Genomic DNA, 222,162 nt, shown 5'->3' with positions numbered 1-222,162 from the left:
GACCTTGGCCAGGGTGTCTGCGCGGTTGAGCTGGTAGAAGCCGTCGAGGATCGGGTTCGGGGTTTCCAGGAAACCCCACCACATGGCGATCGGCGCCTTGCCCACAGTGGTACCGAGCATGTCGTTGATGATCGGGCCGTGGGGCGACTGGCGCAGGGTCAGGGTCACCGGGGCCTGGCCCTTGACGGCGATCTGCTGCTCGCTGGTGATCAGGTCCACCCACTTGTCGTGGAACCAGACCTGATTGGGGTTCTCCGGGTTGACCTTTTCGGCGATCAGGTCGAGGTCATCGTTCTGGAACATGGTCAGGCTCCAGCCGAAGTCCAGGTTGTGGCCGAGGAAGGCGAAGGGCACCAGGGCCTGGTGATGACCGTAGAGTTCAAAGCCAGGGGCCGAGAGCTGGGCCTCGTACCACACCGACGGCAGCGAGTAGCGGATATGCGGGTCGCCGGCCAGCAGCGCGCGGCCGCTCTTGGTCCGCGAGCCGGAAACCACCCAGGCATTGCTGCCCTCGAATTGCGGCAGCCCGGCTTCTTCCAGGGCTTGCTGGCTCAGGCGGGCGATCCGGCCCAGGCCCTGCCAGTCGACGGCGGCCAGTGGCGCTGAAGGTGGGGTCTTGCCCTTGGCCAGCACGCCCTTGGGCTGCCAGTCGAGGTCGAACACCTTCAGGTAGTCATTGCCCAGCTCGTCGCGGATGTAGGTCAGCAGCGGCTCGGTGCGAAAGGCCATGGCAAAGCTGTAGGCCATGAAACCGGCGACGCTGACGGTGTCTTCTGCGGTGAAAGGCCGCTTGTGGATGCCCAGGACGTCAAACTCGATGGGGCTGGCGTGGCTGTCCTGATACTGGTTGATGCCGTCCAGATAGGCTTCCAGGGCCTTCCAGGCGGGTGACTGATGGTCGAGCCCGGCGATATAGCTGTCGGCCCGTTCGCGAATCCGCAGGCTGCGGAACAGTTTGTCGGTGTCCACCAGCTTGGGCCCCAGCACCTCTGCCAGCTCGCCCCGGGACAGGCGCCGCAGCACTTCCATCTGGAACAGCCGGTCCTGGGCGTGCACGTAGCCCAGGGCGCGGTACAGGTCGGCTTCGTTTTCGGCGCGAATGTGCGGCACCCCGCGTTCGTCGTAACGCACGGTGACCGAGCCTTGCAGGCCATTGAGCTCGACCTGGCCCTGACGCGTCGGCTGCTTGCTGTACAGGTAGCCGGCAAGCCCTGCCAGCAGGGCGAGGATCAGTACGGCGACGACGGTCAGGCTGCGTTTCATGCGGGCTCCTTGCTGTTGTTGTATTCAATGCCGCCTTGGGAGAGCTGCAGAGATTTAGCACAAGTCAGGGGCCCCGCGCAGGAGGCAGTCCTTGATTAGTCGCGAATGCCTTGTTCGGCCGGCCAGGGGCAGTAGCAGCCGATGGCCAGGGTGTGGGTGGCGCTGACCGGGCGATTGTCCTCAAGGGCCTGGAGGATGGGCTCGATGAAGCTGTTGCTGGAATTGCAGGTCAGGCCTTCGCTGTAGGGGCCGAAGTAGGCCAGCTTGCCGTTGCGGTCCCAGATCGCCACTGCCGGGCTGGCGGGGATCTGTTCCGCTCCGGGCAGGCTGTCGAGGTGCTTCAGGCGGCTCAGGGTGGCGGGTAGCTGGCCGTGGCTGCCGGGCTTCTGTACGGCATAGAACTCCACGCCCCGCGGGCCATAGGTTTCGATCAGCTCGGCCAGGTGCTGCTGGTTACCGACATTGCAGGGGCAGGCCGGGTCCCAGAAATGCACCAGGCGGATCGCCCCGGGGCCGGCCAGTTCGGCGGGCAGTTGCAACGGGTCGCCGGAGAACATCGCGGTGTGCTCGCTGAACGCCCGCAGATAGCGGCCCTGGAACCATTCGTAGGCGTTCCACAGCACCACGGCGCAGATCAGGACGAGCAGGCTGGCAAGCAGGGGCGTGCGGTAAGACTGGCGCATTAAGATCGGTCCTCGAAGGTCGCGTAGCTTGCCATGCTTGCCGCGACAGATGAATATCGCAGGCCCAGAAAGCCCGTTTTGTCGCCGGTACCCCCGCTTTGGAATTCTCTATGCCCGCCACTTTCGACCCCGACCACCTGCGTGCCAGCCTGCAACCTCTGGTCGCCGGGCAGCCTTTGTCGGTGGAGGGGCAGGCCTACCAGCGCTTCTATGGGCTGGATTTCACCGGGCGGGCGCTGGTGCCGCGCAGCCGCCTGGGGCGTTTCCAGGTGGACGGCTACGACGTGGTGAGCCAGGTCTGGTGGCCGGAGCAGCCACGGGCCACGCTGTTTCTGTTCCACGGCTTCTATGACCACATGGGCTTGTACCGGCATGTGATCGAGTGGGCGCTGCAACGGCGTTTCGTGGTGATTTCCTGCGACCTGCCCGGGCACGGCCTTACCAGTGGCGAGCGGGCCAGTATCGATGATTTCGCGGTGTACCAGCGGGTGCTGCAAGGCCTGTTCGCCGAGGCCCGGTCCCTGGAACTCCCCGAGCCCTGGCACCTGTTCGGGCAAAGCACCGGCGGCGCGATCATCATGGACCACCTGCTCAACCAGGGCGCCGAGAGCCCGGCCCAGGGCCAGGTGATGCTGCTCTCGCCGCTGGTGCGGCCGCGGGCCTGGGGCTGGTCGATGCTCAGTTATTACGCGCTGCGGCCCTTCGTCACCGGCATTGCCCGGCGCTTCAGCGAAAACTCCAACGACCCGGATTTCCTCGCGTTCCTGCAGGTCGACCCGTTGCAGCCGCAACGCTTGCCGACGGCCTGGGTGGGAGCGCTGTCGCGCTGGATCAAGCGCCTGGAGGCGGCGCCCCGCAGCTCCAGGCAGCCGTTGATCGTTCAGGGGGATGCGGACATGACCGTGGACTGGCAGCACAATCTGCAAGTGATTCGCGGCAAGTTCGCCGCGCCCGAGCTGTTGATGCTGCCCGATGCGCGGCACCACCTGGCCAATGAAATCCCGTTGTATCGCGATCAGTACTTCGCCTTTCTGACCCAGCACCTCTAGAGATTGGTGCAGCCGCTGCCGCAGGCTGCGACGGCCCTAAGGGACGCAAGAGCCCAAGGCTACTGCAGGCTCGTCAGGCGATTGCCAGGCAAGGGCCTGTGGGCTCGGCCGCGGTCACAGGCGAGTTGCCGGGTCAGGGGGCGAGGCTGGAAGTGCTCTGGCCGACCGCCAGGCCGGCGCGAATCGCTGCCAGGGCGGCCTGGTAGTAGGCCTTGCCTTCGCTGGACTCGGCGAAGGTGGCGAACTCTTCCAGCTCCGTGTCGGACAGATCCCGATAGACGTACAGCAAGGTGTTGTTCAGGTCGTTGCCGATCTGCTGCATCAGCCGCTGGCGCTGGCCGTTGAGCATGCCCTGGGCCTGGCCGCCGCCCAGCAGGCCGGGAATCATCTGGCTCAGGCTGTCGGCGGCGACACCGGCAATCGCCAGGCTCACCTCTGCACCCGCTTCCCGGGCCGGCAGGGCCTGGGCCAGGTGGCCGATGATCAACTGGCGGTTGTCGCTGGCCTGCATCTTCGGCAGGCCCTGGGCGTTCTTGGCCAATTGGTCGCGGCGGGTCGCCAGCAGTTCGGCGGCGACAATCTTGCGGCCCAGGGGCGACTGGAAGAAGGCCAGGGCCGGTGCGGGGTCCGCCAGGTTCTGCCGCAGTTGGGCCTCGGCGCGACGGTCCACGGCCTGGGGTGCGAAGCGCTGGTTGCTGTTGTCCACCAGGGCTTGATAGACCGCCGGCGGTAGGCTGCTCTGGTAGCGCTGCTGGGCGGCGCTGAGGGCATCGTTGAAATGCGCGCGCTGTTGCGCCCAACCGGCGACCTGGTACAACTGGTCGTGGCTGTCTGCCCAGGCAGGCAAGGCGCAGAAGATCAACAGTGAGAAAAGCAAACGGCGCATAAGGACTCCTGTCAGCAGGCGACTATTCTCCGGGGCAAGAGGGTGGTTGTCGAGAATTCGTATCAGCATCCCTCGGCAAACCGATGATGTGTAAGCCCATTGAAAAAAATGCTTCATCCTCCGCTCTGCGGCTCTGTCAGATTTTTCTGAGGCTGGATACTATGCGCGCCATGCAAATACCCTCTGATCATCCGCTGTTGTTGAACATTGTCGACGACCTGGCCGCCTGTGGCTGGTCGCAGCAAAATGTCTTCCTGTCCGAGGCTCTGACCCTCGAACTGGCGGCTGAGTGCCGTAAACGTGCGGCTGAAGGTGAACTGGCGCCGGCGGCGGTAGGACGCGGGCCGGCCCAGGAGATCCGCGAGGGTATTCGCGGCGACCATATCCAGTGGCTCGAACCCGGTCAGGCCCAGGCCTGCGATAGCTACCTGGAACTGATGGACAGCCTGCGCGAGGCTCTGAACCGAGGCCTGTTCCTCGGGCTTGAAGATTTCGAATGCCATTTCGCGATGTACCCGCCGGGAGCCTTCTACAAGCGCCACGTGGATCGCTTTCGCGATGACGACCGGCGCATGGTCTCGGCGGTGGTCTACCTCAATGAGGAGTGGCTGCCCGAGCAGGGCGGGCAATTGCGCATGTACCTCAATGACCGGGGGCAATACGATGTAGTCCCTGTCGGGGGGCGGCTGGTGGTGTTTCTTTCCGGCGAAGTCCCCCATGAAGTCATGCCCGCGACCCGGGAACGCCTGTCCCTGACCGGCTGGTTCCGGCGCCGTGGTAACGAGCCGTTCTGAATATGCACAAGATCCTGGTCAGCCGCTGCCTGTTGGGCCACCGCGTACGCTACGACGGCGGTGCCAGCGGCCCGTTCGATCAACTGGCCGCCTGGCAGCAAGAGGGACGAGTGGTTGCCCTGTGTCCGGAGGTTGCTGGTGGTTTGCCCACGCCACGGGCGCCAGCGGAGATCCCCGGCGGGCAGGGTGTCGATGTGCTTGAGGGCCGGGCACCGGTGATGACCTGCGAAGGTGAAGATGTCAGTGCCCAGTTCCTGGCTGGCGCCCGCCAGGCCCTGGAGCTGGTGGAAAAGCACCGGATCCGTGTTGCCGTGCTCAAGGCCCACAGCCCATCCTGTGGCAACCTGCTGACCTATGACGGCAGCTTCAGCGGGGTCAAGGTTTCGGGGGAGGGCGTCACCGCCGCGTTGCTCAAGCAGCACGGGGTGCAAGTCTTCAGCGAGCTGCAACTGCCCGAGGCCGCCAGCGCCCTGGCCGCATTGTCCTCGTAGCCGCTGCCGAGCTTTAGCGAGGCTGCGAAAAGGCCCTAAGGGCCTTGCTTGACGGTTTCCGCCGACCTCTGGCGGCCATGAAGCCCCTGCGTCCCTTCGGTCCGTTCGCAGGCTGCGGCTACAGGTCAATCCAGGCAGCTTGTGTCGTTTACTGCCCGGCTTCGGCCTTCGGCGGTTTGCTCGCGTCCATGCCGAACCATTTCTCCGACAGGGCCATCAGGCGCCCGTCGGCCTTGATCCGCTGCAAGGCGCTGTCCAGGCTCGCGCGAAACGCCGGGTTACCTTTCTGGAAGGGGATCGCCAGGCTCAGGGTCGGTCCGACCTTGGCGCCTTCTTTCACCGGCAGGCGGCTGTCGCGAATGGCGTAGGGAATCAGCAGGCGATCGCTGATGGCGGCGTCGATCTGCTTGTCCGCCACGTCCTTGATCGGCTGCTGGGCATCGGCGTAGCTGCGCAGGTTGATCCCTTCCACAGTCCGCGCCTGATCGACGAACTGGCTGCCCTGGGCCACCCCCAGCGCCTGGCCGCGCAGGGCCTGCAGGGAAAACAGCGGACGCTGCTCTTCCTTGCGCACAATCAACTGCGCACTGGAATAGCTGTAGGGTTCGCTGAAATCGAAACGATCCTTGAGTTCCGGGGTCATTGCTATGTGGTTGATCGCCACGTCGAACTTGCCGCTTTCCACTCCCGGGAGCAGTTCGGCGGCCTCGGTCACCACGATGTCCGCGCGTACGTCCAGTTCACTGGCCAGCAGTTGCCCCAACTCCACCTCGAAACCGGTGAGTTTGCCGTCGTCCTTGAAATTGAAGGGCGGCGTATCGGCTTCCAGGGCGATGCGCAGCTCGCCGCGGTCATTGATATCGTCCATCAGTTCGGCTTGAGCGCAAGTGCTCGCAAGGGGCAGCAAAAGTAACAGGCCAGGCAGGAAACGCATGGTCACTCCTTGAATTTATATGAGCGATGCGCCGTTCAGGCTCGCTTTGCTAAGGTGTTGAGTGCCTTCGACAACGAATTGCCACGAAGTTGTCATAACCGTAAAAGATTTGCGGAAAAACTGGAGAAGATAATGAAAATTTTTATGTCGCGTGCTGCTTTGGCCGGTCTGTTGCTGGGAACCTCGATGCTGGCCGGTGCAGCGGAAATTCCGCGTACCGAGGCACCTGCCGGCGCCAAGGTGACTATCGTTTCCCCGGCCGACGGGGCCACCGTGGACAAGACCTTCAAGGTCAAGTTCGGCGTTGAAGGCATCGCCCTGGCTCCGGCGGGCGATCAGACCGCCAACACCGGCCACCATCACCTGCTGATCGATGTCGATCAGTTGCCTGCCGAGAACCTGCCGATCCCGATGGACGCCAACCACCTGCACTTCGGCAAGGCCCAGACCGAAACCGAAGTAACCCTGGCACCCGGCAAGCACACCCTGCAACTGGAACTGGGGGACAAGAACCACGTGCCTTTCAACCCGGTGATCGTCTCCAAGAAAATCACAGTAACAGTGAAATAATCGTAAACACGATAAAAAAGGGAGCCCAGAGGGCTCCCTTTTTTGTGCCGCGGTCGAGGCTTAGAACAGCACGCGGCAACGGATGGTGCCGTTGATGTGCTGCAGCTTCTCTTGCGCCAGGTCCGAGTACTCGGCGTCGACGTCGATCACCACGTAGCCGACCTTCTCGTTGGTCTGCAGGAACTGGCCGGAGATGTTGATGCCGTTTTCGGCGAAGACCTTGTTGATCTCGCTCATCACGCCCGGAATGTTCTCGTGGATGTGCAGCAGACGGTGCTTGCCCGGGTGGGCCGGCAGCGCCACTTCAGGGAAGTTGACCGAGGACACCGAGGTACCGTTGTCGCTGTACTTGACCAGTTTTTCTGCCACTTCCAGGCCGATGTTGGCCTGGGCTTCAGCGGTGGAACCGCCGATGTGCGGGGTCAGGATCACGTTGTCCAGGCCGCGCAGCGGGCTTTCGAACTCTTCGTCGTTGGAGCGCGGCTCCACCGGGAATACGTCGATGGCCGCGCCGATCAGGTGCTTGTCCTTGATCGCGTCCGCCAGGGCGTCCAGCTCGACCACGGTGCCGCGGGCGGCGTTGATCAGGATGCCGCCCTTCTTGATGGCGCGGATTTCCTTCTCGCCGATCATCCACTGGGTGGCCGCGGTTTCCGGCACGTGCAGGGTGACGATGTCGGACATGCCCAGCAGTTCGTGCAGGTTGCCCACCTGGGTGGCGTTGCCCAGTGGCAGCTTGGTCACGGTGTCGTAGAAAAACACCTGCATGCCCAGGCCTTCAGCCAGGACCGACAACTGCGTACCAATGGAGCCGTAGCCGACGATACCCAGCTTCTTGCCACGGATTTCGAAGGAGTTGGCCGCGCTCTTGATCCAGCCGCCACGGTGGCAGGAAGCGTTTTTCTCGGGGATGCCGCGCAGCAGCAGGATGGCCTCGGCCAGCACCAGCTCGGCAACCGAACGGGTGTTGGAGTACGGCGCGTTGAACACCGCGATGCCGCGCTCACGAGCGGCGGACAGGTCAACCTGGTTGGTGCCGATGCAGAAGCAGCCCACTGCGACCAGTTTCTTCGCGTGGTCGAAGATCTCTTCGGTCAGTTGAGTGCGGGAGCGAATGCCGATGAAGTGTGCATCGGCGATCTTTTCCTTGAGCTGGGCTTCCGGCAGAGAACCGGTGAGGTACTCGATGCTGGTGTAGCCGGCGGCCTTGAGGACGTCGACAGCGGATTGGTGGACGCCTTCGAGGAGAAGGAACTTGATCTTGCTCTTATCGAGAGAAGTCTTGCTCATCTGCGTAAACCTGTGTCCCGGAGAAAAATGGCAGGGAAGTGGACAGCTTGAGCTGACCTGGGCGGCACTGGGCCGACACCGCAGAAAGGCCCTTGGGCACTCTCCTGCGGGGGCGGTATGCTAGCATACGCGCCCCGCTAAACACTCATTCCTGCGACGTGAAGCGTTCTCAGGATGACCATGAATTGTTCGAGAGTTCTGTCGATGACCAATCCTGCCCTGATTGATGAGCTGAAGACCCTGGTTGAGCCTGGCAAGGTGCTGACCGACGCTGACTCCCTGAATGCTTATGGCAAGGATTGGACCAAGCATTTCGCCCCGGCCCCGACAGCCATTGTGTTTCCGAAAACCATCGAGCAGGTCCAGGCCATTGTGCGCTGGGCCAATCAGCACAAGGTTGCGCTGGTGCCTTCGGGCGGTCGCACCGGGCTTTCGGCGGCAGCGGTGGCAGCCAACGGCGAGGTGGTGGTGTCCTTCGACTATATGAACCAGATCCTCGACCTGAACCTGACCGACCGCACCGCGGTGTGCCAGCCGGGCGTGGTCACCGAGCAGTTGCAGAACCTGGCGCAGGAAAACGGCCTGTACTACCCGGTGGATTTCGCTTCTGCAGGTTCCAGCCAGATTGGCGGCAATATCGGTACCAATGCCGGCGGAATCAAGGTGATTCGCTACGGCATGACCCGCAATTGGGTGGCTGGCATGAAGGTGGTCACCGGCAAGGGCGACCTGCTGGAGCTGAACAAGGACCTGATCAAGAACGCCACCGGCTATGACTTGCGCCAGCTGTTCATCGGCGCCGAGGGCACCCTGGGCTTCGTGGTCGAGGCCACCATGCGCCTGGACCGGGCCCCGAAGAACCTCACGGCGATGGTCCTGGGCACCCCTGATTTCGACTCGATCATGCCCGTGTTGCACGCCTTCCAGGGCAAGCTGGATCTGACGGCCTTCGAGTTCTTCTCCGACAAGGCCCTGGCCAAGGTCCTGGCCCGTGGCGACGTACCGGCACCGTTCGAGTCCGACTGCCCGTTCTATGCGCTGCTGGAGTTCGAAGCCACCACCGAGGAAGTGGCCAACCACGCCCTGGAAACCTTCGAGCACTGTGTCGAGCAGGGCTGGGTGCTGGACGGCGTGATGAGCCAGAGCGAAACCCAGTTGCACAACCTGTGGAAGCTGCGCGAATACATTTCCGAGACCATTTCCCACTGGACGCCGTACAAGAACGACATTTCGGTCACTGTGTCGAAAGTCCCGGCCTTCCTTCAGGAAATCGACGCCATCGTCGGCAAGCACTACCCGGACTTCGAAATCGTCTGGTTCGGCCACATCGGCGACGGCAACCTGCACCTGAACATCCTCAAGCCGGACAACCTGAGCAAGGACGAGTTCTTTGCCAAGTGCGCGACGGTCAACAAGTGGGTGTTCGAGACGGTCGAGAAGTACAACGGCTCGATTTCCGCGGAACACGGCGTTGGCATGACCAAGCGTGATTACCTGACCTACAGCCGCTCGCCGGTGGAGATCGAGTACATGAAGGCGGTCAAGGCCGCGTTCGACCCGAACGGCATCATGAACCCGGGCAAGATCTTCGCGATCTGAGGCCGGGTAGTGTCCAGATAACGCACACAAGCAGGAGTCGGTAATGAGCTATCAGCACCAGTATGTCGACGGTACCCGGATCCATTTTCCGGTGGGCAAGGTGGTGTGCATCGGTCGCAACTACGCCGAGCACGCCAAGGAGCTGGACAACCCGGTACCTACCGAACCCCTGTTGTTTATCAAGCCGGGCAGTTGTGTGGTGCCCCTGGAAGGTGGGTTCGCGATTCCCACCGAGCGTGGTTCGGTGCACTACGAAGCGGAAATCGCGGTGTTGATCGGCAAGCCGCTCTCCACCAAACCCGGCCGCGAAGAAGTGCTGGATGCCATTTCCGGCTTTGCCCCGGCACTGGACCTGACCCTGCGGGACAAGCAGGCCGAACTCAAAGCCAAGGGCCTGCCCTGGGAAATCGCCAAGTCGTTCGACGGCGCGGCGGTGATCGCGCCCTTTGTGGTGGGCAGTACCTTCGCCGACCTGACCGACATCGGCATCCGCCTGACCATCAACGGTGAAGTACGCCAGGACGGCAACAGCGCCATCATGCTCAACCCCATAGTGCCGATGATCCAGTACATGGCCGGTTGTTTCTCCCTGCAGGCCGGCGATGTGATCCTCACGGGCACGCCGGTCGGGGTTGGGCCGCTGAATGTCGGCGATGAGCTGGTGCTGGAGCTTCCCGGTGCCAGCCGTTTCACCAGCAGCGTCCGTTGATCCGAATCTTTCTGCGCTGGGCCCGGTAATCCTGGGCCCGGCGCAGAGAGATCAGCGGCTTTAACCGTTTTTTCACATTTTATCCCGGATAATTCCGAAGCTTATGGTTCGCGGATCTGAAATCCCTGTGCTACTACCTTTGGCCGCGTTTCTGGAATCTGTGTGATGGACGCCCACCCTCTACCTAAACCTCGTCTCATCCGCCGCTTGCGATTGCGCATGCGCTGGTATTCCTGGCTGCTGTTGGCGGGCGTGATCTGCTATGGCGTAGCCAGCCTCATGCATTGGGATGATCGTGGGGCTCTCTGGGTTCAGGAAGGTTTTGTCAGTACCGCCGAACGCAGCTCCAGTATCTGGCTGCCCAGCTACCGGGCAGTGATCGACGCCAAGGTCCTGCCAGGCATGGAGCGGGACGAAGCCTCCGATCTTTCCTATAACCCCCAGACCAAGACCTTGTTTTCGGTAATGGGCAAGCACCCATTCCTGGTGGAGCTGTCGCTGCAAGGCGACGTCCTGCGCAAGATGCCTCTGGTGGGCTGGAGCAACCCGGAAGGGGTCGCGGTCCTGGAGAATGGCCTGCTGGCGATTGTCGATGAGCGCGAGCATTCGCTGGTGATCGTCAAGGTTGATGCCAATACCCGGTCACTGAATGTCGCGGACTTCCCCAAATACGACCTGGGCCCTTCGGCAGACCAGAACAAGGCGTTCGAAGCCATTGCCTGGAACCCGCGCAAGCAACAGTTGCTGTTGGGGGAGGAGCGCCCGCCGGCGTTGTTTACCTGGAGCAGCGACGGTAGCCAGGTACTCAAGGGCAACAAGCAGAAGCTGGCCAGCGACGAACTCGACTTGCGCAACCTTTCGGCCCTGGGCATCGACCCGCGCACCGGCCATACCCTGGTGCTGTCGGCTGATTCCCATCTGCTGCTGGAGCTGGACGAGCAGGGCGAACAGGTCAGCTTCATGGCCCTGCTCGGTGGCTTCAATGGCCTGGAAAAAACCATTCCCCGGGCCGAAGGGGTGGCCATGGATGAGGCCGGCAACCTCTACATGGTCAGCGAGCCCAACCTGTTCTATCGCTTCGAAAAGCAGTGAGCCCTAGCCTGGCACTCGAGCCGGGCCATTCAGGGCATTAAGCTTTAATTCAGGCGGCTGTGATATTTCATCAGCCTGTCCTGATTTCGAGCCTGCCCGCCATGTATCGCCTCACCCGCCTGCAACCCCTTTACCTGATCCTCTGCCTGATGGCCGTGCTGCTGGCGGTGTTTGTCCATAACCACAGGTTGTGGCAGCGCGCCTGGTTCGACTGGCAATCCTACTGGCAGGTGGCGGCCCCCCAATCCCTGGGGCTGGGCGATTACCGGGTCGTGCTGGAGGCGCAGCCCATCGAGGGCCTGGATGAGGTCTCGGCGCTGACCTACGATCCGCTGCGCAATAGCCTGTTCACCGTGACTAACAAGAATTCCGAACTGATCGAGCTGTCCCTGGACGGGCAGATCCTGCGCCGCATCGCTCTGGTGGGCTTTGGCGATCCGGAAGCGGTGGAGTTCATCAGTGCCAATACCTATGTGATCAGCGACGAGCGCCAGCACCGGCTGATCAAGATCCAGCTGGACGATGAAACCACGGCGGTGGATGCGGCAGAAGCCGAGCAGATCACCCTGGGCGTGCACCTTGCCGGCAACAAAGGCTTCGAGGGGCTGGCCTACGACTCCCAGGGCAAGCGCCTGTTCGTCGCCAAGGAGCGCGACCCGATGCTGATCTACGAAGTGCAGGGCTTCCCCCATCAAGATCCGGAGCAGTCCTACGGGATGCATGTGGTGAACAACCCCAAGCGCGATGCTGGTCTGTTCGTGCGTGATCTATCCAGCCTGCAATACGACGAGCGTAGTGGCCACCTGCTGGCACTGTCGGACGAGTCGCGGCTGGTGGTGGAGCTGGATGTCGAGGGGCGCCCGCTGAGTACCCTGGCCCTGGGCAAGTGGCGCCAGGGCCTGAGCAAGGCAGTGCCTCAGGCGGAAGGGATGGCCATGGATGACGCCGGCACCCTGTACCTGGTGAGCGAACCGAACCTGTTCTACGTCTTCAAGAAACCGATGTAGGAGCCGGCTTGCCAGCGAAGAGGCCTTCAAAACCGCCTTCGCCCGCTCGCCGGCTCCAATCCGCAGGCCGGCTCAGGCCTTGAGGGTCTTCACCCCTTCGGCGGTACCCAGCAGCAGCACGTCGGCGGGGCGTGCAGCGAACAGGCCATTGGTGACCACGCCGACAATGGCATTGATCTGGCTTTCCAGTTCCACCGGATTGGTGATCTGCATGTTGTGCACATCGAGGATGATGTTGCCGTTGTCGGTGATCACGCCTTCGCGGTACACCGGGTCGCCGCCCAGTTTCACCAGTTCACGGGCCACGTGGCTGCGGGCCATGGGGATCACTTCCACGGGCAGCGGGAAGTTGCCCAGCACCGGCACCAGCTTGCTGGCGTCGGCGATGCAGATGAACGTCTTGGCCACGGCGGCGACGATCTTTTCCCGAGTCAGGGCGGCGCCGCCGCCCTTGATCAGGTTCAGGTGCTCGTCGCTTTCGTCGGCGCCGTCGATGTAGAACTCCAGGTCGCTCACGGTGTTGAGTTCGTAGACCGGAATTCCGTGGCCCTTGAGGCGCGCGGCGGTGGCTTCGGAGCTGGCCACGGCGCCGTCGAAGGCGCCCTTGTGCAGGGCCAGGGCGTCGATGAAGCAGTTGGCGGTGGAGCCGGTGCCGACCCCGACGATGCTCTTGTCATCGAGTTTCGGGAGGATAAGGTCGACGGCGGCCTGGGCAACGGCCTGTTTGAGTTGATCCTGGGTCATGCGGGCTCCGAAGCGGGCAAGGGGGGGCACAAAGGCCGGCATTATAGGCGCCGCGGCAGATCAGGTCATTGCCCGTTTGGCTAATCGGCCGGGCTTCAGAGAAGGCGAGGGGGCGGCTAAAACCTCTGTATTCGTGTGGTCGCCCGGGCAAACGCTGGGTTAGACTCCCTGGCCCTGCCCAACCCGCTCAGTGATGCTTTCCGATGCTCGAACAGTACGTCAAGAAGATCCTCACCTCGCGCGTTTATGACGTTGCCGTAGAAACCCCATTGCAGACTGCCCGCCAGCTTTCCGAGCGGCTGGGCAATCAGATCTGGCTCAAGCGTGAAGACTTGCAGCCGGTGTTCTCGTTCAAGATCCGTGGTGCCTACAACAAGCTGACCCAGCTCAGCGATGCCGAGCGCGCCCGCGGCGTGGTCACTGCGTCGGCGGGCAACCACGCCCAGGGCCTGGCCCTGGCGGCCAAGGTGCTGGGGGTCAAGGCCACTATCGTGATGCCCAAGACCACCCCCGAGATCAAGGTCGAGGGCGTGCGCTCCCGTGGCGGCAAGGTGGTGCTGCACGGTGATACCTTCCCTGAAGCGCTGGCCTACTCCCTGAAGCTGGTGGACGAGAAGGGCTACGTCTACATCCATCCCTACGATGATCCGCACACCATTGCCGGGCAGGGCACGGTGGCCATGGAGATTCTGCGCCAGCACCCCGGCCCGCTGGATGCGATCTTCGTTCCGGTCGGCGGCGGCGGCCTGATCGCCGGCATTGCGGCCTATGTGAAGTACCTGCGCCCGCAGATCAAGGTCATCGGCGTCGAGCCGGACGACTCCAACTGCCTGCAGGCGGCCATGGCCGCCGGTGAGCGCGTGGTGCTGCCGACCGTGGGGATCTTCGCCGACGGCGTGGCGGTGGCGCAGATTGGCCAGCACACCTTCGACATCTGCAAGGATTATGTGGATGAAGTGATTACCGTCAGTACCGACGAGATCTGTGCGGCAATCAAGGACATCTACGACGATACCCGCTCGATCACCGAACCTGCCGGCGCCCTGGGCGTTGCCGGGATCAAGAAGTACGTCGAGCAGCGCGGTATCAGCGGGCAGACCCTGGTGGCCATCGACTCCGGGGCCAACGTCAACTTCGACCGCCTGCGCCACGTGGCCGAGCGCGCCGAACTGGGCGAAGGCCGCGAAGCCATCATCGCCGTGACCATCCCCGAGAAGCCCGGCAGCTTCAAGGCCTTCTGCGAGGCGGTGGGCAAGCGCCAGATCACCGAATTCAACTACCGCTACAACACCGGCAGCGAAGCGCACATCTTCGTTGGCGTGCAGACCCACCCGGAAAACGATCCGCGCAGCGCCCTGATCGCCAGCCTGACCGAGCAGGGCTTTCCGGTGATCGACCTGACCGACAACGAACTGGCCAAGCTGCACATCCGCTATATGGTCGGCGGCCATGCCGAGAAGGTCAGCGACGAAGTGGTGCTGCGTTTCGAGTTCCCGGAGCGTCCGGGGGCGCTGTTCAACTTCCTCAACAAGCTGGGCGGGCGCTGGAATATCTCGATGTTCCACTACCGCAACCATGGTGCGGCGGATGGCCGGGTAGTCGCCGGCCTGCAAGTGCCGGCCGATGAACGTCACCTGGTGCCCGCGGCGCTGGAGCAGATTGGCTATCCGTACTGGGATGAAAGCGACAACCCGGCCTACCAGCTGTTCCTCGGCTGAACGACTACGCTGAGGATCGGAGCCTTAAGGAAGCGAAAACATGGAAACACTGACCACGCTGAAGACGCTTCATGTACTGGCCACCGTGCTGCTATTGGGCAGTGCGCTGGGGCTGGCGATCTGGGTCTGGCGCCTGCGCCGCCAGGGGGATGCCACGGTTTATAGCCGGGTGCTGCACCGTCCGGGCCTGTTCGGCTGGCTGTTGCTGGCGCTGGGCATGCTGACATTGCCGTTCAGCGGTTGGTGGCTGGTGCATCTGGTGGGTTGGCCGCTGGGGCAGACCTGGGTCCTGGGTTCCAGTGTGCTCTATACCCTGGGGGCCCTGGCCTGGCTGTGGCTGATGGTGCGCCTCAACCGCCTGCGGGTGGCCAAGGTTGCCAGCGGCCTGGCGTTCACCCTGGTGCTGGCGGTGTTCAGCGCCGCATGTTTCGTGACCATTGCCGGTCTTATGGGCGCCAAGCCGGTCTAACTCTCAAGGATTGCCATGAAGGTCGTTCTGGTGGGGGCCACAGGGTTTGTCGGCCGTCATCTGCTGGCGGCATTGCACGCTGCCGGCCATCAGCTGATTGCCACCAGCCGTCGCCCGCAGCCCCAGGGGTTGCCCGGGGTGGAGTGGCGCCAGCTGGATCTCGATTGCCTGGGCCGCGAGCCCCAGCCCTTTGCCCTGCCTGCCGACACCGACCTGCTGATCAACGCCGCGGGGCTGTTGAGCACTGATGCGCGGGCGTTGAGCCTGACCCAGGACCTGGGTACCCGCGCGCTGTTCGATCTGGCGGCGGCCCGGGGCGTGCGGGTACTGCAGATTTCCGCATTGGGGGCCGGGATCCTGCCCCAGGTGCCGTTCCTTGCCAGCAAGGCGGCGGCGGATGATTACCTGCTGCAGTTGGGAGTACCGGCGGTGGTGCTGCGGCCCTCGCTGGTGCTCGGCGCTGGCGGTGCCAGCAGCGGCTGGCTGACGAGGCTGTCGCCCTGGCCGCTGATTCCCTTGCTGTCCGCCAAGGCGCAGATGCAGCCCTTGCATATAGAGGACTTGAGTGCTGCGGTGCTGGCGCTGCTCAGGCAGTGGCCGCAGGAATCCATGGTTCTGCCCCTGGTCGGCCCGGAACGCATGACCATGGCGCAACTGCTCGATCGCCTGCGGTCGGCCCAGGGCTGGGGCCCGGCGCGCTACTTCAAGCTGCCAGCGGTCTTGCTGCGGCTGGTGGCCGCTGCTGGCGATCGTCTGGGCTGGCGAGCCTTGAACCGGCAGAGCCTGGCCATGGCCCACCACGACAACCTGGCGGATCCGCAGGTGCTGGCCTCGGTCTGCGGGTATCACGCGGCGCCGCTGGCGGCCCGCTTGCAGGACTGGCCGCAGACGGCGCAAAGCACCCAACTGGCCCTGCGCCCGCTGTTGCTGGCAGTGATGGTGCTGATCTGGCTGGGTACCGCGCTGGTGTGCATCGGCCCGGGTTACGACTGGGGCCTGCGGATCATGGCCGAGGCTGGCGTGCAGGGCATCTGGGCGGCCCTGGCGGTGATCGGCGGTTCACTCTGTGATGCGCTGCTGGGTGTCGGCCTGCTGCTGCGGCGCTGGCGCCGGCGGGCCTTGCAAGCGCAGTTGGGGCTGATGCTCGGCTACACCCTGATCATCAGTCTGATCCTGCCGCACTTCTGGTTTGACCCTTATGCCGCCGTCGCCAAGAACCTGGTGCTGATGGTGGCGACCCTATGGCTGCTGTGGACCGAACCCCACCAATGAGCGCTTACCTGCTGTTGAAAACCCTGCATATCCTGTCCTCCACCGTGCTGTTCGGCCTCGGCGCGGGGTCGGCCTATTACGCCCTGCGGGCCTGGCGCAGTGGCCGGGTGGAAGTGATCGCCGTGACCTTCAAGCACCTGGTGTTCGCCGACTGGGCCTTTACCGCCACCACGGCGGTATTCCAGCCGTTGAGCGGGCTGGGGCTGGTGCACCTGGCAGGCTGGTCGCTGCAGCAGGCGTGGCTGATGTGGAGTCTGGGGCTGTATGTGGTGGCGGGGCTGTGCTGGCTGCCGGTGGTCTGGTTGCAGATCCGAGTGCACAAGATGGCCGAGCAGGCCCTGCAGGACGGGACGCCGATGCCGCTGCGGGCAACCCTTTATATGCGCTGGTGGTTCGCCCTGGGCTGGCCGGCGTTCCTGGCCTTCATGGCGATTTTCTATCTGATGGTGGCCAAGCCGGCGTAGGTTTTTTCGCTGGCAAGCCAGCGCCTACAGCCGGCTCGCCGGCGAGCTGCCTAGTCGCGCAGGCTGATGACCTGCCAGCCACGTTTCTCGGCCTCGGCCCGCAGGTTCGGGTCCGGGTCAACGGCCACGGCGGTGGTCACTTGCTCCAGCAGGGGCAGGTCGTTCATCGAGTCGCTGTAGAAGTAGCTGTCTTCCAGGCTGTGGCCGGTCTCTTCCAGCCAGCGGTTGAGGCGGGTGACCTTGCCTTCACGGAAACACGGCACATCGGTACTGCGCCCGGTGTAGCGGCCATCCTGCATTTCGCATTCGGTGGCGATCAGGGTTTCCACGCCCAGGCGTACGGCGATCGGCGCGGTCACGAAACGGTTGGTCGCGGTGATGATCACCAGCTTGTCGCCGGCAGCGCGATGCTTGTCCAGCAGGGCCTGGGCCTTGGGCAGGAGGATCGGCTCGATGCAGTCGCGCATGAAGTCGCGGTGCCACTCTTCGAGCACGACCATGTCGGTGCGGCCGAGGATTTCCAGGCAGAAGTTCAAGTAGGCGGCATTGTCGAGCTTGCCGGCCAGGTAATCCTGATAGAACTCGTCGTTGCGGGTCTTGTAGGCGACGGCGTCGAGGAAGCCCCGCTCGCACAGATAGTCGCCCCAGGCGTGGTCGCTGTCGCCGCCCAAAAGCGTGTTGTCCAAGTCGAATAAAGCCAGGCGCATTGCAGTTACTCGCTGAAAAGTCGCGGAAAAAGGTGCCCAGAATACGGTCTTTTCACAAGAGTGCACATAAGGTAAGCAGCCTCGTTGCTGCATTCCCAAGCTTTGTGGAACAATGCGGCGACATGCGTTTGCGAGGTTGTAGCCGTGATCGACCCCGATGGTTTCCGCCCCAATGTCGGGATCATTCTGACCAATGATGCCGGACAGGTGCTATGGGCTCGCCGTATCAATCAAGATGCCTGGCAGTTTCCTCAAGGGGGAATCAACCCCGATGAGACGCCGGAAGACGCCTTGTATCGCGAGCTGAACGAAGAAGTGGGGCTGGAGCGCGAAGATGTGCAAATTCTCGCCTGCACCCGGGGCTGGTTGCGCTATCGTTTGCCGCAGCGTCTGGTCCGGACCCACAGCCAACCGCTGTGCATCGGCCAGAAGCAGAAATGGTTTCTCCTGCGCCTGATCTCCAACGAGCAGCGGGTGCGGATGGATTTGACCGGTAAACCGGAATTCGATGGCTGGCGCTGGGTCAGTTATTGGTATCCGTTGGGCCAGGTGGTGACATTCAAGCGCGAAGTGTATCGCCGCGCTCTCAAAGAGCTTGCCCCGCGCCTGCTAGTGCGCGACTGACGACGGAGTTCGACCCCGAGCCATGCTCAATACGCTGCGCAAGATCGTCCAGGAAGTTAACTCCGCCAAGGATCTCAAGGCGGCGTTGGGGATTATTGTATTGCGCGTCAAAGAGGCCATGGGCAGCCAGGTCTGCTCGGTCTATCTGCTGGACCCGGAAACCAACCGTTTCGTCCTGATGGCCACCGAGGGCTTGAACAAGCGCTCCATCGGCAAGGTCAGCATGGCGCCCAACGAAGGCCTGGTAGGCCTGGTGGGCACTCGCGAAGAACCCCTCAACCTGGAAAACGCCGCCGACCACCCGCGCTATCGCTACTTCGCCGAAACCGGTGAGGAGCGTTACGCCTCCTTCCTCGGTGCGCCGATCATTCACCACCGCCGGGTGGTGGGCGTGCTGGTTATCCAGCAAAAGGAGCGGCGCCAGTTCGACGAAGGCGAAGAAGCCTTCCTGGTGACCATGAGTGCCCAACTGGCCGGGGTTATCGCCCATGCCGAGGCCACCGGTTCGATCCGTGGCCTGGGTCGCCAGGGCAAGGGCATTCAGGAAGCCAAGTTCGTCGGCGTACCGGGCTCGCCCGGCGCGGCGGTGGGCAGCGCGGTGGTGATGCTGCCGCCGGCCGACCTGGATGTGGTGCCGGACAAGCACGTCACCGACATCGACGCCGAACTGGCCCTGTTCAAGAGCGCCCTGGAAGGGGTGCGGGCCGATATGCGCGCGCTGTCGGAAAAGCTCGCCACTCAATTGCGCCCTGAAGAGCGCGCGCTGTTCGACGTCTACCTGATGATGCTCGACGACGCCTCCCTGGGCAGTGAAGTGAAGGCCGTGATCAAGACCGGGCAATGGGCCCAGGGCGCGTTGCGCCAGGTGGTCACCGATCACGTCAACCGTTTCGAACTGATGGACGATGCCTACCTGCGCGAGCGGGCCTCGGACGTCAAGGACCTGGGCCGCCGGCTCCTGGCCTACCTGCAGGAAGAGCGCCAGCAGACCCTGGTCTATCCCGACAACACCATCCTGGTCAGTGAAGAACTGACCCCGGCCATGCTCGGCGAAGTGCCGGAAGGCAAGCTGGTGGGCCTGGTCTCGGTGCTGGGTTCGGGCAACTCCCACGTGGCGATCCTGGCACGGGCCATGGGCATCCCGACGGTGATGGGCCTGGTGGACCTGCCGTACTCCAAGGTCGACGGCATCCAGATGATCGTCGACGGCTACCACGGCGAGGTCTACACCAACCCCAGCGACGTGCTGCGCAAGCAGTTCGCCGATGTGGTGGAAGAAGAACGGCAACTGGCCCAGGGTCTGGATGCCCTGCGCGACCTGCCCTGCATCACCCCCGATGGCCACCGCATGCCGCTGTGGGTCAACACCGGCCTGCTGGCCGATGTAGCCCGGGCGCAGAAGCGCGGTGCCGAAGGCGTGGGCCTGTATCGCACCGAAGTGCCGTTCATGATCAACCAGCGCTTCCCCAGCGAGAAGGAACAGCTGGCGATCTATCGCGAACAGCTGGCGGCCTTCCACCCGCAACCGGTGACCATGCGCAGCCTGGACATCGGCGGCGACAAGTCGCTGTCGTACTTCCCGATCAAGGAAGACAACCCCTTCCTTGGCTGGCGCGGGATCCGCGTGACCCTCGACCACCCGGAGATCTTCCTGGTACAGGCCCGGGCGATGCTCAAGGCCAGCGAAGGCCTGAACAATTTGCGCATCCTGCTGCCGATGATTTCCGGCATCCACGAGCTGGAAGAAGCCTTGCACCTGATCCACCGGGCCTGGGGCGAAGTGCGCGATGAAGGCACTGACGTACCGATGCCGCCAGTGGGGGTGATGATCGAAATCCCCGCCGCGGTGTACCAGACCAAGGAACTGGCGCGCCAGGTGGATTTCCTCTCGGTGGGCTCCAACGACCTGACCCAGTACCTGCTGGCGGTGGACCGCAACAACCCACGGGTGGCCGATCTCTACGACTACCTGCACCCGGCGGTGCTGCAAGCGCTGCAGAACGTGGTGCGTGATGCCCATGCCGAAGGCAAGCCAGTGAGCATCTGCGGCGAGATGGCCGGTGATCCGGCGGCGGCGGTGCTGCTGATGGCGATGGGCTTCGACAGCCTGTCGATGAACGCCACCAACCTGCCGAAGGTGAAGTGGATGCTGCGTCAGGTGAGCATGACCAAGGCCAAGGAACTGCTGGCGGAAATGATGACCATCGACAACCCGCAAGTTATCCACAGTTCGCTGCAACTGGCGCTGAAGAAACTCGGGCTGGCGCGGATGATCAATCCGGCTTCGAGCAAGACCCTGTAACCGGGTTGTTTTCTTCGCCGGCAAGCCGGCTCCTACAGAAGCGTTCGTGGGAGCCGGCGTGCCGGGGAACGCTTCAGACCTTCAGTTCGACCTCTCCCAGATGCCCGCCATAGGGGCCGAAGCTACGCTCCAGCAGATGCCGCGAGCCATCGGCGTGGACGATCAGTGCCGTGCTGGCTCGTGTGCCGTAGCTGGGGCTGGCGATGAACACGCTGGACAGCAGGCTTTCGGTGGCCAAGCCCACGCCGGTGTCCGGCAGGTCGGCGAAGGGCGCTGTCTGCGGGTCGCTCAACAGCGCCAGCAGTGCCTGGGGCTGTGGATCATGCAACACCTCCTGCAACGCCGCCCTGGCCTTGAGCAGCTTGGGCCAGGGCGTATCCAGCCCGGCATTGGAAAGGCCGTAGACCCCAGGCTCCAGCCGTTGCGGCTGCGGGTCCCGAGCGTTGTAGTGCCACAGCTGCTCGGCATTGCCCAGCAGCAGGTTGAACCCGGCGTACTCCACCGAGCGCCCGACTACATCGCGCAAATAATCATCCAGGGGCACGTCGCCGGCGAGAAAGCGCGCCACCAGTTCACCCCGCGAGCGCCGCGCCGGAGGCTGGTGCGGGTTGCGGATATTGGTCAGGGCGGCAAAGCGGCCCTCGGCGCCGACCCCGAGCCAGGTGCCGCCGGCTTCCAGGTCGCGACCGGCGTGGATCTGCGGCAGTTCCGGCCACTGCCCCAGGGGCAGGCTCGGCCGCGCGTAGAATTCATCACGGTTGGCCGCGACGATCAGTGGCTGAGCATGACCCGGCCGCCAGGCGAAAACGATCAAGCACATTAAGGTGGCCCCCTGTGTGTTTTTGCCCACTTTACGCACAGATCCGGCGGGTATCCATCGCCATCCAGTGGAGTCCGGGGCGGCGCTTCCGTTACCATGCCGATCTATTTTTCGGATGCTCCCATGGAATTTCTGCTCTATCTGCTGCTGGGCGCCTGTGCGGGCGTGCTGGCCGGGCTGTTCGGCGTGGGCGGCGGGATCATCATAGTCCCGGTGCTGGTGTTCAGCTTCACTCTGCAAGGCTTCGATGTCTCGGTGCTGACCCATCTGGCGGTCGGCACCTCCCTGGCCAGCATCATCTTTACCTCGGTCAATGCGGTGCGCGAGCACCATCGGCGTGGCGCTGTGCGCTGGCCGATCTTCGCCTGGATGACCGTGGGTATCCTCCTGGGCGCCGGTTTCGGCGCACTGACCGCCGAGGCGATCTCCGGCCCGCACCTGCAGAAAATCATCGGTGTGTTCGCCCTCGTGGTGGCTCTGCAGATGACCCTGGAGCTCAAGCCCAAGGCCAGCCGCCAGGTGCCCGGCAAGCTGGGCCTGACGGCCGCCGGCGGTGTGATTGGCTGGGCCTCGGCGATCTTCGGCATCGGCGGGGGCTCCCTCACCGTGCCTTTTCTCACCTGGCGCAGCGTGCCCATGCAGCAGGCGGTGGCTACCTCATCGGCCTGCGGTTTGCCCATCGCCCTGGCCAGTGCCTTAAGTTTCATGATTCTGGGCTGGCATGATCCGCTGCTCCCGGCCCATAGTCTCGGTTTCGTTTATTTGCCGGCCCTGTTGGGCATTGCCCTGACCAGCATGGTGTTCGCCCGCATCGGCGCGCGCCTGGCCCACAAACTGTCGCCACGCCTGTTGAAACGCATGTTCGCCGCGCTACTGTTCTGCGTGGGGCTCAGCTTCCTGTTCTGAGTGGTGACGCAATCCTGGCTTAATCCTGGGCTGGCAGTTTGCCCCGGGAATCTGAAGTTCTAACCCTTACGAGGAGTCGCAATGCTGCCTTACCCGCAGATTGATCCGGTGGCCCTGGCCATCGGCCCGCTGAAAATCCACTGGTACGGCCTGATGTACCTGATCGGCATTGGCGGTGCCTGGTTGCTGGCGTCGCGCCGCCTGAACCGTTTCGATCCGACCTGGAGCAAGGAGAAGCTCTCGGACATGGTGTTCTGGATGTCCATGGGGGTGATAGTCGGTGGTCGCCTGGGTTATGTGCTGTTCTACGACCTGAGCGCCTACCTGGCCAACCCGACGCTGATCTTCGAGGTGTGGAAGGGCGGCATGTCGTTCCACGGTGGTTTTATCGGGGTGATGCTGGCGGCCTGGTGGTTCGGCAAGCGCAACAACAAGACCTTCTTCGAGCTGATGGATTTCGTCGCGCCGATGGTGCCGATCGGCTTGGGCGCCGGGCGCATCGGCAACTTCATCAACGCTGAACTGTGGGGCAAGCCCACCGATCTGCCCTGGGCCATGGTGTTCCCGCCGTTCAGCGATCCGGCGCAATTGCCGCGCCATCCCTCGCAGCTGTATCAGTTCGCCCTGGAAGGCGTGGCGCTGTTCCTGATCCTCTGGCTGTTCTCGCGCAAACCCCGGCCGACCATGGCGGTTTCCGGTATGTTCGCCCTGTTCTACGGGATCTTCCGTTTCATCGTCGAGTTCGTCCGGGTGCCGGACGCCCAGTTGGGCTACTTGGCCTGGAACTGGCTGACCATGGGTCAGGTCCTGTGCGTGCCGATGATTCTCGGTGGCCTGGGGTTGATCTGGCTGGCTTATCATCGCGCTCCGGCCAAGAGCGCGGCGCAATAAATTCGAACCCCGGGGCGTGCCCCGGGTTCAAGGATGCAGGTAATTCATGAAGCAATATCTTGATCTGGTGGCCCACGTCATCAACAACGGCACCAAGCAGGCCAACCGCACCGGTGTGAACACCATCAGCTTCCCCGGGGCCATGCTGCGCTACGACCTCAAGGAAGGTTTCCCGGCCATCACCACCCGCAAGATGGCCTTCAAGTCGGCCATCGGCGAGATGGTCGGCTTCCTGCGCGGGGTGAACAACGCCGCCGAGTTTCGTGCGCTGGGCTGCAAGGTCTGGGACCAGAACGCCAACGAAAACGCCCAGTGGCTGGCCAACCCGTTCCGCCAGGGCGACGACGACCTGGGCGAGATCTACGGCGTGCAGTGGCGCAAGTGGCCGGCCTACAAACAGATCAAGACCAGCAACCAGGCGGCCATCGACCTGGCGCTGAGCCAGGGCTACCGGCAGATCGCCGCGGGCGAGGAAGACGGCCAGGGCTACGTGGTGCTGTACAAGGCCATCGACCAGGTGCGCCAGTGCGTCGACACCATCATCAACGACCCGGGCAGCCGGCGGATCCTGTTCCACGGCTGGAACTGCGCCCAGCTGGATGAAATGGCCTTGCCGCCGTGCCACCTGCTTTACCAGTTCCATCCCAATGTCCAGACCCGGGAAATCTCCCTGACCCTCTACATCCGCTCCAACGACCTGGGCCTGGGCACGCCGTTCAACCTCACCGAGGGTGCTGCGCTGATGAGCCTGATCGGCCGCCTGACCGGCTACACGCCGCGCTGGTTCACCTATTTCATCGGTGATGCCCACGTCTATGAAAACCATCTGGACATGCTCAACGAACAGCTCAAGCGCGAGCCGTTCCCGATGCCCAAGCTGGTGATTTCCGAGCGTGTGCCGGAGTTCGCCAAGACCGGCGTCTACCAGCCGGAGTGGCTGGAGCTGATCGAGCCGAGCGACTTCTCCCTGGAAGGCTATGAGCACCACGCGCCCATGACGGCGCCGATGGCGGTCTGAGCATCCAGCTACTGCAGCAAGGGCCGCGCGGCCCTTGTCGATTGATCCTGTTGCCCTTATCGACCTGTGCCCGGAGCCGTTCCGGGCATGGCTGTGCCTGGCGGCCAGCTACGCTCTGAGTAGCAGCCCTGCCAGGTGCGGGGTGTGGTCCTTGTGACATTCAACGTGAGCTCCGAATGGAAGAACTCAATCACAGCCTGTTCCTGGCCATCAACGCCAGTGCCGGGGCGTCCATGCCGATGCGTGCACTGGCGGTTTTCCTCGCGCAATGGGTGGTACTCAGCGTGCCGCTGCTGCTGGTGGTGTTCTGGGTTTTCGGCGAGCGCCGCCAGCGCATGATCGTGTTGCTCGCCGGCCTGAGCATTGTCCTGGCCCTGGTCTGCAACCTGCTGGTCCGTGAGCTGTGGTTCCATCCGCGGCCGTTCATGATCGGCCTGGGGCAGAACTTCCTCGCCCACGCGCCCGGGGCGTCTTTCCCCAGCGACCACGCCAGTGGCATGTTCGCCATGGCTTTCGCGCTGATCCTGGCCAGCCTGCGCAAGACCGGGCTGGTGATGCTGGGCCTGGCGATCCTGGTGAGTTGGGCACGGGTCTACCTGGGCGTGCATTTCCCTTTCGACATTCTGGGTGGCTGCCTGGTGGGGGGGCTCAGCGCCTGGCTGGTGCGCCAGGGGCTGGCCTGGCAGCAACTGGACCAGCGGCTGCTGGCAATCCTCGAAGGGGCTTATCTGCGGCTGACGGCCAGCGTTCGGCGCGGCGCCTGAAACCGCGCCAGGGGTTCAGTGCCCGTGGCTGCGCCCGACATGGGAGGGCTCGCTCTCATTGGGGGCCACCGAGCCGCTGACTTCCAGGCGCTGGAGAATTCCGCAGTGCTCAAGGTCCGGGCCCTCGCTGCAGCGCTGGCGCAGGTCCAGCAGTTGTTCCTGCAGGGCCAGCAAGCCGTCGATGCGCGCCTTGACGTGATGGATATGCTCGTCGATCAGGGCGTTGACGCTGGCGCACTGGTCCTGGGGGCTGTCGCGCAGGTTGAGCAGGCTGCGGATCTCCTCGAGGGTCATGTCCAGGCTGCGGCAATTGCGGATAAAGGTCAGGCGCTCGGTGTGGGCCTGGGTGTAGAGGCGATAGTTGCCTTGACTGCGGGCCGGTTCCGGCAGCAGCCCTTCGCGCTCGTAGTAACGGATGGTCTCGACCTGACAGTCGGTGAGTTTCGCCAGTTCGCCAATCTTCATTGCCGTCGTCTCCGAATGGGTGCTTGACCCTATAGTGGCTACAGGGTGTTCACTTGGCAACAAGCACCTTAATTCGGAAGGGACCCTAATGAGCGATTCTCTCCACAGCCCGCGCAAAACCGCGGATCAGCAGCCCCAGGCTGATCACGATCACGATCACGATCACGATCACGATCACGATCACAGCCATGGCCACAGCCATTCCCATGCGCCCGCGGGCAAGCTGCAGCCGGTCAAGGCACACGATCATGCCGCCCATGGCGCTTCCTGCTGCGGTTCCGCCGGCCTGGCGCCGTCCAGGGTCACCCTGAGCGAGACCCCGACCGCCGGCGCGCGCTTGAGCAGCTTTCGCATCGAAGCCATGGACTGCCCCACCGAACAGACCCTGATCCAGAACAAGCTGGGCAAGTTGGCCGGGGTCCAGGCGCTGGAGTTCAACCTGATGAACCGCGTGCTGGGGGTGACCCACGACCTGCCGAGCACCGCGCCTATCATCGAGGCGGTCAAGTCACTGGGCATGCACGCCGAACCCCTGGAACAGGAGGGTGACCAAGCCGCGCCTGCCGCAGCGCCCGTGAAGAAGCCCTGGTGGCCGCTGGCCCTGTCCGGTATCGGCGCGCTGGCTGCCGAGGTCATCCATTTCACCAATGCCGCGCCCGACTGGGTGATTGCCCTGGTGGCCCTGGTGTCGATCCTCAGTGGTGGCCTGACCACCTACAAGAAGGGCTGGATCGCCCTGAAGAACCGCAACCTCAACATCAATGCCCTGATGAGCATCGCCGTGACCGGCGCCGTGCTGATCGGCCAATGGCCGGAAGCGGCGATGGTGATGTTCCTGTTCACCGTGGCGGAATTGATCGAGGCCCGTTCCCTGGATCGGGCGCGCAACGCCATCAGCGGCCTGATGCAGATGACCCCGGAACGGGTCACGGTGCAGCAGGCAGACGGCAACTGGAGCGAACAGGAAGCGAAAAGCGTCGAACTGGGCGCACTGGTGCGGGTGCGTCCCGGCGAGCGCATCGGCCTCGACGGCGAGGTCGTGTCCGGCAACTCCACCATCGACCAGGCGCCGATCACCGGTGAAAGCCTGCCGGTGGAAAAGACTGTGGGCGACAAGGTTTTCGCCGGCACCATCAACCAGGCCGGCTCCCTGGAATACCGAGTGACTGCCGCCGCCAACAACTCGACCCTGGCGCGGATCATCCACGCTGTGGAACAGGCCCAGGGCGCCCGGGCTCCGACCCAGCGCTTCGTTGACAGCTTCTCGAAAATCTACACCCCGGCGGTATTCGCCTTCGCCCTGGCGGTGGCGCTGATTCCGCCGCTGTTCATGGGCGGCGTCTGGTTCGACTGGATCTACCGCGCCCTGGTGCTGCTGGTAGTGGCTTGCCCCTGCGCCCTGGTGATCTCCACCCCGGTGAGCATTGTCAGTGGCCTGGCGGCTGCCGCGCGCAAGGGCATTCTGGTCAAGGGCGGGGTCTACCTGGAGGGCGGCTACAAGCTCGACTACCTGGCCCTGGACAAGACCGGCACCATCACCCACGGCAAGCCGGTGCAGACCGACTTCCTGTCCCTGGACCCGCTGGCCCAGGACACCGCCCCGGCCCTGGCTGCAAGCCTGGCAGGGCGTTCCGACCACCCGGTGTCCCTGGCCATTGCCCAGGCGGCTGTGGATAAGCAGTTGGCCATGCACCCTGTGGATAACTTCGAGGCCTTGACCGGCCGAGGCGTACGCGGCGAGATCAATGGCGAGCTGTACCATCTGGGCAACCATCGTCTGGTGGAAGAGCTGGGCCTGTGCTCCCCGGCTTTGGAAGAAAAACTCTTCGCCCTGGAGAAGCAGGGCAAGACCGTGGTCCTGCTGCTGGACCGCAATGGCCCGCTGGCGCTGTTCGCCGTGGCAGACACGGTCAAGGAATCCAGCCGCGAAGCCATCCAGCAATTGCATGAGCTGGGGATCAAGACCCTGATGCTCACCGGCGACAACCCGCATACCGCCCAGGCCATCGCGGCCCAGGTGGGTATCGACCAGGCCCGGGGCGACCTGCTGCCCACCGACAAGCTGCAGGCCATCGAAGACCTGTACGCCCAGGGCCACCGGGTGGGCATGGTGGGCGACGGGATCAACGACGCACCGGCCCTGGCCCGCGCCGAAATCGGTTTCGCCATGGCTGCGGCGGGCACCGACACCGCCATCGAGACCGCGGATGTTGCCCTGATGGACGATGATTTGCGCAAGATCCCGGCGTTTATCCGCCTGTCGCGCCAGACCTCGGTGGTGCTCAAGCAAAATATCGTCCTGGCCCTGGTCATCAAGGCGATCTTTCTTGGGGTAACCTTTGCCGGGCTGGCCACCATGTGGATGGCAGTGTTCGCCGACATGGGCGTGAGCCTGTTGGTGGTGTTCAACGGTCTGCGCCTGCTGCGCAAATAAGCAACGAGAGAACCCTGTGCTGAGTGCCGAGCTAAAGGCTTTTTACATGGTCGCCCGCCTGGGCAGCATTACCCAGGCGGCGAAGAAGCTCGGCCTCAGCCAGCCCACGGTGACTACCCAGGTCCGCAACCTGGAGAGCCAGTACGCGGTGGAGCTGTTCTACCGAGGCGGGCGCCGCCTGAGCCTGAGCGATGAGGGCGCGCGCCTGCTGCCGATGGTCAAGGAGCTGCTGCAGAAAGAGTCGGACATCGAATTCTTCCTGCGCAACTGTGGGCAGGTGCAGGGCACGCTGCGCATCGCCGCCACCGCGCCGTACTACATCCTCGATCTGGTGAAGACTTTCCGCCAGCGCCTGCCCCAGGTGGAGGTCTCGGTGGAAATCGGCAACTCCCAGCAGGTCCTGGAGGCGCTGGAAGACTATCGGGTGGATGTGGCCGCTTCCTCGCAACTGCTGGAGGATTCGCGGTTGGTCCGCCGGGTGCTGGGCAGCGATCCGCTGGTGCTGGCGGTGCATCGCAATCACCCCCTGGCGGCGCTGGAACACGTGCCCCTCAACGCCCTGGCCGGGCACACGCTGCTGATGCGCGAACCCGGCTCCACCACCCGCAGCCTCACCGAAGGTCTGCTGAAGAACGCCAACGTCAGCTTTGGCCCGCTGCTGGAGATCGGCAGCCGTGAATCGATCCGCGAGGCGGTGCTGCGCAATATCGGCATCAGCATCATTGCCCGCCAGGAAGTGCCCCACGACCCGCAACTGCGGGTCCTGACCATCGAAAACGCGCCGCAGATCGCCGAGTACCTGTATTGCCTCAAGGAGCGCAAGAACGCGCGCCTGCCCGCCGCCTTTCTCGGCCTGGCCCAGGAAATGGCTCCCGCCTGAAAGATCTGCATCGGCCATGCCGATGCCTTCGCGAGAACATGATTTACAAGTGAACCCAAATCCCTGAATACCACTATCGGTCGTTTTTGCCTTACTGCCATATGACCGACGCATTGCAACTCTAGGATTTGCCTCATCTGCTAGATGAGGTGCGTCCATGAACAACTCCGCTGCAACTGCCCTGAGCAACCCCGGTGCACCGATGAAGGTGCGCGGTATCCACAAGCGCTTCGGTGCCTTCACCGCGCTGGATAACGTGTCCCTGGACGTCGCTGCCGGTGAGCTGGTGTGCCTGCTGGGGCCGTCCGGCTGCGGCAAGACCACCTTGCTGCGCTGCATCGCCGGCCTGGAACGCCAGGACCAGGGCGAGTTGTACCTCGGGGATCGGGACGTGTCGCTGCTGGCGCCCCAGGCCCGGGACTACGGGATCCTGTTCCAGTCCTACGCGCTGTTCCCCAACCTCACGGTAGAAGCCAACATCGCCTACGGCCTGTCCGGCAGTGGCCGCGAAGAAGCGCGCAAGCGCGTGGCGCAGATGCTGGAACTGGTGGGGCTGACCGGCAGCGAGAAGAAGTACCCCGGTCAGCTGTCCGGCGGCCAGCAGCAGCGCGTGGCCCTGGCCCGTGCCCTGGCCCCGGCGCCGTCGTTGCTGCTGCTGGACGAGCCGATGTCGGCGCTGGACGCACGGGTCCGCGAGCACCTGTGCACCGAGCTGCGCCAGCTGCAGCGGCGCCTGGGGATCACCACCCTGATGGTTACCCACAACCAGGACGAAGCCATGCTGATGGCCGACCGCATTGCCGTGATGAACAACGGCAAGGTCGAGCAGTACGCCACGCCCCAGGAAATCTACGACCGTCCGGCCACGCCGTTCGTCGCCGAATTCGTCGGCCAGGGCAACTGGCTGCCCTTCAGCCGCAACAGCGACAGCCATGCCCAGGTTGGCGGCATGAATGTGCGCCTGGCCGACGGCTCGGCCAAGACCGCCTCGGGCCGGCTGTTCTGCCGTCCCGAAGCCATCAGCGTGAATCCGCTGGTGCACGAGGAAAACCTGTTCCCGGCCAAGGTCCGCGAGATCACCTTCCTCGGCAATCGCTGCCGCATGAGCTTCGAACTCAATCAACTGCCGGGGCATGCGCTGCTGGCCGAGCTGGCACCGGAAGCCATGCCGCGCCTGGGGGCCCAGGATATCTGGGTCGCCTTGCCGCCGCGCAGCCTCCAGGTGTTTGCCTAAGATGACTGCGCACATGTCCCTGCCGCTACCCGCCAAGCGGGCGCGCCAGGCTTCTCGTGCCGAGATCGGCGACCGCATTTTTGTCGTCGGCGGCAAGGTCCTGCTTCTGCTCCTGCTGGGTGTAGCGGTGCTGTTGCCCCTGTTGGCGATCTTCTGGCGCGGCTTCAGCGCCGAGGCCGGGCAGGGCGGAGGCTGGCTGGCGGCTCGCGAGCTGGTGGCCAGCGAAAACTTCCACTGGTTGCTGGGCAACAGCCTGAAAGTCTCCCTCAGCGTGGCCGCCATCGTCGTGCCCCTGGCCTACCTGTTCGCCTACGCCCTGCAACGCACGCTGATTCCCGGCAAGGGCATCTGGCGCGGCCTGTCGCTGTTGCCGCTGATGGCGCCGTCGATGCTCCCGGGCATTGCCCTGGTCTATCTGTTTGGCAATCAGGGGATGCTGCGTGGCCTGTTCGCCGAGAACATCTACGGCTTCTGGGGCATCGTCCTCGGCGAGGTCATCTACACCTTTCCCCACGCCCTGATGATCCTGCTCTCGGCGCTGTCCCTGGCGGACGCGCGGCTGTTCGACGCCGCGTCGAGCATGGGCGCCAGCCCCGCCAAGGCCTTTCGCAGCATCACCTGGCCGGCGACCCGGCAGGCGGTGTTCGCCGCCTTCTGCCTGGTGTTCACCCTGACCATCACCGACTTTGGTGTGCCGGTGGTAGTGGGTGGCGACTATCAGGTGCTGGCCCTGGAAGCCTACAAGGCGGTGGTGGGGCAGCAGCAGTTCGGCCGCGGCGCGTTGATCGGCATGGTCCTGCTGTTGCCGGCCCTGTTCAGCTTCGGTGTCGACGCCTGGCTGCGCCGGCGCCATGGCGACTCCATGAGCGGCCGTGCCCAGGTATTCAAGCCTGCGCCGTCGCCACTGCGCGATGGCTGCTACCTGGCCATTATGCTGCTGATCTGCGCGGCCCTGCTGCTGGTGTTCGGCATGGCGGTGTTTTCGTCGCTGGTGAAATTCTGGCCCTACAACCTGTCGCTGTCGCTGAACCACTACCAGTTCAACGACACCGCCGGCGGTGGCTGGCTGGCCTACCGCAACAGCCTGACCATGGCCCTGTGCACGGCGCTGATCGGCAGCGTGGTGATCTTTACCGGCGCCTACCTGATGGAGAAGACCAACGGCCAGCGCGGCTTGAACCTGGCGCTGCGCATGCTCAGTTTCGTGCCCATGGCGGTGCCCGGGCTGGTGCTGGGCCTGGGCTACGTCTTCTTCTTCAACCTCAATGGCAACCCGCTGCATGTGTTCTACGGCACCATGACCCTGCTGGTGGTGTGCACCATCGCCCACTACCTGACCACCGCGCAGATGACCGCCACCACCGCCCTGCGCCAGCTGGATGCCGAGTTCGAGGCCGCCGCGCTGTCGCTCAAGGCGCCGCTGTACCGGCACTACCTGCGGGTTACCGTGCCGATCTGCCTGTCGGCGCTGCTGGATATCGTGCGCTACCTGTTCGTTTCGGCCATGACCACGGTGTCGGCGGCCATCTTCCTCTACAGCCCGGACACCATCCTTGCCGCCGTCGCCGTGCTGAACATGGACGACGCCGGCAACGTCGGCGGCGCCGCGGCGATGTCGACCCTGATCCTGTTCACCTCCGCCGGCGTCTCGCTGCTCCTGGCCTGGGCTTCGCGCGGCCTGCTGCGCCGTTCCCAGGCCTGGCGCCAGGGCACGCCGGGCCACTGATGCGCTTCACCCACCCCCACTCTGATCTGCACTCACTAAGGAACCGCACCATGTTCAAGCCCCTGGCTCTTGCCGCTGCCGTCCTCTCTGCTGTCAGCCTGAACGCCTTTGCTGCGAAAACCGAGCTGACGGTCTACACCGCCCTTGAAGCCGAGCAACTGAAGTCCTACAAGCAAGCCTTCGAAAAGGCCAATCCGGACGTGGAGATCAAGTGGGTACGTGATTCCACCGGGATCATCACCGCCAAGCTGCTGGCGGAAAAAGCCCGCCCGCAGGCCGATGCGGTCTGGGGCCTGGCCGCGTCCAGCCTGGCGATCCTCGACCAGCAGGGCATGCTGCAAAGCTATGCGCCCAAGGATCTGGGCAAGATCGGCCCGAACTACCGCGACGCCGCCAACCCACCGGCCTGGGTCGGCATGGACGTCTGGGCCGCCACCATCTGTTTCAACACCGTGGAGGCCGAAAAGCAGGGCCTGACCAAGCCGGTGAGCTGGCAGGACCTGACCAAGCCCGAGTACAAAGGCAAGATCGTCATGCCCAACCCGGCCTCCTCGGGCACCGGCTTCCTCGACGTCAGCGCCTGGCTGCAGACCTTCGGCGAGAAGCAGGGCTGGCAGTACATGGATGAGCTGCACCAGAACATCGGCCAGTACGTCCACTCCGGTTCCAAGCCCTGCAAGCTGGCCGCCGCCGGTGAATTCCCGATTGGCATCTCCTTCGAGTACCCGGCCGTGCAGCTCAAGCGCCAGGGCGCGCCGCTGGACATTGTCCTGCCGAAGGAAGGCCTGGGCTGGGAAATCGAAGCCACCGCGGTGATCAAGGGCACGCCTCATGAAGAGGCGGCGAAGAAACTCGCCGACTTCTCCGCCAGCCCCGAGGCCATGGAGCTGTACAAGGAAAACTTCGCCGTGCTGGCCCAGCCGGGCATCGCCAAGCCGCAGACCGAACTGCCGGCCGACTACGAGCAGCGCCTGATCAAGAACGACTTTGCCTGGGCCTCGAAGAACCGCGACGAGATCCTCGCCGAATGGCGCAAGCGCTATGACGGCAAGTCGGAAAAGGTTGCCAAGCAGTAGCCGATCAATCGCCTTCGCCGGCTTGCCGGCGAAGGCGCTCCCCATCCAGGAAACAACTCATGACCAATCACAGCGATCTGCTGATCGTCGGCGCCGGCATCCTGGGCCTGTCCCATGCCTATGCCGCCGCCAAACGCGGTCTGCGGGTGCACGTTTTCGAGCGCAGCGCCACGCCCCTGGGCGCTTCGGTGCGCAACTTCGGCCAGGCCCTGGTCACCGGCCAGCCGCCGGGCACCATGCTGGAGCTGGCCAGGGCCAGCCGCGAGATCTGGGCCGACTGGCAACAGTTGGCAGGCCTGCAACTCAAGCGCAACGGCTCTTTCCTGTTCGCCCGCAGTGAAGCCGAGGAGCAGTTGCTCGAAGCCTTCTGCGCCGGGCGTGCGCTGGAGCACGGCTACCGCGTCGAGCTGCTCCAGGGCGCGGCGCTGAATGATCTGTACGGCGGCCAGTTCCGCCATCACCGGGCGGCCTTGCACGGCCTGGACGACCAGCAGCTGTATTCCCGTGAAGCGATCCCGCAGTTGATCGACTACCTGCGCCGGGACCTGGGGGTGCAGTTTCACTTCTCGACCCTGGTGCGGGATATCCAGCCGGGCCAGTTGCGCAGCACCGCCGGCAACTTCCACGCGCCGCGGATCGTGCTGTGTTCGGGGCACGATTATCAGACCCTGCTGGCGGATCAGATCGCTGCCTTGCAGCCGCAGATCTGCCGCTTGCAGATGCTCCGGGCGCGGCCCGAGGCCAATCTCAACCTGCAACATGCCTTGTTGACCGGTCTGAGTTGCGTGCACTACGGGGCCTTCGCCGACCTGCCGGAAGCCGCCGCGGTGCAAGCGCAGATTCTGCGCGAGGCGCCCCATCTGCACGAGCATGGTATCCACCTGTTGATCAGCCCGACTCCCTACGGTGAACTGATCATCGGCGATTCCCACGATTACGGTAGCGATCCTTCACCGTTCAATGCTGAACAGGTGGATAACTGGCTGCTCGAACTGGCCGAGCAGACCCTGGGTTGCAGGGTCCGGGTGGTGGAGCGCTGGCAGGGTGTCTACGGCGCGCGCGGCCCGGCGCCGTTCTCCTTCCTGGAGGCGGCCCCCGGGGTCCATGTGGCCCTGATGCACACCGGGGTCGGCATGAGCGTTGGCCCGGCCATGGCCGAGGGCAATATCGCCCGACTGCTGGAGGAAGCGTGATGGAGCGGCGACAGCAGGTGGTCGACGAGGTCTTCGGTCTGTACGAGCGTTTCGGCGACTCCGACTACATCGGCGAGCCGGTGTCGCAGATCGAGCACATGTCCCAGGCCGCGCAGTTGGCCCTGGCGGAAGGTTATGACGACGAGGTGGTGCTGGCGGCGTTCTTCCACGATATCGGGCATATCTGCCAGCAGGATGCCGAGAACATGGGCGGCTTCGGCGTGGTCAGCCATGAGCGCCTGGGGGCGGACTACCTGCGCCGGGCGGGTTTCAGCGAACGCCTGGCGCGGCTGGTGGAATACCACGTCCAGGCCAAGCGCTACCTGACCTTCAAGGACCCCGGTTATTACCAGCGGCTGAGCGAAGCCAGCCGGCGCACCCTGGAGTACCAGGGTGGGGTGATGAGCGCGGCAGAGGCGGCAGCTTTCGAACTCGACCCGTTGTGGGCGGTGAGTTTGCGCATGCGCCACTGGGACGAGCAGGCCAAGGAAATGTGGGTGCCGGTGATGGATTTGCAGGTGCTCAAGGACAAGGCGCTGGCATTGCTTTAGCGGGTACAGGCTTGGTTTTTGTAGCCGCTGCCGTAGGCTGCGAACGGCTCCGAAGGAGGCGCCGCTTTTGGGGTTGTTGAAGGTCCTGCGGCCCTTTGCGCAGCCTCGCGGGCTCGGCAGCGGCTACAGCAGATGTTGAGCCAGCCCCTCGATCTGCTCCTGGCGCTCGGCCTGGCTCAGGCGCTTCTGCGGATTGAGCGATGACCACTGCGGGTGCGCCCGGGCCTTGTTCAGGGCCTCTGGCAACTTGCCTTCGCGCCAGCTCTTGTCCTCCGGCGTGGCCAGGCGAATGCTGTCCATGGCCGCATGCCCGCGCAGGTTCAGGGCCTGTACCAGCTGGCGCTGACGCAGGGCCAGCAGGCGCAGCACGCTGTCGTCCACGGTCAGCTCGCGCTGGCCCTTGAGTTTGTCCAGCAGGCGGCTGCCGTAGCTGCGGGCGGTCTGCAGGGCGCCGCCGGCAATAGCCCCGGCCAGCGCCGCGGCCCCCAGGGTCAAACCACCCACCAGCAAATCCACCCCAGCGCCGGCTGCGGCTCCGGCGGCGATGCCGCTGCCCACCCGCACCCCCAGTTGCTTGAGGGTTTCCGGGTTGAACAGGTCGTCGCCCCAGCGCCCGTCCAGTAGCGGCAGGTCGCTGGCCGACGCATCCTCGGGGCGGAAGGCGTAGAGCTTGAGCAAGGCCTCGACGCAGCGCTGCTCGCGCTGGCGGATGGCCTGGCGCAGTTCGCCTATGGCCTGTTGTTCCTGTTGGGCGTCGCTGGCTACGCTGCGGCGGCAGGCGGCGCAGTCCACCAGCAGCTCGGCAATCAGCCGCGCTGCGCTGTGCTGGCGGGCCAGGCGCTGGGCCTCTTGGTCGTCGATCAAGCGTTGCAGGGCCGGGCGTGCGTGCTCCAGCAGCAGCGCCAGGCTTTCATACAGGCGCCGTTCGCCGTCCTCCGGTGGCGCCACGCTGTCGAAGCGCACCAGCGCGTGCAGCCCCAGGCGGGCCAGGGCATCGCGCCAGTCGCCTTCGCGCTGCTCGGCGCTGCTGACGAAGTTCAGCACTGGCAGCAGCGGCTTGCCGCAACCGGTGAGCACTTCAAGCTCATCGCGGTACTTGGCCAGCACCGGCTCGCGGGCGTCGATCACATACAGGCCGGCGTCCGAGGCCAGCAGCTGGCGCAGGACCTTGGCTTCCTGTTCGAAGCGCTGGCGAGCCTCGCTACCGTCGAGAAACCGCGCCATCCGCGCCGGGCCGTCCAGGCGTTCGCCCGGGCGCTCCAGGCGCTCCAGGTAATCCAGCAGGGCGATGGCATCTTCCAGGCCGGGGGTGTCGTAGAGCTCCAGCAGGGGTTGGCCATCCACCGAAAGGCGGGCCCCTTCCACGTGCCGGGTGGTGCTGGGGCGATGGGAGACCTCGCCAAAACCCACGTCCCGGGTCAGGGTGCGCAGCAGCGAGGTCTTGCCGACGTTGGTGTGGCCGACCACGGCGAGTTTCAGTGGCTTGTGGCGGGTATCAGTCATGACCGTTCTCCAGCCAGTCGAGGGGGGCGCAATCGGCGAAGGGCAGCTGCAGCTGGTGCAGGGCGCTGTGCCAGTCGCCCAGGCGATCGGCGTCCAGGGCCTGGCCGGGCGGGGCTTGCAGCAGCCAGACCCGGGTGGCGCTGGCGTTGCGCGCCAGTTCGGCGATCAGCCCCAGGCTGCCTCGGTCCGGCGAGCGCCGCGGGTCGCAGGCGATCACCAGGCGCGCCGGGGGGAAACGGCTCATCTGCTCCAGCAGGCGGCTGCGCGACTCGCGACTGTCGAGGATGCCGGCGTCCTTGACGCTCTCCGGCAGTTGCGTCGGCCAGGGGCGCTGGTTGTCCAGTTCGATGGCCACCAGCAGGGCGCCGCTACTGTCCTGGGCACTGACGCCGCCTTCGACCCGGTGCAACTGCTCGGGGGCCGCATCGTTGACCCCCAGGCGCTCGCTGCTGGGCATCAGGCGCTCACGCAATTGGGCGTAGCCCGGCAGGTTGAGGTCCAGTTGCAGGCGCGCCTGCCCGTGTTTCCAGCGCCAGCGGCAGAACAGCATCAGCAGCAGGCGCGGCAGCACGCCGTAGATCGTCACCAGCACCACCAGCCAGATGGCCCAGGACTGGCGGATCAGTTCGGTGTTGTAGACATCCCGGGTGCTGGCCTGGATGCTCGCCACGCTCGGCGCGCCAAAGCCCAGGCCACGAGGCAGGGCACTCAAGGTGTTGGTAATGGCCACGAAGGCATCGCTGCCCAGCAGGGTGCTTTCCCAGACAAAGCTGTAGCGGTGGGTGGTCAGCAGCAACAGCAACATGACCACGGCGCTGAACAGGGCCAGGCACCACAGGCCGTTGATCAGGCTGCCCAGGGCCCAGCGGTTGAGCTTGCGCCGTTGCAGCAACAGCAGCAGGGCCGGCGGCAACTGCGCGGCCTTGGCATCGCGGGAGAATTTCTCGCTGAGCCACAGCCACAGGCGGCCCAGGCTGGCGCCGTGCTCGCCGGCGAACAGCAGGCCTGCCAGCCAGCTCAGCAGCAGGATCAGGTTGATTCCCAGCAGGCTGCCCAGGGCCCAGAACACGTTCACCGGTTGCTGGGTGCTGCCCAGGGCGCTGAAGGCCAGGCCGGCACCGCTGATCACCGCCAGAACCGAGAGCGCCAGCAGGGCCAGGCGTGCGCCCTGGTGCCAGTGCAGCAGGGCGCTGTGCAGGCCGTCACGCTGGGCCAGCCACAGGGCGCGGTTCTGGATCCGGGTCGCCAGGTCGCCGCCCTGGTTGCGGGCCAGGCGATTGGCTTCCTGATCTTCCAGCGGGCCGGCGTGTTCCTCGCGCAGGCGCACGGTTTCGGTCAGCCACAGGCGTTGCAGGGGTGTCAGTGCAGTCACGCGTCATTCCATCGCTCAAAAGTGCGCTGAGCATAACTGCTGCAGCGCGGATCGGGGTACGTTGCCAGGTCCTGGTCCTCTGGTATCCTCGCCGGCATGAAAAAATCTCTCCCTCTCAGCCTGATCGCGGCCCTCGCACAAAACCGCGTGATCGGCGTCGACAACAGCATGCCCTGGCATTTGCCGGGGGATTTCAAATTCTTCAAGGCCACCACCCTGGGCAAGCCCATCATCATGGGGCGCAAGACCTGGGATTCTCTCGGCCGGCCGTTGCCGGGGCGGTTGAACATCGTGGTCAGTCGTCAGACCGGCCTGGTGCTCGAAGGTGCCGAGGTCTACCCGTCTTTGGAGGCTGCGGTGGAACGGGCCGAGGAATGGGCACTGGAGCAGGGCGCCAGCGAGCTGATGCTGATCGGGGGCGCACAGCTTTACAGCCAGGGCCTGGAGCAGGCGGATCGCCTGTACCTGACGCGGGTAGCCTTGAGCCCGGCAGGCGATGCCTGGTTTCCGGAGTTCGATGAACAGCAGTGGAAGCGGGTGTCAGAGGTGCCGAACCCGGCGGAAGGGGACAAGCCGGCGTACAGCTTCGAGGTGTGGGAGAAGCGCTGAGCGCTCCGCCAGCCAGCCGGGCTCCCGAAGGAGCCGGCGGGCAGGCGAAGAGATCAATCAGGCCTGAGCCAGTTCTTCGTGCTCATCGGCGTCCAGCAGCGCCTTGTCGGTCTGCTGCATCACCTGGCTGGTGATCGCGCCTGCGGTCATCGAACCGCTGACGTTGAGCGCGGTGCGGCCCATGTCGATCAGCGGCTCCACGGAAATCAGCAGCGCCACCAGAGACACCGGCAGGCCCATGGCCGGCAGCACGATCAGCGCGGCGAAGGTTGCGCCGCCGCCCACGCCTGCAACGCCGGCGGAACTCAGGGTGACGATGGCCACCAGGGTGGCGATCCACAGCGGGTCCAGCGGGTTGATGCCCACGGTCGGGGCAACCATCACCGCCAGCATGGCCGGGTACAGGCCGGCGCAGCCGTTCTGGCCGATGGTGGCGCCGAACGAGGCGGCAAAGCTGGCGATGGACTGGGGAATGCCCAGGCGCCGGGTCTGGGCCTCGATGCTCAGGGGAATGCTGGCGGCGCTGGAGCGGCTGGTGAAGGCGAAGGTCAGCACTGGCCAGACCTTGCGGAAGAAGCGCAGCGGGTTGATCCCGGCCAGTGCCACCAGCAGGCCGTGGACCACGAACATCAGCCCCAGGCCGATGTAGGACACCACCACGAAACTGCCCAGCTTGATGATGTCCTGCAGGTTGGAGCCGGCCACCACCTTGGTCATCAGCGCCAGCACACCGTAGGGCGTGAGCTTCATCACCAGGCGCACCAGGCGCATCACCCAGGCTTGCAGGGTGTCGATGGCGTTGAGCACTTTCTGGCCCTTGTCGGCATCGTCCTTGAGCAGCTGCAGCGCCGCGACGCCGAGGAAGGCGGCGAAGATCACCACGCTGATGATCGAGGTCGGCTTGGCCCGGGCCAGGTCGGCGAAGGGGTTCTGCGGGATGAACGACAGCAGCAGCTGCGGCACGTTGAGGTCGGCCACCTTGCCTGCGTAGTCGCTCTGGATCACTTGCAGGCGGGCCATCTCCTGGGTGCCGGCCACCAGCCCTTCGGCGGTCAGGCCGAACAGGTTGGTCAGGCCGATGCCCACCAGCGCGGCAATGGCAGTGGTAAACAGCAGGGTGCCGATGGTCAGGAAGCTGATCTTGCCCAGGGACGAAGCATTGTGCAGGCGGGCTACGGCGCTGAGGATCGAGGCGAACACCAGGGGGATGACGATCATCTGCAGCAATTGCACGTAGCCGTTGCCCACCAGGTCGAACCAGGCGATGGAGGCCTTGAGCACCGGGTTGCCGGCGCCGTAGAGGCTGTGCAGGGCGATGCCGAAGACCACGCCCAGCACCAGGGCCAGCAGGACTTTCTTGGCCAGGCTCCAGGTGGTATGGCGGGTTTGTGCCAGGCCCAGCAGCAAGGCCAGGAACACCAGCAGGTTGAGGAACAGCGGCAGATTCATTGGGGCTCCGATAAGGCTTGTGCCAATCGCGGCTCAGGGCGATTGCGAACCGGCAAGCCTAACAGCTTGAAATCTATTGAATTAATAACGATATCGCATGGCAACTGTCGTTTTTGGAATAAGCGATTGACGTTCAGGCGCATGTGGCTGGCGCTTACGGGACGCAAGCGGTCGCGTGGAGACGAGAACTGTCACAGGGATTTGTTAGCGTCGAAGGCTTTCACTCAGGGAGAAAACCGCCGATGAAACTCGCTCCGAAATTGCTCGCAGTCGCACTCTGCCTGGGCCTCGCCGGCCAGGCCCTGGCCACCGAGTTGAAGCACTGGCCCGCGGAACAGGCCAAGCAGCTGGACGCGATGATCGCGGCCAATGCCAACAAGGGTAACTACGCGGTGTTCGACATGGACAACACCAGTTACCGCTACGACCTGGAAGAATCCCTGCTGCCCTTCATGGAAAACAAGGGCCTGATTACCCGCGACACGCTTGACCCGTCGCTCAAGCTGATCCCGTTCAAGGACACCGCCGAGCACAAGGAAAGCCTGTTCAGCTACTACTACCGCCTCTGTGAAATCGACGACATGGTCTGCTACCCCTGGGTCGCCCAGGTGTTCTCCGGCTTTACCCTCAAGGAGCTCAAGGGCTATGTCGATGAGCTGATGGCTTCCGGCAAGCCGGTGCCGAGCACCTATTACGACGGTGATGTGGTCAAGACCATCGAGGTCAACCCGCCCAAGGTCTTCACCGGCCAGGCCGAGCTGTACAACAAGCTGATGGAGAACGGTATCGAGGTCTATGTGATGACCGCCGCCTCCGAAGAGCTGGTGCGCATGGTCGCCGCCGATCCCAAGTACGGCTACAACGTCAAGCCGCAGAACGTCATCGGCGTGACCACCCTGCTCAAGGATCGCAAGACTGGCGCCCTGACCACCGCGCGCAAGCAGATCAGCGAAGGCAAATATGACGAGAAGGCCAACCTCGGCCTTGAACTGACCCCCTACCTGTGGACCCCGGCCACCTGGATGGCGGGCAAGCATGCGGCGATCCTGACCTACATCGACGAGTGGAAGAAACCGGTGCTGGTGGGCGGCGACACCCCCACCAGCGACGGCTACATGCTGTTCCACGATGTTGACGTGGCCAAGGGCGGCATCCACCTGTGGATCAACCGCAAGGACAAGTACATGACCCAGCTCAACGGCATGATCGCCAAGCACGCCGCGGCCCAGGCCAAGGAAGGGTTGCCGGTGACCGCCGACAAGAACTGGGTGATCGTCAAGCCCGAAGACATCCAGTAAGCCTGCCCGCTACACCGCCCCTCTGTAGGAGCCGGCTTGCCGGCGAAGAGGCCTTTGGGCCGGGCGTCGCCCTCGCGGACGCCTTCGCTGGCAAGCCAGCTCCTGCAAGGGGTGTCTGTCGTTCGATGCGGAGCCGGCGTCCGCTATAGGCGGAGAATGTTTCAACTTGTGACTGCCAAACCCCCTCTGCCATAATCGCGTCCGTTTCCCATCCCCCCGCCTGCTCTCCCTTGTGCCGGGTTTGTCCCCGACTGCACGTAATGGACTACGTTGTGAGCTATCTCTCGATCGAATTCGGCCTCTGCTTCATCCTGTTCTTCGTTCTGTACTGGGGCCTGGGCTTCAGCCTGCGCTTGCAGAACGTCCTGCTGCTGGTCGCCAGTTACGCGATCCTTGCCAGCTTCAGCCTGAACTTCCTCTACATCCTGCTGGGCTACACGGCCCTGGTGTACCTGCTCGGCCTGTTGAGCCAGCGTTACCCCGGGCGCGGCTGGGTCAACGGACTGATGCTGCTGCTGGTGCTCGGGGCGTTCTACCTGTTCAAGTATCAGGATTTCTTCACCAGTACGGTGCAGAACGCCTTCGCCCAGTTCGGTGTCGAGGTGTCGCTACCGCTGCTGGAGGTGCTGCTGCCGGTGGGGCTGTCGTTCTATGCCTTCCACTCGGTCAGTTACCTGGTGTCGATCAACCGCCGTGAGCTGACCCCCGGCTCGCCCTTCGACCTGGCGCTGTACCTGGCCTTCTTCCCCAGCCTGATCGCCGGTCCGGTGAACCGGGCGATTCCCATGCTGGCGCAGATCAACCCGCCGCAGTTGCGCGAGGTGCTGGAGCCGCAGCGCGCCTTGGGCCTGATCGCGGTGGCGGTGGTCAAGCTGTTCTTCCTCAGTTCCTGGCTGGCCAACGAATGGGTCGACCCGGTATTCGACAGCCCGGTGGCCTATTCTGCCGAGCAGATCCTGCGTGCGGTCTACGGTTATTCGTTCCTGATCTACTTCAACTTCAGCGGCTACACCGACCTGGTGACGGGCATCGCCCTGCTGCTGGGCTTCCGCCTGCCGCAGAACTTCAACTACCCCTACGCGGCGCGCAACCTCAAGGAATTCTGGGGCCGCTGGCACATCAGCCTGTCGACCTTCATCCGGGACTATGTGTACATCCCCCTGGGGGGCAACCGTGGCCCGGTGTGGCGCGGCAACCTGAACATGCTGCTGGCGATGCTGATTTCCGGCCTGTGGCACGGCGCCAGCGCCAACTTCATCATCTGGGGCGCGCTGCACGGTATCGGCCTGGCCCTGTACAAGCTGTGCAGCCCGCTGCTGGCCCGGGGCCCGAGCTGGATCGGCGCCGACCTCATGGCGCGGCTGCTGACCTTCCACTATGTGGCGTTCGCCTGGATCTTCTTCCGCTGCGCGACCCTGTCCGATGCCATGGACATGCTCAAGGGCCTGGGCGAGCTGTCCTTGGGCGGCCTGCTCGGCGGCGGCGCCAGCCTGCTGGGCTGCCTTCTGTTCGTGGCCTTCTACCCACGGATCGTGGCGCTGCTGCGCCGCCTGTTCGATGCTGCCACCGGTTTGCCGTGGCTGTTCTATCCAGTGCCGCTGGGGCTGTTTATCTGCGTGGTCATCTTCGCCTCTCCGTCGGGCGTGCCGGGGTTCATCTATGCCAGTTTCTAACCGTTCGCCCTTGTCGATCAGCCTCGGTAGCGCGGCCAAGGTCTTCTACGCCCTGGTGGTCACCAGCCTGCTGCTGGTGTGGTTCAACCAGCAGTCGATCCGCCTCTACTGCCAGCAGAAGTACCACGACGACTGCGAGGTCCCCGGGTTGTCGCAGAACCCGCAGTGGCGCTTTGGCGCGCAACTCAACCAGGCCCTGGAAAATGCCCGGGTGGCCTTTGTCGGCAGCTTTACCGGCCAGGTGATGGTGGCCGAGGCCGCCGCGGAGCAAGAGCTGCCTCCTTTGCCGACGCTGGCCGAGGAGCCTGCGCCCGTACCTGCGCCGGTTGCGACCGCCCATGCTGCGCCGGTGCATCCGGCCCCCGTGCATCCCGCTCCGCAGGCGTCGGCTGCAGTGCACCCGCAGCCGGTGGCCGTGGCCCCGGTGGTCAGCCATCCGCCTAAGGTCGAGCCGGGGGCAACCACGCCGCTGATGGCCAGCCTGGCCACCGGGGATGAAGTGTTCTTCGTCGGTGATTCCCTAATGCAGGGCGTGGCGCCACACATGGCCAACACCTTGCGCAAACGCTACAACGTCAAGAGCCTGAACCTCAGCAAGCAGAGCACCGGCCTTGCCTACCCGAGCTTCTTCAACTGGCCCAAGACGGTTGAAAGCACCCTGGCCAGCAACCCCAACATTCGCCTGATGGTGATTTTCCTCGGCCCCAACGACCCCTGGGACATGCCGGTGGTCAAGGGCAAGCCGTTCCTGCGCTTCAAGACCCCGGACTGGGAAGAAGCCTATCGCCAGCGCATCGATTCGATCCTCGACACCGCCCAGGCGCATAATGTGCAGGTGATCTGGGTCGGGCCGCCGAACATGGAGAAGCCCAAGCTGTCTACAGCCATGGCCTACCTGAGCCAGCTGTACAAGGGCCAGATCGAGCAGTACCACCAGCACTACGTCTCGGCCAACGAGATTCTCGGTTACCAGAGCGACGAATTCTCCTATTACCGCACCACCGGCGATGGCAAGAAGGTCAAGACCCGGGTCGACGACGGTATCCATTTCACCACTACTGGGCAGAAGCTGATCGCTGAGCGTGTGATCTCGCTGATCAACTTTCCCAGCCAACAATTGACGGAGCACTGACTATGGGGCGACTGCAAGGCATTGCGCTGTTGCTGGGCATCACCTTGCTGAGCAGTTGCAGCCCGACCACCGAGGTCCAGGCCACTCCCGCTTCGGCGCTGGCCAAGTCCGGGATGACGGCGAAAAAAGTCCTGACCACCGGGACCGACCCGAACCTGGCGCTGCTGGCACGCAAATTCAGCACTTCCAACCGCACCCCCATCACCATTGTGCAACTGGGCGACTCCCACACCGCCGCCGACCTGTTCAGCGGTGAGGTGCGGCGCCTGCTGCAGGCGCAATACGGCGATGGCGGCATCGGTTTCGTGGCAGCCACGCCAGTGCCCGGCACCCGCTATGAGCGGGTGATTCTCGGTGCCGCCAAGCGCCAGTGGTCCCTGGTATCGGCACGCAACCAGCAGAGCAACCAGTTTCCCCTGGGCGGCTACCTGTCGCTGCCCCTGACCCCAGGCGCGCGGGTGCATATCGCCGAACGCCAGCCGAGCAACCAGCAGTACCGGATTTCCGCGCTGTACCAGGCGTCCAGCAACAGCACCCTGACCGCCCGGGACAACCTCAACAAAAGCAGCCGCATGCTGGCCGCTACGGGGGGGCAATGGCGCTTCAGCCCGCCGTTCAACAACCTGACCCTGCCCCTGGACCTGAACGTGGCCAATAACCAGGGCCTGGCCCTGGGCGGCTGGAACATCCTCGGGCAGAAGAGTGCCGGGGTGATCTATTCCGCCCTGGGGATCAACGGCGCGCGCCTGGACGTGCTGGACAAGTGGCAGCCCGGCTGGCTGGAAGCCCTCAAGGCCCTGCGCCCGGACATGGTGGTGCTGGCCTACGGCACCAACGAAGCCTTCGACGACGACCTGGATCTGCAGCTCTACCGCAGCCAGTTGCAGCAGAAGGTCGCGCTGTTGCGCAAGAACCTGCCCAAGACCGTGATTTTGCTGGTGGGGCCGCCGGATTCCATCAAGCGCCGCAATGCTGGCAGCTGCGCGGCCTCCCAACCCCAGCCGTTGCGGCAGATCATCCAGATCCAGAAGGACGTGGCGAAGAACAGTCGCACCCTGTTCTGGGACTGGCAGGCGTTCATGGGGGGGGACTGCTCCATCAGCAAATGGCAGAGCAGCGACCTGGCCCGCAACGACCTGATCCACCTGACCGCCGATGGTTACCGCAAGAGCGCCGATGGCTTGTATCGCTTCCTGCGCGGGCAATTGGGCGAACGCATGCCTTGAGCTCCCGGCACCGCTTCAGCGGCGGCGCCACCACCTTGAATGCTGCTGTAGGAGCTGGCTTGCCAGCGAAGGCGCGGTCGAGGGCGATGCAAGGTTCAAAGCTGCCTTCGCCGGCAAGCCGGCTCCTACGGGGCCAGGCTGCCAGCGCAAGCGCCGGCAAGGTCAAAAAAAAGCCCCGCACTTGGCGGGGCATTTTCATTGGCAGGCGATGATCACAGGCCGTCGAGCATGGCCTTGTTGCGCACCGCACCCTTGTCGGCGCTGGTGGCCAGCAGGGCGTAGGCCTTCAGCGCGGTGGTCACCTTGCGTGGGCGTGCTTCCACCGGTTTCCAGCCTTTCTTGTCCTGCTCGACACGGCGGGCCGCCAGTTCCTCATCGCTGACCAACAGGTTGATCGAGCGGTTGGGAATGTCGATCAGTACCTTGTCGCCATCCTGCACCAGGCCGATGGCGCCGCCGGCTGCCGCTTCTGGCGAGGCGTGGCCGATGGACAGGCCCGAAGTACCGCCGGAGAAGCGGCCGTCGGTGAGCAGGGCGCAGGCTTTGCCCAGGCCCTTGGACTTCAGGTAGGAGGTCGGATAGAGCATTTCCTGCATGCCCGGGCCGCCTTTCGGGCCTTCGTAACGGATGATCACGATATCGCCTTCCTTCACTTCGTCGGCGAGGATGCCGCGCACCGCGCTGTCCTGGCTCTCGAAGATCTTGGCGTTGCCTTCGAAGACATGGATCGACTCGTCGACACCGGCGGTCTTCACCACGCAGCCGTCCAGGGCGATGTTGCCGTAGAGCACGGCCAGGCCGCCTTCTTTCGAGTAGGCATGCTCGACACTGCGGATGCAGCCGTTTTCACGGTCATCGTCGAGGCTGTCCCAACGGGTCGACTGGCTGAACGCCGTCTGGGTCGGGATGCCTGCCGGGCCGGCCTTGAAGAAGTGATGCACGGCTTCGTCGCTGGTCTGGGTGATGTCCCACTGGGCGATGCCTTCGGCCATGCTCTTGCTGTGCACGGTGGGCAGGTCGGTGTGCAGCAGGCCGCCACGGGCCAGTTCGCCGAGGATGCTGAAGATGCCGCCGGCGCGGTGCACGTCTTCCATGTGGTACTTCTGGATGTTCGGCGCCACTTTGCACAGCTGCGGCACGTGGCGCGACAGGCGATCGATGTCCCGCAGGTCGAAGTCGATCTCGGCTTCCTGGGCGGCGGCCAGCAGGTGCAGGATGGTGTTGGTGGAACCGCCCATGGCGATGTCCAGGGTCATGGCGTTCTCGAACGCCTTGAAGTTGGCGATGTTGCGCGGCAGGACCGACTCGTCGTTGTCGCCGTAGTAGCGCTGGCACAGCTCGACGATGGTGCGCCCGGCCCGCAGGAACAGCTCTTCGCGATCGCTGTGGGTGGCCAGGGTGGAACCGTTGCCCGGCAGGGCGAGCCCCAGGGCTTCGGTCAGGCAGTTCATGGAGTTGGCGGTGAACATGCCGGAGCACGAACCGCAGGTCGGGCAGGCGCTGCGCTCGTACTCGGCAACCTTCTCGTCAGAAGCGCTGGAGTCGGCGGCGATGACCATGGCGTCTACCAGGTCCAGGCCGTGGGAGGCGAGCTTGGTCTTGCCGGCTTCCATCGGGCCGCCGGAAACGAAGATCACCGGAATGTTCAGGCGCAGGGCGGCCATCAGCATGCCGGGGGTGATCTTGTCGCAGTTGGAAATGCACACGATGGCGTCGGCGCAATGGGCGTTGACCATGTACTCCACGGAGTCGGCGATGATCTCGCGGCTCGGCAGGGAATACAGCATGCCGTCATGGCCCATGGCGATGCCGTCGTCCACGGCGATGGTGTTGAATTCCTTGGCCACGCCACCGGCGCGTTCGATCTCGCGGGCCACCAGTTGGCCCAGGTCCTTCAGGTGCACGTGCCCCGGGACGAACTGGGTGAAGGAGTTGGCAATGGCGATGATCGGCTTCTTGAAGTCGTCATCTTTCATCCCCGTGGCGCGCCACAGGGCGCGAGCACCGGCCATGTTGCGGCCATGGGTGGATGTTTTCGAGCGGTAATCAGGCATGGAGCACTCCGGGCGGCTAATCAGGTAACAAATGGGGAGTGAGCTTCTATTGACCTCGGGAACACTCAGAAATGGCCGTGTGTCCGAAAGCTGCCGATGACGCTGCGGGATCGCCGCGCGCCTCAGCCTGAGCTCATAAACCCGCCGGGGGATGACTGGCGATGAATTCGCCGATTCTACACCGCTGGCGTCAGGAAGGAATGCCGAGGCCGCTCTGTGGCATTGATTGCCTGGATATCACCGGACGCTGCCATCCTGGTTTAGACTCGCCGCCCTTCGATTACCTTCCAATGGAGCTGGAATGTCCGCAAACATGCGATCCCTGAGGTTCTACCTGGGCATTGGCCTGCTGCAGGGGCTGCTGCTGATGTGGCTGGTGCTCTATAGCGACTGGCCCGGCAGTACCATCGCCGTGGTGGGAGCTGCGCTGCTGACGGGCGGCGGGTTCGTGCAACTGCTGGCCGGGCGCCGCCGCCAGTGGCGCACCTGGCGAGCAGCCCTGCTGTTGGCCCTCGCGACGGCGGTGCTGGTGCAGGCGTGCAGTGATTTGCCCTTCACCAATGGGGTGATCTGCAGCGTGGTGGTACTCCTGCTGCTGATGACGCTGTTCAGTGCCACTTGGCTGCAGGGACGTGACGGCTTTGAACGACGGCTGCTGGGTGAAGGCGCCTGGATGCTGGTGGCCCTTGGCGCTGCGTGGCTGGTGCAGGCGTTGTTCGATTTCTGGACCCACGAGCATCATCTGGACCCCTTCAAGAGTGGGTTCATGTCTCTGCGCTACTTCACCGGGCCCCCCCTGGCATTCTCCTGCATCCTGTACCTCAGGGATTTGTGCCGCCTGCGCGATCTTCAGACGCAAGCGCCCTGATAACGACGGTTGGCCAGGCTGTTCAGGCCCAGGGCGGTAGCGCTCAGCACCAGGAAGCACAGGCCCAGGGCCGTCACCAGGTTGTTGGCGCTCAAGTTGATGAAGCCGCTGATCAAGCCACCGCTGATAAAGATCAGCATGTTGCCCGCCGAGGCCGAGGTTCCGGCGTTCTGCGGGAAAATCCCCATGGCTCGCGAGGTCGCCACCGGGCGGGTGATGGTGGTGCCGGCGGTGCAGACGATCATCGGCACCAGAACCGTGGTCACGGACGGCTCGAACTGTTGCAACAGCAGCATCAGCAAGCCGGACAGGGCGATCAGCCCCAGCCCGGTGACGATCTGGGGGCTGGCCCGCAGGTAGCGGTTCATCACCCCGGCACCCACACCGCCCAATACGTAGGCGGCACCGTACAGCAGCAGCGCCAGGGAGTACTGGTAGGACGAGAGCTGCAACTGCTCCATGAAAATGATCGGTGAAGTGACAATGAACGAAAAATGGCAGGCGAAGGCCAGAGCCGAGATCAGCCAGTAGCCCACGAACGAAAGGTCGGCAAACACCAGCCGGTAGGCGGTGAGGATATTGCGCTGGCTTGCCGAGGCCGTACCAGGCGTGTTTTCCAGCAGGAAACAGGCCTTGAGGATGACCAGCAGGCCGAGGCCGACGAACACCTCGAAGCTGCCTTGCCAGCCCAGTCGAGCCTGCAGCCAGGTGCCCAGCAGCGGTGACAGGGAAATGAAGATGCCGCTGGCGGTGACCAGGGCGATGCGCAGGCGTTCCTGCTCCTTGCCCGCGAACATGTCCTGCACCAATGCCTGAGACAGCACGAAGCAGCCGCAGCCGATGGCCTGCAGCACACGAAACAGCAGGAACCAGCCGTATTGCGTTGCAGCGATGCAGCCGAGCGCCCCGGCGATGGCCACAGCCATGCCTGCCAGCAGCAGCTTCTTTCGCCCCAGGGAGTCTGACAGCGGTCCCACCACCATCAGGGAAAACGACAAGCCAATGGCGAACAGGCTGATAGACAGCGCGATATCGGCGCTGGAGGTCTGGAAGCGCTCTGCCAGGGCTGGAAACGAGGGGAGGATGACATCCAGCGGAAAGACCCCGAGCAGGGTCATGGTCATCAGCAGGATGATTGCCGATGTCTTTTTCGCGGCGGCGGGGGAGTGGCCCATGGTGCGGAGTCTCGATCCTTGAGAGGGGGACGAGATTCCAGCCGTGGCCTTGCAAAGTCAATCGGAGGTGCTGGCCATCCCGCGCTGGGCGGGAATGGCCATTGGCCCGGCCTCAGCTGTTGGGCAGCAGGCGGCAGGTGATGCTCTTGATGTAGCGGGTTTCCGGGATGGCCGGGTGTACCGGGTGATCCGGGCCCTGGCCGCCGCGCTCCAGCAGCTGGATGTTGCGGTCCAGGTGGCGGGCGCTGGTCAGGAGGATGTTCTGCAGGTCGTCCTCGGGCAGGTGCATCGAGCACGAAGCGCTGACCAGGATGCCGTCCTTGTTGAGCAGGCGCATGGCTTGCTCGTTAAGGCGGCGGTAGGCGCCTTCGCCGTTCTTCAGGTCTTTCTTGCGCTTGATGAAGGCGGGCGGGTCGGCAACGATCACGTCGAAGCGCTCTTCGCTGGCCTTGAGTTCCTTCAGGGCTTCGAAGACGTCGCCTTCGATGCAGGTCATTTTCTCGGCAAAGCCGTTCAGCGCGGCGTTGCGCTCCACGCCGTCGAGGGCGAAGGCCGAGGCGTCGACGCAGAACACTTCGCTGGCGCCGAAAGCCGCGGCCTGCACGCCCCAGCCGCCGATGTAGCTGTACAGGTCCAGCACGCGCTTGCCCTTGGCATAAGGCGCCAGGCGGGCACGGTTCATGCGGTGGTCGTAGAACCAGCCGGTTTTCTGGCCCTGGATCACCGGGGCTTCGAACTTCACGCCGTTCTCTTCCAGGGCGACCCACTCCGGCACCAGGCCGAACACGGTTTCGACGTAGCGGCCCAGGCCTTCGGCGTCACGGGCGGCGGAGTCGTTCTTGAACAGGATGCCGCTGGGCTTGAGCACCTGGGTCAGGGCGGCAATGATGTCGTCCTTGTGGGTTTCCATGGTCGCGGAGGCGATCTGTACCACCAGGATGTCGCCGAAACGATCGACCACCAGGCCCGGCAGCAGGTCGGAGTCGCCGTATACCAGGCGGTAGAACGGTTTGTCGAACAGGCGCTCGCGCAGGGACAGGGCCACGTTCAGGCGGTGCACCAGCAGCGACTTGTCCAGGGCCAGCTTGGCATCGCGCGACAGCAGGCGGGCGCAGATCAGGTTGTTCGGGCTCATGGCGACCACGCCCAGGGGCTTGCCGCCGGCGGCTTCCAGCACTGCCTGGTCGCCTGCCTTGAAGCCGTGCAGAGGGGTGGCGGCTACATCGATTTCGTTGCTGTAGACCCACAGGTGGCCGGCGCGCAGGCGGCGATCGGCGTTGGCTTTGAGGCGCAGGCTTGGCAGGGACATGACGTCGCTCCGGAAAAAAGGGCGCGATTATACCCCGTCGCGGGGCGCAAGCGATGGCCAATGGACCTGCGGCGGGAGCCCTTTGCCGCAACCATTGGGTAAAGTTCCTGTCCGGTCGCCCAACATTCCCGTGTTAGAGGTTAGAATCCCCGGCTCACCCAGAGCGTGTACTTATGTCCCAAGAGCTATCAGCCGAACAGATTCAACAGGCCCTGCAAGGCATCAGCGTGCCGCCCCAACCGCAAATCATGGTGGATTTGCAGATGGAGCAGTACATGCCCGATCCCGATCTGGAGGTGATCGCCAAGCTGATCTCCCAGGACCCGGGCCTGTCCGGCGCGCTGCTGAAGATCGTCAATTCACCGTATTACGGGCTGAGCAACAAGATTGCTTCGATCCAGCGGGCGGTGAATCTCCTGGGCAGCCGTTCGATCATCAACCTGATCAATGCGCAGTCGATCAAGGGCGAGATGAGCGATGAAACCATCGTCACCCTCAACCGCTTCTGGGATACCGCCCAGGACGTGGCCATGACCTGCCTGACCCTGGCCAAGCGCACCGGCTCCCAGGCTGTGGACGAGGCCTATGCCCTGGGCCTGTTCCATGACTGCGGCGTGCCGCTGATGCTCAAGCGCTTCCCCGACTACATGACTGTGCTGGAAGAGGCCTACGGCAGCGCCGGCCCGGAGCAGCGGGTGGTGGACACGGAAAACCGTGCCTTCAATACCAACCACGCGGTGGTGGGTTACTACACCGCCAAGTCCTGGCGCTTGCCGGAACATGTGACCAATGCCATCGCCAATCACCACAACGCCCTGGCGATCTTCAGCGACGAGTCCTCGCGCAACAGCCAACTGAAGAATCTGCTGGCGATCCTGAAAATGGCCGAGCACATCTGCGCGTCCTACCGGGTGCTGGGCAACCAGGTGGAAGACCACGAGTGGAACAGCATCGGCCACCTGATTCTCGATTACGTCGGCCTGTCGGACTACGACTTCGAGAACCTCAAGGAAACCGTGCGCGAGCTGGGCGCACACTGATCGTTCATTTCGCGATGAGTACCAGGGGCGCATATGCCTGAATTACCGGAAGTCGAAACCACCCGGCGCGGAATCGCGCCGCATCTGGAAGGCCAGAAGGTCAGCCGGGTCATCGTCCGTGACCGGCGCTTGCGCTGGCCGATCCCCGAAGATCTGGACGTGCGCTTGTCCGGGCAGCGCATTGTGCTGGTGGAGCGGCGGGCCAAATACCTTTTGATCAATGCCGAGGTCGGCACCCTGATCAGCCACCTGGGCATGTCCGGCAACCTGCGTCTGGTGGAGGTCGGGCTGCCGGCGGCCAAGCACGAACATGTGGATATCGAGCTGGAGTCCGGCCTGGCCCTGCGCTACACCGATCCGCGGCGCTTTGGCGCCATGCTCTGGAGCCACGACCCGCTGAATCACGAATTGCTGGTGCGCCTGGGGCCCGAGCCGCTGACCGACCTGTTCGACGGCGAGCGCCTGTATCAGCTGTCCCGCGGACGTTCCATGGCGGTCAAACCGTTCATCATGGACAACGCGGTGGTAGTGGGGGTGGGCAATATCTATGCGACCGAGGCGCTGTTCGCTGCGGGCATCGATCCGCGTCGTGAGGCCAAGGGCATTTCCCGGGCTCGCTATCTGCAGCTGGCGATCGAGATCAAACGCATCCTGGCGGCGGCCATCGAGCGGGGCGGTACCACCCTGCGCGACTTTATCGGCGGCGACGGCCAGCCTGGGTACTTCCAGCAGGAGCTGTTCGTCTACGGACGTGGCGGGGAGAACTGCAAGGTCTGCGGCACCGGGCTGCGGGAAATCAAGCTGGGCCAGCGGGCCAGTGTCTATTGCCCGCGTTGCCAGAGCTGAGAAGCTTCGCCGGCAAGCCGGCTCCTACAGGTGTTTGTGGGAGCCGAAAGGGCGCCATATCACTCAAGCCTTGCCGGTGATCTTCCGGTACTTGGCCATCAACTCTTCTTCGGTTTCCGGGCGGGCTTCGTCCAGCGGAATGCAATCCACCGGGCACACCTGCTGGCACTGCGGCTCGTCGTAGTGGCCGACGCACTGGGTGCACAGGTTCGGATCGATGACGTAGATCTCTTCGCCTTGGGAAATCGCCGCGTTAGGGCACTCGGGTTCGCAGACGTCGCAGTTGATGCAATCGTCGGTGATGATCAGGGACATGGGGTACTCCGGCCTGGGCGGCAGGCCCGGGCATGTAAAAACGAATGCGCGCAATTGTGCCGTATTGACGCCCACAGTGCACGCGGGCGCGATGGCTGACGTCAGGCGAGGGCCCCGGTGCGGGGCCGCGCGGCTTATTTCTTGAAGCGCAGGGTCAGCGCGTCGGCGACCGCCGGGTGCACGAACTTGGTGATATCACCGCCCAGGGCAGCGATTTCACGGACCAGGGTCGAGGAAATGAACGAGTAGCGCTCCGAAGGGGTGAGAAACAGGCTTTCCACGTCCGGGGCCAACTGGCGGTTCATGTTGGCCAGCTGGAATTCGTATTCGAAGTCCGAAACCGCCCGCAGGCCGCGCAGGAAGACATTGGCGTTCTGCTCCTTGGCAAAATGCGCCAGCAGGGTGGAGAAGCCGACGACTTCAACGTTGGGCAGATGCTTGGTCACCTCGCGCGCCAGTTCCACGCGCTGCTCCAGGGGGAACAGCGGGTTTTTCTTGGGGCTGGCGGCAACGGCGATGATCACATGGTCGAACAGGCGCGAGGCGCGTTCGACCAGATCGCCATGGCCCTTGGTAATAGGGTCGAAGGTACCTGGGTACAACACTCGGTTCATCGCGTCGTCCTGGCGGGAATCCGTTGGGGAGTCGGATGGTATCGCAGCCTTCCCGGTCGGCCAAGTCGCCTTTTAGGGAAGAAAGCACTATAGACGACGAGAATATCCCGCTTTTTCACACTGATTTCAGGCGCTCCGCCAAGGCGCTGGCCAATTGCGCCGTGAGCCCATAGACCGACAGCTGCGGGTTGGCGCCGATGCTGGTGGGAAACAGCGAGCCGTCGTGGACCGACAGGTTATGCAGTTGATGGTGGCGCCCGAGGCTGTCGGTGACCGCGGTTTTCGGATCTTCGCCCATGGCGCAACCGCCCATCACGTGGGCACTGCCCAGGCGGGTGCGGTACAGGGCCAGGTCCAGGTCGTCGATCTGCGCCCGCACTTCGTCGAGGCTCTTGGCGAAGCGTGCATCGCTGTGCAGCGGCTTGACCGCCTTGGCGCCGCCGGCGAACTGGATCTCCGCCATGCTGTGGAAGGCCCGGCGCAGTCCGTCCCAGGCGTAGGGTGAAACCTGATAGTCGAGGACCGGGGTGCCGTCACCCCGCAGTTCGACGTTGCCGCCGGTGCTGTCGGGGTGAAAGCCGTCCCGCAGCAGGGCAAGCATGGCGTGGGTGTGGGGCAGTTGCTCCATGGACAGCCCGCTCTGCGGCCCGAACCCGCCCAGCAGGGTGCTGGCCAGGGCCGGCTGCAGGGGCGGCACTTCAAGTTTGTAGGACATCTTGCCGGTGGTGCCGTCCTGCCACTGGAAGTGGTCGGAATAGATCGACTGCGGCGCGCCGTAGAACGGATTGATCACCTCGTCGAACTGCCCGGCGGAGAAGTTGACCAGGTGCAGGAAGGTGCGTTTGCCCAGCCGCGAATGCGGGTCCGGCGCATCGGAACGCAACAGCAGGGCCGGGCTGTTGATGCCGCCACCGGCCAGCACGTAATGCTTGGCCTTGACCGTGATGGTGCGCCCGGTGGGGGCCACGCAGCGGGCGTCCATGGCCTGGCATTGCAGGCTGGTGACCTTGTCGTCCTTGATCTGCAGGCGCTCCGCCCGGGCCAGGTACAGCAGCTCGCCACCTTTCTCCAGGGTCGCCGGAATGGTGGTCACCAGCATCGACTGCTTGGCGTTGGTCGGGCAGCCCAGGCCGCAGTAGCCCAGGTTCCAGCAGCCGCGCACGTTGCGCGGAATCACGTGCCAGCTGTAGCCCAGGGCTTCGCAGCCCTTGCGGATCACGTCGTTGTTGGCGTTGGGCGGCATGACCCAGGGCGCGACGCCCAGGCGCTGTTCCATTTTCTCGAACCAGGGCGCCATTTCGGCCGAGCTGTGGCCCACCACCCCGTGCTCACGGGCCCAGTGCTCCAGGGTCGGGTCAGGCGTGCGGAAGCTCGACGTCCAGTTGATCAAGGTAGTGCCGCCCACGGCGCGGCCCTGGAGGATGGTGATGGCGCCATCCTTGCTCATGCGCCCGATGCCCTCCTGATAGAGGCTGGTGTAGGCCTGGTCTTCGAGCATCTTGAAGTCGTCGCTGGTCTTGAGCGGGCCTTCTTCGATCAGCAGCACCTTGTAGCCGGCGGCGCTGAGGATCTCGGCAGTGGTGCCGCCCCCGGCGCCGCTGCCGATGATGGCGACATCGGCTTCCAGGGTCAGGTCCTGCTCCAGCTGCGAGCCGTTGTAGGTTTTCCAGCCACGATTCAGGCCTTCGCGGAACAGATCAGGTACAGGCATATCGGGTGCTCTCTTATTATTGATGGCTCGGCGCGCATCCACTGTAGACGCTGCTGAGCCTGCGAAGCTGCGAAAAGGCCCCCAGGGCCTTGCTTGACGATCTGCAGCCGAACCCCCAGTGCCCCGCGAGCGCCTCGCTCGTTCGCAGCCTGTGGCAGCGGCTACAAAGGCCGGTCAGACCTTCGGTGGCCCGGGATAACCGCAATGGGCCCAGGATTCGGGCCGGGTGTACCAGGCCATCATCACCAGTTGCAGCAACGAGGCATGGCCCATGCGCAGCAGGGCCAGGAAGCTATTTTCCCAGCGGCTGAGGAAATTGCGGATGTCATCCGCGCTGGCGTTTTCCCAACTGCCCCAGATCCCCGTCAGCGGGCCGCGGGTGACCGCCATGCCCAGTACATCGAACAGCTGCTGGGTGAGCTTGAACATCTCGGTCGACAGGTGATTGAGGGCGTTGTCCAGGTTGGCCAGGGTGCCCTCGATGGCGGCGGGCATCTTGTCCGCCGGTACGGCGCCTTCGAGCATCACCGGTATCAGCGCCCGCAGGAACGGCAGGTCATTGCTGCGCAGCATGGTGAAACCGCTGGCGGGCGTGCTGGCGGAGCAACCGCTGAGGCTGGCGCCGAGCCCGGCAGTGGCCAGGAACGCGCTGGCGCAGAGGCCGATTTTCAGCAGGCCGCGCCGTGACAGCGCGGGTGTTTCAGACAGGCTAGGGGTCATTGTTGTTATTACCCGGCGTTGTACTGGTTAACGAATGAACAGCTTCTGGATGAGCTTCTGGATCGATTTGCCATACGGCGGGTAGATCAGGCGGGCGGCGTTGAACCGCTGCTTGATGAACACCCCCTTGGCCTTGCTGAAGGTCAGGAAGCCTTCATGCCCGTGGTAGTGGCCCATGCCGGAAGGGCCGATGCCGCCGAACGGCAGGTCGTCCTGGGCCACATGCAGCAGGGTATCGTTGAGGCACACGCCGCCGGAGTGGGTTTCGTTGAGCACCCGTTGCTGCTCGGCCTTGTCGTAGCCGAAGTAGTACAGCGCCAGCGGGCGCGGACGCTGGGTGATATAGGCGAAGGCCTGGTCCAGGGTCCGGTAGGGCACGATGGGCAGGATCGGGCCGAAGATCTCGTCCTGCATCACGGTCATGTCATCACTGACATTGAGCAGCAGGCTGTGGCCCAGGCGGCGTTCCTGGCTCTGCTCGAACAGTGGCACCAGCAGCGCGCCCTTGCTGGTGGCGTCGCTCAGGTAACCGTTGAGCCGCGTCAGTTGGCGCTGATTGATGATGGCGGTGTAGTCGGGGTTGTCCGCCAGGGTCGGGAAGAAACCGCGCACCACCTGGCGATAGGCTTCGACAAAGGCGCCTACGCGCTCTTCCGGTACCAGTACGTAGTCCGGGGCGACGCAGGTCTGCCCGGCGTTGAGGGTCTTGCCGAAGGCGATGCGTTCGGCCGCGTCCTTGAGGGGCACGGTGCTGGAGACGATGGCCGGGGATTTGCCGCCCAGTTCCAGGGTCACCGGGGTCAGGTTTTCCGCGGCGGCGCGCATCACGTGCTTGCCGATGCTGGTGGCGCCGGTGAACAGCAGGTGGTCGAAGCGCAGCTTGGAAAACGCCATGCCCACCTCGGCCTCGCCCAGCACCACGCACACCAGGTCCTCGGGGAAGACCCGGGCCAGCAGTTGCTTGAGCAGTTGCCCGGTGGCGGGTGTGGACTCACTGAGCTTGAGCATCACTCGGTTGCCGGCGGCCAGCGCCCCCACCAGCGGGCCCATGCACAGGTACAGCGGGTAGTTCCACGGCACTATGATCCCGACCACCCCCAGGGGCTGGTAGACCACCTTGGCCGAGGCCGGCTGGAAGGCCAGGCCCACGGCGCGGCGGGACGGCTTCATCCATTTCTTCAGGTGTTTGCTGGCGTAGTGGATGCCGTGCAGGCTGGGCATCAGCTCGGCCAGCAGGGTTTCGTCGGCGCTGCGGTTGCTGAAGTCCTGGCTGATGGCATCGATCAGGGCCTGGCGCTCGTTGTTAAGCAGCTCCTGCAGTGCCTTCAGCCATTGCTGGCGTTGCGCTGCGGGGGGCATCGGGTTGGCGGCAAAGGCCCGGCGCTGGGCTTCGAACAGCTCAAGCAGCTCGTCCTGTTGCTGAAGGGAATCCTGCAGGTAAGCGATTTCGGCAGACATGGACGGGCTCCGTCTTTGTAAGGTGGCTAGTTTTTTAGAGCTTATGCTCTAAAATGTCAATTGCCCTCCTGCGCCGGTGGCGATTTATCCCCGGGGGGATAGAACGTAAGATGCACGCCAGCCTTCTGATTAAAGCCCACGCCCATGGCCCCACGCATAAAAACCCGCGAACGCATCGTCCAGTTCAGCCTCGAACTCTTCAACCAGCAGGGCGAGCGTAACGTCAGCACCAACCATATTGCGGCGCACATGGAGATTTCCCCGGGCAACCTGTACTACCACTTCCCCAACAAGCAGGCGATCATCGCCGTGCTGTTTGCCGAGTACGAAAGCCTGGTGGACAGCTTCCTTCGACCGCCCCCCGGGCGCGCGGTCACCGTGCAAGACAAGCGCTACTACCTGCAGGCTCTGCTGGCGGCCATGTGGCGCTATCGCTTCCTGCACCGCGACCTGGAACACCTGCTGGACAGCGACCCCGAGCTGGCTGCGCGCTACCGACGCTTTTCCCAGCGCTGCCTGATCCAGGGCATGGCCATCTACGGGCGTTTCGTCGATGCCGGGATCGTCGCCATGGACAAGGTGCAGATCGAATCCCTGACCCTCAATGCCTGGATCATCCTCACCTCCTGGGTGCGTTTTCTGTGCACGACCCGGGAAAACTCCACGCACCTGAGCGAAGAAGCCATCAAGCGCGGGGTGTACCAGGTGCTGGTGCTGGAGGCCGGTTTCGTCACCGACCAGGCCCGGGAAGCGGTCAACGGCCTGTTCGAAGAGTTTTATGTGCCCTTGGCCCAAGCTCTGGAAGAAGTGCAGTAGGATCAACCTCCAACTTATTCACAGGAGCCCGCCATGCCCCTCGCGCAGTTGATCAGCCCGCTTGCCCTGGACCAGAAGAAACAGCAGCCCGGCCTGGTGATTCTGGATTGTCGCTTTGCTCTGGAAGACCCGGATTACGGCCAGCGCAGTTACGCCGACGGGCATATCGCCGGGGCGCATTTCGCGGACCTGAACCGGGATCTGAGCGCGCCGGTGATCAAGGGCGTGACCGGTCGGCATCCGTTGCCGGAGCCCGCGCAGTTGGTGGCGCGCCTGCAGGCCTGGGGCATCGATAACGACAGCGAGATCGTGCTCTATGACGACGGTCCCGGTGCCTACGCCGCTCGTGCCTGGTGGTTGCTGGCCTGGCTGGGCAAGCGTGACGGCGTTTTCATTCTCGATGGTGGCCTGAAAGCCTGGCACGCCGCTGGCTTGCCGCTGAGCCTGGATGCCCCGGAAAACGCGCCGGGGCAGTTCGTCGGGCACCCTGATCACAGCCTGCTGCTGGATGCCGAGCACCTGGGTAAGCGCCTGGGCCAGGCGGACCTGACCCTGCTGGATGCCCGTGGCCTGCCGCGCTTTCGTGGCGACGTGGAACCCATCGACCCGGTGGCCGGGCATATTCCCGGGGCGCAATGCGCGGTGTTCACCGACAACCTGGGGGAGGATGGGCGCTTTCTACCGGCCGATCAGCTCAAGCAGCGTTTCGCGCAGAAACTGGCCGGGCGTGACCCGCAGCAACTGGTGGCCTATTGCGGCTCTGGTGTCACCGCCTGCCACAACCTGTTCGCCCTGAGCCTGGCCGGCTACCCCCTGGGGAGGCTGTATGCCGGTTCGTGGAGCGAGTGGATCACCGATGCGCAGCGGCCTGTCGCCACCGGTGACTGACGGCCTTTACCCGTAGCCCCTTCGCTGGCAAGCCAGCTTCTACGGGCGGCAGGGCCGCGCGGACCTGTAGGAGCGAGCTTGCTCGCGCTAGCGCTGGCAGGGACGCAGTTGAGTCTGTAGGAGCGATAGCCGCGCCGCCTATACCACGGCACTGCGATAAGCCGCCGGCGCTACCCCATACACCTGCTTGAACTGCCGACTGAGGTGACTCTGGTCGGCAAACCCCAGTTGTGTCGCCACTTCCAGGGGCAGGCAGCCATCACGCAGCAAGGCCCGGGCCTTGGCGATGCGCTGTTGCATCAACCAGGTGTGGGGCGGAATCCCCGTGGCCCGGCGAAACACCCGGGCGAAATGGAACGGTGACAGGTTCACCGCTGCTGCCAGTTCCTCCAATGAAGGCGGCGCCGCCAGCTGCGAGCGCAGCAACTCCTTGGCCTGGACGATGGCCCGGTGTTCCTGCCCGGGTTCACCTGGTGCCCGCACTCCGGCGTGCCGTTGCAACAGCAACAGCAGCATTTCTCGCCATTGGGTCTGTTGTTGCAGGGCCGTGGCCGGGCTTTCCAGCAAGTGGTGCAGGCGGGCAAAACCCTGTACCAGGTCCGGATCGCGGTACAAGGTGGCGCCGAAGGCCGGCAGGCTGCCGCTGGGCAGTTCCAGTTCATCCAGCAGGCCGAATATTTGCTGGTTCTCCGGGTAGAAGGCGCGGTACAGCCAGCCGTCTTCCACGCCCTTGGCCCCGGTGTGCAGCTCGTCCGGGTTGATCAGCACCAGGGTGCCGCTGCCCGCCAAATGCTCGGCTCCGCGATAGCGGTAGCGCTGGGCACCGGCCATGATCATGCCGATCACATAGCCCTCATGCACATGGGGCACGAAACGCTGCTCGATGTAACGCGCGGCCAGCAACTCGACCCCGGCCAGGGGCGCACTCTGCCAGAAGCGGATCGATTCCCGGGCTGGCTTATCCATGGCGATCCAGGCCAGCCAACCACTGCGGGATCCGCCGCTCCAGGTAATAGCCGGGGTGTTTCAGGCTGCCGTCGACAAAACCCACATGGCCACCCTTGGCCTGCAGCTCGAACTGGGTGCTGGCGGATAGCTCGCTGGCTTCGGGCAGGCTGTGACGGAATACGAAGGGGTCGTCTGCGGCCTGGATGATCAGGGTCGGGGTACGGATTTGCCCCAGGAAATAGCGGCTGGAGGCGCGGCGGTAATAGTCCTGGGCATCGGCAAAGCCGTGCAGCGGTGCGGTGACCCGGCCGTCGAAGTCCCAGAAGGTGCGCATCTTGGTCAGCGGCCCCAGTTGCGCCAGGGTGGCCAGGCCTTCGTGGCGGCCGTCGTGCTGGAACTGGCGCTGCTTGTCCTTGATGTAGGCCAGCATCTCGCGCATGAAGTGCGCCTGGTAGACCTTGGAAAACCCCTGGCCTATGCGATCGGCGCACTGGTCCAGGCGAAACGGCACCGATACCGCCGTGGCGCCTTGCAACGGGCTGTCGCTGCCGCTTTCCCCTAGGTATTTGAGCAGCACATTGCCCCCCAGGGAATAGCCCACCGCATAGAGCGGCGCCTGGGGGCGCTTGGCCCGCAGGTGAGCGATGGCTGCAGCCAGGTCTTCGCTGGCTCCGGAGTGGTAGCTGCGGGGCAGCAGGTTGGGCTCGCCGGAACAGCCGCGCCAGTTCAGCGCCGCGCTGGCCCAGCCCCGGGTTGCCAGGGCCTGCTGCAGGCCGGCCACGTAAGGCGAGTTGGAGGAACCGGTCAAACCATGCAGCACCAGCACCAGGGGCGCGTCGGCGCTATGGGGCCCGTGCCAGTCCAGGTCGAGAAAGTCGCCGTCGTCCAGCCACAAGCGTTCGCGCTGGCGCTCAAGATGAGTGGTCGGGCGCCACAGCGGGCCCCACAGGGTCTGCAGGTGCGGGTTGCCAAGGCCGAAGGCGGGGGTGAAGCGATCAGGCGAGTCGGGCACGGGGAGGGTCTCGATGCAGCGGCGCGCAGCCCGGGCGGGCTGCGTACCTTGTTCCGGTCGGCTTGAGAGCCTGACTACGATCTGCTGCGCGGCTCGGGCCTGAGCGTTGCTTGCGAGGTCGTGATCAGGTTCTAGGCGACGTTGTCTGCCATACGTTGCCACAACGAGTAATACACCTGCCCGGATTTTTGTTCACGGTGCAGGCGCCAGCTTCCGGGTAGCCCCAGGGTCGATGGCGCGGTTTCGCTTTCGGTGTAGATCCAGGCGTCGTCCGCCAGCCAGCCGCGCTCTTCCAGCAGGGCGCAGGCGGCGGGCAGCAGGTTCTGATTGAACGGCGGGTCGAGGAAGGCCAGGTCGAACGGCGTGGCCGGCTGGGTTTCCAGGTAGCGCAGGGCGTCGGCGGTCTGGGCCTGGCCGACGGTGCAGCGCAGGGTCCCCAGGTGCTCGCGCAGGCTGGAAATGGCCACGCTGCTGCTGTCCAGGGCCAGGCCCGTGGCGGCGCCACGGGACAGGGCTTCGAGAAACACCGCGCCGCTGCCGGCGAACAGGTCGATGACCTTGGCCCCGGCCACATAGGGCGCCAGCCAGTTGAACAGGGTTTCACGCACCCGGTCCGGGGTCGGCCGCAGCCCCGGCAGGTCGGGGAAGCTCAGCTTGCGGCTGCGCCATTCGCCGCCAATGATGCGCAACTGGCCCACGCCATTGTGCTGGTTGTGGACGGGTTTCTTGCTGGGACGGGCTGGACGGGCCATTAATGCTCCGGAACCCCGAGCGGCTGCTCGGCGGGTTTGTCAGTGGGGGGCGGCAACGGCTTTTGTGCGACGGTGGGGCCGGCGCTGACGATGACCATCTTGTCGACATTCAGGTGCTTGTTCATGGCGGCCTTGACCTGCTCCACCGTCAGCTCCTGGGATTGACGCATGAAGTCTTCCAGGTAGCTCAACGGCAGGTTGTAGAAACCCATGGCGCCCAACTGGCCGACGATATCGGCGTTGCTGGCGGTGGACAGCGGGAAGCTGCCAGCCAGTTCACGCTTGGCGTCGTCCAGCTCTTTCTGGGTCGGGCCGTTCTTCAGGTACTCGGCGAACACGTCCTGCACCAGCTTCAGGGTGCCCTCGCTCATTTCCGCGCGGGTCTGCAGGTTGATCATGAACGGGCCGCGGGCCTGCATCGGGGTGAAGCCCGAGTAGACGCCGTAGGTCAGGCCGCGCTTCTCGCGCACTTCGCTCATCAGCCGGGTGCCGAAGCCGCCACCGCCGAGAATCTGGTTGCCCAGGGAGACAGCGGCGTAGTCCGGGTCGTCACGGTCGATGCCCAGTTGCGCCAGCATCAGGCTGGTCTGGCTCGACGGGAACTCGATATGGCCGATGCTGGCCTTGGGTTCGGCAGGTTGCTCGATCTTCGCCAGCGCCGGGCCTTTTGGCAGGGCGGCGGAGACTTGCGCGGCAATCGCCTCGGCGTCGCTGCGGGACAGGTCGCCGACCAGGGCGATCACCACGTTGCCTGCGGCATAGGCCTTGGCGTGGAAAGCCTTGAGCTGGGCCAGGGTGATCGGCGGGATGCTCTTGGCATCGCCGTCGCTGGCATGGGCGTAAGGGTGGGTGCCATACAGGCGCTTCATCAGCTCCAGGCTGGCCAGCTTGCCGGGGTTCTGCTTCTGGTATTCGAAGCCGGCGAGCATCTGGTTCTTGATCCGCGCCAGGGAGTCGGCGGGGAAGGTCGGCTTGCCCACCACTTCGGCGAACAGCTTCAGCGCCGGTTCGCGCTTATCCACAGCGCTCAGGCTGCGCAGCGAGGCCACGGCCATGTCCTTGTAGGCGCCGTTGCCGAAATCCGCACCCAGGCCTTCGAAGCCCTGGGCGATGGCGCCTACATCCTTGCCGGCCACGCCTTCGTTGAGCATGGCGTTGGTCAGCAGGGCCACGCCCGGCGCGTTGCCGTCCTGGCTGCTGCCGGCGGCGAAGATCAGGCGCAGGTCGAACATCGGCAGCTCGCGGGCTTCGACGAACAGTACCTTGGCGCCTTCGGCGGTGTTCCAGGTCTGCACGTCCAGGTTGCGATGGCTGGGCGCCTTGCCGTCCAGCTCGGCCAAAGACTGCAGCTTCTGGCTGCTCTTGGCGTTGTCCAGGGCCTGGCTGGCGTTGGTCTGGCCGGAGTTCGACAGGTACAGGCCGCCGGCGGTGAGCAGGGCGACCAGGGCCAGCCCCAGCAGGACCGGTGAAGCTTTCTGGCGCTTAATCATGAGCGGACTCCTCAGGCAGTACATGGGCCACGCTCATACGTTCCCGGGTGAAATAGGTGCGGGCGGCCTTCTGGATGTCTTCCGGGGTCACGCTTTGCAGTTCCGCAAGCTCGGTGTCCATCAGCTTCCACGACAGGCCGACGGTTTCCAGCTGGCCGATGGCGGTGGCCTGGCTAGTGATGGAATCACGTTCGTAGACCAACCCGGCGATCACCTGGGCTCGCACCCGCTCCAGTTCCTCGGCGGATGGCGGGGTGGTCTTCAACTGGTCCAGCAGGCGCCACAGCCCGGCTTCGGCCTGGGCGATGGTTTTCTTCTTCTGGCTGTTGGGGGTGGCCGAGAGCATGAACAGGCTGTCGCCCCGGGTGTAGGCGTCGTAGCTGGTGGAGCCGCCGGACAGCAACTCTTCGCCGCGCTCCAGCTGGGTCGGGATGCGGGCGCTGTAGCCGCCGTCCAGCAGGGCCGCGGCCAGGCGCAGGGCGTTCACCGCGCGTTTGTCTTCGGCGGTGGCGATGCTCGGCACGTTGAAGGCCAGCATCAGGCTCGGCAGTTGGGTCTTGACGTGCAAGGTGATCAGGCGCTCGCCGGGCTCGGCCAGCTCCATGGGGATCTTCGCCGGTGGCACGTCACGCTTGGGGATCGCGCCGAAGTAGCGTTGGGCCAGGGTTTTCACCTCGTCCGGGGTGACGTCGCCGACTACCACCAGGGTGGCATTGTTCGGCACGTACCAGGCTTGGTACCAGTGGCGCAGTTCCTCGACCTTCATCCGGTTCAGGTCGGCCATCCAGCCGATGGTCGGCGTGTGGTAGCCGCTGGCCGGGTAGGCCATGGCCTTGAAGCGCTCGTAGGCCTTGGACATCGGCTTGTCGTCGGTGCGCAGGCGGCGCTCTTCCTTGATGACCTCGATTTCGCGGCTGAACTCGTCGGCCGGCAGGCGCAGGCTGGCCATGCGGTCGGCTTCCAGCTCCAGGGCCACGCCCAGGCGGTCGCGGGCCAGGACCTGGTAATAGGCCGTGAAGTCGTCGCTGGTGAAGGCGTTCTCTTCGGCGCCCAGGTCCCGCAGGATCAGGGAGGCCTCGCCGGGGCCGACTTTCTCGCTGCCCTTGAACATCATGTGTTCCAGGGCGTGGGACAAACCGGTCTGGCCCGGGGTTTCGTAGCTGGAGCCGACCTTGTACCAGACCTGGGACACCACCACCGGCGCGCGATGATCTTCGCGGACCACGACCTTGAGGCCGTTGTCGAGGGTGAATTCATGGGTGGGTTGAGGGTCGGCAGCCAGGGCTGCAAGGGGCAGACAAACTGTGCTGAGCAGCAGGCCTGCGGCGCGGCGGGCTAGAGCATTCATTCGTTTTTAAACCTGTTGGGCTGCCCGCGTGTTCTTAGCGTCAGCGGGCGAGGAGGTGCTAGGATACTGATCCGTTTTACTGGCGGCCACGCCTATCAGGTCTTCGCGGATCAGCATGTACTTGAGCAGGTTGTATGAGTTACCGGCAAGAAGCCCTGATTTACCAGCTAGACTTCGACTTTTCGCCGATTTTGCCGTTCCAGTCCTTTAGTAAAATCGCTCCTTGAAGTGCTTTTGGGCATTTCGACAACATGTTGCGCGTGAACAAGCTGGATGAAACACAGTCTGTTCTGCATCGAATATTTATTTACCGAGGCGCCCAGTGGCGCATCGCTACCTTGAGATAGCCGTCTCCATGTTTGGTTCCAACGACGACAAAAAGACCCCAGCCGCGGCTGGCGAGAAGAAAGGCCTGTTCGGATGGCTGCGCAAAAAGCCGCAGGAACCCGTCGTCGAACAGCCGCAAGTGCCTGCCGAGCCGGCACCGACTCCGGTCATCGAACCTGCCGCCAGCGTAGCCCCGGCCGAGCCGGTGGTGCTGCCAATGGCCGAGCCGGTGCTGCAACCGCACATCGCGCCTGAACCGGCGGCCCCCGCGGCGCCCGACCTGCCGCTGGCGCCAAGCGCCGAGCACAAGCCCTGGTTGACCCTGCCGGTGGCGGAAGAACCCGTGGCCCTGGTGGAAGACGCCCAGGCCGAGCATGTGGCTCCGCCGATTCCGGCTGTTGCCGTGCACCCTGAGCCGGTGGTCGAAGCCCCGGTGGTTAGCCCGGCCCCTGTGGTCGAGGTGCAAGCCCCGGTTGTTCCGGTATTCGTCGCCCCTGAACCTGTTGCTCCTGCTCCTGCTCCTGCTCCTGTAGCCGAGCCGGTTGTGGCGGCGGCAGAGCCCGAGCCTGTGACTGAGCCCCTCCGTCCCGCCGAAGAGAGCAAGATCGGCTTCTTCGCTCGCCTCAAGCAGGGCCTGTCCAAGACCAGCGCCAGCATTGGCGAAGGCATGGCCAGCCTGTTCCTCGGCAAGAAGGCCATCGATGACGAATTGCTGGAAGACCTGGAAACCCGCCTGCTGACCGCAGACGTCGGGGTCGAGGCGACTTCGGTGATCATCCAGAACCTGACCCAGAAGGTGGCACGCAAGCAGCTCACCGACTCCGATGCGCTGTATGCCTCGCTGCAGGCCGAACTCACCAGCATGCTCAAGCCGGTGGAACAACCACTGCAGATCGTCGCCCAGAACAAGCCGTTCGTGATCCTGGTGGTGGGCGTCAACGGCGCCGGCAAGACCACCACCATCGGCAAGCTGGCGAAGAAGCTGCAGTTGGAAGGCAAGAAAGTCATGCTGGCCGCCGGCGACACTTTCCGCGCCGCGGCAGTGGAGCAGCTGCAAGTCTGGGGCGAGCGCAACAAGATCCCGGTCATCGCCCAGCACACCGGTGCCGATTCGGCCTCGGTGATCTTCGATGCGGTGCAAGCGGCCAAGGCCCGTGGCATTGACGTGCTGATCGCCGACACGGCGGGGCGCCTGCACACCAAAGACAACCTGATGGAAGAGCTGAAGAAAGTCCGTCGGGTCATCGGCAAGCTCGATGCCGACGCGCCCCACGAGGTGCTGCTGGTGCTGGACGCCGGTACCGGCCAGAACGCCATCAACCAGGCCAAGCAGTTCAACCAGACGGTGCAGTTGTCCGGCCTGGCCCTGACCAAGCTCGACGGTACCGCCAAGGGTGGAGTGATCTTCGCCCTGGCCAAGCAGTTCGGCCTGCCGATCCGTTATATCGGCGTTGGTGAAGGTATCGACGACTTGCGTACCTTTGAAGCCGAACCCTTTGTCCAGGCACTGTTTGCCGAGCGGGAGCGTTCATGATTCGTTTCGAACAGGTCGGTAAGCGCTACCCCAACGGTCACGTTGGCCTGCATGAGCTGAGCTTTCGCGTGCGTCGCGGCGAATTCCTGTTTGTCACCGGCCATTCCGGCGCCGGTAAGAGCACCTTGCTGCGCCTGCTGCTGGCCATGGAGCGTCCGACTACCGGCAAATTGCTGTTGGCCGGGCAGGACCTGGGGCAGATCAGCAACGCGCAGATCCCGTTCCTGCGGCGGCAGATCGGCGTGGTGTTCCAGAACCACCAGTTGCTGTTCGACCGCACCGTATTCAACAACGTCGCCCTGCCGCTGCAGATCCTCGGCCTGTCCAAGGCGGAAATCGCCAAGCGGGTGGACTCGGCCCTGGAGCGCGTAGCGCTGTCGGACAAGACCGATCTGTACCCCGGCGACCTGTCCACCGGTCAGCAGCAGCGCGTGGGCATCGCCCGGGCCATCGTCCACCGCCCGGCTCTGCTGCTGGCGGACGAACCCACCGGTAACCTCGACCCGCGTCTTGCGGCGGAAATCATGGGCGTGTTCGAAGACATCAACCGCCTGGGCACCAGCGTGCTGATCGCCAGCCACGACCTGGCACTGATCGCCCGCATGCGCCACCGCATGCTGACCTTGCAACGCGGACGCTTGATCGGCGACGGGGAGGCCGGCGTATGAGTGCTACACGTACCCCTAAAGTGGCGGAGCGCGTAGCGCCCAAGGCGTCCGAAGCACCACCGCCGAAGAAAAAGCGTGACGAGGACGACGGCCCGGATTTCGGCACCCTGCTGCACGCCTGGATCGAAAGCCATCGCGCCAGCCTGCTGGACAGCCTGCGGCGCCTGGGCAAACAGCCCATCGGCAGCTTCTTTACCTGCCTGGTGATGGCCGTGGCCTTAAGCCTGCCCATGGGCTTGTCGCTGTTGCTCAATAATGTCGAGCGCCTGGGCGGATCCTGGCAGCGCGCGGCGCAGATCTCGCTGTACCTGGATCTGGGGGCTTCTGCCACCGAGGGCGAGAAGCTCAGTGAAGAGATCAAGGGCCTGCCCGGTGTGGCGGATGCCGAGTTCATCAGCAAGGAAAAGGCCCTGGAGGAGTTCCAGCAGCAGTCCGGGCTGGGCGAGGCCTTGCGCGAACTGCCCCATAACCCGCTGCCGGGTGTAGTGCTGGTCACACCGAACGAAGTGGACAAGGCGACCCTGGAAGCCCTGCGCCAGCGGTTGTCGGAAATGCCCAAGGTGCAACTGGCGCAACTGGACCTGGTATGGGTCGAGCGGCTGGCGGCGATCCTCAAGCTGGGGGACCGCTTTGTCTTCGGCCTGACGGTGCTGCTGGTTTCTGCATTACTTTTGGTGATAGGCAATACCATTCGTCTTCATATTGAAAACCGCCGCACCGAGATAGAAGTGATTAAACTCGTCGGCGGCACGGACAGTTATGTTCGTCGACCCTTCCTCTATATGGGGGCGCTGTATGGTTTCGGCGCGGGGATCCTGTCCTGGGGTGTATTGGCGTTTGGCCTGAACTGGCTGAACGACGCGGTAATCGGTCTGGCTGGCTTGTATGGCAGCGATTTTGCCCTCGCGGGGGTGCCGGTTGCCGATGGTCTGTCGCTCTTGCTAGGGGCGGTGCTGTTGGGTTATATCGGTGCGTGGATTGCGGTGGCCCGTCATCTGAGGGAACTGGCACCGAAGTAATGTCTTTTTGCTTGTATTGACCTTTCAGCATTTTTGGGAACTTGTTTCGCGGTTTCCGGTCAATTTTCGCAGTGCTGAACGGCACGAGTTATGTGAGTCGGAGGTTTTTTCGTATGACCACTTCTTTGCAACCTGCTTACGCATTGGTTCCAGGCGCAAACCTGGAGGCTTATGTGCACACGGTGAACAGCATTCCATTGCTGACACCCGAGCAGGAGCGTGAACTGGCCGAGAGTCTCTACTATGAGCAGGATCTTGAGGCGGCTCGGCAGATGGTGCTCGCCCACCTGCGTTTTGTCGTACATATCGCCCGTAGCTATTCCGGCTACGGGTTGGCCCAGGCTGACCTGATCCAGGAAGGCAACGTTGGCCTGATGAAAGCCGTGAAGCGCTTCAACCCTGAAATGGGTGTGCGCCTGGTGTCCTTTGCCGTGCACTGGATCAAGGCGGAAATTCACGAGTTCATCCTGCGTAACTGGCGGATTGTGAAGGTTGCTACCACCAAGGCGCAGCGCAAGCTGTTCTTCAACCTGCGCAGCCAGAAGAAGCGTCTGGCCTGGCTGAACAACGAAGAAGTTCACCGCGTGGCGGAAAGCCTGGGCGTGGAGCCTCGTGAAGTGCGGGAAATGGAAAGCCGGCTGACCGGCCAGGACATGGCGTTCGATCCGGCTGCGGAAGCGGACGACGACAGCGCCTTCCAGTCGCCAGCCAACTACCTGGAAGACCACCGCTACGACCCGGCGCTGCAACTTGAGGATGCCGACTGGAGCGACAACTCCACCAGCAACCTGCACGAAGCCCTGGAAGTGCTGGACGAACGCAGCCGTGACATCCTCTACCAGCGCTGGCTGGCCGAAGAGAAAGCCACGCTGCACGACCTGGCGCAGAAGTACAACGTTTCGGCCGAGCGGATTCGCCAGTTGGAAAAAAGCGCGATGAACAAGCTGAAACTGTCCATCGCCGCTTAAGCCTGAAGCGTCATGCAAAACGCCCCGATTACCTCGGGGCGTTTTTGTTTGTGCGGTTGGCGTAGGAGCCGGCTTGCCGGCGAATCCCCGGCCCAGCACCCATCTCGAACATGCTCAAGAAGAACCGGCGCAAAGCCAAATCCGGGTTACTCCGCCCAGGGCGCCCTGCGCGACTCGTTCAGCCGATTCAAGTAATCGGCTCCACCCAACTGGCTCATCTGCCGCCGAACCCAGCCCGCCCGCTGCATCACATAAGTGCTGGGACGTGCTGCGCTCCACACCCTTGGATTGGGCAGGACAGCGGCTAGCAGGCTGGCTTGCTGGCGTGACAGATTGGCCGCGCTGACGCCGAAGTGATGGCGCGCCGCGGCTTCTGCCCCGAACACCCCTTCATCCCATTCGACACTGTTGAGGTAGACCTCAAGAATCCGCTGCTTGGGCCAGAACACCTCGATCAGCGCGGTGAACCAGGCTTCCAGTCCCTTGCGCAGGTAGCTGCGGCCGGACCACAGGAACAGGTTTTTCGACACTTGCTGGCTCAGGGTACTGGCGCCACGGATCGAGCCGCCCCTTTCGTTGTGGATCAACGCTGCCTGGATTGCATCGATATCGAAGCCCCAGTGCTCGGGGAATTTCTGATCCTCGCCGGCGATCACCGCCACCTTGAGGTTGTCGGAGATTTCATCCCAAGGCTTCCAGGTGCGCTGCAGGTCGATGGGATCATTGTCGATCCACGACTCGACCTTGCGTTCCACCATCAGGGCGGTGCCCGGTGGCGGTACGAAACGCAACAGCAGCACCAGCAGGACGCTGCCGACCACGAACCACATCAAGGCTTTTACAAGACGACGAAACAGATAACGCAGCATAGAGATGGCTTGGCCGAACCCGTTGAGCGCGCCATTATACAGACCCTTTGTGCTGAATCTGACTGGAGTTCCTCATGTTGCGTGGCTTCCTGATGCTGGCCGCCTTTTTCGGTTTCACCGGGGTTGCCCTTGGCGCTTTCGCCGCCCACGGTCTTAAAAATCGCCTGAGCACGGACTACCTGGCTATTTTTCATACAGGTGTTACCTATCAACTGGTGCATGCCCTGGCGTTGTTCGGCGTCGCCTTGCTGGCGGCTCATATTCCCGGGCGGCTGGTGACCTGGGCCGGCGCTGCCTTCACCCTGGGCATCCTGCTGTTCTCCGGTAGCCTGTACCTGCTGACCCTGACTGGCACCAGCAAGCTGGGGATCATCACCCCCTTCGGCGGTGTGGCCTTCCTGGTCGGCTGGTTCCTGCTGGGGCTTGCCGCCTGGCGCCTGCAAGTTGCCGGCTGACGCTTGTAGCTGACCTTTAGGTCATGATCGGGCTAGAATGCTGGCCCCTAAAAATGATGGCGGCCTTGGCATGCGCATTCAGTTGAACGGTGAATCCTTTGAACTGCCCGACGGCTCGACCGTTGCGGCCCTGCTGAGCCATCTGGAACTCACCGGACGGCGGATCGCGGTGGAACTCAACCTGGATATCGTTCCGCGCAGCCAGCACGCCGAAACCGCTCTCAACGAAGGTGACCAGGTAGAAGTGGTCCACGCCATCGGCGGCGGCTAGTCACTGGCTTCAACAGCGCTGCTGTCCATCTGCGCAGCGCCCAGGCCCGGCTCCGGGCCCTCTCATGGACGACATGCTTTCACCGGCCCCGGATTGAGGGTCACCAGCGCCCCGGGCCTGATAAAGAATTCTGCAAGAACCTCACCCCAACAGAGGATTTCCGATGAGCAACGTTCGTAGTGACAAGCCTTTCGTCCTGGCCGGTCGGACGTACCAGTCGCGTTTGCTGGTAGGCACCGGCAAGTACCGCGACATGGAAGAAACCCGCCTGGCCATCGAGGCCTCGGGTGCCGAGATCGTGACCGTTGCCGTGCGCCGGACCAATATCGGCCAGAACCCGGGCGAACCGAACCTGCTGGATATCCTGCCGCCGGATCGCTACACCATCCTGCCCAACACCGCCGGCTGCTATGACGCGGTCGAGGCCGTGCGCACCTGCCGTCTGGCCCGTGAGCTGCTCGATGGCCACAACCTGGTGAAGCTGGAAGTCCTGGCCGACCAGAAGACCCTGTTCCCCAACGTGCTGGAAACCCTCAAGGCCGCCGAAGTGCTGGTCAAGGAAGGTTTCGACGTGATGGTCTACACCAGCGACGACCCGATCATCGCCCGCCAGCTGGCGGAAATGGGCTGCATCGCGGTCATGCCGCTGGCCGGGCTGATTGGCACCGGGCTGGGGATCTGCAACCCGTACAACCTGCAGATCATCCTTGAAGAAGCCAAGGTTCCGGTACTGGTGGATGCCGGTGTCGGTACCGCTTCCGACGCCACCATCGCCATGGAGCTGGGGTGTGAGGCGGTGCTGATGAACTCGGCCATCGCCCACGCGCAGCAGCCGGTGATGATGGCCGAAGCCATGAAACACGCAATTGTCGCGGGCCGCCTGGCGTACCTCGCCGGTCGCATGCCGAAGAAACTCTATGCCAGCGCCTCTTCGCCGCTGGATGGTCTGATCAAGTAAGAGCCATTGATGACTGAATCAAACGACACGCCAATCCAGCCGGAAGCCGGCGACGAGCGCCAACACCGCCGCATCAAGAGTTTCGTGATGCGCGCCGGGCGCATGACCGAAGGCCAGCAACGCGGCCTGGACCAGGGCGCGCCGCTGTACGTGCTGCCCTTGGCCGACGCCCCGGTGGATTACGACCAGGTGTTCGGCCGTTCGGCACCACGCTCCCTGGAAATCGGCTTCGGCATGGGTCACTCGCTGCTGGAAATGGCGGCGGCGGCCCCGGAGCAGGATTTCATCGGCGTTGAGGTTCACCGCCCGGGTGTCGGCGCGCTGCTCAATGGCGTGCTGACCCAGGGCCTGACCAACCTGCGGGTCTACGATTGCGACGCCATCGAGGTGCTCAACCGCTGCATCGCCGACAACAGCCTGGACCGGCTGATGCTGTTCTTCCCCGATCCGTGGCACAAGAGCCGGCACCACAAGCGCCGCATCGTCCAGGCCTCCTTCGCCGAGCTGGTGCGCAGCAAGCTCAAGGTTGGCGGCATTCTGCACATGGCTACCGACTGGGAGCCCTATGCCGAATACATGCTGGAGGTGATGAACGTCGCCCCGGGTTATCGCAACCTGGCCGAAGACGGCAAGTGTGTACCGCGCCCGGCCGAACGCCCGATCACCAAGTTCGAGCGTCGCGGCGAGCGCCTGGGCCACGGCGTGTGGGATTTGAAGTTCGAAAAGCTCGCCTGAGCCCCGCGGACACGCTGCTGTAGGAGCTGCCGGGCGGCGTTCCGCTTGCCAGCGAAGAGGCCTTCAAGGTCGCCTTCGCCAGCCAGCTGGCTCCTACAGGGCTTTGATGAAGCCGACCGGCACCTGGTCGGTCAGCCACACCCCATTCTCTGCCTGATAGAAGGTGAAGCCCTGGGCCTGCATGGCCTGGGCGTCGATCTGCAGGATCACCACCTTGCCATAGCGCTGGCCCACGGCCCGGGCGGTGTCGATTTCCTGGGACAGGTGCACGTGGTGCCGTGAACCCGGGATCAGCCCCTTTTCGTTGATCGAATCCATGAAGCGCGTGGCGGTGCCGTGGAAGAGCACGGCGGGCGGTTGCTTTGCCTCAAGCTGCAATTGCACGGCCTTGTTGGAATGCCCCTGAACGGCACGAATCCGCCGGCTGTCAGCCGAGAGGGCGAAGCGCTTCTTGTCGTTGCCTTCGACCACCAGCTCGATCAGTTCCCGGCTCAGTTGCCGGCCGTTCTTGGCTGCACCGCTGATCAGCGCGTCGATATCGCCCCAGCCTTCGCTGTCCAGTTCCAGGCCGATGGCCTGGGGCTCGTGGCGCAGCACATAGCTGAGGAACTTGCTGGTGTCCTCGATGACTTTCTTGCTCATGTTCTTCCTTGATAACGGGGGCAGCCGTTGGATTGCGTTCGCCGGCTTGGTGTAGGAGCCGGCTTGCCGGCGAAGGGGCCCTGCGAATTAACGACGATCAGCGACCACGCCAATCAGCACCAGCACCACCAACAGCACTGGCGCCAGGCTGTAGTTGTTGAACTGGCTCAGGCCGCGGACGATCCACGGTGTGGCGTAGATCAGCGCCAGGCCGCTGCCCACCATGCACAGCAGGGCCATCAGCGGCACCCGCAGGGCGCCGGCGATGCCGCCCAGGCGCTGTTCGACCCAGCCCTTGATGTCCGCGCCGAACAGCACCAGCAGGCAGCCCACCAGTGCCAGGGCGATTTCCGAGAGGTTGCTGCGACTCCAGCGGGACACGGTGGCGAGCAGGTCGAGTACCAGATCCATGTGATTTCCTTAGATCAGAAAGTATTGCAGCAGGTCATTGAGAAAAAGTTGCCCGCGGGCCGTGGCCGCCAGGCGTGACGGTTCGACCTGCAACAAGCCGCTTTGTTCGGCCTGGCGCCGACCTTCGGCGAGGCTGACCAGGTCCAGGCCGGTGCGTTGGGCGAACAGCTCAGCGTCCACGCCATCGGTGAGGCGCAGGGCGTTCATCAGGAACTCGAACGGCAGCTCTTCGTTGCCCAGGGCCTTCTCGCCCGCCTTGAACTGCTTGGCCGGGTTCAGGTAGTCCTTGGGCAGGCGGGTCTTCCAGGTGCGCAGGATGCGCCCGTCCGGGTGGCTGAGTTTGCCGTGGGCACCGGCGCCGATCCCGATGAAGTCGCCAAAGCTCCAGTAGTTCAGGTTGTGCCGCGCCGCGCGCCCGGGCTGGGCGTAGGCCGAGACTTCGTACTGGGCATAGCCGTGTTCGGCCAGCAGGGCCTGTCCGGCTTCCTGGATGTCCCACAGGGTGTCGTCTTCCGGCAGTACCGGTGGCTGGTTCCAGAACACCGTGTTGGGCTCCAGGGTCAGCTGGTACCAGGACAGGTGGGTCGGCTTCATCGCAATGGCCTGGCGCAGGTCGCCCAGGGCATCGTCCAGGGACTGGTCCGGCAGGCCGTGCATCAGGTCCAGGTTGAAGTTGTCGAACCCGGCTTGGCGCGCCATGCCAGCGGCGCGAATCGCTTCATCGCCGTTGTGGATGCGGCCCAGGGCCTTGAGCTTATGTTCTTGGAAACTCTGGATGCCGATGGACAGGCGGTTGATGCCCAAGGCGCGGTAGGCGGTGAATTTTTCCTGCTCGAAGGTCCCGGGGTTGGCTTCCAGGGTGATTTCGATGTCGGGGGCAAACCGGATGCGCTGTTCCACGCCCTTGAGCAGCCGACCCAGGGCCTGGGCGCTGAACAGGCTCGGGGTGCCGCCGCCGAAGAAGATCGAGCTCAGCTCGCGACCGTGCACGGCGTGCAGGTCCTGGTCGAGGTCGGCCAGCAGGGCGTCGACGTACTCCTCTTCCGGTAGCGTCGGGCTGGCCGCGTGGGAGTTGAAGTCGCAGTAGGGGCATTTGCGTACACACCACGGGATGTGGATGTACAGCGCCAGGGGCGGCAACTGGGGCAGCGCCGCCCGGGGCGTATGCGCGCCGCCGAGAATCAGCGGCGACGCGGAGGGCTCGTGGCTCATTTCAGGCCCAGGCGTTGCCGCAGAATGGCCATGGCGCGGGCGCGGTGGCTGAGCTGGTTTTTCTCCTCGGGGCCCAGTTCGGCGCTGGAGCAGTTGCGTTCCGGCACCCAGAACAGCGGGTCGTAGCCGAAGCCGTGCTCGCCGCTGGCGGCGGTAAGGATGCGCCCGTGCCACAGGCCTTCGCAGAGGATCGGCAGCGGATCGTCGGCGTGCCGTACCAGTGCCAGGACGCAGACGAACTGCGCACCGCGCTCGGCTTGCGGGACATCCTTGAGGGCTTCGAGCAGCTTGGCGTTGTTCGCCGCGTCGCCCTGGCCGTCGGCGTAGCGGGCCGAGTAGATGCCCGGGGCGCCACCGAGGAAGTCCACTGCCAGGCCGGAGTCGTCGGCCAGTGCCGGCAAGCCGGAAATGCGTGCGGCATTGCGCGCCTTGAGGATGGCGTTTTCGACGAACGACAGGCCGGTTTCTTCCGGCTCGACGCTGCTGAACTCGCCGATCGAGCGCAATTGCACCGAAGCGCCGAGCATGGCCTGGAGTTCTTTGAGTTTGCCGGCGTTATGGCTGGCCAGTACGAGTTGCGTGAGGTTCATTATTCGCCCGGGAATAGCTCTTGGTTGAAGCTGAAGCTGTTGGTGTCACCGCCAGTCTGCACATTGATGGTGAACGTACGGTTTTCCTGCTGCTCCACCGGGAACTGGGCGATGTAGTAGATCGCGCCCTGCTCGGTGATCTGGCGGAATTTCAGCGGGATGCTCTTGCTGGTCAGGTCCTTGACCGTGCCACTGACCTGGCCGACCAGCGGCTTGCCGTCCTTGATCAGGGAAACGTTGATCACGCCCTGGTTCTTGCTGCGGACCAGCTCCGCCGCCCTGGCGATATCAGGCTGCAGGTAGGTGGAGTTGAAGGTGTTGTAGTGCACGGTGATGTCACCGAACACTTCCTGGCGTTCGCCCTTGATCGGGTCCGCCGCCAGGGCGCTGACGCTCAGGCAGGCAGCCAGTAGAAATGTAACCAGACGTCCCATGATGGTTCTCCTCGATGCAACGTGGTTTATACCGCGACCTTGTGATCTTGCAGGCCGGGACTGCTGACGCGGTAGATGCCGATCTCTCCTAAGAGATTAGGCCATAGCTTACTGGCCCACCCATGGCGGTGTTGTTGATCGACGGCAAGGCGGTTGATCACCCGGGCTTGCCGCTCGCGGCACAGTTCTTCGAAGTCCTCGAAGGTGCAGAAGTGGATGTTCGGCGTGTTGTACCAGGTGTACGGGAGGAACTCCGAGACCGGCATCCGCCCCTTGCTGGCCAGGTACCAGCGGCAGCGCCAGTGACCGAAATTGGGGAAGGTGATGATGCACTGGCGGCCGACCCGGAGCATTTCGTCGAGGATCTTGTCCGGGTAGTGCACGGCTTGCAGGGCCTGGGTCATGACCACGATGTCGAAGCTGTTGCTGGCAAAGTTGCCCAGGCCCTTGTCCAGGTCCTGCTCGATCACGTTGATGCCCTTGGCCACGCACTCGGCGATGTTGTCCGGGTCGTTTTCCAGGCCGTAGCCGGTGACTTGCTTGTGTTCCTGCAGCCAGCTCAGCAGCTCGCCGTTACCGCAGCCCAGGTCGAGGACGCGGCTGCCGGCGGGGATCCATTCCTGGATGATTTCCAGATCGGCTCTCATCGTGTCCTCACAAGGTAATGCGGTTCATGTAGTGGCTGAACGCCTGCAGGTAGCGCGGGATCGGGATCAGGAAGGCGTCATGCCCCTGCGGTGCGTCGATCTCCAGGTAGCAGACGTCCTTGCGCGCGGCCATCAATGCATCCACCAGCTCCCGGGAGCGGGCCGGGGAGAAGCGCCAGTCGGTGGTGAAGGACATCACGCAGAACTTGGCGGTGGCATGGGCGAAGGTCTTGGCCAGGTCGTCGTCGCAGTTGGCCGCCGGGTCGAAGTAGTCCAGGGCCTTGGTCATCAGCAGGTAGGTGTTGGCATCGAAACGCCCGGAGAACTCCTCGCCCTGGTAGCGCAGGTAGCTTTCCACCTGGAACTCGACGCTGTGGAAGTCGTAGTTGAGCTTCTCGCTCTTGAGCCCACGGCCGAATTTCTCGCCCATGGAGTCATCGGACAGGTAAGTGATATGGCCCACCATTCGCGCCAGCATCAGCCCGCGCTTGGGGATCACCCCCTGTTCCTGGAACGAGCCGCCGTGGAATTCCGGGTCGGTGAGGATCGCCTGGCGCGCCACTTCGTTGAAGGCGATGTTCTGCGCCGAGAGCTTGGGCGCCGAGGCGATGGCCAGGCAGTGCCGTACACGGTCCGGGTAGGTGATGGTCCATTGCAGGGCCTGCATGCCGCCGAGGCTGCCGCCGATCACTGCAGCCCACTGGCTGATGCCCAGGCGATCCGCCAGGCGCGCCTGGCTGTGTACCCAGTCTTCCACGGTAAGCACCGGGAAGTCGGCGCCGAACGGCTTGCCGGTGTCCGGGTTGAGGCTGCTGGGGCCGGTGGAGCCGTTGCAACCGCCGAGGTTGTTGAGGCTGACCACGAAGAACCTGTTGGTGTCGATCGGCTTGCCCGGGCCGATGCAGCTGTCCCACCAACCGGGCTTGCGGTCGTCGACGCTGTGGTAACCGGCGGCGTGATGATGGCCGGACAGGGCGTGGCAGATCAGCACCGCGTTGCTGGCGCTGGCGTTGAGCTGACCGTAGGTTTCGTAGATCAGGTCGTAGGCCGGCAGCGCACGCCCGCAGGCCAGAGCCAGGGGTTCGCTGAAGTGCGCTATTTGTGGCGTGACCAGACCAACAGAATCGGGGGGAAAGGCAGTTGGCATCGACCCTGCTCTCATTTAAATGAGGCGTAAGTCTAAAGACCGCTGCCCCCAGCGGCAAGCAAAGCCCGGGGCTGTGTTTCGTTGCGGGAAATGACGTGGGAGGTTCGCTGGCAAGCCAGCTCCTGCAGTGAACATGGGGTGCAGGAGCCGGCTTGCCGGCGAATCAGGCGGGGCGAGCCAGCCCCGGCAGGTCCGGCAGCTTCTTCGGCGCTTGCAGGCGCACCCGCTTCTGCCGGTTCAGCTCGCCGCTGACCAGGCTGACGTTGCTCTTGGGAATGCCAAAGGCCTTGGCCAGGAACGCCATCAGGTGCGCATTGGCCTTGCCTTCCACTGGTGGCGCGGTGAGGCGGATCTTCAACCGCTCGCCGTGCAGGCCAGCGAACTCGTCGCTGCTGGCCTTGGGTTGCAGGTGGCAATCGAGGATCAGATCGTCACCGTCCCAGCGGTAATAACTCATGCAGGCCGCCCGGGTCAGATCAGCAGGCGCAGGATGTCCGGCATCATGGTCATGGCCGCCAGGTTGTTGATCACCAGCATGTCCAGCAGCTTGAGCACCATGAATGCCAGGATCGGCGAGATATCCAGGCCGCCCATGCTCGGCAGGATGCGACGGAACGGGGCCAGGGCGGGTTCGCAGATCTGGTTCACCAGTTCGGCGCCGGGGTTGTGGCTGCCAGGGGCGACCCAGGACAGGATCACGCTGATGATCAGGGCGAAGAAGAAGATCTTCAGGAACAGCGCGGTGACGCCGATGATCGACCAGATCAGCAGTTGCAGCGGGTTGCCGGTGGTGCCGTAGGTCAGCAGCAGGGTCAGGGCCATCAGGGCCAGTTGCACCAGGATCGCCAGCAGCAGCGAGGACATGTCCAGGCCGCCGATGCTCGGGATGACCCGGCGCATCGGCTTGAGCAGCGGCTGGGTGGCCCGCACGATGAACTGGCACAGCGGGTTGTAGAAGTTGGCGCGCACCAGTTGCAGGACGAAACGCATCAGCACGATCAGCAGGTACAGGCTGCCCAGGGTTTGCAGCACATACACCGCAGCGGTGTTCAATCCAATCATCATTGGCTCCTTATTGGCCCAGTTGTTCGGCCATTTCGGCCGAGCGGTGCGCAGCGGCACCCAATGCTTTTTCCACCAGGGCTTCAAAGCCACCGGCCTGGAACGACTTGATGGCCGCTTCCGTGGTGCCTGCCGGTGAAGTCACGCGGCGGCGCAGCTCGGCGGCGTCAACGTCACTGGAGACCGCCATGTGGGCGGCGCCCAGGGCGGTCTGCAGAGTCAGCTGGGCGGCGGTTTCCCGGGGCAGGCCGAGCTTCTCGCCAGCGGCGGTCATGGCTTCGATCAGCAGGAAGAAATACGCCGGGCCACTGCCGGAGACGGCAGTCACTGCGTCCAGTTGCTGCTCCTGGTCCAGCCACAGGGCGATACCCACGGCGGACAGCAGCGCCTCGGCCTGCTGGCGTTGCTGGGCGCTGACTTCGGCGGTGGCGTACAGGCCGCTGACACCCTGGCGCAGCAGTGCCGGGGTATTGGGCATGCAGCGCACGATGGGCTGGGCGCCGAGCCAGCTTTTCATGCTCGAACAGGTGATGCCGGCGGCGATGGACACCATCAGCTGTTGCGGCTTCAGGCTCGGGCGCAGGGCTTGGCACACGGCTTTCATGGCCTGGGGCTTGACCGCCAGGACGATCACGTCGACGCCTTCGATGGCCTCGGCGTTATCGGCAAACACCTGGATGCCATGTTCGGCCGCGACTTTCGCGCGGGTCTGCTCGCCCGGGTCGCTGGCGCGGATCTGCGAGGCCTCCAGGCCTTTGGCCCGCAGGCCGCCGATGAGACTGGCCGCCATGTTGCCGGCACCGATAAAAGCGATACGAGTCGTGTTCATGACAGGTCCTTACAAGAGGTCGGGGTCAGTCGCATCAGGACTGACTGTAGTCGCGGGCACCGAACAGCGCGGTACCGATCCGCACCCAGGTGGCGCCTTGGGCAATGGCCGCTTCGAGGTCGTGGCTCATGCCCATGGAAAGGGTATCCAGGGGCAGCTTGAGGCTGTCCCGCAGGTCGTTGTTCAGGCGTTGTACCGCGGCGAAGGCGGCGTCCTGGGCAGTGCGGTCCTCGGTAGGCTCGGGAATCGCCATCAACCCCCGCAGTTGCAGGCGTGGCAAGGCACCGATGGCGCTGGCCAGGGCCGGCAGGTCGGCCGGGGCGCAGCCGGACTTGCTGGCTTCGCCACTGACGTTCACCTGGATGCAGATGTTCAGTGGCGGCAACTCGGCCGGGCGTTGTTCGGACAGGCGTTGGGCGATTTTCAGGCGATCCACGGAGTGCACCCAGTCAAAATGCTCGGCAATGGCACGAGTCTTGTTCGACTGAATGGGGCCGATGAAGTGCCAACTCAAGGGCAGGTCGGCCAGTTCCTGCTGTTTGCCCAGGGCTTCCTGCAGGTAGTTCTCGCCGAAATCCCGCAGGCCGGCGGCATGGGCCTCGCGCAGGGCGGCGGCTGGCTTGGTCTTGCTCACGGCGAGCAGCTGGACGCTGTGCGGGTCGCGCTGTACGGCCTGGCAGGCGTTGCGGATGCGCTCGGCTACTTGGGCAATGTTGTCTGCTATCGTGGACATTCGATTTCATCTCAAAAGTACCGGCGGCCCTGGCCACCGGTTGCCGCGTGAATCCACCAGACCTCGATTCTCCGCCGGCCCGAGCCACGCTCAAGGGTCGCGTCGGGCATCGTCCGCGGCCTGGCCATTGAATCTGCCAGGCGCGGGCGGGTCTGAAGCTCGCGGCATTCTACTGGAATTGGGGGGCACTATGGACATCACCGAACTCTTGCGCTTGAGCGCTTCCCGGGGCGCTTCGGACCTGCATCTGTCCGCCGGGCTGGCGCCGATGTTGCGCATCGATGGCGATATTCGCCCGCTGCCGGGCCCGGCCCTGGAAGGGCTACAGGTGCAGGCGCTGATCCATGAACTGATGAGCGAAGCACAGCGCCAGGCGTTCGCCGCCCGCAATGACCTGGATTTCGCCTATGAACTGCCGGGTGTGGCGCGGTTTCGGGTCAATGCCTTCCGGCACGCCCGGGGCGTCGGTGCGGTGCTGCGCCTGATTCCCGCGCGGGTACAGAGCCTGGAGGAGCTGGGACTGGGGGAAGTGTTTCGGCAGATTACCGAGGCGCCCCGCGGGCTGGTGCTGGTGACCGGGCCCACCGGCAGCGGCAAGTCCACCACACTGGCGGCGATGATCGACCACCTGAACCAGCACCGCCAGCAGCACATCCTGACCATCGAAGACCCTATCGAATTCGTGCATCCGCAGAAGAACTGCCTGGTGCACCAGCGCGAAGTGCAGCGCGATACCCAGAGCTTCGCCACGGCCTTGCGTGCGGCGCTGCGGGAAGATCCCGACGTGATCCTGCTGGGCGAACTGCGGGACCTGGAAACCATCCGCCTGGCCCTGACCGCCGCGGAAACCGGGCACCTGGTACTGGCCACCCTGCACACCTCGTCGGCGGCCAAGACCATCGACCGGCTGGTGGACGTGTTTCCGGGGGAGGAAAAGGCCCTGGTGCGCTCGATGCTGGCCGAGTCGCTGCAGGCAGTGGTCGCGCAAGTGCTGGTGAAGAAGGTGGGCGGTGGCCGGGTAGCGGCGCACGAGATCATGCTGGGCAGCCCGGCGATCCGTAACCTGATCCGCGAGGACAAGGTGGCGCAGATGTATTCGGCGATCCAGACGGGTGGCGCCCAGGGCATGCGCACCCTGGACATGAGCCTCAAGGCATTGCTCGGGCAGGGGTTGATCAGCCGCGATCAGGCGCGGGAGCAGGCGCGGATGCCGGAGAGCTTTTGACGGGGCTGGAAATGCATTCGCCGGCAAGCCGGCTCCTACAGGTGGGTGCAGGAGCCGGCTTGCCGGCGAAGCGGGGTATCAGCGTTGCACGACCCGCAGGGGCGCGTGCTCCTTGGGCAAGACCCGCTTGGCAACCACATAGTGGCTCTGCCAGTAGGGCTTCTTCAGGGTATCGATGGTCACTGCCTTGCCGCGCCGCGGGGCGTGGATGAAGCGGTCTTCGCCCAGGTAGATGGCGACGTGGTTGACCTTGCGGCTCTTGATGTTGAAGAACAGCAGGTCGCCCGGCTTCAGGTCCTTGCGCTCGACCTTCTGCCCGTGGCCGCTGGCCATGGCGTTGGAGGTGCGTGGCAGGTCCACGGCGGCGACATCGTTGAAGGCGTAGCGCACCAGGCCGCTGCAGTCGAAGCCTTTGCTTGGGCTGCTGCCGCCCCAACGATAGGGTGTACCGAGGACATTGACCGCGCGGCTGAGAACCGTGGTGCTCGGCCGGCCGGCGTTGTTGGCCACCAGCTTGCTGTCGGCCTTGCTCAGGCGGGTGGGGTGCTTGATGGTGCTCTTGTTCTTGGCGGTGACCGTCGAAACGTGAGGTTTCGGGGTGTAGCCATTAACGTTGGGAAGTCGTTGCTCACGGTTGGTGGCGTGGGCGGCCAGTGGCATTAATAGGCAAATGGTTAGCCATGTCTTGAAAAATGGACGCATTAGGCAAGGCTCTTATTGGTTAGCGCGCAACTTTATAACAGCTTTCAGGTCACTTCCGTGGCCGTTTGTCGATTCAACCTTGGGGTCAACTTCGGCAAAGAGGTGGCAACTTGACGCAGAAAACCGTCAGAAGTCAGGCAGTACAAGGCTTTGGCGGAACAGAAGGTAACATTGCCCGCACGTCGAATGCCTGTAAAAAAGTCACAAAGTTTTTAAGAATATTTATCTATCACCTGCAAAGAGGCACTTAATGAACACCTATCGTCAGGATGCATCCACCCATGACACCCACAGCAAGGTGATCGGTTACCTGTTGTGGATTTTCGGTTTTACCGGGGCCCACCGCTTCTATTACGGCAAGCCGGTGACCGGGACTATCTGGTTCTTCACCTTCGGTCTGCTGGGCATTGGCTGGCTGATCGACTTGTTCCTGATCCCGTCCATGGACCGGGAAGCGGACCTTCGCTTTACCGCAGGTCCGGTGGAATACAGCGTGGCCTGGATTCTGCTGACCTTCCTCGGGGTTTTCGGCGTGCACCGCATGTACCAGGGCAAATGGCTGAGCGGGGTGATCTACCTGTTCACCGGCGGCCTGTTCTTCCTGGGGGTGCTGTACGACTTCTGGACCCTGAACGATCAGGTATCGCTGGAGAACGCCAAGCGCCGTTGATCCCGTCATCGGCGCAGGCGGTGATGGCGCAGCCTGTAGCCATTGCCGCAGGGCGCCATCAGGAGCTGCGGCTCCTTCGGCGCCGTTCGCAGCCTGCGGCAGCGGCTACAGGGTGTTTGCCAGGCGATCAGCCCTGATAGCTGATATGCCCGTCCACCAGGGTGTAGCGCACCGCGCCCGGCAGGCTATGGCCGAGGAACGGGCAGTTTTCGCCCTTGGACAGCCAGCGCTCGCCGGCCACGGTGGAACTGGCCGGGTCGAACAGCACCAGGTCCGCCGCACCACCGGCTGCCAGCTTGCCTGCCGGCAGGCGCAAGGCCGCGGCGGGGCCGGCACTCAGGCGTGCCAGCAGGGTCGGCAGGTCCAGCAGGCCGTCCTGCACCAGGGTCAGGGCCAGGGGCAGCAACAGCTCGACGCTGCTGATGCCCGGCTCGGTGGCGCCGAACGGCGCCAGCTTGGCGTCCCGCTCATGGGGCTGGTGATGGCTGGAAATGGCTTGCACCACCCCGGACTTCACCGCTTCGCGCAGAGCATCGCGGTCGGCCCGCGAGCGCAGCGGCGGCTGCACGTGGTACAGGCTGGAGAAGTCGATCAGCGCCTCGTCGGTCAGGATCAGCTGGTACAGCGCCACATCGGCGGTGACCGGCAGGCCGCGGGCCTGGGCCTGGGCGATCAGCTCCACGCCGCGGGCGCTGGTCAACTGGCTGAAGTGGGCGCGCACGCCGCTCTGTTCCACCAGCAGCAGGTCCCGGGCCAGGGCCACGGTCTCCGCGCTTTCCGGGATACCCGGCAGGCCGAGGAAGCTGGCGGTGGCGCCTTCGTGGGCCAGGCCGCCTTCGGCCAGGTCGCGGTCCTGGGAGTGGAAGATCACCGTCAGGTCGAAGGTGGCGGCGTATTCCAGGGCGCGGCACAGGGTGCGGGTGCTGCGGAAACCTTCCAGGCCGTTGCCGAAGGCCACGCAACCGGCGTCACGCAATGCGATCAGCTCCGCAAGCTGCTCGCCTTCCAGGCCCTTGCTCAAGGCGCCAATGGGGAACACTTTGCTGTTGCCGGCCTCGCGGGCGCGGTCGAGGATCAGTTCGGCCACCGCCGAGGTGTCCAGTACTGGCTTGGTGCGCGGCGGGCAGCACAGGCTGGTGACGCCCCCGGCGGCTGCGGCGCGGGTTTCGCTGGCAATGCTGCCCTTGCGGCTGTAGCCCGGCTCGCGCAGGGCGACGCTCAGGTCCACCAGGCCGGGTGCGGCCACCAGGCCCTTGGCGTCGATGGTGGTAACGGCATTGAAGCCGCCAGGCGCGGCGCCAATGGCGACGATCTTGCCGGCTTCCAGGTGCAGATCGGTGGTTTGATCCAGGCCGCTGCTTGGATCGATGACGCGGGCGCCGAGAATGCTGAGCTTCACTGGGCGTTCTCCTGCTCGAATTGTCGCTGGGCGGTCTGCCCGCTCATGGCCATGGACAGTACCGCCATGCGCACTGCAATGCCGTAGGTCACCTGGTTGAGGATCACCGAGTGCGGGCCGTCGGCTACCGCCGATTCGATCTCCACGCCGCGGTTGATCGGGCCCGGGTGCATGACGATGGCGTCGGGCTTGGCCCCGGCCAGGCGCGCGGTGGTCAGGCCGAACAGGCGGTAGAACTCGCCTTCGCTGGGCAGCAGGCCGCCCTGCATGCGTTCACGCTGCAGGCGCAGCATGATCACCACGTCCACGTCCTTCAGGCCTTCGGTCATGTCGGTGTAGACCTTGACCCCGTACTGCTCGATGCCGATGGGCAGCAGGGTTTTCGGCGCGATCACGCGGATGTCCGGGCAGCCGAGGGTTTTCAGCGCCAGCATGTTCGAACGCGCCACTCGCGAGTGCAGGATGTCGCCGACGATGGCTACCGAGAGGTTCTCGAAGCCGCCCTTGTGCCGGCGAATGGTCAGCATGTCGAGCATGCCCTGGGTCGGGTGGGCGTGACGGCCGTCGCCGCCGTTGATGATCGCCACTTGCGGGCACACGTGTTCGGCGATGAAGTGCGCGGCGCCGGAATCGCCGTGGCGCACCACGAACATGTCGGCGGCCATGGCTTCCAGGTTGCGCAGGGTGTCCAGCAGGGTTTCACCCTTGCTCGCCGAAGAGGTCGAGACATTCAGGGTGATCACGTCCGCCGACAGCCGCTGGGCGGCCAGTTCGAAGGTGGTGCGGGTTCGGGTGGAGTTCTCGAAGAACACATTGCACACGGTCTTGCCGCGCAGCAGCGGGACTTTTTTCACCGCCCGGGCGCCGACTTCGAGGAACGAGTCGGCGGTGTCGAGGATTTCCGTCAGCAGCTCGCGGTTCAGGCCGTCGAGGGACAGGAAGTGGCGCAGCTGGCCCTGATCGTTGAGCTGCAGCGGGCGCTTGGCGTCTAGAGGCGTCATCGCAATGGACTCTTAAAAGGGCGAGTTAGAGGGCGAGGTCTTGGAGCTCGAGTTGAAGCGGCGCAGGACCGGACAATTTTACCCGCTCGTGGGCGGCCAGCGACAGGGTCGCGCCCACCACATTCGGACGGATCGGCAGTTCAGCGGCGTTCAGGTCCAGCAGGCAGACCAGGGTCACGCTGGCCGGCCGGCCGTAGTCGAACAGTTCGTTGAGGGCGGCGCGGATGGTCCGGCCGCTCATCAGCACGTCGTCGATCAGCACCAGGTGCTGGCCTTCGATCTCGAACGGCAGCTCCGAAGGGCGCACCTGCGGGTGCAGGCCGTTCTGGCTGAAGTCGTCGCGGTAGAAGGACACGTCCAGGGTACCCAGGGGCGAATCGCTGCCCAGGGCTTCCAGCAGGGCCTGGGCCACCCAGACGCCGCCGGTACGGATACCGATGAAGCGTGGCTCGCTGATGGCGCGCTGGGCCAGGTGGGCGTTGAGATCAGCGGCCATCTGGCTGATCAGGGCGGCGGGATTGGGCAGGCTCATGGTGGCTCCTTCGTGGGCTCGCGCCTGCTGCCGGGCAGCTGGGCGCGGGAACTTACGGCTGGTGTTGGGCCAGGAGGCGCGCAGCCCCGGGGCCGCGCATCTTCAGGATGTGGTCTCAGGTGTTCAACAGGCCGGCGTTTTCATCGAGCCAGCCTTGCAGCAGCAGGGCGGCGGCGATGGCGTCCACCGGGTTGTCGCGGTAACTGCCTTTCTGGCCGCCCCGGGCCAGGCGTTCACCCTTGGCCTCGAAGGTGGTCAGGCGTTCGTCGTGGGTATAGAAAGGCACATTGAAGCGGCCGTTCAGGCGCCGGGCGAACTTTTCGGCGCGCGCGCACATTTCGCTGGGGCTGCCGTCCATGTTCAGGGGCAGGCCCACCACCACGGCGTCGGGCTTCCATTCCTTGATCAGGGCTTCCACCTGGTTCCAGTCGGGCACCCCGTTCTGCGCCTTGAGGGTGCACAGCTCCCGGGCCTGGCCGGTGATGGCCTGGCCCACGGCAACGCCGATCTGCTTGGTGCCGTAGTCGAAGCCGAGGATCAGTCGCAGGGCCATCAGGCGTGGCCCGCCTGGCTGGTGAGCAGGCTGAGGTTGACCCCCAGGTGCCGGGCGGCGGCTTCCAGGCGCAGTTCGCTGCTGGTGTTGAACAGGATGTCGGCGTCGAAGGGGCAGGTCAGCCAGGCGTTGTCCGCCAGTTCGGCTTCCAGCTGCCCGGCTTCCCAGCCGGCATAGCCCAGGGCGATCAGGCTCTTGGCCGGGCCCACGCCATCGGCGATGGCGAACAGCACGTCCTGGGACGTGGACAGGGACAGCCCCTCGAGTTCCACCGTGGCCTGGTAGACCGGGCCGTTGGGATGCAGGACGAAGCCGCGATCGGTCTGCACCGGGCCACCGCTGAAAATGGGCACGTGCTGGCACAGCAGGGACGGCTCTTGGTCAGGGCGCAATTGTTCGAGGATATCGGCCAGGTTCAGGTCCTGGGGGCGGTTGATCACCAGGCCCATGGCACCACTGGCGTTGTGCTCGACGATGTAGGTCAAGGTCTGCGCAAAGTTCGGGTCGGCCATATGGGGCATGGCGATCAGGAAATGATGCTTGAGATAGCTTGGGCTGACATTTTTCATGAGCGCTAGTGTGGCGGTGGCGGGCTCGGCTGACAAGCTGGCGATGTGCGGCCATGGCGCTGTCGCGCGGACGATTGCCGGCCGATCAGTTGCTGGAAAGCTTGTCGCCCCGGGCGAAGCGCCAGGTGCGGATGATTTCCAGGCGGTCGATGTCCGACAGGTCGCCGGTAAAGGGTGCGAACGGCGCCGCCAGGCGCACGATGCGCTGGGCCGCCTGGTCCAGCAGCGGTTGCCCGGAGGACTCCAGCACCAGCACTTCATACAGCGAGCCGTCACGGTTGATCGAGACCATCAGCCGCAAGTTGCCGTAGATCTGCTTGCGCCGGGCTTCCTCGGGGTAGTTGAGGTTGCCGATGCGCTCGACCTTCTTGCGCCATTCGTCCTTATACCAGGCGCCCTTGTCGCGCATGGTAGAGGCGGCGCTGAGGCGGTGGATGCGCGGGCGTTTGGCATACAACTGCTGTTCGTTGGCCAGCTCGGCTTCCAGGCTGGAAATCTCGCTGGACAGTTGCGAGCTGTCGAACGTCGGAGTGGGGGCTTTGGGCGTCGGGTCTTTCTTGACCTCTTCACGCTGGGTGACGGTCTTTTTCGGCTTGGGCGCGGTGGTGGCCACGGCGGCCTTGGGGGCGGTGTCCTTGACCTCGGGCTTGACCGAGGGCGGTGGCGTGACCTTCTTCACCGAGTTGTCCTGGAACGGTGCGACTTCGGTGGTTTTCGGAATGGCCTTCTTGTCCAGGGTGCCGCTGCCCTGCTGGTTGTCCTGGGCGAGGAAGTCGGCCTTCTTCGGCTTGGTCTCGCTCTTGAAGGTGGCCAGGGTGATTTCCAGGGTCTTGCTGATGGCCTTGGGCTCGGCGAAAGAAAAACCCAGGCCGAGGATCAGTGCCAGGTGCAGGAGCGCCGCCAGGAACAGGGTAAAACCCAGGCGATCGGCCGCACGCACGCCGCTATGGGCAAGCTCGGGGGGCAGATCGGACGGGAGGCTCATCGGCAGTTCGACATCACAGGAGGCATCACACAACCAACATCACGGTTTCACAGGCGGCGCATGATAACGCAATGTTGGTTTGTGCTTGGTTGTTCTACATCACTTGGCCTTGAGCTTCTGATCGATGGCATCCATCAGCATCGCGCCGATGTTGGTGCCGAAGGCGTTGTCGATTTCACGGATGCAGGTGGGGCTGGTGACGTTGATTTCCGTCAGGTGTTCGCCGATCACGTCGAGGCCGACGAACAGCAGGCCCTTGGCCCGCAGGGTCGGGCCGACCTGGGCGGCGATCCAGCGGTCCTTGTCGCTCAGCGGGCGGGCTTCGCCACGACCGCCGGCCGCCAGGTTGCCGCGGGTTTCACCGGCGGCGGGGATGCGCGCCAGGCAGTAATCCACCGGTTCGCCGTCGATCATCAGGATGCGCTTGTCACCGTCCTTGATCGCCGGCAGGTAGGCCTGGGCCATGATCTGCTGGCTGCCGAGCACGGTCAGGGTTTCCAGGATCACCGACAGGTTCGGATCACCCGCGCGGTGGCGGAAGATCGAGGTGCCGCCCATGCCATCCAGGGGCTTGAGGATCACATCGCCATGCTGGGCCGCGAACTCGCGCAGCACGTCGGCGCGGCGGCTGACCACGGTGGGCGGGGTGCACTGGGGGAACAGCGTGGCAAACAGCTTTTCGTTGCAGTCACGCAGGCTCTGGGGCTTGTTGACCACCAGCACGCCAGCGCTTTCGGCCTGTTCCAGCAGGTAGGTGGAGTAGACGAACTCCATGTCGAAGGGCGGGTCCTTGCGCATCAGGATCACATCCAGATCGCTCAGCGGGCAGTCGATCTCGGCATCCAGCTCGAACCACTTCTGCGGGTTGGCGAACACCTGCAGCGGGCGCATGCGGGCCCGGGCCACGCCGTCGCCCTGGTACAGGTCGCGCTGCTCCATATAGAAGAGGGTCCAGCCGCGCTCCTGGGCGGCCAGCAGCATGGCCAGCGAGCTGTCCTTCTTGTAGGAGATGCTGGCGATAGGGTCCATGACAATCCCGACGCGAACGCTCATGGGTGGATTCCTTTAAGAAAATGAGTGGGAGCGAGGCAAAAAAAGTGGCGTCAGAGTGGCGCTGACAGGGGCCTGGGTCAAGGAAAAACCACTGCCTGGCGTGGTCCATAGATTGCAGGGGGGAGAGTGTGCTAAAAAGGCTCGCAGGCCGGGCCCAAGCCTTGAAGTTCAAGGGTTTCACCCATTGCCCGGCGGTACCGGACCAAATCATTCGCTGGGGCGATGGCAGAGCAGATATGGAACAGCATTCCAACGCCTTGAAGGTGATGGTGATCGACGATTCGAAGACGATTCGCCGCACGGCCGAAATGCTGCTGAAGAACGTCGGTTGCGAGGTCATCACCGCAGTGGACGGCTTCGAAGCCCTGTCGAAGATCGTCGACCATCACCCCGGCATCATCTTCGTCGACATCATGATGCCGCGGCTCGACGGCTATCAGACCTGTGCGCTGGTGAAGAACAACAGCGCGTTCAAGTCCATCCCGGTGATCATGCTGTCTTCCAAGGATGGCCTGTTCGACAAGGCCAAGGGGCGCATCGTCGGCTCCGACCAGTTTTTGACCAAACCCTTCAGCAAGGAAGAACTGCTGAGCGCGATCAAGGCCCATGTCCCGGACTTTGTCGCGCTTGCGCCACAGTAGACACGCACAGCGACGCCCGGCCAGCAGGCCGCGCGCCTATACCGTATGGGGAAGACCATGGCTCGTATTCTGATCGTCGATGACTCGCCGACTGAAATGTACAAACTCACCGGCATGCTGGAAAAGCACGGCCATGAAGTGCTCAAGGCCGAGAACGGTGCCGACGGCGTGGCCCTGGCCCGGGAAGAAAAGCCCGACGCGGTGCTGATGGACATCGTCATGCCCGGCCTCAACGGTTTCCAGGCGACCCGCCAGTTGACCAAGGATGCCGAGACCAGCCATATCCCGGTGATCATCATCACCACCAAGGATCAGGAAACCGACAAGGTCTGGGGCACCCGCCAGGGCGCCAAGGATTACCTGACCAAACCGGTGGACGAAGAGACCCTGATCAAGACCCTGAACAACGTCCTGGCCGGCTGACAGCCGCGCCATGAGCCAATCCCAGACCGCCTTCGAGCTGCTGCTGGAGATCGACCAGCGCTGCCGCTTGCTGGCCGCCGACCTGCCGTCCCAGGAAACCCGCCAGCACAGCTGGAGCGGCATCGGCTTTCGCCTGGGCGAGCATTGGTACGTGGCCGCCATGGGCGAGATCAGCGAAGTCCTGCACGAGCCGCGCTACACCCTGCTGCCCGGGGTCAAGCCCTGGGTCAAGGGCGTAGCCAACCTGCGCGGGCGGCTACTGCCGATCATGGACCTGTGCGGTTTCTTCGGCCATGAGCTGTCGCCCCTGCGCAAGCAGCGGCGGGTCCTGGTGGTGGAGTACAAGGAGCTGTTCGCCGGCCTGCTGGTGGACGAGGTGGCCGGGCTGCAGCACTTTGCCCAGGACAGCCTGGAGCCCGGCATCACCGACTTTGCCGACGCCGCGGTCAACCCCTACCTGCAGGGCCAGTTCCGCCGCGATCAGGTCTGGCAGGTCTTCAGCCCCTTCGCCCTGGCCCGTTCGCCGGGGTTCCTGGAGGTGGCAGCGTGAAGGGCGCCCCGGCGCCTGGGCAACCCGTTGGCCGTGCCACGGGAAGCGCGTGTTTCCCTGGATCAACCCATGCTGCCCCGGCGTTGCGCGCGCCCCGGGCACTCGAATGCGGGACCGCCCGCTCGCCACAGGCCTGATCGATGACCAAAGCCAAAACCGGCAAGCCCCTGGAAGGCTCCCGCAGTCGCTCGCAGATCATCGTGCTGTTCATCGCACTGATCGTGTTCATCATGCTGTTGTTCGCCAACTTCGCTTACCTCAATACCCAGGCCACCTACGACAAACAGTACATCGGCCATGCCGGCGAGCTGCGGGTGCTGTCCCAGCGCATTGCCAAGAACGCCACCGAAGCGGCGGCGGGCAAGGCTGCGGCGTTCAAGCTGCTGGGGGATGCGCGCAACGATTTCGCCCGGCGCTGGGGCTACCTGAAAAAGGGTGACCCGGACACCGGGCTGCCCGGGGCCCCGGTGGCCTTGCGCCAGGAAATGCGCGCGGTGCAGCTGGACTGGGAAAAACTGCTGAAAAACACCGACGCGATCCTCGCCAGCGAGCAGACCGTGCTGTCCCTGCACCAGGTGGCGGCAACCCTGGCGGAAACCGTGCCGCAATTGCAGGTGGAGTATGAAAAGGTCGTCGAGATCCTGCTCCAGCGTGGCGCCCCGGCGGCCCAGGTGGCCATGGCCCAGCGCCAGTCGCTGCTGGCCGAGCGGATTCTCGGTGCGGTCAACACGGTGCTGGCCGGCGACGAAAACGCGGTCCAGGCCGCCGATGCCTTCGGTCGCGATGCCGCGCGCTTCGGCCAGGTGCTCAACGGCATGTTGCAGGGCAACCCGGGGCTGAAGATCAGCCAGGTGGAAGACCCGGATGCCCGGGGGCGGCTGGCGGAGATTTCCGAGTTGTTCGAGTTCGTCTCCGGCTCCGTGGACGAGATCCTCGAAACCTCCCCCGAGCTGTTCCAGGTCCGCGAGTCGGCGAGCAACATCTTCAGCCTGTCCCAGACCCTGCTGGACGAAGCTTCGCTGCTGGCCACCGGCTTCGAGAACCTGGCCGGCAGCCGCAAGCTGGACACCATCGGCGGCTACGTCCTGGGCCTGCTGGCCCTGGCTTCGATCATCCTCATCGGCCTGGTGATGGTGCGCGAGACCAACCGCCAGTTGCGCGAGACTGCAGAGAAGAACGAGCGCAACCAGAACGCGATCATGCGTTTGCTGGACGAGATCGAGGACCTGGCCGACGGCGACCTCACGGTCACCGCCTCGGTGACCGAGGACTTCACCGGCACCATTGCCGACTCCATCAATTATTCCGTCGACCAGCTGCGCGACCTGGTGGCCACCATCAACCTGACCGCCGGCCAGGTGGCCGCCGCGGTGCAGGAAACCCAGGCCACCGCCATGCAGTTGGCCGAAGCCTCGGAACACCAGGCCCAGCAGATTTGCGAAGCCTCCACGGCGATCAACGACATGGCCCAGTCCATCGATCAGGTGTCGGCCAACGCCGCCGAATCCTCGGCGGTGGCCGAGCGCTCGGTGGAAATCGCCAACAAGGGCAACGAGGTGGTGCACAACACCATCCATGGCATGGACAACATCCGCGAACAGATCCAGGACACCGCCAAGCGGATCAAGCGCCTGGGCGAGTCTTCCCAGGAGATCGGCGATATCGTTAGCCTGATCGACGACATTGCCGACCAGACCAACATCCTCGCCCTCAACGCGGCGATCCAGGCCTCCATGGCCGGTGACGCCGGGCGCGGCTTTGCCGTGGTGGCCGACGAGGTGCAGCGGCTGGCGGAACGTTCCTCGGCGGCCACGCGGCAGATCGAGACGCTGGTGCGGGCGATCCAGACCGACACCAACGAGGCGGTGATCTCCATGGAGCAGACCACCACCGAAGTGGTGCGCGGCGCGCGCCTGGCCCAGGACGCCGGGGTGGCCCTGGAAGAGATCGAAGGCGTGTCCAAGACCCTGGCGGCGCTGATCCAGAGCATCTCCAACGCGGCCCAGCAGCAGACCTCTTCGGCCGGGCAGATTTCCCTGACCATGAACGTGATCCAGCAGATCACCTCGCAAACTTCGTCCGGTTCCACCGCCACCGCCGAGAGCATCGGCAACCTGGCGAAGATGGCCAGCCAGCTGCGCCGCTCGGTGTCCGGCTTCACCCTGCCGGCCACCCGGGGCCCGGCCCCGAATGACAACCGCTGACACAAGGTTTTGACTGGAGTGGTTATGGTTGATCGGCACGACTATGTAGCCCTGGAGTGGGTCAAGGGCGAAATTGCCGAGACCCTCAAGCAGGCGCATCAGGCGCTGGAGCATCTGGCGGACGATCCCCAGGCCCTGGAGGCCATCGACCAGTGCCTGGAAGGCATTCACCTGGTCCATGGCAGCCTGCAGATGGTGGAGTTCTACGGCGCCGCGCTGCTGGCTGAAGAAATGGAAAAGCTCGCCCTGGCCCTGCAGCAGGGGCGCGTGGCCCAGCGCGACGAAGCCCTGCGCCTGCTGCGCCAGGCCATCGGCCAGTTGCCCCAGTACCTGGACCGGGTGCAGAGCGCGCGGCGCGACCTGCCGCTGGTTGTGCTGCCGCTGCTCAACGACCTGCGCAGTGCCCGGGGCGAGAGCCTGCTCTCGGAAACCAGCCTGTTCAGTCCGCAACTGCCCAGCCTGCCGCCCCTGAGCGACAAGGCCCTGGCGGCTTTGGAACCCCTGGAATTGCCCAACCAGTTGCGCAAGCTGCGACACATGTTGCAGACCGCCCTGGTGGACCTGCTGCGCGAGCAGGATGACGAGCAGAGCCTGGGCTACATGGCCAAGGTCTTCGAACGCCTGGAAGCCTTGTGCCAGGACGCCCCGCTGGCGCCCTTGTGGCATATCGCCTCGGCCCTGGTGGAAGGCATGCGCCACGACGAGATCGCCAACAGCCCGGCGGTGCGCAGCCTGCTCAAGGATGCCGACAAGGAGCTCAAGCGCCTGCTGGAACAGGGCATGGCCGGGATCAACCGGCCGGCCCCCGATGAATTGCTCAAGAGCCTGCTGTTCTATATCGCCAAGGCGCGCCATCCCACCCCATTGATGCTGACCATGAAAGAACGTTACGGACTGGATGACGCCTTGCCCGACAGCGCAGTGGTGGACGAGGAGCGGGCCCGCCTGGCCGGCCCCGACCGGGATGCCATGCGCTCGGTGCTGACCGCGGTGTGCGATGGCCTGGTGCGGGTCAAGGAACGCCTCGACCTGTTCGTGCGCAGCGACCGCCAGCACACCGATGACCTCGAAGGGCTGCTGTCGCCCCTGCGGCAGATCGCCGACACCCTGGCAGTGCTGGGCTTCGGCCAGCCGCGCAAGGTCATCATCGATCAGTTGGCGGTGGTCCAGAGCCTGGCCCAGGGCCAGCGCGCGCCGGACGACGCGGTGCTGATGGATGTGGCGGGGGCCCTGCTGTACGTGGAAGCGACCCTGGCCGGCATGGCCGGCACCGTGGAGCCCGAAAGCCGTGAGGAAAGCCGCCTGCCCACCACCGACCTGACCCAGATCCACCAGTTGGTGATCCAGGAGGCGCGGGTTTGCCTGCACCAGGCCAAGGACCTGATCGCCGAGTGCATCGAGGCCGACTGGGACGCCGAACACCTGCAGGCGCTGCCCGAGCTGCTGACCCAGGTGCGCGGCGCCCTGGCGATGATCCCGCTGCCCCGCGCGGCGGGGCTGATGCAGGCTTGCCAGCAGTTTGTCGTCGAACACCTGCTGGCGGCCCGTTCCCGGCCCGACTGGCAGCAACTGGACCACCTGGCGGATGTGCTCACCAGCCTGGAGTACTACCTGGAGCGCCTGAGCGAGGACCACGAGGCGCCGGGGGAGAAGATCCTCGATGTGGCCCAGCAGGGCCTGCTCGCCCTGGGCTATGTGCCGGTGGAGCAGGTGCCGTTGCTCGATCAGCCCTTGAGCCCCAGCGAAGCCCTGGTGATGCAGGACCTGCAAGAGCTGGACGATCCCCGGGTGGCGCAGTCCCTGGCGGATGTCCTGGCGGTGCCGGTCTCGGCCCTCAACCCGCCGGCCCTGATCACCCCGGGCAGCCTGTTGCCGCCGCCAGGGGACGAGGAGCCGGTGGACGATGAACTGCGGGAAGTCTTCCTCGAAGAAACCGAGGAAGTGCTGGAGATGCTGCGCGAGTATCTGCCGCGCTGGGCCGCGGCCCCCCATGGCACATCTGCCCTGAGCGAACTGCGCCGGGCCTTCCACACCCTCAAGGGCAGCGGGCGCATGGTGCGCGCGCTGGTGCTGGGGGAGCTGGCCTGGGCGGTGGAAAACCTTCTCAACCGGGTGCTGGAGCACAGCGTGGAGCCCGGTGTCGAAGCCCGGCAACTGGTGGCCGACACCCTGCAACTGTTGCCGGAACTGATTGCCGAGTTCGCCCAGCAGGCCCAGCGCCAGCGCGACGATGTCGACCGCCTGGCCGCCCGGGCCCATGCCCTGGCCAATGGCGCGCAAGGCTCGGCGCCAGTGCCGGCCGAGGCCTTGGACCCGCAGTTGCTGGAGATCTTCCGCACCGAGGCCCAGACCCACCTGGACAGCATCAACCGCTTTCTCGAGCAGGCCGCCGAACACGTACCGCTGCAGGCCAGCGACGAACTGCAACGGGCCCTGCACACCCTCAAGGGCAGCGCCTCCATGGCCGGAGTGCTGCCGATTGCCGAGCTGGCCGGCCCTCTGGACCAATTGGCCCGGGAATACCGGGCGCACTTGATCCCCCTGGACCTGGACGAGGTGGAGCTGCTGCTGGAGGCCGAAGGCCTGCTGCGCCGGGGCCTGCGGCAACTGGACAGCGACCCGCTGGCGCCCATCGATGGCGCCCGCTCCCTGGTGGGCCGCGCCCTGGCCCTGCTGGGGGAGCGCCTGGAAACCCTGCTCAGCGCCCCGGACAGCGCGCCCCGGGCCAAGCGCGACCCGCAGTTGATCAACAACTTCCTGGCCCAGGGCATGGACATCCTGCTGGATGCCGAAAGCCTGCTGCGCCGTTGGCAGCAGCACCCGGGCGAGCGTCAGGAACTCAGCGCCCTGCTGGATGAGTTGACCACCCTGGGCGAGGGCGCGCACCTGGCCGACCTGTACCCGGTGGACGAGCTGTGCGAAGCCTTGCTCGATCTCTATGGCGCGGTGGAAGAGAGCAGCCTGGCCGTCAGCGAGCGTTTCTTCCACGAAGCCGAAAGCGCCCATGATGCCTTGATCAACATGCTCGACGAGCTGGCCGCAGGCCAGGAAGTCAGCCCGCGCCCGGAACGGGTGCAGGCCTTGCGCGAGCTGCTGGATGAAGGTCTGGACCCTTCTGCCACGGGCCTGATCAAGAGCGATGGCAGCCGCGCCCTGAGCATCAGCGAACTGGGCGCGGCCACGGCCCGCCTGGAGCAGGCCGAGGCCCCGATGCAGGCGGACGACGAAATTGTCGAGATCTTCCTCGAAGAGGCGGTGGATATCCTCGAAAGCGCCGACCAGGCCCTGCAGCGCTGGCTGGCCGACCCGGACAATAGCGCGCCACTGTCTTCCCTGCAGCGAGACCTGCACACCCTCAAGGGCGGCGCACGGATGGCCGAAGTGGCCCCGGTGGCGGAACTGGCCCAGGAGCTGGAGTCGCTGTACGAGGGGCTGGTGGACCGGCGCTACAGCCACAGCCAGCACCTGGGCCTGCTGTTGCGCAGCAGCCACGAGCAACTGGCACTGCTGCTGGAACAGTTGCAGGGGCAGCATCCCCTGGACGAATCCCGGGCGCAGATCGAGGCTGTGCGGTCGTACCGGCAGCAGGCCGCCAGCACCGGCGAAGCGGCCCAGGGTACGGTCGAGGAAGACCGCGCGGCCCAGGACCCGGAGCTGCTGGAAATCTTCCTCGAAGAAGGTTTCGACATCATCGACAGCTCTGCCGCGGCCCTGGCCCGTTGGCAGGCCGAGCCCCAGGGTCGCCAGGAAGTGGAAACCCTGCTGCGCGACCTGCACACCCTCAAGGGCGGTGCGCGCATGGTGGAAATCGCCCCCATCGGCGATCTGGCCCATGAACTGGAATTTCTCTTCGAAGGCCTGTCCGCCGGCCTGCTGCAACCCAGCCCGGTGCTGTTCACCCTGTTGCAGAAGAGCCACGACCGCCTGGCCCAGATGCTCGATGCGGCCCGTGCCGGCCAGCCCATCGAGCCGGCCCAGAAGCTCATCGATGCGATCCACGACCTGAGCCATCCGCGGGTAGCGACCGGCGTTGCCGCAGAAGCTGCACTGCCCAGCACCAAGCCCGAGCCCGCTGCGCCCGCGGCGGAAGCGGCAGTGGCGGGGGACATGGTCAAGGTCTCGGCAGAGCTGCTGGACGACCTGGTGAACCTGGCCGGGGAAACCTCGATCTTCCGTGGCCGTATCGAACAACAGGTCAACGATGCGCGCACGGCATTGGGCGAGATGGAAACCACCATCGAGCGCATGCGCGACCAGTTGCGCCGCCTGGACACCGAAACCCAGGGGCGGATTCTCAGCCGCCAGCAGGTGGAGGCCGAGCGCCTGGGCTACGAAGAGTTCGACCCCCTGGAAATGGACCGCCACTCGCAGTTGCAGCAGCTGTCCCGGGCCCTGTTCGAATCGGCTTCGGACCTGCTGGACCTCAAGGAAACCCTGGACCGGCGCAACCACGACGCCGAGAACCTGTTGCAGCAGCAGGGCCGGATCAACACCGAATTACAGGAAGGCCTGATGCGCACGCGCATGGTGCCGTTTGAGCGCATGGTGCCCAGGCTCAAGCGCATCGTCCGCCAGGTGGCCGAAGAGCTGGGCAAGGACGTGGAGTTCGTGGTCGGCAACGCCGAAGGGGAAATGGACCGCAACGTCCTCGAACGCATGGTCGCGCCCCTGGAACACATGCTGCGCAACGCCGTGGACCACGGCCTGGAATCGGCCGAGGCGCGCCTTGCGGCAGGCAAGCCGGCAGAGGGGCGGATCAGCCTGGACCTGTCCCGCGAGGGCGGCGACATGATTTTCGACATGCGCGACGACGGCGCCGGGGTGCCCCTGGAAGCCGTGCGCAAAAAAGCCATCAAGCGCGGCCTGCTGGACCCCGAGGCGCAGCTCAGCGACCGCGAAGTGCTGCAATTCATCATGCAGCCGGGGTTTTCCACCGCCGAGAAGATCACTCAGATTTCCGGGCGCGGGGTGGGCATGGACGTGGTCCATGAAGAGGTGCGCCAGTTGGGCGGCAGCATGAGCATCGACTCGGTTGCCGGCCAGGGCGTGCATTTTCGCATTCGCCTGCCGTTCACCGTGTCGGTCAACCGCGCGCTGATGGTGCAGTGCGCCGACGAGCAGTACGCGATTCCGCTGAATACCGTGGAGGGCATTGTCCGGGTGCTGCCCGCAGAGCTGGACGGCTACTACCAGCTCGACCCACCGCGCTATGAGTACGCCGGCCAGTCTTATCAGCTGTGCTACCTGGGGGAGCTGCTGCACACCGTGCCCCGGCCGAAGCTGCTGGGCCAGGTGCAGCCGCTGCCGGTGCTGCTGGTGCACTGCAACGAGCAGCGCATCGCGGTGCAGGTGGATGCCACCGCCGGTACCCGGGAAATCGTGGTCAAGAGCCTGGGGCCGCAGTTCGCCGCGGTCCAGGGGCTGTCCGGGGCGACGATTCTTGGCGATGGTCGGGTGGTGCTGATTCTCGATTTGCTGGCGCATATCCGCGCCTTGCAGGCCCAGGCACCGCTGCCGCGCCTGGCGGGCGACGAGCCGGCCAGCGAGGTGCAACCGCCGCGACCGATGCTGGTGCTGGTGGTGGACGACTCGGTCACGGTGCGCAAGGTCACCAGCCGCCTGCTGGAGCGCCACGGCATGAATGTGCTCACCGCCAAGGATGGGGTCGACGCCATGGCGCTGCTGGCCGAGCACACCCCGGACCTGATGCTGCTGGACATCGAAATGCCGCGCATGGATGGCTTCGAGGTAGCGATCCAGGTACGCAACGACCCGCGCCTGCAACACCTGCCGATCATCATGATCACCTCCCGCACCGGCCAGAAACACCGCGACCGGGCCATGGCCATCGGCGTCAACGACTACCTCGGCAAGCCCTATCAAGAGTCGGTGCTGCTGGAAAGCATCGCCCTGTGGAGTAAGACCCATGCTTGATCACCGCGCCAGCACTCTCACCGGGCTGCTGCTGCCCCTGGCCGACCGTACCCTGATCCTGCCCAACGTGGCCGTGGCCGAGCTGATCGACTATCAGCAGGGCACCTTCGACCTGGATTCACCGCCCTGGTACCTGGGCCGGGTGCTGTGGCGCGAGCGGCGGATTCCGCTGATCAGCTTCGAGTCGGCCTGCGGTGGCAGGACCGTGATTGGCGAGCGGGCGCGGATCGTCGTGCTCAATGCCCTGGGCGGTCGCCCGGAGCTGAAGTTCATGGCCCTGCTGGTGCAGGGCATTCCCCGCTCCTGCAAGCTCGACAGCCAGTTGAGCTATGTCGACGTGCCCCTGGCTGCGCTGGAAAAGGCCGCGGTGCAGGTGGCCGAGCAGGTGGCCAAGGTGCCGGACCTGCTGGCCCTGGAAGAGCTGCTGGTGGCGGGGCTCTAGGTCTCTTGGCCGGCAAGCCGGCCGCTACACAACACCGCCGGTAGGAGCTGGCTTGCCAGCGAAGGCAGCCCCTCAGCCAATGCGCAACCTGTCCCGCACCTCCATCAGCGCATAGCCCAGCAGATTCAGGCCGCGCCACTGTTCCGGCCGGCTGGCCCTGGCGTCCTCTGCCGCCAGGCCGATGCCCCAGATCCGGTCCACCGGGCTGGCTTCCACCAGTACCTGGTCGCCTGTGGACAGCAGGTATTCACCCAGCGCCTGATGTTGGCTGAACTTGGCCAGGTTGCCCTGCACCACGATATCCAGGCGTGCTTCGGTCCAGCGGGCGTCATCGAAGCCGCGCACCTCGCGACCCAGTTGCTTCACGTCGGCGGGCGTCACGGCCTTGAGGATCCGCCCGTGGGTTTCCTGGTCGCCGAACAGCAGGGCCTTGCCGGCCATCATGAAATGCTCGGCGCTGGGGTACTGAATGCCATCGAGTTCCAGACCTGCGTCGAACCACTGGCTGAAACAGCTCTGGGAGATGCGTCCGTCCCGGGTGGGCTGGTGCCCCCAGAACATCAGGTAGTCGGGCTTCAGGCCATGCTTGAGCTGCTCCAGCAGCGCCTGGTTCGAGCGAATCGGTGTGTCCATGCTGACTCTCATCTTGGTCTGCCCAGGCCGCTCATGGGCTGGTACGGCGGGCATTGTGTACCGAGAGAGCATGAGAGTGCCATGGCTCCCAAATCATTACGCTGAGCGTAACGATCTAACGCCGCGCTTGATTGATGCCCCCCGTTTTCACTCCTAAGGTGACTGCCACGACAGCGAACCCGTGGAGTGAGCATGACAACAATAATTTCCCCCGACGCGCGCTGGTCGCGGCGGCGCAGCGAAAAGCAGCGGCGCCTCGAGCAGGTGCGGGCCATCGCCGATGGCGTGGTGTTGCCGACCGACAAGATCGTCGCGGCCCTGGAAGCGCTGATCCTGCCCGGCGACCGGGTGGTGCTGGAAGGCAACAACCAGAAACAGGCGGACTTTCTCTCCCGCTCCCTGGCCAAGGCCGACCCGACCAGGCTGCATGACCTGCACATGATCATGCCCAGCGTCGGCCGTTCCGAGCACCTGGACCTGTTCGAGCGCGGCATCGCCCGCAAGCTGGACTTTTCCTTTGCCGGCACCCAGAGCCTGCGCATCAGCCAGTTGCTGGAAGACGGGCTGCTGGAAATCGGCGCCATCCATACCTACATCGAACTCTATGCGCGGCTGGTGGTGGACCTGATCCCCAATGTGGTGCTCTCTGCCGGGTTCATGGCCGACCGCGCCGGCAACATCTACACCGGCCCCAGTACCGAGGACACGCCCGCGCTGATCGAGCCGGCGGCCTTCAGCGACGGCATTGTCATCGTCCAGGTCAACCAGCTGGTGGACGATGTCAGCGAGCTGCCCCGGGTCGACATTCCCGCGTCCTGGGTGGATTTCGTGGTGGTGGCCGACAAGCCGTTCTATATCGAGCCGCTGTTCACCCGCGACCCGCGCCATATCAAGCCGGTGCACGTGCTGATGGCGATGATGGCGATTCGCGGCATCTACGAAAAACACAACGTGCAGTCGCTGAACCATGGCATCGGTTTCAACACCGCGGCCATCGAACTGATCCTGCCCACCTACGGCGAATCCCTGGGCCTGAAAGGCAAGATCTGCCGCAACTGGACCCTCAATCCTCACCCGACCCTGATTCCGGCCATTGAAAGCGGTTGGGTAGAAAGCGTGCATTGCTTCGGCACCGAACTGGGCATGGAAAACTACATCGCCGCGCGCCCGGACGTGTTCTTCACCGGTCGCGACGGTTCCCTGCGTTCCAACCGGATGTTCTGCCAGCTGGCGGGGCAGTACGCGGTGGACCTGTTTATCGGCGCCACCTTGCAGGTGGATGGCGACGGCCATTCCTCCACCGTGACCCGTGGCCGCCTGGCCGGTTTCGGCGGGGCACCGAACATGGGCCACGACCCCCGCGGGCGCCGCCACGGCACTCCAGCCTGGCTGGATATGCGCCAGGATCAGAGCGATGCACCCCAGGCCATGCTCGAACGCGGCAAGAAGCTGGTGGTGCAGATGGTGGAAACCTTCCAGGAAGGCGGCAAACCGACCTTCGTCGAAACCCTCGACGCGGTGGACGTGGCGCGCAAGAGCGGCATGCCCCTGGCGCCGATCATGATCTACGGCGACGACGTCACCCACCTGCTGACCGAGGAAGGCATCGCCTACCTGTACAAGGCCCGTTCCCTGGAAGAGCGCCAGGCGATGATCGCCGCCGTGGCCGGGGTTACCGCCATCGGCTTGCGCCACAACCCCAAGGACACCGCGCGCATGCGCCGTGAAGGCCTGATTGCCCTGCCGGAAGACCTGGGCATTCGCCGCACCGACGCCAGCCGCGAGCTGCTGGCGGCGAAAAGCGTGGCCGACCTGGTGGAGTGGTCCGGTGGCCTGTACAACCCGCCCGCCAAGTTCAGGAGCTGGTAATGCACGCATTCAACCTGCAATCACCCACCCCGAGCCTGGCCGAGCGCCTGGCGGACCTGGCGGTGGACGCGCTGATCGACGAGGCCGACCTGTCGCCCAAGCCGGCCCTGGTGGACCGCCGTGGCAATGGCGCCCACACCGACCTGCACCTGGGCCTGATGCATGCCTCGGCGCTGTCGCTGTGGCCGGCCTTCAAGGAAATGGCCGACGCTGCCCTGCTGCTCGGGGAAGTGGGCCTGCCCCTGCGTGAAGCCCTGGGGCGCATTGGCCGAGAAGGCGAGCAGGCCATGCTCGCCACCACCGGCGGGGTGAACACCCATCGCGGGGCGATCTGGGCCCTGGGGCTGCTGGTGGCCGCCGCCGCGCTGGAACCTCAAGCCACGAGTGCCGGCAGTGTCGCGCTGGTGGCCGCGCGCCTGGCCTTGCTCGAAGACCGTTATGCACCACGCCCGTTGAGCCATGGCGCCCAGGTGGCGCTGCGCTACGGCGTGCGCGGTGCCCGCGAAGAAGCCCAGCAAGGCTTTCCCGCCGTGCTGCAACTGGGGCTGCCGCAGCTCAAGCGCAGCCGCGCCCAGGGCCATGGCGAACAGAATGCCCGGCTCGATGCCTTGCTGGCGATCATGAGCCGGCTGGCGGACACCTGCGTGCTCTATCGCGCCGGTGAGCTGGGCCTGCAGGCCATGCAGCAGGGGGCCCGGGCGGTGCTCGATGCTGGTGGCAGCGCCACCCTGGCCGGGCGTCGTCGCCTGCATGAACTGGATCTGCAACTACTGACCTTGAATGCCTCGCCCGGCGGCGCTGCCGACTTGCTGGCGGCCAGCCTGCTGCTGGACCGGATCGAATCCGGCGATGCTGTTAACCAGGGAGCGAACTGATGGAAACCTTGTCCTTTGAATTCCCCGCCGGCCAGCCCGGCCGTGGCCGCGCCCTGGTGGGCTGTGTCGGCTCTGGCGACCTGGAAGTGCTGCTGGAGCCGGGCCAACCCGGCAAATTGAGCATCCAGGTACAGACCTCGGTAAACGGCAGCGCATCGCGCTGGCAGCACCTGTTCGAGCGCATGTTCGACGGCCAGACGCCGCCGGCGCTGTTGATCGACATCCATGATTTCGGCGCCACCCCCGGGGTGGTGCGCCTGCGCCTGGAACAGGGCTTCGAGGAGATCGGCCATGACTGACAGCGCACGCTTGTTGAACAAGCACAGCTTCGTCGAGCTGGGTGCTCGGCAGCGGGCCCGGGCACTCCTGGATGCCGGCAGCTTTCGTGAGTTGCTGGACCCGTTCCAGCGGGTCATGTCGCCCTGGCTGGAGCGCCAGGGCGTAGTGCCCCAGGCTGATGACGGGGTGGTGATCGCCAAGGGCAGCATCGCGGGTTCGCCGGTGGTGATTGCTGCCATCGAAGGCGCTTTCCAGGGCGGCAGCCTCGGTGAAGTGGGCGGGGCGAAGATTGCCGGCGCCCTGGAGCTGGCTGCCGAGGACAACCGCAACGGCATCCCGACCCGCGCCGTGTTGCTGCTGGAAACCGGCGGCGTGCGCCTGCAGGAAGCCAACCTGGGGCTGGCGGCGATTGCCGACATTCATGCGGCGATTGTCGAGCTGCGCCAGTACCAGCCGGTGGTCGGCGTGGTGGCCGGCAGCGTCGGCTGCTTTGGCGGCATGTCGATTGCCGCCGGTTTGTGCAGTTATCTGTTGGTCACCCAGGAAGCGCGCCTGGGGCTCAACGGCCCGCAGGTGATCGAGCAGGAAGCGGGCCTTGAGGAATACGACTCCCGGGACCGGCCTTTCATCTGGAGCCTGACCGGCGGCGAGCAGCGTTTCGCCAGTGGCCTGGTGGACCGCTACGTGGCTGACGACGTGGCACTGATCCAGGCCCAGGTCCGTGAGCTGCTGGCCCTGGGCTTGCCGTCGCGGCAACGCAGCCGCGAGGCCGAGCTGTACCTGCAACGTCTGTCCCGTCTGGACACTACGCCGCAAATCGATGCGGCGACGGTTCGCGACCTGTATCAAGGAGACCGCCCATGACTGCTAGTTCCCTGCGGGGCCTGAACTGGTTCGACGCCTTGAGTGGCGATGCGACCCCCGTGAGCGGCCTGCCACCTTCCTTGAAAGTGGCCGACGGCCAGTTGGACGGGCAGCCGGCGCGCTTCATTGCGGTAGTGCCTGACCCCGACAACCGTTTTCCCCGCGCCCGCCAGGGCGAGGTCGGCCTGCTGGAAGGCTGGGGGCTGGCCAAGGCAGTGGATGAGGTGATCCGCGCCGATCAGGACCAGGAGCACAAGCGGGCGCTGATCGCCATTGTCGATGTGCCGAGCCAGGCCTATGGCCGGCGCGAAGAGGCGCTGGGCATTCATCAGGCCCTGGCGGGCGCCGCCGACAGCTATGCCCGGGCCCGCCTGGCCGGGCACCCGGTGATTGCCCTGCTGGTGGGCAAGGCCATGTCCGGGGCCTTTCTGGCCCATGGGTATCAGGCCAACCGCTTGATCGCCCTGCGTGACCCGGGGGTGATGGTGCACGCCATGGGCAAGGCCTCGGCGGCGCGGGTGACCCTGCGCAGCGTCGAGGAACTGGAAGCCCTGGCCGCCAGTGTGCCGCCCATGGCCTATGACATCGACAGCTACGCGGGCCTGGGCCTGCTGTGGGAAACCCTCTCGGTGCGGCAGATCGAACAACCGACGGCGGAGGATCTGGCCCGGGTCAATCAATGCCTGTTGGCGGCGATTGCCGATGTGCGGGCCAAGGGCGTCGACCTCGGCAGCCGTCTGGGCGCGGTGAACCGGGCGGCGTCGAGCCGAGTCCGGCAGTTGCTGCGGGAGCAGTGGTGAGCGGGTGCGGCCCCTGGCTGCCCCACGATCTGCTGTGGGGCATGACCCCGGCGCAGTTGCCGGGCGATGCGCCGGCCTGGGCCCATGCGGTGCTGGAGGCCGGACAGCCGGTGGTGGTGCGCCGGGCCTTGACTGCACCGGGGCAGGTTGCGGTGGGTTTGCGTGGTGTTTCCCGGGAACAGCGCTATCCGGCGCTGCTGGATCTGCAAGCCGTGCAGCGCGGGGTGCGCCCCGAGCAGCTGTGTCATGTACCGCCCCAGCGCCCATGGCCGGCGTTGCAGGCGTTGCAGCACTTGCGCGATGAACTGGATGCCCAGGAGTGGATCTGGGGCGTGAGTGGCAGTGCCGGTTTCGAGCTGGCCAGCGGCGTGGCGGCCTTGCATCAGCACAGCGACCTGGACCTGATCCTGCGTACCCCGGAGCTTCTGCCACGGGCCCGGGCCCGTGAATTGCTGGCGCTGCTGGACGGAGCCGGTTGCCAGGTGGATATGCAATTGCAGGTGCCCGGCGGCGCCCTGGCCCTGCGCGAATGGGCCGGGCCGGCTGCCCGGGTTCTGCTCAAGAGCGCCAGTGGCGCGCGCCTGGTCAGCGACCCCTGGAACCCTCAGGAGCAGGCGGCATGAGCAGCCTGCTGGTGTTTCCGGGCCAGGGCGCGCAGCAGCCGGGGATGCTCCAGCGTCTGCCGCAAAGCCCGCAAGCGCGGGCCTGCCTGCAAGAGGCCAGCGATGTGTTGGGGCAGGACGTACTGACGCTGGATTCACCCCAAGCCCTGGCCAGCACCCGGGCGGTGCAGCTGTGCCTGCTGATCGCCGGCGTGGCGGCGGCGCGCACTCTGTTGCAGCCCGATACTCGGGTGAACTACGTGGCGGGCCTGTCCATCGGCGCCTATCCGGCGGCGGTGGTGGCCGGGGCCCTGGAGTTTGCCGACGCCTTGCGCCTGGTGAGCCTGCGGGGTGAGTTGATGCAGCAGGCTTATCCACAGGACTATGGCATGACCGCATTGATCGGCCTGGAACTGGCGGCGGTGGAAGGGCTGCTGGCCCAGGTCCACAGCCCGCAGAGGCCGGTGTACCTGGCCAATATCAACGCCGACAACCAGGTGGTGATCGCCGGCAGCGATGCCGCGATGCATGCCGTGGCCGAGTTGGCCCGGGGTTGCGGGGTCGGCGTGGCCAAGCGCCTGGCGGTCAGCGTGCCGTCCCATTGCCCACTGCTGGAACAACCGGCCCAGGCCCTGGCTGCCGCCTTTGCCGAGGTACCCCTGCAACTGCCGAAGCTGGGCTACCTCAGTGGCAGCCGAGCGCGGCCCATGCGCTCCGTGGAAGCGTTGCGCGACGACCTGGCCTTCAACATGTGCCGCGTCGTCGACTGGCGCGGCACGGTGCAAAGCGCCTACGAGCGCGGGGTGCGCCTGCAGATCGAATTGCCTCCCGGCGCGGTACTGACCGGGCTGGCCCGCCGGGTGTTTGCCCAGGGGACGGTGATCGCCTTCGACGGCGCGCGCCTGGACACCCTGCAAGCCCTGTTGAATGAGGAGGGAAGCCGCGACCGATAGAGCACCGACTCAGGCTGACGAAGCACAAGAACAACAACTTCGACGATGCACTTTGAGGACAACAACAATGATTATCTACGGTGTGGCATTGCTGGCGATCTGTACGCTAGCGGGTGTGATTATCGGCGACATGCTCGGCGTGTTGCTGGGGGTGAAATCCAATGTCGGCGGAGTCGGCATCGCCATGATCCTGCTGATCTGCGCCCGTTTGTGGATGCACAGGCACGGCGGCATGACCAAGGATTGCGAGATGGGCGTGGGTTTCTGGGGCGCCATGTACATTCCGGTAGTGGTGGCCATGGCCGCCCAGCAGAACGTGGTGACGGCGCTGCACGGCGGCCCGGTGGCGGTGCTGGCGGCCATCGGTTCGGTGGTGCTCTGCGGTTGCACCATCGCCCTCATCAGCCGCACCCACAAGGGCGAGCCACTGCCGGCCGAGCCGCTGGAGCCGGGTGTGAAAGCCGCACCGGCAGGAGGGCGCTGAGATGTGGGATCTGATCGAGAAAGGCCTGGAGCACAACGGTCTGGTCACCGCCTTCGCCTTCGTCGGAGTGATCATGTGGGTCTCGGTGCTGCTGTCCAAGCGCCTGACGTTCGGCCGGGTACACGGATCGGCCATTGCCATTGTCATCGGCCTGGTCCTGGCCTGGGTTGGCGGCACCCTGACCGGTGGTCAGAAGGGCCTGGCGGACCTGGCCCTGTTTTCCGGCATCGGCCTGATGGGGGGCGCCATGCTGCGGGACTTCGCCATCGTCGCCACGGCCTTTGAAGTACAAGCCACCGAGGCGCGCAAGGCCGGGATGATCGGTGCCGTGGCGCTGCTGCTGGGTACGGTACTGCCGTTCATTGTCGGCGCGAGCATCGCCTGGGCCTTCGGCTATCGCGATGCGGTGAGCATGACCACCATTGGTGCCGGCGCGGTGACTTATATCGTCGGCCCGGTGACCGGCGCAGCCATTGGTGCCAGCTCCGACGTGGTGGCCCTGTCGATTGCCACGGGCCTGATCAAGGCGATCCTGGTGATGGTGGGTACGCCCATGGCCGCGCGCTGGATGGGCCTGGACAATCCGCGTTCGGCGATGGTCTTCGGTGGCCTGGCCGGCACCGTCAGCGGCGTGACCGCGGGGCTGGCAGCCACGGACCGGCGGCTGGTGCCCTACGGCGCCCTGACCGCCACCTTCCACACCGGGCTGGGCTGCCTGCTGGGGCCATCGCTGCTGTTCTTCATCGTCCGCGGCCTGGTGGGCTAACCCCTGCAGGAGCCGGCTTGCCGGCGAAGAGGCCCGTGAGGCATGCGCTGTTCTTGCGCACGCCTTCGCTGGCAAGCCAACTCCTACAAAAGGCCGGGCCGGCCGGCTTCTAGGGGGTTTGGCGGTTGGCGTACATCCGGCATTCGGCCAGCAGCGCCAACAGGTTCGGGTCGCGTTCCTTGGCCTTGAGAAACACCACGCCGATATGCTGCTGCAGGCGGTAGCGCGCCTGCAGCGGTATCAGTTTCACGCGGTTCTCATACACCGCCGCGATCCTCCCCGGCAGCAACGCATAACCGACCCCGGAGCTGACCATGCTCAGCAGGGTGAAGATGTCGTTGACCTGCATCGCCACCTTGGGTTCGAACCCCGCCTGCTTGAACACTCGCACCCCGTCCTGATGGGTGGCAAAGCCCTGGGTCAGGGTGATGAAGGTGGCGTCGCGCACGTCGGCCAGGTCCACTTCGCTCTGCTGGGCAAAGGGCGAATCGGCGGGGGTGGCGAGAAAAATGTCATCGGAAAACAACGGCAGTTGCTCGCAGTCCGGGTCATGGGCGCTGTCGTCCAGGGAAATCAGGATGGCGTCCACCTCCATGTTCTTGAGCTTGTACAAAAGGTCGATGTTGGAGCCCAGGATCAGGTCGATGTTCAGCTCGCTGCGGCGCAGCTTGAGGCCCATGATCAGCTGCGGCACGGTTTTCACCGTCAGCGAGTAAAGTGCGCCGAGCTTGAAGCGTTCTGCTGAAAAGCCCGCCGCTTCGCGGGTCAGGCGCACGCTCTCGACCACGTCCTGCACCAGCTTCTGTGCCCGTTCCTCCAGGACGAAGGCGCTTTCCAGGGGCGTCAGGTTGCGCCCTTCATGCTTGAACAGCGGGCAGCGCAGGGCATTTTCCAGGGAGTGGATGGCCCGGTGCACGCTGACATTGCTGGTCTGCAACTCGGCGGCGGCGCGGGCCAGGTTGCCGGTGCGCATGAAGGCCAGAAACACTTCGAGCTTTTTCAGGGTCAACTCTTCGTCGATGAGCATGGTCCGGACTCTGCTGAGGAGGGGCTGATGATGCCCGATCGGTCAGGACGTGGCCGCTGGTTTTTTCTCGGCCGCGCCCCAATAGACATATTGCGCTTTCAAGCTGCAGGCCTGAGCCTTGCGTGTTTTTTCAATGTTTCAAGGGTGAGCGACTGATGTATCACGGAGAAAGATTCAACGCCTGGACCCACCTGCTGGGGGCAATCGCGGCGTTTATCGGCGGCATCTGGCTGGTGGTGTTGGCCAGCCTGGATGGCAGCCCGTGGAAGATCGTCAGCGTGGCGATCTATTCCTTCACCTTGCTGGTGCTCTACAGCGTGTCCACGGTCTACCACAGCGTGCGCGGACGGGCGAAGAACATCATGCAGAAGGTTGATCATTTTTCGATCTACCTGCTGATTGCCGGCAGTTACACGCCGTTCTGCCTGGTGACCCTGCGCGGGCCCTGGGGCTGGACCCTGTTCGGCATCGTCTGGGGGCTGGCGCTGATCGGCATCCTCCAGGAGATCAAGCCGCGCTCCGAGGCGCGGATTCTCTCCATCGTGATCTACGCGGTGATGGGCTGGATCGTCCTGGTGGCGGTCAAGCCGCTGCTGGCGGCCCTGGGGCCAGCCGGCTTCGCCTGGCTGGCCACGGGCGGGGTGCTGTACACCGTGGGCATCATCTTCTTTGCCCTCGACAGCCGCCTGCGCCATGCCCACGGCATCTGGCACCTGTTCGTGATCGCCGGCAGCCTGCTGCATTTCGTCGCGATCCTGTTCTACGTCCTGTAGCGGCCGGCTGGCCGGCGCAGCGGGTCCTCTGGATTTGCGCCGGGCTGGCGGGCGTTTTCGCTGGCAAGCCAGCTCCTACGGGGCGGGGCGTTGTGGATTGGTGCAGGAGCCGGCTTGCCGGCGAAGAGGCCCTCTGGATTAGCACCGGGCTGACGGACGCTTTCGCTGGCAAGCCAGCTCCTACGGGGCGGGGCGTTGTGGATTGGTGCAGGAGCCGGCTTGCCGGCGAAGAGGCCCTCTGGATTAGCACCGGGCTGGCGGACGCTTTCGCTGGCAAGCCAGCTCCTACAAGGGGCGGTCGAGCTGGGCCTGGGCTTGGAGGGCGAAGATTTCCAGCAGGCTGGCCAGGGTGTGGGGCGGCGGTTCTGCGGCGCGGGTCACGGCGTACAGGGTGATCGGCAGCGGCGGGCTCAAGGGGCGGATAGCGGTGTTGGCCGTTGAGGCGCCCAGGGCGGTGAAGGGGTCGATCAGGGCCAGCCCGGCGCCGGACTCGACCATGGCCCGGGCCAGAGAATAGGTCTGCACGGCGATGCTCACCCGCGGCGGCGGCTCCACCGACTTGAGGTAGCTGTCGAGCCGGGCCGACAACGGGTCGGCGCTGCTCAGGCCAATCAGTGGCGCGTCCGCCAGCTCCTGCAGCGCCAGGGGCTGGCCGCGGCTGTGCTCGGGCCAGAAGCCCAGCGGCGCCAGGGCCACCAGCACACCTTGGGCCAGGGGTTGGGCGCTCAGGCCCGGGTGATCCGGGGGTTGCAGGGTCAGCGCCAGGTCGATTTCGCGCATCAGCAGGTTCTGTACCAGCTCGCGGCTATGGGCGCTGGACAGTTCGCACAGGCTGTCCGGGTAAAGGCGGGTCCATTCACTGATGGCGGGCGGCAGCAAGGCCAGGGCCAGGGCCGGTGTGGCGCCGATGCGCAGGCTGTGGCCCGGCGCCCGGCGCAGGTTCTGGGCCAGGCGCCGGACCCCTTGCAGGCTCTCGCTGACCTTGTCCACTTCCCGCTCCAGCTCCAGGGCTTCCGGGGTTGGCTGCAACTTGCCCCGTACCCGCAGGAACAACGGGAAACCCAACTGCAGTTCGGCGTGCTGCAAAACCTTGGTCACCGCCGGCTGGGAGACATGCAGCAACTGCGCCGCGCCGCTGATGGAGCCGGTCTGGCGGATGGCCTGGAAAATCTCGATATGACGAAGGCGCATGGGGCAGTCCATAACCTTTGTTTATGGGAGGTCCATCTTTATTCATTGTCCGGCGCCTGTCACCTGCCCCTAACCTTGGGCCATCGACCAACAGGCCAGGGGCAGTCATGAGTCAGCGGGTTTGCATCATTGGAGGGGGCGTCATCGGCTTGGCCAGTGCCTACGCCCTGGTCCGCCAGGGCTTTGAGGTGACCCTGGTGGAGGCTCAGGAGTCCCTGGGCAGCCAGACCAGTTTCGCCAACGGCGGGCAGTTGTCCTATCGCTATGTGGCGCCTCTGGCCGATGCCGGGGTGCCCTGGCAGGCCCTGGGCTGGATGCTCAAGGGCGACTCTCCGCTCAAGCTGCGGCCACGCCTGGACCCGGCGCAGTGGCGCTGGCTGGCGGGGTTCCTCGGTGCTTGCCGGCACTCGGTGAACCGGCGCAATGGCGCGCACCTGCTGCGCCTGGCGCTGCTCAGCCAGAGCACCCTGCAAAGCTGGCGCGAAGAGGATGGCCTACAAGGCTTCGACTGGCGGCGCAACGGCAAGCTGGTGACTTTCCGCGAGCAAAAAAGCTTCGAGCACGCCCGCCACAACCTGGCGGACAGCGGCCAGCAACAGGTGCTTTCCGCTGTCGAATGCACGGCCCTGGAACCGGCCCTAGGGGATACGCCCTTCGTCGGCGGTATCTATACCCCGGATGAAGAAGTGGCCGACTGCCACGCCTTCTGCCAGCAACTGGCCACGCGGCTGCGCGCTTCCGGGCGCTGCGAAATCCTACTGGGCCAGCGGGTGCGGGGCATTCACCATGGGGGGGATAAGGTCCAGGCCATCGACCTGGGGGAGCGCATGTTGCCGGTGGACCAACTGGTGCTGGCGGCCGGGCACCGCAGCGCCGAACTGCGCCTGCCCGGGCTCCAACTGCCGCTGTATCCGCTCAAGGGCTACAGCCTCAGCGTGCCCATCGGCCCGCAGCACCGGGCGCCGGACATCAGCATCACCGACTACAACCGCAAGATCGTCTATGCGCGTATCGGCCAGCAACTGCGGGTGGCGGCCATGGTCGACATCGTCGGTTTCGACCCGGCGCCAGACCCCGGCCGCCTGGCCCTGATGCGCCGTCAGGCAGCCCAGACCTTCGCCGAGGCCGGTGACTATCAGGCAGCCGTGGAATGGGCCGGCATGCGTCCGGCTACCCCCAGCGGCGTGCCGCTGATCGGGGCCACCGCCTACCGCAACCTGTGGCTCAACCTTGGCCACGGCGCGCTGGGGTTCACCCTGGCCTGTGGCAGCGGCCAATTGCTGGGCGAACTGATCGGCCAGCGTTGCACCAGTATCGACATGCAGGGCCTGACGCCCCGCGTTGCCTGAACGTTAAAAGGAGTCTTCAGATGAGTATCCAGCGTATCCACAGCAACGAGCGCCTGAGTGGCGCGGTGAGCTTTGCCGGACTGGTGTTTCTTTCCGGGCAGGTGCCGGGGGCCAGCAGCGATATCGGCGGCCAGACCCGCGAGGTGCTGGAGAAGATCGACGCCTTGCTGGCCGAGGCCGGCAGCGACAAGGAGCACCTGCTCAGCGCGACGATCTACCTCAAGGACATCCAGGCCGATTTCGCGGTGATGAACGAAGTCTGGTCGGCCTGGCTGTCCCCTGGCCAGGCGCCGGCGCGCACCACCTTGCAGGCGGCCCTGGCGCGCCCGCAGATCCTTGTCGAAATCAGCATCATCGCGGCCCGCCGCTAACTGCCCTTACCCACAACGGAGAATAACAATGCATAAGATCACGTTGCTCGGCTGCACCTTGGGGCTCCTGTTCAGCGCCATGTCCCAGGCCAATGAAGCGCCTCTGCAGGGCACCCTGGCGAAGATCGCCAACAGCGCCAGTATTACCTTGGGTTATCGCGATGCCTCGGTGCCCTTTTCCTACGTGGGGGATAACAGCGGCAAGCCCATGGGTTATTCCGTGGAGCTGGCGAGCAAGGTGGTGGAGCGCATCCAGCAGCAGTTGCACCTGCCCAACCTGAAGGTGAAATACAACCTGGTGACCTCGCAGACCCGCATTCCCCTGGTGCAGAACGGCACCGTGGACCTGGAATGCGGTTCCACCGGGGTGACGGCCGAGCGGCAGAAGCAGGTGGCGTTTTCCTACGGTTTCATCTACGTCAAAGGCCAGTTGCTGACCGCCAAGGACAGCGGGATCAAGAGCTTCGCCGACCTGCGGGGCAAGAACGTGGTGACCACGGCGGGGACCACCAACGAGCGCTTTCTCAAGAGCTACAACGTCGAGCACAAGATCGACATGTTCGTGATCAGCGCAAAGGACCACGGCGAGGCCTTCCAGATGCTCCAGTCGGGGCGTGCGGCGGCGTTCTACATGGACGATGCGTTGCTGTACGGCGAGCGGGCCAAGGCCCGGGATCCGCACAACTGGGTGGTGGTGGGGGAAGAACAGTCGCGGGAGATCTACAGCTGCATGGTGCGCAAGGATGACCCGCAGTTCCTGGCCCTGGTCAACGGCGCCCTGGCGGACCTGTACCGCTCCGGGGAGATCAACGGCATTTACCAGCGCTGGTTCCAGCAGCCGATTCCGCCCAAGGGCCTGAACCTGGAATTCCCCATGACCAGTGAACTCAAAGCGATCATCGCCCAGCCCACCAGCGATCCGGTGCAATAGCCACCACCAGGAGGGGTTAGAAGTCGCCCCACAGTTGCTGGGCCACGGCCAGGGCCACCACCGGGGCGGTTTCGGTACGCAGCACCCGCGGCCCCAGGCGCGCGGGGAGGAAACCGGCGCTGTGGGACAGCTCCACTTCGGCGTCTGTCAGGCCGCCTTCAGGGCCAATGAGGAACGCCAGGCTGGCAGGCTTGGCGTGGGTTTCCAGGGGCTGGGCCACGGGGTGCAGCACCAGCTTCAGGTCGGCCCGGGCCTGCTTGATCCAGTCCGCCAGCAGCACGGGCGGGTGGATCACCGGGACCTGTGAGCGGCCGCACTGTTCGCAGGCGCTGATAGCCACCTGGCGCCAGTGCAGCAGGCGCTTGTCGGCGCGCTCGTCCTTGAGCCGCACTTCGCAGCGCTCGCTGAAGATCGGGGTGATTTCGCTGACCCCAAGCTCCGTGGCCTTCTGGATCGCCCAGTCCATGCGCTCGCCCCGGGACAGTCCCTGGCCCAGGTGAATCCGCAGCGGTGATTCTTGCTGGCCGGCGAAGCTTTCATTCAGCTGGACCCGAACCCGCTTCTTGCCCACTTCCACCAGAGCCCCGCGAAACTCGGTGCCCGAGCCATCGAACACCTGCAGGGCAGCACCTTCGGCCATGCGCAGTACGCGCCCGATGTAGTGTGCCTGGGCTTCCGGCAACTCGTGTTCGCCTAGGCTCAGGGGGGCGTCGATAAAGAAGCGGGACAATCTCATCTGGGTTCTCTGTTGAATGTGAATCGGTGGAAAGCGTTCTGTGGCGAGGGAGCAAGCTCCCTCGCCACAACTAACGACCTGCTCTAGCCCGGATCGCGAAAGCCGGGGTGGAAGTCCTTGGGCACTGCCACGCTGACCTGGTCGCGGGTGGCGATATCGATGCCTTCACTGGCGACTTCGGCGAGGAAGTCGATCTGTTCCGGGGTGATCACGTACGGCGGCAGGAAATACACCACGCTGCCCAGGGGACGCAACAGGGCGCCGCGTTCCAGGGCGTGCTGGAAGACTTTCAGGCCGCGGCGTTCCTGCCAGGGGTAGGCGGTCTTGCTGGCCTTGTCCTGGACCATCTCGATGGCCAGGACCATGCCGGTCTGGCGTACTTCGGCAACGTGGGGGTGGTCCACCAGGTGCGCGGTGGCGCTGGCCATGCGCCGGGCAAGCGCGTGGTTGTTCTCCACCACATTGTCCTGCTCGAAGATATCCAGGGTTGCCAGGGCCGCGGCACAGGCCAGCGGGTTACCGGTGTAGCTGTGGGAGTGGAGGAAGGCGCGCAGGGTCGGGTAGTCGTCGTAGAAGGCGCTGTAGACATCGTCGGTGGTCATGCACGCGGCCAGGGGCAGGTAGCCGCCGGTCAGGGCCTTGGACAGGCACAGGAAATCCGGGCGGATGCCGGCCTGCTCGCAGGCGAACATCGTGCCGGTGCGGCCGAAACCCACGGCGATCTCGTCATGGATCAGGTGCACGCCATAGCGGTCGCAGGCTTCGCGCAGCAGCTTGAGGTACACCGGGTGATACATGCGCATGCCGCCGGCGCCCTGGATCAGCGGCTCGACTATGACCGCGGCCACTGTTTCGTGGTGCTCGGCCAGGGTCTGCTCCATGGCGGCGAACATGTTCCGCGAGTGTTCTTCCCAGCTCATGCCTTCGGGCCGCAGGTAGCAGTCCGGGCTCGGCACCTTGAGGGTGTCCAGCAGCAGGGCCTTGTAGGTCTCGGTGAACAGCGGCACATCGCCCACTGACATGGCGGCGATGGTTTCGCCGTGGTAGCTGTTGCTCAGGGTGACGAAGCGCTTCTTGTTCGGTTGGCCGCGGTTGATCCAGTAGTGAAAGCTCATCTTCATCGCCACTTCGATGCATGAAGAACCGTTGTCGGCGTAGAAGCAGCGGGTCAGGCCTTCGGGGGTGATCTTGACCAGGCGCTCGGACAACTCGATCACCGGCTGGTGGCTGAAGCCGGCGAGGATCACGTGTTCCAGCTGGTCCACCTGGTCCTTGATGCGCTGGTTGATGCGCGGGTTGGCGTGGCCGAACACATTGACCCACCAGGAGCTGACCGCATCCAGGTAGCGTTTGCCTTCGAAGTCTTCCAGCCAGACGCCTTCGCCTCGCTTGATGGGGATCAACGGCAGCTGTTCGTGGTCTTTCATCTGGGTGCAGGGATGCCACAGCACCGCAAGATCGCGTTGCATCCACTGGTTATTCAGGCCCATGTACAGTCTCCTGGAAGCGGCCCGCCAACGGCGCGGGCGAACAATCGGGCAAGCCTATGCAATGCATGGCCGCGGGACAACCTATTGTGCAAGACGCGCCACGGCGTGATGCGTCAGGTGCAAAGACGCCGCCTGCAAGACCCAGGGCACGGCACGAGGGAGCAAGGAGGCTGGCTTGGCGTGAGGCTTAATCTTTTCTTAACGCGCTCGGTCCAGACTACTGATCGTATTTCTCGATATTTCAAAGCAAAAAATTCCGCTTTAATTCGATAGGTAAATCGCTAGTCTTGATCTGCGTTTCTTACAGGATGCAACTGATGCAGTTACGTAATTCTTCTTCTCGCTATGGTTGGGTCAGCATTGTTCTGCACTGGGGCGTGGCCCTGGCGGTGTTTGGTCTGTTCGCCCTGGGCCTGTGGATGGTCGGCCTCGACTACTACAGCACCTGGCGCAAAGACGCGCCGGACCTGCACAAGAGTATCGGCCTGACACTGTTTGCAATCATGCTGCTGCGGGTGTTGTGGCGGTGGGTCAGCCCACCGCCGCCGGCCCCGGCCAACCATGGGCCGCTGACCCGCCTGGGGGCCAAGCTGGGGCACGCGTTCCTCTACCTCGGCCTGTTCGCGGTCATGATTGCCGGTTACCTGATCTCCACCGCCGACGGCGTGGGTATCCCGGTGTTCGGCTTGTTTGAAGTTCCTGCCCTGATCTCCGGACTACCGGACCAGGCAGATGTAGCAGGTGTGGTGCATCTGTACCTGGCCTGGGCACTGGTGATCTTTGCCGGTATCCATGGCCTGGCTGCGCTGAAGCACCACTTTATCGATCGTGATGCGACCCTTACCCGTATGCTGGGTCGCAAAGCCTGATGTTCAACCTTGACTCAAAAGGAATAGAAAGCATGTTGAAAAAGACTCTCGCCGCTCTGGCAATCGGATCTGCTGTATTGGCGGCCGGTCAAGTGATGGCAGCGGACTACGTGATCGACAAGGAAGGCCAGCACGCCTTCGTCGACTTCAAGATCAGCCACCTGGGCTACAGCTTCATCACCGGTACCTTCAAGGACCTGGACGGCAAGTTCAGCTTTGACGCGGCCAAGCCGGAAGACGCCAAGATCGAAGTCAACGTGCGCACCGCCAGCGTGTTCACCAACCACGCCGAACGTGACAAGCACATCACCAGCAAGGACTTCCTGGACGCTGGCAAGTTTGCCGACGCCAAGTTCGTCTCCACCAGCGTCAAGCCCACCGGCAAGAACGCTGATGGCAAGCTGACCGCTGACGTGGCCGGCGACCTGACCCTGCACGGCGTGACCAAGCCAGTCGTGGTCAAGGCCACCTTCCTGGGTGAAGGCAAGGACCCATGGGGCGGCTACCGCGCCGGCTTCGAAGGTACCACCAGCATCAATCGCCAGGATTTCGGCAAGATGATGGACCTGGGCCCGGCCTCCAACAATGTCGACCTGTACATCAGCTTCGAAGGCGTGAAAGCGAAGTAATGCTTCGTCTGTAGCCGCTGCCGCAGGCTGCGACAAGGCCCGCAGGGCCTTCGCGATCTCCCTCGCACAGCCCTTATAGGACTGATCGCAACCTGCGAAGGCAAAAAAACGCCCCCGACCATAAACCGGGGGCGTTTTTTATTGCCCGTCATGAAACGCGTAAACCGGTCAGGTCCTGGCGCCGGGTTCCCCGTCGTTTGCAGCCAGCGGCAGCGGCTACGGAAACGCCCTCGACCAGCCACCATGAAAAACGCCCCGGGCCTTGCGGCCAGGGGCGTTTTTCATTTCAGCGCGAGGCTCAGCGGTTGCGGGTCAGCAGCGCCGGCTTTTCGCCCCGTGGACGGCTTGGCAACTGATCCAGCTGCTCAGGCGTCGGGAAACGATCGGCCTTGGATTCCTTGTGCATGATCTTCGGCTGGTTGCCCCGAGGATTCTGCACGGCTGGTTCCTGGCGTGGCTGATCGTCACGGTTCGGGCGGCGATTGCGTGGCTCGTCGCGACGGCCCTGGCTGTCACGAGGGGCGCCGTTGCGCGGGCCGCCACTGCGCTTGGCCGGCGCGGTGCCGGTGGTGCTGCCGTTGCTGTTGCGCGGGTTGCCGGAGCGACCCTGGCCACCACCGGCACCGCCGCGTGGCGGATTGCCAGCGCCCGCACCCTGGGCTGGAGCCCCTGGACGGCGGCCGCGGCCCTGGTTGTTCTTGTTCTGGTATGGGCTGACGTAGTCAGCGCGGTTACCGAAGTTGTCCACGTCGTCGTCGAGGAACTCGTCCGGTGCGCGATCGGCACGGGGCGTCGGTTGACGCTGTTCGCGGGCCGGGGTGCCTTCACGAGGCTTCTGCTCGCGAGCCGGGCGTTCGCCACGGGCGGGTTTTTCCTTGCCGCCCTTGTCCTTGCCCTTGTCCTTGCGACCGCCACCACCGCCACCGCCGTTCGGGCCATCGCCGCGTGGGCCACGGGGATTGCGCGGGTTGCGCACGTCCGGACGCTCGCGCACTTCCGGCTTCTCGGCTTCCACGGCGCTGGCATCGAAGCCCATCAGATCACCGTCGGCGATCTTCTGCTTGGTCATGCGCTCGATGCTTTTCAGCAGTTTCTCTTCGTCCGGAGCCACCAGGGAGATGGCTTCGCCGGAGCGACCGGCACGGCCGGTACGGCCAATACGGTGCACGTAGTCTTCGTCGACGTTAGGCAGTTCGAAGTTGACCACGTGAGGCAGTTGGTCGATATCCAGGCCGCGGGCGGCGATATCGGTGGCGACCAGGATCCGCACTTCGCCGGCCTTGAAGTCGGCCAGGGCTTTGGTACGGGCGTTCTGGCTCTTGTTGCCGTGGATCGCCACAGCGCTCAGGCCGTGCTTGTCCAGGTACTCGGCCAGGCGGTTGGCGCCGTGCTTGGTCCGGGTGAACACCAGGACCTGTTCCCAGGCGCCAGCGGTGATCAGGTGCGCCAGGAGGGCACGCTTGTGGCTGGCCGGCAGGCGGAAGACCCGCTGCTCGATACGCTCCACCGTGGTATTCGGCGGGGTCACTTCGATGCGCTCGGGGTTGTGCAGCAGCTTGCCGGCCAGGTCCGTGATGTCCTTGGAGAAGGTCGCGGAGAACAGCAGGTTCTGGCGCTTGGCCGGCAGGCGGGCGAGGACTTTCTTGACGTCATGGACGAAGCCCATGTCGAGCATGCGGTCGGCTTCGTCGAGAACCAGGATTTCCACGTGGGACAGGTCGACGCTGCCCTGGCCAGCCAGGTCCAGCAGACGGCCGGGGCACGCCACCAGCACATCGACGCCACGGGCCATGGCCTGAACTTGCGGGTTCATGCCGACGCCGCCGAAGATGCAGGCGCTGACGAACTTCAGGTCGCGGGCGTACAGCTTGAAGCTGTCATGCACTTGCGCGGCCAGCTCGCGAGTGGGGGTCAGGACCAGTACGCGGGGTTGGCGCGGGCCATGACGCTGGGATTTGTCCGGATGACCGTTGGGAAACAACCGTTCCAGGATCGGAAGGGCGAAACCGCCGGTTTTACCAGTACCTGTCTGTGCCGCGACCATCAGATCGCGACCTTGCAACACGGCGGGAATGGCCCGCTGTTGCACCGGAGTAGGCTGGGTGTAGCCGGCGGCTTCGATGGCGCCGACTAAAGCCTCGGAGAGACCGAGGGAAGCAAAGGACATGAGTAATCCTGTTTTAGTGAGGGCTTGGCCCAAAGGGATAATCTTGCCGGGCGTGAATGGCGTTTAAGAGGACGCAATCCCGTCCGGTCCTGCTGGCCTGAAGGGTCATTCACCGACGGCTCGCGCGGGCCGGTTGGCTGCGCCGTAGCGGGGTGGAGAGGCCTTGAACAGGGTCCAGCGTCCGGGCGTGAGCCTGGCGGGAGGCCGGAGTATAACAGAGCAATCAGTGTGCGCTGCTTTCCTGCTGCTCAACGGTTTTTTCTGACTCGCGGGTTGATGAAGACCTGACTGGCGGCAGAGCAGGTTCAGCACCGTACTTGGCGCTCAGTTGGGCATAGGCCGGTTCGCGCTTGAAGCGCTTCAGTTCGGCGCCGAAGCGCTGTACCAGCAGGTCCATGCCGGCATTGCGGCGCACCGCCAGGTACTGGCTCTGGCGGCTGATGACAGTGGGGTTCTGGCTGACCTGGTCACGCAGCCCCAGGCTGTCCAGCAGGTGCTGGCCGACCCGTTTGTCGGTAATCAGCAGGTCGATCCGCCCCAGTAGCAACTTGCCGAAATTGGCTTCGTGGGTGGGGGCCGATTCGCGGTTGAACAGGGTCGAGTTGCTGAAATCGTCGCTGTACAGATAGCCGGGGGAAGTGCCGATGGTCAGGCCCTTGAGTTCGTTCAGGCGCTTGAACGGGTGTGGGCGCTGGTTGGCATAGAACATCACGAACTCCACGTCCGAGAGCGGTTCGTTGGGGTAGAGCAGGGTGCCGTCGCGCTGGTCGCTGTGGAAGATGTCCAGGGCGCCATCGGCCTGGCCGGTTTCCAGCATCGCCAGGCAGCGTTTCCAGGGCAGGAACTGCCACTGCACCTCTATGCCCAGGCGCTGGAAGACAATGGCCGTGGTTTCGTAGTCCAGGCCCTTGGCCGTGCCATTTTCCTCATAGACGTAGGGCGCCCAGGGTTCGGTGACAATACGCAGCTTCTCGCCATGGGCGGCAAGGCTCAGGCAAGTGCAGAGAAGGGCGGTCAGCAACCGGGCTATGACGGACATTGCTGGAGATTACGACGAGAGATCATGCAATTGCTAGAGGCAGTTCCGGACGCTCTAGCTCAAGGCTGCTGCAAACAAAAAGGCCCCGGTTTTCACCAGGGCCCGGAGCTTGGGTCGCAGCCTGTCAGCGTGGCAGCTGGAGGTTGTTCCAGATCGCCAGGCTCGGGTCGGCCTGGTTCAAGGTATAGAAGTGCAGCCCGGGTGCGCCGCCCTGGAGCAGGCGTTCGCACATGTCACTGATTACCTGTTCACCGAAGGCCTGGATGCTGGCGCTGTCATCGCCATAGGCTTCCAGCTGCTTGCGGATCCAGCGCGGAATCTCTGCGCCGCAGGCGTCGGAGAAGCGCGCCAGCTTGCTGTAGTTGGTGATGGGCATGATGCCCGGCACGATCGGGATGTTCACGCCCATCTTCTGCACGCGCTCGACGAAGTAGAAGTAGCTGTCGGCGTTGAAGAAGTACTGGGTGATCGCACTGTCGGCACCGGCATTGGCCTTGCGCACGAAGTTGACCAGGTCTTCCTCGAAGTTGCGCGCTTGCGGGTGCATTTCCGGGTAGGCGGCGACTTCGATATGGAAGTGGCTGCCGGTTTCCTCGCGGATGAAACTCACCAGGTCATTGGCGTAGCGCAGTTCACCGCTGGCCATGCCCATGCCCGAAGGCAGGTCGCCACGCAGGGCGACAATGCGCTTGATGCCGGCTGCCTGGTACTGCTGCAGCAGGCCGCGCAGGTCGTCCTTGCTGTCGCCGACGCAGGACAGGTGCGGCGCCGCAGGGACTTTAACTTCGCTCTCCAGTTGCAGCACGGTGTTGACCGTGCGATCACGGGTCGAGCCGCCGGCACCGTAGGTGCAGGAAAAGAAATCGGGGTTGTAGCCGGCCAGCTGACGGGCAGTGGCGAGCAGTTTTTCATGCCCAGCATCGGTCTTGGTGGGGAAGAACTCGAAGCTGTAGCGACGATCTTGGGACATGGAGGGGACCTCCAGTTGCAAGTAACAGGCGGCAAGCGCCAAGAAAAAGCGGAGGTGCGCTGGTTTCTCGTGCCTGCAGCCTGCTGCCTGAAACTGCTATAGCGATTAGGACAAGCACCAGGTCAGTTGCAGCAAGCAGAGCTTTTGGCTCTTTGCTTGCCGCTGATGACTTGCCGCCTGCAGCTGCTCTTAGTAGCGGTAGGCGTCTGGCTTGAACGGGCCTTCGACGGTTACGCCGATGTATTCAGCCTGTTGCTTGGTCAGTTGAGTGACCACGCCGCCGAAGCCGCGAACCATTTCCAGGGCCACTTCTTCGTCGAGTTTCTTCGGCAGTACTTCAACAGTCAGGCGCTCGGCTTTCTGGGCCGGCGACAGGTCGGCGTACTTCTGGCCGAACAGGAAGATCTGTGCCAGGACCTGGTTGGCGAACGAACCGTCCATGATGCGGCTTGGGTGACCGGTGGCGTTGCCCAGGTTCACCAGGCGGCCTTCGGCCAGCAGGATCAGGTAGTCGTCGTTCTGTGCATCGAAATCGCCAGGGCCGGTGCGGTGGATCTTGTGCACCTGTGGCTTCACTTCTTCCCATGCCCAGTTCTTGCGCATGAAAGCGGTGTCGATTTCGTTGTCGAAGTGGCCGATGTTGCAGACCACGGCACGCTTTTTCAGGGCCTTGAGCATGTTTGCGTCGCAAACATTGACGTTACCGGTGGTGGTCACGATCAGGTCGATCTTGCCCAGCAGGGCTTTGTCGATGCTGGCTTCGGTGCCGTGGTTGATACCGTCGATGAACGGTGAAACCAGCTCGAAACCGTCCATGCAGGCTTGCATGGCGCAGATCGGGTCCACTTCCGAAACCTTGACGATCATGCCTTCCTGACGCAGGGACTGGGCCGAACCCTTGCCCACGTCACCGTAGCCGATGACCAGCGCTTGCTTGCCGGACAGCAGGTGGTCGGTGCCGCGCTTGATGGCGTCGTTCAGGCTGTGACGGCAGCCGTACTTGTTGTCGTTCTTGCTCTTGGTCACCGAGTCGTTGACGTTGATCGCAGGAACCTTCAGCTCGCCCTTGGCCAGCATGTCCAGCAGGCGGTGCACGCCGGTGGTGGTTTCTTCGGTCACGCCGTGAACGCGGTCCAGTACCTGTGGGTACTTGTCGTGCAGCAGCTGGGTCAGGTCGCCGCCGTCGTCGAGGATCATGTTGGCGTCCCAAGGCTTGCCATCCTTGAGGATGGTCTGCTCCAGGCACCACTCGTACTCTTCTTCGGTCTCGCCTTTCCAGGCGAACACAGGAATTCCGGCAGCGGCGATGGAGGCTGCGGCCTGGTCTTGAGTCGAGAAAATGTTGCAGGACGACCAGCGTACTTCGGCACCCAGGGCAACCAGGGTTTCGATCAGCACGGCGGTCTGGATGGTCATGTGGATGCAGCCGAGGATCTTGGCGCCCTTGAGTGGCTGTTCAGCCAGGTACTTGCGGCGCAGACCCATCAGGGCCGGCATTTCCGATTCGGCGATGATGGTTTCGCGACGACCCCAGGCAGCCAGGGAGATGTCGGCGACTTTGTAGTCGGTAAAACCTGCAGGCGTGTTTACAGCGCTCATCAAGAGCCTCCATTCGTAGTGTGCGAATGGGCGCCGTTGTGCGTTTAGTGTCCATACAGGGAGCCCTGTACCAACAACGCCCCATCCGAGCCTGACAGGTCATGCCTGCTGCAGCGCCCCTCGGACAGGTGGCGGGAAAACGGTACCAAGTGCAGATGACCGTTTTGAAACGGTGGCGATTATAGCCGCCTGAGCCAGACTTCCAAAAGTGTTTATGTCACCTGGATGAAGATCGTTAATCGCGACCATAGTCGATGTTGCATAGAGCATGACTGCCCGGTCTGCCATTATGCCGGGCATCAATTGGCAGGACGGTCAGGAGTGCATATGAATTTCCACACCCGCAAGTGGGTAAAACCCGAAGACCTCAACCCCAACGGCACGCTGTTCGGCGGTAGCCTGTTGCGCTGGATCGACGAAGAAGCGGCGATCTACGCCATTGTCCAGCTGGGCAACCAGCGAGTCGTGACCAAGTACATTTCGGAAATCAACTTCGTCAGTGCTTCGCGCCAGGGCGACATCATCGAGCTGGGTATCACCGCCACCGAATTCGGTCGCACCTCGATCACCCTGACGTGCGAAGTGCGCAACAAGATCACTCGCAAATCCATTCTCACGGTGGAGAAGATGGTCTTCGTCAACCTGGGGGAAGACGGCCTGCCGGCGCCTCACGGCCGCACCGAAATCAAATACGTCAAAGACCAGTTCAAGGATGACGCTTCCGACGCCTGATGCCTTGCGCAGAAAGGAACAGCCCTGAGCCCAGCGTGTCGTAGCTAAATGACCCGCCTGGTTCAGGAGCCTTATGGACGCGCAAAAAGATGGCAAGACCCCCGGTCTCTCTGCTCAAGAGCAGCATGAGGTCGACCATAACCAGCCGCCCCGCGCGGCGGTCCTGCATGAAATCATCCGCACCCAGGGCGACCAGGAACTGGAGCGCAGTGTCGCAGCCCTCTGGTGGTCGGCCCTGGCTGCCGGCCTGACCATGGGCCTGTCGCTGATGGGCATGGGCCTGCTCAACTCCCGCCTGCCCGACGGCGAGGCCTTCAAGGTCATTGCCAGCTTTGGCTATTGCGCGGGTTTTCTGGCGGTGATTCTGGCGCGCCAGCAACTGTTTACGGAAAACACCCTGACTGCCGTGCTGCCGGTGATGAGCAAGCCGAGCCTGAACAACTTCGGGCGCTTGCTGCGCTTGTGGGGCGTGGTGCTGGTGGGCAACCTGTGCGGCACCCTGCTGGTGGCCTATGTGATGCTGCACTTGCCGATTTTCGACGGCAAGACCGATCAGGCCTTTCTGGAAATCGGCCGCAAGGTCATGGAGAACGACAGTGCACAGATGTTCGCCAAGGGCATCATCTCCGGCTGGATGATCGCCACCATGGTCTGGATGATCCCGTCCATGGAGAGCGCCAAGCTGTGGATCATCATCCTGATCACCTATCTGATGGCGCTGGGGGATTTCACTCACATCGTGGTGGGCTCGGCGGAAGTGTCCTACCTGGTATTTGCCGGCGAGTTGCCGTGGCGGGATTTCTGGATGGTGTTCGCCGGGCCGACCCTGGCCGGGAACATCATTGGAGGCAGTTTCATCTTCGCCCTGATTAGCCATGCCCAGGTGCGCAGTGAAAGTGGCAAGCCGAACAGGAACGCGGACCGGGCAGCGGCGCCCGATCCGCGGCAGATCAAAAAATGATCAGTGGGCCTCGGCCTTGGCCGCCGGGGCATCCTGGGTGACATGGCGCACCAGTTTGCCGATGGTCAGACCCTGCAGCAGGATCGACGACAGCACCACGATGTAGGTGATGCTCAGCACCAGGTCACGCTCCGGCCCCAGGGGCAGGGCCAGCGCCAGCGCCACCGAGACGCCACCGCGCAAGCCGCCCCAGGTCAGCACGCGGATAGTGCCCCGGGGCACGCTGCGCCAGCGCCGCAACAGGAGGATTGCCGGGGCCACGGTGAGCACGCGAGAGAGCACGATGGCCACGGCCAGCAGGCTGGCGGCCGCCAGGTGCAGCCAGTTGAATGGCAGCAGCAACAGCTCCAGGCCGATCAGGGCGAACAGCAGGGCATTGAGCATGTCGTCGAGCAACTCCCAGAAACCGTCCAGGTAGCGTCGGGTCATGTCGTTCATCGCCAGGTTGCGTCCCAGGTTGCCGATGATCAGGCCGGCCACCACCATGGCAATCGGCGCCGAGACGTGCAGCTCGCTGGCCATCGCCGAACCGCCGATGACCAGGGCCAGGGTCAGCATCACTTCGATCTGGTGCTGCTCGATGCTCTTGATCATCAGATACACCAGGTAGCCGATCAGCCCGCCGAACAGCACGCCGCCAATGGCCTCATGCACGAACAGCCAGGCCGTGGCAGCCACGGTCGGGGTTTCCCCCAGTTGAGCGATGCCCAGCAGTACGGTGAACACCACTACCGCGGTGCCGTCGTTGAACAGCGATTCGCCGACGATGGTGGTCTTCAGCGGCTTGGAAGCGTTGGCGGTACGCAGCACGCCCAGCACGGCAATCGGGTCGGTGGGGGAAATCAGCGCGCCGAACAGCAGGCAGTAGAGAAAGCTCACGTGCCAGCCGAACAGGCCGAAGATCCAGTAGGCCAGGCTGCCGATGACGAAGGTGGCGATCAGCACGCCGACCGTGGCCAGCAGGCCGATGGGCCAGCGGTAGCTGCGCAGGTCGTTGAGGTTGACGTGCAGGGCGCCGGCGAACAGCAGGAACGACAGCATCCAGTTCATCAGCAGATCGCCGAAGTCGATCTTGCCAATCAATTCTTCCACATGTTCTTCCAGGCCGGGGTAGCCCAGGTAGCTCAGGCCTTGCAGCAGCAGCGAGAACAGCAGGGCGGTGACCATCACGCCGATGGTCGGTGGCAAGCCGATAAAGCGGAAGTTGACGTAGGTGAGCAGCGTCGTCAGGCAGATAAAGGCAGCGACAAGTTCAAGCATCCGGACTCCTTTGGATGATTACAGAAAAAGCGACCTGAATGCTTTCAGGCTAAGGGTTTGATGTACCGGCGTCGGCGAGGGACACAGTTTTCGCCATCGTCGCCTGACCGCAGCCATTGACCACAGCCTCGACCCGACGTTGCAGGCACTTGGGGAAAAGTACCTCGAACATGCCCATGTTGCCGAATTGGCTGCTGGCACTGCCAAATGCGCCGGTAGCCCGTGCAAGCAAGGCCGCAGGCATGCGAGGATTCCCGGCTTCTGCCCGGATGTGCGGTATCCGGCTTTTTCAGGCAACCAGGGAGTGCAAGGTGCTGGCGACAAGTCTGGTTCTGGTGGCAGCGTTGTTGCACGCAGCCTGGAACACCCTGATCAAGTTCAGTGGCGAGCGCTTGCTGGTGGTGGCCTGCATGGACACCGTGGCCCTGCTGTTCGTGGCCATCATGCTGTTTTTTCTCGAATCCCCACCACTGGAGATCTGGCCCTGGATCATCGCCTCGGCGGCATTCGAGCTCTTGTATCGCTATCTGCTGATCCAGGCCTATCGCGTGGGGGATCTCGGGCTGGTGTACCCGTTGATGCGCGGGCTTTCGCCATTGGTGGTGCTGGCGTTGACCCTGGTCTTCGCCGGCGAGGCGCTGAGCACTCAGCAGGTCCTAGGCATTCTGCTGATTCCCTTCGGCATGCTCTGCCTGCTCTGGCAGGGCGGCGGTGGGGCGCGGTTGCCCTGGTCGATGCTGCCGGTGGTGGCGCTGATCGGCCTGTGCATCGGTTGCTACACCTATATTGACGGCCAGGCGTTGCGCCGCTGGTCGCACCCGCTGGATTATCTGACCTGGGTCACGCTGCTCAGCGCCTGGCCCTTTCCGCTGGTGGCGGTGCTCTGGAAGCGCCCGGCCTTTGCCCTGTTCTGGCGCGAGCAGTGGCGCCTGGGGCTGAGCGTCGGGTTTTGCGTGTTGTTCAGCTACGCTCTGGTGCTTTGGGCCATGCAACTGGGATCGATCGCCGAAGCGGCTGCGTTGCGTGAAATCAGTGTGATCCTGGTGGTGCTGTTCGGCATGCGCTACCTGAAAGAACCTTTCGGCCGGCCACGGCTCTTAGCCTGTGGACTGGTGCTGATTGGCATGTTGGTGATGAAGTTCTGAAGGCTCCCTAAAAACTCTAAAAAAGGATTTGCTCCATGACTGTCGCTTTCTGGTGTGTGTTGATTGCAATCATCCTGCCCTATCTCTGTACTGCCATCGCCAAGGGCGCCGGCAAATACGGGCTTCGCTACAACCATGACCCACGGGCGTTCCTGAGTACTCTGGAGGGTTTGCCCAAGCGTGCCCACAACGCGCAGCTCAACGGTTTCGAGGTGACCCCGGCATTCGCTGCGGCGGTGATCATCGCCCATGTAGCAGGTAACGCCGAGCTGGTGACGATCAACGTGCTGGCGGTGCTGTTTATCACCAGCCGCCTGCTGTACATGATCTGCTACCTGGCGGACTGGGCGATCCTGCGGTCCCTGGTGTGGTTCGTGGGCATGGGCCTGATCGCCAGTTTCTTCTTCGTTTCAGTCTGAGACACCCTTTTGCGGGAGCCGGCAAGCCGGCTCCCGCAGGGGCTCAAGGAGCGTCGGGCACTTCCGGCACCTTGGGCAGCGCTACGCCCTTGGGCCAGAGCATCCAGATCTGGCCCTGCTGCTTCATGTCTCCGGCCAGTTGCCCCGCGGCATCTCCCGTGCCCCAGAACAGATCGGCGCGCACCTCACCGGTGATTGCGCCGCCCGTGTCCTGGGCGGCTACCGGCCGTACCAGGCTGCTGCCATCCGGGCGGGTGGTGGACAACCACAGCAGGCTGCCCAGCGGGATCACCTTGCGGTCCACGGCCACGCTATAGCCTGACGTCAGCGGTACGTTCAACGAGCCCCGCGGGCCTTCATTGCTATCCGGGTTGCGGTTGAAGAACACGTAGCTGGGGTTGCTGCCCAGCAGCTCGGGAATCCGCGCCGGGTGGGCCTTGGCCCAGGCGGCAATGGTGCCCATGGTCACGTCCTCTTTCTTCAGCTCGCCCTGATCCACCAGCCAGCGGCCGATGGGACGGTAGGGGTGGCCGTTCTGGTCGGCATAGCCGATCCGCAATTGGCGTCCGTCATCCAGCTGGATTCGCCCGGAACCCTGGATCTGCAGGAATTGCAGGTCCATGGGGTCGGTCAGCCAGGCAATCACCGGGGCCTTGGTTCCCTTGCTTTCGATGGTCGCCGCATCGTCATAGGGCTTGAGTACCCGGCCTTCGAGCCGGCCACGCAGGCGCTTGCCCTTGAGCTCCGGGTAGAGGCTGTCCAGGGCGACGATGATCATGTCCTCCGGCACGCCGTATACCGGCACATTGGCCACCTGGGTCTGGGTCAGGCTGCCGGGATAGACCGGCTCGTAGTAGCCGGTGATCAGGCCGGTACTGCTGCCGTTGCCCGAGCGCAGGCCGTAGACCTGCAGGTGCTCCTTGAGAAAGCCGCGGATGGCCTCGGGGGTTTGTGGCACCGTCGCGGCTGCGGCGCAGGTGGCGCCCCACACCGGGTCGGCCTTGAGGCGGGTGCAGGCGCTGCGCCAGGAGCCGAAACCGGCCAGCAGGTCGTTGTCGGCGACGCTGGGCAGGGCGTCCCAGGTGGCGCTGTTGTAGGTGGCCAGGGCGTGGGTGGGGGCTGGCTTGGTATTGTCGCCGCCGTTGCAGCCAGCGAGCAGCGCCAGGGCCGGCAGGGCCCAGAGCAGATGGCGAGGCCAGCGGAGCGGGCTCGGGTTCATGCTGTATTTCCTTGAGAGGCTGCCCGCCGCATTGGTGATGGGGGACAACCCATATTATTAATAGGGCTATTGGTCTTTGCCGGGGAGGCGAGGATACTGGCCGCCGTTTCCGTGACCAGACCTGAAGCCACCATGACGCTAAAAAGACTTTCTGTTGTATTGCTGGCCTGCCTGACGCTTTCCGCCTGTGGCGGTGTCGATCCCAATTCTCCCCTGGGCCAGCGCAAGGCGATCTTCAAGCAGATGCTTAAGACCGGCGAGGACCTGGGGGGCATGCTGCGTGGGCGGATTCCTTTCGACGGCGCGCGCTTTGCCGAAGGCGCGGTGAAACTCGACAGCCTGTCCCATGAGCCGTGGAAGCACTTCCCCGAGGTCAAGGAGGAGGATCACAGCAGCGCCACCGATGACGTCTGGCGCAAGCAGGCGCGTTTCCAGGAGTTGGCCCGCACCCTGGAAGCCGCCACCGGTGAGCTGGTGACGATCAGCCAGGTCCAGCCCTACAAGGCCAGCAATCTGGGGCCGGCGGTGCAGAAGGTCGAGGATGCTTGCAGCGCCTGCCACAAAGAGTTCCGCAATCACTGATTGGCGGCTCTGCTGAGCAGGGCTGCGGCATCAGGTTGCTTACTTGTCCAGTTCGTCCAGGGCTTGCTGCAGTTCCTTGCGGGACTCGGCAAGCTTGTCCTTGCGCTTGTTGATCTTCTCCGAGTCACCTTTCTTCATGGCTTTTTCCAGGTCGGCCTGGCGACGGCTGACCTCATGCTTGGCCTCAAGCACTTTGTTTTCCCGCTCTTTCTTCAGCGAGGCGTCGGTGCAGTGGGCGGTCACTTCGCTCAGGGCGCGCTCCAGGCCGGCCTGCTGATTGCTGTTGCCGTGGGCCTTGGCCTGTTCGATCTGGTTCATGATGGCCTGGCGCTTGGCGGCGCAGCCGGTCAACTCGGGGGCCTGCTCGGCGGCCAGCAGTGGCGCGCTCATCAGGCTGCAGAGGGTCAGGGTGGCGAGCGATGGAAAAAGTTTCATTGAAGGCTCCAGGTGAAAAAGATCAAGAAATAACCAATAAAAATACTGACTGTTGTACCGGGAATGGGCTGTTGGAGCGTATTCCGGCTTGGGTGGTTCCACGTGCCATCGGGCTAAAAACCTTCGATACCGGCGCTGTTCAGGACGCCTTGCAAGGCCAGGACCTCTGGAGCGCGAAAAAACGCCACCAGTTGTGCGGCCCGCTCCGCTCCGATACCGGCTTCATTCTGCCAGTCCAGGCTGCTTTTCATGGCCAGGGCCTGCCATGGCCCGCTCAGGTCGGCCGAGCCACTGGGCGGGATGCCGAGGGCTTTGAGCCAGCGAGGGAAGGGCTGTTGCCTGGCGCTGTGCAGGCTCTCGAGCAAACGCTTGCTGCTGCGATCACCAAAGCCGGCAATGTTAGCAAGCTCTGCCTGATCCAGGGTCAGCCAATCCAGCAGGCCTTTGATACGGCCTGTTTCAACCAGCCGGGCCCAGGTCCGGCTGCCGATATTCTGCAGGTTCAGGCCTTGTTTGCTGCTGAGCCAGGTCAGTCGGGCCAGGAATTGTTCCTCGCAGCCGGGTGATGGCTGCCAGCAACTCAGGAAGTGAAAGTCGGCTTCTCGCGGGGGCTGGATGCTCTGGCGCAGGGTGCTTCTGAGTACCACTTCATCCAGGCGCGGGATGCTCAACCCGGCGAGACTGATGGCTACCTGATCGCCGGGAACGATATCCAGGGATCGCCAGCGTTGCAGTGAGCCGAGACTGACACGGCGGATCTGCCGATCGTCCAGGGTCACCGGCTCGATCTCCAGCAGGGGCATGATGCGCCCCGTGCGGCCGATACGAAAATCGACTTGACGAACGCTGGCCAGCACCTGGGCGTAGGGGTACTTCCAGGCGGCAATCCAGTATGGGGCCCTGGCCTGCCAGCGTTCGGCGGCGGGACGCCGGCTTTGCCGCAGGATGATGCCGTCACTGGCAAAGGGCAGTGGCGAGCGATACCAGCGGGCCCGCCACTGTTGTGCCTCGGCGAAGCCGCCTACGGGCCGGCTGTACTCGCGGGGTTCGGCAAAGCCAAGGTCTGCCAGTTGTTCCAGGCGTTCGCTCAACGTAGCCGGGCCCTGGGGCCAGTCCCAGACAAATAGCCCGATCTGCGCCGCCTCCGCCGCCGTCAGCTGTTTGCGCGCCATCCAGCCTGCCACCCGGTTGCGCGCCTTGAGGCTGCCGGAGCGAGCCTGGACATGCTGCTCCAGGCGCAGATAGAGCTCTCCTTGCAGCAACAGGTCGACGGGCCGTGGCAGTCGTTTGGGTATGGCCTCGATTTGCCAGGCTGCACGGGTCCAGTCATGGCCATGCACGCCGTCGCCACGGCTGAGTGCTTGCTGGAACTGCCCCCGGTGGTAGATCAGGGTCACCGCTACGCCGTCGACCTTGGGTTGTGCCCAGATATCATCGCGGCCCTTGAGCCACCCCGTCACGGCATTGGCATCGGCGAGTTTTTCCACCCCTGTGTGGGGGATGGGGTGGCGGATGCTGCCCCCGGCGCCGAGCAGGGGCTGGTCCATTGCCCGGGGAGCCTGGGGGAAGCACTGGCGCCAGGTGAGCAGGCGCTGGCGGGCCTGATCGTAGAGCTCATCCGCCACCAGTGACCGGCCGTCACGGTAATAGCTGCTATCCCAGCGCTGCAGTTGCTGCTGCAGGGCGGTGATTTCATCGGTGGCACGGGGAGCCGGCCAGTCGGGGCAGGCGGCCTGGGCGAAGAATGGAGTGAGGCTCAGCAGCACAACGGCTCTTGGCAGCATGGGGAGCATCCTTGCTCTGTGGGTCATGCGCTAAAGGCTAGAGGGGATTGGCTGAAGGCCAGGACGAAGGTGGTTGCGAGGTGTTTCCCCGTCAGGGAACACCTGTGCCCTTGCTCGCTCGCCCCCGTACCTGCAGCGGTTTGCGGGATGAGCTAGAAACCTCAGGCGACAAAAAAGCCCCGCCGGGCGAGCCGGGCGGGGCTTTGGATGTTGCCAGGTGAAGCTTACAGGCCGGCAGCGGCGCGCAGGGTGTCGGCGCGGTCGGTCTTTTCCCAAGTGAAGGTGGTGAAGGTGTCGTCACCCACGGTCTTGGTTTGCGGAGCCCGGCCGAAGTGACCGTAGGCGGCGGTTTCCTGGTACATCGGGTGCAGCAGGTCGAGCATGGTGGTGATTGCGTAGGGGCGCAGGTCGAACACTTCGCGTACCAGCTTGATGATCTTGTCGTCGCTGATCTTGCCGGTGCCGAAAGTGTTCAGCGAGATCGAGGTCGGTTGGGCCACGCCGATGGCGTAGGACACCTGGATCTCGCAGCGCTCGGCCAGGCCGGCGGCAACGATGTTCTTGGCCACGTAGCGACCGGCGTAAGCGGCGGAACGGTCGACCTTGGATGGATCCTTGCCGGAGAACGCGCCACCGCCGTGGCGGGCCATGCCGCCGTAGCTGTCGACGATGATCTTGCGGCCGGTCAGGCCGCAGTCACCCACCGGGCCACCGATGATGAACTGGCCGGTCGGGTTGATGTGGAACTGGGTGTCCTTGCTCAGCAACTCGGCAGGCAGCACGTGCTTGACGATCAGCTCCATCACGCCTTCGCGCAGGTCGTTGTAGGACACCTCGGGGTTGTGCTGGGTCGACAGCACCACGGCATCGATACCGACCACCTTGCCGCCTTCGTAGCGGCAGGTGACCTGGGATTTGGCGTCCGGGCGCAGCCAAGGCAGCAGGCCCGATTTGCGGGCTTCGGCCTGGCGCTGGACCAGTTGGTGCGAGAAGGTGATCGGCGCTGGCATCAGCACCTCGGTTTCGTTGCTGGCGTAGCCGAACATCAGGCCCTGGTCGCCAGCGCCCTGATCTTCCGGCTTGGCGCGGTCGACGCCCTGGTTGATGTCGGGGGACTGCTTGCCAATGATGTTCATCACGCCGCAGGTAGCACCGTCGAAGCCGACGTCGGAGCTGGTGTAGCCGATATCGCAGATCACATCGCGAACGATCTGTTCCAGGTCGACCCAGGCACTGGTGGTGACTTCGCCGGCAACAATGGCCACGCCAGTCTTGACCAGGGTCTCGACCGCTACGCGGGCGTGCTTGTCCTGGGTAATGATGGCGTCCAGCACCGCATCGGAAATCTGGTCAGCGATTTTATCCGGATGCCCTTCAGACACGGACTCGGAGGTGAAAAGGGAGTATTCGCTCATCTCGACGGTTTCCTAAAATTTACCGATGGTGAGTGTCGCCAGCCGGTCGCTGAAAATGGCGGACCTGGATCTGGAAACCATTACGTAAGCCTACATACAGGCTTTCCCCGGGAGTCAGTCCCGCAGCGGTGGCCCAACGGGCCAAATCATCTTGTTCGAACCCTAGCCAGAGATCGCCGCAAGCCTCTTTGGCCCAACTCTGGTTGTGGCTGCACAAGTCTGTCACTAACAGGCTGCCGCCTGGTTGCAGCAATTGGGCCATCTGCTTGAGGGCCTCGGCCGGCGCGGCGAAATGGTGCAGGACCATGTTCAGCACCACGCAATCGGCCTGCAGCTGTACACCGTTCAATGCATCGGCCAATTGCAGGCTGACGTTAGCCAATGTTTCGCGTTCGCACAGCTGGCGTGCCAGCTCCAGCATCGCCGGGCTGTTGTCCAGCGCGGTAACCCGGGCAAAGCGTCGGGCCAGCTCGGGGAGAAACCCACCGTCGCCGGGGCCGACTTCAATGGCCGTGGCCACTGGGTCGAAACTCAGTTTGTCCAGCAGCGCCAGCACACTGTCGCGGTACTGGGGCAGTCCTGCGATCAGGTCCTGCTGGGCGCGGAATTTTTCCGCCACCCGGGAAAAGAAGTCCTGGCTGGCTGCAGCCCGCTGCCGGTGCACCAGGCTGATCCGGGCCTGTACCTCGCCCGGCAGGTTCAGCTGGTCGACCTCTTCCAGCAAGGCTGCGTGCAGTTTGCCGCCCAGGAGCCCGGTATGGGGCAGGGCGCGGCGATAGAAAATCGCATTGCCTTCACGGCGGGTCGCCACCAGGCTGGCCTGGGCCAGGACCTTCAGGTGGTGGCTCATGCCCGACTGGCCGATGGCGAAGATCTGCGCCAGCTCCAGCACGCCAAACGAATCGTTGCTCAGTGCGCGCAATACATTCAGCCGCAGGGGGTCGCCGCCGGCCTTGCACAGGGCCGCCAGTTCGTCGCAATCGTCATGGCTGATGGCAGGCGCGGGCAGGTTCATGGGGCAGCAGTCTAGAGATGCCCGCAAATGCTCGCAAGGCCAATATCAAAAAGTTTTGATATTGGAGTCTGCAGGGGCTTTTCCAGAGCCTCTGCTTCTACAGTCAACGAGCGGCGAAGGGGTTTCATCAATGGATTGTGTCTTCAACAGGGGAAAAACATGCCTGAGTGACTATCTGTCATTGCCCCCGCCTGACGCCTGAGGGAAAATGCAGGCCTTTTTTCCGTTTCGTTTTATTCAATCCCCAGGAGATCAGCGATGCCAAGCCGTCGTGAGCGTGCCAACGCCATTCGTGCCCTCAGCATGGATGCCGTGCAAAAAGCCAACAGCGGCCATCCAGGTGCCCCTATGGGTATGGCGGATATCGCCGAAGTACTTTGGCGTGACTACCTGAAGCACAACCCGAGCAACCCATCCTTCGCCGACCGCGACCGCTTCGTGCTGTCCAATGGCCACGGCTCGATGTTGATCTACTCGCTGCTGCACCTGACCGGCTACGACCTGTCGATCGATGACCTGAAGAACTTTCGCCAACTGCACAGCCGCACCCCGGGCCACCCGGAGTTCGGTTACACCCCAGGCGTGGAAACCACCACCGGCCCGCTGGGCCAGGGCCTGGCCAACGCTGTGGGCTTTGCCCTGGCGGAGAAAGTCCTGGCGGCGCAGTTCAACCGTCCAGGCCACAACATTGTCGACCATCACACCTACGTGTTCCTGGGTGATGGCTGCATGATGGAAGGCATTTCCCACGAAGTCGCTTCCCTGGCCGGCACCCTGGGCCTGGGCAAGCTGATCGCCTTCTACGATGACAACGGCATCTCCATCGACGGCGAAGTCGAAGGCTGGTTCACCGACGACACGCCCAAGCGTTTCGAAGCCTATAACTGGCAAGTGATCCGCAACGTCGACGGCCACGATCCGGAAGAGATCAAGACCGCCATCGACACCGCGCGCAAGAGCCCGCTGCCGACCCTGATCTGCTGCAAGACCACCATCGGTTTCGGTTCGCCGAACAAGCAGGGCAAGGAAGATTGCCACGGCGCGCCACTGGGCGACGCGGAAATCGCCCTGACCCGCCAGGCGCTGAACTGGAACTACGGCCCGTTCGAAATCCCGGCCGACATTTATGCCGAGTGGGATGCCAAGGAAAAAGGTCGCGCTGCCGAAGCCGAGTGGGACCAGCGTTTCGCGGCCTATTCCGCTGCCTTCCCAACCGAAGCCAACGAACTGGTACGTCGCCTGAGCGGTGACCTGCCTGCCGACTTCGCCGAGAAGGCCGACGCCTACATCGCCGAAGTGGCCGCCAAGGGCGAAACCATCGCCAGCCGCAAGGCCAGCCAGAACACCCTGAATGCCTTCGGCCCCCTGCTGCCGGAAGTGCTCGGTGGGTCGGCCGACCTGGCCGGTTCCAACCTGACCCTGTGGAAAGGTTGCAAGGGTGTCAGCGCTGAAGATGCCAGCGGCAACTACATGTACTACGGCGTGCGCGAGTTCGGCATGACCGCCATCATGAACGGCGTTGCCCTGCACGGCGGCCTGGTGCCTTACGGCGCGACCTTCCTGATGTTCATGGAATACGCCCGCAACGCAGTGCGCATGTCGGCGCTGATGAAGAAGCGTGTGATCCATGTCTACACCCACGACTCCATCGGCCTGGGCGAAGACGGCCCGACGCACCAGCCGATCGAGCAACTGACCAGCCTGCGTACCACGCCGAACCTGGACACCTGGCGCCCGGCCGATGCCGTTGAATCGGCGGTGGCCTGGAAAAACGCGCTGGAGCGTAAAGACGGCCCTTCGGCGCTGATCTTCTCGCGCCAGAACCTGCAGCACCAAACCCGCGATGCCGGCCAGATCGCCGACATCAGCCGCGGTGGCTATGTGTTGAAGGACTGCGCAGGCGAGCCTGAACTGATCCTGATCTCCACCGGTTCGGAAGTCGGCCTGGCCGTTCAGGCCTACGACAAACTGACCGAGCAAGGCCGCAAGGTGCGCGTGGTTTCCATGCCTTGCACCAGCGTGTTCGATGCTCAGGACGCTGGCTACAAGCAATCGGTTCTGCCGCTGCAGGTCAGCGCACGTATCGCGATCGAAGCGGCTCATGCCGACTTCTGGTTCAAGTACGTGGGTCTGGAAGGTCGGGTGATCGGCATGACCACCTACGGCGAATCGGCTCCGGCTTCGGCACTGTTCGAAGAGTTCGGCTTCACCCTGGACAACATCCTGGGCCAGGCCGAAGAGTTGCTGGAAGACTAAACCCGGAAGCCGGGTTGTCTGTACTGACGCAATCGCGAGCAAGCTCGCTCCTGCAGGGATGTATACCGTCCTTGTGGGGGCGAGCTTGCTCGCGATGACGATGGCGCAGGCAGCACGAAGCTGATGGTTTCACCACCGGTCATTGAGAACCCCATGCCTCAACCGCGTCCCTACAAAGTTGCACTCAACGGCTACGGCCGGATTGGTCGTTGCGTCTTGCGTGCTCTGTTCGAGCGAGGGGCTGCGGCCGGGTTCGAGATCGTTGCCATCAACGATCTGGCCGACATGGCCAGCGTTGAATACCTGACACGCTTCGATTCCACCCACGGGCGTTTTCCCGGTGAGGTGAAGGTCGATGGCGATTGTCTGCATATCAATGGCAACTGCGTGAAAGTGTTGCGCAGTGCCACCCCCGAAGGCATCGATTGGGCGTCCCTGGGCGTCGATCTGGTGCTGGAATGCTCCGGTGCCTACCACACCCGCGAAGACGGCCAGCGTTTTCTCGACGCCGGCGCGCCGCGGGTGCTGTTCTCCCAGCCGATGGCCAGCGAGGCGGATGTCGACGCCACCATCGTCTATGGGGTGAACCAGGACTGCCTGAGCGGCGACGAACGGCTGGTGTCCAACGCCTCCTGCACCACCAACTGCGGCGTGCCGCTGTTGCGCCTGCTGGATCAGGCCATTGGCCTGGAGTACGTATCGATCACCACCATTCACTCGGCGATGAACGACCAGCCGGTGATCGACGCCTATCACCATGAAGACCTGCGGCGTACCCGTTCGGCCTTCCAGTCGGTGATCCCGGTGTCCACCGGTCTGGCGCGGGGTATCGAGCGCCTGTTGCCGGAACTTGCCGGGCGAATTCAGGCCAAAGCAGTGCGGGTGCCGACGGTGAACGTGTCCTGCCTGGACATCACCATGCAGACCGTGAGCGATACCGACGCCACCGAGGTCAACCGGATCCTGCGCGAGGCCGCCACCAGCGGTCCGCTCAAGGGCCTGCTGGCCTACACCGAGCTGCCGCATGCCAGCTGTGATTTCAATCATGATCCCCATTCGGCGATCGTCGATGCCAGTCAGACCCGTGTTTCCGGCCCCCGGCTGGTGAACATCCTGGCCTGGTTCGACAACGAATGGGGCTTTGCCAACCGAATGCTGGACGTAGCTGGGCACTACCTGCACACAGCCGCTCCACGCACTGACACTCAACTCTCTGTTTCTGAAGAACAGTAACCCAGGAATTGCGACCCATGACCGTGTTGAAGATGACCGACCTCGATCTGCAAGGTAAGCGCGTGCTGATCCGTGAAGACCTCAACGTCCCAGTCAAGGACGGTGTTGTCACCAGCGATGCGCGAATCCTGGCTTCGCTGCCGACCATCAAGCTGGCCCTGGAAAAAGGCGCGGCAGTGATGGTCTGCTCGCACCTGGGCCGCCCGACCGAAGGCGAGTTTTCCGCCGAGAACAGCCTCAAGCCGGTGGCCGACTACCTGAGCCGCGCCCTGGGTCGCGAAGTACCGCTGGTGGCCGATTACCTGGGTGGTGTCGAGGTCAAGGCCGGCGACATCGTGCTGTTCGAGAACGTGCGCTTCAACAAGGGCGAGAAAAAGAACGCCGACGAGCTGGCCCAGCAATACGCTGCCCTGTGCGACGTGTTCGTGATGGACGCCTTCGGCACCGCGCACCGCGCCGAGGGTTCGACCCATGGCGTGGCCAAGTTCGCCAAAGTGGCTGCTGCTGGTCCTTTGCTGGCCGCTGAGCTGGACGCGCTGGGCAAGGCCCTGGGCAACCCGGCCAAGCCGATGGCCGCGATCGTTGCCGGCTCCAAGGTGTCGACCAAGCTGGACGTGCTCAACAGCCTGAGCCAGATCTGCGACCAGTTGATCGTCGGTGGCGGCATCGCCAATACCTTCCTCGCCGCTGCCGGGCATCCGGTGGGCAAGTCGCTGTACGAGCCGGACCTGCTGGACACCGCTCGCGCCATCGCCGCCAAGGTCAGCGTACCGCTGCCGGTGGACGTGGTGGTGGCCAAGGAATTCGCCGAGAGCGCTGCGGCGACCGTCAAGCTGATCGCCGATGTGGCCGATGACGACATGATTCTCGACATCGGCCCGCAGACTGCCGCGCAGTTTGCCGAACTGCTGAAATCCTCCAGGACCATCCTCTGGAACGGTCCGGTGGGCGTGTTCGAATTCGACCAGTTCGGCAATGGCACCAAGGTCCTGGCCCAGGCCATCGCTGACAGCGCTGCGTTCTCCATCGCCGGCGGCGGCGACACCCTGGCAGCCATCGACAAATATGGCGTAGCCCAGCAGATCTCCTACATTTCTACCGGTGGCGGCGCCTTCCTCGAGTTCGTCGAGGGCAAGGTGCTGCCGGCGGTTGAAGTCCTGGAAGCCCGGGCCAAGGCCTGAGGCCTCGATTGGCCGGGCAAAGGAGTGTTCTGATGGTCAAGACGTTGCCACTGTTGATCGCCGTGGCGTTGCTGGCGGGCTGTTCCAGTGCCCCCAAGGCAACGCCTGCGGAGGATGCCGGCGAGGTGCAGAAAGGCTGCTACCAGGCTGACTGGCAGGCCGAGACGGCTCCGGTGATCAACAAGCGCCTGGGCCCTGAGGGCCTGGAGAAGTACGAGACGCCGTCAAAGGCCAGGGAACAGGGTTGCCCTTGACGGGTCAGATGGGTTAACGCAACGCGCCGGGGCCTGTTGGCCGCCCGCCGAGGAACATTGATGAAAGGTTTGATCGCCGTGGCGATGCTGGGCTTGTTGGCAGGTTGTGCCAACCTGAACCTGCTCAAGTCGCCGACCACTGACAACTGGACCACTTGGACCTGCGACAGCCAGGCCCAGGTGCTCTGGCGCTACACCGACGACAGCCGCAAGGCCGTCGACGTGCGCCTGGGGGGCGACGACCAGGTACGCCGCCTGAAGCTTGAGCCCAGCGGTTCGGGCTCGCTGTACAGCGACGACATGCTGGCGTTTCACGTCAAGGGGGAGGAAGGCCTGGTCTACTGGGTCGCCACCAATGACCTGATCGGCCGCGGCTGCAAGGCCATGTAGGGGCTGGCTTGCCAGCGGAGGCGGCCTCCAGACCTGTACAAGGTTCAAGGCCCCTTTCACCGGCGAGCCGGCTCCTGCGTGGCTGTAGAGATTTGGTTTTAACGAATGGAACAGAGCGGGTTGACCCCCGATCTGCAATCACTTGAATAGCAGTCGCCGCTACGGCAGGCTTGCACGATTAACGACCCTCGACCGGGAGAGACACACACAATGGCACTCATCAGCATGCGCCAGATGCTGGACCACGCAGCCGAGTTCGGCTACGGCGTTCCAGCCTTCAACGTCAACAACCTTGAGCAGATGCGCGCCATCATGGAAGCCGCTGACAAGACTGACTCCCCGGTGATCGTCCAGGCTTCGGCCGGCGCCCGCAAATACGCCGGCGCGCCTTTCCTGCGTCACCTGATTCTGGCTGCCATCGAAGAGTTTCCGCATATCCCGGTGTGCATGCACCAGGACCACGGCACCAGCCCTGACGTCTGCCAGCGCTCGATCCAGCTGGGTTTTTCCTCGGTGATGATGGACGGCTCCCTGGGCGAAGACGGCAAGACTCCGACCGACTACGAATACAACGTCCGTGTTACCCAGCAGACCGTGGCCATGGCCCACGCCTGCGGCGTCTCGGTAGAAGGCGAGCTGGGCTGCCTGGGTTCCCTGGAAACCGGCATGGCCGGTGAAGAAGACGGCATCGGCGCCGAAGGCGTGCTGGACCACAGCCAGATGCTGACCGACCCGGAAGAAGCCGCGGACTTCGTCAAGAAGACCCAGGTGGATGCCCTGGCCATCGCCATCGGTACCAGCCACGGCGCCTACAAGTTCACCAAGCCGCCTACCGGCGACGTACTGGCCATCGACCGTATCAAGGAAATCCACAAGCGCATCCCCAACACTCACCTGGTGATGCACGGTTCCTCTTCGGTGCCGCAAGAGTGGCTGGCGATCATCAACCAGTACGGTGGCGATATCAAGGAAACCTACGGCGTGCCGGTTGAAGAAATCGTCGAAGGCATCAAGTACGGCGTGCGCAAGGTCAACATCGACACCGACCTGCGCCTGGCGTCCACCGGTGCCATGCGCCGCCTGATGGCCACCAACCCCAGCGAGTTCGACCCGCGCAAGTTCTTCGGCGCCACCGTGACCGCCATGCGCGATGTCTGCATCGCCCGTTACGAAGCCTTCGGCACCGCCGGCAACGCCTCGAAGATCAAGCCGATCTCCCTGGAAGCCATGTTCCAGCGTTACCTCAAGGGTGAGCTGAACGCCAAGGTCAACTGAGCCTAAGCGTCGAACGAAGAAGCCCGCAGCGATGCGGGCTTTTTTGTATCCGGAATTCTTGCCTTCGTAGGCGCTGGCTTGCCAGCGAAGAGCGCCTTTGGGCGGATGCCGGGCTCAACGGCGCCTTCGCCGGCAAGCCGGCTCCCGCGCAGGAAGGGGTGTCAGGTCTTGTTGTGGTCGATGTCCAGCTTGGAAAAGGTCACCTTGCCGCCTTCGCTGGTATAGCCGGTGTTGTCCTGCACATAAACCCCGGCCTTGAAGTACAGCGGCTTGTCGCGCCAGGTCGCGCTCAGCTGGCTGTCCCACTGATAGCCGGCAGCGCTGACGCCCAGGGCGCCGCCCGGGCTCAGGTGGATCAGGTAGGAAAACTCCCGATCCATGGGCACGTTCTCGGCAATGGTGATGACACGGCCTTCCTCGTCGTCCGGGTGCAGGCGCACCTTGGCCACGATGTTGCCGCTGCCCTTGCTGGTCTTGTACTGGTACTCGACCTTCACCAGCGGCTTGGTGCTGTTGTAGGCGTGGATCTGGCCGATGACGATCTTGCCCGATGAGGGCACCTGGTTCACCGCCAGGGTCGCGTACAGCAGGTTGTCCGCTTCGGGGTAGGTCCAGTTGCGCAAGGTGCCATTGGAGTAGGTTTCGCGCAGCTCGGTGCGCGGGTAGATGGCGTTCTCGGTTTTCGAGCCGGTCACCGGCGACCAGAAGAACAGAGTGCCGGTATCGGAGTGGAAGTACTGGTCCTTGAACCCCTTGACCAGTGTCGGGGTATCGATGGTCGCCGGCGGGCTGCCGACGGGAACGCTGAGGTTCCAGGTTGCCAGGTCGATCATGGTGGTTTTCCGCAAGGCATGACTGATGCAGGTGGCCGAAGGCTTTAGCCTGCGCTTCTTAGGAGGTCTTTATAGCGCAGAAGCGGCGCTTGGCGAGGCCCGTATGGCGGATATCTGGCGTCAGCAAAATGTCGAAATGCCATCTATCCCGGTTTTTATGCGGCAACTCTGTGACCGTTAGTCGGGAGTCGTGGCCATTGGCGAAGTGATGGCGTGTTGGCAGCTTCTGCTTTTGAGGATCCGGGTCTAGAGTGAAACCTCAGGTTTTACCGGGTTTTTACACCCGTTCAGTCTTATTACAGACAAGAGAAGCAGCATGGAATGCGTGCAACCAGAGCCAGCCGAAGGCCACTCCACTCTTCTGATCGTCGATGACTATCCTGAAAACCTCCTCAGCATGCGTGCTCTGTTGCAGCGCCAGGACTGGCAGGTGATGACCGCCGCCTCGGGGGTCGAGGCCCTGGGCCTGCTGCTCGAACATGAAGTGGACCTGGTGTTGCTGGATGTACAGATGCCCGGCATGGACGGCTTCGAAGTCGCCCGCCTGATGCGTGGCAGCCAACGTACCCGGCTGACCCCGATCATCTTTCTCACCGCCAACGAACAGTCTCAGGACGCTGTGATCAAGGGCTATGCCAGTGGCGCCGTGGACTACCTGTTCAAACCGTTCGACCCACAGATTCTCAAGCCCAAGGTCCAGGCCCTGCTGGAGCATCAGCGCAACCGCCGGGCCCTGCAGCACCTCAGCCACGACCTGGAGGTGGCACGGGCCTTCAATGCCTCGGTGCTGGACAACGCTGCCGAGGGCATCCTGGTGGTGGACGAGGGCGGGTGCGTGCGTTTCGCCAATCCGGCGGTCTCGCGCCTGCTCAATGCCCAGGTCAAGGAGCTGGAAGGCTCGCCCTTTCTCGACTACCTGCAAAAGCCCCACGTTCCCGACTGGAGCGGCTCCGAGCTCTACGCCTGTTATCGCCGGGGCGAAACCTATCGCCTGCACGACGCTCAGATGCGCACCGTGCCCGGCCAGTTGATCAGCGTGGCCTTGTCCTGTGCGCCCTTGCCCAGTGACCAGAAGGCAATGGTGGTCACCCTGCTGGACATGTCCGAAGTGCGTCACCTGCACCAGCAACTGGAATACCAGGCCGTGACCGACCCGCTGACCGGCCTGCTCAACCGCCGCGGCTTCTATCAGACGGTGGAAAACATCCTGCTGCGCAGCGACCGCTCGGGAAAGTCCCTGGTCCTGCTCTATCTGGACCTCGACGGCTTCAAGCGGGTCAACGACTCCCTGGGGCACGACGCCGGCGACCGGGTGCTGCGCTGGGTTTCCGAGCAACTGAAGGACTGCCTGCACTCCTTCGACATTCTCGGGCGCATGGGCGGCGACGAATTCACCGCGCTGCTGGAGCTGAGCTTCCCCGAGCAGGCGGCGAAGATCGCCGAGAAGCTGATCGAACGCCTGTCCATCAACCAGCAGATCGATGGCCTGGAGGTGGTGCTGGGGGCGAGTATCGGCATCGCCATCTACCCCGACTGCGGCTCCAACCTGGACGGCCTGTTGCGGGCGGCGGACATCGCCATGTACGAAGCCAAGCGCGCCGGCCGCCAGCAGTACCGCTACTACGATCACGAAATGAATGGCCGCGCCCGTTCGCGGCTGATGCTCGAGGAAAGCGTGCGCAGCGCCGTGGAGCGCAAGGAATTCACCCTGGTGTACCAGCCCCAGGTGGCCATTGCCGACGGGCGCCTGCGCGGTTTCGAAGCCTTGCTGCGCTGGCGTCATCCGAGTGTGGGCGACGTGCCTCCGGGGCTGTTCCTGCCCCTGCTTGAGGAGGCACGGCTGATCAGCCGCCTGGGCAGTTGGATCTATCAACAGGGCGCGGCCCAGCGCAAGGACTGGGAGCAGGTGTTCAGCCCCGACCTGGTGCTGGGCGTCAGCCTCAGTGCCACCCAGTTCAACATGCCCAACCTGGTGGCCGAGCTGCGCCAGGTGCTGTCGCGCCATGGCCTGCAACCGCGCCAACTGGAGGTGGAGGTTACCGAGGCCGCCTTGACCCAGAACCTGGATGACACCCGCAAACAGTTGCAGCTCCTGCGTCAGCTGGGGGTGCGGGTGGCCCTGGATGACTTCGGCTCGGGCAGTTGTTGCCTGGCCTACCTGCGTGACCTGCAACTGGACACCCTCAAGCTCGATCGCCACCTGATTGCCCGCCTGCTGACCTCGCCAAGGGATGCCGCCATTGCCCGCTGCGTGATCGACCTGTGCAAGCAGTTCGACCTGCTGGTGATCGCCGAGGGCGTGGAAACCCTTGAGCAATACCAGTGGCTCAAGGCCAATGGCTGCGAGTATGTGCAAGGTTTCCTGGTGGCTCGGCCGCTGACCGCCAGTACCGCCAGCCAGTTTGCCCAGCCCTTTGACTGGAGCGCGCTACAGGCCTGAATTCGCTACACTGGCGCCTTTTATGCCCTGCGTTGCCCCTTCATGACCGCACTCAAATACCTCCAGGCCTATCCCGTCGCCTTGCAGCAGCAAGTGCGCCAGTTGATCGATGAACAGCGCCTGGGCGACTACCTGAGCCAGCGTTACCCGGGCCGGCACGCCGTACAGAGCGACAAGGCGCTGTACAGCTACGCTCTGGAGCTCAAGCAGGAATACCTGCGCAATGCGCCGGCCATCGACAAGGTGCTGTTCGACAACCGTCTGGACCTGACCCACCGTGCCCTGGGCCTGCATACCACGGTTTCCCGGGTGCAGGGCGGCAAGCTCAAGGCCAAGAAAGAGATCCGCATCGCTTCGCTGTTCAAGGAGGCGGCGCCGGAATTCCTGCGGATGATCGTGGTGCACGAGCTGGCCCACTTCAAGGAATCGGATCACAACAAGGCGTTCTACAAGCTCTGCGAGCATATGCTGCCGGGCTATCACCAGCTGGAGTTCGACCTGCGGGTCTACCTGACCTGGCGCGACCTGCAAGGCAAGGCGGGAGCGCCGGATTAACCCCTGAAGGCAAGGAGTGGGCGATGGATGTGAGCAAGACCAAGAGCAGTTTCTACCGCCGCCTGTATGTGGCGTACCTGATCGACAGCGGCCTGGCCAGCAGCGTGCCGGCGCTGACCGAAGTCACCGGCATGCCGCGGCGCACCGCCCAGGACACCATCGCGGCCCTGGCGGACCTGGACATCCTCTGCGAGTTCGAGCAGCAGGACGGCGCGCGCAACCATGCCGGGCGTTACCGGATCCACAACTGGGGCGCCATCGACAAGGGCTGGATCGAGCCCAACCTGCGGCAGATCAAGGCCGTGCTGGGCTATCCCTGAGGCTCAGGAGCGACGCATGCCGATGTGAGGAATACCGTCCTCCAGGTATGCTTCGCCCGCCACCTCGAAACCGTAGCGGCCGTAATAGGCCTGCAGATGAGCCTGGGCCGAGAGGTAGATCGGCGTTTGCGGCCAGTGCCGCTCGGCCTGCTTCAGCGCCTGCTCCATCAGGGTGTGGCCCAGGCCCTGGCCACGGGCCTGTTCAGCGATGACCACGCGGCCGATGACCACGTCGCCGCCCTGGGAAGTCGGGTCCAGCAGGCGCAGGTAGGCCAGCAACCGGTCGCCGTCCCAGGCCATCAGGTGGCAGGTATCGCCTTCAAGGTCGCGGCCGTCGACTTCCTGATAAGGGCATTTCTGTTCCACCACGAAGACTTCGGTGCGCAATTGCAGAATCGCGTACAACTGTTCCTTGCCCAGGTCGGTGTGATGTTTGCAGACCCATTCGATGGTCATCTTCATATCCTGTATTGAGTGCTGCGCGAAATAGTAAGCACATCGCCACGGGATGTCTTGCCGGTTGTCACGCAGAGAATGTTTCTGTGAGATGGGTCAAAATGCCACTACTGAGATCACTGGTATTTGTCTTCTTTGTGTAATCTGTTTTCAAGACCTGTGCATGGGTTCTGATGAGCTAATGTTAGGAGCTGGGCCGACCTGTGCCGCAAAGGCCGCGACCCTGGAGTATGGGCTGGAACGCGCTGGGCCCAGGGCCCGCTAAGGATCTATTAGCATGCTGCGACTGCATCGAGCTTTGGCTTTGATCGGATTGCTGTTGCTGGGCCAGAGCGCTTTTGCCGAAAGGCTGCGGCTGGTCGCCGATGCCTGGCCACCCTTTACCGACGCGACCCTGGTCAATGGCGGCGTGGCCACCGACATTGTCAGCACCGCCCTGTCCCGCGCTGGCTATTCCAGCGAATTCGAGCAGGTGCCCTGGGCCCGGGCCCTGCTGGGCATCGGCGAGGGGCGCTACGACGTGCTGGTGAATGCCTGGTACAACGAAGAGCGCACCCAGTTGGGGCAGTTCTCCGCGGAATACATGGTCAACCGCGTGCGCTTCATCAAGCGCAAGGACGCGCCGCTGGAATACAGCAACCTCAAGCAGCTGCATGAGTACCCGGTGGCAGTGGTGCGTGGCTACGCCTATTCCCCCGAATTCGACAATGACCCCGACCTGCAGAAGGTGCCGGTGCACAACTTCGCCATGGCGGTGCGCATGCTGGCGGCGGATCGGGTCAAGCTGACCCTGGAAGACGAATACGTGGCCCGCTACTACTTGGCCCGGGAGTCACCGCGGGTACGCAATGCCGTGGAGTTCCTGCCCAAGCCCCTGAGCGAGAACAGCCTGCATATCCTGGTCAGCCTGAAGAACCCCGAGCATGCGCAGATCGTGGCCAGGTTCGACAAGGAAATCGCTGCCATGAAAGCTGACGGTAGCTACGACCGCCTGCTGCGCCAGCACGGCATGTAACCGAAGATGCAGGAGCTGGCTTGCCAGCGAAAGCGACTCCGGACCGTGCATGAGTCTTGCGGCCCCTTTCGCCGGCAAGCCGGCTCCTACGGTTTTGCGTTGTCGCTGGTGTCCTTGATCAGATGCGCCGCCAGGGTCCGCAACGGGCCCAGCTGACGGCAGATCAGCGCCAGTTGGGTCTGCACCAGGCGCTGGCCTTCGTCGACCTCGTCGGGCATTTGCTCCAGCTCATTGGCCAGGGCTTCTTCGGCATCGCTCTGGATATCGATCGGGGTCTTGTTGGCCAGACCCTGGGCAATCTCGTCGATGCTGGCCGCCAGGCTGACCCCGGCGCCTTCGATCAAGTGCTCGCGAACCTCGTCCGGCAGCCGGGTTTCGCGGTGTGCGCCCAGGCCCGAGAGGTAGCTGAGCAAGGTGTGGGACAGCACCAGGAAGCGAAAGCCCACGTCCGCTTCCTTACGGAAATGCCCGGGCTCCATGAGCATGTTGGCCAGGGTGGTGGACAGCGCGGCGTCGGCGTTGTGGGCGTTGCGCCGGGCCAGGCGGTAGGCCAGGTCGTCGCTCTTGCCGGCGGCGTACTGCTGCATGATCTGGCGCAGGTAGATGCTGTTGCAGGTCAGGGTATTGGCCAGCACCTTGTTCAGGCGCCGGCCCTGCCAGTCCGGCAGGAACAGGAACACCGCCAGCCCGGCGATCAGGCTGCCCAGCAGGGTATCGAACAGCCGCGGCAGGAACAGCCCATAACCGTCGCCCACCTGGTTGAAGCAGAACAGCACCATCAGGGTGATGGCCGCCGTGGCCAGGGTGTAGCGGGTGGTGCGGTTGGTGAAGAACACCACCCCGGCGGCAATGGCGAACAGCGACTGCACCAAGGGGCTGGGGAACAGGTCGAACAGCGCCCAGGCGATGGTCAGGCCGATGGCGGTGCCGATGATCCGCTGGCCCAGCTTGCGCCGGGTGGCGCCGTAGTTGGGCTGGCAGACGAACAGGGTGGTGAGGATGATCCAGTAACCCTGGGAAGGGTGGATCAAATGCACCATGCCGTAGCCGATGCTCAGCGCCAGGGGCAGGCGCAGGGCATGGCGGAACAGCAGCGAGGTTGGCGTCAGTTGGGTGCGCAGGCGGGTCCAGACATCCTTGAAATTGCGTGGCGAACGGTCCAGCAGGCTGCTGTCGGTGGCGTCCGCCAGGGCGTCGGGGTTGCTGGCGTCGCTGAGCAGGCGGTCGAGGGTGCCGAGGTTGGCCGCCAGGGCTCGCAATGAGCGCAACAGCCCGCGCCAGGCCGGGTTGCTCTGGATACGCAGGTGTTCCAGGGAAGCGTGCAGGTCGCCCAGGGCCTCGGCGAAGGTGGCGTCATAGACGAACGGCTGGCGCAACTGGATGGATTCGGCCAGGGCACGGCAGGCCTTGCCCTGCTGGCGCAGCAGGCGCTGGCAGCGGAACAGCACGTCGCTGTGGAAAAACGCCTCGGTCAGGGCGTTGTACGGGTAGTGGGAAGAGCTGGCACGCTCGTGAATGTCCTGGGCCAGGAAGTACAGCTTCAGGTAGCGGCTGACCTTCGACCCCGGCCGGCCGTTGCCCACCCGGTGCAGGATGATTTCCTTGGCGACGTTGAGGGCCGCCACCACCTTGCCGTTCTGCTTGGCCAGTTCCAGGCGCCGGGCCTCCACGTCCAGCTGGCGGATGGGCTCGAACAGCGAGGACTTGAGCTTGAGGTAGTAACCCAGTTCGCGAAACAGCCGGGCCAGGCTCTGCTGCACCGGCTGGTTGGAAAACAGCGCCTGCCACAGCACCGACAGCAGGCCGTACCAGGCGGCGCCGGCCACCAGCAGCAGCGGCTCGTGCCAGAAATCGATCACCGCGCCGCCGCGCTGGTCGACGCCGATCATGGTGTAGACCGAGAGGATCAGGGTCGCCGAGGCGATGGCGCCATAGCGTTCGCCCAGCGCCCCCAGCATGGTCAGGCCGAAGCTGGCCAGGGCCAGGGCGATGGCGAAGATCCAGGGGTAGGGGAACAGCAGTTCCACCGACAGCGCGGCAATGCTGAAGCACACCAGGGTCACGGCCAGGGAATTGAGCCGGCCTTGCCAGCTGTCGTCGGTTTCCGCCAGGGCGCTGGCGATGATGCCGAGGAACAGCGGGATCAGCAGGGCCATTTCATCCTGATACCAGCACAGCGCCATGCTGCCGGTCAGGGCGATGAACACCCGCACGCTGTAGCTGAATTTATCCAGCGCCCAGAGGCGGCGCAGGGATTGGCGAAAAGAGGTCGAGGACATGGAGTAGGGCGGGCCTTCCGGGGCGATGCAGCTAAATTGAGCCAGTATTGACGACGGCGCAATGCCGTCGTCACATCGGCCGGCAAATTCTGTTGCCGTTGCCGGTCGGACACCTGTAGCCGCTGCCGCAGGCTGCGACAGGTCCGCAGGACCTCAGCGGACATCGGATCGCCGCGCCCCTTCGGGTCGTTCGCAGCCTGCGGCAGCGGCTACAGGGAGACGCAGCGGCTCAGACGTATTGGGCCGCCGCGTAGCCCGAGGCCCAGGCCCACTGGAAGTTGAAGCCGCCCAGGTGGCCGGTGACGTCCAGCACTTCACCGATGAAATACAGCCCCGGGCTCTTCAGCGATTCCATGGTCTTGGACGAAACTTCCCGGGTGTCGACGCCGCCCAGGGTCACTTCGGCGGTGCGGTAGCCCTCGGTGCCCGCCGGTACCAGTTGCCAACTGCCGAGTTTCTGCGCCACGTCCGCCAGCTCCGCCGGGGTGTACTGCTTCATCGGCTTGGAGACGAACCAGTGGTCGGCCAGCAGGCCGGCCATCTTCTTGGTGAAGATCTCCCCCAGGAGGGTCTTGAGCTCGCTGTTGGGGCGCTCGGCCTGCTGCTGTTGCAGCCAGCCCAGGGCGTCGTGGTCCGGCAGCAGGTTGATCTCGACGCTGTCGCCGGGCTGCCAGTAGGAGGAAATCTGCAGGATCGCCGGGCCGCTGAGGCCGCGGTGGGTGAACAGGATGTTCTCGCGAAAGCTCTGGTCGTTGCAGCTCACCAGGCAATCCACCGAGGTCCCCGACAGCTCGCTGCACAGTTCCTTGAGCTGGTCGGTGATGGTGAACGGCACCAGGCCGGCGCGGGTCGGCAGCAGTTCGTGGCCGAACTGTTTGGCCACCTGATAACCGAAGCCGGTGGCGCCCAGCGTCGGGATCGACAGCCCGCCGGTGGCGATCACCAGCGATTGGCACTGAACCTGGCCGAGGGTGGTGTCGAGCAGGTAGCCGCTTTCGACCTTTTCGATGGTCTGGATCGAGGTGTCCAGGCGCAGCTCCACGCCGACCTGATCGCACTCGTCGAGCAGCATGCCGAGGATGTCGCTGGACTTGTTATCGCAGAACAGCTGGCCGAGTTTCTTCTCGTGGTAGGGCACGCCGTGCTTGGCCACCAGGCCGATGAAGTCCCACTGGGTGTAGCGCGCCAGGGCCGATTTGCAGAAATGCGGGTTCTGCGACAGGAAGTTGGCCGGTTCGGTGTACATATTGGTGAAGTTGCAGCGACCGCCGCCGGACATCAGGATTTTCTTGCCGGCCTTGTTGGCGTGGTCCAGCAGCAATACCTGGCGGCCCCGGCCGGCCGCGGTCAGGGCGCACATCAGGCCGGCGGCGCCGGCGCCAATGATCACGACTTCGGTAGAACGCAAAACGGTGTCCTCAATAGAAGCGAACGGCCCTGTGGCAGCGGCTACAGGTCAAACAGTGGGGTTAGAGGACGCGCACGCGCAGCGAACGGCCCTTGATCTTGCCGTTGTTCAGGCGCTGCAGCGCCTGCATGACCACGGTGCGCTCAACCGCCACATACGACTGGAAGTCGAAGATCGCGATCTTGCCGACCTGGGCGCCCGGGATGCCGGCGTCGCCGGTCAGTGCGCCGAGAATATCCCCCGGACGTACCTTGTCCTTGCGCCCGCCGGCGATGCACAACGTGCTCATCGGTGGCTGCAATGGGGCGCCGCCCTGGGACTTGAGGTTATCGACCTGATCCCAGTTCAACGGGGCTTTCTGCAGTTGTTCGATGGCTTGCGCGCGATGGGCTTCGGACGGTGCGACGAGGCTGACCGCGATGCCTTTCTCGCCAGCGCGACCGGTACGGCCAACGCGGTGAATGTGGATTTCCGAATCGCGGGCCAGCTCGACGTTGATCACCATGTCCAGCGCATCGATGTCCAGGCCGCGGGCGGCGACGTCGGTGGCGACCAGTACCGAAGTACTGCGGTTGGCGAACATCGCCAGCACCTGATCGCGGTCACGCTGCTCCAGGTCGCCGTGCAGGCCGACGGCGGAAATGCCTTTGGCGGTCAGGTGATCGACGGTTTCCTGCACTTGCTGCTTGGTGAAGCAGAAAGCGACGCAGGAAGCCGGGCGGAAGTGGTGCAGGACTTTGGTCACTGCGCTCATGCGTTCTTCCGGGGAAATCTCGTAGAAACGCTGTTCGATCTGCGTGTCGTCGTGGAACGCTTCGGCTTTCACCGTTTGCGGATCGCGCATGAATTTCGACGCCAGTTGCTTGATGCCCACCGGATACGTGGCGGAGAACAGCAGGGTCTGGCGGCGCGACGGGGTCTTTTCGATGATGTCTTCGATGGCGTCGTAGAAGCCCATGTCGAGCATGCGGTCGGCTTCGTCGAGCACCAGCGTGTTCAGGCCGTCGAGCACCAGCGAACCCTTGCGCAGATGCTGCTGGATACGCCCTGGGGTGCCGACGATGATATGCGCACCGTGCTCCAGGGAGGCGATCTGTGGCCCGAACGACACGCCGCCGCACAGGGTCAGGACCTTGATGTTGTCTTCGGCGCGAGCCAGCCGGCGCACTTCCTTGGCCACCTGGTCGGCCAGCTCGCGAGTCGGGCAGATCACCAGGGCCTGGCAGCCGAAGTAGCGCGGGTTGATCGGGTTCAGCAGGCCGATGCCAAAGGCCGCGGTCTTGCCGCTGCCGGTCTTGGCCTGGGCGATCAGGTCCATGCCCTTGAGGATCACCGGCAAGCTCTGCGCCTGGATCGGCGTCATCTGGGCATAACCGAGGGAGTCGAGGTTAGCCAGCATGGCGGGAGACAGGGGCAAAGTATTAAAAGCGGTGGCAATGGTGGTCACGGGACTGGCCTGCAAAACAAAATGTCGCGCAGTGTATCAGTCCCGCTCCCACAACCTGCAAATTCTGGACGAGCAACCGCGCAGGGGCGGTTTTGTGTAGGCGCTGGCTTGCCAGCAAAAGCGGCCGCGAGGTTGGCGCAGGGCTCGGGGGCCTCTTCGCCGGCAAGCCGGCTCCTACGGGGGAGGTGCGTGGGTTCAGTGTTCGATGTGCTGCTCCTCGAGCTTGCGCGTGCGCCGGCCATCGGTGGGCGACAGCTGGAGGAAGATCGCCGCCGCCAGCATCGCCATGATGCCTACCGTGAGGAAGGTCAGTTGGAAGGCGCCGAGCACGGTGTCCACGCCATCGTTGCCCAACTCAGCGGTAAAGCCGCCCAGCAGTGCGCCGGCACAGGCCACCCCAAGGCTCAGGGACAGTTGCGCCACCACCGACAGCAGGCTGTTGCCGCTGCTGGCGGCGGCATCGTCGAGGTCGATCAGGGTCACGGTGTTCATCGCCGTGAACTGCAGCGAGTTGATCGCCCCCAGCACCGCCAGCATGCCCAGCAGCAGCGGGTAGGGCGTCTGTTCGCTGACCAGCCCCATACTGGCCAGCATGATGCCCAGGGCCAGGGTGTTGCCGGTGAGCACGATGCGGTAGCCCAGGCGCTCGATCAGTGGCCGGGCGATGGACTTGGCCAGCATTGCCGCGGCCGCCAGGGGCAGCATGCTCATCCCCGCCTGGGACGGTGAATAGCCCAGGGCTACTTGCAGCAGCAGGGGCACCAGGAACGGCAGGGCGCCGCTGCCCAGGCGGGCGAACAGGTTGCCCAGAATGCCCACGGCAAAGGTCCGCACCTTGAACAGTGACGGGGCGAACAGCGGGTTGTCGGTGTGCACGGCCCGCAGCCAGTAGGCCGCCAGGCAGGCCAGCCCGCCGAACAGCAGCAACATCACCCGCAAGTGCGGCAGATGCAGTTCCCCCAGGCCTTCCATGGCGATGGTGATCAGCACCATCGCCGCACCGAACAGCACAAAGCCCAGGCTGTCGAAGCGTGTGCGCTCGCTGCCGCGCAGGTCGGGAATGAAGCGCCACACCGCATAGCAGCCAACGGCGCCTACCGGCAGGTTGATCAGGAAGATCCAGTGCCAGGTCAGGTACTGCACCATCCAGCCGCCCATGGTCGGGCCGATCAGCGGCCCCAGAAGCCCGGGAATGGTGATGAAGCCCATGATCCGCACCAGTTCCGAACGCGGGTAGGCACGCAGCACCACCAGCCGTCCCACCGGCAGCATCAGCGCACCGCCCAGGCCCTGGATCACCCGGGCGCCAATCAGCTGGGTCAGGGTGTTGGACAGGGCGCAGAGCAGGGAACCGATGCTGAACAGCAAGATGGCGCCGAAGAAGATCCGCTTGGTGCCGAAGCGGTCGGCGATCCAGCCCGAGGCCGGGATCAAGAGGGCCACAGTGAGCATGTAGGCGATGATCACCCCCTGCATGCGCAGCGGGTTTTCCGCCAGGTCCTGGGCCATGGCCGGCAGGGCGGTATTGAGGATGGTGCCGTCCAGGGACTGCATGAAGAAGGCGATGGCCACCACCCAGGGCAGCCAGCGGGCGGTGGTGGCATCGAGTGGCGCGCGTTCGGGCATGGGACCTCTGGGTGAGTTCAGGTTTGAGGGCGGTTTCTACAGGGTCAGGGTCAGGCGGCTGACCAGCGCTCCGGGCAAGTGCATCGAAGCGGTCTGGCGCTGGCCGTAGGTACTGGCCGACAGCAGCAGCTCGCGTTGCTCGGTCAGGGCCTCCAGCTGCGAGCCCAGCAGGCTGTAGACGCTGTCATCGAAGCGCATGGTGCTCACCGGCGCCTGGATCTCGCCGTTCTCCACCCAGAAGGTGGCGAAGCGGGTCATGCCGGTCAGGCGCGCCGCCGGCAGGTCCGAGTAGTTCAGGTACCACAGGTTGCTGATGTACAGCCCGGTGCCCAGCTGCTTGAGGATCTCCTGCTGGGACAACCGCCCCGCGGCCATGTTCAGTGCACTGGGGTACTCGCCGCTGCCGGCACCATTGGTGGTCAGGCCGTATTCGGCGGCGCTGCGGGAGTTGATCAGTTGGGCATTGGCGCTGCCCGCGGCGATCAGTGACAGGTCGCTGCGCGGGTAGCCTTCGTCGGAAAACGCCGGGCTCAGGGAACCACTGACCTGTTCGTCGAGCGACACCAGCGGGTTCAGCGCGGCATCACCGGCATAGAGCTTCTGCAACGGGCTGTGCTTGCTGGCGATCGACTGGGCCGAGAAGCCGCCCCAGGCCAGCATGCCCATGATCTCCTCCAGGGCCGCCGGCGCCAGGTAGGCCCGGTACTGCCCGGGCGCCAGGGTGCGCAGTGGCCGGCCAAGGAATTCCAGTTGTTCCCGGGCCTGCTGGAAGCGCAGGGCGAAGGCCTGGCTGTCCCAGGCGTGCCCGGCGTAGCTGGCCTTCACCGCCTCGCCGTTTTCGTGGAACAGGCTGAAATCGAAGTTGAAGCTGTTGGCCTGGTGCCAGCCGAAGGCCCCGCCGGAGCTGGCGAAGCCACGGCTGATGGGGCCGGCAGCGTAGATGCCCACCAGGTCCAGGCCGGCGCCGGCGCGACCGATTTCTTCCACCACCTGCTCACTGCCGGGCAGCGGCTGGTCCTGCACGTGATGGCTTTGCCAATGGGTGTGGTTGAGCATCAGGTACGGGTCGGCCGGCAGCAGCGGCAGGGTCTCGCGCAGTTGTTGCAGGCCATCGGCCAGGCGCTGGCGATCCACCTCGGGGTCATTGCTCAGGGTGATGCTGAGGTCGGCGTGGCGGCCATTGTCGATCAGCTTGAAATGCACGCTGGCCTGTTGCACCTGCCCGGCCTGGCGCACCTTGGCGTGGTTGAAGCGAATGAACTCCGAGGCTTCGGCGGCGTAGCTCAGGGTGAACTGCTCGGTCTCGCGCAGCGCGTCTTTGAGCCACTGCACCAAGGCCTTGAATGGCTGGGCCTGATCGGCTGTCCTGGTCATCAGGCGTCTCCTCCAAATACATCAATCTTGCTGAATACGCAGGCCGGCGAAGCATGGCCGACGCGAATCACCTGGTTGGGCTCGCCCTTGCCGCAGTTGGGCGTGCCCAGCACCTGGAAGGTGCTGCGGTCGCCGACCGCGCTGAGGTTGCGCCAGAACTGCGCGGAAATCCCCCGGTAGTTGGGGTTCTTGACCACGCCGCGGAGTTCGCCGTTCTCGATCAACTGGCCCCATTCGCAGCCGAACTGGAACTTGTTGCGCGCATCGTCGATGGACCAGGAACGGTTGGTGGACATCAGGATGCCGTGCTCGATGTGCCCGATCATTTGCTCCAGGGGCTGGTCGCCGGGCTCGATGTTGAGGTTGGCCATGCGGTCGATCGGTGCACGGTTCCAACTGCTGGCGCGGCTGTTGGCAACGCCGTCGAGGCCGCTGCGGTATTGCGACAGGGCGCTGCCCAGGGGGCGTACCAGCAGGCCCTCGCGAATCAGGAACTGCTTGCTGGCCGCGGTGCCGTCGTCGTCGTGACTGTAGCTGGCCAGTTCCTCGGGGATCTGCGGGTCGAAAGTCACGTTGAGCAGCGAGGAGCCGTATTGCAGGCGGCCGAAATCCTGCTGTTTGACGAAGCTGGTGCCGGCGTAATTGCGCTCGTCGCCGAGAATGCGGTCCAGCTCCAGGGGATGGCCGATGGATTCGTGGATCTGCAGCATCATCTGGTCCGGCATCAGCAGCAGGTCCCGCGGGCCCTGGGGGGTATTGGGCGCCAGCAGCAGTTGCAGGGCCTGGTCGGCGACCCGCGGTGCGGCCCCCAGCAGGCCGCAGCGGCTGATCACATCGCCGGCGCCCTGCTGGCCGAAGTTCTCCCGGCCGAGGCTGCGGGTCTGGCTGTCGCTGCCGTCGTAGGCGGTCACGTCCAGGCCCGGGTAGACAAAACGCTGGGCCTGGCGCAGCTCGGCGCCGGCGCTGTTGAGGTAGATCTGTTCGACCTGGGTCACGCCGATGCCCACCTGCCAGTTCACCAGGCGTTCATCCTTGGGCACCGAGGCCGACTCATCGCCCAGCAGCTGATAGCAGTCGCTGAGGGAGGGGAAGGGCTGCTCCAGGTTGGGCGAGAAATAGTCCGCGCGGTGGCTGGAGACCGGTTGTTCACGCAGGTCCAGCAGGGCATGGGCGGCGATGACCCGGGCCTGCTGCTCGGCGCGGTCAAGGGCGGCCTGCAGGCCGCTTTGCGACAGGTCGTTGGTGGCAGCGTAGGCTTCCACGCCGCGCACCCGCACGGTCAGCATCGCCCCTTCGTCTCGGCCCAGGCTCGGCGGCTCGGCGACGTTCTTGCGCACCGACAGGTACTGGTCCGACTCGCGGACATAACGCAGGGAAAAGAATTCGGCGCCCGTGCGCAAGGCAGCGAAGCGCTGCTTGAGCTGGGGGTGAAAGTCGAACATGGAGGACCTCCTTGTGAGGCGCGATAGCGGGTCGACGCGTTTCGCCAGCAAACGGAACACCGCCCGGCGGTTCCTACAGGTATAGGTGCTGATGAGCGCGGGGGCGAAAGGGGATGTGCAAGTTGCAGAACTGTAGCCGCTGCCGAAGGCTGCGATCAAGGAAGTAGTTCTGAGGGAATGAAGGGAAGAGAAAAAGGGCGCCGACCCTTGCGGTCGGCGCCCGTCAGGCTTACTGCGCGGCGGGAGTCACATCGCGCATCGGCTTGCCACGTACCGGGGCTTCACCGGCTACGTAGTAGGCCGCGGTGCTGCGTGGCAGTGGCTGGCGGCCACGGATCTTGTCGGCGATTTTCTCGGCCATCATGATCGTCGGCGCGTTGAGGTTGCCGGTGGTGATGATCGGCATGATCGAGGCATCCACCACGCGCAGGCCTTGCATGCCATGCACGCGACCCTGGCCATCCACTACAGCCATGTCGTCGGTGCCCATCTTGCACGAGCAGGATGGGTGGAAGGCGGTCTCGGCGTGCTCGCGGACGAACTTGTCCAGTTGCTCGTCGGTCTGCACCTCGATGCCCGGGCTGATCTCGCGGCCGCGGAAGGGGTCCAGGGCCGGCTGCTGCATGATTTCACGGGTCAGGCGGATGCCGTCGCGGAATTCCTGCCAGTCCTGCTCGGTGGCCATGTAGTTGAAGAGGATGCTCGGGTGCTGGCGCGGGTCCTTGGACTTGAGCTGCACGCGGCCACGGCTCGGCGAGCGCATGGAGCCCATGTGCGCCTGGAAGCCGTGCTCTTTCACGCCATTGCTGCCGTTGTAGTTAATCGCCACCGGCAGGAAGTGGTACTGGATGTTCGGCCATTCGAACTCTTCGCGGGTACGGATGAAACCGCCGGCTTCGAACTGGTTGCTGGCGCCGATGCCGGTGCCGTTGAACAGCCACTCGGCACCGATGGCCGGCTGGTTCCACCACAGCAGCGATGGATACAGCGACACCGGCTGGGTGCAGGCGTACTGCAGGTACAGTTCCAGGTGGTCCTGAAGGTTCTCGCCCACGCCCGGCAGGTCGTGAACCACCGGGATGTCCAGGCTTTCCAGGAGGGCGCGGGGGCCTACGCCGGAACGTTGCAGCAGTTGCGGCGAGGCGATGGCGCCGGAGCTGACGATGACTTCCTTGCGCGCACGGGCCTCCACGCGCTCTTCAGTGCTGCCTTGCAGGTAGCTCACGCCCACGGCGCGCTTGCCTTCGAAGAGGATCTTGTCGGTCAGGGCGTGGGTGACGATGGTCAGGGTCGAACGCTTTTTCGCGGTGTCCAGGTAACCGCGGGCGGTGCTGGCGCGACGACCTTTGGGGGTCACGGTGCGGTCCATCGGGCCGAAGCCTTCCTGCTGGTAGCCGTTCAGGTCTTCGGTACGCGGGTAACCGGCCTGCACGCCGGCTTCGACCATGGCATGGAACAGCGGGTTGTTGCCGGCCTTGGGCGTGGTCACGCTGACCGGGCCTTCGCCGCCGTGGTAGTCGTTGGGGCCGATGTCACGTGTTTCCGCCTTGCGGAAATACGGCAGGCAATCCAGGTAGGTCCAGTCTTCCAGGCCTGGCAGCTTGGCCCAGCCGTCGTAGTCCATGGCGTTACCGCGGATGTAGCACATGCCGTTGATCAGCGACGAGCCGCCCAGGCCCTTGCCGCGACCGCATTCCATGCGACGACCGTCCATGTGTGGCTCTGGATCGGTCTCGTAGGCCCAGTTGTAGCGACGGCCTTGCAGTGGGAAGGCCAGTGCCGCCGGCATCTGGGTGCGGAAGTCGAAACGGTAGTCCGGGCCGCCGGCTTCCAGCAGCAGGACGGTGACGCCTTCATCTTCAGTCAGACGGGTCGCCAGGGTGTTACCGGCAGAGCCGGCACCGATGATGATGTAATCGAATTCTTGGGCCATTGGAGCCTCCGTGGAGAGCTGCAAGCCTCAAGCTTCAAGCTGCGAGAAAAGGCAGCGAAGCGGGCTTGGCGTTGAATGAGGAGCAGGCGGCAAGCCAGGCTGTTGCCCTGGCTTGCCGCTTGTAGCTGGCTGCTAGCGGCTGCTTAGAACACCGAGGCGTAGTCGCCCAGCTCGACCTGCACCGACTTGATGCGGGTGAAGTTGTTCAGCGAGCTGATGCCGTTCTCACGGCCCACGCCCGACTGCTTGTAGCCGCCAACCGGCATTTTGGCGTCGGACTCGCCCCAGGCGTTGATCCAGCAGATACCGGCTTCGAGCTGATGAATCACGCGGTGAGCGCGGTTCAGATCCTTGGTGACCAGGCCGGCAGCCAGGCCGAAGTCGGTGTCGTTGGCGCGGCGGATCACTTCTTCTTCGGTTTCGTAGGTCAGGATCGCCATGACCGGGCCGAAGATTTCTTCACGGACGATGGTCATGTCGTCGGTGCAGTCGGTGAACACGGTCGGTGCAACGAAGGCGCCCTTGGCGAATTCGCCGTCGGTCAGGCGCTCGCCGCCGCACAGTACACGGGCACCTTCTTCTTTACCCTTGGCGATGTAGCCCAGCACGCTTTCCATGTGCGGGAAGCTGACCAGCGGGCCGAAGTTGGTGTTTTCGTCTTCCGGGTTGCCGATGCGGATGCGTGCAACGCGCTCGGCGATCTTGGCTTCGAAAGCGGCTTTCAGGTGGCTCGGCACGAACACGCGAGTGCCGTTGGTGCAGACCTGACCGGAGCTGTAGAAGTTGGCCATCATGGCGGTGTCGGCGGCGCGATCCAGATCGGCGTCGTCGAAGATGATCAGTGGCGACTTGCCGCCCAGTTCCATGGTTACGTCTTTCAGCGAGGAGCTGGAAGCGCTGGCCATGACTTTCTTGCCAGTGTCGGTGCCGCCGGTGAAGGAGACCTTCTCGATGCGCGGGTGCTCGGTCAGCCAGGTGCCGACTTCGCGGCCGCTGCCGGTCAGGACGTTGAACACGCCATCCGGCAGGCCGGCTTCGGTGTAGATCTCGGCCAGTTTCAGGGTGGTCAGCGAGGTCACTTCGCTCGGCTTGAAGATCATCGCGTTACCGGCCGCCAGGGCCGGTGCGGATTTCCACAGGGCGATCTGGATCGGGTAGTTCCACGCGCCGATACCAGCCACTACGCCCAGGGGCTCGCGACGGGTGTAGACGAAGGAAGTGGTGCGCAGCGGGATCTGCTCGCCTTCGATGGCCGGTACCAGGCCTGCGTAGTATTCCAGCACGTCGGCGCCGGTGACGATGTCCACGTACTTGGTTTCGGAGAAGGCCTTGCCGGTGTCCAGGGTTTCCAGGGCGGCCAGTTCGTCGTTGCGCTCGCGGAGGATTTCCACGGCGCGACGCAGGATGCGCGAACGCTCCATGGCGGTCATGGCGGCCCAGATCTTCTGGCCTTTCTCGGCGCTGACCACGGCGCGTTCAACGTCTTCCTTGGTCGCACGCTGCACTTGTGCGAGAACTTCACCGTTGGCCGGGTTGATGGCATCGAAAGTGGCGTCGCTGCCGGCATCGGTGTAGCCGCCGTCGATGTAGAGTTTTTGCAGTTCGAAACGGGCCATAGTGTCCTCGCAAGTGCATTAAGTAGTGGGCTTGACCACCGGGCATGCCCCTAAGTTCGGGGCGCGCTGATCAGTGGCGGTTCAGGGGCCGAGCGTCTCTTTTGTGCTCTAGCGCTCCTGCTTAGCCAGTTGTAGATCCATGTATTCGTAAGCGATCCGTATCGCCTGGTCGGTGTCGAATGCATCACCCGACAAGGCACCACGCAGCCACAAACCGTCGATCAAGGCCGCCAGGCCGCGGGCTGCCTTGCGCGCATGGTAGAGCGGCAGGGCACGGCGGAACTGGCAACACAGGTTGGAATACAAGCGGTGGTCGTTGATCCGCTGCAACCTGTGCAAATCGGGCTGGTGCATGCTGGAAGCCCAGAAGGCCAACCAGGTTTTCATTGCCGGGCCGTTCACCTGGCTGGCATCGAAGTTGCCCTCGATGATCACTTTCAGATGAGCGCGCGGGCTGTCGTCCGTCAGGGCCTGGCGGCGTGCTCTGACGCCTTCGTTGAGCATGCTCATGATGTAACCCATCGTCGCTGCGATCAGGCCGTTCTTGTCCCGAAAGTAGTGACTGATGATGCCGTTCGAGACACCGGCCAAACGGGCGATCAGCGCAATGCTGGCGTCCCCCATTCCGACCTGATCGACCGCTTGCAGCGTGGCTTCGATCAATTGCTGGCGGCGTATGGGTTGCATACCGACCTTGGGCATCTGATACCTCTCCTTAGGCCTGTCGATTGGCGTATGACGCCCGTCGACTTGTGGGCCAGTCTATTTTGTTTTGATTGAACGTTCAATCAACAAAGAATAAGATCTGCGACAAATCGTCGCTGCCTGGGGAGTTTCTCCTGCTCGCAGATGGCGGAAAAACGACCTCCGAAAATGCCCGAAACTTACACGCGGCATAGCGTGGACCGGCAAGAGAGCACACGTGTTGAAGGGGCAGGACGCTCCGGGTTCCAGGCGACGAACTGCAGGTTCGTCATCGGCCCCGGATGCGGTTGCGCAACGCGGCTTTTGCGGTTTCGGGTGTTTTCGGGGTGTCTTTATAACACCCGATGATCGGCTGCCAACTAACCGATTGGTCGGGTGCCGTGTTGCCTTGTGTCCTTCTCTCGCACTGCCCGGAGCATCTGCGCAATGAGTTCTGCCTCTCTTATAAAGACCCCACCGGAGAAGGTGCGGGTCAACGGTTGGGTGTTCTACACCTCCACCGCGCTGATCCTGTTGTTGACCGCCATTCTGATCATCGCCCCGCAAGAGGCCGGCCGACTGCTGGGCATTGCCCAGGCCTGGTTGTCCCGCAGCTTCGGCTGGTACTACATGGTGGTGATCGCCGCCTACCTGGTGTTCGTGGTGGGCCTGGCGTTCTCCTCCTACGGCAAGCTCAAGCTGGGGACCAAGCAGGACACCCCGGACTTCAGCTACGGCGCCTGGGCGGGGATGCTGTTTTCCTCCGGCATCGGCATCTCGCTGCTGTACTTCGGTGCTTCCGAGCCCCTGGACCACTACTTCAACCCGCCGGAAGGCGTACCGGGCAGCAACCTGGCCGCACGCCAGGCGCTGCAGCTGACGTTCCTGCACTGGGGCCTGCACGGTTGGGCCATCTATGCCCTGGTGGGCCTGGCGGTGGCGTACTTCGCCTATCGGCATAACCAGCCACTGGCACTGCGTTCGGCGTTGTACCCGCTGGTGGGCGAGCGCTGGGTCAAGGGCGCGGCCGGCCACGCGGTGGACGGTTTCGGCATGTTCGTGACCCTGCTGGGCCTGGTGACCAACCTCGGGATTGGTTCGATGCAGGTGTCTTCCGGCCTGGAAAACCTGTTCGGCATGGAGCACAGCAACACCAACCTGCTGATCGTGATCATCGTCATGAGCACGGTGGCCACCATCGCCGCGGTGTCCGGCGTGGAAAACGGCATCCGCCGCCTGTCCAACCTGAACATCGTGCTGTTCAGCGGCCTGCTGATCTTCGTCCTGCTGTTTGGCCCGACCCTGCACCTGCTCAACGGCTTCGTGCAGAACATCGGCGACTACCTGAACGGTGTAGTGCTCAAGACCTTCGACCTCTATGTGTATGAGGGCGACAGCGCCAAGTCCGATCGCTGGCTGGGCCTGTGGACCCTGTTCTACTGGGCCTGGTGGATTTCCTGGGCGCCATTTGTAGGCATGTTCATCGCGCGTATTTCCCGTGGTCGCACCGTGCGTGAACTGGTGGCCGGCGTACTGCTGATTCCCCTGGGCTTCACCCTGGCCTGGCTGTCGATCTTCGGTAACTCGGCCCTGGATCTGGTGGTCAATCAGGGAGCCGTGGAGTTGGGCAAGACGGCGTTGGAACAGCCGTCCATGGCGATCTACCAACTGCTCGAGCACTACCCGGCCTCGAAGATTGTCATCGGTGTGTCGATCTTCGTAGGATTCGTGCTGTTCCTGACCCCCGCCGACTCCGGGGCGGTGATGATGGCCAACCTTTCGTGCAAGGGCGGCAACGTCGACGAAGACGCCCCGCACTGGCTGCGGATCTTCTGGTCGGTGGTGATCACCCTGGTGACCATCGGCCTGCTGTTCGCCGGCAACTTCGAAGCCATGCAGACCATGGTGGTACTGGCCGGCCTGCCGTTCTCGGTGGTGCTGATCTGCTTCATGTTCGGCTTGCACAAGGCCATGCGCCAGGACGTGCAGATCGAGCAGGAGCAGGCGCAACTGGCCGAGCGTGGCCGCCGCGGTTTCAGCGAGCGCCTGAGCCAGCTGGACCTGCAACCGACCCAGTCGGTGGTGCAGCGCTACATGGACAAGCACGTCAGCCCGGCCCTGCAGGAAGCGGCTGCGCAACTGCGCAACCTGAGCCTGGAAGTGCAGACCAACCTGGGCAAGTCGAAGAACCTGTTGGGCCTGCGCGTGGAAATGGATGAAGGCAATCCCTTCGTCTATGAAGTGAGCCTGGACGGCTACCTGGCGACGCCTAGCGAATCGACCCAGCCGGAAGGGGCCGACAGCGAAGTGCGCAGCCGTTTCTACCGCGCCGAGGTGTATCTGCACAACGGCAGCCAGGAATACGACTTGATGGGCTTCACCCAGGAGCAGATCACCCGGGATGTGCTCGATCAGTTCGAAAGCCATCGGCAGCTCCTTGGCCGTGTCTATAGCTGAGTGAAAACCGCCCCATCCTTGTAGGAGCCGGCTTGCCGGCGAAGGCGTCCTCAAGGGCGCTGCAAGGCTTCAGGGCCTGTTCGCTGGCAAGCCAGCTCCTACAGAAGGGGGTGGGTGGTTAAAGCAAAACGCCGCGATTGCTCGCGGCGTTTTTGTGTCTGCTGCTTAACCCAGGTTCTTGCCGAGCAGCGCGTGGTAGAGCTCGCTGTCGCCAAGGATGCCCACCACTTTCTGGTTGTCGTGGAGCACCAGTTTGTTGCCGGTCTGGTAGCGGATCTGCAGGGCATCGCGCATGCCGATGCTGGAGTCCACCAGGGTCGGGCGTCGGCCCAGTTCTTCCACGGCTTGCCCCGGAACCCAGTTCTGCAGGTCCAGCTGCGAGCCGTTGCGGCGTGCGCCCTTGATGGTGTTGCCTTCGGCCAGGTCGAGCCAGGAATCGCCGCCCGGGTCCAGGCATACCGAGCCGTTGACCCGCTTGCAGTTGTCCAGGCTGCGCATCAGGCTACGCCCGCACAGCACGTTCAGTGGGTTGGTGTGGGCAACGAAAGTCCGTACATAGTCGTCCGCCGGGTTGAGCACGATTTCTTCCGGGTTGCTGTACTGGATGATCCGTCCGTCTTTCATGATGGCGATGCGGCTGCCCAGCTTCAGGGCCTCATCCAGGTCGTGGCTGACGAAGACGATGGTCTTGCTCAGCTTGCGTTGCAGCTCCAGCAGTTCGTCCTGCAGGCCCTGGCGAATCAGCGGGTCGAGGGCCGAGAAGGGTTCGTCCATCAGCAGGATATCGGCGTCCATGGCCAGGGCACGGGCCAGGCCCACGCGCTGCTGCATGCCGCCGGAGAGTTCGTCGGGCTTCTTGTTGCGCCACTGGGTCAGGCCCACCAGCTCAAGCTTCTCGTCCACCAGCTTGCGCCGTTCCTTTTCCGGGCGGCCCTGCATCTCCAGGCCGAAGCTGATGTTTTCGCGCACGGTCAGCCAGGGCATCAGGGCGAACTTCTGGAACACCATGGCGATGCGCTTGGTGCGCATCATCTTCAGCTCGGCGGGGCTGCAGGAGGCGATGTCGATCTGCTTGCCTTCATGCTCGACGAACAGCTTGCCGCGGCTCACGGTGTTCAGGCCGTTGATGCAGCGCAGTAGGCTCGACTTGCCGGAACCGGAGAGGCCCATCAGCACGCAGATCTCGCCTTTCTCGATGTCCAGGCTGGCATTCTCGACGCCGACGATCTGCCCGGTCTTCTTCAGGATCTCGTTGCGGGTCATGCCCTGGTCCAGCAGCTTGAGGGGCTCGCGCGGGTCCTTGGAGAAAATCACGTCGACCTTGTCGAAGCGGATAATGCTCATGCGTCACCTCCTACTTTGGCTTCAGGTTGCTTGCAGATGCGGTCGAGCATGATCGCCAGCAGCACAATGGCCAGGCCGGCTTCGAAGCCCAGGGCGATATCCGCGGTATTGAGGGCGTTGACCACCGGCTTGCCCAGGCCATCGGCGCCCACCAGGGCGGCGATCACCACCATCGACAGCGACAGCATGATGCACTGGGTAATGCCGGCGGCGATGCTCGGCATGGCGTGGGGCAGTTCAATGCGCGACAACAACTGACGGCGCGAGCAGCCAAAGGCCTTGCCGGCGTCCATCAACTCTTGTGGAACATCGCGAATGCCCAGGTAGGTCAGGCGGATCGGCGCGGCGATGGCGAACACCACCGTGGAAATCAAGCCGGGTACCACCCCCAGGCCGAACAGGGTCAGGGTCGGGATCAGGTAGACGAAGGTGGGCACGGTCTGCATCAGGTCCAGCACCGGCCGCATCATGGTGTAGAACAGCGGCTTGTGCGCCGCGACTATGCCCAGCGGTACGCCGATGAGCACGCAGACCAGGGTGGCGAACAGCACCTGGGCCAGGGTTTCCATGGTTTCCTGCCAGTACCCCAGGTTGAGGATCAGCAGGAAGGACAGCACGACAAAGGCGGTCAGGCCCCATTTGCGCTGGATCAGGTGCGCCAGCAGGGCAATCAGGCCGATCAGGGCCAGGGGGTTGAACCAGGTCAGCGCGAACGTCACGCCGTGGATCATGGTTTCCAGGGTGGTAGCGATCGCGTCGAAGGTGCTGGCGCCGTGCTTCGTCAACCACTCGACGAAAGCTGCGATGTACTGGCCCAGGGGGATTTTCTGATCAGTGAGCATGGTATTGAACGTCCGCATGCAAGGGAAAAACAGCCCGGGCGGGCGAGCCCGCCCGGCGTAAGCGCACTACTTAATTTGAAGCTTGTGCAAGCTTGGCTTTCACGGCCTCCAGGCCAGGTTTACCGTCAATGGTGGTCACGCCGGCGAGCCAGGTATCGAGCACCTGAGGGTTCTGCTTCAGCCAGGCCTTGGCGGCCGCCTCAGGCTTCATCTTGTCGTCCAGCACGTTGCCCATCAGGGTGCTTTCCATGTTCAGGGTGAACGACAGGTTCTTCAGCAACTGGCCGACGTTGCTGCACTCTTCGGCATAGCCCTTGCGGGTGTTGGTGTAGATGGTGGCCTGGCCGAAGTTGGGGCCGAAGAACTCGTCGCCGCCGGTCAGGTACTTCATCTTGAAACGGGTGTTCATCGGGTGCGGTTCCCAGCCCAGGAACACCACCGCGGTGTCACGGCGCTGTGCGCGCTCGACCTGGGACAGCATGCCTGCCTCGCTGGATTCCACCACCTTGAAGCCGGCGTCCTTCAGGCCGAAGGCATTCTTGTCGATCATGGTCTGGATGGTGCGGTTGCCGTCGTTGCCCGGCTCGATGCCGTAGATCTTGCCGTCCAGTTCCTTTTTGAACTTGACGATGTCGGCGAAGTCCTTCAGGCCCTTGTCGTACAGCGACTCGGGCACCGCCAGGGTGTACTTGGCGTTTTCCAGGTTGGCCCGCAGGGTGGCCACGGTCCCGGCGTCGCGGTAGGGCTTGATGTCGTTTTCCATGGTCGGCATCCAGTTGCCGAGGAACACGTCCATGTTCTTGCCGTCGGCCAGGGACTTGTAGGTCACGGGCACGGAAATCATGGTGGTCTTGGTCTTGTAGCCCAGGGCGTTGAGCACGACGCTGGTGGTGGCGGTGGTCACGGTGATATCGGTCCAGCCGACATCGGAGAAGTTTACGGTGCTGCATTGTGCCGGTTCTGCGGCTTGTGCCAGAAGCGGCAGACTCAGCATGGCGGCCAACAACAACGACGGGGAACCTTTCATAGGGGGGACTCCTGGATGTTTTTTTGGCGGCGTTTGTACCGCGCTTATAAGTGTGGCGGTTGGTGTGTCGGGAACAGCTCTACCACCGTGCCTTGCAATCGAGTCGAGACTGATCATGTACCAGTGAAAATCTGTCGCCTACAGGGTGCGTCGTATCCAGTACAGGGAGGGTCGCATCCAGTGTCGGTGAGGTCGCTTACAGTGTTTTCGGGCGATTTTTCCTACAACTGAGCCGCAAAAAACGCCCAAAACCCCTGCGTTGCGCCTGGCGGCGTTAGTGGGCATGAGTGAGTCGGTGTCAGACGTCGCGGGCCTTGGCAAAAGCCTGATGATGCGCCCTTCTCGGCGGATTGCAGCTTGAGCGTAGCAGCTCCGTCAGAGGGCGTTTCCGGCGCCCGGACAGTGCTCAACCAGGAGTTACGCAGCAATGGCTATCAGTGTTTTCGACCTGTTCAAGATCGGCATCGGCCCCTCCAGTTCCCACACGGTCGGGCCCATGCGCGCAGCGGCTTTGTTCGTCCAGGTATTAAAGGAAAGGCAACTGCTGGAGCAGGTACGCCGGGTCGAGGTGCAGCTCTTCGGTTCGCTGTCCGCCACCGGCATCGGCCATGGCAGCGACAACGCGGTGATCATGGGCCTGATGGGGGAGTGGCCGGACGCGATCGACCCGTCGCTGATCGGCACGCGCATCGAGCTGCTGCGGGAAACCGACACCCTGTTGCTGGACGGGCGGCTGCCAGTGCCTTTCATCTGGGCCCGGGACATGCAGCTGGTGGACCGCAACCTGCCGTTCCACCCCAACGCCATGACCCTGGTGGCCGCGGGCGAAGAGGGTGAGCTGCACCGCGATACCTACTATTCGGTGGGCGGCGGTTTTGTCGTCGACCAGGCCCAGGCCGACAGCGGTGTGGCGGACCTGGACCGCAGCGAGCTGCCTTACGATTTTTCCAGTGCGGTGGAATTGCTGGGCCTGTGCCAGAAGCACAACCTGCGGGTCGCCGAACTGATGCTGGCCAACGAGAAGGTCTGGCGTTCGGAAGAGGAAATCCGCAGCGGCCTGATGGCGCTCTGGCGTGCCATGCAGGACTGCGTGGAGCAGGGGCTCAAGCACGAGGGCATCCTGCCTGGCGGGCTCAATGTGCGTCGCCGCGCGGCCAAGTTGCACCGTAGCCTGCAGGAACTGAACAAGCCCAATGTGATCGGCTCCACCCTCAGCGCCATGGAGTGGGTCAACCTGTTTGCCCTGGCGGTGAACGAAGAGAACGCCGCCGGCGGACGCATGGTCACCGCCCCCACCAACGGCGCGGCGGGGATCATTCCGGCGGTGCTGCATTACTTCATGAAGTTCAGCGAAGACGTCACCGACGCCAACGTGGTGGATTTCTTTCTCGGCGCGGCGGCCATCGGCATCCTGTGCAAGAAGAACGCCTCCATCTCCGGTGCCGAAGTCGGCTGCCAGGGGGAAGTGGGTTCGGCCTGCGCCATGGCGGCGGCCGGGCTGGCGGAAATTCTCGGGGCGACCCCGGAGCAGTTGTGCAACGCTGCGGAGATCGGCCTGGAGCACAACCTCGGCCTGACCTGTGATCCGGTGGGCGGGCTGGTGCAGGTGCCGTGCATCGAGCGCAACGCGATTGCCGCGGTGAAGGCGATCAATGCCGCGCAAATGGCCTTGCGCGGCGATGGCCAGCATTTCATTTCCCTGGACCGGGTGATTCGCACCATGCGTGATACCGGCGCCGACATGCACGACAAATACAAGGAAACCTCCCGTGGCGGCCTGGCGGTCAGCGCCGTGGAGTGCTGATTGCCGGCGCGCACAAATCGCTCACATGCCCAGGGGTGCGCCACCTTTTAGCGCGTCGTGAATAGACAAGTCGCCAACCGGGCCGGGCAGCCCCCGTGCCCGTGGCCCGGTTGTGCTTTGAGTGACACTCGCCCGCCCCTGTGCGAAGTGCCTGCCGCGCAAGTGCTACCTAACTGCTCACAGCTCTCTGGGCCTGGCCACCGCACGCCGACGGCGGCGCTTCTTATCCGCACATTGACAAGGGCTATGTAGACACGTCGCGACGTCGTTTTCAGGAGTTATTGAATGCCCATTCAACTTTAGGCATGGCAATTGCTCTGTGAATATCAAGCCCGTCTCCCTTGAGGAACAGGGCACATAAAAAGAGCCTCCGCCTGAGGCCATCACCCGCTTTGTGTGAGGAGATATCGCGATGACGTCGTTCAACTCCGGGGCCCAACCCCAGAACCGTGCGCCTCAATCCATCGGCTTTCTGCTGCTGGACAATTTCACGCTGATTTCCCTGGCCTCCGCAGTCGAACCCCTGCGCATGGCCAACCAACTGTCCGGTCGCGAGCTGTATCGCTGGACCACCCTCAGCGTCGATGGTGGCCAGGTCTGGGCCAGTGACGGTCTGCAGATCACCCCCGATGCCGCGATGCACAAAGCCCCCAGCCTCGATACCGTGATTGTCTGCGGCGGTATCGGCATCCAGCGCACCGTCACCCGCGAACATGTGTCCTGGCTGCAGAGCCAGGCCCGCCAGTCGCGCCGTCTGGGTGCGGTGTGTACCGGAAGCTGGGCCCTGGCCTGCGCTGGCCTGCTGGACGGCTTCGATTGCAGCGTGCACTGGGAATGCCTGGCGTCGATGCAGGAAGCCTTTCCCCGGGTGGCCATGAGCACCCGCCTGTTCACCCTCGACCGCAACCGCTTCACCAGCTCCGGCGGCACCGCGCCGCTGGACATGATGCTGCACCTGATCAGCCGCGATCATGGCCGCGAGCTGTCGGCGGCGATCTCGGAAATGTTCGTCTACGAGCGCATCCGCAACGAGCAGGATCACCAGCGCGTACCCCTCAAGCACATGCTGGGCACCAACCAGCCCAAGCTGCAGGAAATCGTCGCCCTGATGGAAGCCAACCTCGAAGAGCCGATCGACCTCGACGAACTGGCGGTGTACGTCGCCGTGTCCCGGCGACAGCTGGAGCGGCTGTTCCAGAAGTACCTGCATTGCTCGCCGTCGCGCTACTACCTCAAGCTGCGGCTGATCCGCGCCCGGCAACTGCTCAAGCAGACTCCCATGTCGATCATCGAAGTGGCGTCGGTCTGTGGTTTTGTCTCCACGCCGCACTTCTCCAAGTGCTACCGCGAGTACTTCGGTATTCCACCGCGTGACGAGCGCATCGGTTCCAACACCACCCAGCAGGTGGCGATGATGCCGCTGCCGCAAGCCATGGTTTTGGCGCCGCTGTCCGGGCCATTGTCGGCCCTGAGCCAGGCACGCAACGAATCGACCTTCGCCAGCGTGCGCCTGTAGTCACAGGCGTTTCTTGAAATACACCACGCGCTCGGTTTCCTCGAAACCCAGCGCGTGGTGCAGATCCTGGCTGGCCAGGTTGTCGAGGCTGGTGTCCGAGGCCATTTCCACGCATCCCTGTTGTTGCCCCCAATAGGCGACCTGCTCGATCAGGCGCTGGGCAATGCCCTGGCGACGATGCCCGGGGGCCACATAGATGCCTTCAAGAAAGACCACGGGGGAGCTGTCGGTGCCGTTGACGTAGTCGTGGCGCAATGCAGCCTCGGCCAGGCCCACGGCCTCACCGTTCTCGGTGCAGGCCAGCCAGCAGCCGTAGCGCTGGGGCTCGGCCAGAATCTGCTGGATTTCGGCCTGGTGTTCATCCTGCGGGCAATCGGGCCACAGGCCCTGGCGCAATTGCAGCCACCCGCCAGCGTTGGCGGATGAACCAGGTTCAATGGGGGTCATGAGCGGGCCTGTGGTTTGTGGAGGAAACCCACTTTAGCAACCCGCCCGGGCCCCGGGGGCGTTCACGCGCGTTTTTGCTGCTGGTACTCGGCCAGGGCCGGCAGTAGTTGGCGGTCGATGGCCTGACGTACGGCAGGCAGGATGGTCGCATTGCCGGTGAGCATCTGCTCGACCATGCCCTTGAGCGCCTTGGCCCGTGCATCGCTCAAGCCCCTTACCGCACATTCGCAGGCCTGCTCGGCGCTGGCGCCTGCGGGCATTTCGAAACCCAGGGCCCGGAGTTGTCCCAGCAGGTCGTCCTGGTCAATCAGATCCGCGTGCATCATGACTCTTATCCTTGTTCAGGGAGCGTGGTCGTGAGCCGATTCTGGTAGGGCGCCCGGGTGGCGGCAAGGGCAGATTGTCGCGATGGCCCGTTTACCTATGAACAGGTCGTTTTCGGCTAAGTCGATGGCCATGGCCGGTTGCCACAGCGTTGGGAAAAGGCGGCGCAATCAAGTCTTGCGGCGCTTGCTTGTGAGGCCTCGGGCTTGCCTGAAGGGTGGGGTAATGAGCGCTCCCGCCGCGCAAAGACACTCTGTGCAAGCGCTGGGTATTCGGTAGGATGGCCGCCGAGTGGCAAGCCATGGAGCTGGAGTGGATGAAAGTGCTGTTCAGAATGGGGTTCGCCTGTTTGTTGTTGATGGTTTCCGGCGCCGCTCTGGCAGCTCCCGAGTGCGGCGATTTTCTGAAGGCCATGACCGATCCACCGAAGTCCCTGGAGTTTTTCCGTTGTGAGTCGAAGCCCCAGGATCAGGGCGCACCGCTGACTGCCAGTTACCGGGTCAAAGGTAAGGACGCCCATGAGGTAGAGCGCTATCTGCAGCGGGAGTTGGGGGTTCAGGAGGGGCTCAGGTTTGTCTGCTGCGGCTGGGAAACGAAGGGTTTCATTTCCTATAGGGATAAAAAGACCGGGCGTAATTACCAGGTTGGCATGGGCTCTGAAGAGACGCCCTACAACCAGCGCCAGGATTGGCACAAGATCGGCTATTTCTATGTGACGGTGGTGCTGTATACCGAGGACATCTGAAGGCGTGGCAGTGGCCCTATTACCTATGAGCAGGTCGCTCTCGGCTAACTCGCGGGCAGGCAGAGTGGGCAGACTGAAACCAGCTCGCGTCGTGTCGGTTTGGTCACCTTCTCACCGCAGCTCCTCAGAAGTAGTCCCTGCCTCGATCCTGTCACGGCTTGATCGGGGCTTTTTTTTGCCTGTGGAAAGCTCTCCGGCAAGTTTCGCCGGCAAGCCGGCTCCCACGGGGGAGCCGGGGCGGGAGGGGTGAGGATCAGCGCTGCAGCACCAGGATCCTGGAGAGCAGTTCGTCGCGGTCGATGTAGCAGCCCTGGAAGTGCCGGGCGCCGCTGGCCGGGTCGAAGGCGTTGCGCGCGTGCAGGGTGCGGCGGTTGTCGAAGCACCAGAGCTGGCCCGGGTCCAGGCGGCGGATGACCCGGAACCTTGCTTCGCGGGTCAGGGCGATAAAGCGCCGGTAGGCGCGGTACAGCCGGGGCATCTGTTCTTCCGTGGTATCGAAGGGGCCACGCAGGAAATTGGCCATGCGAATTTCCGCCACTTCGCCCAAGGCATCCAGGGCGATGATCGGCGCCAGGCAGCGGTAGTCGCTGTGGCGGTCCTTGTTACGAAACTCGACGGGTATTTCACACAGCGCGCGGAAGGCGTCGGGGTCTTCGCGGCGCAAGGCATCGGCTATGGCAAAGCCGTCGACGAAAATGCTTTCGCCGCCTACCGCGTCATTCACCAGGCAATGCAGGAATTGCAGCCCCGGTTGCAGCTCGCGGGTCGGCAGATCGCTGTGCAGCGGCAGGTTGAAGGCGGTGTAGGCGTTGCTGTCGGCATCGGCCTTGGATTGCACGTTGAACAGCACGCCGAAATTGCTTTCGCGGATAAACGAAATACGCCGCGCAATCAGGGCCAGCGAGCCGGGTTCGGTGGGCGCGCCACGGACCTGGGTCAGGCCGGTATCGCGCAGGGCCAGCAACCATTGCAGGAGCACCTGGGGGTCCTCCATCAGCGCCTGGTACTGGAACTCGGGCAGTTGCAGGCTGGCGTCCCACAGCGAGTGCCGGGCCTTGGCGGCCTGCCGTTCTTCGCGCGACTGTCGATCATAGGCATGGGCCCGCAGCCAGCCGGGGTCGAAGCGGCTGCGGTGGCCGTCCGCCCAGTCGAGGTTCAGGCAGCCGTCGGCATCAATGCGTGCGGCGTTGCACTCGAGGTCTTCGGCAACATCGACGATTTCCAGCACCTGTTCGCGGGTCACGCTGTAGACGCATTGCGGGCAAGGGCAGTTGTCCCGCAGCCATTGATGGTGAAAAGGGCTGAGACGGCCGTCGGCCCAGTGCACCTGGAGCCGGTCCGGCAGGACCTGGACAGTGGCCAGTGCGCTGATCAACGGGTAACTGCGGTAGTCGGCAAGGGCGGCGGTGTTCACGGCGATCTCCTTTTCTTCTGAGGGCTATTTTGCCGCGGGCAGGGCGATCACCCGGCCGAGGCAGGCCGGGCGCGGCAGGTCCGCCTGCTCGGCGGCCAGGGTTTGCAGGCGTTGCAGCACCGGCTCGCTGAACGGCGCCGAACGCGGCCCGGCCAGGTCGACGTGGAGCAGCATTTGCTCGTTGCCTGCCAGCTCCCGGGGATCATCGAGTCTGTGCAGGCTGTGGTAGAGGTGCAGGCGCTTGCGATCGTGGCCGATGACCTGGGTGCGCACTTCGACCTCGGTGTCGAGCTTCACCTCATGCAGGTAGTTCAGGTGCAGTTCCAGGGTGAACAGCGAGTGGCCGCTGGCTTCGCGGTTGTCGCTGTCGAGCCCCAGGCGATCCATCAGGGCGTCAGTGGCATAGCTGAAGATCAGCAGGTAGAAGGCATCGCGCAGATGGCCGTTGTAATCGACCCAGTCGCTGATGATGCGGGTGCTGTAGGTGGTCAGGGCAGGCATAAGGTCACCGGATAACGGTAGGAGCCGGCTTGCCGGCGAAGGCGTCCGTTGGGTTTGCGCCTGGCTTGGCGGCCCATTCGCCGGCAAGCCAGTTCCTACGGGGGTGGGTTAGTCGTGAAAGTGCATGCCGTGTTTGGCCTTGGTGGTTTTCACCGCCTCCAGCACCGCCAGCAGGCAGTCATCACGATAGCGCTCCAGGGCCGCAATGCTGTGGGTGCCCAGTTGCTCGGCGGTGCCTTCGACCACGTCGTCGATCAGCTTGTCGGTCAGCTCCGGGGCTGGCAGGTAGGTCCAGGGCAGTTGCAGCGCCGGGCCGAACTGGGCCATGAAGTGGCGCATGCCGGCGTCGCCGCCCGCCAGGGTGTAGGTGAGGAAGGTGCCCATGAACGACCAGCGCAGGCCGGCGCCAAAGCGGATCGCATCGTCGATTTCCCCGGTGGTCGCCACGCCGTCGTTGACCAGGTGCAGGGCCTCGCGCCACAGCGCTTCGAGAAGACGGTCGGCGATGAACCCCGGGACTTCCTTGCGCACGTGAAGGGCGCGCATCCCCAGGGATTCATAGACCTTGATCGCGGCCTGGACCGCTTCGGGCGCGGTGCGCTTGCCGCCCACTACCTCCACCAGTGGCAGCAGGTACACCGGGTTGAACGGGTGGCCCACCACGCAGCGTTCCGGGTGGGTCGAGCCCTCGTAGAATTCGCTGGGCAAAAGGCCCGAGGTGCTGGAGCCGATCAGCGCCTCAGGCTTGGCCGCGGCGCTGATTCTGCTGTGCAGTTCCAGCTTGAGCTCCAGGCGTTCGGGAGCGCTTTCCTGGATGAAGTCGGCATCCTTCACGCATTCCTCGATGGTGTCGACGAAGCGCAGGCGCTGTTGTGATGCTCCGGGGGCCAGCCCTTGTTTTTCCAGCGCGCCCCAGGCATGGGCGACGCGCTTGCGCAGGGCCGCTTCGGCGCCGGGCGCCGGGTCCCAGGCCACTACGTCGAGGCCGTGGGCCAGGGCACGGGCCACCCAGCCGCTGCCGATCACGCCACTGCCCAGGGCGGCGAAAGTTTTGATGTCGGTGATAAAAGTCATCGCGTCTTCCTGGATAAAGAGTTCGTAGGAGCTGGCTTGCCAGCGAAGCTATTGGCGGCCTTGCGGGCCCCTTCGCCGGCACGCCGGCTGCTGCGAGCTCGGATGTGACGGCCTCTTCGCGAGCAAGCTCGCTCCTACGGGGGGAGAGGTGGATTGGGGTCAGCCGCGTTGCTTCAGGCCCATTTTCTGCCGGCCTTCGGCCGGGGTCAGGACCCGGGCGCCGAGGCGGCTGAGGATTTCCGTGGCCCGTTCCACCAGTTGGCCGTTGGTGGCGAGCACGCCGCGATCCAGCCACAGGTTGTCTTCCAGGCCGACCCGCACGTTGCCCCCCAGCAGCACCGCTTGCGCAGCCATGGGCATCTGCATGCGGCCAATCCCGAAGCCGGCCCAGACCGCGTCCGCCGGCAGGTTGTCGACCATGGCCTTCATGGTGGTAGTGTCCGCCGGGGCGCCCCAGGGAATGCCCAGGCACAGCTGGAACAGCGGGTTGTCCAGCAGGCCTTCCTTGATCATCTGCTTGGCGAACCACAGGTGCCCGGTGTCGAAGATTTCCAGCTCGGCCTTCACTCCCAGCTCCTGGATACGCTTGGCGCCGGCCCGCAGTTGGGCCGGGGTGGAGACGTAGATGGTGTCGCCGTCGCCGAAGTTCAGGGTGCCGCAGTCCAGGGTGCAGATCTCCGGCAGCAGTTCCTCGACGTGGGCCAGGCGGGTCAAGGGGCCGACCAGGTCGGTGTTGGGGCCGAACTCCATGGGGTTCTCGCCGCCGCCGATCTCCAGGTCGCCGCCCATGCCGGCGGTGAGGTTGACGATGATGTCGATGTCGGCCTCGCGAATCCGCTCCATCACTTCGCGGTACAGCGCCACATCGCGGCTGAACTTGCCGGTGGCGGGGTCGCGCACATGGCAGTGCACCACGGTGGCGCCGGCCTTGGCGGCTTCTACGGCGGCCGCGGCGATCTGTTTCGGGGTGACCGGCACGTGCGGGCTCTTGGCGGTCGTGTCGCCAGCACCGGTGAGTGCGCAGGTGATGATGACGTCGTGGTTCATGGTGCGGTTCCTTACAGGCGTGTTTGCTGAGGGCGTGAGGTGGCCGTGCGCAGCCCAGGGCGGGCTGCGGGGCGGCAGTGGCGGTGGCTTATTTGCTGGTCAGTTGCAGGTGCTCGGCGGCCGGCTTGCCATCGAAGGTGGTGACCCCTTCCAGCCAGCGCTGCTGGTCCTGCGGGTGGTCCTTGAGCCATTGCCGCGCGGATTCCAGGGCATCCTTGTGATCCAGCAGCGGCTGCATCATGCGGCTCTCGTCTTCGGCGCTGAAGGTCAGGTTGGTCAACAGCCGGTGCACGTTCGGGCACTGCTCGGCGTAGTCAGGCGCGGTGACGGTCCACACCGTGGCCTGGCCTTCGTTGGGCCCCAGGGCGTTTTCGCTGCCGCTGAGGTAGGTCATCTTGAAGTTGACGTTCATCGGGTGCGGCGCCCAACCGAAGAACACGATGGCTTCGTTGCGTTTCACCGCCCGGGCCACCGCCGACAACATGCCCGCCTCACTGGACTCCACCAACTGGAACTTGCCCAGGCCGAACTGGTTCTTGGCGATCATTTCCTTGATCTGGGTATTGGCTCCCGAACCCGGTTCGATGCCGTAGATCTTGCTCCCCAGTTCCTTCTGGAACCTGGCGATGTCGGCAAAGGTCTTCAGACCCCTGTCTGCCAGGTAGGCCGGCACGGCCAGGGTGGCGCGGGCGTCCTTGAGGCTCGGTTCGGCCAGGACCTTGACCTGGTTGGCGTCGACGAAGGGGGTGATGGTCTGGGTCATCAGCGGGTTCCAGTAGCCCAGGAACAGGTCCAGGCGCTGATCACGGATGCCGGCGAAGATGATCTGCTGGGAAGCACTGGTCTGCTTGGTCTTGTAGCCGAGGCCGTCGAGCAGGACCTGGGTCAGGGCGCTGGTGGCGATCACGTCGGTCCAGTTGACCACGCCCAGGCGCACGTTCTGGCAACTGGCGGCATCGGCGGCCAGGGCCCCGCTGCTCAGAAAAACGCTACCACTAAGCGCAAGCACACAGCTGCTGATCAGTCGTTTCATGATGCTTTCCTCGGCAGGTCGTTATTGTCGGTCCCGGCGTCTTTGTGCGCAGGTGTTGCCAAGGTACGCAGGCGCCGCCGGTGGCAAGCGCACAGCGGCGACCGACTCTTGCACTGCAGCGACCTGCCCCCTTGTGGCATGGGGGCATTTGGCGTATCACAAGGCCCACGCTGGCCGTCGACGGAGTGCGTTGCATGTCCCAGGACTTCTATTTCCTGCTGATGCCGGGGTTTTCCGCCATCGGTTTCATCTCGGCCATCGAGCCGCTACGGGTGGCCAACCGCTTTCGTGGCGAGCTGTACCGCTGGCATGTGCTGAGCGCCGACGGCGGCGCGGTGCTGGCCAGCAATGGCATGTCGGTGAATGGCGATGCGGCCCTGGAGCCGCTGAAGAAAGGCGCGACCTTGTGGGTGGTGGCCGGTTTCGAGCCGCTGAAGTTTCTCACCCCGGCCCTGGAGCACTGGTTGCGGCGGCTGGAGGTGGAGGGCGTGACCCTGGGCGGGATCGACACCGGTAGCGTGATCCTTGCCGAGAGCGGTTTGCTGGAGGGGCACCGGGTGACTTTGCACTGGGAGGCCATCGAGGCCTTCAAGGAGTCCTACCCGCAACTGAGCGTGACCCAGGAGCTGTTCGAGATCGATCGACGGCGCATCACCTGTGCCGGCGGCACGGCGTCCATCGACATGATGCTCGACCTGATCGCCCAGGCCCACGGCCCGCAACTGGCGGTCCAGGTCAGCGAGCAGTTCGTGCTGGGGCGCATCCGCCCGCGCAAGGATCACCAGCGCATGGAAGTCGCCAGCCGCTACGGCATCAGCAACAAGAAGCTGGTGCAGGTGATCGGCGAAATGGAACAGCACAGCGAACCGCCCCTGAGTACCCTGGCCCTGGCCGAGTCGATCAAGGTCACCCGGCGCCAGCTGGAGCGCCTGTTCCGCCTGCACCTCAACGACACCCCGAGCAATTTCTACCTGGGCCTGCGCCTGGAGAAAGCCCGCAAACTGCTGCGCCAGACCGACATGAGCGTGCTGGAGGTGAGCATTGCCTGCGGGTTTGAATCGCCGTCCTACTTCACCCGCAGTTACCGCGCGCGTTTCGTGCGGTGCCCGCGGGAAGACCGGCGCCCGTCGGGCGGCGGCCGCGAGCTGGCTTGACTCGGGCTCGGTAGCGCCGGCCAGCCGGCTCCTAGGGTTACTTTTTCAGCAGGGTGGCGCAGGCGGCTTTGTAGGCTTCGTGCTGGTATTTGTTGAGGCTCGCGGCCAGAGCGAAGCCGTGCTTCTTGTACTGGGCGTTGATGGTCTGGGGCGACAGCAGGGTCACCTCGCAATTCTCCAGCAACTGAAACACGCCTTCGATCTTGAAGGTGGTGGGGCCGCCGGCGAACTCGCCTTTCTTGCTGCGCTTCTTGATGGCGATGCGGGTGATCCCGTGTTCGCGCACGAAGGCCCCGACCTGGCTGGCGAAGGCCTTGACGTTGGCGGCCTCGTCATCGTCTTCCAGGGCGATTTTCTTGGTGGCCAGCGGCTGGTGTTGCACCGCGCCGTCTTGCAGGGTGGCGAGGGCGAAGATGGCTTCGCTGCCTTTGATCTCGATACCGCAGATGCTCATGGGGAACCCTTTCAATCAGTGAGTGAGGCGCAGCTTACAGCTCCAGCTGGTCGGCGCGTATGCCGAAGGCGGCGGCGATCTTTTCCCGGGTGGCCCGGCGCGGCCGGGCGACGCTTTCCTGCTGGGCAAAGGCCGGCTGGGAGATCCCCAGGCGCCTGGCGACTTCGTCCTGGGTGAGGTGCAGGTGCTCGCGCCAGGCGCGGATCGGCGTGGCGCCGTCGACCATGCGGCTGACCACGTCATGGGGTATCAGATCGGCTTCCTTGTACTGCGCCATGTACTGCGCGTAGGGAATCACCACGAATGCCGGGCTGCCGTCCGGGCCGTGGATGATCTGGATGTCAGTAGGTACGTTCATCACGTTTCTTGACCTCTTGAACACTGACGATGTGTATGGCTCCGTCCCAGTCGAACAGGACCCGGTACTGCCCGACCCGAAGACGATAGGCATAAGTGTGGCCGGACAGGGCTTTGACGTTGCCACTGGCGGGCATGTCGGCCAGCAGGGCAATCGCATCGCGAACCTGGACCTGATGCTCGTGGTGCAGTCGCATCAACTGCTTGACCGCTTTTCTACTCCAGAGGATCTCGTTCATGGCGGACTATATAAGTCTTTTATAAGCAATGCGAATCCTTGCTTATATTTCCTGCCCGGCCAAGTGCAGAACCTTGTCCCTTTGTTGCCCGCGCCAGCATTACCAGGTCGTGGACTGCCCGCGCCGGTCCACCTCGTACACCTTCTGGCGCAGCAACCGCTCCTTGAGCCAGCGCTCGGCCTTGCCCATCACCCGTTGTCGGGCCCAGAGCAGGTCGACGCCGATCAGCCAGTCGGTATGGGGGTAGGCCCCCAGTTGCAGTTCCACCAGCTCGCCCTTGGCCAGTTCACGCTGGATCAGTTGCCGCGGCAGGGTGGCCCAGCCCAGGCCGGCGCGGACCATTTCCAGCAGCGCCAGGTAGTTTTCCGCCTGCCACAGCTGGGTGGAGCGCAGGTATTCGCTGCTGGGCAGCTTGTTGGCGTGGGCGCTGAAGGCCAGGCGCCGGTGCACGTGCAGGTCGTCGAAGGTCACGCTGTCGAGCTGCGCCAGCGGGTGGTCCGGGTGGCAGACGTGCAACATGATCAGCTTGCCCAATTGCTGGAACTCCAGCTCCTGGGGGTAGCCCGGTTGCGAGAAGGCGATGCCCAGCACCGCCTCACCCCGGGCCACCAGCTCGCTGGCGTCCCCGGACAGCGGGTGGCGGATCAGCAGGTCGACATAGGGAAAGGCCTGTTCGAACTCCCGCAGGGCCGGCATCAGCGGGCCATAGGGGGTTTCGATGACGATCGACAGGTGTGGCTCCACCACCTGCGACAGGCAGTCGGCGTTGGCCTGCAGGGTCAGGCAGCGCTCCAGCACCGCCTCGGCCTGCAGCAGCATCTTCTGCCCGGTGGCCGTCAGCACCGGGCTGCGAGCGCTGCGGTCGAACAGCTCGACCCCCAGGTCCGCCTCCAGGTTGCCGATGGCCACGCTGACCGTGGACTGGGTCTTGCCCAGCTTGCGTGCGGCGGCCGAGAACGAGCCGCTTTGCGCGGCCTGTACGAACATCTGCAGTTGATCCAGCGAAAAGCGCATCGCGGCTCCCGGCCCTGGAAGAGGGCTGTCTGATCCATCGTTAAAAACGATGGCTGCTCATTTGTTTCATCGTATTCAAGCACAGATCATGGCCCCGACGTCCGTACTTCCTGCCGGCGGCGCTTGCCCCGGATGCCTGCCAAAACAAAAGCAAAAGCTGCACCTTCAGGAGACCTGCGACATGACAATTTCCCGCGTGCATCCCGTGGACGAGGTCCTGCCCGTCCGCCAGCTGTTCACCTTCGGCCTGCAGCATGTGCTGGTGATGTATGCCGGTGCGGTGGCGGTGCCGTTGATTCTAGGCAATGCCCTGGGCCTGACCCCGGCGCAGGTGGTGCTATTGATCAACGCCAACCTGCTGACCTCGGGCATCGCCACCCTGGTCCAGACCCTGGGGTTCTGGCGTTTTGGCGCGCGGCTGCCGTTGATCCAGGGCTGTTCGTTCATCGCCCTGGCACCGATGATCATGATCGGCAAGCAGTTCGGCCTGACCGAGGTGTTCGGCGCGGTGATCGCCGCAGGCGTCATCACCATTGCCCTGGCGCCGCTGTTCAGCCGTTTGCTGCGGTTTTTCCCGCCCGTAGTGATCGGCAGCCTGATCACCATCATCGGCATTTCCCTGATGCCGGCAGCGGCGATCTGGCTCGGCGGCGGCAACCCCGCGGCGGACGATTTCGGCGCGCCGGCCAACCTGCTGCTGGGGCTGGCCACGGTAGCGGTGACGCTGGTGATCTACGGCAAGTTCTCGGGCTTTATCGGCAACCTCAGCGTGCTCATCGGCTTGCTGGTGGGCAGCCTGATCGCCGCGGCGTTCGGCATGACCGACTTTGCCCAGGTGAGCCAGGCGGCCTGGTTCGAACTGAGCCGGCCCATGGCGTTTGGGGCTCCACAGTTTTCCCTGGTGCCGATCCTGATCATGACCCTGGCGATGCTGGTGATCATGGCCGAGACCACCGGCAACTGCCTGGCCATCGGCAAGCTCACCGGCAAGCCGACCACCCAGCGCACCCTGGGCGATGCGTTCCGCGCCGATGGCCTGTCGACCCTGCTCGGCGGCCTGTTCAACAGCTTTCCCTACAACGCCTTTACCCAGAACACCGGGCTGATCGCGCTGTCCAGGGTCAAGAGCCGCTTCGTGGTGGCTGCGGCCGGGGCAATCATGGTGCTCATGGGGCTGTTTCCCAAGCTGGGTGCCCTGGTGGCCGCGGTGCCGACCCCGGTGCTTGGCGGTTGCGCCATCGTGATGTTCGGCATGACTACAGTGGCCGGCATCCAGGAACTGTCGCGGGTGCCGTTCGAAGGTACGCGCAACGCCATCGTGGTGGCGGTGTCGGTCAGCGTCGGGGTGCTGCCGATGTCCTTCCCGGCGCTGTTCGCCCATCTGCACGGTCCCCTCAGGCTGGTGCTGGAAAGCGGCATCTTCCTTGGCGCCATCACCGCCATCGTTCTCAACCTGCTGCTCAACCCCCGTGAGGCCGCCACCCAGGTGCTGGCAGCCCATGTCGAGCTCAATGACTGACGTTTTTCTCGCCGCCATTGCTGTGGCGGCTCCTGCCCATGAAAAGGAGGTCAAGATGACCCAGATTCTTTCTTCCATCCCTGCCGGCGTCACCGAACTGGACCTGCACTTGCTGCGCCAGAGCATCCAGCTCGCCGAAGAGGCCAAGGCCCGCGGCCGTCATCCGTTCGCGGCCCTGGTGGCCGATCGCGACGGCAAGGTCATCGCCAGCGCCGGCAACAACTCGATGCCCCCCGAAGGCGACCCGACCCAGCACGCCGAACTGGCGGCAGCGGCGCTGGCGGCCAAGCGCCTCAGCCCCCAGGCCCTGGCCGAGTGCACCCTGTACACCAGCGCCGAGCCCTGCTGCATGTGCGCCGGGGCCATCTACTGGACCGGCATTGGTCGGGTGGTCTACGCCTTGTCTGAACATGAGCTGCTGGAGTTGACCGGCGACCACCCGGAAAACCCGACCTTTTCCCTGCCGTGCCGCGAAGTGTTCGCCCGTGGGCAGCGGCAGATCCCGGTGTTCGGGCCGATGCTTGAGAGCGAGGCCGCGCTGGCGCACAAGGGCTTCTGGAAATGAACGGCGGCCTATCCATCCATGTGGTGGACGTCGCCAGCGGCAAGGTGGCCGAAGGCATGGCGGTGCGGGTGCGCCGCCTGGGCGGCGAGCTGCTCTGCGCAGGGCGAATTGCCGGCAACGGCTTGCTGAGCGAGCTTGCCGAGCGCTCGGCGAGCTTCGGCCAGGGCGTCTACGAAGTGGAGCTGGACGTGGCGGCGTTCTATCGCGAGCAAGGCCAGGCGCTGCCGCCGGTGCCCTTCCTCGAGGTGCTGGTGTACCGCTTCGGCCTGGATGATCCGCGCCAGCACTACCACCTGCCGTTCAAGCTCACCGCCTGGGGCGTCTCGTGCTTTCGCGGTGGCGCCTGACCCGGCGCTGACCTGTAGGAGCGAGCTTGCTCGCGAAATGCTCGCAGCCACCACAACCGGTTTGCCAGAGCGCTTTTCGCGGGCCGGCCCGCTCCTAGCGGTGGCGGGTCATTCCTGGGCGATGGATTCGATGAACTCCGAGCGTTCGTCGCTCATGCGCGCCAGGCAGTCATTGGTGGCGATGGTGTAGGCCTTGGTGCCGGGCTTGGCCGGAAAGGACTCCATCGCGCAGTCGGCGTCGCGCTGCTTCTGCCACAGTTGCTGGGCATTTTTGACCTTGGCGCTGATGTCGGCCAGTTGCCCTTTGTCGCTGCCATAGAGGGTACCCAGGCGTTCCAGCAGGCTCTGCACGTTGTCGCCCAGCAACTGTTCGGCGGTGGTCCTGTTGTAGGTCGCGCATTCCAGGGTCTGCACGTCGTTTTCCACGCCGTCGCAGGGCGTGTTGTCGGCCTCTTCGGCCGCCTGTACGCCTGTCGTTATCAGTAACAAGGCCAGGAAGATCGGTTTCATTGCAGCGCTGCCCTCATCCAGTGACGCTTTCGTTGAAGCGGCGAATTCTGGCGCAAGCCCCGGGCAAAGAACAGAGGCCACCCATGCCCTCCGTCCGGCCCTTTGTCGGCGCTTGACGCTTTCGGCAATTCCCCTGTCGTTTTTGCACCCAGGCGCCCCGGCCCTCAAGCATATGCTGACCCCAAAGCGCCGGCAGACGATTCGGCGCATGAATCGCCAATAAGGGGACAGCCTGATGAGCCCAGCCGAACTACACGCCGACAGCATCGTTATCGACGGGCTGATCATTGCCAAGTGGAACCGCGAGCTGTTCGAGGACATGCGCAAGGGCGGCCTGACCGCAGCCAACTGCACCGTGTCGGTTTGGGAAGGTTTCCAGGCCACGGTCAACAACATTGCCTCCAGCCAGAAGCTGATACGCGAAAACAGCGACCTGGTGATGCCCGTGCGCACCACCGCGGACATTCGCAAGGCCAAGGAGCTGGGCAAGACCGGCATCCTCTTCGGCTTCCAGAATGCCCATGCCTTCGAAGACCAGATCGGCTACGTCGAGGTGTTCAAACAGCTGGGCGTGGGCATCGTGCAGATGTGCTACAACACCCAGAACCTGGTGGGCACCGGCTGCTACGAGCGTGATGGCGGGCTCTCCGGGTTCGGCCGCGAGATCGTCGCCGAGATGAACCGCGTCGGGGTCATGTGCGACCTGTCCCACGTTGGTTCCAAGACCAGCGAGGAAGTGATCCTCGAATCCAAGAAGCCGGTCTGCTACTCCCACTGCCTGCCGTCGGGGCTCAAGGAGCACCCGCGCAACAAGTCCGATGCCGAACTGAAATTCATCGCCGACCACGGCGGTTTCGTCGGCGTGACCATGTTCGCGCCGTTCCTGGCCAAGGGCATCGATTCGACCATCGACGACTACGCCGAAGCCATCGAATACACCATGAACATCGTCGGTGAAGATTCGATTGGCATCGGCACCGACTTCACCCAGGGCCATGGCCAGGACTTCTTCGAGTACCTGACCCACGACAAGGGCTACGCCCGGCGCCTGACCAACTTCGGCAAGATCATCAACCCCCTGGGCATCCGCACCGTGGGTGAGTTCCCCAACCTCACCGAGACCCTGCTCAAGCGCGGCCACAGCGAGCGCGTGGTGCGCAAGATCATGGGCGAGAACTGGGTCAATGTCCTGAAGGACGTCTGGGGCGAATAACGCCACCCCCCCACAGCACATTCCTGTAGCCGCTGCCGCAGGCTGCGATCGGCTCCGAAGGAGACGCGCTCTTGCGGCCCTCGGAAGGCTCTTCGAGCCTTTTCGCAGCCTGCGGCAGCGGCTACAGACGTACTTATCCACAGAATTCCGGAGTTTTGAAACATGGCCAAGATCGCCCCGCAATTGCCTATCGAAGTCGACAGCGAAACCGGTGTCTGGACCTCCGACGCCCTGCCGATGCTCTACGTGCCACGGCATTTCTTCGTCAACAACCACATGGGCATCGAGGAAGTACTGGGCGCCGAGGCCTATGCCGAGATCCTTTACAAGGCCGGCTACAAGTCCGCCTGGCACTGGTGCGAAAAAGAAGCCGAATGCCACGGCCTGGAAGGCGTCGCGGTGTTCGAGCACTACATGAAGCGCCTGTCCCAGCGCGGCTGGGGCCTGTTCAAGATCCAGGACATCGACCTGGATAAAGGCACCGCCAGCGTCAAGCTCGAACACTCGGCGTTCGTCTACGTGTACGGCAAGGTCGGGCGCAAGGTCGACTACATGTTCACCGGCTGGTTCGCCGGCGCCATGGACCAGATCCTGGCCGCCCGTGGCAGCAAGATCCGCACCGTGGCAGAGCAGGTTTACGGTGGTTCCGAAGAAGGCCACGACGATGGCCTGTTCGTCGTCAAACCGTTGTAAGCGGAGTTAAGAAAAATGGCTTTCGAAGCGATGTTCCAGCCGATCCAGATCGGCAAACTGACCATCCGCAACCGTGTGCTGAGCACCGCGCACGCCGAGGTCTACGCCACCGACGGCGGCATGACGACTGAACGGTATGTGAAGTACTACGAGGAAAAGGCCAAGGGCGGCATCGGCCTGGCGATCTGTGGCGGTTCCTCGGTGGTGGCCATCGACAGCCCCCAGGAGTGGTGGAGCTCGGTGAACCTGTCCACCGACCGGATCATCCCGCATTTCCAGAACCTGGCCGACGCCATGCACAAGCATGGCGCCAAGATCATGATCCAGATTACCCACATGGGCCGGCGCTCGCGCTGGGACGGTTTCAACTGGCCGACCCTGATGTCGCCGTCCGGGGTGCGCGAGCCAGTGCACCGCGCCACCTGCAAGACCATCGAGCCGGAGGAGATCTGGCGGGTGATCGGCAACTACGCCCAGGCCGCGCGCCGGGCCAAGGCCGGTGGCCTGGACGGTGTCGAGCTGTCGGCGGTGCACCAGCACATGATCGACCAGTTCTGGAGCCCGCGGGTCAACAAGCGCACCGACGAATGGGGCGGCACCTTCGAGAAACGCATGCGTTTCGGCCTGGAAGTGCTCAAGGCGGTACGCGCTGAAGTGGGCGATGATTTCTGCGTGGGCATGCGCCTGTGCGGCGACGAATTCCACCCGGACGGCCTGTCCCATGAGGACATGAAGCAGATCGCCAAGTATTACGACGACACCGGCATGCTGGACTTCATCGGCGTGGTGGGTTCGGGCTGCGACACCCACAACACCCTGGCCAACGTGATCCCCAACATGAGCTTCCCGCCGGAGCCGTTCCTGCACCTGGCGGCGGGCATCAAGGAAGTGGTCAAGGTGCCGGTGCTGCACGCGCAGAACATCAAGGACCCGAACCAGGCCACGCGGATTCTCGAAGGCGGTTACGTCGATATGGTGGGCATGACCCGCGCGCACATGGCCGACCCGCACCTGATCGCCAAGATCAAGATGGGCCAGATCGACCAGATCAAACAGTGCGTCGGCGCCAACTACTGCATTGACCGCCAGTACCAGGGCCTGGACGTGCTGTGCATCCAGAACGCCGCCACGTCCCGTGAGTACATGGGCGTGCCGCACATCATCGAGAAAACCACCGGCATCAAGCGCAAGGTGGTGGTGGTCGGTGCCGGACCGGCCGGCATGGAAGCCGCCCGCGTGGCGGCCGAACGTGGCCATGACGTGACCCTGTTCGAGAAGAAGGATGCCATTGGCGGGCAGATCACCACGGCCTCCAAGGCGCCGCAACGAGACCAGATCGCCGGCATTACCCGTTGGTATCAGTTGGAACTGGCGCGCTTGAAAGTCGACCTGCGCCTGGGCACCGCGGCGGACAGCGCGACCATCCTCGACCTGCGCCCCGACGTGGTGGTGCTAGCCGTGGGCGGCCATCCGTTCATCGAGCAGAACGAGCACTGGGGCGCCGCCGAAGGGTTGGTGGTCAGCAGCTGGGACATCCTCGACGGCAAGGTGGCGCCGGGCAAGAACGTGCTGGTGTACGACACCATCTGCGAGTTCACCGGCATGTCGGTCACCGACTTCATTGCCGACAAGGGTTCGCAAGTGGAGATTGTCACCGACGACATCAAGCCGGGCATCGCTGTGGGCGGCACCTCGTTCCCTACCTACTACCGCAGCCTGTACCCCAAGGAAGTGATCATGACCGGGGACCTGACCCTGGAGAAGGTCTACCGCGAGGGCGACAAGCTGGTGGCGGTGCTGGAGAACGAATACACCGGCGCCCGGGAAGAACGGGTGGTGGATCAGGTGGTGGTGGAAAACGGCGTGCGTCCCGACGAGGAGCTCTACTACGGGCTCAAGGAAGGTTCGCGCAACAAGGGCCAGATGGACGTCGAGGCGCTGTTCGCGATCAAGCCGCAGCCGTGCCTGAGCGAGACGGGGGAGGGCTACCTGTTGTTCCGCATCGGCGACTGCGTGTCCCAGCGCAACACCCATGCCGCGATCTACGACGCACTGCGCCTGTGCAAGGATTTCTAAGCCACTTCCTGTAGGAGCCGGCTTGCCGGCGATCGGCACTGGCGAGATACCGCGTGCCGCCTGATCGCTGGCAAGCCAGCTCCTACAAGGCCCCAGGTCTTTGGGAGCTCCACCATGTTGAACACCCTTCTTCCCATTCTGTTGTTCGCCGCCATCGGCCTTGCGGTCCTTGGCGCGCTGCGACGCGTGGCCATGTGGCGCCGGGGGCGAGCCTCCAAGGTCGATCTGATTGGCGGCCTGCTGGCCATGCCCAAGCGCTACATGGTGGATCTGCACCACGTGGTGGCCCGGGACAAATACATGGCCAACACCCACGTGGCCACGGCGGGGGGCTTTGTCCTGGCCGCCGTGCTGGCGATCCTGGTGCACGGTTTCGGCCTGCACAACCGCATCCTGGGTTATGCCTTGCTGCTGGCCACCACGCTGATGTTCGTCGGCGCGCTGTTCGTCGCCAAGCGCCGGCGCAACCCGCCGGCGCGGCTGTCCAAAGGGCCGTGGATGCGCCTGCCCAAAAGCCTGCTGGCATTCTCCGTGAGCTTCTTCGTGGCGACCCTGCCGGTGGCCGGGATCCTTCCGGAAAACTTCGGTGGCTGGCTGCTGGCGGCGCTGCTTGCGCTGGGTGTGCTCTGGGGCGTGTCCGAGCTGTTTTTCGGCATGACCTGGGGCGGGCCGATGAAGCACGCCTTCGCTGGCGCCCTGCACCTGGCCTGGCACCGGCGCGCCGAGCGCTTTGGTGGCGGGCGCTCCACCGGCCTCAAACCGTTGGACCTGGAAGACCCGAACGCGCCTTTGGGGGTGGAAAAGCCCAAGGACTTCACCTGGAACCAGTTGCTGGGCTTCGACGCCTGCGTGCAGTGCGGCAAGTGCGAGGCGGCATGCCCGGCCTTCGCCGCCGGCCAGCCGCTGAACCCGAAGAAACTGATCCAGGACATGGTGGTCGGCCTGGCCGGCGGTACCGACGCGCAGTTCGCTGGCAGCCCGTACCCTGGCAAGGTCATCGGCGAACACGGCGGCAACCCGCACCAGCCCATCGTCAACGGCCTGGTGGACGCCGAGACCCTGTGGTCCTGCACCACCTGTCGGGCCTGTGTCGAGGAATGCCCGATGATGATCGAACACGTCGATGCCATCGTCGACATGCGTCGCCACCTGACCTTGGAGAAGGGCGCCACGCCGAACAAGGGCGCCGAGGTCCTGGAAAACCTCATTGCCACCGACAACCCCGGCGGCTTCAACCCCGGCGGGCGGATGAACTGGGCGGCGGACCTGAACCTGTCCCTGCTCAGCGACAAACAAAGCACCGACGTGCTGTTCTGGGTCGGCGACGGCGCCTTCGACATGCGCAACCAGCGCACCCTGCGGGCCTTCGTCAAAGTGCTCAAGGCGGCCAAGGTGGACTTCGCCGTGCTCGGCCTGGAAGAGCGCGACAGCGGTGACGTGGCCCGGCGCCTGGGCGACGAAGCGACTTTCCAGCTGCTGGCCAAGCGCAACATCCAGACCCTGGCCAAGTACCGCTTCAAGCGCATCGTCACCTGCGATCCCCACAGCTTCCATGTGCTGAAGAACGAGTACGGCGCCTTCGATGGCAACTACCTGGTGCAGCACCACAGCACCTACCTGGCCGAGCTGATCGGCGCCGGTGCGCTGAACCTGGGCCAGCACAAGGGCAGCAGCGTGACCTATCACGATCCTTGCTACCTGGGTCGTTACAACGGTGAGTACGAAGCCCCTCGGGACGTACTGCGTGCCTTGGGCATCGAGATCAAGGAAATGCAGCGCTCGGGCTTCCGTTCCCGTTGCTGCGGCGGTGGCGGCGGCGCGCCGATCACCGACATTCCGGGCAAGCAACGGATTCCCGACATGCGCATGCAGGACATCCGCGAAACCGGCGCCGAGCTGGTGGCCGTGGGTTGTCCACAGTGCACGGCGATGCTCGAAGGGGTGGTGGAGCCGCGGCCGATGATCAAGGACATCGCCGAACTGGTAGCCGATGCCTTGCTCGAAGACGCCGCCCCGAGCAAAGCGCCGGCGTCGGTGAAACCTGAACCTGCGGAGGTGCACTGATGAGCGACATTATCCGCCGCGATCCCCGGGCCGAGTGGATCGCCCGCAACCGCCTGCACCCGCTGCACGCGGCCATGCAGTCGGCGCAACACAGCTGGATGGGGCCCAATGGCCTGATCCGCAAGAACCCCCACGGCATCGGTTTCATCGGCCCCAACGGCCTCAAGCGCATCGACCGCAGTGGCGCCCAGCAGGGCGGCAGCGCCAAGCGCACGGCAGCGGCCGAGGTGCAGTTGCCGCTGCATCAAGTGGCGCAGCCGGCGTTCTACATCAGCGTGGTGCCGGACATGGTCGGTGGCCGCCTGAGCAGCCACGACCGCGACCTGCTGGGCCTGGCCCATCAGTTGGCGGGCCAGGACGGCGCGGTGCTGGCGGTGGTGTTCGGCGAACACAAGGAATCGGCCTTCGCCACCGCGGGTGTCGACCGCCTGCTGGTGCTGCAAGGCAGCGAGTTCGAAGGTTATGCACCGGAGCAACGGGTGCAGGGCCTGCGGGCTGTGGATAACCAGTTCAGCCCGCGTCACTGGCTGCTGCCCGACAGCCGCACCGGCGGCGGCGAACTGGGCCGGCGCTTTGCCGCGGCCCTGGGCGAACGCCCGGCGACCCGGGTCTGGCAGGTCAAGGACGGGCAGTGCATCGGCCGTGCCGGCGCCGGCCTGCAGGACCTGGCGCGGCCGGTCGCGCGCTTGATCCTGGCCGCCGCCGAATGCGCGGAGCCGGTCAGCGAAACCCGCCACGAAGCCTTGCCGGTGGAGTTATCCACAAGCGTGGCCCGCAGCCTGGCGCGGATCGAAGACCTGGGCGCAGTGGCGGTGGACCCGGCGGCGATTCCCATGGCCGAGGCCGAATTCATCTTTTCCGGGGGCAACGGGGTCAAGGACTGGCCGCTGTTTCACCAGACCGCCGCCGCCCTGGGGGCCACCGAAGGCGCTTCGCGGGTGGCGGTGGACGACGGCTTCATGGCCCGCGACCGGCAAGTGGGGGCCAGTGGTATCTGGGTCACCGCGCGGGTCTATGTGGCGGTGGGGATTTCCGGAGCGATCCAGCACCTGCAAGGCATTGGTGCCTGCGACAAGGTGGTGGCGATCAACCTCGACCCGGGTTGCGACATGATCAAGCGTGCCGACCTGTCGGTGATTGGCGACAGCGCGGAGATTCTCAAGGCCTTGATCGCGGCGGTAGCGGCCTACCGCAACGACGCCAAGCGCGATGCGGCTTAAGGGGATGTTATGCACAGCAATGTAATCAGCCTGATTTCGATTGGCGCCCACCCCACCTCCGGCCGCCCGCGGCGTGCCGAACAGGATGCCCGGGCAGTGGAACTGGGCCTGCAACTGGCCGGTGCGCAGTTGCAGGTGCTGCATGCCGGCGATGTAGCCGAGCCGGCCCTGCGTGCCTACCTGGGCATGGGCCTGGAACAGCTGCATGTGCTGGAGCAGCCGGCGGGCGCCGATGCCCTGCCGGCACTGGCCCAGTACCTGCGTCATGCCGGCGCCCAGGTGGTGCTCACCGGCAGCCAGGCGGAAACCGGCGAGGGCTCGGGGATGCTGCCATTCCTGCTGGCGGAAAACCTCGGCTGGCCGCTGGTGGTGGGGCTGGCCCAGGTCGAGTCCCTGGGGGATGGCGTGGCCCATGTCCTGCAAGCCTTGCCTCGCGGCCAGCGACGCCGGCTCAAGGTGCGCCTGCCATTCCTCGCCACTGTGGATAACGCCGCCCCCAAGCCGCGCCAGAGCGCCTACGGCCCGGCGCGCCGGGGTGTGCTCGAAGCCGACCAGGTGCTGGTGGTGGAGGACGAGTTGTTCACAGGCTCCAGCCTGCAACCGGCCAAGCCGCGCCCCAAGCGCCTGAAAGTGATCAAGGCCAAGAGCGGCGCCGACCGCATGAAAGCCGCTACCGCCAAGGCCAGCGGCGGCACCGGCCAGGTACTCAAGGGCGCCAGCCCTGAGGCGGGTGCCGAAGCCATTCTCAAATTGCTCATCGAAGAAGGCGTAGTGCGCTGACCTCAGGGTTATGCACAACCCCTTGCACCGCTGTTCGCTGGCAAGCCAGCTCCTACGGGAGGGAAATGTACCCATGCCCTGTAGGAGCCGGCTTGCCGGCGAAGAGGCCAGCGCGGTTTTGCACAATTCCCGGGCGCAGCCGTGCGCTGGCAAGCCAGTACCCACAAGGGGAAATGCACCGATGCCTTGTAGGAGCCGGCTTGCCGGCGAAGAGGCCGGCGCGGTTTTGCACAATTCCCGGCCGTCTTTCGCGACAGGGGGGGTAGGGTTACTCACAATCCCTGTGTGCGGACCTGTGGATAAGGTGTTCGCGCCTCGCTCCAGCCCTTGTGTAGCAGGCCCTGGCGCCGCCTGTACGATTTTTGATCAGGCTAAGTCGGCGTTTTTTATGGCGTTTTTTCCATGATGGGAAAACCCTCGGGCAGACTTTTGCACAGCAGTTGCCCCCAAAGTCTGTTGGCGCTTCTGTGGATAAGATGTTCGCTTAGCGCTGTATCCCTTGCAGAACGGGGCTTTCAAGATTTTGTTCAAAAAACGACCAAATGCTGGTTTTTCCGCAGAATATCCTGGCGTGGCCCTGATAATGCACGGCTTTTGGCGGTTTTCCACAGTGCCTGACTAGTGCACCCGAGTTGCCCCCAAAGTCTGTTGGCCGTTCTGTGGATAAGGTGTTCGCCTTCCTCTGTAGCCCTCTGAATACGTGGCTTTGATGGCTGTGTTCAAAAAATGATCAATGCCTTGTGAAACAGCACTTTCTTCATAAGTCACGGATTTTATTGCCATTGCCCGGCGAAATATCCCCATGCCAGAGGAACTTGCCCACAGTTGCTGTGGGCCAAGGTGTGGATAAGGTGTTCGTCGAAGGCTGCACCTCTTGTAATCCATGGCTTGCACGGCAATAGATCAAATTTCATACAGTTCTAATGGCTGCCTTGACACTGGCAAGTGGCCTGTCTTCGCCGTTGCCACACGGACTTGGCGGTTAGTTATCCACATCCGGTTTTCGGGGGAGGGGGCAGGCAATGGACTGGCGTTTATCACAGGCTTGTGCGATCGGCGCCTCCGTCGATGCACCTGCGGGCGCGCCACCAACCAGCGCGCCCCGCCTGCGCCAGCGGCTACAGAAACTGCATCTGTAGCCGCTGGTGAGCCTGCGAGGCTGTGTAAAGGTGCGCAGGACCGTGCCGGGCGGTCTCCCGCCGGATGTGCTTTATCCAGTGACCGGCACACCCTTGAGGTAAGGCGCCGGTTCCGCCCCCAGGTTGCTCAGCATGCGCTCGCTGTACCAGTCGACGAAGTTGACCACGCCGAACTCGTAGGTCTTGGAGTACGGGCCGGGCTGGTAGGCGGTGGAGTTGATGCCGCGCTGGTTCTCTTCCGCCAGGCGCCGGTCCTGGGCGTTGGTGGCGTCCCACACCTGGCGCATGCGCTCGACGTCGTAGTCCACGCCTTCCACGGCGTCCTTGTGCACGATCCACTTGGTGGTGACGATGGTTTCCTGGGCGCTGATGGGCCACACGGTGAACACGATGATGTGGTCGCCCATACAGTGGTTCCACGAGTGGGGCAGGTGCAGGATGCGCATCGAGCCCAGGTCCGGGTTCTTGATCCGGCCCATGAGTTTGGCGCAGCCCTGCTTGCCGTCCAGGGTCATGGACACGGTGCCCTTGAGCAGCGGCATGCGCACGATGCGGTTGCGCAGGCCGAAGCTGGCGTGGGCGTAAGGGATCTTCTCGGCTTCCCAGGCGGCAGCGGAGGCGGCCACGTGGTCCTTGAACGCCTGGTCGGCCCGCGGGTCGGTGACGTCGTCCCATTCCAGCAGGGTTTTCAGCAATTCGGGGTGCGAGCCGCCGCAGTGGTAGCACTCGCGGTTGTTCTCCAGCACCAGCTTCCAGTTGGCCTTTTCATGCAAGGTGGTCTGCACCGCCACCTTGGTGTTCTCCATGTCGTAGGGCTCCATGTAATGGGCCAGGGTCGCCAGGAAGTCGTCGATGGCCGGCGGGTTCTCGGCCAGGGAGATGAAGATGTAGCCGCCGGCGGTCTTCACGTTCACCGGTTTCAGGCCGTATTGCTTCATGTCGAAGTCGGCGCCCATCTCGGTGCCGGCGAACAGCAGGCGGCCGTCCAGTTCGTAGGTCCACTGGTGGTAGTGGCAGACCAGCTTGGCGACCTTGCCCTTGTCGCTGGTGCACAGCCGTGAGCCGCGGTGGCGGCAGACGTTGTGGAAGGCGTGGACCACGCCGTCGGCGCCGCGGATGACGATGATCGGGTTCTTGCCGATCTGCAGGGTGATGTAGTTGCCCTTGGTAGGGATCTCGCAGGTCATGCCGGCGATCAGCCATTCCTTCTGGAAGATCTCCTGCATGTCGATATCGAACAGCCTTTCATCGCAGTAGAACGGCTGCGGCAGGGAAAAGGTCCGCTCACGTTCCTGCAGCATCTGTGCAGTGGCCTTGCGTGCAGGTTCCAGCGGATCGCCCAAGCTCAGGGTTGCGGTGACGTCCATCGTTCAAGTCCTCATGGCCGTTCAGTGCGGCCGGCGAATTAATTAGTGGCTACGGTGGGTGCTACGCAAGTCACGAAAAAAACGGCTGTTGTCGTTGAGGCGAGTGTGGGTCCGCAGGCGCCAAGAACCTTATCCATGGGCGACATGGCCCAATCTGTTCCCGACGCGCCAGCCCCGGCAGCTGGGGGCTGGTCGCGATAAGCATGTGAATGTCGCAGATAGGTAAATGGGCGCGAGAAGCCTTACGCAGAATCGCTGACAAGACGCCGACCGTCGGCCGTGGAGAACAGCATGTCCAACACCTTCCTCAACCCGGTAACCACCCAGACCTGGGCCAATGGCCGTCACATCGTCCGTTGCGTCAAAGTCATCCAGGAAACCTGGGACGTGCGGACCTTCTGCTTCATGGCCGACCAGCCGATCATGTTCTTCTTCAAGCCTGGGCAGTTCGTCACCCTGGAGCTGGAGATCGAGGGCCAGCCGGTGATGCGTTCCTACACCATCTCCAGCTCGCCCTCGGTGCCCTACAGCTTCTCGGTGACCATCAAGCGCGTGCCCGGCGGCAAGGTCTCCAACTGGCTGCACGACACCCTGCACGAAGGCCAGGAACTGGCGGTGCACGGGCCGGTGGGGCTGTTCAACGCCATCGACTTTCCGGCGCCGAAGATCCTCTACCTCAGCGGTGGCGTCGGCATTACCCCGGTGATGTCCATGGCGCGCTGGTTCTACGACACCAACGCCAACGTCGACATGGTGTTCATCCACAGCGCCCGTTCCCCCAAGGACATCATTTACCACCGCGAGCTGGAGCACATGGCCTCGCGGATCGACAACTTCAGCCTGCACCTGATCTGCGAAAAGCACGGCCTGGGCGAGCCCTGGGCTGGTTATCGCGGTTACCTGAACCACAAGATGCTGGAGTTGATGGCCCCGGATTTCCTGGAGCGGGAAGTGTTCTGCTGCGGCCCCACGCCCTATATGAGCGCGGTCAAGCGGCTGCTGGAAGCCGCCGGTTTCGACATGGCTCGCTACCACGAGGAATCTTTCGGCGCGACCCCGGCCGAAGCCCGGGCCGATGCGGTGGAACACGCCGAACAGGCGGCCGAGGCGCCGGAGCCGGACCTGGCGGATCTGCATCAGGTGGAGTTCACCGCTTCGGGCAAGAGCATCCGCGTGGCCCCCGGGGAAACCGTGCACGCGGCGGCGGCCAAGCTTGGCCTGATGATTCCCAAGGCCTGCGGCATGGGCATCTGCGGCACTTGCAAGGTGCTCAAGCTGGGGGGCGAGGTGGAGATGGAGCACAACGGTGGGATCACCGAGGAAGACGAAGCCGAAGGCTACATCCTGTCCTGCTGCAGCGTGCCCAAGGGCGACGTGCGCGTGGAGTTCTGATCGCCGGCAAACCGGCCCCTGCATCCGTTTGCTGCAGGAGCCGGCTTGCCAGCGAACAGGTGCAACCTGATCCTTCGGTTACTGATACAACGCCGGGCGCCGATCCAGGTGCACATGGTTATGTTCACTGATGGACTTGTGCCAGGCCTGGGTCAGGTCCAGCTCCGCCAGCAGCAACTGCTCGGCGCTTTCCCTATCCCTGCCCGCCAGTGGATAACCGTCGGCATCGACAATGGTCGAGCCGCCCACCCAGTTCACTCCACGTTCCTCGCCGCAACGGTCGCAGGCGGCGATGAACATCCGGTTGACCGCCGCATTGGCCTGCACCCGGACCATCTCCGCCGGCCGCTCGCCGAGCGGGCGCGGGCCATCCGGCCAGTTCACCGGGGCGCACAGCAGGGCCGCACCGGCCAGGGCTGGCAGGCGCACCCACTCGGGAAACTCCAGGTCGTAGCAGATCATCATGGCGATCGGCCCGAAGCGGGTCGCCACCACCGGCGGCGGTTCGTCGCCTGGGGTGAAGATCAGGTTTTCCCGATCCCACAGGTGGGCCTTGCGGTACAGCGTCAGCCTGCCTTCGGGTTCGACCAGCGCCGCGCTGTTGGCCACGCGCTCCTGGTCCAGGCGCTCGCAGAAGCCGCCGACGATCACCACCTGCAGCTCTTCGGCCAGGGTTTTCCACAGGCTCAGGGTCGGCCCGTCGAGGCTTTCCGAGAGTGCCAGGGCTTCATTGCGGTCGCTGAACACATAGCCGCTCTGCACCAGTTCCGGCAGCACCACCACCTGGGCGCCGCGGGCGGCGGCCTGGCGTATCGCCTCGGCGCCCAGGGCGCGGTTGTACTTAAGGTCGCCGATGCGCGGGGCCACTTGCTGGCAGGCCACCTTGAGGGATGCCTGAGGAATCATTGCGCGCCTCCTTCCAGTTGCTGCTCGCTGGCCTGGATGGCCAGGCGCTCCGCGTCCAGGTCCAGGTTGCGGGTCAGCGCCCAGTAGACCAGCGCGGCCACGGCAAGGCCAACCACGAAGGCAATGTCGGCGCCGCCCAGGGCCTGGGACAGCGGGCCCTGGAAGAAGCTCAGGGACATGAACGGCACCATCGCCAGCAGGCCGAGGAAATACGCCAGCAGCCCGGCGCTGGACCAGCGGCCATAGATCCCGGCGTGATTGAAGATGTCGCTGATGGCGTAGCGACCTTTGCGCACCAGGTAGAAGTCCGCCAGGTTGACTGCGGTCCAGGGCACCAGGAAATACAGCATCAGCAGCACGAAAGTGTTGAAGCTGCCCAGGTAGCTCTCGGGAATGTTCATGGCGATGAGAAAGATCACCACCGCCACCAGCACGATTCCGCAGACCCGGCTCTTGAGGTTGGGCTTGATCGACTTGAAGCCGTCGATGGCGCTGATGCCGGTGAGCATGGCGCCGTAGCAGTTGACCGCCATGATGCCCACCAGCGCCGGCACTGCGATCAGCACGGTGAAGGTGCCGAAGCCGGGGATCACCCGGTTGCCCACTTCGCGCACGCTGGCGATGGCATCGGGAGAGGGCAGGGCCGAGGCCAGGAACGCCCCCAGGGACATCAGCCACAGGGCCGAACCGGCAGCGCCCAGGTAGGTCCAGAAGATCACCTGGCGCGACGGCGTCTTGTGCGGCAGGTAGCGTGAGTAGTCGGAGACGTACACCGAATAGCTGATCTGGTAGCCGGCGGCGGCCGACAGCTGGATCAGGAACGCCGACCAGGAGAACTGCGGGTCGGCCAGGGCCGAGTCGGCCTGCAGGGTCAGCAGGGCACTGACGGTGAGCACCGCGAACACGCTGATCATCACGTAGGTCAGCCAGCGCTGCACGGTGTGCAGCAGGTCATGGCCGATCACCGCGATCAGCACCGCCACGGCGATCATCAGGGTGTACCAGGGCGCCCGGGGCCCGGGAATCACGGTGTTGATGGCATCGGTGGCGAGAATCACGTTGAACACGTTGAAGCCGATGTAGACGAACACCACGGCGGTGAACGGCACGATGGCGCCGCGCAGACCGAACTGGGCGCGGGACTGGATCATCTGCGGCAGCCCCATGCGCGGGCCCTGGTTGGCGTGGAAGGCCATGCAGAAGGTGCCCAGGCAGACGCCGATGACGATCGCCAGGATGGCGTATTGCAGGGCGAGGCCCAGGGCTGCGCCGGTGAAACCGGTGACCATGGTGGTGAGCACGAAGTTGCCGGTGAACCAGAAGGGGCCCTGGTGCCAGACCTTGCCGTGGCGTTCATCGCGGGGCACGTAGTCGATGGAGCGGGTTTCGATCTTCAGGCCGGGAGGCTGGGCTTTCTCGGTGACGCAAGAAGAAGTCGTCATGGGGTACAGCCTTATTTTTATAGGTCGACCCCGGAGTCTCGGACAAACGCTGCGGTTGTTGAATCAGTGGGGGCAAATAATCAGTTCAGGAATTTGTGAACTGATGAAGGGGGCGTGCTTGACGGGCCTCTTCGCTGGCAAGCCAGCTCCTACGGGGTGGGAGGTGCGCTGGCCATTGCAGGAGCCGGCTTGCCGGCGAAGGCGTCGGTGAGCGCGACGCCCGGGTTGCGGGCCTCTTCGCTGGCAAGCCAGCTCCTACAGGCGGGGGTGGTGGGTCAGGCGCTCATGACGGTGCGGATGTCGGCTGCCAGTTCGCGCACGCGGTCTTCCTCGGTGTCCCAGGAGCACATGAAGCGCGCGCCGCCCTTGCCGATGAAGGTGTAGAAGCGCCAGCCCTTGGCCGTCAGTGCGGCAATGGCCGGTTCCGAGAGTTGCAGGAACACGCCGTTGGCCTGCACCGGGAACATCAGTTCCACGCCAGGGATGTCGGCCACCAGTTGGGCCAGCAGCTGCGCGCAGTGGTTGGCGTGGCGGGCGTGCTTGAGCCAGGCGTCGTTTTCCAGGAGGCCGACCCAGGGCGCGGAGAGAAAGCGCATTTTCGAGGCCAGCTGGCCAGCCTGCTTGCAGCGGTAGTCGAAGTCTTCCGCCAGCTTGTGGTTGAAGAACAGGATCGCTTCACCCACCGCCATGCCGTTTTTCGTGCCGCCAAAGCACAGCACGTCCACGCCGGCCTTCCAGGTCAGCTCCGCCGGGGTACAGCCGAGGAAGGCGCAGGCGTTGGAGAAGCGCGCGCCGTCCATGTGCAGGTTCAGCCCCAGTTCCTTGCAGGTGGCACTGATGGCGCGAACTTCTTCCGGGGTGTAGACACTGCCCACCTCGGTGGCCTGGGTCAGGGTTACCACCCGCGGCTTGGGATAGTGGATGTCCTGGCGCTTGAGGGCGATCTCGCGGATCGATTCCGGGGTCAGCTTGCCGTTCTGGGTGCCGGCGATCAGCAGCTTGGAGCCGTTGGAGAAGAACTCCGGGGCGCCGCACTCGTCGGTTTCGACGTGGGCGGTTTCCGAGCAGATCACGCTGTGGTAACTCTGGCACAGCGACGATAGGGCCAGGGAGTTGGCGGCGGTGCCGTTGAAGGCGAAGAACACTTCGCAGTCGGTTTCGAACAGTTTGCGGAAATGATCCGAGGCGCGAGCGGTCCACTGGTCGTCGCCGTAAGCGCGCTCGTGGCCGTGGTTGGCCTGCTCCATGGCGGCCCAGGCTTCGGGGCAGATGCCGGAGTAGTTGTCGCTGGCGAATTGTTGGCTCTTGTCGGTCATGGCCGGCTCCGTGGTCGATGATGGTGCGCACTTTAACCAAGAATAATGGCCCAGCACACGCTCTGTTTATGCCGGAATAATGCATGGCCCATAAGGATTTATGCGTGACGCGATGCTGAAACCCGACACTGCCCGGCGCGACGGGGCGCTGGATGCGCTGAAATGGCTGGCGCTGCTGAGCATGGTCCTCGATCACCTGCGTTATGTGGGCCTGAGCCTGGACTGGCTTTACGTACCCGGGCGCCTGGCGTTTCCCTGGTTCTGCCTGGCCATGGCGGTGAACCTGACCCGGGCCAGGGATGAAATCGACCGCCGGCCCGGCCCATGGCGCTACCTGGGCTGGTTGCTGCTGTTCAGCCTGCTGAGCGAGATTCCCTATCGCCTGTTCATTCCCGACCCCGATACCTTGAATGTGTTGCCCACCCTGGCCCTGGGCCTGCTGGTGGCTCGCGGCTGGCAGCGGCGCAGAGGCCTGGACCTGGGGCTTGGCCTGCTGGCCTTGCTGCTGGCGGTGGTTTTCAGCGAGCGGCTGATGTTCGGCGCCTTCGGGGTGTTGCTGCCGCTGGCCCTGGTACTGGTGTTGCGCCGGCCCTGGTATTTCAGCCTGCTGCCTGGGGCGCTGTGCCTGGCGGCCAATCAATGGGAAACCTTGTTCCCGGCGGCGCGCCTGGGCAATCAGGTGGCGACCTGCGGTATTGCCGCTTGTCTGCTGGCGCCGTGGCTGGGGCTGATGCTGCTGCGGGGGCTGCGTGGCAGGTCGGTGCCGGCCATGCGCCGCTGGGCCTACCTGCTGTACCCGGCGCACTTTCTCCTGCTGCTGGCCCTGCGCGCAGCCCTGTAGGAGCCGGCTTGCCGGCGAAGGCGCCCGTGAGGATTTGCGCCCGGCTTGCGGGCCTCTTCGCTGGCAAGCCAGCTCCTACGGCAGAGGGCGTTGCGCTGCGGTGGAGGACAGGCCCGATCCAGAGCCGTTGGCGGGTGGTGCGGGCAGGCATTTATCTCCGCACGCCAGGGCATGTCGTAAACGCACCTTTGCGTGGCGTCCATAGGCATTTGAGTTCCCCTTCCCGGTCATACCATCGCATCCAAAGGGCGTAGCTGTAAGGCTCGCCTCACCGAGACGAAAGGCGCACCGCCGCCGCTGGGAGAGACGTGATGTTCAGCAAGCAAGACCAGATCCAGGGTTACGACGATGCACTGCTGGCGGCCATCAATGCCGAGGAACAACGCCAGGAAGATCACATCGAGCTGATCGCGTCGGAAAACTACACCAGCAAGCGGGTGATGCAGGCGCAAGGCAGCGGGCTGACCAACAAGTACGCCGAAGGCTATCCGGGCAAGCGCTACTACGGTGGCTGCGAGCACGTGGACAAGGTCGAGGCCCTGGCCATCGAGCGCGCCAAGCAACTGTTCGGTGCCGACTACGCCAACGTCCAGCCGCACTCCGGTTCTTCGGCCAACAGCGAGGTGTACCTGGCCCTGCTGCAGGCCGGCGATACCATCCTCGGCATGAGCCTGGCCCATGGCGGCCACCTGACCCACGGGGCCAAGGTGTCGTCCTCGGGCAAGCTGTACAACGCGGTGCAGTACGGCATCGACACCCGCACCGGGTTGATCGACTACGACGAAGTCGAGCGCCTGGCCGTGGAACACAAGCCGAAGATGATCGTCGCCGGCTTCTCGGCCTACTCCAAGACCCTGGACTTCCCGCGCTTCCGGCAGATCGCCGACAAGGTCGGGGCGCTGCTGTTCGTCGACATGGCCCACGTCGCCGGGCTGGTGGCTGCCGGGCTGTATCCCAACCCGCTGCCCTATGCCGACGTGGTCACCACCACCACCCACAAGACCCTGCGCGGTCCCCGTGGCGGGCTGATCCTGGCCAAGGCCAATGAAGAGATCGAGAAGAAACTCAACGCCGCGGTATTCCCCGGCGCCCAGGGCGGTCCGCTGATGCATGTGATCGCGGCCAAGGCGGTGTGCTTCAAGGAAGCGCTGGAACCTGGCTTCAAGGCTTATCAGCAGCAAGTGATCGACAACGCCCAGGCCATGGCCGGCGTATTTATCAAACGTGGCTACGATGTAGTGTCCGGCGGCACCGACAACCACCTGTTCCTGGTCAGCCTGATTCGCCAGGGCCTGACCGGCAAGGATGCCGATGCCGCCCTGGGCCGCGCCCACATCACCGTGAACAAGAACGCCGTGCCCAACGACCCGCAGTCGCCGTTTGTCACGTCCGGCCTGCGCATCGGCACCCCGGCGGTCACCACCCGCGGTTTCAAGGTCACCCAGTGCACCGAACTGGCGGGCTGGATCTGCGACATTCTCGACCACCTCGGCGATGCCGACGTCGAGGCCAATGTCGCCCGTCAGGTGGCGGCCCTGTGTGCTGATTTCCCGGTTTACCGCTGAGAGCCGCAACTGGAGCAATGACTATGCAACGCTATTCGGGCTTCGGCCTCTTCAAGCACTCTCTCAGCCACCATGAAAACTGGCAGCGCATGTGGCGCACCCCGACCCCGAAGAAAGTCTATGACGTGGTCATAGTCGGCGGTGGCGGGCATGGCCTGGCCACTGCCTACTACCTGGCCAAGGAACACGGCATCACCAATGTTGCGGTGGTGGAGAAGGGCTGGCTGGGCGGCGGCAACACCGCGCGCAACACCACCATCGTGCGTTCCAACTACCTGTGGGACGAGTCGGCGCAGCTCTACGAGCATGCGATGAAGTTGTGGGAAGGCCTGTCCCAGGACCTCAACTACAACGTGATGTTCTCCCAGCGCGGGGTCTACAACCTGTGCCATACCCTGCAGGACATCCGTGATTCCGAGCGCCGGGTCAGCGCCAACCGGCTCAACGGCATCGACGGCGAACTGCTCAACACCCAGCAGGTGGCGGACGAGATCCCCTACCTGGACTGCTCGAAGAACACTCGCTACCCGGTGCTCGGCGCCACGGTCCAGCGCCGCGGCGGCGTGGCCCGTCACGACGCCGTGGCCTGGGGCTTTGCCCGCGCCGCCGACGCCCTGGGCGTGGACCTGATCCAGCAGACCGAAGTCATCGGTTTTCGCAAGGAAAACGGCGTGTGCATCGGCGTCGAGACCAACAAGGGCTTTATCGGCGCCAAGCGCGTCGGGGTGGTCACCGCCGGCAACTCCGGGCACATGGCCAAGCTCGCGGGTTTTCGCCTGCCGATCGAATCCCACCCGCTGCAGGCGCTGGTGTCGGAGCCGATCAAACCGATCATCGACAGCGTGATCATGTCCAACGCGGTGCACGGCTACATCAGCCAGTCGGACAAGGGCGACCTGGTGATCGGCGCCGGTATCGACGGCTGGGTCGGCTACGGCCAGCGCGGTTCCTACCCGGTGATCGAGCACACCATCCAGGCCATCGTCGAGATGTTCCCGGTCCTCTCCCGTGTGCGCATGAACCGCCAGTGGGGCGGCATCGTCGACACCAGCCCGGACGCCTGCCCGATCATTTCCAAGACTCCGGTGCCGAACATGTTCTTCAACTGCGGTTGGGGCACCGGCGGCTTCAAGGCCACCCCGGGCTCGGGCAACGTGTTTGCCGCGAGCCTCGCCAAGGGCGAGATGCATCCATTGGCCGCCCCTTTCTCCATCGACCGTTTCCACAACGGCGCGCTGATCGACGAACACGGCGCTGCTGCGGTCGCCCACTAAAAGGACAACTACCTATGTTGCATATCTTCTGTCCTCACTGCGGCGAGCTGCGCTCCGAAGAGGAATTCCATTCGTCCGGCCAGGCGCATATTCCACGGCCCCTGGACCCCAACGCCTGCACCGACGAGGAGTGGGGCGACTACATGTTCTTCCGCGACAACCCTCGCGGCCTGCACCACGAGTTGTGGATCCACGCCGCCGGTTGCCGCCAGTACTTCAACGCTACCCGCGACACCGTCACCTACGAAATTCTTGAGACCTACAAGATCGGCACCAAGCCGCAATTCACCGCCAAGGCTGCTGGAGAGAAGGTATGAGCCAGACCAATCGCCTGTCCAACGGCGGACGCATCGACCGCAACAAGGTCCTGACCTTTACCTTCAACGGCCAGAGCTACAAGGGTTTTGAGGGCGACACCCTGGCCTCGGCGCTGCTGGCCAACGGCGTGGACATCATCGGCCGCAGCTTCAAGTACTCCCGGCCCCGGGGCATCTTCGCCGCAGGCTGCGAGGAGCCCAACGCGGTGCTGCAGATCGGTGCCACCGAAGCCACCCAGATCCCCAACGTGCGCGCCACCCAGCAGGCGCTGTACCAGGGCCTGGTGGCCACCAGCACCAACGGCTGGCCCAGCGTCAACAACGACATGATGGGGATTCTCGGCAAGGTCGGCGGCAAGCTGATGCCGCCGGGCTTCTACTACAAGACCTTCATGTACCCGCAATCGTTCTGGATGACCTACGAGAAGTACATCCGCAAGGCGGCGGGCCTCGGTCGCTCGCCCACCGAGAACGATCCGGACACCTACGACAACATGAACCAGCACTGCGACGTGCTGATCGTCGGCGCCGGCCCCGCGGGCCTTGCCGCCGCCCTGGCAGCGGCCCGCAGTGGCGCCCGGGTGATCCTCGCCGACGAGCAGGAAGAGTTCGGCGGTACCCTGCTGGACAGCCGCGAGAGCCTGGACGGCAAGCCGGCGGCGGAGTGGGTGGCCAGTGTGGTTGCCGAACTCCAGTCGCTGCCGGATGTGTTGCTGCTGCCGCGGGCCACGGTCAACGGCTACCACGACCACAACTTCCTGACCATTCACGAGCGTCTCACCGATCACCTCGGCGACCGCGCGCCCATCGGCCAGGTACGCCAGCGCATCCACCGGGTACGCGCCAAGCGCGTGGTGCTGGCCACCGGCGCCCACGAGCGGCCGCTGGTCTACGGCAACAACGACGTGCCGGGCAACATGCTGGCTGGCGCGGTCTCCACCTATGTGCGGCGCTACGGCGTGGCCCCGGGCAAGAAACTGGTGCTGTCCACCAATAACGACCACGCCTACCGTGTGGCCCTGGACTGGCTCGACGCCAGCCTGCAAGTGGTGGCCATCGCCGATGCGCGGCACAACCCGCGCGGCGCCCTGGTGGAAGAAGCCCGGGCCAAGGGTATTCGCATCCTCACCTCCAGCGCGGTGATCGAGGCCCGTGGCAGCAAGCACGTGACCGGCGCGCGTGTAGCGGCCATCGACGTCAAGGCACACAAGGTCACCAGCCCCGGCGAATGGCTCGACTGCGACCTGATCGCCAGCTCCGGCGGCTACAGCCCGGTGGTGCACCTGGCCTCGCACTTGGGCGGCAAGCCGGTGTGGCGCGAAGACATCCTCGGTTTCGTGCCCGGTGAAGCGCCGCAGAAACGTGTGTGCGTCGGTGGCATCAACGGCGTCTACAGCCTCGGCGATACCCTGGCCGACGGTTTCGAAGGCGGTGTGCGCGCCGCCAGCGAAGCCGGTTTCCAGGCCGTTGAGGGCGTTCTGCCCAAGGCCCTGGCCCGTCTTGAAGAACCGACCCTGGCGCTGTTCCAGGTGCCCCACGAAAAAGGCACGGCGCGTGCGCCGAAGCAATTCGTCGACCTGCAGAACGACGTCACTGCGGCCGCCATCGAACTGGCGACCCGCGAGGGCTTCGAGTCGGTGGAGCACGTCAAGCGCTACACCGCCCTGGGCTTCGGCACCGACCAGGGCAAGCTGGGCAACGTCAACGGCCTGGCCATCGCCGCCCGTTCGCTGAACGTCAGCATCCCGCAGATGGGCACCACCATGTTCCGTCCGAACTACACGCCGATCACCTTCGGCGCCGTGGCCGGCCGGCACTGCGGACACATCTTCGAGCCGGTGCGCTTCACCGCGCTGCATGCCTGGCATGTGAAGAATGGCGCCGAGTTCGAAGACGTCGGCCAGTGGAAACGCCCCTGGTATTTCCCGAAAAACGGCGAAGACCTGCATGCCGCGGTCAAGCGTGAATGCCAGGCCGTGCGCGACAGTGTCGGCCTGCTGGACGCCTCGACCCTGGGCAAGATCGACATCCAGGGCCCCGATGCCCGGGAGTTCCTCAACCGCATCTACACCAATGCCTGGACCAAGCTCGACGTGGGCAAGGCCCGCTACGGCCTGATGTGCAAGGAAGACGGCATGGTCTTCGACGACGGCGTCACTGCCTGTCTGGCCGACAACCACTTCCTGATGACCACCACCACCGGCGGCGCGGCCCGCGTGCTGCAGTGGCTGGAGATCTACCAGCAGACCGAATGGCCGGACCTCAAGGTGTACTTCACCTCGGTCACCGACCACTGGGCCACCATGACCCTGTCCGGGCCCAACAGCCGCAAGCTGCTGAGCGAAGTCACCGACATCGACCTGGACAAGGACGGCTTCCCGTTCATGACCTGGAAGGAAGGCCTGGTGGGTGGCGTACCGGCGCGGGTGTTCCGTATCTCGTTCACCGGCGAGCTGTCCTACGAGGTCAACGTCCAGGCCGACTACGCCATGGGCGTGCTGGAGCAGATCGTCGAGGCCGGCAAGAAGTACAACCTGACCCCCTATGGCACCGAGACCATGCACGTGCTGCGGGCCGAGAAGGGCTTCATCATCGTCGGCCAGGACACCGACGGTTCCATGACCCCGGACGACCTGAACATGGGCTGGTGCGTGGGCCGGACCAAGCCGTTCTCGTGGATCGGCTGGCGCGGCATGAACCGTGAAGACTGCGTGCGCGAGCAGCGCAAGCAACTGGTGGGCCTCAAGCCGATCGACCCGACCCAGTGGCTGCCGGAAGGTGCGCAACTGGTGTTCAACCCCAAGCAGGCAATCCCGATGAGCATGGTGGGCCACGTGACCTCCAGCTATGCCCACAACTCCCTGGGTTATTCCTTTGCCCTGGGCGTGGTCAAGGGGGGGCTCAAGCGCCTGGGCGAGCGGGTCTTCGCGCCGCTGGCCGATGGCCGGGTGATCGAGGCGGAAATCGTTTCCTCGGTGTTCTTCGACCCCAAAGGCGACCGCCAGAACATCTAAGGCACAACACGCTCCTACAGGGTGTTATCAACAGAATTCAGGACAGGTGCTCTATGACCGCAGTCAACGTTTACCAACAGCGCCCCACCACCGGGGCCAAGGCCGAGTCGTCGTTGCACCACGCCGACCTGCCGAGCCTGGTGGGCAAGGGCCGCAAGAACGCCGGGGTGACCCTGCGCGAGAAAAAACTCCTCGGCCACCTGACGATCCGTGGCGACGGCCACGATCCGGCCTTCGCCGCCGGCGTGCACAAGGCCCTGGGCATCGAACTGCCGGGCGCCCTGAGCGTAGTGGTCAAGGGCGAGACCAGCCTGCAATGGCTGGGCCCGGATGAGTGGCTGCTGATCGTGCCCAGCGGCGAAGAGTTCGCCGCCGAGCAGAACCTGCGGGCCGCCCTGGGCGACCTGCATATCCAGATCGTCAACGTCAGCGGCGGCCAGCAGATTCTCGAATTGTCCGGGCCCAACGTGCGCCAGGTGCTGATGAAGTCCACCAGCTACGACGTGCACCCCAACAACTTCCCGGTGGGCAAGGCCGTGGGCACGGTGTTCGCCAAGTCGCAACTGGTGATCCGCCGTACCGGCGAAGACACCTGGGAGCTGCTGGTGCGCCGCAGCTTTTCCGATTACTGGTGGATGTGGCTGCAGGATGCCGCGGCCGAATATGGCCTGAGCGTCCAGGCCTGAGCCCAGCTTGGCCTGGTAGGAGCGAGCTGGCTCGCGAACTCGCGAAGGATGGATTTTCCGGAAGACCACAGCGCCCTTGGATTTTTCGCGAGCAAGCTCGCTCCTACAGAGAACCGACCGCGCTGCGGTTGCCCCAACGAACAGGAGTTATCCCGCATGAGCCGCGCCCCCGACACATGGATTCTCACCGCCGACTGCCCCAGCGTGCTCGGCACGGTGGACGCGGTGACCCGCTTTCTGTTCGAGCAGGGCTGCTACGTCACCGAGCACCATTCCTTCGATGACCGGCTCTCGGGCCGTTTCTTCATTCGCGTGGAGTTCCGCCAGCCCGATGGCCTGAACGAGCAGGGTTTTCGCGAGGGCCTGGCACAGCGGGCCAAGGCCTTCGAGATGAACTTCGAACTGACCGCGCCGCACTACCGGCCGAAGGTGGTGATCATGGTCTCCAAGGCTGACCACTGCCTCAACGACCTGCTCTACCGCCAGCGCATCGGCCAGTTGCCCATGGACGTGGTGGCGGTGGTGTCCAACCACCCGGACCTCAAGCCCCTGGCCGACTGGCACCAGATTCCCTACCACCACTTCCCCCTCGACCCCAACGACAAGCCGTCCCAGGAGCGCCAGGTGTGGCAGGTGATCGAGGAGTCCGGCGCCGAACTGGTGATCCTTGCCCGCTACATGCAGGTGCTGTCGCCGGAGCTGTGCCGCAAGCTCGATGGCAAGGCCATCAACATCCACCACTCGCTGCTGCCGGGCTTCAAGGGCGCCAAGCCTTATCACCAGGCCTACAACAAGGGGGTGAAACTGGTGGGAGCCACGGCGCACTACATCAACAACGACCTGGACGAAGGTCCGATCATCGCCCAGGGCGTGGAGGTGGTGGACCACAGCTATTACCCCGAGGACCTGATCGCCAAGGGCCGGGATATCGAGGGCCTGACCCTGGCCCGGGCGGTGGGTTATCACATCGAGCGGCGGGTGTTCCTGAACGGCAACCGGACGGTGGTGCTCTGATGATTCCCAGGGCTGCTGCGCAGCCCTTCGCGAGCAAGCTCGCTCCTACAGGCGTTGCGCCTGTTCGCGCGAAAGCGATTTTGAAAACGAAACAGCATCTGTACCCGAGCAATCCACGTGTTTCCCCTTTGGGTTACGCGGTTCCATAACAACAACAGCGAGGTGAAAGCATGTCTGGTAATCGTGGTGTCGTGTATCTGGGCAGCGGCAAGGTCGAGGTACAGAAAATCGACTATCCAAAAATGCAGGACCCGCGCGGCAGGAAGATTGAGCATGGCGTCATCCTGCGCGTGGTCTCCACCAACATCTGCGGTTCGGACCAGCACATGGTCCGTGGTCGTACCACCGCCCAGGTCGGCCTGGTGCTGGGCCATGAAATCACCGGCGAGGTGATCGAGAAGGGCAGCGACGTCGAGAACCTGAAGATCGGCGACCTGGTCTCGGTGCCCTTCAACGTGGCGTGCGGGCGCTGTCGCTCCTGCAAGGAACAGCACACCGGAGTCTGCCTGACCGTCAACCCGGCTCGCGCCGGCGGTGCCTATGGCTACGTCGACATGGGCGACTGGACCGGCGGCCAGGCCGAATACGTGCTGGTGCCTTACGCCGACTTCAACCTGCTGAAACTGCCGAACCGCGACAAGGCCATGGAGAAGATCCGCGACCTGACCTGCCTCTCCGACATCCTGCCCACCGGTTATCACGGCGCCGTCACCGCCGGTGTCGGCCCTGGCAGCACCGTCTACGTGGCCGGTGCCGGTCCGGTGGGCCTGGCGGCCGCTGCTTCGGCGCGCTTGCTGGGGGCCGCGGTGGTGATCGTCGGTGACGTCAACCCGGTACGCCTGGCCCACGCCAAGGCCCAGGGTTTTGAAATTGCCGACCTGTCCAAGGACACCCCGCTGCACGAGCAGATCGCCGATTTGCTCGGCGAGCCGGAAGTGGATTGCGCCGTGGACGCCGTGGGCTTTGAAGCCCGTGGCCACGGCCATGCCGGTGCCCAGCACGAAGCACCGGCCACCGTGCTCAACTCCCTGATGGGCGTGGTGCGGGTGGCGGGCAAGATCGGTATCCCTGGCCTGTACGTCACCGAAGACCCGGGCGCCGTGGACGCCGCGGCGAAGATGGGCAGCCTGAGCATCCGCTTCGGCCTGGGCTGGGCCAAGTCCCATAGCTTCCACACCGGCCAGACCCCGGTGATGAAGTACAACCGCCAACTGATGCAGGCCATCATGTGGGACCGCATCAACATTGCCGACGTGGTAGGGGTTGAAGTCATCAGCCTCGACGACGCCCCCCGCGGCTATGGCGAGTTCGATGCCGGCGTGCCGAAGAAATTCGTCATCGACCCGCACAAGCTGTTCAGTGCTGCCTGAGACTTGAGGCGATAGAAGAAAAAGGGCGACCCACGGGTCGCCCTTTTGCGTTGTGGCGTAAGCCCGAGACCGCCGCGAGCACTTCGTACCCCGTGGCTAAAAACACCCCCCAGTAGCCGCTGTCGAGCTTGCGAGGCTGCGCAAAGGTCCGCAGGACCTTGCTTGGCGATCCTGCGTCGGGCACTGCCGATACCGAGTCAGAAACCCTTGCCCGGGTAGTCGACCCAGTGTTCTCCACTGAGGATGTACTGCGCGGCGGCCTCGCTAAACACACCGGGCGCATCCCGCTGGAAACGCGATCGCCACTGAGGCAGCCACCAGTAGTTGAGCGCCGTGCCTCTTGGGAAAAGCACCATGCTCAGGACGGATTGGTCGATGAGCCCGCGCTGATACAACTGGTGAATGCGGTCCATGAAATCCAGGTAGTAGCCGATGGGCAGCGAGAGCATCAGCACGGCGGTATGGAATTTTTCCGTGGGCGCTCGTTGCGGGTTTTCCAGCAGGCCCAGGGCTTCGCAGTAATGGGCCTGGGGCTGGCGAGCCAGGGTCTGGGCCGCCGGGACTTCGAGAATGATCAGTGAGTGGATCTCCTCTTGCCAGTCGGCGCCGTGGGTCTCCTGGAAGTACTGGCTGATGACCTCGGTCAGGGGGCCGGTGGCATGGGCTGCGTCCGAGCAACGGTTGCCGTCGATGGGGCGGCCGATGATCCAGATGACGAGGGGGATGGCCAGGGCCAGGGCGATGCAGCTGTAGAGGGCCGTTCTGATTGGAGATCGTTTCACTGCAAGTGCCGAAAGGTGCGGGGGGCTTGCGCGGCAACCCGGGGCTGGCGCAGACCCTGTTGGTGAGTGGGCAGGGCAGTTTAGCGTTGGCGGCTTCGCTGGCAAGCCAGCTCCTACACAAGCCTTGCAGGAGCCGGCTTGCCGGCGAAGATTGCCGTCAGAGCGCCGCCAATTGCCCCTGGTACAGCACCGGCCCGGTGGGTTGCCCGGTAGGCGAGCCGCCGTGGGGTTCCAGGCTCACCGCCAGGGCGATCGGGGTGCCCAGCAGTTCGCGTTGGGCCGGGCTCAGGTTGATCTTGCCTTGGCCGCCTACCGGCACCACGCCGAGGGAAATCGGTTTGCCATCGGCAGGAATCGCCCAGAGTTCCAGGCTGCGGTCCAGGCCTATGGCAGCCAGGGCCAGGGGTTCCACTTGCAGGTACTGGGCGTGGGCCTTGATCTGCAAGGCCGGTTGCTGGTCGGCGCTGAGCAGGGTGGCGCTGTAGCGTACCTGGTCGTCCTGCCGGATAAAGCCGATGTACAGGGTGGCCAGCACGGCGCAGGCGGCGATCGCCAGGCGCAGGCGCATCCACAGCGGGTTTTTCTGCGGCATGTGCAGGACCTGGGGCTGGATACGCGCCTGGATGCCTTGCCACACATGCTCCGGCACTTCCTGCTCGGGCAGGCCTACGGTCAGGCTGGCGAGGCTCTCCTGCCACTGCGCCAGTTCCTCGCGCAGGGCCGGGTCGTCCAGCAGGAGCATGTCGAAGCGCCGGCGCGCGGCGCCCTGCATCAGGCCGATGGCGTAGTCGGCGGCGAGGGCGCGGCGCCGTTCGGGGGTTCGATAATTCATGATTCAAGGCACCTGCGCAGGCGTTCCATGCCGCGGCGGATCCAGGACTTGACCGAGCCCAGGGGCGCGGCCAGTTGCTCGGCCAGTTCCGAGCAGGACAGGCCCTGGAAGTAGGCCACGGTGATGGATTGGCGTTGCATGCCCTCCAGGCTTTCCAGGCAGCGGTTCAGGGCCCGGGCCTGGCGGGCGCTGTCCAGTTGTTCGTGGGCCGAGGGGGCGTCGTCCATCAATTGCTGTTGCTCCCCCTCGCCCAGGGGCCGCTCGCGGTGCTTGCGCAGTTGGTCGATGGCCTGGTTGCGGGTGATGTTGATCATCCAGGTCAGGGGGGCGGACAGGTGCGGCTGGTAGCGCACGGCGTTGTTCCAGATGCGCACGAAGCTTTCCTGCAGCACCTCCTCGGCCAGGTCGCGGCGGCCCATGAAGCGCAGGGCCACCCCATTCAGGCACGGGGCAACGCTGCGGTACAGGGTTTCGAAGGCGCGGCGATCGCCCAGTGAGCACTGGGCCAGCAAGTGCCGCAGTTGATCGGGGTCGAGAGCGGAAATGGCGGTTCTCCAGGCAGGTGGCAAATGAATGGACCACGGCTGGCAACGGTCGATCCAGCCAGAGGGTAGTCCAGGGTGGGCGGTTGTTCCATTCACGGGTTGCGACCTCCTGCTACGGCCGGTGCCGATGTTCCTGCGCCGGTCGTCGTTGCTGCATATACGCAGAGCGGCGAGCCGTGGATGCGTGATTCTCGACTAAAATCCACAGGGTGCGGGCGCCGCTGCGCCACTTTCGGAACATTCGCCCGATGCTTCAGTCAAAAGGCTGTTTTCCAGCCATCCGAACACGGGTGGTTTCCTGCCCCATGAGGTTGTTTCGATGAATATTCCACGCGGTTTCGCCTTGGCTACCCTGATGACCCTGGCAGCCGGTTCGGCCCTGGCCGGCGGTTTCAGCCTGAACGACGCGGCCAATGCCATTTCCGGCATGCAGGGCGGCGACAAGGCTGCCGCCGCGGCCCCCACTTCCCAGACCGCCGGCCTGCTCGGAGCCCTGGGTTCGCAACTGAATGTCACTCCCCAGCAAGCCATCGGCGGTACGGGCGCCATGCTTGGCCTGGCGAAGAACCAGTTGAGCAGCACCGACTATTCCCAGTTGAGCAAAAGTGTCCCGGGCCTGGACAAGCTCTCGGGCAGCAACGCCCTGGGCAGCCTGGGTGCCCTGAGCGGCCTGCTGGGCCAGTCGTCCGGGCAGACCAAGGGCCTGGACAGCGCCCTGGGCGACGTCAAGGACACCAATGACCTGAACAACGCCTTCGGCGCCCTGGGCATGGACAGCGGCATGATCGGCCAGTTTGCGCCGGTGATCCTGCAGTACCTGGGCCAGCAGGGCGTTGGCGGCTCCCTGCTGCAAAGCCTGAGCGGCATCTGGGGCGTGGCCAAGTAGCGCGCTCCGGCCCCGGCGCCTGGCGCGCCGGGGCCCTCCCAGTTTCCTGCAATCCTGGTCTTTACCTTTCCCGGAGTTTTCGCCGAATCGGGCCTGTGCTATATCTCGCGCCCCGTTTTCCAAGGAAGCTTGAACGCGATGTTCATGGATGCACTGAAGATGTCTCTGCCCGCCGATGCGGTGCTCGGTTTCATGCTCTACATGCTGGGCGCGGCCCTGGTCTTTGCCCTCTATGCGTTCATCTATACGCGCCTGACCCCCTATAACGAATTCGCCCTGATCCGCGAGGGCAACAGCGCGGCTTCCATCGCCCTGTCCGGTGCTTTGCTGGGTTTTGCCATTCCGGTGGCCAGCGCTATTTCCCATTCAATCTCGATCATCGACTTCCTGCTCTGGGCCGGCATCGCCGCGGTGGTGCAGCTGCTGGCGTTCTTTGTGGTCAGCCTGATCCTCAAGGGCCTGTCCCAGCGCATTGCCAGCCAGGAGTACGCGGCGGCGATCCTGGTGGCATCGGTTTCTGTCGGTGTCGGCCTGCTGAACGCGGCCTGCATGACTCCTTCGGTCTGAGGGCGCGGCCATGAAACGCAGCAAGAGCGTGCGCCTGGTGCTGCTGGGCAGCGTGCCGTTTGCCCTGGCCGCCTGTGACGGCCAGCCCCAGGCGACCCGGGAAGTTCGCCAGACCCAGAATTTCAGCAGCGTCAGCGAATGCGAACGGGCACAGATTCCGTCCGCCATTTGCCAGGCCGCCCGCGATGACGCCCGCGAGCGTGGGGAGCGTGTGGCCCCGCGTTACCTGGACCTGCAACGTTGCGAGGAGGATTTCGTCACCGCCAACTGCATGGTCTCGCGCGATAACCGAGCCTATGTACCGATTTCCAGCGGTTTTGCCCTGACCTCCCAGCGCACGCTGCCGGACAAGCCCGAAGAAGAACAACAGACCAGCTCCAGTGGTGGTGGTGGTGGTGGTGGTGGTGGTGGTGGTGGTGGCTCCAGCTCGGGCTCGCGCTTCTGGCGCTGGATCGGCCTGGATTCGACCCCTGAACCGCGCTATTTCAGCGAGGCTCTGTACAAGCAGCGCGATGGTCGTGGCGGTACCCAACTGAGCACCCTCAGCCAGCAGGTGGAGGCCGGCAAGACCTTCTCCGGCGCCAGTGGCGGGCGCTTCGGGATATCCAGCCCGGAACACTTCACCAGCGCCGGCAACCCGCTGGCCGGCGCCCATGAAGTGGTCAGCCGCAGCGGCTTCGGCTCCTCCAGCCGCAGCAGTTGGAGCTTCGGTTCTTGAAGCGCATCCCCAGCACCCCGCGTGCGGACTGGCAAGCCACGGCGGAGCAACTGGGCTTTGCCTTCCACACCTTCGACGGTGAGCCTTACTGGGACGAGTCGGCCTACTACCGCTTCAGCCTGCGGCAGATCGAGGACGACCTGGAAGACCCGACCCAGGAACTGCACGAGCTGTGCATGGCCCTGGTGGCCGAGGTGGTGGACAGCGAGGAACTGCTGGAGCGCCTGGCTATCCCTGCGGCCTTTCATGAGATGATCCGCCAGTCATGGAAGCAGGGCGACCCCCACCTCTATGGGCGCATGGACCTGTGCTACGACGGCACCGGCCCGGCCAAGCTCCTGGAAACCAACTACGACACGCCGACCTCGCTGTACGAGGCGAGCTTCTTCCAGTACGTCTGGCTCGAACAGCAGATGCAGCGCGGGCAATTGCCGGCCGGCTGCGACCAGTTCAACAGCATCGAGGACAAGCTGCTCCAGGCCTTCGTCCAGGGCGGCTTCAAGTCGCCGATGCACTTTGCCTCGGTCAGGGATTCGCTCGAAGACCGCGGCACGGTCGAATACCTGCGCGACATTGCCCGTCAGGCCGGCCTGGGGACGCGGTTGCTCGACATCGAGGACATCGGTCTGAATGCCGGCGGGCGTTTCGTCGACCTGCTGGGCACCCCCATCGACAGCCTGTTCAAGCTCTACCCCTGGGAGCACCTGTTCAACGAAGCCTTTGGCCCGGCCATTGCCGGCAGCCGCACGCAGTTTGTCGAGCCGCCGTGGAAAGCCATTCTCTCCAACAAGGGCGCGCTGGCCCTGCTCTGGGAACGGCATGCGGGGCACCCGAACCTGCTGCCGGCGTTTATCGACGACGACCCCGCCGCCAGCCTGGGCCCGGGGTGGGTGCGCAAGCCGTTCTTTTCCCGAGAGGGCGCCAATGTGGAAATCTGCACCGAAGGCGGCGAGCATTTGATCGAGGCCGGGCCCTACGGCGGCGGGCCCTGCATCCGCCAGCAGTTCCACCCCTTGCCGGTGTTTGCCGGCAACCACACGGTGATCGGCAGTTGGGTGATCGGGGACCAGCCGGCGGGTATCGGCATTCGTGAGGACAACTCGCCGATCACCAAGGACAGCAGCCGCTTCCTGCCCCACGTGATCAGCGATTGATCAGCGGCTTTCGCCCAGCAACTCGCTGATGCGCTGGTCCTTGTCGGTCCACAGCCGGTTGACCCAGTCCTGCACCTGCTGGCGGAACGCCGGGTCGTTTTCGTAATCGCCCTGCCACAGCGCGGGGTCCAGTTCGCGGGTGCGGATGTCGATGATCACCTTGGGCACGCTGCCGCAGATCAGGTCCCAGAAACCGGGAATGCGTTCCTGGGGATAGACCACGGTGACATCCAGCATGGCGTCCAGCTGTTCGCCCATGGCCGCGAGGACAAAGGCCACGCCGCCAGCCTTGGGCTTGAGCAGGTGCTGGAAGGGCGAGCCCTGCTGCTGGCGCTTGGCCGGGGTGAAGCGGGTGCCCTCCAGGTAGTTGACCACGGTCACCGGCTGGCGCTTGAACAGCTCGCAGGCAGCCTTGGTGATTTCCAGGTCCTTGCCTTGCAGTTCCGGGTGCTTGGCCAGGAAGGCCTTGCTGTAGCGCTTCATGAAGGGGTAGTCCAGGGCCCACCAGGCCAGCCCCAGGAACGGCACCCAGATCAGTTCCTTCTTGAGGAAGAACTTGAAGAACGGCGTGCGCCGGTTGAGGGTCTGGATCAGGGCCGGGATGTCGACCCAGGATTGGTGGTTGCTCACCACCAGGTAGGAGGTGTCGACCCGCAGGCCCTCGCCGCCGCGTATGTCCCAGCGGGTGGGGATGCACAGGGCGAAGATCAGCTTGTCGATCTCGGCCCAGGTCTCGGCGATCCACATCACCGCGGCCGAGGCGTAGTCGCGCAGGCGCCCGGGCAGGACCAGCTTGAGCAGGGCGAACACCATCAACGGGCCGAACAGCACCAGGGTGTTGAGCAGCAGGAGCAGGGTGACGAAACAGCCGGTGAGCAGGCGGCGCATAAGGCACTCTTTGCAATCTTTTGGGCGCGCCATGATAAGCAGCTTCGGCGGGCAGGCCAAATTCTAGTGTGCTGACGAATGTTTCACCTGGGGGCGGGTAGGGTGGGTGGCAATTGGCTGGAGTGTCTATCGGGGCCCTTTCGCCGGCAAGCCGACTCCTACGGGGCTCGGGTAGAACCAATTCGTTGGCTGCGGTCTAAAATCCCGCTGCCCCCTTTCTTCAAGGAATCCACCGTCGTGAAATCTGTCCTTGCTCTTGTGTCTCTGTTGGCGCTGCCGGTGATGGCTGCCGAGCCGACCCTGTATGGCCGTTACGAATACATCCGCCTGCCGGAAATCGGCGAAACCCTGCAAGCCAAGATGGACACCGGGGCCCTGACCGCTTCGCTGTCGGCCAAGGATATCCAGACCTTCACCCGCGATGGCGAGGACTGGGTGCGCTTCCGCCTGGCCACCAAGGACGCTGGCAGCAAGGTCTACGAACACAAGGTGGCGCGCATCAGCAAGATCAAGAGCCGTTCCGACGAGGACGATGACCGGGAAGAGCCGCAGGCGGCCAAGCGCCCGGTGGTGGAACTGGAAATGTGCCTGGGCAACGTCAAGCGCACGGTGGAGGTCAACCTCACCGACCGCAGCAGCTTCAACTACCCGCTGCTGATTGGCGCCAAGGCCCTGCGCGAATTCGGTGCGGCGGTGAACCCGGCGCGGCGTTATACCGCCGATAAACCCGACTGCTGATTGACGACTTACCAGGCATCCGGCACCGTTCGCCCACTGAATTTGCGTGCTTGGATGCCATGCCCCATATCCTGATTGTCGAAGACGAAGCGGCGATTGCCGACACCCTGATCTTTGCCCTGCAAGGCGAAGGCTTCACTACCACCTGGCTGAGCCTGGGCCGTGCGGCCCTGGAGCATCAACAGGCGAGCCCGGCGGACCTGATCATCCTCGACATCGGCCTGCCGGATATCAGCGGCTTCGAAACCTGCAAGCAACTGCGGCGCTTCAGCGAGGTGCCGGTGATGTTCCTCAGTGCCCGGGACGGCGAGATCGACCGGGTGGTGGGCCTGGAAATCGGTGCCGACGATTATGTGGTCAAGCCCTTCAGCCCGCGGGAAGTGGCGGCGCGGGTCAAGGCGATCCTCAAGCGCATGGTCCCGCGGGTGGCTCCCGAGGCGGTCGCGGCGTTGTTCGTGATTGACCCTGAGCGGGTGCAGATCAGTTACCGTGGCCAGCCCCTGAGCCTGACCCGGCATGAGTTCCGCCTGCTGCAATGCCTGCTGGAACAGCCCGAGCGGGTGTTCAGCCGCGAGCAGTTGCTGGACGCCCTGGGGGTAATGGCGGATGTGGGCTATGAGCGCAACATCGACAGCCATATCAAGAGCCTGCGGGCCAAGCTGCGCCTGGTGGCGGCCCAGGCCGAACCGATCCAGACCCATCGCGGCCTGGGCTACAGCTACAGCCCGAGCCACGCCTGATGACCTTGGGGCTGCGGATCTTCCTGGTCTATTTGCTGTTCATCAGCCTGACCGGCTATTTCGTGCTGAGCACGGTGATGAAGGAGATTCGTCCCGGGGTCCGCCAGTCCACCGAGGAAACCCTGGTGGACACCGCCAACCTGCTGGCGGAGATCCTGCGGGATGACTTCAAGGCCGGCACCCTCAGCGAGAACCGCTGGCCGCAGCTGTTGCGTGCCTATGGCGAGCGGCAACCGGCGGCGACCATCTGGGGCCTGCCGAAGAATCAGGTCAACCACCGCATCTACGTGACCGACGCCAAGGGCATCGTGGTCCTGGATTCCAGCGGCCTGGCGGTGGGCCAGGACTATTCGCGCTGGAACGACGTGTACCTGACCCTGCGCGGCCAGTACGGCGCGCGCTCGTCGCGCTCGCTGGCCGACGATCCCAATTCCTCGGTGATGCACGTGGGTGCGCCGATCCGCGACAACGGCCAGATCATCGGCGTGGTCACCGTGGCCAAGCCCAACAGTTCCCTGCAGCCCTATGTCGACCGCACCGAGCGGCGCCTGCTGTGGTACGGCGCCGGGCTGATCGCCATGGGCCTGCTGTTCGGTGCCTTGCTGTCCTGGTGGCTGAGCGCCGCGCTGCGGCGCATGACCGCCTATGCCCTGGCGGTCAGCGAAGGGCGCCGGGCCGAGTTGCCGCACTATCGCGGCGGTGAAATGGAACAGTTGGCCACGGCGGTGGAACACATGCGCACCCAGCTCGAAGGCAAGGCCTACGTCGAGCGCTACGTGCATACCCTGACCCACGAACTGAAAAGCCCCCTGGCGGCGATTCGCGGGGCGGCGGAGCTGCTGCAGGGCGAAATGCCCCTGGAACAGCGCCAGCGTTTCGTCGGCAATATCGACAGCGAAAGCGCGCGCATGCAGCAGTTGATCGAGCGCCTGCTGAACCTGGCGCAGGTGGAGCAGCGCCAGGGCCTGGAAGAGCGGGTGAATGTGCCCCTGGCGCCGTTGTGCAAGGAGCTGCTGAACAGCCAGCACGGGCGTATCGAAGGCAAGCAACTGCAGGTGGAACTTCGGGTGTCGGCGGACCTGGCCTGGTCCGGCGAGCCGTTCCTGCTGCGCCAGGCCCTGGGCAACCTGCTGACCAATGCCCTGGACTTCAGCCCCGTGGGCGGCCTGTTGCGTTGCAGCGCGCAACCTGTGGAGGAGGGCGTGGAGCTGGTGCTGTTCAACCAGGGCGAGCCGATTCCGGACTATGCCCTGCCACGCCTGTGCGAGCGGTTCTATTCCCTGCCGCGCCCGGACAGCGGACGCAAGAGCACCGGCCTGGGGCTGAACTTCGTCGAGGAAGTGGTGCAGTTGCATGGCGGCCAGATGCGTATCGACAACGTTCCGGGCGGGGTGCAGGTGACCTTGCGCCTGCCCTGAGCGGGGATTCTCCACAGACTCTCCACATTGCTTCCATAAAACCCCCATAGCCGCGTTCCAGACTCTCTCCCATTCGAACCGGGAGAGCCTCATGAACCGCAACCTGACCTTCAAACTCGGGGCCATTGGCCTGTTGATCCTGCTGTTGCTGATACCGCTGCTGATGATCAGCGGCCTGATCAGCGAGCGCCAGAGCCTGCGCGACGGCGTGCTCGACGATATTGCCCGCAGTTCCAGCACCCAGCAGCAGATCCGCGGCCCGGTGATGGTGGTGGATTACCGCAAGACCGTGCGCACCTGGAAGACCGACGAAAAGACCAAGAAGCGCTATCAGGAAATCGGCGAGGAGCAAGGGCGCATGTTCTTCCTGCCGGAACACTTCGAGCTGGACGGCAAGGCCCAGACCGAGCTGCGTGCCCGGGGCATCTACGAGGCTCGGCTGTTCCACGCCGACAACCACATCAGCGGCCATTTCGCCGTGCCCGAGCAATACGGGATCAAGGAAGATTTTGCCGACTACCAGTTCGACCAGCCCTTCCTGGCGGTGGGCATCAGCGATATCCGCGGCATCGAGAACGCCCTGCAACTGCAACTCAACGGCCAGACCCTGGACTTCGCCCCGGGCACCTTTGTCAGTTGGCTGGATGAAGGCGTGCATGTGCTGCTGCCGCCCCTGGACCTGAAAAAGAACACCCGCCTGGATTTCGCCTTCGACCTGCGCCTGCAGGGCACCGGCCAGTTGCAGGTGCTGCCGGTGGGCAAGACCAGCAAGGTCCTGCTGACGGCCAACTGGCCGCACCCGAGCTTTATCGGCAACTACCTGCCGGTGCAGCGTGAAGTGACCGAGCAGGGCTTTTCAGCCATCTGGCAGACCTCGTTCTTCTCCACCAACCTGGAACAGGCCATGGAGCGTTGCGCATTCGGCACGCAATGCCAGGACTTCAACGGCCGCAGCTTCGGCGTGAGTTTCATCGACCCGGTGGACCAGTACCTGAAGAGCGACCGGGCCATCAAATACGCCTTGCTGTTCATCGGCCTGACCTTCGCCGGCTTCTTTCTCTTCGAGGTACTCAAGAGCCTGTCGGTGCACCCGATCCAGTACGGGTTGGTGGGCGTGGCCCTGGCGTTCTTCTACCTGTTGCTGCTGTCGCTATCGGAGCACCTGGGCTTTGCGCTGGCCTATGGCGTATCAGCGGCAGCCTGTGTGGGGCTGATCGGCTTCTATGTCAGCCATGTGCTGCACAGCTGGCGTAACGGCGCGCTGTTCGCGATCGCGCTGGCGGCCTTGTACGGCCTGCTCTATGGCCTGCTCAGCGCCGAGGATTACGCGCTGCTGATGGGCTCGCTGCTGCTGTTCGGGCTGTTGGGCGTGTTCATGGTGCTGACCCGCAAGCTGGACTGGTATGGCATTGGCCAGCGCAAGGCAGCGCAGCCTTTGCAGTTCGATCTGGAGGCCGTCCATGAGTAGGTCATTGGGTTTGCGTGAGGATCAGCGCCAGCGGGAGCATCTGGCGCAGCGCATCGGTCAGTTGTTTCCGCTCGATGCCTGGTGGCTGGTACGCCAGCAAGCCATGCCCCGTGCTGCAGGAGCCGGCTTGCCGGCGAAGAGGCCCGATCGCCTGACCGATTAGACCGGCGGCCGGGTCGCCAGCATCGACGGGCGCTGGCTGATCTCGAAGTACCAGGCGGCCAGCTGGGGATGGTCCTGGCGCCATTCCAGGTCGGGGTGGCGGAAATCCAGGTAGCCCAGGGCGCAGGCAACGCTGATGGCGGCAATATCGAAGTGGCTGGCCAGTTCGGCAATCGCTTCGGCTTCCAGCACCGCCAGGGCTCGGCGGATCTTGTCGCGCTGGCCGTCGAGCCACTGTTCCCAGTGTTTTTCCGGGGCACGCAGGGCCAGCTCGTAGCGCACCAGTACCGAGGCGTCCATGATCCCGTCGGCCAGGGCCGCGAGCGTCAGGCGCCGCCAGCGGGCCGAGCCGTCCCGGGGGATCAGCGGGTTGCCGACGTGCTGCTGGTCCAGGTAGTCGAGGATTACCCGGCTGTCGTACAGCACCTGGCCGTTGTCCAGGCGCAGGGCGGGGATCTTGCCCAGGGGGTTGTCCTGGTTCAGCGCGGCGTCCGGAGCTACCGGGCTCAACTGGCTGGCTTGCAGGGCGACCCGGTTCAACTGCCCGGTTTCATGCAGCAGCACCATGACTTTGCGTACGTAAGGTGATGCCGGGTTGTGGAACAGCGTCATGCTTGGGGTGGACATGAATATTCCTCGCGGGTGGAAGTCTCGCAGCCCGGGGATCTTAGCGCAGCCTGTGGCATTGGCCACAGGGGCGATTGGCGATACAGACGAGGAGTGATGAGTGCGCAGGTCCTATCTTCTACACGGGTTGTACAGCCTGGCCCTGACCCTGTTGGGCGCGCTGGCGGTGTATCTGGCCTTGCAATACGAGTTCCGCCGCAAGGGTGAAGGGGAGCCGGAGCTGATCATGGCGTTCGCCTACATGGCCTGGTACTGGGCCCTGCCGGCACTGGCCCTGCCGGGCCTGGGCTGCGCACTGCTGGCCTGGCGCGGGCCCGACCCGGTGACCCAGCCCTGGCGCTGGAGCCTGGCGGCCAGCTATGTGCCGCTGCTGGGGCTGGCGTTGTTCAGCGTGCTGGTGGCCATCGAGGCGCTGCTGGAAAATCGCCTGTTCATCCCGGTGATGCTGATCGGCCTCGGGCTCTCGATGTACCTGTGGCGTGGTTTCCCGGCGCCAGGTTCAGTCCGCCGGCTTGCGCCGCAACAGGCCGCGCAGGGCGATCAGCGTCGGTAGGCCCAGGCCCAGCCAGCTCAGGCTGTCCCAGGCCCCGTCTCCCAGTAGCGCCGCGAACAACCCGGCGGCGCAGAGCAGGCCAATGCCCAGGGGCGCGGCGAAGACCTTCCAGAAGTTCGATTGCCGGGGTTTCATGGGCGCACCTGCGGCATCGACTTGCCGGCTCGCCGGCGGACTAGCCACAGGTACAGGCCGCTGCCCAGGACAATGATGGTCAGCACGTCCATCGCCGCCCACAGCACCTTCATCGGCATGCCGCCGTAGTCGCCGAAATGCAGCGGCTGGGACATGCCCATGGCGTCCATGTACCAGGGCCGCCCGGCCACGGCGGTGACCTGCAGGCTACTGGCGTCGATCAGCACCGGGGTCAGCAGGTGTGAAGTCAGGTGGCTGCTGCCCTTGAGGAACACCGCGTAGTGATGCTCGCTGGAAAAGCGTGTGCCGGGGAAGGCGATGAAGTCCGGCTGCATGCCCGGGGCGGCTTCCCTGGCGATATCCAGCAGGCGGCTGGCCGGCGCCAGTGAGGTCAGTGGCGGCGCGTCGCGGTAGGGCGCGACCATGGCGCTGAGGCTGTCGTTGCGCCAGGCGGCGATGATCAGGTCGGCACAAGCGCTGATCACGCCGGTAACGCCCACCACCAGGGCCCAGGTCAGGGTTACCACGCCGATCAGGTTGTGCAGGTCGAGCCAGCGCAGGCGGCTGGACTTGTCCTGGCGCACCGTGGCGAACTTCAGGCGGCGCATGAACGGCAGGTAGAGCACCGTGCCGGAGATGATCGCCAGCACGAAGAGGATGCCCATGAAGGCCAGCAGCAGCTTGCCCGGCAGCCCGGCGAACATGTCCACATGCAGGCGCAGCATGACCATCATCAACCCGCCATTGGCCGAGGGCATGGCCACGGCCTCGCCGGTGCGGGCGTCGAGCATGAAGGTGTGGGAGGCGTTGGGCTCGGTGCCGGCGGTCCTGGCCATGATGGTCATCACGCCATTGGGTTCGTCCTCGTCCCAGCCGAAGTACTGCATGACCTCACCCGGGCGATGAGCCTCGGCGGCCTTGACCAGCTGTTGCAGGTCCAGGTGCGGGGTGTCGGCAGGCATCTCCCGCAGTTCGGGGGAATCCCCCAGCAGGTGGTCGATCTCGTGGTGGAAGATCAGCGGCAGGCCAGTGAGCGCCAGCATCAGCAGGAACACCGTGCAGATCAGGCTGGTCCAGGTGTGGATAAAGGACCAGCGGCGGATTGTCTTGCTTTTCATCGAGGCTCCAATGGCAAAAGGGCCGCGGTTCAGGCGGCCCTTCGGCGAGGGTTTTCCCTTCTTAGAATTTGTAATTCACGCTGGCCATGACGTTGCGGCGGTCGCCGTAGTAGCAGTAGGTGCCGTCGCAGGTCGACATGTATTCCTTGTCGAACACGTTGTTGGCGTTGAGGGCCACGCTGGCGCCCTTGAGCGAGCTGTCCAGGCGGCCGAGATCGTAGTGCACCGCGGCGTCATACACGGTGTAGGACGCGGTATCGCCGTCGGATTTGCGCGCGACATAGGCCAGGTTGCCTGCCGGCACGTTGTTGGTCTCGCCGATATAGCGGGCGCCGAAGCCTACGCCGAAGCCGTCCAGCAAGCCGTTGTGCCAGGTGTAGTCGGCCCAGATCGAGGCCTGGTTTTCCGGGGTCAATGGCAGTGGGCGGTTCTTGTCCTGAGGGTCGCCGACCTTGGTCATCTTGCTGTTGGCATAGGTATAGGCCGCCGTCAGCTTGAGGTTCTCATTGACGTTGCCCACCGCTTCCAGCTCGAAACCACGGACCTTGGCTTCCCCCAGGGGCCGGCTGACACCCAGGCTGTCGGTAAGGACGATGTTCTGCCGGGTCAGGTCGTACACCGCGGCAGTGAACAGCATGTCGCTGCCAGGAGGCTGGTACTTGAGGCCCAGTTCGTATTGCTTGCCGGTGCTGGGCTCGAAGGCCTGGCCCTTGGCGTTGCCGCCGGGTTCGGCCTGGAAGGATTCGGCGTAGGAGATGTAAGGGGTGAAGCCGGAATCGAAGACGTAGCTGAGGGCCGCGTTGCCGGTGAAGGCCTGGTCGTTGCGCTCATCGTGGGGCTTGTTGGCGATGTTGTAGAACCGGGATTCGGTGTGCAGCCAGTCCTGGCGCCCGCCCAGGGTCAGGCGCCAGTTGTCCAGGGCCATCTGGTCCTGGACGTAGAGGCCGGTGCCCTGGCGCTTCTGGTTGTAGTCGTTGTAGGCAAAGTAGGCGACTTTGCTGAAATCCTGACCGTAGACCGGGTTGATGATGTTGCTGGTTGGCGCTTCACCGTACAGCCACTTGTAGTTGGTGTTGACGCGCTGGTAGTCCAGGCCCAGCAACAGGGTGTGCTTGAGCTCGCCGGTGTCGAAGTCGGCCTGGAAGTTGTTGTCCACGGCGAACTGGCTGATGTCCTCGTTGACGATGTTGGCGCCACGGCGCACGGTGCCGTCGGCACTCACCGCCTGGTCGGGCTTGTTGGGCCAGTAGCTGCCACCGGCGGTAATGCCCTGGAACGACAGATCGCTCTTGGTGTAGCGCAGGTTCTGGCGGAACTGCCAGACGTCATCCAGGCGGTGCTCGAAGGCGTAACCCAGTGCGTAGTAGGTCTTGTCGTAGTATTCCCAGCTCGGATCGCCAAGGTTCTTGTGGTACTTGATCTCGCCCGCCGGGCTCGCCAGTTTGGTGCCCTGCAACGGCAGGAACTGGCTGGTGATGCCGGTATCGTCACGATTGAACTGGCTGAGGAAGGTCAGCTTGGTGTCTTCGTCAATGTTCCAGGTCAGGCTGGGGGCCAGGTTGTAACGCTTGTCCTGGTTGTGCTCGATGGCGGTGTTGCTGTCGCGGACCACGCCGCTGACGCGATACAGGAAACGCCCTTCGTCATCGATGGGGCCGGTGCTGTCGAAGCTGATCTGCTTGCGCTGGTAACTGCCGATCTGCAGTTGCACTTCGTGGCTGCTGCTGTCTTCCGGGCGGCGGCTGACCATGTCCAGCAAGCCCCCGGGTGGTGTCTGGCCGTAGACCGAAGACGCCGGGCCGCGGAGCAGGGCTACACGCTCCAGGTCCCAGGTTTCCAGCTTGGGCATGGTGTAGGTGCCCTTTGGCAGGGGCAGGCCATCGAGGAACTGGGTGGGTTCGAAGCCCCGCACCTTCAGCCACTCGGCGCGGCTGTCGCTGCCGTAGCTGCTGGCGGTGACGCCGGGCATGTAGCGCACGGCATCGTCGAGGTTCTGTACCGCACGGTCGCTCATCTGCTCACGGGTAGCGACGGAGATGGAGCGAGGCACTTCACGCAGTTCGGTATCGGTCTTGGTGCCGACGGCAGTGCGCTTGGCCATGTAACCCTCGACTGGACCCCACGCCGTTTCATAGCTGCTCTGGCCGCTGATATTGGTTTGCGGCAAGGCCACCACGCCTTCCGGTGTCGCCACCAGGCTGTAGGTGCCGGCGCTGCTGTGCTCCAGTTGCAGGCCGGTGCCACGCAGGGCCTCACGCAGGGCGCCCGGCGCATCGAACTGGCCCTTGACCGGAGCCGAAGTCTTGCCCGCCGCCAGGGACGGATTCAGGCTCAGGGCCAGGCCGGCCTGGCTGGCGATCTGGTTCAGGGTGCTGGCCAGCGGTGCGGCCGGCAGGTTGTAGGCGCGCACGCTGGTGGACTGTTCGGCAGCCATCAGCGCCGGGCTGGCCAGGGGGGCGCAGAGGGCGATGGCAACGGCCAAGAGACTGGGGCGCAACAGGGTGTCTAGCGGG

At 64.3% G+C, this 222,162-nt stretch carries 213 protein-coding genes and 1 riboswitch (2 of these 214 running past the window's edge); of the genes, 115 read left to right on the top strand and 98 right to left on the bottom strand.

The genetic code is table 11. The annotated features are described in order from the left end of the window. Positions 1-1,263, bottom strand: the 5' portion of a protein-coding gene (locus AC1RL5_RS11455) for a penicillin acylase family protein (protein ID WP_019093424.1). It extends 1,158 nt beyond the left edge of the window; the window shows 1,263 of its 2,421 coding nt (coding positions 1-1,263); it begins with the start codon at positions 1,261-1,263; the stop codon falls past the left edge of the window. A gap of 95 nt (positions 1,264-1,358) precedes the next feature. Next, a complete protein-coding gene (locus AC1RL5_RS11450) occupies positions 1,359-1,946 on the bottom strand; it encodes a DUF6436 domain-containing protein (protein WP_019093425.1) in 588 nt (195 codons plus the stop codon). Between the two features lie 110 nt (positions 1,947-2,056). Between AC1RL5_RS11450 and bipL the strand changes: the two genes are divergently transcribed. Then, on the top strand, positions 2,057-2,995 hold the full coding sequence (gene bipL, locus AC1RL5_RS11445) for an alpha/beta hydrolase (RefSeq protein WP_492589336.1): 939 nt from the start codon (positions 2,057-2,059) through the stop codon (positions 2,993-2,995). Between the two features lie 133 nt (positions 2,996-3,128). Here the strand turns inward: bipL and AC1RL5_RS11440 are convergent, their stop codons facing one another. After that, on the bottom strand, positions 3,129-3,881 hold the full coding sequence (locus AC1RL5_RS11440; RefSeq protein ID WP_011064089.1) for a DUF2059 domain-containing protein: 753 nt from the start codon (positions 3,879-3,881) through the stop codon (positions 3,129-3,131). A gap of 161 nt (positions 3,882-4,042) precedes the next feature. Between AC1RL5_RS11440 and AC1RL5_RS11435 the strand changes: the two genes are divergently transcribed. Next, complete coding sequence (locus AC1RL5_RS11435) at positions 4,043-4,675, top strand: 2OG-Fe(II) oxygenase (protein WP_011064088.1); 633 nt, start codon at positions 4,043-4,045, stop codon at positions 4,673-4,675. A gap of 2 nt (positions 4,676-4,677) precedes the next feature. After that, positions 4,678-5,166: a 2-thiouracil desulfurase family protein gene (locus AC1RL5_RS11430; RefSeq protein WP_011064087.1), complete on the top strand. Its 489-nt coding sequence runs from the start codon at positions 4,678-4,680 to the stop codon at positions 5,164-5,166. A 148-nt stretch (positions 5,167-5,314) separates the two neighbouring features. On the opposite strand, the gene AC1RL5_RS11425 is transcribed toward AC1RL5_RS11430, so the two are convergent. Next, entirely contained in the window at positions 5,315-6,100 is a 786-nt protein-coding gene (locus AC1RL5_RS11425) for a transporter substrate-binding domain-containing protein (protein WP_492589337.1), read from the bottom strand. 132 nt (positions 6,101-6,232) lie between these two features. On the opposite strand from AC1RL5_RS11425, the gene AC1RL5_RS11420 reads away from it, so the two are divergent. Beyond that, on the top strand, positions 6,233-6,670 hold the full coding sequence (locus AC1RL5_RS11420) for a DUF4399 domain-containing protein (RefSeq protein ID WP_072443525.1): 438 nt from the start codon (positions 6,233-6,235) through the stop codon (positions 6,668-6,670). 60 nt (positions 6,671-6,730) lie between these two features. Here the strand turns inward: AC1RL5_RS11420 and serA are convergent, their stop codons facing one another. Then, entirely contained in the window at positions 6,731-7,960 is a 1,230-nt protein-coding gene (serA, locus tag AC1RL5_RS11415) for a phosphoglycerate dehydrogenase (protein WP_011064084.1), read from the bottom strand. A 204-nt stretch (positions 7,961-8,164) separates the two neighbouring features. Here serA and AC1RL5_RS11410 point away from each other — a divergent pair, with 204 nt between their 5' ends. From AC1RL5_RS11410 to AC1RL5_RS11395, 4 genes are all read left to right on the top strand, one after another. Then, positions 8,165-9,559: an FAD-binding oxidoreductase gene (locus AC1RL5_RS11410; protein ID WP_019093428.1), complete on the top strand. Its 1,395-nt coding sequence runs from the start codon at positions 8,165-8,167 to the stop codon at positions 9,557-9,559. A gap of 43 nt (positions 9,560-9,602) precedes the next feature. Beyond that, positions 9,603-10,268, top strand: a complete 666-nt coding sequence (locus AC1RL5_RS11405) for a fumarylacetoacetate hydrolase family protein (RefSeq protein ID WP_072451824.1) — start codon at positions 9,603-9,605, stop codon at positions 10,266-10,268. A gap of 165 nt (positions 10,269-10,433) precedes the next feature. Then, the gene (locus AC1RL5_RS11400; protein WP_041774518.1) at positions 10,434-11,360 is read left to right on the top strand and encodes an SdiA-regulated domain-containing protein; all 927 of its coding nucleotides are present in this window, start codon (positions 10,434-10,436) and stop codon (positions 11,358-11,360) included. Positions 11,361-11,461: 101 nt separating this feature from the next. Then, positions 11,462-12,367 (top strand): SdiA-regulated domain-containing protein, encoded by a 906-nt coding sequence (locus tag AC1RL5_RS11395; protein WP_015637404.1) that lies wholly within the window; start codon positions 11,462-11,464, stop codon positions 12,365-12,367. A gap of 72 nt (positions 12,368-12,439) precedes the next feature. On the opposite strand, the gene rpiA is transcribed toward AC1RL5_RS11395, so the two are convergent. After that, the gene (rpiA, locus tag AC1RL5_RS11390; protein ID WP_016963479.1) at positions 12,440-13,111 is read right to left on the bottom strand and encodes a ribose-5-phosphate isomerase RpiA; all 672 of its coding nucleotides are present in this window, start codon (positions 13,109-13,111) and stop codon (positions 12,440-12,442) included. 203 nt (positions 13,112-13,314) lie between these two features. Between rpiA and ilvA the strand changes: the two genes are divergently transcribed. The 4 genes from ilvA to AC1RL5_RS11370 are packed head-to-tail and all read left to right on the top strand — an operon-like array spanning position 13,315 to position 17,034. Continuing rightward, on the top strand, positions 13,315-14,829 hold the full coding sequence (ilvA, locus tag AC1RL5_RS11385; RefSeq protein ID WP_072451822.1) for a threonine ammonia-lyase, biosynthetic: 1,515 nt from the start codon (positions 13,315-13,317) through the stop codon (positions 14,827-14,829). Between the two features lie 40 nt (positions 14,830-14,869). Continuing rightward, the gene (locus AC1RL5_RS11380; RefSeq protein WP_011064077.1) at positions 14,870-15,298 is read left to right on the top strand and encodes a DUF2269 family protein; all 429 of its coding nucleotides are present in this window, start codon (positions 14,870-14,872) and stop codon (positions 15,296-15,298) included. 15 nt (positions 15,299-15,313) lie between these two features. Next, positions 15,314-16,570: an SDR family oxidoreductase gene (locus AC1RL5_RS11375; protein ID WP_072451821.1), complete on the top strand. Its 1,257-nt coding sequence runs from the start codon at positions 15,314-15,316 to the stop codon at positions 16,568-16,570. Then, positions 16,567-17,034, top strand: coding sequence for a DUF2269 family protein (locus AC1RL5_RS11370; protein WP_011064075.1), 468 nt, complete (start codon positions 16,567-16,569; stop codon positions 17,032-17,034). Before AC1RL5_RS11375 ends, AC1RL5_RS11370 begins: the two co-directional genes overlap by 4 nt. A 50-nt stretch (positions 17,035-17,084) precedes the next feature. Here AC1RL5_RS11370 and AC1RL5_RS11365 read toward each other — a convergent pair whose 3' ends face one another. After that, positions 17,085-17,741 carry a histidinol-phosphatase gene (locus AC1RL5_RS11365; RefSeq protein WP_093405390.1) on the bottom strand — a complete coding sequence of 219 codons (657 nt, stop codon included), beginning with the start codon at positions 17,739-17,741 and terminating at the stop codon, positions 17,085-17,087. A gap of 144 nt (positions 17,742-17,885) precedes the next feature. On the opposite strand from AC1RL5_RS11365, the gene AC1RL5_RS11360 reads away from it, so the two are divergent. Next, on the top strand, positions 17,886-18,365 hold the full coding sequence (locus AC1RL5_RS11360) for an RNA pyrophosphohydrolase (RefSeq protein WP_011064073.1): 480 nt from the start codon (positions 17,886-17,888) through the stop codon (positions 18,363-18,365). Positions 18,366-18,387: 22 nt separating this feature from the next. Continuing rightward, positions 18,388-20,667: a phosphoenolpyruvate--protein phosphotransferase gene (gene ptsP / locus AC1RL5_RS11355; protein WP_011064072.1), complete on the top strand. Its 2,280-nt coding sequence runs from the start codon at positions 18,388-18,390 to the stop codon at positions 20,665-20,667. A gap of 73 nt (positions 20,668-20,740) precedes the next feature. Here the strand turns inward: ptsP and AC1RL5_RS11350 are convergent, their stop codons facing one another. Then, positions 20,741-21,487 carry an NRDE family protein gene (locus AC1RL5_RS11350; protein WP_011064071.1) on the bottom strand — a complete coding sequence of 249 codons (747 nt, stop codon included), beginning with the start codon at positions 21,485-21,487 and terminating at the stop codon, positions 20,741-20,743. A 123-nt stretch (positions 21,488-21,610) separates the two neighbouring features. On the opposite strand from AC1RL5_RS11350, the gene AC1RL5_RS11345 reads away from it, so the two are divergent. From AC1RL5_RS11345 to AC1RL5_RS11330, 4 genes are all read left to right on the top strand, one after another. Further along, on the top strand, positions 21,611-22,393 hold the full coding sequence (locus AC1RL5_RS11345) for a sulfite exporter TauE/SafE family protein (RefSeq protein ID WP_026020005.1): 783 nt from the start codon (positions 21,611-21,613) through the stop codon (positions 22,391-22,393). 81 nt (positions 22,394-22,474) lie between these two features. Next, on the top strand, positions 22,475-23,284 hold the full coding sequence (lgt, locus tag AC1RL5_RS11340) for a prolipoprotein diacylglyceryl transferase (RefSeq protein ID WP_011064069.1): 810 nt from the start codon (positions 22,475-22,477) through the stop codon (positions 23,282-23,284). A gap of 46 nt (positions 23,285-23,330) precedes the next feature. After that, positions 23,331-24,302, top strand: coding sequence for a thymidylate synthase (locus AC1RL5_RS11335; RefSeq protein ID WP_492589338.1), 972 nt, complete (start codon positions 23,331-23,333; stop codon positions 24,300-24,302). Between the two features lie 176 nt (positions 24,303-24,478). Continuing rightward, positions 24,479-25,066 (top strand): undecaprenyl-diphosphatase, encoded by a 588-nt coding sequence (locus tag AC1RL5_RS11330; protein WP_125062293.1) that lies wholly within the window; start codon positions 24,479-24,481, stop codon positions 25,064-25,066. Between the two features lie 15 nt (positions 25,067-25,081). Here the strand turns inward: AC1RL5_RS11330 and cadR are convergent, their stop codons facing one another. After that, entirely contained in the window at positions 25,082-25,531 is a 450-nt protein-coding gene (cadR, locus tag AC1RL5_RS11325) for a Cd(II)/Pb(II)-responsive transcriptional regulator (RefSeq protein ID WP_492589339.1), read from the bottom strand. An 88-nt stretch (positions 25,532-25,619) separates the two neighbouring features. Here cadR and AC1RL5_RS11320 point away from each other — a divergent pair, with 88 nt between their 5' ends. From AC1RL5_RS11320 to AC1RL5_RS11290, 7 genes are all read left to right on the top strand, one after another. Then, the gene (locus AC1RL5_RS11320) at positions 25,620-27,965 is read left to right on the top strand and encodes a heavy metal translocating P-type ATPase (RefSeq protein WP_492589340.1); all 2,346 of its coding nucleotides are present in this window, start codon (positions 25,620-25,622) and stop codon (positions 27,963-27,965) included. 16 nt (positions 27,966-27,981) lie between these two features. After that, complete coding sequence (locus tag AC1RL5_RS11315; protein WP_072451818.1) at positions 27,982-28,845, top strand: LysR family transcriptional regulator; 864 nt, start codon at positions 27,982-27,984, stop codon at positions 28,843-28,845. A gap of 157 nt (positions 28,846-29,002) precedes the next feature. After that, positions 29,003-30,079, top strand: coding sequence for a putative 2-aminoethylphosphonate ABC transporter ATP-binding protein (locus AC1RL5_RS11310; protein WP_053160346.1), 1,077 nt, complete (start codon positions 29,003-29,005; stop codon positions 30,077-30,079). A 1-nt stretch (position 30,080) separates the two neighbouring features. After that, the gene (locus tag AC1RL5_RS11305) at positions 30,081-31,805 is read left to right on the top strand and encodes a putative 2-aminoethylphosphonate ABC transporter permease subunit (RefSeq protein WP_492589341.1); all 1,725 of its coding nucleotides are present in this window, start codon (positions 30,081-30,083) and stop codon (positions 31,803-31,805) included. Between the two features lie 50 nt (positions 31,806-31,855). Further along, the gene (locus AC1RL5_RS11300) at positions 31,856-32,881 is read left to right on the top strand and encodes a putative 2-aminoethylphosphonate ABC transporter substrate-binding protein (RefSeq protein ID WP_011064061.1); all 1,026 of its coding nucleotides are present in this window, start codon (positions 31,856-31,858) and stop codon (positions 32,879-32,881) included. Between the two features lie 59 nt (positions 32,882-32,940). Then, positions 32,941-34,074, top strand: a complete 1,134-nt coding sequence (locus AC1RL5_RS11295; protein WP_011064060.1) for a TIGR03364 family FAD-dependent oxidoreductase — start codon at positions 32,941-32,943, stop codon at positions 34,072-34,074. Continuing rightward, the gene (locus AC1RL5_RS11290; RefSeq protein WP_492589342.1) at positions 34,074-34,625 is read left to right on the top strand and encodes a phosphonate degradation HD-domain oxygenase; all 552 of its coding nucleotides are present in this window, start codon (positions 34,074-34,076) and stop codon (positions 34,623-34,625) included. The genes AC1RL5_RS11295 and AC1RL5_RS11290 overlap by 1 nt, the downstream gene beginning before the upstream one ends. Positions 34,626-34,748: 123 nt before the next feature. On the opposite strand, the gene AC1RL5_RS11285 is transcribed toward AC1RL5_RS11290, so the two are convergent. Continuing rightward, positions 34,749-36,128 (bottom strand): GTPase/DUF3482 domain-containing protein, encoded by a 1,380-nt coding sequence (locus AC1RL5_RS11285; RefSeq protein ID WP_093405357.1) that lies wholly within the window; start codon positions 36,126-36,128, stop codon positions 34,749-34,751. Further along, positions 36,121-37,500, bottom strand: coding sequence for a DUF2868 domain-containing protein (locus AC1RL5_RS11280; protein ID WP_492589343.1), 1,380 nt, complete (start codon positions 37,498-37,500; stop codon positions 36,121-36,123). Before AC1RL5_RS11280 ends, AC1RL5_RS11285 begins: the two co-directional genes overlap by 8 nt. 96 nt (positions 37,501-37,596) lie before the next feature. On the opposite strand from AC1RL5_RS11280, the gene AC1RL5_RS11275 reads away from it, so the two are divergent. Next, on the top strand, positions 37,597-38,109 hold the full coding sequence (locus AC1RL5_RS11275) for a dihydrofolate reductase (RefSeq protein ID WP_072451815.1): 513 nt from the start codon (positions 37,597-37,599) through the stop codon (positions 38,107-38,109). Between the two features lie 57 nt (positions 38,110-38,166). On the opposite strand, the gene AC1RL5_RS11270 is transcribed toward AC1RL5_RS11275, so the two are convergent. Then, positions 38,167-39,558 carry an L-cystine transporter gene (locus AC1RL5_RS11270; protein ID WP_011064055.1) on the bottom strand — a complete coding sequence of 464 codons (1,392 nt, stop codon included), beginning with the start codon at positions 39,556-39,558 and terminating at the stop codon, positions 38,167-38,169. 242 nt (positions 39,559-39,800) lie between these two features. On the opposite strand from AC1RL5_RS11270, the gene AC1RL5_RS11265 reads away from it, so the two are divergent. The 4 genes from AC1RL5_RS11265 (at position 39,801) to AC1RL5_RS11250 (ending at position 44,887) form a co-directional block, all read left to right on the top strand. Next, positions 39,801-40,856 (top strand): HAD family hydrolase, encoded by a 1,056-nt coding sequence (locus AC1RL5_RS11265; protein ID WP_011064054.1) that lies wholly within the window; start codon positions 39,801-39,803, stop codon positions 40,854-40,856. 272 nt (positions 40,857-41,128) lie between these two features. Then, on the top strand, positions 41,129-42,529 hold the full coding sequence (locus AC1RL5_RS11260) for an MBOAT family O-acyltransferase (protein WP_072451814.1): 1,401 nt from the start codon (positions 41,129-41,131) through the stop codon (positions 42,527-42,529). Further along, entirely contained in the window at positions 42,516-43,661 is a 1,146-nt protein-coding gene (locus AC1RL5_RS11255; RefSeq protein WP_065365080.1) for an SGNH/GDSL hydrolase family protein, read from the top strand. The genes AC1RL5_RS11260 and AC1RL5_RS11255 overlap by 14 nt, the downstream gene beginning before the upstream one ends. A gap of 2 nt (positions 43,662-43,663) precedes the next feature. After that, a complete protein-coding gene (locus tag AC1RL5_RS11250) occupies positions 43,664-44,887 on the top strand; it encodes an SGNH/GDSL hydrolase family protein (RefSeq protein ID WP_093405350.1) in 1,224 nt (407 codons plus the stop codon). Positions 44,888-45,099: 212 nt separating this feature from the next. On the opposite strand, the gene ilvD is transcribed toward AC1RL5_RS11250, so the two are convergent. Continuing rightward, positions 45,100-46,941, bottom strand: a complete 1,842-nt coding sequence (gene ilvD, locus AC1RL5_RS11245) for a dihydroxy-acid dehydratase (RefSeq protein WP_019095304.1) — start codon at positions 46,939-46,941, stop codon at positions 45,100-45,102. 301 nt (positions 46,942-47,242) lie between these two features. Here ilvD and AC1RL5_RS11240 point away from each other — a divergent pair, with 301 nt between their 5' ends. After that, a complete protein-coding gene (locus AC1RL5_RS11240) occupies positions 47,243-47,809 on the top strand; it encodes a hypothetical protein (protein WP_072451812.1) in 567 nt (188 codons plus the stop codon). On the opposite strand, the gene AC1RL5_RS11235 is transcribed toward AC1RL5_RS11240, so the two are convergent. Beyond that, positions 47,791-48,984 (bottom strand): MFS transporter, encoded by a 1,194-nt coding sequence (locus AC1RL5_RS11235; protein WP_072451811.1) that lies wholly within the window; start codon positions 48,982-48,984, stop codon positions 47,791-47,793. The two genes, AC1RL5_RS11240 and AC1RL5_RS11235, sit on opposite strands and share 19 nt — an antisense overlap. A 112-nt stretch (positions 48,985-49,096) precedes the next feature. After that, positions 49,097-50,293 carry a class I SAM-dependent rRNA methyltransferase gene (locus tag AC1RL5_RS11230; RefSeq protein WP_011064045.1) on the bottom strand — a complete coding sequence of 399 codons (1,197 nt, stop codon included), beginning with the start codon at positions 50,291-50,293 and terminating at the stop codon, positions 49,097-49,099. A 227-nt stretch (positions 50,294-50,520) separates the two neighbouring features. Between AC1RL5_RS11230 and AC1RL5_RS11225 the strand changes: the two genes are divergently transcribed. Both AC1RL5_RS11225 and mutM read left to right on the top strand, forming a co-directional pair. After that, positions 50,521-51,333 (top strand): HDOD domain-containing protein, encoded by an 813-nt coding sequence (locus AC1RL5_RS11225; RefSeq protein ID WP_162865006.1) that lies wholly within the window; start codon positions 50,521-50,523, stop codon positions 51,331-51,333. Positions 51,334-51,366: 33 nt separating this feature from the next. After that, on the top strand, positions 51,367-52,179 hold the full coding sequence (gene mutM, locus AC1RL5_RS11220) for a bifunctional DNA-formamidopyrimidine glycosylase/DNA-(apurinic or apyrimidinic site) lyase (RefSeq protein WP_492589344.1): 813 nt from the start codon (positions 51,367-51,369) through the stop codon (positions 52,177-52,179). 63 nt (positions 52,180-52,242) lie between these two features. On the opposite strand, the gene AC1RL5_RS11215 is transcribed toward mutM, so the two are convergent. The 5 genes from AC1RL5_RS11215 to AC1RL5_RS11195 all read right to left on the bottom strand — a co-directional run bounded on the left by AC1RL5_RS11215 (position 52,243) and on the right by AC1RL5_RS11195 (position 57,042). Further along, positions 52,243-52,494 carry a YfhL family 4Fe-4S dicluster ferredoxin gene (locus AC1RL5_RS11215; protein WP_011064042.1) on the bottom strand — a complete coding sequence of 84 codons (252 nt, stop codon included), beginning with the start codon at positions 52,492-52,494 and terminating at the stop codon, positions 52,243-52,245. 134 nt (positions 52,495-52,628) lie between these two features. Further along, the gene (gene coaD, locus AC1RL5_RS11210) at positions 52,629-53,108 is read right to left on the bottom strand and encodes a pantetheine-phosphate adenylyltransferase (RefSeq protein ID WP_003176711.1); all 480 of its coding nucleotides are present in this window, start codon (positions 53,106-53,108) and stop codon (positions 52,629-52,631) included. A gap of 115 nt (positions 53,109-53,223) precedes the next feature. Further along, positions 53,224-54,819 (bottom strand): GMC family oxidoreductase, encoded by a 1,596-nt coding sequence (locus tag AC1RL5_RS11205; RefSeq protein ID WP_492589345.1) that lies wholly within the window; start codon positions 54,817-54,819, stop codon positions 53,224-53,226. A 174-nt stretch (positions 54,820-54,993) separates the two neighbouring features. Beyond that, positions 54,994-55,539 (bottom strand): hypothetical protein, encoded by a 546-nt coding sequence (locus tag AC1RL5_RS11200; protein WP_011064040.1) that lies wholly within the window; start codon positions 55,537-55,539, stop codon positions 54,994-54,996. 27 nt (positions 55,540-55,566) lie between these two features. Continuing rightward, positions 55,567-57,042: a coniferyl aldehyde dehydrogenase gene (locus AC1RL5_RS11195; protein ID WP_225369017.1), complete on the bottom strand. Its 1,476-nt coding sequence runs from the start codon at positions 57,040-57,042 to the stop codon at positions 55,567-55,569. A 99-nt stretch (positions 57,043-57,141) separates the two neighbouring features. On the opposite strand from AC1RL5_RS11195, the gene AC1RL5_RS11190 reads away from it, so the two are divergent. Both AC1RL5_RS11190 and AC1RL5_RS11185 read left to right on the top strand, forming a co-directional pair. After that, complete coding sequence (locus AC1RL5_RS11190) at positions 57,142-57,813, top strand: TetR/AcrR family transcriptional regulator (RefSeq protein ID WP_011064038.1); 672 nt, start codon at positions 57,142-57,144, stop codon at positions 57,811-57,813. A gap of 33 nt (positions 57,814-57,846) precedes the next feature. Next, positions 57,847-58,701, top strand: coding sequence for a sulfurtransferase (locus AC1RL5_RS11185; RefSeq protein ID WP_492589346.1), 855 nt, complete (start codon positions 57,847-57,849; stop codon positions 58,699-58,701). 138 nt (positions 58,702-58,839) lie between these two features. Here AC1RL5_RS11185 and AC1RL5_RS11180 read toward each other — a convergent pair whose 3' ends face one another. From AC1RL5_RS11180 to AC1RL5_RS11160, 5 genes are all read right to left on the bottom strand, one after another. Continuing rightward, a complete protein-coding gene (locus AC1RL5_RS11180; protein ID WP_041120263.1) occupies positions 58,840-59,667 on the bottom strand; it encodes an AraC family transcriptional regulator in 828 nt (275 codons plus the stop codon). Beyond that, on the bottom strand, positions 59,660-60,661 hold the full coding sequence (locus AC1RL5_RS11175) for a hydrolase (protein WP_019095297.1): 1,002 nt from the start codon (positions 60,659-60,661) through the stop codon (positions 59,660-59,662). The genes AC1RL5_RS11180 and AC1RL5_RS11175 overlap by 8 nt, the downstream gene beginning before the upstream one ends. 131 nt (positions 60,662-60,792) lie before the next feature. Beyond that, positions 60,793-61,413, bottom strand: coding sequence for a 16S rRNA (guanine(966)-N(2))-methyltransferase RsmD (rsmD, locus tag AC1RL5_RS11170; RefSeq protein ID WP_011064034.1), 621 nt, complete (start codon positions 61,411-61,413; stop codon positions 60,793-60,795). Beyond that, on the bottom strand, positions 61,413-62,903 hold the full coding sequence (locus tag AC1RL5_RS11165; protein ID WP_072451807.1) for a M16 family metallopeptidase: 1,491 nt from the start codon (positions 62,901-62,903) through the stop codon (positions 61,413-61,415). The genes rsmD and AC1RL5_RS11165 overlap by 1 nt, the downstream gene beginning before the upstream one ends. Beyond that, positions 62,896-64,251 carry a M16 family metallopeptidase gene (locus tag AC1RL5_RS11160; protein WP_072443566.1) on the bottom strand — a complete coding sequence of 452 codons (1,356 nt, stop codon included), beginning with the start codon at positions 64,249-64,251 and terminating at the stop codon, positions 62,896-62,898. The genes AC1RL5_RS11165 and AC1RL5_RS11160 overlap by 8 nt, the downstream gene beginning before the upstream one ends. Positions 64,252-64,606: 355 nt before the next feature. Here AC1RL5_RS11160 and ftsY point away from each other — a divergent pair, with 355 nt between their 5' ends. From ftsY to rpoH, 4 genes are all read left to right on the top strand, one after another. Then, complete coding sequence (ftsY, locus tag AC1RL5_RS11155; RefSeq protein ID WP_492589347.1) at positions 64,607-66,112, top strand: signal recognition particle-docking protein FtsY; 1,506 nt, start codon at positions 64,607-64,609, stop codon at positions 66,110-66,112. Next, positions 66,109-66,780 (top strand): cell division ATP-binding protein FtsE, encoded by a 672-nt coding sequence (ftsE, locus tag AC1RL5_RS11150; RefSeq protein ID WP_011064030.1) that lies wholly within the window; start codon positions 66,109-66,111, stop codon positions 66,778-66,780. Before ftsY ends, ftsE begins: the two co-directional genes overlap by 4 nt. Beyond that, positions 66,777-67,799: a permease-like cell division protein FtsX gene (gene ftsX / locus AC1RL5_RS11145; protein ID WP_015637373.1), complete on the top strand. Its 1,023-nt coding sequence runs from the start codon at positions 66,777-66,779 to the stop codon at positions 67,797-67,799. The genes ftsE and ftsX overlap by 4 nt, the downstream gene beginning before the upstream one ends. A 113-nt stretch (positions 67,800-67,912) precedes the next feature. Beyond that, positions 67,913-68,767, top strand: coding sequence for an RNA polymerase sigma factor RpoH (gene rpoH / locus AC1RL5_RS11140; protein WP_011064028.1), 855 nt, complete (start codon positions 67,913-67,915; stop codon positions 68,765-68,767). 146 nt (positions 68,768-68,913) lie between these two features. Here rpoH and mtgA read toward each other — a convergent pair whose 3' ends face one another. Then, complete coding sequence (gene mtgA, locus AC1RL5_RS11135) at positions 68,914-69,636, bottom strand: monofunctional biosynthetic peptidoglycan transglycosylase (protein WP_072451805.1); 723 nt, start codon at positions 69,634-69,636, stop codon at positions 68,914-68,916. A gap of 74 nt (positions 69,637-69,710) precedes the next feature. On the opposite strand from mtgA, the gene AC1RL5_RS11130 reads away from it, so the two are divergent. The 4 genes from AC1RL5_RS11130 (at position 69,711) to trmB (ending at position 72,055) form a co-directional block, all read left to right on the top strand. Next, positions 69,711-70,091, top strand: a complete 381-nt coding sequence (locus AC1RL5_RS11130; protein WP_011064026.1) for a DUF423 domain-containing protein — start codon at positions 69,711-69,713, stop codon at positions 70,089-70,091. 70 nt (positions 70,092-70,161) lie between these two features. Then, positions 70,162-70,362, top strand: a complete 201-nt coding sequence (thiS, locus tag AC1RL5_RS11125) for a sulfur carrier protein ThiS (protein WP_011064025.1) — start codon at positions 70,162-70,164, stop codon at positions 70,360-70,362. Positions 70,363-70,525: 163 nt separating this feature from the next. Continuing rightward, a complete protein-coding gene (locus AC1RL5_RS11120; protein ID WP_011064024.1) occupies positions 70,526-71,320 on the top strand; it encodes a thiazole synthase in 795 nt (264 codons plus the stop codon). 9 nt (positions 71,321-71,329) lie between these two features. Beyond that, positions 71,330-72,055, top strand: coding sequence for a tRNA (guanosine(46)-N7)-methyltransferase TrmB (gene trmB, locus AC1RL5_RS11115; RefSeq protein WP_011064023.1), 726 nt, complete (start codon positions 71,330-71,332; stop codon positions 72,053-72,055). A gap of 93 nt (positions 72,056-72,148) precedes the next feature. On the opposite strand, the gene AC1RL5_RS11110 is transcribed toward trmB, so the two are convergent. The 11 genes from AC1RL5_RS11110 to AC1RL5_RS11060 form a co-directional block, all read right to left on the bottom strand. Further along, on the bottom strand, positions 72,149-72,697 hold the full coding sequence (locus tag AC1RL5_RS11110; RefSeq protein WP_011064022.1) for an RNA 2'-phosphotransferase: 549 nt from the start codon (positions 72,695-72,697) through the stop codon (positions 72,149-72,151). A gap of 87 nt (positions 72,698-72,784) precedes the next feature. Continuing rightward, positions 72,785-73,108 carry a DUF3392 domain-containing protein gene (locus AC1RL5_RS11105; RefSeq protein WP_011064021.1) on the bottom strand — a complete coding sequence of 108 codons (324 nt, stop codon included), beginning with the start codon at positions 73,106-73,108 and terminating at the stop codon, positions 72,785-72,787. 9 nt (positions 73,109-73,117) lie between these two features. After that, positions 73,118-74,320 carry a radical SAM family heme chaperone HemW gene (gene hemW / locus AC1RL5_RS11100; RefSeq protein ID WP_492589348.1) on the bottom strand — a complete coding sequence of 401 codons (1,203 nt, stop codon included), beginning with the start codon at positions 74,318-74,320 and terminating at the stop codon, positions 73,118-73,120. Further along, on the bottom strand, positions 74,317-74,913 hold the full coding sequence (rdgB, locus tag AC1RL5_RS11095) for an RdgB/HAM1 family non-canonical purine NTP pyrophosphatase (protein WP_026020234.1): 597 nt from the start codon (positions 74,911-74,913) through the stop codon (positions 74,317-74,319). Before rdgB ends, hemW begins: the two co-directional genes overlap by 4 nt. Then, positions 74,910-75,344 carry a DUF4426 domain-containing protein gene (locus AC1RL5_RS11090; RefSeq protein WP_011064018.1) on the bottom strand — a complete coding sequence of 145 codons (435 nt, stop codon included), beginning with the start codon at positions 75,342-75,344 and terminating at the stop codon, positions 74,910-74,912. The genes rdgB and AC1RL5_RS11090 overlap by 4 nt, the downstream gene beginning before the upstream one ends. A 26-nt stretch (positions 75,345-75,370) precedes the next feature. Then, entirely contained in the window at positions 75,371-75,991 is a 621-nt protein-coding gene (gene metW, locus AC1RL5_RS11085) for a methionine biosynthesis protein MetW (protein WP_011064017.1), read from the bottom strand. A gap of 7 nt (positions 75,992-75,998) precedes the next feature. Continuing rightward, positions 75,999-77,138: a homoserine O-succinyltransferase MetX gene (gene metX / locus AC1RL5_RS11080; protein WP_011064016.1), complete on the bottom strand. Its 1,140-nt coding sequence runs from the start codon at positions 77,136-77,138 to the stop codon at positions 75,999-76,001. A gap of 163 nt (positions 77,139-77,301) precedes the next feature. Beyond that, positions 77,302-77,595: a DUF167 domain-containing protein gene (locus tag AC1RL5_RS11075; protein WP_011064015.1), complete on the bottom strand. Its 294-nt coding sequence runs from the start codon at positions 77,593-77,595 to the stop codon at positions 77,302-77,304. A 14-nt stretch (positions 77,596-77,609) separates the two neighbouring features. Beyond that, positions 77,610-78,200: a YggT family protein gene (locus AC1RL5_RS11070; RefSeq protein WP_011064014.1), complete on the bottom strand. Its 591-nt coding sequence runs from the start codon at positions 78,198-78,200 to the stop codon at positions 77,610-77,612. 10 nt (positions 78,201-78,210) lie between these two features. After that, entirely contained in the window at positions 78,211-79,029 is an 819-nt protein-coding gene (gene proC / locus AC1RL5_RS11065) for a pyrroline-5-carboxylate reductase (RefSeq protein WP_492589349.1), read from the bottom strand. 34 nt (positions 79,030-79,063) lie between these two features. Then, positions 79,064-79,762 (bottom strand): YggS family pyridoxal phosphate-dependent enzyme, encoded by a 699-nt coding sequence (locus AC1RL5_RS11060; protein WP_072443580.1) that lies wholly within the window; start codon positions 79,760-79,762, stop codon positions 79,064-79,066. A 190-nt stretch (positions 79,763-79,952) separates the two neighbouring features. On the opposite strand from AC1RL5_RS11060, the gene AC1RL5_RS11055 reads away from it, so the two are divergent. Continuing rightward, the gene (locus AC1RL5_RS11055; RefSeq protein WP_492589350.1) at positions 79,953-80,987 is read left to right on the top strand and encodes a type IV pilus twitching motility protein PilT; all 1,035 of its coding nucleotides are present in this window, start codon (positions 79,953-79,955) and stop codon (positions 80,985-80,987) included. 78 nt (positions 80,988-81,065) lie between these two features. Here AC1RL5_RS11055 and AC1RL5_RS11050 read toward each other — a convergent pair whose 3' ends face one another. Then, positions 81,066-81,689 (bottom strand): C40 family peptidase, encoded by a 624-nt coding sequence (locus AC1RL5_RS11050; RefSeq protein WP_011064010.1) that lies wholly within the window; start codon positions 81,687-81,689, stop codon positions 81,066-81,068. A gap of 250 nt (positions 81,690-81,939) precedes the next feature. Between AC1RL5_RS11050 and AC1RL5_RS11045 the strand changes: the two genes are divergently transcribed. Next, on the top strand, positions 81,940-82,359 hold the full coding sequence (locus AC1RL5_RS11045; RefSeq protein WP_011064009.1) for an NINE protein: 420 nt from the start codon (positions 81,940-81,942) through the stop codon (positions 82,357-82,359). Positions 82,360-82,486: 127 nt separating this feature from the next. Here AC1RL5_RS11045 and AC1RL5_RS11040 read toward each other — a convergent pair whose 3' ends face one another. The 7 genes from AC1RL5_RS11040 to gshB all read right to left on the bottom strand — a co-directional run bounded on the left by AC1RL5_RS11040 (position 82,487) and on the right by gshB (position 88,451). Then, complete coding sequence (locus tag AC1RL5_RS11040; protein WP_011064008.1) at positions 82,487-83,758, bottom strand: dihydroorotase; 1,272 nt, start codon at positions 83,756-83,758, stop codon at positions 82,487-82,489. Next, positions 83,755-84,759 carry an aspartate carbamoyltransferase catalytic subunit gene (locus AC1RL5_RS11035; RefSeq protein WP_011064007.1) on the bottom strand — a complete coding sequence of 335 codons (1,005 nt, stop codon included), beginning with the start codon at positions 84,757-84,759 and terminating at the stop codon, positions 83,755-83,757. The genes AC1RL5_RS11040 and AC1RL5_RS11035 overlap by 4 nt, the downstream gene beginning before the upstream one ends. 25 nt (positions 84,760-84,784) lie before the next feature. Continuing rightward, positions 84,785-85,291, bottom strand: a complete 507-nt coding sequence (pyrR, locus tag AC1RL5_RS11030; protein ID WP_011064006.1) for a bifunctional pyr operon transcriptional regulator/uracil phosphoribosyltransferase PyrR — start codon at positions 85,289-85,291, stop codon at positions 84,785-84,787. A gap of 115 nt (positions 85,292-85,406) precedes the next feature. After that, on the bottom strand, positions 85,407-85,844 hold the full coding sequence (ruvX, locus tag AC1RL5_RS11025) for a Holliday junction resolvase RuvX (protein WP_207239531.1): 438 nt from the start codon (positions 85,842-85,844) through the stop codon (positions 85,407-85,409). Further along, the gene (locus AC1RL5_RS11020) at positions 85,844-86,413 is read right to left on the bottom strand and encodes a YqgE/AlgH family protein (protein ID WP_041120245.1); all 570 of its coding nucleotides are present in this window, start codon (positions 86,411-86,413) and stop codon (positions 85,844-85,846) included. Before AC1RL5_RS11020 ends, ruvX begins: the two co-directional genes overlap by 1 nt. A gap of 85 nt (positions 86,414-86,498) precedes the next feature. After that, positions 86,499-87,398: an energy transducer TonB gene (locus AC1RL5_RS11015; protein WP_011064003.1), complete on the bottom strand. Its 900-nt coding sequence runs from the start codon at positions 87,396-87,398 to the stop codon at positions 86,499-86,501. Between the two features lie 99 nt (positions 87,399-87,497). Beyond that, a complete protein-coding gene (gene gshB, locus AC1RL5_RS11010) occupies positions 87,498-88,451 on the bottom strand; it encodes a glutathione synthase (protein ID WP_015637364.1) in 954 nt (317 codons plus the stop codon). Between the two features lie 236 nt (positions 88,452-88,687). Between gshB and pilG the strand changes: the two genes are divergently transcribed. The 6 genes from pilG to AC1RL5_RS10980 all read left to right on the top strand — a co-directional run bounded on the left by pilG (position 88,688) and on the right by AC1RL5_RS10980 (position 98,645). Then, positions 88,688-89,092 (top strand): twitching motility response regulator PilG, encoded by a 405-nt coding sequence (pilG, locus tag AC1RL5_RS11005; RefSeq protein ID WP_011064001.1) that lies wholly within the window; start codon positions 88,688-88,690, stop codon positions 89,090-89,092. 57 nt (positions 89,093-89,149) lie between these two features. Further along, positions 89,150-89,515 (top strand): twitching motility response regulator PilH, encoded by a 366-nt coding sequence (pilH, locus tag AC1RL5_RS11000; RefSeq protein ID WP_011064000.1) that lies wholly within the window; start codon positions 89,150-89,152, stop codon positions 89,513-89,515. A gap of 10 nt (positions 89,516-89,525) precedes the next feature. Beyond that, positions 89,526-90,065 carry a chemotaxis protein CheW gene (locus AC1RL5_RS10995; protein ID WP_011063999.1) on the top strand — a complete coding sequence of 180 codons (540 nt, stop codon included), beginning with the start codon at positions 89,526-89,528 and terminating at the stop codon, positions 90,063-90,065. 140 nt (positions 90,066-90,205) lie between these two features. Beyond that, complete coding sequence (locus AC1RL5_RS10990) at positions 90,206-92,269, top strand: methyl-accepting chemotaxis protein (protein WP_092214975.1); 2,064 nt, start codon at positions 90,206-90,208, stop codon at positions 92,267-92,269. A gap of 24 nt (positions 92,270-92,293) precedes the next feature. Continuing rightward, the gene (locus AC1RL5_RS10985) at positions 92,294-98,203 is read left to right on the top strand and encodes an Hpt domain-containing protein (RefSeq protein ID WP_207239532.1); all 5,910 of its coding nucleotides are present in this window, start codon (positions 92,294-92,296) and stop codon (positions 98,201-98,203) included. Then, the gene (locus AC1RL5_RS10980; RefSeq protein ID WP_019095284.1) at positions 98,196-98,645 is read left to right on the top strand and encodes a chemotaxis protein CheW; all 450 of its coding nucleotides are present in this window, start codon (positions 98,196-98,198) and stop codon (positions 98,643-98,645) included. Before AC1RL5_RS10985 ends, AC1RL5_RS10980 begins: the two co-directional genes overlap by 8 nt. 72 nt (positions 98,646-98,717) lie before the next feature. On the opposite strand, the gene ybiA is transcribed toward AC1RL5_RS10980, so the two are convergent. Next, positions 98,718-99,278: a riboflavin biosynthesis intermediates N-glycosidase gene (ybiA, locus tag AC1RL5_RS10975; RefSeq protein WP_041120239.1), complete on the bottom strand. Its 561-nt coding sequence runs from the start codon at positions 99,276-99,278 to the stop codon at positions 98,718-98,720. A gap of 192 nt (positions 99,279-99,470) precedes the next feature. Between ybiA and mdcA the strand changes: the two genes are divergently transcribed. The 9 genes from mdcA to madM all read left to right on the top strand — a co-directional run bounded on the left by mdcA (position 99,471) and on the right by madM (position 106,770). Further along, a complete protein-coding gene (gene mdcA, locus AC1RL5_RS10970; RefSeq protein WP_492589351.1) occupies positions 99,471-101,147 on the top strand; it encodes a malonate decarboxylase subunit alpha in 1,677 nt (558 codons plus the stop codon). Beyond that, positions 101,147-102,022 carry a triphosphoribosyl-dephospho-CoA synthase gene (locus AC1RL5_RS10965; RefSeq protein ID WP_492589352.1) on the top strand — a complete coding sequence of 292 codons (876 nt, stop codon included), beginning with the start codon at positions 101,147-101,149 and terminating at the stop codon, positions 102,020-102,022. The genes mdcA and AC1RL5_RS10965 overlap by 1 nt, the downstream gene beginning before the upstream one ends. Next, on the top strand, positions 102,022-102,321 hold the full coding sequence (locus AC1RL5_RS10960) for a malonate decarboxylase subunit delta (RefSeq protein ID WP_015637356.1): 300 nt from the start codon (positions 102,022-102,024) through the stop codon (positions 102,319-102,321). The genes AC1RL5_RS10965 and AC1RL5_RS10960 overlap by 1 nt, the downstream gene beginning before the upstream one ends. Continuing rightward, on the top strand, positions 102,314-103,165 hold the full coding sequence (locus tag AC1RL5_RS10955) for a biotin-independent malonate decarboxylase subunit beta (RefSeq protein WP_093405321.1): 852 nt from the start codon (positions 102,314-102,316) through the stop codon (positions 103,163-103,165). The genes AC1RL5_RS10960 and AC1RL5_RS10955 overlap by 8 nt, the downstream gene beginning before the upstream one ends. After that, on the top strand, positions 103,162-103,965 hold the full coding sequence (gene mdcE, locus AC1RL5_RS10950; protein WP_015637354.1) for a biotin-independent malonate decarboxylase subunit gamma: 804 nt from the start codon (positions 103,162-103,164) through the stop codon (positions 103,963-103,965). Before AC1RL5_RS10955 ends, mdcE begins: the two co-directional genes overlap by 4 nt. Next, positions 103,962-104,588: a malonate decarboxylase holo-ACP synthase gene (locus AC1RL5_RS10945; protein WP_093405317.1), complete on the top strand. Its 627-nt coding sequence runs from the start codon at positions 103,962-103,964 to the stop codon at positions 104,586-104,588. The genes mdcE and AC1RL5_RS10945 overlap by 4 nt, the downstream gene beginning before the upstream one ends. Next, positions 104,585-105,520, top strand: a complete 936-nt coding sequence (mdcH, locus tag AC1RL5_RS10940; RefSeq protein ID WP_492589353.1) for a malonate decarboxylase subunit epsilon — start codon at positions 104,585-104,587, stop codon at positions 105,518-105,520. Before AC1RL5_RS10945 ends, mdcH begins: the two co-directional genes overlap by 4 nt. Before the next feature lie 67 nt (positions 105,521-105,587). Continuing rightward, on the top strand, positions 105,588-106,004 hold the full coding sequence (gene madL, locus AC1RL5_RS10935; protein WP_015637351.1) for a malonate transporter subunit MadL: 417 nt from the start codon (positions 105,588-105,590) through the stop codon (positions 106,002-106,004). 1 nt (position 106,005) lies between these two features. Continuing rightward, positions 106,006-106,770, top strand: coding sequence for a malonate transporter subunit MadM (madM, locus tag AC1RL5_RS10930; protein ID WP_011063986.1), 765 nt, complete (start codon positions 106,006-106,008; stop codon positions 106,768-106,770). A gap of 109 nt (positions 106,771-106,879) precedes the next feature. Here the strand turns inward: madM and AC1RL5_RS10925 are convergent, their stop codons facing one another. Beyond that, complete coding sequence (locus tag AC1RL5_RS10925) at positions 106,880-107,797, bottom strand: LysR family transcriptional regulator (RefSeq protein ID WP_015637350.1); 918 nt, start codon at positions 107,795-107,797, stop codon at positions 106,880-106,882. 155 nt (positions 107,798-107,952) lie between these two features. Here AC1RL5_RS10925 and trhA point away from each other — a divergent pair, with 155 nt between their 5' ends. Then, positions 107,953-108,570, top strand: a complete 618-nt coding sequence (trhA, locus tag AC1RL5_RS10920) for a PAQR family membrane homeostasis protein TrhA (protein WP_011063984.1) — start codon at positions 107,953-107,955, stop codon at positions 108,568-108,570. Positions 108,571-108,855: 285 nt separating this feature from the next. Here the strand turns inward: trhA and AC1RL5_RS10915 are convergent, their stop codons facing one another. Continuing rightward, complete coding sequence (locus tag AC1RL5_RS10915) at positions 108,856-109,761, bottom strand: LysR family transcriptional regulator (protein ID WP_093405849.1); 906 nt, start codon at positions 109,759-109,761, stop codon at positions 108,856-108,858. A gap of 107 nt (positions 109,762-109,868) precedes the next feature. On the opposite strand from AC1RL5_RS10915, the gene AC1RL5_RS10910 reads away from it, so the two are divergent. From AC1RL5_RS10910 to AC1RL5_RS10900, 3 genes are read left to right on the top strand one after another with little or no spacing between them, the layout of a single operon-like run. Then, positions 109,869-111,110 (top strand): D-amino acid dehydrogenase, encoded by a 1,242-nt coding sequence (locus AC1RL5_RS10910; RefSeq protein ID WP_093405306.1) that lies wholly within the window; start codon positions 109,869-109,871, stop codon positions 111,108-111,110. A gap of 20 nt (positions 111,111-111,130) precedes the next feature. Further along, a complete protein-coding gene (locus AC1RL5_RS10905) occupies positions 111,131-111,481 on the top strand; it encodes a RidA family protein (protein ID WP_011063981.1) in 351 nt (116 codons plus the stop codon). Positions 111,482-111,509: 28 nt separating this feature from the next. Further along, complete coding sequence (locus AC1RL5_RS10900) at positions 111,510-112,412, top strand: transporter substrate-binding domain-containing protein (RefSeq protein WP_011063980.1); 903 nt, start codon at positions 111,510-111,512, stop codon at positions 112,410-112,412. Between the two features lie 16 nt (positions 112,413-112,428). Here AC1RL5_RS10900 and AC1RL5_RS10895 read toward each other — a convergent pair whose 3' ends face one another. Both AC1RL5_RS10895 and AC1RL5_RS10890 read right to left on the bottom strand, forming a co-directional pair. Further along, a complete protein-coding gene (locus AC1RL5_RS10895) occupies positions 112,429-113,148 on the bottom strand; it encodes a 16S rRNA (uracil(1498)-N(3))-methyltransferase (RefSeq protein WP_492589354.1) in 720 nt (239 codons plus the stop codon). Between the two features lie 83 nt (positions 113,149-113,231). Further along, a complete protein-coding gene (locus AC1RL5_RS10890; RefSeq protein ID WP_019095273.1) occupies positions 113,232-114,638 on the bottom strand; it encodes an adenosylmethionine--8-amino-7-oxononanoate transaminase in 1,407 nt (468 codons plus the stop codon). Between the two features lie 317 nt (positions 114,639-114,955). On the opposite strand from AC1RL5_RS10890, the gene AC1RL5_RS10885 reads away from it, so the two are divergent. Together AC1RL5_RS10885 and AC1RL5_RS10880 are read left to right on the top strand one after the other, a co-directional pair. Beyond that, entirely contained in the window at positions 114,956-115,507 is a 552-nt protein-coding gene (locus tag AC1RL5_RS10885) for a cytochrome b (RefSeq protein WP_011063977.1), read from the top strand. A gap of 32 nt (positions 115,508-115,539) precedes the next feature. After that, positions 115,540-116,136 carry a YceI family protein gene (locus tag AC1RL5_RS10880; protein ID WP_011063976.1) on the top strand — a complete coding sequence of 199 codons (597 nt, stop codon included), beginning with the start codon at positions 115,540-115,542 and terminating at the stop codon, positions 116,134-116,136. Between the two features lie 298 nt (positions 116,137-116,434). Here AC1RL5_RS10880 and rhlE2 read toward each other — a convergent pair whose 3' ends face one another. The 4 genes from rhlE2 to ahcY form a co-directional block, all read right to left on the bottom strand. Beyond that, positions 116,435-118,303, bottom strand: coding sequence for an RNA helicase RhlE2 (gene rhlE2, locus AC1RL5_RS10875; protein ID WP_011063975.1), 1,869 nt, complete (start codon positions 118,301-118,303; stop codon positions 116,435-116,437). Positions 118,304-118,526: 223 nt separating this feature from the next. Continuing rightward, on the bottom strand, positions 118,527-119,342 hold the full coding sequence (locus AC1RL5_RS10870) for a substrate-binding periplasmic protein (protein WP_093405293.1): 816 nt from the start codon (positions 119,340-119,342) through the stop codon (positions 118,527-118,529). Between the two features lie 124 nt (positions 119,343-119,466). Then, positions 119,467-120,312 carry a methylenetetrahydrofolate reductase [NAD(P)H] gene (metF, locus tag AC1RL5_RS10865; RefSeq protein ID WP_053154324.1) on the bottom strand — a complete coding sequence of 282 codons (846 nt, stop codon included), beginning with the start codon at positions 120,310-120,312 and terminating at the stop codon, positions 119,467-119,469. A 189-nt stretch (positions 120,313-120,501) separates the two neighbouring features. Beyond that, entirely contained in the window at positions 120,502-121,911 is a 1,410-nt protein-coding gene (ahcY, locus tag AC1RL5_RS10860) for an adenosylhomocysteinase (protein ID WP_011063972.1), read from the bottom strand. Between the two features lie 21 nt (positions 121,912-121,932). Beyond that, positions 121,933-122,039: riboswitch (S-adenosyl-L-homocysteine riboswitch) on the bottom strand. A 199-nt stretch (positions 122,040-122,238) separates the two neighbouring features. Here ahcY and AC1RL5_RS10855 point away from each other — a divergent pair. Both AC1RL5_RS10855 and AC1RL5_RS10850 read left to right on the top strand, forming a co-directional pair. Beyond that, the gene (locus tag AC1RL5_RS10855; protein WP_011063971.1) at positions 122,239-122,643 is read left to right on the top strand and encodes an acyl-CoA thioesterase; all 405 of its coding nucleotides are present in this window, start codon (positions 122,239-122,241) and stop codon (positions 122,641-122,643) included. Between the two features lie 73 nt (positions 122,644-122,716). Continuing rightward, a complete protein-coding gene (locus AC1RL5_RS10850) occupies positions 122,717-123,604 on the top strand; it encodes a formate/nitrite transporter family protein (protein WP_072451788.1) in 888 nt (295 codons plus the stop codon). Here AC1RL5_RS10850 and AC1RL5_RS10845 read toward each other — a convergent pair whose 3' ends face one another. Beyond that, positions 123,605-124,864, bottom strand: a complete 1,260-nt coding sequence (locus tag AC1RL5_RS10845; RefSeq protein ID WP_011063969.1) for a cation:proton antiporter — start codon at positions 124,862-124,864, stop codon at positions 123,605-123,607. Between the two features lie 311 nt (positions 124,865-125,175). On the opposite strand from AC1RL5_RS10845, the gene AC1RL5_RS10840 reads away from it, so the two are divergent. Both AC1RL5_RS10840 and AC1RL5_RS10835 read left to right on the top strand, forming a co-directional pair. Continuing rightward, entirely contained in the window at positions 125,176-126,009 is an 834-nt protein-coding gene (locus tag AC1RL5_RS10840; protein ID WP_492589355.1) for an EamA family transporter, read from the top strand. 35 nt (positions 126,010-126,044) lie between these two features. Beyond that, positions 126,045-126,428, top strand: coding sequence for an MAPEG family protein (locus AC1RL5_RS10835; RefSeq protein ID WP_011063967.1), 384 nt, complete (start codon positions 126,045-126,047; stop codon positions 126,426-126,428). Between the two features lie 43 nt (positions 126,429-126,471). Here the strand turns inward: AC1RL5_RS10835 and mltA are convergent, their stop codons facing one another. After that, positions 126,472-127,647, bottom strand: a complete 1,176-nt coding sequence (gene mltA, locus AC1RL5_RS10830) for a murein transglycosylase A (RefSeq protein WP_072451786.1) — start codon at positions 127,645-127,647, stop codon at positions 126,472-126,474. A gap of 132 nt (positions 127,648-127,779) precedes the next feature. On the opposite strand from mltA, the gene AC1RL5_RS10825 reads away from it, so the two are divergent. After that, positions 127,780-128,229, top strand: a complete 450-nt coding sequence (locus AC1RL5_RS10825; protein ID WP_011063965.1) for a c-type cytochrome — start codon at positions 127,780-127,782, stop codon at positions 128,227-128,229. Positions 128,230-128,268: 39 nt separating this feature from the next. On the opposite strand, the gene AC1RL5_RS10820 is transcribed toward AC1RL5_RS10825, so the two are convergent. From AC1RL5_RS10820 to AC1RL5_RS10805, 4 genes are all read right to left on the bottom strand, one after another. Next, positions 128,269-128,664, bottom strand: coding sequence for a DUF1090 domain-containing protein (locus tag AC1RL5_RS10820; RefSeq protein ID WP_011063964.1), 396 nt, complete (start codon positions 128,662-128,664; stop codon positions 128,269-128,271). Between the two features lie 113 nt (positions 128,665-128,777). Beyond that, positions 128,778-130,448 (bottom strand): NAD-dependent DNA ligase LigB, encoded by a 1,671-nt coding sequence (gene ligB, locus AC1RL5_RS10815; RefSeq protein WP_492589356.1) that lies wholly within the window; start codon positions 130,446-130,448, stop codon positions 128,778-128,780. Between the two features lie 224 nt (positions 130,449-130,672). Then, positions 130,673-131,863, bottom strand: a complete 1,191-nt coding sequence (gene metK / locus AC1RL5_RS10810; protein ID WP_047289677.1) for a methionine adenosyltransferase — start codon at positions 131,861-131,863, stop codon at positions 130,673-130,675. A 19-nt stretch (positions 131,864-131,882) separates the two neighbouring features. Beyond that, positions 131,883-132,878, bottom strand: a complete 996-nt coding sequence (locus AC1RL5_RS10805; RefSeq protein ID WP_011063961.1) for an ArsR/SmtB family transcription factor — start codon at positions 132,876-132,878, stop codon at positions 131,883-131,885. Between the two features lie 258 nt (positions 132,879-133,136). On the opposite strand from AC1RL5_RS10805, the gene tkt reads away from it, so the two are divergent. The 6 genes from tkt to fba all read left to right on the top strand — a co-directional run bounded on the left by tkt (position 133,137) and on the right by fba (position 139,467). After that, positions 133,137-135,134: a transketolase gene (gene tkt, locus AC1RL5_RS10800; protein WP_011063960.1), complete on the top strand. Its 1,998-nt coding sequence runs from the start codon at positions 133,137-133,139 to the stop codon at positions 135,132-135,134. A gap of 153 nt (positions 135,135-135,287) precedes the next feature. Further along, positions 135,288-136,367 (top strand): erythrose-4-phosphate dehydrogenase, encoded by a 1,080-nt coding sequence (gene epd / locus AC1RL5_RS10795; protein WP_011063959.1) that lies wholly within the window; start codon positions 135,288-135,290, stop codon positions 136,365-136,367. A gap of 17 nt (positions 136,368-136,384) precedes the next feature. Continuing rightward, positions 136,385-137,548, top strand: a complete 1,164-nt coding sequence (locus AC1RL5_RS10790; RefSeq protein WP_011063958.1) for a phosphoglycerate kinase — start codon at positions 136,385-136,387, stop codon at positions 137,546-137,548. Positions 137,549-137,580: 32 nt separating this feature from the next. After that, entirely contained in the window at positions 137,581-137,802 is a 222-nt protein-coding gene (locus AC1RL5_RS10785; protein ID WP_011063957.1) for a hypothetical protein, read from the top strand. A 60-nt stretch (positions 137,803-137,862) separates the two neighbouring features. Continuing rightward, positions 137,863-138,192, top strand: coding sequence for an MliC family protein (locus AC1RL5_RS10780; protein ID WP_011063956.1), 330 nt, complete (start codon positions 137,863-137,865; stop codon positions 138,190-138,192). Positions 138,193-138,402: 210 nt separating this feature from the next. Further along, the gene (gene fba / locus AC1RL5_RS10775; RefSeq protein ID WP_003229012.1) at positions 138,403-139,467 is read left to right on the top strand and encodes a class II fructose-bisphosphate aldolase; all 1,065 of its coding nucleotides are present in this window, start codon (positions 138,403-138,405) and stop codon (positions 139,465-139,467) included. A gap of 161 nt (positions 139,468-139,628) precedes the next feature. Here the strand turns inward: fba and AC1RL5_RS10770 are convergent, their stop codons facing one another. Then, positions 139,629-140,300 carry a polysaccharide lyase family 7 protein gene (locus tag AC1RL5_RS10770; protein ID WP_011063955.1) on the bottom strand — a complete coding sequence of 224 codons (672 nt, stop codon included), beginning with the start codon at positions 140,298-140,300 and terminating at the stop codon, positions 139,629-139,631. Between the two features lie 25 nt (positions 140,301-140,325). Between AC1RL5_RS10770 and AC1RL5_RS10765 the strand changes: the two genes are divergently transcribed. From AC1RL5_RS10765 to AC1RL5_RS10750, 4 genes are all read left to right on the top strand, one after another. Next, positions 140,326-140,481: a hypothetical protein gene (locus AC1RL5_RS10765; protein WP_492589358.1), complete on the top strand. Its 156-nt coding sequence runs from the start codon at positions 140,326-140,328 to the stop codon at positions 140,479-140,481. A gap of 135 nt (positions 140,482-140,616) precedes the next feature. Beyond that, complete coding sequence (locus AC1RL5_RS10760; RefSeq protein WP_093405273.1) at positions 140,617-142,740, top strand: putative bifunctional diguanylate cyclase/phosphodiesterase; 2,124 nt, start codon at positions 140,617-140,619, stop codon at positions 142,738-142,740. A 42-nt stretch (positions 142,741-142,782) separates the two neighbouring features. After that, complete coding sequence (locus AC1RL5_RS10755; RefSeq protein WP_011063953.1) at positions 142,783-143,295, top strand: M48 metallopeptidase family protein; 513 nt, start codon at positions 142,783-142,785, stop codon at positions 143,293-143,295. Positions 143,296-143,318: 23 nt separating this feature from the next. Next, on the top strand, positions 143,319-143,615 hold the full coding sequence (locus AC1RL5_RS10750; protein WP_011063952.1) for a winged helix-turn-helix domain-containing protein: 297 nt from the start codon (positions 143,319-143,321) through the stop codon (positions 143,613-143,615). A gap of 3 nt (positions 143,616-143,618) precedes the next feature. Here AC1RL5_RS10750 and AC1RL5_RS10745 read toward each other — a convergent pair whose 3' ends face one another. Then, positions 143,619-144,071 carry a GNAT family N-acetyltransferase gene (locus tag AC1RL5_RS10745; RefSeq protein WP_072451782.1) on the bottom strand — a complete coding sequence of 151 codons (453 nt, stop codon included), beginning with the start codon at positions 144,069-144,071 and terminating at the stop codon, positions 143,619-143,621. Between the two features lie 277 nt (positions 144,072-144,348). Here AC1RL5_RS10745 and AC1RL5_RS10740 point away from each other — a divergent pair, with 277 nt between their 5' ends. Then, positions 144,349-145,086 (top strand): substrate-binding periplasmic protein, encoded by a 738-nt coding sequence (locus AC1RL5_RS10740; protein ID WP_011063950.1) that lies wholly within the window; start codon positions 144,349-144,351, stop codon positions 145,084-145,086. A gap of 86 nt (positions 145,087-145,172) precedes the next feature. Here the strand turns inward: AC1RL5_RS10740 and yccS are convergent, their stop codons facing one another. The 9 genes from yccS to betI form a co-directional block, all read right to left on the bottom strand. Further along, a complete protein-coding gene (gene yccS, locus AC1RL5_RS10735) occupies positions 145,173-147,365 on the bottom strand; it encodes a YccS family putative transporter (RefSeq protein WP_019095267.1) in 2,193 nt (730 codons plus the stop codon). Between the two features lie 229 nt (positions 147,366-147,594). Continuing rightward, entirely contained in the window at positions 147,595-148,773 is a 1,179-nt protein-coding gene (locus AC1RL5_RS10730) for a BaiN/RdsA family NAD(P)/FAD-dependent oxidoreductase (RefSeq protein ID WP_011063948.1), read from the bottom strand. Positions 148,774-148,834: 61 nt separating this feature from the next. Beyond that, a complete protein-coding gene (gene dbpA / locus AC1RL5_RS10725; RefSeq protein WP_230493580.1) occupies positions 148,835-150,172 on the bottom strand; it encodes an ATP-dependent RNA helicase DbpA in 1,338 nt (445 codons plus the stop codon). Positions 150,173-150,415: 243 nt separating this feature from the next. Then, positions 150,416-151,846 (bottom strand): multidrug transporter subunit MdtD, encoded by a 1,431-nt coding sequence (gene mdtD, locus AC1RL5_RS10720; protein ID WP_093405270.1) that lies wholly within the window; start codon positions 151,844-151,846, stop codon positions 150,416-150,418. A gap of 36 nt (positions 151,847-151,882) precedes the next feature. Beyond that, on the bottom strand, positions 151,883-153,220 hold the full coding sequence (locus tag AC1RL5_RS10715; RefSeq protein ID WP_072451781.1) for a TldD/PmbA family protein: 1,338 nt from the start codon (positions 153,218-153,220) through the stop codon (positions 151,883-151,885). After that, positions 153,220-154,662 (bottom strand): TldD/PmbA family protein, encoded by a 1,443-nt coding sequence (locus tag AC1RL5_RS10710; RefSeq protein WP_093405260.1) that lies wholly within the window; start codon positions 154,660-154,662, stop codon positions 153,220-153,222. Before AC1RL5_RS10710 ends, AC1RL5_RS10715 begins: the two co-directional genes overlap by 1 nt. A 229-nt stretch (positions 154,663-154,891) precedes the next feature. Continuing rightward, the gene (betA, locus tag AC1RL5_RS10705) at positions 154,892-156,595 is read right to left on the bottom strand and encodes a choline dehydrogenase (protein ID WP_015637324.1); all 1,704 of its coding nucleotides are present in this window, start codon (positions 156,593-156,595) and stop codon (positions 154,892-154,894) included. Positions 156,596-156,738: 143 nt separating this feature from the next. After that, the gene (gene betB, locus AC1RL5_RS10700; protein ID WP_011063942.1) at positions 156,739-158,211 is read right to left on the bottom strand and encodes a betaine-aldehyde dehydrogenase; all 1,473 of its coding nucleotides are present in this window, start codon (positions 158,209-158,211) and stop codon (positions 156,739-156,741) included. Positions 158,212-158,319: 108 nt separating this feature from the next. Continuing rightward, positions 158,320-158,913 carry a transcriptional regulator BetI gene (gene betI / locus AC1RL5_RS10695; protein ID WP_011063941.1) on the bottom strand — a complete coding sequence of 198 codons (594 nt, stop codon included), beginning with the start codon at positions 158,911-158,913 and terminating at the stop codon, positions 158,320-158,322. A gap of 486 nt (positions 158,914-159,399) precedes the next feature. Here betI and AC1RL5_RS10690 point away from each other — a divergent pair, with 486 nt between their 5' ends. Beyond that, entirely contained in the window at positions 159,400-161,352 is a 1,953-nt protein-coding gene (locus AC1RL5_RS10690; protein ID WP_225368821.1) for a BCCT family transporter, read from the top strand. 165 nt (positions 161,353-161,517) lie between these two features. Here the strand turns inward: AC1RL5_RS10690 and choV are convergent, their stop codons facing one another. From choV to AC1RL5_RS10675, 3 genes are all read right to left on the bottom strand, one after another. After that, on the bottom strand, positions 161,518-162,696 hold the full coding sequence (gene choV / locus AC1RL5_RS10685; RefSeq protein WP_011063939.1) for a choline ABC transporter ATP-binding protein: 1,179 nt from the start codon (positions 162,694-162,696) through the stop codon (positions 161,518-161,520). Next, positions 162,693-163,538, bottom strand: coding sequence for a choline ABC transporter permease subunit (gene choW, locus AC1RL5_RS10680; protein ID WP_019095263.1), 846 nt, complete (start codon positions 163,536-163,538; stop codon positions 162,693-162,695). Before choW ends, choV begins: the two co-directional genes overlap by 4 nt. A 70-nt stretch (positions 163,539-163,608) precedes the next feature. Beyond that, complete coding sequence (locus tag AC1RL5_RS10675; RefSeq protein ID WP_011063937.1) at positions 163,609-164,565, bottom strand: choline ABC transporter substrate-binding protein; 957 nt, start codon at positions 164,563-164,565, stop codon at positions 163,609-163,611. 427 nt (positions 164,566-164,992) lie between these two features. On the opposite strand from AC1RL5_RS10675, the gene AC1RL5_RS10670 reads away from it, so the two are divergent. Continuing rightward, the gene (locus AC1RL5_RS10670) at positions 164,993-166,369 is read left to right on the top strand and encodes an L-serine ammonia-lyase (RefSeq protein WP_011063936.1); all 1,377 of its coding nucleotides are present in this window, start codon (positions 164,993-164,995) and stop codon (positions 166,367-166,369) included. Between the two features lie 412 nt (positions 166,370-166,781). Then, a complete protein-coding gene (gbdR, locus tag AC1RL5_RS10665; protein ID WP_011063935.1) occupies positions 166,782-167,885 on the top strand; it encodes a choline metabolism transcriptional regulator GbdR in 1,104 nt (367 codons plus the stop codon). Here gbdR and aac(6') read toward each other — a convergent pair whose 3' ends face one another. Both aac(6') and AC1RL5_RS10655 read right to left on the bottom strand, forming a co-directional pair. Then, positions 167,886-168,332, bottom strand: coding sequence for an aminoglycoside 6'-N-acetyltransferase (gene aac(6'), locus AC1RL5_RS10660; protein WP_019095262.1), 447 nt, complete (start codon positions 168,330-168,332; stop codon positions 167,886-167,888). A 62-nt stretch (positions 168,333-168,394) separates the two neighbouring features. Next, positions 168,395-168,658 carry a hypothetical protein gene (locus tag AC1RL5_RS10655; protein ID WP_015637320.1) on the bottom strand — a complete coding sequence of 88 codons (264 nt, stop codon included), beginning with the start codon at positions 168,656-168,658 and terminating at the stop codon, positions 168,395-168,397. 314 nt (positions 168,659-168,972) lie between these two features. On the opposite strand from AC1RL5_RS10655, the gene AC1RL5_RS10650 reads away from it, so the two are divergent. Beyond that, positions 168,973-169,401 (top strand): DUF4952 domain-containing protein, encoded by a 429-nt coding sequence (locus AC1RL5_RS10650; RefSeq protein WP_181003042.1) that lies wholly within the window; start codon positions 168,973-168,975, stop codon positions 169,399-169,401. Positions 169,402-169,654: 253 nt separating this feature from the next. On the opposite strand, the gene AC1RL5_RS10645 is transcribed toward AC1RL5_RS10650, so the two are convergent. From AC1RL5_RS10645 to AC1RL5_RS10625, 5 genes are all read right to left on the bottom strand, one after another. Beyond that, positions 169,655-170,815: a gamma-butyrobetaine dioxygenase gene (locus AC1RL5_RS10645; RefSeq protein ID WP_103408018.1), complete on the bottom strand. Its 1,161-nt coding sequence runs from the start codon at positions 170,813-170,815 to the stop codon at positions 169,655-169,657. 24 nt (positions 170,816-170,839) lie between these two features. Beyond that, entirely contained in the window at positions 170,840-171,316 is a 477-nt protein-coding gene (locus AC1RL5_RS10640) for a thioesterase family protein (RefSeq protein WP_103408019.1), read from the bottom strand. Positions 171,317-171,424: 108 nt separating this feature from the next. Then, positions 171,425-172,390, bottom strand: coding sequence for an L-carnitine dehydrogenase (locus AC1RL5_RS10635; RefSeq protein ID WP_492589359.1), 966 nt, complete (start codon positions 172,388-172,390; stop codon positions 171,425-171,427). A gap of 159 nt (positions 172,391-172,549) precedes the next feature. Next, positions 172,550-173,437, bottom strand: a complete 888-nt coding sequence (cdhC, locus tag AC1RL5_RS10630; RefSeq protein WP_019095257.1) for a 3-dehydrocarnitine:acetyl-CoA trimethylamine transferase CdhC — start codon at positions 173,435-173,437, stop codon at positions 172,550-172,552. Positions 173,438-173,525: 88 nt separating this feature from the next. After that, positions 173,526-174,470, bottom strand: coding sequence for a choline ABC transporter substrate-binding protein (locus AC1RL5_RS10625; protein ID WP_019095256.1), 945 nt, complete (start codon positions 174,468-174,470; stop codon positions 173,526-173,528). Between the two features lie 194 nt (positions 174,471-174,664). Here AC1RL5_RS10625 and AC1RL5_RS10620 point away from each other — a divergent pair, with 194 nt between their 5' ends. After that, the gene (locus tag AC1RL5_RS10620; protein ID WP_492589360.1) at positions 174,665-175,624 is read left to right on the top strand and encodes a GlxA family transcriptional regulator; all 960 of its coding nucleotides are present in this window, start codon (positions 174,665-174,667) and stop codon (positions 175,622-175,624) included. 37 nt (positions 175,625-175,661) lie between these two features. Here AC1RL5_RS10620 and AC1RL5_RS10615 read toward each other — a convergent pair whose 3' ends face one another. From AC1RL5_RS10615 to AC1RL5_RS10600, 4 genes are all read right to left on the bottom strand, one after another. Next, entirely contained in the window at positions 175,662-176,078 is a 417-nt protein-coding gene (locus AC1RL5_RS10615) for a DUF3010 family protein (RefSeq protein WP_093405244.1), read from the bottom strand. Between the two features lie 34 nt (positions 176,079-176,112). After that, a complete protein-coding gene (locus AC1RL5_RS10610) occupies positions 176,113-176,436 on the bottom strand; it encodes a helix-turn-helix domain-containing protein (RefSeq protein ID WP_015637312.1) in 324 nt (107 codons plus the stop codon). After that, positions 176,420-176,674: a type II toxin-antitoxin system RelE family toxin gene (locus AC1RL5_RS10605; protein WP_011063923.1), complete on the bottom strand. Its 255-nt coding sequence runs from the start codon at positions 176,672-176,674 to the stop codon at positions 176,420-176,422. Before AC1RL5_RS10605 ends, AC1RL5_RS10610 begins: the two co-directional genes overlap by 17 nt. 99 nt (positions 176,675-176,773) lie before the next feature. After that, positions 176,774-177,688 carry a LysR family transcriptional regulator gene (locus tag AC1RL5_RS10600; RefSeq protein ID WP_011063922.1) on the bottom strand — a complete coding sequence of 305 codons (915 nt, stop codon included), beginning with the start codon at positions 177,686-177,688 and terminating at the stop codon, positions 176,774-176,776. 181 nt (positions 177,689-177,869) lie between these two features. Here AC1RL5_RS10600 and AC1RL5_RS10595 point away from each other — a divergent pair, with 181 nt between their 5' ends. From AC1RL5_RS10595 to AC1RL5_RS10585, 3 genes are read left to right on the top strand one after another with little or no spacing between them, the layout of a single operon-like run. Continuing rightward, entirely contained in the window at positions 177,870-179,207 is a 1,338-nt protein-coding gene (locus tag AC1RL5_RS10595; protein WP_072451775.1) for a nucleobase:cation symporter-2 family protein, read from the top strand. A gap of 55 nt (positions 179,208-179,262) precedes the next feature. After that, positions 179,263-179,772, top strand: coding sequence for a nucleoside deaminase (locus AC1RL5_RS10590; protein ID WP_041120175.1), 510 nt, complete (start codon positions 179,263-179,265; stop codon positions 179,770-179,772). Beyond that, complete coding sequence (locus AC1RL5_RS10585; protein ID WP_041120173.1) at positions 179,769-180,119, top strand: hydroxyisourate hydrolase; 351 nt, start codon at positions 179,769-179,771, stop codon at positions 180,117-180,119. Before AC1RL5_RS10590 ends, AC1RL5_RS10585 begins: the two co-directional genes overlap by 4 nt. A gap of 108 nt (positions 180,120-180,227) precedes the next feature. On the opposite strand, the gene AC1RL5_RS10580 is transcribed toward AC1RL5_RS10585, so the two are convergent. Then, on the bottom strand, positions 180,228-180,629 hold the full coding sequence (locus AC1RL5_RS10580) for a lysozyme inhibitor LprI family protein (RefSeq protein WP_019095253.1): 402 nt from the start codon (positions 180,627-180,629) through the stop codon (positions 180,228-180,230). A gap of 235 nt (positions 180,630-180,864) precedes the next feature. On the opposite strand from AC1RL5_RS10580, the gene AC1RL5_RS10575 reads away from it, so the two are divergent. The 6 genes from AC1RL5_RS10575 to etfB all read left to right on the top strand — a co-directional run bounded on the left by AC1RL5_RS10575 (position 180,865) and on the right by etfB (position 188,675). Further along, complete coding sequence (locus tag AC1RL5_RS10575) at positions 180,865-181,842, top strand: dipeptidase (RefSeq protein WP_053154285.1); 978 nt, start codon at positions 180,865-180,867, stop codon at positions 181,840-181,842. Positions 181,843-182,004: 162 nt separating this feature from the next. Then, positions 182,005-182,535: a 4-vinyl reductase gene (locus AC1RL5_RS10570; protein WP_016962810.1), complete on the top strand. Its 531-nt coding sequence runs from the start codon at positions 182,005-182,007 to the stop codon at positions 182,533-182,535. Between the two features lie 15 nt (positions 182,536-182,550). Beyond that, positions 182,551-184,611 (top strand): dimethylglycine demethylation protein DgcA, encoded by a 2,061-nt coding sequence (gene dgcA / locus AC1RL5_RS10565; RefSeq protein ID WP_093405240.1) that lies wholly within the window; start codon positions 182,551-182,553, stop codon positions 184,609-184,611. Positions 184,612-184,725: 114 nt separating this feature from the next. Next, positions 184,726-186,675 carry a dimethylglycine demethylation protein DgcB gene (dgcB, locus tag AC1RL5_RS10560; RefSeq protein ID WP_492589362.1) on the top strand — a complete coding sequence of 650 codons (1,950 nt, stop codon included), beginning with the start codon at positions 184,726-184,728 and terminating at the stop codon, positions 186,673-186,675. Beyond that, positions 186,675-187,895, top strand: a complete 1,221-nt coding sequence (etfA, locus tag AC1RL5_RS10555; RefSeq protein ID WP_492589363.1) for an electron transfer flavoprotein subunit alpha — start codon at positions 186,675-186,677, stop codon at positions 187,893-187,895. Before dgcB ends, etfA begins: the two co-directional genes overlap by 1 nt. Before the next feature lie 9 nt (positions 187,896-187,904). Beyond that, on the top strand, positions 187,905-188,675 hold the full coding sequence (etfB, locus tag AC1RL5_RS10550) for an electron transfer flavoprotein subunit beta (RefSeq protein ID WP_103408021.1): 771 nt from the start codon (positions 187,905-187,907) through the stop codon (positions 188,673-188,675). Positions 188,676-189,885: 1,210 nt separating this feature from the next. Here the strand turns inward: etfB and gbca are convergent. Beyond that, positions 189,886-191,181, bottom strand: a complete 1,296-nt coding sequence (gene gbca, locus AC1RL5_RS10545) for a glycine betaine monooxygenase oxygenase subunit (protein ID WP_011063910.1) — start codon at positions 191,179-191,181, stop codon at positions 189,886-189,888. Positions 191,182-191,472: 291 nt separating this feature from the next. Between gbca and gbcB the strand changes: the two genes are divergently transcribed. Continuing rightward, positions 191,473-192,573, top strand: coding sequence for a glycine betaine monooxygenase reductase subunit (gene gbcB / locus AC1RL5_RS10540; protein WP_011063909.1), 1,101 nt, complete (start codon positions 191,473-191,475; stop codon positions 192,571-192,573). Positions 192,574-192,651: 78 nt separating this feature from the next. Here the strand turns inward: gbcB and AC1RL5_RS10535 are convergent, their stop codons facing one another. The 3 genes from AC1RL5_RS10535 to AC1RL5_RS10525 form a co-directional block, all read right to left on the bottom strand. Continuing rightward, a complete protein-coding gene (locus AC1RL5_RS10535; protein ID WP_065365112.1) occupies positions 192,652-193,479 on the bottom strand; it encodes a nitrilase-related carbon-nitrogen hydrolase in 828 nt (275 codons plus the stop codon). After that, entirely contained in the window at positions 193,476-194,921 is a 1,446-nt protein-coding gene (locus AC1RL5_RS10530) for a purine-cytosine permease family protein (RefSeq protein WP_492589364.1), read from the bottom strand. Before AC1RL5_RS10530 ends, AC1RL5_RS10535 begins: the two co-directional genes overlap by 4 nt. A 275-nt stretch (positions 194,922-195,196) precedes the next feature. Next, positions 195,197-196,237, bottom strand: coding sequence for a threonine aldolase family protein (locus tag AC1RL5_RS10525; protein ID WP_011063906.1), 1,041 nt, complete (start codon positions 196,235-196,237; stop codon positions 195,197-195,199). A gap of 100 nt (positions 196,238-196,337) precedes the next feature. On the opposite strand from AC1RL5_RS10525, the gene AC1RL5_RS10520 reads away from it, so the two are divergent. The 8 genes from AC1RL5_RS10520 to fdhA all read left to right on the top strand — a co-directional run bounded on the left by AC1RL5_RS10520 (position 196,338) and on the right by fdhA (position 206,318). Beyond that, positions 196,338-197,078, top strand: coding sequence for a TraX family protein (locus AC1RL5_RS10520; protein WP_053160268.1), 741 nt, complete (start codon positions 196,338-196,340; stop codon positions 197,076-197,078). Positions 197,079-197,389: 311 nt separating this feature from the next. After that, complete coding sequence (locus AC1RL5_RS10515) at positions 197,390-198,643, top strand: serine hydroxymethyltransferase (protein WP_011063904.1); 1,254 nt, start codon at positions 197,390-197,392, stop codon at positions 198,641-198,643. A gap of 23 nt (positions 198,644-198,666) precedes the next feature. Continuing rightward, a complete protein-coding gene (locus AC1RL5_RS10510; protein WP_011063903.1) occupies positions 198,667-199,917 on the top strand; it encodes a sarcosine oxidase subunit beta family protein in 1,251 nt (416 codons plus the stop codon). Between the two features lie 14 nt (positions 199,918-199,931). Further along, complete coding sequence (locus tag AC1RL5_RS10505) at positions 199,932-200,234, top strand: sarcosine oxidase subunit delta (RefSeq protein WP_011063902.1); 303 nt, start codon at positions 199,932-199,934, stop codon at positions 200,232-200,234. Further along, positions 200,231-203,248: a sarcosine oxidase subunit alpha gene (locus tag AC1RL5_RS10500; protein ID WP_015637299.1), complete on the top strand. Its 3,018-nt coding sequence runs from the start codon at positions 200,231-200,233 to the stop codon at positions 203,246-203,248. The genes AC1RL5_RS10505 and AC1RL5_RS10500 overlap by 4 nt, the downstream gene beginning before the upstream one ends. Positions 203,249-203,301: 53 nt before the next feature. Further along, positions 203,302-203,934 carry a sarcosine oxidase subunit gamma gene (locus AC1RL5_RS10495; RefSeq protein ID WP_011063900.1) on the top strand — a complete coding sequence of 211 codons (633 nt, stop codon included), beginning with the start codon at positions 203,302-203,304 and terminating at the stop codon, positions 203,932-203,934. Between the two features lie 156 nt (positions 203,935-204,090). Beyond that, on the top strand, positions 204,091-204,948 hold the full coding sequence (gene purU / locus AC1RL5_RS10490) for a formyltetrahydrofolate deformylase (RefSeq protein ID WP_093405213.1): 858 nt from the start codon (positions 204,091-204,093) through the stop codon (positions 204,946-204,948). Between the two features lie 170 nt (positions 204,949-205,118). Next, positions 205,119-206,318, top strand: coding sequence for a formaldehyde dehydrogenase, glutathione-independent (gene fdhA / locus AC1RL5_RS10485; protein WP_011063898.1), 1,200 nt, complete (start codon positions 205,119-205,121; stop codon positions 206,316-206,318). A 197-nt stretch (positions 206,319-206,515) separates the two neighbouring features. Here the strand turns inward: fdhA and AC1RL5_RS10480 are convergent, their stop codons facing one another. From AC1RL5_RS10480 to AC1RL5_RS10470, 3 genes are all read right to left on the bottom strand, one after another. After that, positions 206,516-207,100 (bottom strand): hypothetical protein, encoded by a 585-nt coding sequence (locus AC1RL5_RS10480; RefSeq protein ID WP_019094048.1) that lies wholly within the window; start codon positions 207,098-207,100, stop codon positions 206,516-206,518. Between the two features lie 157 nt (positions 207,101-207,257). Further along, the gene (locus AC1RL5_RS10475) at positions 207,258-207,932 is read right to left on the bottom strand and encodes an anti-sigma factor (RefSeq protein ID WP_492589366.1); all 675 of its coding nucleotides are present in this window, start codon (positions 207,930-207,932) and stop codon (positions 207,258-207,260) included. Then, the gene (locus AC1RL5_RS10470; RefSeq protein ID WP_015637290.1) at positions 207,929-208,573 is read right to left on the bottom strand and encodes a sigma-70 family RNA polymerase sigma factor; all 645 of its coding nucleotides are present in this window, start codon (positions 208,571-208,573) and stop codon (positions 207,929-207,931) included. The genes AC1RL5_RS10475 and AC1RL5_RS10470 overlap by 4 nt, the downstream gene beginning before the upstream one ends. A 223-nt stretch (positions 208,574-208,796) precedes the next feature. Between AC1RL5_RS10470 and AC1RL5_RS10465 the strand changes: the two genes are divergently transcribed. From AC1RL5_RS10465 to AC1RL5_RS10450, 4 genes are all read left to right on the top strand, one after another. Further along, the gene (locus AC1RL5_RS10465; protein ID WP_011063894.1) at positions 208,797-209,363 is read left to right on the top strand and encodes a DUF2780 domain-containing protein; all 567 of its coding nucleotides are present in this window, start codon (positions 208,797-208,799) and stop codon (positions 209,361-209,363) included. A gap of 138 nt (positions 209,364-209,501) precedes the next feature. Next, on the top strand, positions 209,502-209,930 hold the full coding sequence (locus AC1RL5_RS10460) for a DUF350 domain-containing protein (RefSeq protein ID WP_011063893.1): 429 nt from the start codon (positions 209,502-209,504) through the stop codon (positions 209,928-209,930). 10 nt (positions 209,931-209,940) lie between these two features. Continuing rightward, entirely contained in the window at positions 209,941-210,648 is a 708-nt protein-coding gene (locus AC1RL5_RS10455; RefSeq protein WP_492589368.1) for a DUF1190 domain-containing protein, read from the top strand. Further along, entirely contained in the window at positions 210,645-211,802 is a 1,158-nt protein-coding gene (locus AC1RL5_RS10450; protein WP_072451765.1) for a glutathionylspermidine synthase family protein, read from the top strand. The genes AC1RL5_RS10455 and AC1RL5_RS10450 overlap by 4 nt, the downstream gene beginning before the upstream one ends. Here the strand turns inward: AC1RL5_RS10450 and yihG are convergent, their stop codons facing one another. Beyond that, entirely contained in the window at positions 211,803-212,690 is an 888-nt protein-coding gene (gene yihG / locus AC1RL5_RS10445) for a 1-acylglycerol-3-phosphate O-acyltransferase, YihG family (protein WP_011063890.1), read from the bottom strand. It lies immediately after the preceding gene. Positions 212,691-212,927: 237 nt separating this feature from the next. Between yihG and rloA2 the strand changes: the two genes are divergently transcribed. The 5 genes from rloA2 to AC1RL5_RS10420 all read left to right on the top strand — a co-directional run bounded on the left by rloA2 (position 212,928) and on the right by AC1RL5_RS10420 (position 217,217). After that, positions 212,928-213,428: a retropepsin-like aspartic peptidase RloA2 gene (gene rloA2 / locus AC1RL5_RS10440; protein WP_011063889.1), complete on the top strand. Its 501-nt coding sequence runs from the start codon at positions 212,928-212,930 to the stop codon at positions 213,426-213,428. Between the two features lie 59 nt (positions 213,429-213,487). After that, a complete protein-coding gene (gene creB / locus AC1RL5_RS10435) occupies positions 213,488-214,168 on the top strand; it encodes a two-component system response regulator CreB (protein WP_011063888.1) in 681 nt (226 codons plus the stop codon). After that, the gene (gene creC / locus AC1RL5_RS10430; protein WP_072451764.1) at positions 214,168-215,586 is read left to right on the top strand and encodes a two-component system sensor histidine kinase CreC; all 1,419 of its coding nucleotides are present in this window, start codon (positions 214,168-214,170) and stop codon (positions 215,584-215,586) included. Before creB ends, creC begins: the two co-directional genes overlap by 1 nt. Positions 215,587-215,677: 91 nt before the next feature. Next, on the top strand, positions 215,678-217,054 hold the full coding sequence (creD, locus tag AC1RL5_RS10425; RefSeq protein WP_041120144.1) for a cell envelope integrity protein CreD: 1,377 nt from the start codon (positions 215,678-215,680) through the stop codon (positions 217,052-217,054). Beyond that, on the top strand, positions 217,047-217,217 hold the full coding sequence (locus tag AC1RL5_RS10420) for a hypothetical protein (RefSeq protein WP_158267418.1): 171 nt from the start codon (positions 217,047-217,049) through the stop codon (positions 217,215-217,217). The genes creD and AC1RL5_RS10420 overlap by 8 nt, the downstream gene beginning before the upstream one ends. On the opposite strand, the gene AC1RL5_RS10415 is transcribed toward AC1RL5_RS10420, so the two are convergent. Beyond that, positions 217,214-217,843, bottom strand: coding sequence for a glutathione S-transferase (locus AC1RL5_RS10415; protein ID WP_011063885.1), 630 nt, complete (start codon positions 217,841-217,843; stop codon positions 217,214-217,216). The two genes, AC1RL5_RS10420 and AC1RL5_RS10415, sit on opposite strands and share 4 nt — an antisense overlap. A gap of 100 nt (positions 217,844-217,943) precedes the next feature. Here AC1RL5_RS10415 and AC1RL5_RS10410 point away from each other — a divergent pair, with 100 nt between their 5' ends. After that, on the top strand, positions 217,944-218,396 hold the full coding sequence (locus tag AC1RL5_RS10410; protein ID WP_492589369.1) for a hypothetical protein: 453 nt from the start codon (positions 217,944-217,946) through the stop codon (positions 218,394-218,396). Here the strand turns inward: AC1RL5_RS10410 and AC1RL5_RS10405 are convergent. From AC1RL5_RS10405 to AC1RL5_RS10395, 3 genes are all read right to left on the bottom strand, one after another. Next, positions 218,343-218,531 carry a hypothetical protein gene (locus AC1RL5_RS10405; protein ID WP_492589370.1) on the bottom strand — a complete coding sequence of 63 codons (189 nt, stop codon included), beginning with the start codon at positions 218,529-218,531 and terminating at the stop codon, positions 218,343-218,345. The two genes, AC1RL5_RS10410 and AC1RL5_RS10405, sit on opposite strands and share 54 nt — an antisense overlap. After that, entirely contained in the window at positions 218,528-219,649 is a 1,122-nt protein-coding gene (locus tag AC1RL5_RS10400; RefSeq protein ID WP_492589371.1) for a PepSY-associated TM helix domain-containing protein, read from the bottom strand. The genes AC1RL5_RS10405 and AC1RL5_RS10400 overlap by 4 nt, the downstream gene beginning before the upstream one ends. Positions 219,650-219,710: 61 nt before the next feature. Beyond that, on the bottom strand, positions 219,711-222,162 hold the 3' portion of the coding sequence (locus AC1RL5_RS10395; protein WP_077934888.1) for a TonB-dependent siderophore receptor. The gene runs 8 nt beyond the window's last position; only the last 2,452 of its 2,460 coding nucleotides appear in the window; its start codon lies beyond the right edge, outside the window — the gene reads right to left on this strand; the stop codon is at positions 219,711-219,713.

It is taken from the genome of Pseudomonas sp. GW822-FHT06D10 (genome assembly GCF_058799535.1).
This window is presented reverse-complemented; position numbering and strand designations above follow the sequence as displayed.

Bases quoted from the DNA above. Each gene is read 5' to 3' on its own strand.
- AC1RL5_RS11450 (WP_019093425.1), bottom strand. From the start codon at position 1,946: ATGCGCCAGTCTTACCGCACGCCCCTGCTTGCCAGCCTGCTCGTCCTG.
- bipL (WP_492589336.1), top strand. From the start codon at position 2,057: ATGCCCGCCACTTTCGACCCCGACCACCTGCGTGCCAGCCTGCAACCT.
- AC1RL5_RS11440 (WP_011064089.1), bottom strand. From the start codon at position 3,881: ATGCGCCGTTTGCTTTTCTCACTGTTGATCTTCTGCGCCTTGCCTGCC.
- AC1RL5_RS11435 (WP_011064088.1), top strand. From the start codon at position 4,043: ATGCGCGCCATGCAAATACCCTCTGATCATCCGCTGTTGTTGAACATT.
- AC1RL5_RS11430 (WP_011064087.1), top strand. From the start codon at position 4,678: ATGCACAAGATCCTGGTCAGCCGCTGCCTGTTGGGCCACCGCGTACGC.
- AC1RL5_RS11425 (WP_492589337.1), bottom strand. From the start codon at position 6,100: ATGCGTTTCCTGCCTGGCCTGTTACTTTTGCTGCCCCTTGCGAGCACT.
- AC1RL5_RS11420 (WP_072443525.1), top strand. From the start codon at position 6,233: ATGAAAATTTTTATGTCGCGTGCTGCTTTGGCCGGTCTGTTGCTGGGA.
- serA (WP_011064084.1), bottom strand. From the start codon at position 7,960: ATGAGCAAGACTTCTCTCGATAAGAGCAAGATCAAGTTCCTTCTCCTC.
- AC1RL5_RS11410 (WP_019093428.1), top strand. From the start codon at position 8,165: ATGACCAATCCTGCCCTGATTGATGAGCTGAAGACCCTGGTTGAGCCT.
- AC1RL5_RS11405 (WP_072451824.1), top strand. From the start codon at position 9,603: ATGAGCTATCAGCACCAGTATGTCGACGGTACCCGGATCCATTTTCCG.
- AC1RL5_RS11400 (WP_041774518.1), top strand. From the start codon at position 10,434: ATGGACGCCCACCCTCTACCTAAACCTCGTCTCATCCGCCGCTTGCGA.
- AC1RL5_RS11395 (WP_015637404.1), top strand. From the start codon at position 11,462: ATGTATCGCCTCACCCGCCTGCAACCCCTTTACCTGATCCTCTGCCTG.
- rpiA (WP_016963479.1), bottom strand. From the start codon at position 13,111: ATGACCCAGGATCAACTCAAACAGGCCGTTGCCCAGGCCGCCGTCGAC.
- ilvA (WP_072451822.1), top strand. From the start codon at position 13,315: ATGCTCGAACAGTACGTCAAGAAGATCCTCACCTCGCGCGTTTATGAC.
- AC1RL5_RS11380 (WP_011064077.1), top strand. From the start codon at position 14,870: ATGGAAACACTGACCACGCTGAAGACGCTTCATGTACTGGCCACCGTG.
- AC1RL5_RS11375 (WP_072451821.1), top strand. From the start codon at position 15,314: ATGAAGGTCGTTCTGGTGGGGGCCACAGGGTTTGTCGGCCGTCATCTG.
- AC1RL5_RS11370 (WP_011064075.1), top strand. From the start codon at position 16,567: ATGAGCGCTTACCTGCTGTTGAAAACCCTGCATATCCTGTCCTCCACC.
- AC1RL5_RS11365 (WP_093405390.1), bottom strand. From the start codon at position 17,741: ATGCGCCTGGCTTTATTCGACTTGGACAACACGCTTTTGGGCGGCGAC.
- ptsP (WP_011064072.1), top strand. From the start codon at position 18,388: ATGCTCAATACGCTGCGCAAGATCGTCCAGGAAGTTAACTCCGCCAAG.
- AC1RL5_RS11350 (WP_011064071.1), bottom strand. From the start codon at position 21,487: ATGTGCTTGATCGTTTTCGCCTGGCGGCCGGGTCATGCTCAGCCACTG.
- AC1RL5_RS11345 (WP_026020005.1), top strand. From the start codon at position 21,611: ATGGAATTTCTGCTCTATCTGCTGCTGGGCGCCTGTGCGGGCGTGCTG.
- lgt (WP_011064069.1), top strand. From the start codon at position 22,475: ATGCTGCCTTACCCGCAGATTGATCCGGTGGCCCTGGCCATCGGCCCG.
- AC1RL5_RS11335 (WP_492589338.1), top strand. From the start codon at position 23,331: ATGAAGCAATATCTTGATCTGGTGGCCCACGTCATCAACAACGGCACC.
- AC1RL5_RS11330 (WP_125062293.1), top strand. From the start codon at position 24,479: ATGGAAGAACTCAATCACAGCCTGTTCCTGGCCATCAACGCCAGTGCC.
- cadR (WP_492589339.1), bottom strand. From the start codon at position 25,531: ATGAAGATTGGCGAACTGGCGAAACTCACCGACTGTCAGGTCGAGACC.
- AC1RL5_RS11320 (WP_492589340.1), top strand. From the start codon at position 25,620: ATGAGCGATTCTCTCCACAGCCCGCGCAAAACCGCGGATCAGCAGCCC.
- AC1RL5_RS11310 (WP_053160346.1), top strand. From the start codon at position 29,003: ATGAACAACTCCGCTGCAACTGCCCTGAGCAACCCCGGTGCACCGATG.
- AC1RL5_RS11305 (WP_492589341.1), top strand. From the start codon at position 30,081: ATGACTGCGCACATGTCCCTGCCGCTACCCGCCAAGCGGGCGCGCCAG.
- AC1RL5_RS11300 (WP_011064061.1), top strand. From the start codon at position 31,856: ATGTTCAAGCCCCTGGCTCTTGCCGCTGCCGTCCTCTCTGCTGTCAGC.
- AC1RL5_RS11295 (WP_011064060.1), top strand. From the start codon at position 32,941: ATGACCAATCACAGCGATCTGCTGATCGTCGGCGCCGGCATCCTGGGC.
- AC1RL5_RS11290 (WP_492589342.1), top strand. From the start codon at position 34,074: ATGGAGCGGCGACAGCAGGTGGTCGACGAGGTCTTCGGTCTGTACGAG.
- AC1RL5_RS11285 (WP_093405357.1), bottom strand. From the start codon at position 36,128: ATGACTGATACCCGCCACAAGCCACTGAAACTCGCCGTGGTCGGCCAC.
- AC1RL5_RS11275 (WP_072451815.1), top strand. From the start codon at position 37,597: ATGAAAAAATCTCTCCCTCTCAGCCTGATCGCGGCCCTCGCACAAAAC.
- AC1RL5_RS11270 (WP_011064055.1), bottom strand. From the start codon at position 39,558: ATGAATCTGCCGCTGTTCCTCAACCTGCTGGTGTTCCTGGCCTTGCTG.
- AC1RL5_RS11265 (WP_011064054.1), top strand. From the start codon at position 39,801: ATGAAACTCGCTCCGAAATTGCTCGCAGTCGCACTCTGCCTGGGCCTC.
- AC1RL5_RS11255 (WP_065365080.1), top strand. From the start codon at position 42,516: ATGCCAGTTTCTAACCGTTCGCCCTTGTCGATCAGCCTCGGTAGCGCG.
- AC1RL5_RS11250 (WP_093405350.1), top strand. From the start codon at position 43,664: ATGGGGCGACTGCAAGGCATTGCGCTGTTGCTGGGCATCACCTTGCTG.
- ilvD (WP_019095304.1), bottom strand. From the start codon at position 46,941: ATGCCTGATTACCGCTCGAAAACATCCACCCATGGCCGCAACATGGCC.
- AC1RL5_RS11240 (WP_072451812.1), top strand. From the start codon at position 47,243: ATGTCCGCAAACATGCGATCCCTGAGGTTCTACCTGGGCATTGGCCTG.
- AC1RL5_RS11235 (WP_072451811.1), bottom strand. From the start codon at position 48,984: ATGGGCCACTCCCCCGCCGCCGCGAAAAAGACATCGGCAATCATCCTG.
- AC1RL5_RS11230 (WP_011064045.1), bottom strand. From the start codon at position 50,293: ATGTCCCTGCCAAGCCTGCGCCTCAAAGCCAACGCCGATCGCCGCCTG.
- mutM (WP_492589344.1), top strand. From the start codon at position 51,367: ATGCCTGAATTACCGGAAGTCGAAACCACCCGGCGCGGAATCGCGCCG.
- AC1RL5_RS11215 (WP_011064042.1), bottom strand. From the start codon at position 52,494: ATGTCCCTGATCATCACCGACGATTGCATCAACTGCGACGTCTGCGAA.
- coaD (WP_003176711.1), bottom strand. From the start codon at position 53,108: ATGAACCGAGTGTTGTACCCAGGTACCTTCGACCCTATTACCAAGGGC.
- AC1RL5_RS11205 (WP_492589345.1), bottom strand. From the start codon at position 54,819: ATGCCTGTACCTGATCTGTTCCGCGAAGGCCTGAATCGTGGCTGGAAA.
- AC1RL5_RS11200 (WP_011064040.1), bottom strand. From the start codon at position 55,539: ATGACCCCTAGCCTGTCTGAAACACCCGCGCTGTCACGGCGCGGCCTG.
- AC1RL5_RS11190 (WP_011064038.1), top strand. From the start codon at position 57,142: ATGGCCCCACGCATAAAAACCCGCGAACGCATCGTCCAGTTCAGCCTC.
- AC1RL5_RS11185 (WP_492589346.1), top strand. From the start codon at position 57,847: ATGCCCCTCGCGCAGTTGATCAGCCCGCTTGCCCTGGACCAGAAGAAA.
- AC1RL5_RS11180 (WP_041120263.1), bottom strand. From the start codon at position 59,667: ATGGATAAGCCAGCCCGGGAATCGATCCGCTTCTGGCAGAGTGCGCCC.
- rsmD (WP_011064034.1), bottom strand. From the start codon at position 61,413: ATGGCCCGTCCAGCCCGTCCCAGCAAGAAACCCGTCCACAACCAGCAC.
- AC1RL5_RS11165 (WP_072451807.1), bottom strand. From the start codon at position 62,903: ATGATTAAGCGCCAGAAAGCTTCACCGGTCCTGCTGGGGCTGGCCCTG.
- AC1RL5_RS11160 (WP_072443566.1), bottom strand. From the start codon at position 64,251: ATGAATGCTCTAGCCCGCCGCGCCGCAGGCCTGCTGCTCAGCACAGTT.
- ftsY (WP_492589347.1), top strand. From the start codon at position 64,607: ATGTTTGGTTCCAACGACGACAAAAAGACCCCAGCCGCGGCTGGCGAG.
- ftsE (WP_011064030.1), top strand. From the start codon at position 66,109: ATGATTCGTTTCGAACAGGTCGGTAAGCGCTACCCCAACGGTCACGTT.
- ftsX (WP_015637373.1), top strand. From the start codon at position 66,777: ATGAGTGCTACACGTACCCCTAAAGTGGCGGAGCGCGTAGCGCCCAAG.
- rpoH (WP_011064028.1), top strand. From the start codon at position 67,913: ATGACCACTTCTTTGCAACCTGCTTACGCATTGGTTCCAGGCGCAAAC.
- mtgA (WP_072451805.1), bottom strand. From the start codon at position 69,636: ATGCTGCGTTATCTGTTTCGTCGTCTTGTAAAAGCCTTGATGTGGTTC.
- AC1RL5_RS11130 (WP_011064026.1), top strand. From the start codon at position 69,711: ATGTTGCGTGGCTTCCTGATGCTGGCCGCCTTTTTCGGTTTCACCGGG.
- thiS (WP_011064025.1), top strand. From the start codon at position 70,162: ATGCGCATTCAGTTGAACGGTGAATCCTTTGAACTGCCCGACGGCTCG.
- AC1RL5_RS11120 (WP_011064024.1), top strand. From the start codon at position 70,526: ATGAGCAACGTTCGTAGTGACAAGCCTTTCGTCCTGGCCGGTCGGACG.
- trmB (WP_011064023.1), top strand. From the start codon at position 71,330: ATGACTGAATCAAACGACACGCCAATCCAGCCGGAAGCCGGCGACGAG.
- AC1RL5_RS11110 (WP_011064022.1), bottom strand. From the start codon at position 72,697: ATGAGCAAGAAAGTCATCGAGGACACCAGCAAGTTCCTCAGCTATGTG.
- AC1RL5_RS11105 (WP_011064021.1), bottom strand. From the start codon at position 73,108: ATGGATCTGGTACTCGACCTGCTCGCCACCGTGTCCCGCTGGAGTCGC.
- hemW (WP_492589348.1), bottom strand. From the start codon at position 74,320: ATGAGCCACGAGCCCTCCGCGTCGCCGCTGATTCTCGGCGGCGCGCAT.
- AC1RL5_RS11090 (WP_011064018.1), bottom strand. From the start codon at position 75,344: ATGGGACGTCTGGTTACATTTCTACTGGCTGCCTGCCTGAGCGTCAGC.
- metW (WP_011064017.1), bottom strand. From the start codon at position 75,991: ATGAGAGCCGATCTGGAAATCATCCAGGAATGGATCCCCGCCGGCAGC.
- metX (WP_011064016.1), bottom strand. From the start codon at position 77,138: ATGCCAACTGCCTTTCCCCCCGATTCTGTTGGTCTGGTCACGCCACAA.
- AC1RL5_RS11075 (WP_011064015.1), bottom strand. From the start codon at position 77,595: ATGAGTTATTACCGCTGGGACGGTGACGATCTGATCCTCGATTGCCAC.
- AC1RL5_RS11070 (WP_011064014.1), bottom strand. From the start codon at position 78,200: ATGATTGGATTGAACACCGCTGCGGTGTATGTGCTGCAAACCCTGGGC.
- proC (WP_492589349.1), bottom strand. From the start codon at position 79,029: ATGAACACGACTCGTATCGCTTTTATCGGTGCCGGCAACATGGCGGCC.
- AC1RL5_RS11060 (WP_072443580.1), bottom strand. From the start codon at position 79,762: ATGTCCACGATAGCAGACAACATTGCCCAAGTAGCCGAGCGCATCCGC.
- AC1RL5_RS11055 (WP_492589350.1), top strand. From the start codon at position 79,953: ATGGACATCACCGAACTCTTGCGCTTGAGCGCTTCCCGGGGCGCTTCG.
- AC1RL5_RS11050 (WP_011064010.1), bottom strand. From the start codon at position 81,689: ATGCGTCCATTTTTCAAGACATGGCTAACCATTTGCCTATTAATGCCA.
- AC1RL5_RS11045 (WP_011064009.1), top strand. From the start codon at position 81,940: ATGAACACCTATCGTCAGGATGCATCCACCCATGACACCCACAGCAAG.
- AC1RL5_RS11035 (WP_011064007.1), bottom strand. From the start codon at position 84,759: ATGACGCCTCTAGACGCCAAGCGCCCGCTGCAGCTCAACGATCAGGGC.
- pyrR (WP_011064006.1), bottom strand. From the start codon at position 85,291: ATGAGCCTGCCCAATCCCGCCGCCCTGATCAGCCAGATGGCCGCTGAT.
- ruvX (WP_207239531.1), bottom strand. From the start codon at position 85,844: ATGGCCCTGCGACTGATCCTCGGCTTCGACTACGGCACCAAGCAGATC.
- AC1RL5_RS11020 (WP_041120245.1), bottom strand. From the start codon at position 86,413: ATGAAAAATGTCAGCCCAAGCTATCTCAAGCATCATTTCCTGATCGCC.
- AC1RL5_RS11015 (WP_011064003.1), bottom strand. From the start codon at position 87,398: ATGAGCCTCCCGTCCGATCTGCCCCCCGAGCTTGCCCATAGCGGCGTG.
- gshB (WP_015637364.1), bottom strand. From the start codon at position 88,451: ATGAGCGTTCGCGTCGGGATTGTCATGGACCCTATCGCCAGCATCTCC.
- pilG (WP_011064001.1), top strand. From the start codon at position 88,688: ATGGAACAGCATTCCAACGCCTTGAAGGTGATGGTGATCGACGATTCG.
- pilH (WP_011064000.1), top strand. From the start codon at position 89,150: ATGGCTCGTATTCTGATCGTCGATGACTCGCCGACTGAAATGTACAAA.
- AC1RL5_RS10995 (WP_011063999.1), top strand. From the start codon at position 89,526: ATGAGCCAATCCCAGACCGCCTTCGAGCTGCTGCTGGAGATCGACCAG.
- AC1RL5_RS10990 (WP_092214975.1), top strand. From the start codon at position 90,206: ATGACCAAAGCCAAAACCGGCAAGCCCCTGGAAGGCTCCCGCAGTCGC.
- AC1RL5_RS10985 (WP_207239532.1), top strand. From the start codon at position 92,294: ATGGTTGATCGGCACGACTATGTAGCCCTGGAGTGGGTCAAGGGCGAA.
- AC1RL5_RS10980 (WP_019095284.1), top strand. From the start codon at position 98,196: ATGCTTGATCACCGCGCCAGCACTCTCACCGGGCTGCTGCTGCCCCTG.
- ybiA (WP_041120239.1), bottom strand. From the start codon at position 99,278: ATGGACACACCGATTCGCTCGAACCAGGCGCTGCTGGAGCAGCTCAAG.
- mdcA (WP_492589351.1), top strand. From the start codon at position 99,471: ATGACAACAATAATTTCCCCCGACGCGCGCTGGTCGCGGCGGCGCAGC.
- AC1RL5_RS10965 (WP_492589352.1), top strand. From the start codon at position 101,147: ATGCACGCATTCAACCTGCAATCACCCACCCCGAGCCTGGCCGAGCGC.
- AC1RL5_RS10960 (WP_015637356.1), top strand. From the start codon at position 102,022: ATGGAAACCTTGTCCTTTGAATTCCCCGCCGGCCAGCCCGGCCGTGGC.
- AC1RL5_RS10955 (WP_093405321.1), top strand. From the start codon at position 102,314: ATGACTGACAGCGCACGCTTGTTGAACAAGCACAGCTTCGTCGAGCTG.
- mdcE (WP_015637354.1), top strand. From the start codon at position 103,162: ATGACTGCTAGTTCCCTGCGGGGCCTGAACTGGTTCGACGCCTTGAGT.
- mdcH (WP_492589353.1), top strand. From the start codon at position 104,585: ATGAGCAGCCTGCTGGTGTTTCCGGGCCAGGGCGCGCAGCAGCCGGGG.
- madL (WP_015637351.1), top strand. From the start codon at position 105,588: ATGATTATCTACGGTGTGGCATTGCTGGCGATCTGTACGCTAGCGGGT.
- madM (WP_011063986.1), top strand. From the start codon at position 106,006: ATGTGGGATCTGATCGAGAAAGGCCTGGAGCACAACGGTCTGGTCACC.
- AC1RL5_RS10925 (WP_015637350.1), bottom strand. From the start codon at position 107,797: ATGCTCATCGACGAAGAGTTGACCCTGAAAAAGCTCGAAGTGTTTCTG.
- trhA (WP_011063984.1), top strand. From the start codon at position 107,953: ATGTATCACGGAGAAAGATTCAACGCCTGGACCCACCTGCTGGGGGCA.
- AC1RL5_RS10915 (WP_093405849.1), bottom strand. From the start codon at position 109,761: ATGCGCCTTCGTCATATCGAGATTTTCCAGGCCATCCGCCAGACCGGC.
- AC1RL5_RS10910 (WP_093405306.1), top strand. From the start codon at position 109,869: ATGAGTCAGCGGGTTTGCATCATTGGAGGGGGCGTCATCGGCTTGGCC.
- AC1RL5_RS10905 (WP_011063981.1), top strand. From the start codon at position 111,131: ATGAGTATCCAGCGTATCCACAGCAACGAGCGCCTGAGTGGCGCGGTG.
- AC1RL5_RS10900 (WP_011063980.1), top strand. From the start codon at position 111,510: ATGCATAAGATCACGTTGCTCGGCTGCACCTTGGGGCTCCTGTTCAGC.
- AC1RL5_RS10895 (WP_492589354.1), bottom strand. From the start codon at position 113,148: ATGAGATTGTCCCGCTTCTTTATCGACGCCCCCCTGAGCCTAGGCGAA.
- AC1RL5_RS10890 (WP_019095273.1), bottom strand. From the start codon at position 114,638: ATGGGCCTGAATAACCAGTGGATGCAACGCGATCTTGCGGTGCTGTGG.
- AC1RL5_RS10885 (WP_011063977.1), top strand. From the start codon at position 114,956: ATGCAGTTACGTAATTCTTCTTCTCGCTATGGTTGGGTCAGCATTGTT.
- AC1RL5_RS10880 (WP_011063976.1), top strand. From the start codon at position 115,540: ATGTTGAAAAAGACTCTCGCCGCTCTGGCAATCGGATCTGCTGTATTG.
- rhlE2 (WP_011063975.1), bottom strand. From the start codon at position 118,303: ATGTCCTTTGCTTCCCTCGGTCTCTCCGAGGCTTTAGTCGGCGCCATC.
- AC1RL5_RS10870 (WP_093405293.1), bottom strand. From the start codon at position 119,342: ATGTCCGTCATAGCCCGGTTGCTGACCGCCCTTCTCTGCACTTGCCTG.
- metF (WP_053154324.1), bottom strand. From the start codon at position 120,312: ATGTCCCAAGATCGTCGCTACAGCTTCGAGTTCTTCCCCACCAAGACC.
- ahcY (WP_011063972.1), bottom strand. From the start codon at position 121,911: ATGAGCGCTGTAAACACGCCTGCAGGTTTTACCGACTACAAAGTCGCC.
- AC1RL5_RS10855 (WP_011063971.1), top strand. From the start codon at position 122,239: ATGAATTTCCACACCCGCAAGTGGGTAAAACCCGAAGACCTCAACCCC.
- AC1RL5_RS10850 (WP_072451788.1), top strand. From the start codon at position 122,717: ATGGACGCGCAAAAAGATGGCAAGACCCCCGGTCTCTCTGCTCAAGAG.
- AC1RL5_RS10845 (WP_011063969.1), bottom strand. From the start codon at position 124,864: ATGCTTGAACTTGTCGCTGCCTTTATCTGCCTGACGACGCTGCTCACC.
- AC1RL5_RS10835 (WP_011063967.1), top strand. From the start codon at position 126,045: ATGACTGTCGCTTTCTGGTGTGTGTTGATTGCAATCATCCTGCCCTAT.
- mltA (WP_072451786.1), bottom strand. From the start codon at position 127,647: ATGAACCCGAGCCCGCTCCGCTGGCCTCGCCATCTGCTCTGGGCCCTG.
- AC1RL5_RS10825 (WP_011063965.1), top strand. From the start codon at position 127,780: ATGACGCTAAAAAGACTTTCTGTTGTATTGCTGGCCTGCCTGACGCTT.
- AC1RL5_RS10820 (WP_011063964.1), bottom strand. From the start codon at position 128,664: ATGAAACTTTTTCCATCGCTCGCCACCCTGACCCTCTGCAGCCTGATG.
- ligB (WP_492589356.1), bottom strand. From the start codon at position 130,448: ATGCTGCCAAGAGCCGTTGTGCTGCTGAGCCTCACTCCATTCTTCGCC.
- metK (WP_047289677.1), bottom strand. From the start codon at position 131,863: ATGAGCGAATACTCCCTTTTCACCTCCGAGTCCGTGTCTGAAGGGCAT.
- AC1RL5_RS10805 (WP_011063961.1), bottom strand. From the start codon at position 132,878: ATGAACCTGCCCGCGCCTGCCATCAGCCATGACGATTGCGACGAACTG.
- tkt (WP_011063960.1), top strand. From the start codon at position 133,137: ATGCCAAGCCGTCGTGAGCGTGCCAACGCCATTCGTGCCCTCAGCATG.
- epd (WP_011063959.1), top strand. From the start codon at position 135,288: ATGCCTCAACCGCGTCCCTACAAAGTTGCACTCAACGGCTACGGCCGG.
- AC1RL5_RS10790 (WP_011063958.1), top strand. From the start codon at position 136,385: ATGACCGTGTTGAAGATGACCGACCTCGATCTGCAAGGTAAGCGCGTG.
- AC1RL5_RS10785 (WP_011063957.1), top strand. From the start codon at position 137,581: ATGGTCAAGACGTTGCCACTGTTGATCGCCGTGGCGTTGCTGGCGGGC.
- AC1RL5_RS10780 (WP_011063956.1), top strand. From the start codon at position 137,863: ATGAAAGGTTTGATCGCCGTGGCGATGCTGGGCTTGTTGGCAGGTTGT.
- fba (WP_003229012.1), top strand. From the start codon at position 138,403: ATGGCACTCATCAGCATGCGCCAGATGCTGGACCACGCAGCCGAGTTC.
- AC1RL5_RS10770 (WP_011063955.1), bottom strand. From the start codon at position 140,300: ATGATCGACCTGGCAACCTGGAACCTCAGCGTTCCCGTCGGCAGCCCG.
- AC1RL5_RS10765 (WP_492589358.1), top strand. From the start codon at position 140,326: ATGCAGGTGGCCGAAGGCTTTAGCCTGCGCTTCTTAGGAGGTCTTTAT.
- AC1RL5_RS10760 (WP_093405273.1), top strand. From the start codon at position 140,617: ATGGAATGCGTGCAACCAGAGCCAGCCGAAGGCCACTCCACTCTTCTG.
- AC1RL5_RS10755 (WP_011063953.1), top strand. From the start codon at position 142,783: ATGACCGCACTCAAATACCTCCAGGCCTATCCCGTCGCCTTGCAGCAG.
- AC1RL5_RS10750 (WP_011063952.1), top strand. From the start codon at position 143,319: ATGGATGTGAGCAAGACCAAGAGCAGTTTCTACCGCCGCCTGTATGTG.
- AC1RL5_RS10745 (WP_072451782.1), bottom strand. From the start codon at position 144,071: ATGACCATCGAATGGGTCTGCAAACATCACACCGACCTGGGCAAGGAA.
- AC1RL5_RS10740 (WP_011063950.1), top strand. From the start codon at position 144,349: ATGCTGCGACTGCATCGAGCTTTGGCTTTGATCGGATTGCTGTTGCTG.
- yccS (WP_019095267.1), bottom strand. From the start codon at position 147,365: ATGTCCTCGACCTCTTTTCGCCAATCCCTGCGCCGCCTCTGGGCGCTG.
- dbpA (WP_230493580.1), bottom strand. From the start codon at position 150,172: ATGCTGGCTAACCTCGACTCCCTCGGTTATGCCCAGATGACGCCGATC.
- mdtD (WP_093405270.1), bottom strand. From the start codon at position 151,846: ATGCCCGAACGCGCGCCACTCGATGCCACCACCGCCCGCTGGCTGCCC.
- AC1RL5_RS10715 (WP_072451781.1), bottom strand. From the start codon at position 153,220: ATGACCAGGACAGCCGATCAGGCCCAGCCATTCAAGGCCTTGGTGCAG.
- AC1RL5_RS10710 (WP_093405260.1), bottom strand. From the start codon at position 154,662: ATGTTCGACTTTCACCCCCAGCTCAAGCAGCGCTTCGCTGCCTTGCGC.
- betA (WP_015637324.1), bottom strand. From the start codon at position 156,595: ATGGCCCAAGAATTCGATTACATCATCATCGGTGCCGGCTCTGCCGGT.
- betB (WP_011063942.1), bottom strand. From the start codon at position 158,211: ATGGCCCGTTTCGAACTGCAAAAACTCTACATCGACGGCGGCTACACC.
- betI (WP_011063941.1), bottom strand. From the start codon at position 158,913: ATGCCCAAGGTCGGTATGCAACCCATACGCCGCCAGCAATTGATCGAA.
- choV (WP_011063939.1), bottom strand. From the start codon at position 162,696: ATGAGCATTATCCGCTTCGACAAGGTCGACGTGATTTTCTCCAAGGAC.
- choW (WP_019095263.1), bottom strand. From the start codon at position 163,538: ATGCTCACTGATCAGAAAATCCCCCTGGGCCAGTACATCGCAGCTTTC.
- AC1RL5_RS10675 (WP_011063937.1), bottom strand. From the start codon at position 164,565: ATGAAAGGTTCCCCGTCGTTGTTGTTGGCCGCCATGCTGAGTCTGCCG.
- AC1RL5_RS10670 (WP_011063936.1), top strand. From the start codon at position 164,993: ATGGCTATCAGTGTTTTCGACCTGTTCAAGATCGGCATCGGCCCCTCC.
- gbdR (WP_011063935.1), top strand. From the start codon at position 166,782: ATGACGTCGTTCAACTCCGGGGCCCAACCCCAGAACCGTGCGCCTCAA.
- AC1RL5_RS10655 (WP_015637320.1), bottom strand. From the start codon at position 168,658: ATGATGCACGCGGATCTGATTGACCAGGACGACCTGCTGGGACAACTC.
- AC1RL5_RS10650 (WP_181003042.1), top strand. From the start codon at position 168,973: ATGAAAGTGCTGTTCAGAATGGGGTTCGCCTGTTTGTTGTTGATGGTT.
- AC1RL5_RS10640 (WP_103408019.1), bottom strand. From the start codon at position 171,316: ATGCCTGCCCTGACCACCTACAGCACCCGCATCATCAGCGACTGGGTC.
- AC1RL5_RS10635 (WP_492589359.1), bottom strand. From the start codon at position 172,390: ATGACTTTTATCACCGACATCAAAACTTTCGCCGCCCTGGGCAGTGGC.
- cdhC (WP_019095257.1), bottom strand. From the start codon at position 173,437: ATGAACCACGACGTCATCATCACCTGCGCACTCACCGGTGCTGGCGAC.
- AC1RL5_RS10625 (WP_019095256.1), bottom strand. From the start codon at position 174,470: ATGAAACGACTGATCAGCAGCTGTGTGCTTGCGCTTAGTGGTAGCGTT.
- AC1RL5_RS10620 (WP_492589360.1), top strand. From the start codon at position 174,665: ATGTCCCAGGACTTCTATTTCCTGCTGATGCCGGGGTTTTCCGCCATC.
- AC1RL5_RS10615 (WP_093405244.1), bottom strand. From the start codon at position 176,078: ATGAGCATCTGCGGTATCGAGATCAAAGGCAGCGAAGCCATCTTCGCC.
- AC1RL5_RS10610 (WP_015637312.1), bottom strand. From the start codon at position 176,436: ATGAACGTACCTACTGACATCCAGATCATCCACGGCCCGGACGGCAGC.
- AC1RL5_RS10605 (WP_011063923.1), bottom strand. From the start codon at position 176,674: ATGAACGAGATCCTCTGGAGTAGAAAAGCGGTCAAGCAGTTGATGCGA.
- AC1RL5_RS10600 (WP_011063922.1), bottom strand. From the start codon at position 177,688: ATGCGCTTTTCGCTGGATCAACTGCAGATGTTCGTACAGGCCGCGCAA.
- AC1RL5_RS10595 (WP_072451775.1), top strand. From the start codon at position 177,870: ATGACAATTTCCCGCGTGCATCCCGTGGACGAGGTCCTGCCCGTCCGC.
- AC1RL5_RS10590 (WP_041120175.1), top strand. From the start codon at position 179,263: ATGACCCAGATTCTTTCTTCCATCCCTGCCGGCGTCACCGAACTGGAC.
- AC1RL5_RS10585 (WP_041120173.1), top strand. From the start codon at position 179,769: ATGAACGGCGGCCTATCCATCCATGTGGTGGACGTCGCCAGCGGCAAG.
- AC1RL5_RS10580 (WP_019095253.1), bottom strand. From the start codon at position 180,629: ATGAAACCGATCTTCCTGGCCTTGTTACTGATAACGACAGGCGTACAG.
- AC1RL5_RS10575 (WP_053154285.1), top strand. From the start codon at position 180,865: ATGAGCCCAGCCGAACTACACGCCGACAGCATCGTTATCGACGGGCTG.
- AC1RL5_RS10570 (WP_016962810.1), top strand. From the start codon at position 182,005: ATGGCCAAGATCGCCCCGCAATTGCCTATCGAAGTCGACAGCGAAACC.
- dgcA (WP_093405240.1), top strand. From the start codon at position 182,551: ATGGCTTTCGAAGCGATGTTCCAGCCGATCCAGATCGGCAAACTGACC.
- dgcB (WP_492589362.1), top strand. From the start codon at position 184,726: ATGTTGAACACCCTTCTTCCCATTCTGTTGTTCGCCGCCATCGGCCTT.
- etfA (WP_492589363.1), top strand. From the start codon at position 186,675: ATGAGCGACATTATCCGCCGCGATCCCCGGGCCGAGTGGATCGCCCGC.
- etfB (WP_103408021.1), top strand. From the start codon at position 187,905: ATGCACAGCAATGTAATCAGCCTGATTTCGATTGGCGCCCACCCCACC.
- gbca (WP_011063910.1), bottom strand. From the start codon at position 191,181: ATGGACGTCACCGCAACCCTGAGCTTGGGCGATCCGCTGGAACCTGCA.
- gbcB (WP_011063909.1), top strand. From the start codon at position 191,473: ATGTCCAACACCTTCCTCAACCCGGTAACCACCCAGACCTGGGCCAAT.
- AC1RL5_RS10535 (WP_065365112.1), bottom strand. From the start codon at position 193,479: ATGATTCCTCAGGCATCCCTCAAGGTGGCCTGCCAGCAAGTGGCCCCG.
- AC1RL5_RS10530 (WP_492589364.1), bottom strand. From the start codon at position 194,921: ATGACGACTTCTTCTTGCGTCACCGAGAAAGCCCAGCCTCCCGGCCTG.
- AC1RL5_RS10525 (WP_011063906.1), bottom strand. From the start codon at position 196,237: ATGACCGACAAGAGCCAACAATTCGCCAGCGACAACTACTCCGGCATC.
- AC1RL5_RS10520 (WP_053160268.1), top strand. From the start codon at position 196,338: ATGCGTGACGCGATGCTGAAACCCGACACTGCCCGGCGCGACGGGGCG.
- AC1RL5_RS10515 (WP_011063904.1), top strand. From the start codon at position 197,390: ATGTTCAGCAAGCAAGACCAGATCCAGGGTTACGACGATGCACTGCTG.
- AC1RL5_RS10510 (WP_011063903.1), top strand. From the start codon at position 198,667: ATGCAACGCTATTCGGGCTTCGGCCTCTTCAAGCACTCTCTCAGCCAC.
- AC1RL5_RS10505 (WP_011063902.1), top strand. From the start codon at position 199,932: ATGTTGCATATCTTCTGTCCTCACTGCGGCGAGCTGCGCTCCGAAGAG.
- AC1RL5_RS10500 (WP_015637299.1), top strand. From the start codon at position 200,231: ATGAGCCAGACCAATCGCCTGTCCAACGGCGGACGCATCGACCGCAAC.
- AC1RL5_RS10495 (WP_011063900.1), top strand. From the start codon at position 203,302: ATGACCGCAGTCAACGTTTACCAACAGCGCCCCACCACCGGGGCCAAG.
- purU (WP_093405213.1), top strand. From the start codon at position 204,091: ATGAGCCGCGCCCCCGACACATGGATTCTCACCGCCGACTGCCCCAGC.
- fdhA (WP_011063898.1), top strand. From the start codon at position 205,119: ATGTCTGGTAATCGTGGTGTCGTGTATCTGGGCAGCGGCAAGGTCGAG.
- AC1RL5_RS10475 (WP_492589366.1), bottom strand. From the start codon at position 207,932: ATGAATTATCGAACCCCCGAACGGCGCCGCGCCCTCGCCGCCGACTAC.
- AC1RL5_RS10465 (WP_011063894.1), top strand. From the start codon at position 208,797: ATGAATATTCCACGCGGTTTCGCCTTGGCTACCCTGATGACCCTGGCA.
- AC1RL5_RS10460 (WP_011063893.1), top strand. From the start codon at position 209,502: ATGTTCATGGATGCACTGAAGATGTCTCTGCCCGCCGATGCGGTGCTC.
- AC1RL5_RS10455 (WP_492589368.1), top strand. From the start codon at position 209,941: ATGAAACGCAGCAAGAGCGTGCGCCTGGTGCTGCTGGGCAGCGTGCCG.
- yihG (WP_011063890.1), bottom strand. From the start codon at position 212,690: ATGCGCCGCCTGCTCACCGGCTGTTTCGTCACCCTGCTCCTGCTGCTC.
- creB (WP_011063888.1), top strand. From the start codon at position 213,488: ATGCCCCATATCCTGATTGTCGAAGACGAAGCGGCGATTGCCGACACC.
- creC (WP_072451764.1), top strand. From the start codon at position 214,168: ATGACCTTGGGGCTGCGGATCTTCCTGGTCTATTTGCTGTTCATCAGC.
- creD (WP_041120144.1), top strand. From the start codon at position 215,678: ATGAACCGCAACCTGACCTTCAAACTCGGGGCCATTGGCCTGTTGATC.
- AC1RL5_RS10420 (WP_158267418.1), top strand. From the start codon at position 217,047: ATGAGTAGGTCATTGGGTTTGCGTGAGGATCAGCGCCAGCGGGAGCAT.
- AC1RL5_RS10415 (WP_011063885.1), bottom strand. From the start codon at position 217,843: ATGTCCACCCCAAGCATGACGCTGTTCCACAACCCGGCATCACCTTAC.
- AC1RL5_RS10405 (WP_492589370.1), bottom strand. From the start codon at position 218,531: ATGAAACCCCGGCAATCGAACTTCTGGAAGGTCTTCGCCGCGCCCCTG.
- AC1RL5_RS10400 (WP_492589371.1), bottom strand. From the start codon at position 219,649: ATGAAAAGCAAGACAATCCGCCGCTGGTCCTTTATCCACACCTGGACC.